Source organism: Sphingobacterium phlebotomi, from assembly GCF_008180195.1.
Taxonomy (GTDB): Bacteria; Bacteroidota; Bacteroidia; order Sphingobacteriales; family Sphingobacteriaceae; genus Sphingobacterium; species Sphingobacterium phlebotomi.
Window position 1 is genome coordinate 173,015 of sequence record NZ_VTAV01000003.1, and the last position, 230,686, is coordinate 403,700.

Annotated in this window: 179 protein-coding genes, 3 tRNA genes, 1 pseudogene and 2 riboswitches (2 of these 185 cut by a window edge); of the genes and pseudogenes, 113 read left to right on the forward strand and 70 right to left on the reverse strand. The window is 43.2% G+C overall.

Annotated features, from left to right (window positions below; translation table 11 throughout):
* From FXV77_RS07070 to FXV77_RS07090, 6 genes are all read right to left on the reverse strand, one after another.
* Positions 1-3,022, reverse strand: the 5' portion of a protein-coding gene (locus FXV77_RS07070; RefSeq protein WP_222867731.1) for a SusC/RagA family TonB-linked outer membrane protein. Its footprint begins 539 nt before the window's first position; only the first 3,022 of its 3,561 coding nucleotides appear in the window; it begins with the start codon at positions 3,020-3,022; its stop codon lies beyond the left edge, outside the window.
* Positions 3,023-3,127: 105 nt separating this feature from the next.
* Entirely contained in the window at positions 3,128-4,315 is a 1,188-nt protein-coding gene (locus tag FXV77_RS07075) for a FecR family protein (protein WP_148918520.1), read from the reverse strand.
* 87 nt (positions 4,316-4,402) lie between these two features.
* The gene (locus FXV77_RS07080; RefSeq protein ID WP_187444047.1) at positions 4,403-5,008 is read right to left on the reverse strand and encodes an RNA polymerase sigma factor; all 606 of its coding nucleotides are present in this window, start codon (positions 5,006-5,008) and stop codon (positions 4,403-4,405) included.
* 163 nt (positions 5,009-5,171) lie between these two features.
* Positions 5,172-6,098, reverse strand: coding sequence for a hypothetical protein (locus tag FXV77_RS07085; protein ID WP_148918522.1), 927 nt, complete (start codon positions 6,096-6,098; stop codon positions 5,172-5,174).
* A 337-nt stretch (positions 6,099-6,435) separates the two neighbouring features.
* Positions 6,436-6,585, reverse strand: coding sequence for a hypothetical protein (locus FXV77_RS22040; protein ID WP_187444048.1), 150 nt, complete (start codon positions 6,583-6,585; stop codon positions 6,436-6,438).
* 177 nt (positions 6,586-6,762) lie between these two features.
* Positions 6,763-7,329 carry an ORF6N domain-containing protein gene (locus tag FXV77_RS07090; protein ID WP_148918523.1) on the reverse strand — a complete coding sequence of 189 codons (567 nt, stop codon included), beginning with the start codon at positions 7,327-7,329 and terminating at the stop codon, positions 6,763-6,765.
* Positions 7,330-7,605: 276 nt separating this feature from the next.
* Here FXV77_RS07090 and FXV77_RS07095 point away from each other — a divergent pair, with 276 nt between their 5' ends.
* Both FXV77_RS07095 and FXV77_RS07100 read left to right on the forward strand, forming a co-directional pair.
* Entirely contained in the window at positions 7,606-7,926 is a 321-nt protein-coding gene (locus tag FXV77_RS07095) for a C40 family peptidase (RefSeq protein ID WP_148918524.1), read from the forward strand.
* A gap of 12 nt (positions 7,927-7,938) precedes the next feature.
* Positions 7,939-8,361, forward strand: a complete 423-nt coding sequence (locus FXV77_RS07100; protein ID WP_148918525.1) for a hypothetical protein — start codon at positions 7,939-7,941, stop codon at positions 8,359-8,361.
* Between the two features lie 29 nt (positions 8,362-8,390).
* Here the strand turns inward: FXV77_RS07100 and FXV77_RS07105 are convergent, their stop codons facing one another.
* Genes FXV77_RS07105 through FXV77_RS07145 form a run of 9 tightly spaced genes read right to left on the reverse strand, consistent with a single transcriptional unit; the run spans position 8,391 to position 22,369 of the window.
* Positions 8,391-10,208: a heparinase II/III domain-containing protein gene (locus FXV77_RS07105; protein ID WP_148918526.1), complete on the reverse strand. Its 1,818-nt coding sequence runs from the start codon at positions 10,206-10,208 to the stop codon at positions 8,391-8,393.
* A 33-nt stretch (positions 10,209-10,241) separates the two neighbouring features.
* On the reverse strand, positions 10,242-11,240 hold the full coding sequence (locus FXV77_RS07110) for a DUF4466 family protein (RefSeq protein ID WP_148918527.1): 999 nt from the start codon (positions 11,238-11,240) through the stop codon (positions 10,242-10,244).
* A gap of 34 nt (positions 11,241-11,274) precedes the next feature.
* Positions 11,275-11,697, reverse strand: coding sequence for a hypothetical protein (locus FXV77_RS07115; RefSeq protein WP_148918528.1), 423 nt, complete (start codon positions 11,695-11,697; stop codon positions 11,275-11,277).
* 21 nt (positions 11,698-11,718) lie between these two features.
* Positions 11,719-13,584: a RagB/SusD family nutrient uptake outer membrane protein gene (locus tag FXV77_RS07120; protein WP_148918529.1), complete on the reverse strand. Its 1,866-nt coding sequence runs from the start codon at positions 13,582-13,584 to the stop codon at positions 11,719-11,721.
* Positions 13,585-13,596: 12 nt separating this feature from the next.
* On the reverse strand, positions 13,597-16,770 hold the full coding sequence (locus tag FXV77_RS07125; RefSeq protein ID WP_148918530.1) for a SusC/RagA family TonB-linked outer membrane protein: 3,174 nt from the start codon (positions 16,768-16,770) through the stop codon (positions 13,597-13,599).
* 53 nt (positions 16,771-16,823) lie between these two features.
* Positions 16,824-18,182 (reverse strand): alpha-L-fucosidase, encoded by a 1,359-nt coding sequence (locus FXV77_RS07130; RefSeq protein ID WP_148918531.1) that lies wholly within the window; start codon positions 18,180-18,182, stop codon positions 16,824-16,826.
* 45 nt (positions 18,183-18,227) lie between these two features.
* Positions 18,228-19,619 carry an alpha-L-fucosidase gene (locus FXV77_RS07135; RefSeq protein WP_148918532.1) on the reverse strand — a complete coding sequence of 464 codons (1,392 nt, stop codon included), beginning with the start codon at positions 19,617-19,619 and terminating at the stop codon, positions 18,228-18,230.
* A 44-nt stretch (positions 19,620-19,663) separates the two neighbouring features.
* Positions 19,664-20,869 (reverse strand): glycoside hydrolase family 88 protein, encoded by a 1,206-nt coding sequence (locus FXV77_RS07140; RefSeq protein WP_148918533.1) that lies wholly within the window; start codon positions 20,867-20,869, stop codon positions 19,664-19,666.
* A gap of 45 nt (positions 20,870-20,914) precedes the next feature.
* The gene (locus FXV77_RS07145) at positions 20,915-22,369 is read right to left on the reverse strand and encodes a BNR-4 repeat-containing protein (RefSeq protein WP_148918534.1); all 1,455 of its coding nucleotides are present in this window, start codon (positions 22,367-22,369) and stop codon (positions 20,915-20,917) included.
* 259 nt (positions 22,370-22,628) lie between these two features.
* Here FXV77_RS07145 and FXV77_RS07150 point away from each other — a divergent pair, with 259 nt between their 5' ends.
* Positions 22,629-23,534 carry a helix-turn-helix domain-containing protein gene (locus FXV77_RS07150; RefSeq protein ID WP_148918535.1) on the forward strand — a complete coding sequence of 302 codons (906 nt, stop codon included), beginning with the start codon at positions 22,629-22,631 and terminating at the stop codon, positions 23,532-23,534.
* A gap of 20 nt (positions 23,535-23,554) precedes the next feature.
* On the opposite strand, the gene FXV77_RS22675 is transcribed toward FXV77_RS07150, so the two are convergent.
* The 11 genes from FXV77_RS22675 to FXV77_RS07205 form a co-directional block, all read right to left on the reverse strand.
* The gene (locus FXV77_RS22675) at positions 23,555-23,662 is read right to left on the reverse strand and encodes a winged helix-turn-helix transcriptional regulator (RefSeq protein WP_148918536.1); all 108 of its coding nucleotides are present in this window, start codon (positions 23,660-23,662) and stop codon (positions 23,555-23,557) included.
* A gap of 36 nt (positions 23,663-23,698) precedes the next feature.
* Positions 23,699-26,968 carry a TonB-dependent receptor gene (locus FXV77_RS07160; protein ID WP_148918537.1) on the reverse strand — a complete coding sequence of 1,090 codons (3,270 nt, stop codon included), beginning with the start codon at positions 26,966-26,968 and terminating at the stop codon, positions 23,699-23,701.
* 63 nt (positions 26,969-27,031) lie between these two features.
* Positions 27,032-29,164, reverse strand: coding sequence for an IPT/TIG domain-containing protein (locus FXV77_RS07165; protein ID WP_148918538.1), 2,133 nt, complete (start codon positions 29,162-29,164; stop codon positions 27,032-27,034).
* A gap of 37 nt (positions 29,165-29,201) precedes the next feature.
* Complete coding sequence (locus tag FXV77_RS07170; RefSeq protein WP_148918539.1) at positions 29,202-30,176, reverse strand: fasciclin domain-containing protein; 975 nt, start codon at positions 30,174-30,176, stop codon at positions 29,202-29,204.
* Between the two features lie 10 nt (positions 30,177-30,186).
* A complete protein-coding gene (locus FXV77_RS07175) occupies positions 30,187-31,458 on the reverse strand; it encodes a fasciclin domain-containing protein (protein ID WP_148918540.1) in 1,272 nt (423 codons plus the stop codon).
* A 5-nt stretch (positions 31,459-31,463) separates the two neighbouring features.
* Entirely contained in the window at positions 31,464-32,495 is a 1,032-nt protein-coding gene (locus tag FXV77_RS07180; protein ID WP_187444049.1) for a fasciclin domain-containing protein, read from the reverse strand.
* Positions 32,496-32,502: 7 nt separating this feature from the next.
* The gene (locus tag FXV77_RS07185) at positions 32,503-33,693 is read right to left on the reverse strand and encodes a hypothetical protein (RefSeq protein ID WP_148918542.1); all 1,191 of its coding nucleotides are present in this window, start codon (positions 33,691-33,693) and stop codon (positions 32,503-32,505) included.
* Positions 33,693-35,429, reverse strand: a complete 1,737-nt coding sequence (locus FXV77_RS07190) for a DUF4397 domain-containing protein (protein ID WP_148918543.1) — start codon at positions 35,427-35,429, stop codon at positions 33,693-33,695. The genes FXV77_RS07185 and FXV77_RS07190 overlap by 1 nt, the downstream gene beginning before the upstream one ends.
* 1 nt (position 35,430) lies before the next feature.
* Positions 35,431-38,883: a carboxypeptidase-like regulatory domain-containing protein gene (locus tag FXV77_RS07195; protein WP_246162327.1), complete on the reverse strand. Its 3,453-nt coding sequence runs from the start codon at positions 38,881-38,883 to the stop codon at positions 35,431-35,433.
* Between the two features lie 204 nt (positions 38,884-39,087).
* On the reverse strand, positions 39,088-40,302 hold the full coding sequence (locus FXV77_RS07200; protein WP_148918544.1) for a FecR family protein: 1,215 nt from the start codon (positions 40,300-40,302) through the stop codon (positions 39,088-39,090).
* A gap of 131 nt (positions 40,303-40,433) precedes the next feature.
* Positions 40,434-41,018 carry an RNA polymerase sigma factor gene (locus tag FXV77_RS07205; RefSeq protein WP_148918545.1) on the reverse strand — a complete coding sequence of 195 codons (585 nt, stop codon included), beginning with the start codon at positions 41,016-41,018 and terminating at the stop codon, positions 40,434-40,436.
* Positions 41,019-41,254: 236 nt separating this feature from the next.
* Here FXV77_RS07205 and FXV77_RS07210 point away from each other — a divergent pair, with 236 nt between their 5' ends.
* From FXV77_RS07210 to FXV77_RS07240, 7 genes are all read left to right on the forward strand, one after another.
* The gene (locus FXV77_RS07210) at positions 41,255-42,787 is read left to right on the forward strand and encodes a gliding motility protein RemB (RefSeq protein ID WP_148918546.1); all 1,533 of its coding nucleotides are present in this window, start codon (positions 41,255-41,257) and stop codon (positions 42,785-42,787) included.
* A 95-nt stretch (positions 42,788-42,882) separates the two neighbouring features.
* Positions 42,883-44,193: an ATP-binding protein gene (locus FXV77_RS07215; RefSeq protein WP_148918547.1), complete on the forward strand. Its 1,311-nt coding sequence runs from the start codon at positions 42,883-42,885 to the stop codon at positions 44,191-44,193.
* Between the two features lie 518 nt (positions 44,194-44,711).
* Complete coding sequence (locus tag FXV77_RS07220; protein WP_148918548.1) at positions 44,712-47,987, forward strand: SusC/RagA family TonB-linked outer membrane protein; 3,276 nt, start codon at positions 44,712-44,714, stop codon at positions 47,985-47,987.
* A 22-nt stretch (positions 47,988-48,009) separates the two neighbouring features.
* Positions 48,010-49,530, forward strand: a complete 1,521-nt coding sequence (locus FXV77_RS07225; RefSeq protein WP_148918549.1) for a RagB/SusD family nutrient uptake outer membrane protein — start codon at positions 48,010-48,012, stop codon at positions 49,528-49,530.
* 534 nt (positions 49,531-50,064) lie between these two features.
* Positions 50,065-50,436, forward strand: a complete 372-nt coding sequence (locus FXV77_RS07230) for a hypothetical protein (protein ID WP_148918550.1) — start codon at positions 50,065-50,067, stop codon at positions 50,434-50,436.
* A gap of 121 nt (positions 50,437-50,557) precedes the next feature.
* Positions 50,558-50,824: a LacI family DNA-binding transcriptional regulator gene (locus FXV77_RS07235; RefSeq protein ID WP_148918551.1), complete on the forward strand. Its 267-nt coding sequence runs from the start codon at positions 50,558-50,560 to the stop codon at positions 50,822-50,824.
* Entirely contained in the window at positions 50,808-51,161 is a 354-nt protein-coding gene (locus FXV77_RS07240) for an MFS transporter (protein ID WP_246162330.1), read from the forward strand. The genes FXV77_RS07235 and FXV77_RS07240 overlap by 17 nt, the downstream gene beginning before the upstream one ends.
* Before the next feature lie 15 nt (positions 51,162-51,176).
* Here FXV77_RS07240 and FXV77_RS07245 read toward each other — a convergent pair whose 3' ends face one another.
* Positions 51,177-52,676 (reverse strand): acyl-CoA dehydrogenase family protein, encoded by a 1,500-nt coding sequence (locus FXV77_RS07245; protein ID WP_148918552.1) that lies wholly within the window; start codon positions 52,674-52,676, stop codon positions 51,177-51,179.
* Positions 52,677-52,811: 135 nt separating this feature from the next.
* Between FXV77_RS07245 and FXV77_RS07250 the strand changes: the two genes are divergently transcribed.
* On the forward strand, positions 52,812-52,994 hold the full coding sequence (locus FXV77_RS07250) for a hypothetical protein (protein ID WP_148918553.1): 183 nt from the start codon (positions 52,812-52,814) through the stop codon (positions 52,992-52,994).
* Positions 52,995-53,181: 187 nt separating this feature from the next.
* Here FXV77_RS07250 and FXV77_RS07255 read toward each other — a convergent pair.
* The 3 genes and pseudogenes from FXV77_RS07255 to FXV77_RS07265 all read right to left on the reverse strand — a co-directional run bounded on the left by FXV77_RS07255 (position 53,182) and on the right by FXV77_RS07265 (position 57,245).
* Positions 53,182-54,631, reverse strand: a pseudogene (locus FXV77_RS07255) (IS1182 family transposase).
* A 158-nt stretch (positions 54,632-54,789) separates the two neighbouring features.
* Complete coding sequence (locus FXV77_RS07260; protein ID WP_222867732.1) at positions 54,790-55,695, reverse strand: right-handed parallel beta-helix repeat-containing protein; 906 nt, start codon at positions 55,693-55,695, stop codon at positions 54,790-54,792.
* A gap of 119 nt (positions 55,696-55,814) precedes the next feature.
* Entirely contained in the window at positions 55,815-57,245 is a 1,431-nt protein-coding gene (locus FXV77_RS07265; protein WP_246162332.1) for a sulfatase-like hydrolase/transferase, read from the reverse strand.
* Positions 57,246-57,374: 129 nt separating this feature from the next.
* Between FXV77_RS07265 and FXV77_RS07270 the strand changes: the two genes are divergently transcribed.
* The 7 genes from FXV77_RS07270 to FXV77_RS07300 all read left to right on the forward strand — a co-directional run bounded on the left by FXV77_RS07270 (position 57,375) and on the right by FXV77_RS07300 (position 72,028).
* Complete coding sequence (locus FXV77_RS07270; RefSeq protein ID WP_148918555.1) at positions 57,375-61,358, forward strand: hybrid sensor histidine kinase/response regulator transcription factor; 3,984 nt, start codon at positions 57,375-57,377, stop codon at positions 61,356-61,358.
* A 129-nt stretch (positions 61,359-61,487) separates the two neighbouring features.
* Positions 61,488-63,605 carry a polysaccharide lyase 8 family protein gene (locus FXV77_RS07275; protein ID WP_148918556.1) on the forward strand — a complete coding sequence of 706 codons (2,118 nt, stop codon included), beginning with the start codon at positions 61,488-61,490 and terminating at the stop codon, positions 63,603-63,605.
* Between the two features lie 17 nt (positions 63,606-63,622).
* The gene (locus tag FXV77_RS07280) at positions 63,623-66,748 is read left to right on the forward strand and encodes a SusC/RagA family TonB-linked outer membrane protein (RefSeq protein WP_246162334.1); all 3,126 of its coding nucleotides are present in this window, start codon (positions 63,623-63,625) and stop codon (positions 66,746-66,748) included.
* 18 nt (positions 66,749-66,766) lie between these two features.
* The gene (locus FXV77_RS07285; protein WP_187444051.1) at positions 66,767-68,344 is read left to right on the forward strand and encodes a RagB/SusD family nutrient uptake outer membrane protein; all 1,578 of its coding nucleotides are present in this window, start codon (positions 66,767-66,769) and stop codon (positions 68,342-68,344) included.
* A 23-nt stretch (positions 68,345-68,367) separates the two neighbouring features.
* Positions 68,368-69,294: a DUF5017 domain-containing protein gene (locus FXV77_RS07290; RefSeq protein ID WP_148918558.1), complete on the forward strand. Its 927-nt coding sequence runs from the start codon at positions 68,368-68,370 to the stop codon at positions 69,292-69,294.
* Positions 69,295-69,317: 23 nt separating this feature from the next.
* Entirely contained in the window at positions 69,318-70,622 is a 1,305-nt protein-coding gene (locus FXV77_RS07295) for a glycoside hydrolase family 88 protein (protein WP_246162336.1), read from the forward strand.
* A gap of 20 nt (positions 70,623-70,642) precedes the next feature.
* Entirely contained in the window at positions 70,643-72,028 is a 1,386-nt protein-coding gene (locus FXV77_RS07300) for an alpha-L-fucosidase (protein ID WP_148918559.1), read from the forward strand.
* A gap of 9 nt (positions 72,029-72,037) precedes the next feature.
* Here the strand turns inward: FXV77_RS07300 and FXV77_RS07305 are convergent, their stop codons facing one another.
* Complete coding sequence (locus FXV77_RS07305; protein WP_148918560.1) at positions 72,038-72,304, reverse strand: 5-oxoprolinase; 267 nt, start codon at positions 72,302-72,304, stop codon at positions 72,038-72,040.
* Between the two features lie 40 nt (positions 72,305-72,344).
* A riboswitch (SAM-I-IV-variant riboswitch) is annotated at positions 72,345-72,438 on the reverse strand.
* A gap of 103 nt (positions 72,439-72,541) precedes the next feature.
* On the opposite strand from FXV77_RS07305, the gene FXV77_RS07310 reads away from it, so the two are divergent.
* The 8 genes from FXV77_RS07310 to FXV77_RS07335 all read left to right on the forward strand — a co-directional run bounded on the left by FXV77_RS07310 (position 72,542) and on the right by FXV77_RS07335 (position 81,702).
* Positions 72,542-73,657, forward strand: a complete 1,116-nt coding sequence (locus FXV77_RS07310; protein ID WP_148918561.1) for a nucleotidyltransferase domain-containing protein — start codon at positions 72,542-72,544, stop codon at positions 73,655-73,657.
* 492 nt (positions 73,658-74,149) lie between these two features.
* Positions 74,150-74,320, forward strand: a complete 171-nt coding sequence (locus FXV77_RS22045) for a hypothetical protein (RefSeq protein WP_187444052.1) — start codon at positions 74,150-74,152, stop codon at positions 74,318-74,320.
* A gap of 45 nt (positions 74,321-74,365) precedes the next feature.
* The gene (locus FXV77_RS07315; RefSeq protein WP_148918562.1) at positions 74,366-76,342 is read left to right on the forward strand and encodes a fimbrillin family protein; all 1,977 of its coding nucleotides are present in this window, start codon (positions 74,366-74,368) and stop codon (positions 76,340-76,342) included.
* Between the two features lie 189 nt (positions 76,343-76,531).
* On the forward strand, positions 76,532-76,702 hold the full coding sequence (locus tag FXV77_RS22050; protein WP_187444053.1) for a hypothetical protein: 171 nt from the start codon (positions 76,532-76,534) through the stop codon (positions 76,700-76,702).
* A gap of 31 nt (positions 76,703-76,733) precedes the next feature.
* Positions 76,734-78,533, forward strand: a complete 1,800-nt coding sequence (locus FXV77_RS07320; RefSeq protein ID WP_148918563.1) for a hypothetical protein — start codon at positions 76,734-76,736, stop codon at positions 78,531-78,533.
* Positions 78,534-78,655: 122 nt separating this feature from the next.
* Positions 78,656-79,585, forward strand: coding sequence for a DUF5106 domain-containing protein (locus FXV77_RS07325; protein WP_148918564.1), 930 nt, complete (start codon positions 78,656-78,658; stop codon positions 79,583-79,585).
* A gap of 15 nt (positions 79,586-79,600) precedes the next feature.
* Positions 79,601-80,071, forward strand: coding sequence for a S24/S26 family peptidase (locus FXV77_RS07330; protein ID WP_148918565.1), 471 nt, complete (start codon positions 79,601-79,603; stop codon positions 80,069-80,071).
* A 5-nt stretch (positions 80,072-80,076) separates the two neighbouring features.
* Entirely contained in the window at positions 80,077-81,702 is a 1,626-nt protein-coding gene (locus FXV77_RS07335; RefSeq protein ID WP_148918566.1) for an ABC transporter ATP-binding protein, read from the forward strand.
* Here FXV77_RS07335 and FXV77_RS07340 read toward each other — a convergent pair whose 3' ends face one another.
* From FXV77_RS07340 to metK, 7 genes are all read right to left on the reverse strand, one after another.
* Positions 81,703-85,707 carry a hybrid sensor histidine kinase/response regulator transcription factor gene (locus FXV77_RS07340; RefSeq protein WP_222867733.1) on the reverse strand — a complete coding sequence of 1,335 codons (4,005 nt, stop codon included), beginning with the start codon at positions 85,705-85,707 and terminating at the stop codon, positions 81,703-81,705. It abuts the gene before it with no gap.
* A 110-nt stretch (positions 85,708-85,817) separates the two neighbouring features.
* Positions 85,818-87,017 carry a glycoside hydrolase family 88 protein gene (locus tag FXV77_RS07345; RefSeq protein WP_148918567.1) on the reverse strand — a complete coding sequence of 400 codons (1,200 nt, stop codon included), beginning with the start codon at positions 87,015-87,017 and terminating at the stop codon, positions 85,818-85,820.
* Between the two features lie 24 nt (positions 87,018-87,041).
* A complete protein-coding gene (locus FXV77_RS07350) occupies positions 87,042-88,604 on the reverse strand; it encodes a DUF4832 domain-containing protein (RefSeq protein WP_148918568.1) in 1,563 nt (520 codons plus the stop codon).
* A 40-nt stretch (positions 88,605-88,644) separates the two neighbouring features.
* The gene (locus tag FXV77_RS07355; RefSeq protein WP_148918569.1) at positions 88,645-89,835 is read right to left on the reverse strand and encodes a SusE domain-containing protein; all 1,191 of its coding nucleotides are present in this window, start codon (positions 89,833-89,835) and stop codon (positions 88,645-88,647) included.
* Between the two features lie 42 nt (positions 89,836-89,877).
* Positions 89,878-91,527 (reverse strand): RagB/SusD family nutrient uptake outer membrane protein, encoded by a 1,650-nt coding sequence (locus tag FXV77_RS07360; protein WP_148918570.1) that lies wholly within the window; start codon positions 91,525-91,527, stop codon positions 89,878-89,880.
* 18 nt (positions 91,528-91,545) lie between these two features.
* Positions 91,546-94,533 (reverse strand): SusC/RagA family TonB-linked outer membrane protein, encoded by a 2,988-nt coding sequence (locus FXV77_RS07365; RefSeq protein ID WP_246162339.1) that lies wholly within the window; start codon positions 94,531-94,533, stop codon positions 91,546-91,548.
* Between the two features lie 446 nt (positions 94,534-94,979).
* The gene (gene metK / locus FXV77_RS07370; protein WP_148918572.1) at positions 94,980-96,239 is read right to left on the reverse strand and encodes a methionine adenosyltransferase; all 1,260 of its coding nucleotides are present in this window, start codon (positions 96,237-96,239) and stop codon (positions 94,980-94,982) included.
* Between the two features lie 440 nt (positions 96,240-96,679).
* On the opposite strand from metK, the gene FXV77_RS07375 reads away from it, so the two are divergent.
* The 25 genes from FXV77_RS07375 (at position 96,680) to FXV77_RS07500 (ending at position 121,918) form a co-directional block, all read left to right on the forward strand.
* Positions 96,680-97,558 (forward strand): diacylglycerol/lipid kinase family protein, encoded by an 879-nt coding sequence (locus FXV77_RS07375; protein ID WP_148918573.1) that lies wholly within the window; start codon positions 96,680-96,682, stop codon positions 97,556-97,558.
* Positions 97,559-97,586: 28 nt separating this feature from the next.
* Positions 97,587-97,937, forward strand: a complete 351-nt coding sequence (locus FXV77_RS07380) for a translation initiation factor (protein WP_148918574.1) — start codon at positions 97,587-97,589, stop codon at positions 97,935-97,937.
* Positions 97,938-98,370: 433 nt separating this feature from the next.
* A complete protein-coding gene (locus tag FXV77_RS07385) occupies positions 98,371-99,204 on the forward strand; it encodes a MotA/TolQ/ExbB proton channel family protein (protein ID WP_148918575.1) in 834 nt (277 codons plus the stop codon).
* Positions 99,205-99,300: 96 nt separating this feature from the next.
* Complete coding sequence (locus tag FXV77_RS07390) at positions 99,301-99,951, forward strand: ExbD/TolR family protein (protein WP_148918576.1); 651 nt, start codon at positions 99,301-99,303, stop codon at positions 99,949-99,951.
* Positions 99,952-99,970: 19 nt separating this feature from the next.
* The gene (locus tag FXV77_RS07395) at positions 99,971-100,522 is read left to right on the forward strand and encodes an ExbD/TolR family protein (RefSeq protein WP_148918577.1); all 552 of its coding nucleotides are present in this window, start codon (positions 99,971-99,973) and stop codon (positions 100,520-100,522) included.
* Positions 100,523-100,541: 19 nt separating this feature from the next.
* On the forward strand, positions 100,542-101,417 hold the full coding sequence (locus tag FXV77_RS07400) for an energy transducer TonB (RefSeq protein WP_148918578.1): 876 nt from the start codon (positions 100,542-100,544) through the stop codon (positions 101,415-101,417).
* Positions 101,418-101,652: 235 nt separating this feature from the next.
* Positions 101,653-102,618, forward strand: a complete 966-nt coding sequence (locus tag FXV77_RS07410) for a PstS family phosphate ABC transporter substrate-binding protein (RefSeq protein WP_148918580.1) — start codon at positions 101,653-101,655, stop codon at positions 102,616-102,618.
* Between the two features lie 142 nt (positions 102,619-102,760).
* Positions 102,761-104,506: a tetratricopeptide repeat protein gene (locus FXV77_RS07415; protein ID WP_148918581.1), complete on the forward strand. Its 1,746-nt coding sequence runs from the start codon at positions 102,761-102,763 to the stop codon at positions 104,504-104,506.
* A 101-nt stretch (positions 104,507-104,607) separates the two neighbouring features.
* Positions 104,608-104,988, forward strand: a complete 381-nt coding sequence (locus tag FXV77_RS07420; RefSeq protein ID WP_148918582.1) for an NADH-quinone oxidoreductase subunit A — start codon at positions 104,608-104,610, stop codon at positions 104,986-104,988.
* 28 nt (positions 104,989-105,016) lie between these two features.
* Positions 105,017-105,571, forward strand: coding sequence for an NADH-quinone oxidoreductase subunit B (locus tag FXV77_RS07425; RefSeq protein WP_148918583.1), 555 nt, complete (start codon positions 105,017-105,019; stop codon positions 105,569-105,571).
* Complete coding sequence (locus FXV77_RS07430; protein ID WP_148918584.1) at positions 105,564-106,067, forward strand: NADH-quinone oxidoreductase subunit C; 504 nt, start codon at positions 105,564-105,566, stop codon at positions 106,065-106,067. Before FXV77_RS07425 ends, FXV77_RS07430 begins: the two co-directional genes overlap by 8 nt.
* An 18-nt stretch (positions 106,068-106,085) precedes the next feature.
* The gene (locus FXV77_RS07435) at positions 106,086-107,321 is read left to right on the forward strand and encodes an NADH-quinone oxidoreductase subunit D (RefSeq protein WP_148918585.1); all 1,236 of its coding nucleotides are present in this window, start codon (positions 106,086-106,088) and stop codon (positions 107,319-107,321) included.
* Positions 107,314-107,838 (forward strand): NADH-quinone oxidoreductase subunit NuoE family protein, encoded by a 525-nt coding sequence (locus FXV77_RS07440; protein ID WP_148918586.1) that lies wholly within the window; start codon positions 107,314-107,316, stop codon positions 107,836-107,838. The genes FXV77_RS07435 and FXV77_RS07440 overlap by 8 nt, the downstream gene beginning before the upstream one ends.
* Before the next feature lie 2 nt (positions 107,839-107,840).
* Positions 107,841-109,181, forward strand: coding sequence for an NADH-quinone oxidoreductase subunit NuoF (gene nuoF / locus FXV77_RS07445; RefSeq protein ID WP_148918587.1), 1,341 nt, complete (start codon positions 107,841-107,843; stop codon positions 109,179-109,181).
* A 12-nt stretch (positions 109,182-109,193) separates the two neighbouring features.
* A complete protein-coding gene (locus FXV77_RS07450) occupies positions 109,194-110,204 on the forward strand; it encodes a 2Fe-2S iron-sulfur cluster-binding protein (protein ID WP_148918588.1) in 1,011 nt (336 codons plus the stop codon).
* Positions 110,205-110,217: 13 nt separating this feature from the next.
* Positions 110,218-111,255, forward strand: coding sequence for an NADH-quinone oxidoreductase subunit NuoH (gene nuoH, locus FXV77_RS07455; RefSeq protein ID WP_148918589.1), 1,038 nt, complete (start codon positions 110,218-110,220; stop codon positions 111,253-111,255).
* A gap of 4 nt (positions 111,256-111,259) precedes the next feature.
* Positions 111,260-111,784 (forward strand): NuoI/complex I 23 kDa subunit family protein, encoded by a 525-nt coding sequence (locus FXV77_RS07460; RefSeq protein WP_148918590.1) that lies wholly within the window; start codon positions 111,260-111,262, stop codon positions 111,782-111,784.
* A gap of 1 nt (position 111,785) precedes the next feature.
* A complete protein-coding gene (locus tag FXV77_RS07465) occupies positions 111,786-112,292 on the forward strand; it encodes an NADH-quinone oxidoreductase subunit J family protein (RefSeq protein WP_148918591.1) in 507 nt (168 codons plus the stop codon).
* Positions 112,292-112,621: an NADH-quinone oxidoreductase subunit NuoK gene (nuoK, locus tag FXV77_RS07470; protein ID WP_130142591.1), complete on the forward strand. Its 330-nt coding sequence runs from the start codon at positions 112,292-112,294 to the stop codon at positions 112,619-112,621. The genes FXV77_RS07465 and nuoK overlap by 1 nt, the downstream gene beginning before the upstream one ends.
* A gap of 31 nt (positions 112,622-112,652) precedes the next feature.
* Positions 112,653-114,572, forward strand: a complete 1,920-nt coding sequence (gene nuoL / locus FXV77_RS07475; protein WP_148918592.1) for an NADH-quinone oxidoreductase subunit L — start codon at positions 112,653-112,655, stop codon at positions 114,570-114,572.
* Positions 114,573-114,588: 16 nt separating this feature from the next.
* Complete coding sequence (locus tag FXV77_RS07480) at positions 114,589-116,034, forward strand: complex I subunit 4 family protein (RefSeq protein ID WP_148918593.1); 1,446 nt, start codon at positions 114,589-114,591, stop codon at positions 116,032-116,034.
* A 19-nt stretch (positions 116,035-116,053) separates the two neighbouring features.
* Complete coding sequence (locus FXV77_RS07485; RefSeq protein ID WP_148918594.1) at positions 116,054-117,436, forward strand: NADH-quinone oxidoreductase subunit N; 1,383 nt, start codon at positions 116,054-116,056, stop codon at positions 117,434-117,436.
* Positions 117,437-117,513: 77 nt separating this feature from the next.
* Positions 117,514-120,048 carry a DUF5686 and carboxypeptidase-like regulatory domain-containing protein gene (locus FXV77_RS07490; RefSeq protein ID WP_148918595.1) on the forward strand — a complete coding sequence of 845 codons (2,535 nt, stop codon included), beginning with the start codon at positions 117,514-117,516 and terminating at the stop codon, positions 120,046-120,048.
* A 4-nt stretch (positions 120,049-120,052) separates the two neighbouring features.
* Positions 120,053-120,832, forward strand: a complete 780-nt coding sequence (locus FXV77_RS07495) for an enoyl-CoA hydratase/isomerase family protein (RefSeq protein WP_148918596.1) — start codon at positions 120,053-120,055, stop codon at positions 120,830-120,832.
* Between the two features lie 39 nt (positions 120,833-120,871).
* Complete coding sequence (locus FXV77_RS07500) at positions 120,872-121,918, forward strand: AI-2E family transporter (protein ID WP_148918597.1); 1,047 nt, start codon at positions 120,872-120,874, stop codon at positions 121,916-121,918.
* A gap of 28 nt (positions 121,919-121,946) precedes the next feature.
* Here FXV77_RS07500 and FXV77_RS07505 read toward each other — a convergent pair whose 3' ends face one another.
* Entirely contained in the window at positions 121,947-123,116 is a 1,170-nt protein-coding gene (locus tag FXV77_RS07505; protein WP_148918598.1) for an alpha-hydroxy acid oxidase, read from the reverse strand.
* Between the two features lie 148 nt (positions 123,117-123,264).
* Positions 123,265-123,366, forward strand: a riboswitch (SAM riboswitch).
* A 74-nt stretch (positions 123,367-123,440) separates the two neighbouring features.
* Here FXV77_RS07505 and metE point away from each other — a divergent pair.
* The 4 genes from metE (at position 123,441) to FXV77_RS07525 (ending at position 132,232) form a co-directional block, all read left to right on the forward strand.
* On the forward strand, positions 123,441-125,753 hold the full coding sequence (metE, locus tag FXV77_RS07510) for a 5-methyltetrahydropteroyltriglutamate--homocysteine S-methyltransferase (protein WP_148918599.1): 2,313 nt from the start codon (positions 123,441-123,443) through the stop codon (positions 125,751-125,753).
* Between the two features lie 143 nt (positions 125,754-125,896).
* Complete coding sequence (locus FXV77_RS07515; protein ID WP_148918600.1) at positions 125,897-126,268, forward strand: hypothetical protein; 372 nt, start codon at positions 125,897-125,899, stop codon at positions 126,266-126,268.
* A 244-nt stretch (positions 126,269-126,512) separates the two neighbouring features.
* Positions 126,513-127,616, forward strand: a complete 1,104-nt coding sequence (locus tag FXV77_RS07520) for an efflux RND transporter periplasmic adaptor subunit (RefSeq protein ID WP_148918601.1) — start codon at positions 126,513-126,515, stop codon at positions 127,614-127,616.
* A 38-nt stretch (positions 127,617-127,654) separates the two neighbouring features.
* On the forward strand, positions 127,655-132,232 hold the full coding sequence (locus tag FXV77_RS07525; protein ID WP_148918602.1) for an efflux RND transporter permease subunit: 4,578 nt from the start codon (positions 127,655-127,657) through the stop codon (positions 132,230-132,232).
* A 6-nt stretch (positions 132,233-132,238) separates the two neighbouring features.
* On the opposite strand, the gene cdaA is transcribed toward FXV77_RS07525, so the two are convergent.
* The gene (cdaA, locus tag FXV77_RS07530; RefSeq protein WP_148918603.1) at positions 132,239-133,033 is read right to left on the reverse strand and encodes a diadenylate cyclase CdaA; all 795 of its coding nucleotides are present in this window, start codon (positions 133,031-133,033) and stop codon (positions 132,239-132,241) included.
* 64 nt (positions 133,034-133,097) lie between these two features.
* Here cdaA and FXV77_RS07535 point away from each other — a divergent pair, with 64 nt between their 5' ends.
* A complete protein-coding gene (locus FXV77_RS07535; RefSeq protein ID WP_148918604.1) occupies positions 133,098-133,817 on the forward strand; it encodes a pyridoxine 5'-phosphate synthase in 720 nt (239 codons plus the stop codon).
* Positions 133,818-133,847: 30 nt separating this feature from the next.
* Here the strand turns inward: FXV77_RS07535 and lepB are convergent, their stop codons facing one another.
* Genes lepB through FXV77_RS07560 form a run of 5 tightly spaced genes read right to left on the reverse strand, consistent with a single transcriptional unit; the run spans position 133,848 to position 138,602 of the window.
* A complete protein-coding gene (gene lepB / locus FXV77_RS07540; RefSeq protein ID WP_148918605.1) occupies positions 133,848-135,338 on the reverse strand; it encodes a signal peptidase I in 1,491 nt (496 codons plus the stop codon).
* A 5-nt stretch (positions 135,339-135,343) separates the two neighbouring features.
* Positions 135,344-136,084: a 4-hydroxy-tetrahydrodipicolinate reductase gene (gene dapB, locus FXV77_RS07545; RefSeq protein ID WP_148918606.1), complete on the reverse strand. Its 741-nt coding sequence runs from the start codon at positions 136,082-136,084 to the stop codon at positions 135,344-135,346.
* A gap of 19 nt (positions 136,085-136,103) precedes the next feature.
* Entirely contained in the window at positions 136,104-136,886 is a 783-nt protein-coding gene (locus FXV77_RS07550) for a DUF5683 domain-containing protein (protein ID WP_148918607.1), read from the reverse strand.
* Complete coding sequence (locus tag FXV77_RS07555; RefSeq protein WP_148918608.1) at positions 136,886-137,803, reverse strand: ParB/RepB/Spo0J family partition protein; 918 nt, start codon at positions 137,801-137,803, stop codon at positions 136,886-136,888. The genes FXV77_RS07550 and FXV77_RS07555 overlap by 1 nt, the downstream gene beginning before the upstream one ends.
* Position 137,804: 1 nt before the next feature.
* Complete coding sequence (locus FXV77_RS07560) at positions 137,805-138,602, reverse strand: ParA family protein (protein ID WP_148918609.1); 798 nt, start codon at positions 138,600-138,602, stop codon at positions 137,805-137,807.
* Positions 138,603-138,823: 221 nt separating this feature from the next.
* Between FXV77_RS07560 and FXV77_RS07565 the strand changes: the two genes are divergently transcribed.
* Positions 138,824-139,345 (forward strand): NADPH-dependent FMN reductase, encoded by a 522-nt coding sequence (locus FXV77_RS07565; RefSeq protein ID WP_148918610.1) that lies wholly within the window; start codon positions 138,824-138,826, stop codon positions 139,343-139,345.
* Here FXV77_RS07565 and FXV77_RS07570 read toward each other — a convergent pair.
* Both FXV77_RS07570 and FXV77_RS07575 read right to left on the reverse strand, forming a co-directional pair.
* Positions 139,342-140,172 (reverse strand): UDP-2,3-diacylglucosamine diphosphatase, encoded by an 831-nt coding sequence (locus FXV77_RS07570; RefSeq protein ID WP_148918611.1) that lies wholly within the window; start codon positions 140,170-140,172, stop codon positions 139,342-139,344. The genes FXV77_RS07565 and FXV77_RS07570 overlap by 4 nt on opposite strands.
* Before the next feature lie 74 nt (positions 140,173-140,246).
* Entirely contained in the window at positions 140,247-140,894 is a 648-nt protein-coding gene (locus tag FXV77_RS07575; protein ID WP_148918612.1) for a 4'-phosphopantetheinyl transferase family protein, read from the reverse strand.
* Between the two features lie 162 nt (positions 140,895-141,056).
* On the opposite strand from FXV77_RS07575, the gene FXV77_RS07580 reads away from it, so the two are divergent.
* A complete protein-coding gene (locus FXV77_RS07580) occupies positions 141,057-142,916 on the forward strand; it encodes a sensor histidine kinase (protein WP_148918613.1) in 1,860 nt (619 codons plus the stop codon).
* Positions 142,917-142,929: 13 nt separating this feature from the next.
* Positions 142,930-143,616, forward strand: coding sequence for a response regulator transcription factor (locus tag FXV77_RS07585; protein WP_148918614.1), 687 nt, complete (start codon positions 142,930-142,932; stop codon positions 143,614-143,616).
* A 33-nt stretch (positions 143,617-143,649) separates the two neighbouring features.
* On the opposite strand, the gene pfkA is transcribed toward FXV77_RS07585, so the two are convergent.
* From pfkA to FXV77_RS07605, 4 genes are all read right to left on the reverse strand, one after another.
* Positions 143,650-144,624 (reverse strand): 6-phosphofructokinase, encoded by a 975-nt coding sequence (gene pfkA, locus FXV77_RS07590; RefSeq protein WP_148918615.1) that lies wholly within the window; start codon positions 144,622-144,624, stop codon positions 143,650-143,652.
* 27 nt (positions 144,625-144,651) lie between these two features.
* The gene (locus tag FXV77_RS07595; protein WP_148918616.1) at positions 144,652-146,355 is read right to left on the reverse strand and encodes a protein-disulfide reductase DsbD family protein; all 1,704 of its coding nucleotides are present in this window, start codon (positions 146,353-146,355) and stop codon (positions 144,652-144,654) included.
* Positions 146,356-146,432: 77 nt separating this feature from the next.
* The gene (locus FXV77_RS07600) at positions 146,433-146,882 is read right to left on the reverse strand and encodes a protein-disulfide reductase DsbD domain-containing protein (RefSeq protein ID WP_187444054.1); all 450 of its coding nucleotides are present in this window, start codon (positions 146,880-146,882) and stop codon (positions 146,433-146,435) included.
* Between the two features lie 190 nt (positions 146,883-147,072).
* Positions 147,073-147,795, reverse strand: a complete 723-nt coding sequence (locus FXV77_RS07605) for a biotin--[acetyl-CoA-carboxylase] ligase (RefSeq protein ID WP_187444055.1) — start codon at positions 147,793-147,795, stop codon at positions 147,073-147,075.
* A 100-nt stretch (positions 147,796-147,895) separates the two neighbouring features.
* Between FXV77_RS07605 and rsfS the strand changes: the two genes are divergently transcribed.
* The 4 genes from rsfS to FXV77_RS07625 are packed head-to-tail and all read left to right on the forward strand — an operon-like array spanning position 147,896 to position 151,699.
* Positions 147,896-148,270: a ribosome silencing factor gene (gene rsfS / locus FXV77_RS07610; protein WP_148918619.1), complete on the forward strand. Its 375-nt coding sequence runs from the start codon at positions 147,896-147,898 to the stop codon at positions 148,268-148,270.
* Positions 148,271-148,309: 39 nt separating this feature from the next.
* Positions 148,310-150,367, forward strand: a complete 2,058-nt coding sequence (ftsH, locus tag FXV77_RS07615) for an ATP-dependent zinc metalloprotease FtsH (RefSeq protein ID WP_148918620.1) — start codon at positions 148,310-148,312, stop codon at positions 150,365-150,367.
* A 41-nt stretch (positions 150,368-150,408) separates the two neighbouring features.
* The gene (locus tag FXV77_RS07620) at positions 150,409-151,056 is read left to right on the forward strand and encodes a LutC/YkgG family protein (protein ID WP_148918621.1); all 648 of its coding nucleotides are present in this window, start codon (positions 150,409-150,411) and stop codon (positions 151,054-151,056) included.
* Between the two features lie 13 nt (positions 151,057-151,069).
* Entirely contained in the window at positions 151,070-151,699 is a 630-nt protein-coding gene (locus FXV77_RS07625; protein WP_148918622.1) for a rhomboid family intramembrane serine protease, read from the forward strand.
* Positions 151,700-151,704: 5 nt separating this feature from the next.
* On the opposite strand, the gene FXV77_RS07630 is transcribed toward FXV77_RS07625, so the two are convergent.
* On the reverse strand, positions 151,705-153,243 hold the full coding sequence (locus FXV77_RS07630) for a YifB family Mg chelatase-like AAA ATPase (RefSeq protein WP_148918623.1): 1,539 nt from the start codon (positions 153,241-153,243) through the stop codon (positions 151,705-151,707).
* A gap of 229 nt (positions 153,244-153,472) precedes the next feature.
* Here FXV77_RS07630 and FXV77_RS07635 point away from each other — a divergent pair, with 229 nt between their 5' ends.
* The 3 genes from FXV77_RS07635 to FXV77_RS07645 all read left to right on the forward strand — a co-directional run bounded on the left by FXV77_RS07635 (position 153,473) and on the right by FXV77_RS07645 (position 154,722).
* A complete protein-coding gene (locus FXV77_RS07635; RefSeq protein WP_148918624.1) occupies positions 153,473-153,742 on the forward strand; it encodes a YtxH domain-containing protein in 270 nt (89 codons plus the stop codon).
* Positions 153,743-153,806: 64 nt separating this feature from the next.
* Positions 153,807-154,226, forward strand: coding sequence for a hypothetical protein (locus tag FXV77_RS07640; RefSeq protein ID WP_246162341.1), 420 nt, complete (start codon positions 153,807-153,809; stop codon positions 154,224-154,226).
* The gene (locus FXV77_RS07645) at positions 154,201-154,722 is read left to right on the forward strand and encodes a hypothetical protein (RefSeq protein ID WP_187444056.1); all 522 of its coding nucleotides are present in this window, start codon (positions 154,201-154,203) and stop codon (positions 154,720-154,722) included. The genes FXV77_RS07640 and FXV77_RS07645 overlap by 26 nt, the downstream gene beginning before the upstream one ends.
* A gap of 3 nt (positions 154,723-154,725) precedes the next feature.
* Here FXV77_RS07645 and fcl read toward each other — a convergent pair whose 3' ends face one another.
* Positions 154,726-155,658 (reverse strand): GDP-L-fucose synthase, encoded by a 933-nt coding sequence (gene fcl, locus FXV77_RS07650; protein ID WP_148918625.1) that lies wholly within the window; start codon positions 155,656-155,658, stop codon positions 154,726-154,728.
* A 46-nt stretch (positions 155,659-155,704) separates the two neighbouring features.
* On the opposite strand from fcl, the gene trmB reads away from it, so the two are divergent.
* The gene (trmB, locus tag FXV77_RS07655) at positions 155,705-156,352 is read left to right on the forward strand and encodes a tRNA (guanosine(46)-N7)-methyltransferase TrmB (RefSeq protein ID WP_148918626.1); all 648 of its coding nucleotides are present in this window, start codon (positions 155,705-155,707) and stop codon (positions 156,350-156,352) included.
* A gap of 20 nt (positions 156,353-156,372) precedes the next feature.
* Here the strand turns inward: trmB and FXV77_RS07660 are convergent, their stop codons facing one another.
* Complete coding sequence (locus FXV77_RS07660; protein ID WP_148918627.1) at positions 156,373-157,101, reverse strand: RDD family protein; 729 nt, start codon at positions 157,099-157,101, stop codon at positions 156,373-156,375.
* A gap of 108 nt (positions 157,102-157,209) precedes the next feature.
* On the opposite strand from FXV77_RS07660, the gene FXV77_RS07665 reads away from it, so the two are divergent.
* From FXV77_RS07665 to FXV77_RS07690, 6 genes are read left to right on the forward strand one after another with little or no spacing between them, the layout of a single operon-like run.
* Positions 157,210-158,172 (forward strand): stage II sporulation protein M, encoded by a 963-nt coding sequence (locus FXV77_RS07665; protein ID WP_148918628.1) that lies wholly within the window; start codon positions 157,210-157,212, stop codon positions 158,170-158,172.
* Complete coding sequence (locus FXV77_RS07670; protein ID WP_148918629.1) at positions 158,163-159,080, forward strand: ABC transporter permease; 918 nt, start codon at positions 158,163-158,165, stop codon at positions 159,078-159,080. The genes FXV77_RS07665 and FXV77_RS07670 overlap by 10 nt, the downstream gene beginning before the upstream one ends.
* Positions 159,070-159,879: a hypothetical protein gene (locus FXV77_RS07675; RefSeq protein ID WP_148918630.1), complete on the forward strand. Its 810-nt coding sequence runs from the start codon at positions 159,070-159,072 to the stop codon at positions 159,877-159,879. The genes FXV77_RS07670 and FXV77_RS07675 overlap by 11 nt, the downstream gene beginning before the upstream one ends.
* Positions 159,876-161,084, forward strand: a complete 1,209-nt coding sequence (locus tag FXV77_RS07680; protein ID WP_148918631.1) for a DUF4350 domain-containing protein — start codon at positions 159,876-159,878, stop codon at positions 161,082-161,084. The genes FXV77_RS07675 and FXV77_RS07680 overlap by 4 nt, the downstream gene beginning before the upstream one ends.
* Positions 161,081-162,076, forward strand: a complete 996-nt coding sequence (locus FXV77_RS07685; RefSeq protein WP_148918632.1) for an AAA family ATPase — start codon at positions 161,081-161,083, stop codon at positions 162,074-162,076. The genes FXV77_RS07680 and FXV77_RS07685 overlap by 4 nt, the downstream gene beginning before the upstream one ends.
* The gene (locus tag FXV77_RS07690) at positions 162,076-163,404 is read left to right on the forward strand and encodes a DUF58 domain-containing protein (RefSeq protein ID WP_246162343.1); all 1,329 of its coding nucleotides are present in this window, start codon (positions 162,076-162,078) and stop codon (positions 163,402-163,404) included. Before FXV77_RS07685 ends, FXV77_RS07690 begins: the two co-directional genes overlap by 1 nt.
* A 3-nt stretch (positions 163,405-163,407) precedes the next feature.
* On the opposite strand, the gene FXV77_RS07695 is transcribed toward FXV77_RS07690, so the two are convergent.
* From FXV77_RS07695 to hflX, 3 genes are read right to left on the reverse strand one after another with little or no spacing between them, the layout of a single operon-like run.
* On the reverse strand, positions 163,408-163,827 hold the full coding sequence (locus FXV77_RS07695) for a 6-pyruvoyl trahydropterin synthase family protein (RefSeq protein WP_148918633.1): 420 nt from the start codon (positions 163,825-163,827) through the stop codon (positions 163,408-163,410).
* 16 nt (positions 163,828-163,843) lie between these two features.
* Positions 163,844-164,539: a lipoyl(octanoyl) transferase LipB gene (gene lipB, locus FXV77_RS07700; RefSeq protein ID WP_148918634.1), complete on the reverse strand. Its 696-nt coding sequence runs from the start codon at positions 164,537-164,539 to the stop codon at positions 163,844-163,846.
* Positions 164,540-164,541: 2 nt separating this feature from the next.
* Positions 164,542-165,732: a GTPase HflX gene (gene hflX / locus FXV77_RS07705; protein WP_148918635.1), complete on the reverse strand. Its 1,191-nt coding sequence runs from the start codon at positions 165,730-165,732 to the stop codon at positions 164,542-164,544.
* Positions 165,733-166,242: 510 nt separating this feature from the next.
* Between hflX and FXV77_RS07710 the strand changes: the two genes are divergently transcribed.
* The gene (locus tag FXV77_RS07710) at positions 166,243-166,740 is read left to right on the forward strand and encodes a hypothetical protein (RefSeq protein ID WP_148918636.1); all 498 of its coding nucleotides are present in this window, start codon (positions 166,243-166,245) and stop codon (positions 166,738-166,740) included.
* A gap of 116 nt (positions 166,741-166,856) precedes the next feature.
* Here the strand turns inward: FXV77_RS07710 and FXV77_RS07715 are convergent, their stop codons facing one another.
* Positions 166,857-167,255 (reverse strand): hypothetical protein, encoded by a 399-nt coding sequence (locus FXV77_RS07715; RefSeq protein WP_148918637.1) that lies wholly within the window; start codon positions 167,253-167,255, stop codon positions 166,857-166,859.
* 96 nt (positions 167,256-167,351) lie between these two features.
* Between FXV77_RS07715 and FXV77_RS07720 the strand changes: the two genes are divergently transcribed.
* Positions 167,352-167,897 carry a hypothetical protein gene (locus FXV77_RS07720; RefSeq protein WP_148918638.1) on the forward strand — a complete coding sequence of 182 codons (546 nt, stop codon included), beginning with the start codon at positions 167,352-167,354 and terminating at the stop codon, positions 167,895-167,897.
* A 114-nt stretch (positions 167,898-168,011) separates the two neighbouring features.
* Here the strand turns inward: FXV77_RS07720 and FXV77_RS07725 are convergent, their stop codons facing one another.
* The 4 genes from FXV77_RS07725 to FXV77_RS07740 form a co-directional block, all read right to left on the reverse strand.
* Positions 168,012-168,371 carry a hypothetical protein gene (locus FXV77_RS07725; RefSeq protein WP_148918639.1) on the reverse strand — a complete coding sequence of 120 codons (360 nt, stop codon included), beginning with the start codon at positions 168,369-168,371 and terminating at the stop codon, positions 168,012-168,014.
* Positions 168,358-169,128, reverse strand: coding sequence for a hypothetical protein (locus FXV77_RS07730; protein WP_148918640.1), 771 nt, complete (start codon positions 169,126-169,128; stop codon positions 168,358-168,360). Before FXV77_RS07730 ends, FXV77_RS07725 begins: the two co-directional genes overlap by 14 nt.
* On the reverse strand, positions 169,125-169,832 hold the full coding sequence (locus FXV77_RS07735; RefSeq protein WP_148918641.1) for a hypothetical protein: 708 nt from the start codon (positions 169,830-169,832) through the stop codon (positions 169,125-169,127). Before FXV77_RS07735 ends, FXV77_RS07730 begins: the two co-directional genes overlap by 4 nt.
* Positions 169,833-169,998: 166 nt before the next feature.
* Positions 169,999-171,792, reverse strand: a complete 1,794-nt coding sequence (locus FXV77_RS07740; RefSeq protein ID WP_148918642.1) for a hypothetical protein — start codon at positions 171,790-171,792, stop codon at positions 169,999-170,001.
* A 131-nt stretch (positions 171,793-171,923) separates the two neighbouring features.
* Between FXV77_RS07740 and FXV77_RS07745 the strand changes: the two genes are divergently transcribed.
* Positions 171,924-172,148 carry a helix-turn-helix domain-containing protein gene (locus FXV77_RS07745; RefSeq protein WP_148918643.1) on the forward strand — a complete coding sequence of 75 codons (225 nt, stop codon included), beginning with the start codon at positions 171,924-171,926 and terminating at the stop codon, positions 172,146-172,148.
* Positions 172,149-172,152: 4 nt separating this feature from the next.
* On the opposite strand, the gene recG is transcribed toward FXV77_RS07745, so the two are convergent.
* The 5 genes from recG to FXV77_RS07770 all read right to left on the reverse strand — a co-directional run bounded on the left by recG (position 172,153) and on the right by FXV77_RS07770 (position 176,943).
* The gene (recG, locus tag FXV77_RS07750) at positions 172,153-174,258 is read right to left on the reverse strand and encodes an ATP-dependent DNA helicase RecG (RefSeq protein WP_148918644.1); all 2,106 of its coding nucleotides are present in this window, start codon (positions 174,256-174,258) and stop codon (positions 172,153-172,155) included.
* A gap of 38 nt (positions 174,259-174,296) precedes the next feature.
* Entirely contained in the window at positions 174,297-174,698 is a 402-nt protein-coding gene (locus FXV77_RS07755) for a hypothetical protein (RefSeq protein WP_148918645.1), read from the reverse strand.
* 122 nt (positions 174,699-174,820) lie between these two features.
* Positions 174,821-175,540 (reverse strand): hypothetical protein, encoded by a 720-nt coding sequence (locus FXV77_RS07760; RefSeq protein ID WP_148918646.1) that lies wholly within the window; start codon positions 175,538-175,540, stop codon positions 174,821-174,823.
* Positions 175,541-175,626: 86 nt separating this feature from the next.
* Positions 175,627-176,553 (reverse strand): EamA family transporter, encoded by a 927-nt coding sequence (locus tag FXV77_RS07765; protein WP_246162345.1) that lies wholly within the window; start codon positions 176,551-176,553, stop codon positions 175,627-175,629.
* Between the two features lie 3 nt (positions 176,554-176,556).
* Positions 176,557-176,943: a RidA family protein gene (locus FXV77_RS07770; RefSeq protein ID WP_148918647.1), complete on the reverse strand. Its 387-nt coding sequence runs from the start codon at positions 176,941-176,943 to the stop codon at positions 176,557-176,559.
* Between the two features lie 264 nt (positions 176,944-177,207).
* On the opposite strand from FXV77_RS07770, the gene nagA reads away from it, so the two are divergent.
* The 25 genes from nagA to FXV77_RS07890 all read left to right on the forward strand — a co-directional run bounded on the left by nagA (position 177,208) and on the right by FXV77_RS07890 (position 207,823).
* Positions 177,208-178,326 carry an N-acetylglucosamine-6-phosphate deacetylase gene (nagA, locus tag FXV77_RS07775; protein ID WP_148918648.1) on the forward strand — a complete coding sequence of 373 codons (1,119 nt, stop codon included), beginning with the start codon at positions 177,208-177,210 and terminating at the stop codon, positions 178,324-178,326.
* 124 nt (positions 178,327-178,450) lie between these two features.
* The gene (locus FXV77_RS07780; protein ID WP_148918649.1) at positions 178,451-180,121 is read left to right on the forward strand and encodes a glycoside hydrolase family 10 protein; all 1,671 of its coding nucleotides are present in this window, start codon (positions 178,451-178,453) and stop codon (positions 180,119-180,121) included.
* Positions 180,122-180,241: 120 nt separating this feature from the next.
* Entirely contained in the window at positions 180,242-181,468 is a 1,227-nt protein-coding gene (locus FXV77_RS07785; protein ID WP_148918650.1) for an exo-beta-N-acetylmuramidase NamZ family protein, read from the forward strand.
* Positions 181,469-181,525: 57 nt separating this feature from the next.
* Positions 181,526-184,849 (forward strand): SusC/RagA family TonB-linked outer membrane protein, encoded by a 3,324-nt coding sequence (locus tag FXV77_RS07790; RefSeq protein WP_148918651.1) that lies wholly within the window; start codon positions 181,526-181,528, stop codon positions 184,847-184,849.
* Between the two features lie 2 nt (positions 184,850-184,851).
* Positions 184,852-186,615: a RagB/SusD family nutrient uptake outer membrane protein gene (locus FXV77_RS07795; protein WP_148918652.1), complete on the forward strand. Its 1,764-nt coding sequence runs from the start codon at positions 184,852-184,854 to the stop codon at positions 186,613-186,615.
* A gap of 219 nt (positions 186,616-186,834) precedes the next feature.
* Entirely contained in the window at positions 186,835-189,897 is a 3,063-nt protein-coding gene (locus tag FXV77_RS07800) for a SusC/RagA family TonB-linked outer membrane protein (protein WP_148918653.1), read from the forward strand.
* Between the two features lie 11 nt (positions 189,898-189,908).
* Entirely contained in the window at positions 189,909-191,441 is a 1,533-nt protein-coding gene (locus tag FXV77_RS07805) for a SusD/RagB family nutrient-binding outer membrane lipoprotein (protein ID WP_148918654.1), read from the forward strand.
* Positions 191,442-191,469: 28 nt separating this feature from the next.
* Entirely contained in the window at positions 191,470-192,258 is a 789-nt protein-coding gene (locus tag FXV77_RS07810) for a hypothetical protein (RefSeq protein WP_148918655.1), read from the forward strand.
* Positions 192,259-192,262: 4 nt separating this feature from the next.
* Positions 192,263-193,882, forward strand: coding sequence for a PKD domain-containing protein (locus tag FXV77_RS07815; protein WP_148918656.1), 1,620 nt, complete (start codon positions 192,263-192,265; stop codon positions 193,880-193,882).
* Between the two features lie 65 nt (positions 193,883-193,947).
* On the forward strand, positions 193,948-194,970 hold the full coding sequence (locus FXV77_RS07820) for a glycosyl hydrolase family 18 protein (protein WP_148918657.1): 1,023 nt from the start codon (positions 193,948-193,950) through the stop codon (positions 194,968-194,970).
* Positions 194,971-195,013: 43 nt separating this feature from the next.
* A complete protein-coding gene (locus FXV77_RS07825) occupies positions 195,014-196,840 on the forward strand; it encodes an outer membrane protein assembly factor BamB family protein (RefSeq protein ID WP_246162348.1) in 1,827 nt (608 codons plus the stop codon).
* 100 nt (positions 196,841-196,940) lie between these two features.
* The gene (murQ, locus tag FXV77_RS07830) at positions 196,941-197,756 is read left to right on the forward strand and encodes an N-acetylmuramic acid 6-phosphate etherase (protein WP_148918659.1); all 816 of its coding nucleotides are present in this window, start codon (positions 196,941-196,943) and stop codon (positions 197,754-197,756) included.
* A gap of 9 nt (positions 197,757-197,765) precedes the next feature.
* Positions 197,766-199,253 carry a sodium:solute symporter gene (locus FXV77_RS07835; RefSeq protein ID WP_148918660.1) on the forward strand — a complete coding sequence of 496 codons (1,488 nt, stop codon included), beginning with the start codon at positions 197,766-197,768 and terminating at the stop codon, positions 199,251-199,253.
* A gap of 69 nt (positions 199,254-199,322) precedes the next feature.
* Positions 199,323-199,397: transfer RNA gene (locus FXV77_RS07840), tRNA-Val, on the forward strand.
* Positions 199,398-199,464: 67 nt separating this feature from the next.
* Positions 199,465-200,280, forward strand: a complete 816-nt coding sequence (locus tag FXV77_RS07845; protein ID WP_148918661.1) for a purine-nucleoside phosphorylase — start codon at positions 199,465-199,467, stop codon at positions 200,278-200,280.
* Positions 200,281-200,332: 52 nt separating this feature from the next.
* Positions 200,333-202,333, forward strand: a complete 2,001-nt coding sequence (locus FXV77_RS07850; protein ID WP_148918662.1) for a putative porin — start codon at positions 200,333-200,335, stop codon at positions 202,331-202,333.
* 65 nt (positions 202,334-202,398) lie between these two features.
* Complete coding sequence (locus FXV77_RS07855; RefSeq protein WP_148918663.1) at positions 202,399-203,385, forward strand: helix-turn-helix transcriptional regulator; 987 nt, start codon at positions 202,399-202,401, stop codon at positions 203,383-203,385.
* 168 nt (positions 203,386-203,553) lie between these two features.
* Positions 203,554-203,721 carry a hypothetical protein gene (locus FXV77_RS22060; protein WP_187444058.1) on the forward strand — a complete coding sequence of 56 codons (168 nt, stop codon included), beginning with the start codon at positions 203,554-203,556 and terminating at the stop codon, positions 203,719-203,721.
* Between the two features lie 135 nt (positions 203,722-203,856).
* Complete coding sequence (locus FXV77_RS07860; RefSeq protein WP_148918664.1) at positions 203,857-204,480, forward strand: fibronectin type III domain-containing protein; 624 nt, start codon at positions 203,857-203,859, stop codon at positions 204,478-204,480.
* A gap of 98 nt (positions 204,481-204,578) precedes the next feature.
* Positions 204,579-205,289, forward strand: coding sequence for a hypothetical protein (locus FXV77_RS07865; protein WP_148918665.1), 711 nt, complete (start codon positions 204,579-204,581; stop codon positions 205,287-205,289).
* 92 nt (positions 205,290-205,381) lie between these two features.
* Positions 205,382-205,456: transfer RNA gene (locus FXV77_RS07870), tRNA-Val, on the forward strand.
* Between the two features lie 16 nt (positions 205,457-205,472).
* Positions 205,473-205,547: transfer RNA gene (locus tag FXV77_RS07875), tRNA-Val, on the forward strand.
* A 263-nt stretch (positions 205,548-205,810) separates the two neighbouring features.
* Complete coding sequence (locus tag FXV77_RS07880; RefSeq protein ID WP_148918666.1) at positions 205,811-206,107, forward strand: type II toxin-antitoxin system TacA family antitoxin; 297 nt, start codon at positions 205,811-205,813, stop codon at positions 206,105-206,107.
* Positions 206,104-206,601, forward strand: a complete 498-nt coding sequence (locus tag FXV77_RS07885) for a GNAT family N-acetyltransferase (RefSeq protein ID WP_148918667.1) — start codon at positions 206,104-206,106, stop codon at positions 206,599-206,601. The genes FXV77_RS07880 and FXV77_RS07885 overlap by 4 nt, the downstream gene beginning before the upstream one ends.
* 319 nt (positions 206,602-206,920) lie before the next feature.
* Entirely contained in the window at positions 206,921-207,823 is a 903-nt protein-coding gene (locus FXV77_RS07890; protein WP_148918668.1) for a sulfite exporter TauE/SafE family protein, read from the forward strand.
* A gap of 52 nt (positions 207,824-207,875) precedes the next feature.
* Here the strand turns inward: FXV77_RS07890 and FXV77_RS07895 are convergent, their stop codons facing one another.
* Entirely contained in the window at positions 207,876-208,985 is a 1,110-nt protein-coding gene (locus FXV77_RS07895) for a tetratricopeptide repeat protein (RefSeq protein WP_148918669.1), read from the reverse strand.
* Between the two features lie 280 nt (positions 208,986-209,265).
* Between FXV77_RS07895 and FXV77_RS07900 the strand changes: the two genes are divergently transcribed.
* Positions 209,266-211,401, forward strand: coding sequence for a carboxy terminal-processing peptidase (locus FXV77_RS07900; RefSeq protein ID WP_148918670.1), 2,136 nt, complete (start codon positions 209,266-209,268; stop codon positions 211,399-211,401).
* Positions 211,402-211,446: 45 nt separating this feature from the next.
* On the opposite strand, the gene FXV77_RS07905 is transcribed toward FXV77_RS07900, so the two are convergent.
* Positions 211,447-212,043 carry a ribonuclease HII gene (locus FXV77_RS07905; protein WP_148918671.1) on the reverse strand — a complete coding sequence of 199 codons (597 nt, stop codon included), beginning with the start codon at positions 212,041-212,043 and terminating at the stop codon, positions 211,447-211,449.
* Positions 212,044-212,256: 213 nt separating this feature from the next.
* On the opposite strand from FXV77_RS07905, the gene FXV77_RS07910 reads away from it, so the two are divergent.
* From FXV77_RS07910 to fabD, 4 genes are read left to right on the forward strand one after another with little or no spacing between them, the layout of a single operon-like run.
* Positions 212,257-212,904: a hypothetical protein gene (locus tag FXV77_RS07910; protein WP_148918672.1), complete on the forward strand. Its 648-nt coding sequence runs from the start codon at positions 212,257-212,259 to the stop codon at positions 212,902-212,904.
* Between the two features lie 20 nt (positions 212,905-212,924).
* On the forward strand, positions 212,925-215,750 hold the full coding sequence (locus tag FXV77_RS07915; RefSeq protein ID WP_148918673.1) for an outer membrane beta-barrel protein: 2,826 nt from the start codon (positions 212,925-212,927) through the stop codon (positions 215,748-215,750).
* A 44-nt stretch (positions 215,751-215,794) separates the two neighbouring features.
* Positions 215,795-217,024, forward strand: coding sequence for a M16 family metallopeptidase (locus FXV77_RS07920; RefSeq protein ID WP_187444059.1), 1,230 nt, complete (start codon positions 215,795-215,797; stop codon positions 217,022-217,024).
* A 32-nt stretch (positions 217,025-217,056) separates the two neighbouring features.
* On the forward strand, positions 217,057-217,947 hold the full coding sequence (gene fabD / locus FXV77_RS07925; protein WP_148918675.1) for an ACP S-malonyltransferase: 891 nt from the start codon (positions 217,057-217,059) through the stop codon (positions 217,945-217,947).
* A gap of 85 nt (positions 217,948-218,032) precedes the next feature.
* Here fabD and FXV77_RS07930 read toward each other — a convergent pair whose 3' ends face one another.
* Entirely contained in the window at positions 218,033-218,221 is a 189-nt protein-coding gene (locus FXV77_RS07930; protein WP_148918676.1) for a hypothetical protein, read from the reverse strand.
* 197 nt (positions 218,222-218,418) lie between these two features.
* Between FXV77_RS07930 and FXV77_RS07935 the strand changes: the two genes are divergently transcribed.
* The 7 genes from FXV77_RS07935 to FXV77_RS07965 all read left to right on the forward strand — a co-directional run.
* The gene (locus tag FXV77_RS07935) at positions 218,419-219,465 is read left to right on the forward strand and encodes a glycoside hydrolase family 18 protein (RefSeq protein WP_246162349.1); all 1,047 of its coding nucleotides are present in this window, start codon (positions 218,419-218,421) and stop codon (positions 219,463-219,465) included.
* 21 nt (positions 219,466-219,486) lie between these two features.
* The gene (locus FXV77_RS07940; RefSeq protein ID WP_222867734.1) at positions 219,487-223,053 is read left to right on the forward strand and encodes an alginate lyase family protein; all 3,567 of its coding nucleotides are present in this window, start codon (positions 219,487-219,489) and stop codon (positions 223,051-223,053) included.
* Between the two features lie 133 nt (positions 223,054-223,186).
* Entirely contained in the window at positions 223,187-226,312 is a 3,126-nt protein-coding gene (locus FXV77_RS07945; protein ID WP_222867735.1) for a SusC/RagA family TonB-linked outer membrane protein, read from the forward strand.
* Positions 226,313-226,323: 11 nt separating this feature from the next.
* Positions 226,324-227,982 carry a RagB/SusD family nutrient uptake outer membrane protein gene (locus tag FXV77_RS07950; RefSeq protein WP_148918677.1) on the forward strand — a complete coding sequence of 553 codons (1,659 nt, stop codon included), beginning with the start codon at positions 226,324-226,326 and terminating at the stop codon, positions 227,980-227,982.
* A 1-nt stretch (position 227,983) separates the two neighbouring features.
* On the forward strand, positions 227,984-228,529 hold the full coding sequence (locus FXV77_RS07955) for a hypothetical protein (protein ID WP_187444061.1): 546 nt from the start codon (positions 227,984-227,986) through the stop codon (positions 228,527-228,529).
* Position 228,530: 1 nt separating this feature from the next.
* Positions 228,531-229,697: a glycoside hydrolase family 88 protein gene (locus FXV77_RS07960; RefSeq protein ID WP_148918678.1), complete on the forward strand. Its 1,167-nt coding sequence runs from the start codon at positions 228,531-228,533 to the stop codon at positions 229,695-229,697.
* A gap of 40 nt (positions 229,698-229,737) precedes the next feature.
* A protein-coding gene (locus FXV77_RS07965) for a two-component regulator propeller domain-containing protein (RefSeq protein ID WP_148918679.1) crosses the window boundary here: on the forward strand, positions 229,738-230,686 show its 5' end (the start). 3,296 nt of this gene lie beyond the right edge of the window; the window shows 949 of its 4,245 coding nt (coding positions 1-949); the start codon lies at positions 229,738-229,740; its stop codon lies off the right edge, out of view.

Below are 230,686 nucleotides of genomic sequence, written 5' to 3' on the forward strand. Positions count from 1 at the left end.
CATTTTCGTCGATCTTGCCGTCAGCACCTTCGGTGAAATTAGCACCCCGTATATCCTCTATCATCACCATTCCGAGATAGGGTGTTCTCCCAAAAACCGTATATCCGTCTGCATTTAATTGATCCAATTGTTCTTGTGTGCGCACAAGATCTAGCGCCTGAAAACCAAATATCGGTTCGTGAGGCCGGCCTATCCTCGTTCTGAAATGTTGGTTACCCCCCGGCCCGAAAGAAGCCAGCTCATCAATCACGTCCCATCTATTGGTCGCAAACCCCAAGTTTGCGGTGATGCCATATTGCACTTCGTCAACCCGGTCAGACCAAGCCACTGTCAATTCTCCTCCTCGGTAGCTTCTTGCAGCGTAGTTCTCTTTTGCCAGTTCCCTTCCGTAATTGTCTGGCACAGCCATCACCCGCGTGGCCAAGATATCGGATTCCTTCCGCAGGAAAAAATCCAGATTACCCGTCAACCGGTTGTTGAGAAAACCGAAATCAAGCCCTACATTATAACTTTTGGACACCGTCCAGGTTACATTCGGATTTGGAGCCGTCATATACCTTAACCCATTGTAGTACGTATTTCCAAATACCGATCCCGGCACGGGTGTCTGTACCCCTGTTTCCGGATTAATGGTCACTGTGCTGTAGTTTTCTCGGAAAGTAAACTGATTGATCGGAATTCCATTTTCGTCCAAATAGTTTCCTGTACTTCCGTACGAAGCGCGTAACCTCAAATCGTTAACGGTATTCCTAACATTAGCGAAGAATTCCTCCTCAGACAAACGCCACGCCGCAGATACGGAGGGAAAAAAGCCCCAGCGTTTATCGCTATCAAATAAGGTCGTCCCATCATATCGGAATGAAAATTCCGCGATATATTTATTGGCGTAATTGTAGTTTACACGGCCTATTGCGGCTTGTCTAGCTTCGAGTGCTTCCATACCGTTGGCATTTCGAAAGTTCCTATCCGTAGGGTATAGAAACATTTGATCATAGTCCGTTAATGGATCTTCCGCCCGGGCCTCTACATTGGTCAGCCCACTTTCAAACTGCTCCAACGCCAACATAGCGTCTACCGTATGATTATTATTGAACGTTTTCATATAGTTTAAGAACCAGTTCATTTGATACTCCCATTTCCGCTCCATGGTGTAATCCATGAACGGACGCGTCTGGCTGAAGTTGAAAATATTCACTCTACTCTCATCTGGAGCCGCAGGAATAAATCGGTTTCCCGTCGGGTTAGCAGAAGCAAAGGAGTAGTTTTTTTGAAAGGTCATGTAGCGTTTTCTCAAATAATCCTCCGCTACGTAACTTCCAACAAACCGGGTTGAAAGTCCATCTAGCACCTTATCAAGCTTTAAATTCAAACTCAGGATGGGATTCACTTGCCTGATCTTTCTATTAATGTACCTGTCGCCATTGACCTGATCGATAACATTCCATAAGCTCCAGGTGCCTACAGGCGCTTGTAGTGGGAAGGCATCTGTATCATTCGTCGGGTTTCCATCTGCATCTACATAAAATGGGTACAATTTTGGCCAATTGAAAGTCACCCGATAAAAATCGGAAACATCGAAATCGTCATCATTCGCAGACGTGTTGAACGGCCAATAGAACTTTTTAGAATTTTGCTGATTCGCAGACAGGTTGAGGTCGATGGTAAAGGCGTCCGAAATACGTGCCGATACGTTGCTACGCAAGTTGAATTTATGATGGTCCAGCGATTGATAGGATCCCTGCTCGCCGCGGTAACTGATCAAATTATAGTAGGTAATTTTGTCGTTTCCGCCGTTCACACTGATGGATTGCCGATGACTGAAGGGATTCCTCCAGATAATGTCGTTCGCGTTGTAGCTCTTGTCTCTAAAATATTCAAACTCCTCATCGCCATTAGGGGCCACCCATGGTGTCGCTTGATCTCCGCGTTCCCAAATAAATTGTGACACCCGGTTTTGATAGATCAGTTCGTCCGTTGCCGTTGTCAAATCGGCCAACAGTGTCTGTGTTGGAGCCATGAACGTGTAGTTACTCTGCAGGTTGAACATCGGTTTCTGACTGGCTCCTTTTCGCGTAGTGACGACCACCACCCCATTTCCAGCCCGCGTACCATATACCGCGGCTGCAGCACCATCCTTTAAAAAGGTGATTTGATCGACCTCGCCGGCCTCCAAAGCATCAAAAGACGCTTTGTCTCTTACAATGCCATCTATCACGTAAAGTGGCTCCGCAAAGCTGCCACGTATACGTACGGAAGATGACGCCCCGCTCATTCCAGAAGTGTTCGTGACCGTTACGCCAGGTGCTCGGCCTGCAAGCGTGTTGGAAAGATTGGAGGGGGCTATACGCTCTAACTCTTCGGCCTTTACCGTCGTAATGGCAGATGTTAAGCTTGCTTTGCGCTGCGTACCATACCCAACGACCACCAACTCATCCAACTCATTAGCGGCTGTGGAAAGGACGATGTTGCCTAATGCAAACTGCTCCTCAAGTACGATCTCTGTAGCTTGGAAGCCGATGGAACTCACCACAAGGGTTTCATTACGAGCTGCGCTGATATTGAATGTACCATCAGGACCTGAAGAGGTGCCCCGTGTGGTACCTTTGATATGCACAGAGGCGCCGACTATCGGCGTACCATCGCCGTCCACAACCTTTCCCGTCACATCGGCCTGTGCGGCAACAGCTTCTTCCTGAACAAACGTACGGGCAGTTCTTCCTTGACCAGTAGCTTTTTTGACGATAGCCACAGTTTTCCCTTCGATTTTATAACGCAACGGCAGACCTCCCAATAGGACATTCAATGCCTTTTGTATATTGGCATTCTGGATGTCCACATCGCCTGTCTTCACGCCTTTGATATCTTCACTCTTGTAAAAAAAGATATAACCACTCTGGTTCTCGACAACTTTCAAGGCTTCAGCAAGCGCTAGCGACTTCGATTTTAGCGTTACCGTTTGTGAAAAAGTAGAAGCATGTGTCAACAATGCTGAAAAAAGCATCATACCCGTTAGTTTCATCATTATCAAAATTTTAAATCGGTTTACGCCTTGTTTCATATCAAAACAGGGCCAATAACTCCCATAGGAGAAGGATTTTGTCATAAGTTTAGTTTTTAGATTTGTGTTTTAGTTGTTAATTATAGTTACTTGTTTATCCGAGTTGATTTCGTACTGCATATTAGTCGCTCCTAAAAGTCCGATCACCTGTCTAAAGGTTAAGTTTTTGTCGATTTTTCCGGAATACCGATAGGTTGGTATCTCTCCTTGATAGATGGTTTCGAAGCCGTACCAGCGACTCAGTTCTTTCATCACGATGTATAGCGGAGTATCATCGAAAGAGAACCTGTTTTCCCGCCAGGCCATCACACTGTTTACATCCACATGGTTGTTCACACGTACATTTTCCTTTTCGACATTGGTGATAGCCTGCTGTCCTGGTGCCAGCGTCTTGTGTAGCGTACGATGTGCCACCTCCACCTTACCTTCCAATAAAGTCGTTTTTATATCGTCCTGATCACGATAGGCATTTACATTAAATTTTGTTCCAAGAACGCGAATACTTGTTTGTGTGTCGCTGACCTCTACCATAAATGGCTTATTGTCCGGCTGACGGACGACTTCAAAATAAGCTTCTCCACTTACCGACACCCTACGCTCCTCCGCTGTAAAAACCACTGGATATGTAATATTACTCTCCGCATTGAGCCAAACGCGGGTGCCATCGCTCAGTACAATCTGATGCCTTCGGCCTTTGGGTGTAGCCATCGTATTCATTAAAGGCTTGGTTCTGCTCCTTTCATCGATATCGCGGTAAATAATCTGCCCATCAACGACCTGAATCCGAACGCCATCGGTGTTTTGTATTACGGCGCTGTTACCGAGACTATCCAACACAACTTTGGTTCCGTCAGACAAGGTCAAAATGGCGCCCTCTCCTCCGGGCTGCAGGTCTTCCTTGCCCTTATCCCTGACCACTTCCACCCGATCCGATCCCCCCGGATCAGGAACAAACATCCAGTAACCGATCGACACTAATACCAGCATCGCGGCTATAGAAGCCACTACGCTGATCCATCGCATACGCATACCGCGATCCACATTCAAAATCGCGCGTATATCCCGCTCGACATCTCCCATATCCAACGCTCGGTCGCTATGTTCGAGGTGTGCCTCCATAAATTCTTGAAAAACAACAATCAATACATCAGCAGGCAATTCCTCCAACAGCGAACTCAATTCCTCTCGCTCCACAGCAGTGATCTTGCTGGCGTGGTATTTACGTAATAAATAGTCAATACGATCTGTATTCATCATTTGGATTTAGGTAAAAGCCGCTGTGGGCCTCCACTACATGTATGAATATACTTTTGGGAAGTACTACTATTCGTTTCTGAGAAAATTTTAAAAAAACTTCAATAAGAGAAGAACAGACAGGAGAACGTTGTACCCAGCCTCCTGCAATCGCTGTCTGATTTGCCTTAGCGCAGTAGTGAGCGTATTGTGAACAGTGTTCACGGAAATCCCCAAACGGGAGGCAATCTCTATGGGAGTCAAGTCTTCCACACGGCTCATCTGATAAATCAATTTTCGACGTTTGGGCATTTCGCATATGGCGGAAGCGATTACGTCTCTTAAATCTCGTACTTCTAATTTATTGTTTAGTCTAACTTCTTCCCAGTCGTGGTCGAGATGACTGCAGAATCGTTCTACTTTAGTTTTCGCGTGGAGTTCCTTTTTTAAATAGGTGAGCATTTCTGTACTGACCACTTTGTAAATCCATGCCTGGAAATTGCTAACCTCTTGCAAACGGTCCCTATTTAGCCATACACGCAAAAAAGACTCTTGCAAAATATCGCGGGCAACACTTTCCTGACCATTGGTCATCTTCATCAAGAACCCATATAACCGTTTGTAATACAATTTATACAAATCAGAAAAGGATCGTTCATCCCCGACACCAACAGCTTCTAGCAATTTTCTTTCCTGTACCGAATGCTCTTCTTTCAAAATTTTCGCACTAACAACCTACCCACAATATAGGAAATTCTATACGTTATAAAAAGAGTTAGCATGCTTTTGATAAAACGCCTAACTTTGTGAAATCTGATAAAAGACGGAAATTGCACTTATTTAGTGCAAAATTTAGTGTTTTTTCAGCCTACGTTGATCGTTATTCGTTTTCCCAGTCATCGTTGTCACCCATATCCATAGCCGCCATGCCGCCCATCATGATACCCAGCAATTTCATTCCGTAATTCATGTCGGTCAGTTCATACAACGGCTCCGTTTTCTTAGGTACCAGCATGCCGTCGCTAATCGGTGCCTTGTTAACCGAAACCATTTCATAAACCATCGTGGGTTCCGCTGCGTTATTCAGGTAGATATCGATGCGCATGATACCATTATCCTCCGGCAGGTAATAAGGATGCGAGAAATTGATTCCCTTGGGTAAATCCTTACTGGTATACACCACAAGCTTATGTACCTGCACACTTGGAATTCCCGTGGCCGAACCTGTTCCGGATTGCAGCGACTTTGGCGTGTAGGTGGAGACAGCGCATGGGTACCCGGCTACTTCTGCTGTCTTTGGTGAACGCTCGACGTTGAAATTGTCGGTGGTGATGCGTTTGTCGTCCGTGAACAGCGCATCATATCCCTGCGAAGGCTTGTAAAACGCCGTAACCGCTTCTCCGGGCTGGATCAATGAAACGGTATGGAGGAACGCCTCATCGGATTGTTCGTTATGGTAATGCTGTATCTCGTAACCCAGTCCCCGGGTTTTGGCGAGCGCAACCTTACCCTTGACATGGATGGTCGCTTTCGGCGGTGTCATAACCATGGCCAGTCCCATCATCGGATTCTGTTCCATCATGGCCTGCATCCGGGCGATGTCCTGTGCCGGGATGGTCTTGTACAGCGTTTCCAGCTGTTCCTGTATATCCCCCTTTTCATAATCGATTTTTTCTGTGACCAGGCTCAGGTCCACGCCGGCCATGTTAACCCGTGTGGTCAGCGTTCCCTCAAAGTCCGATTGGGCAAACAGTGACCCATTGCAGCATATCGTAAGGAGTGCTATAATGGCACTAAATAATTTCATGTGTTATCTGTTAACTTATATAAACTCGATGAATTTACACATCCGACGTTACAACACTGTTCGGGAATTGTTAAATTATCGTAAAACGATATTTTAACAATTCAAGCGGCTTATACTTCGCATTTACCGTTTCTCTAGCCAATGGATATAAAGGGCTCGATAGGACAAACTGCTGTGTGGAAGTATACATAATTATGTTTGCTTTCCAATTTTAAAGAATCAATATATTCTAATTTCGTGATTTTTTTGAGAGATGCAAACAAATATCTTTCTCATGATGCGATATTTGATATATAATGCATAGGAAATAATGCAATATTTGCATTTTTATGCTTGATCAAACCTCTTTCCGAACGGAAACGTAACCAAGTACAAGTTTATCACTGGGGTCTATGTCTAATTCCTTCGCTACCTCGCCTACAGATCCTTTAACAATGCTCAAATCGACTTCCATTATCTTAAACAAATCATCAAATTTTCTATGCATTTCTACAGATTTAAAATTACTCTCTAAATATGTCTCGCTTTAAAGGTAGCAACTCTACATTCAGACTGCCATTAGTTACGCCATATAGCTCCGCGAGATCCCGATCAAGCAATGGAGGCATTTTAAATTTAAAAAACTTGCAATCTCCATCCCACATCACCTTACGGTTTTCCGTACTTACTCATTGTTTCGTCCTACCACATAACCAATCGTTTTCCTTTCCTGCGGAGTTGGAGTATCCAGTTTTTCCTGTAGCCGGTCGATGTATTGAAATAGAAGGTCTATGTTTTTATCTTGAGTTTCCTGTTTCTTGCTTTGATACGATATATAGTTTTTGATTTTTTCGATCTCTAATTGCAGTTGGGCAGTTGAGGACAATACTTTACGTAGCTGTACAAAAGCTTTCACCAGACGAATGCTCATCTTGGTGGCAATGTCGCTTTTAAGTACGTTGGCGAGCATCAGTACGCCATGTTCAGTAAATGCATGAGGATTTACACTAGAATGTTTTAACGATTCGAACCGGTCACAGTTTGTGACCAGTTCTCTTTTTTCTTCTGTTGTGAGCTGAAAACGGAAGTCTTCGGGAAATTTGTCAATATTTCTTTTCACCGCTTGGTTCAGCACCTTGGTCTCCACAGTATACAGGTCAGCCAAGTCTTTGTCAATCATAACCTGTTGGTTTCTGATAATAAATATCCTGTCTTCAATGATTGTAAGTCTAGCTGTTTCATTCTTGCTCATAATTCTCTTGGTTAGTGAGATGTTTAAATTTAAATAACGAAAAAAACAAAAGCCGAACTCTCGCTTGGCTACTGCTCGACCGGGGAACCCCCAATCCTTTATACGTCAAAGATAATTATAAAAAATATTCTATACAATTTTTTAACGTCCTATACACCTACCGCCGGGCGCTCGCCACGCTGCGGTATGCTGCAGCCTATGGCTACAGGAAATCCTTTGGAAGCCTTTTAAGCTCTTTCGTAGGAATCTATTTTATCACATTGATCAACTAACATCATGGCAACAATGTATTCTTTACTTTTCGGTATTCTTTTTACTGCTATATGCAATGATCTGGATGCTATCCATCGTCCTTTAAGTGTGCAAACTTCGCTGCATCTCGTGAAGGAACACCACGCGACACGCGCCCGGATCGTCGAAATTGCGGTGGCCGAAATTGGTGTGAAAGAAGCCACAGGCAATAACGATGGAGCCCGTGTAGAGGAATATTTGAATTACACAGGGTTGGGCAAAGGGCATGCCTGGTGTGCGGCTTTTGTATCATGGTGCTACGGACAGGTGGGTTTAACCGAGCCGCGCAATAACGAAGCCTGGTAAATAGAAATGAAAATGAAAAATAGTTTGATTTTAATCCTGATTGGAACCTTCATTTCCTGTCATGCCTACCGGGAGAAAACAAAGCTGGAAAATAACCGGATCAGGTTATCCGAAGCCAATAAAGGCATCCGCTACGGTTTTCAGATGGTGGAGCAAGATAGCTTGAATCGTAGCTGGTCTTTCGTCACGGATAGTATACTGTATTTCCATCCGGATACCGGGTTGTATAGCTATGGCGGGTATCTCCAGATCAATGAAAGTCAACTCGGCCTGCAGCAATGGCAGGTCGAGCTTGACTCGTTTGATACAAAGAGGGATGTGCGCGGAATGACCGAAAGCCAAACGCAAAGTCGTCGGTGGTTTGATTATAGTTGGTGGATATGGGGCATTGTGGTGCTACTGTTTTGTTTATGGTGGTTAAAAAAACAATCCTAATGTCTGTGCATAAACACCTCATGGGTTTATTAAGGAACTAATCGCACTATAATCTCTCCAGTTTGATGAGGGTCAACCTTTATTTCGAAACCGACTATTACTGTCTCGTTCGCCATGTAATCTAGACCTGTAGCCCAGGTTTTTAGAATTATATCGTGCGGAGCATCGACTTGCAGCGTTAGCTTTTTGCCTTCTTTTGTAAGTTCAGCTTTTCTGCTATCCGTTAATTTTACAGTTGCATCGGTAAGCATAGACCATCGTATTGTATTTTCTTCCGTTCCGCCATCGTATACATCGCTAATGATTACATTTTCGGCATCGGTAATCGTGATTTTGCGCTTCAAAGTTGTCAGATTAGGGTAAATCGAAGAAAGATCCATTGTCGCTGTCGTACTATCGTGCGTTTCGGAAAAATCTATCAAGGGGGCATTGCCTTTCACATTTTGAAGCTGTTCGTTTACCGTTAGTGTATTATGCGCTAAATTAGAATATTTAAACACACCCCAACGTTCAGAATCTTGATCTAATTTCCATATATTGATATTTTGCGATTCGAGCAGTCGGTAATCTTCTCGGCCGAAGTCTATCGCCCAACGAACACCATCGGATTCCATGACAAAAGATCCAGCATCCATGTGTCCATGGTTAGTTGAAGGAGAGCCGCCTTTGAATCCCACGTATATGGCGGACGAATCTGTCCATGACGATCGCATGAGTGCCACTGGTGTCTTGCCCTTGCCTACCCACATCTTGTTTTTGGGAGGATCGATAGACTGAAGATCACTATCTTTACTCCATATCAAAGTAAGAGGAAGGAGACGGTTGTCCTCCCGCACATTCGCACTTAATTTGATCATGTGTTCTCTTTCGACCCAGAGCAAAGAAGGATTGTTTGTCTTTTGGGCAAACCAGAACATGGCCGGTTGCAAAACACCTCCTAAATCAGAGTCGGAAAAATTAAAAGAATCTCCCGTCACGCCGGTCATATTTTGCATAAATGAAGCCGTTCCTAAAAAACCGGGGGTAGATGACAAATCATACGCTTTGCCAAAAGCCCGTTCCAGTGTATTTATAAACAGCACATTGAATGTTGTTCCGTAGCCCCAATACATATATCCCTCTGGATACGCGCCATCTGGTTCATAATCTTTCATCGGTAACTGGATACTTTCCTTACTCCTTTCTATTATCTTTTCCGCTAATGCAACATCCTCCTCGTAAATAGCCAACGCCCCCAGGAGCATTCCTGCATTGCAAACCTGGTTCCAATTATGGGTAGCCTTTAACCACCAGTTATAGTGGCTATCAAATGAAGGTTCCAAGCCTTTTTTCAGAATCGCATCTTTAATTCGCACCCGTTCTTCCGGCGACAACTCTTCATATAGCCAGTCATATCCAATAGCAGCGGCGATGGTCATCTCCGCAACATCCAAAAAATGCGATGGATTCCAGTCGCTGAACGATGAGATTGCTTCCAGCTCATCTTTCGCCCGCTCAAGATACCGGCTGTCATCCGTCATTCTCCAAGAATAAGAAAGATAAAAAATTCGTAGCATCGCTTCGCGAGAAGTCGGAAGCATACGCATTCCGACTTTAATTCGCTCAACGGGAACGGTGTGGAGGATTTCTTCACATTCCGCAAGAATTTCATGATGTACTCTCTGCTTGTACCGATCCATTTTGACCGCGCTTGCGAGGGCTCTTTCCTCTCCTTCTAAAAAGAGTAAGCGCGGGTGACTAGCTATAGCAGGCATACTATCGTTAACCTGTGCACAAACCGTGGAGTACGTAATAGCTAAAGCAATAAATGTAAAAAAAGAAAAATATTTTATAATGTATCTGACCATAACGACTAACGGTTTACTATGCTCCGTGATTAATTATAACCTGTAACGCTTAATTCCAATTACAGCACTCCCGTTCGCATTAATAGAATTCACATAAATATATCCTCTGTATTTTCCGTCTGCCGTTTCTACCCATATACCTGATTGAGCCAGCATATTGATAGCATAATTGGGGGCTGCGCTAAGATCCAATGTCTTAAAATCTTCATCATCTAAATAGACATAGGAGTTATTTCCGGTACCTGCATTGGCACCAAGATGGATATCTCTTACGTTCCAAGCCTTTTGTATTTTCGTGTTTCGGTTAATCCCATTTGGTAGCGTTATTCCCGGGCGATACATTACGTCTGCTGCTGGAGCCACGAAAGAATGGCCAAATGTTATTCCGGTAATCGTTCTGAATAAGTAGAGTACGTCAATCTTATCTGGTCGTGCTGTAGCCTCCGTGTCGTCGTATACAGCCATGTCTTCTATGGATATATAAAATTTGTTGCCATTGGAAACCGCCAAATTAGGCGCTACTTCCATTCTCCTGATCTTGTAAGGTCCCATTTTGTACGTAACGGTCTGGCCATTACTACTCGTGGCAGAAAAAGTAAAAGAAACTTCTTTATCAGCAGCGTCAGGTGTTGGTCTGTAATAATACCTTAAAGTGGCGGCATTGGTATCCACGTCAAAAGTAACCTTGGTAACTGCTCCATCCGTTACAGATGGCGTTGCCACAGGTATACCGATATCATCCCCAATAGCATCCGTATGAAAGGAGCGGTGCTCCAGATAGGTTTCGGGAGCACCCGGGATCGAAGCCTCTACCTGTGCAGAAATGAGTTTCCCTTCACTTTGTTGAATTGCCATGGCATACATAAATTCCATGTCTATACCCGCTAGTCCAGGACCTACCGACTTCTTAATACAATCGTTTTGTAAACCACTTTTCGGTACAGGAACGGCATATTCCTCCTCCTTGCACCCAACAACTAGCGTTACGACGCAGAGTAAAAATGTGGTTTTATATAATAGTTTACGAATCATAATTTTTACTTTTAATATGTTAAAATATATTATCCTATGGCTGTTGTACCGTTACATTCACCGTGTATACCTTTCGCACCTGTCTGTTGCCCGATATGACGGTCCACTGTCTAGGATTTGTCAAATCAGAAAAATCAACAAATCCTGTGACTTTAGGCTCCAGCTTCGCATCGGTAATCAGAGAAAAACGTGGCCATAGTCTTGTTAAGTCCGTACCAAAACGTACCTGTAAATCTATCGTCTGGGCGACTGTATCTACAACAGGCGTCCCAACGACCACCGTTTGATGCGTGGGGTCCCATAAATCAAAGCTCCCCACATATGCACTTGTTCGATCGGTGATTAGCAGACCATCTTCATCTACGGGAAAATTGTCTTTGGAACACCGTATTATCGCAAATGCTACAATCACCAGAAGTGCCAAATAAAAGTTTTTATATTTTGATATTTTCATCATCTATTTTTTTAAAATTTACGTCTATAAATACGGTGTATTTTGCCTTAGGTTAGGATTACGATCCATTTCACTCTGTGGTATTTTAAAAATATAACATTGCTGATAGGCTCTCTCATTTTTATTTTGAAAGTAAGCCGTAACATTATTGCCCCACGTGTTCGTCGTAAACTTTCCCGGACCGTTAGGCGGCCCCCAGATATCTTCAATTTTCCTCCAGCGTCTAATATCAAACGCCCTATGTCCTTCTAATACCAACTCTACTATACGTTCTTGTTCTATGGCATCAAAGAACAAATCTCTATTTGCATACTTTTCAGGCTTAAGCGCCGGCAGATTTCCGCGTGCCCTTACTTTATCTACCAGACTCACGGCTTCAGGCGTCGGGCCAAATGCCTCGTTCGATGCTTCGGCAAACATCAAATATACGTCGGCAAGACGGATCACCGGCCAGGTCATATTTCCTTCTTCTCTTCCTTGTCCAGCGTAGTTTCTTACGAACTTGCGGAACAAGTAACCGGAGTTCGTCCCTGAATTATAATCTATATAGCGAACACCATTATTAACGCCCTGGATTCCGTGATGATAGGGAATTAGTCCTTCGGCTTGTAACCCCGCCAAGCGCTGGATGACTTCACCGTTCCAAAGAATCGTACTTTTCATCCGGTAATCTCTACCCAGGTAAGTTTGCGGATTAAGCGCGGAGTTTGGCCTCGTCGCTGCATCTGCTGCATATTTAGCATCCTGTGTCCTATCACTCAATTGCTCCATGGGCGGAAGAAAATCGCCTGTTGTGGTAGACTGATAACGATCAGCCAGCCAGTAGTTTGGCGACACATTCACTTCGGAACTTTCGGTCTCTCTTGGCCCAATATCACGCATTAATTTATCGCTTACCCCGGACCCAGGTCCGCCGTGGGTAAAACCAATAATGGTCTCATTGGTTGCATTAGAAGTAGGCATAAAAAGATGAAAATAATTAGGTAATGTTTCTGCTTTTCCTAGATCATCAATTTCGCCCGGAGCGCCGCCTCTGAATAACGTTAATCCGTAATCGTTAATAACTTTTCTGAAGTCTTCTGTAGCATCTTTAAAAGCTTGGTCTGCCTTTGCTGCATCCGGCTCAAATGTGTCCAGTTCTGGCCATCCATTCTTATTCCAGCTACCCCAGTAAAGATTTACCTTCCCTCTTAAAGCCAAGGCTGCCGCTTTGGTTACTCTTTCTTTTTGATCAGGCTTACGCGTAGCGGGTAATTTTTCAAACGCGTAATCTAAATCCGCCAGAATATGATTCTTCACTTCTTCTATCGGTGTACGCGGTATAGATATCACATCATCATTACTTATTACTATTTTATCGATGTATGGCACATCTCCCCACATCGTGATTAATCGGAAATATACCAAAGCCCGCATTAGCCGAGCCTCTCCAATAATACCTTCCAAATTTTCTTTGGCAGCGGGTAACCGAGGCAACATATTTGTCACGTTATCGATCACATAGTTTGCTCTGTTCACGCCCCCATATAAGAAACGAAACATATTGTCAAAAGCGGAACCATACCCCTCCGGATAATAATGGCCAGTGCTACTTCCCGTCCAATATGCACCGCCATTACTCGGCGTCCCCAAAGACGAGATACTACTTACAGCTCTCACCCGCACATAATCACCATGGCCATCAAAGAAATAGTCTTTATGAAACACATTCTTAATATTGTTATACATTGCCATCGCACCACCCACGGCATCTGCTTCTGTTTGCCAGTACGCATTATTGTCAAGTTCTGTTGTCGCTTGCTGATCTAACAGATCTTTCACACATGAAGATGTAGAAAGCAGTAAAGAGCCGGCAAAAAAACAAACCAGAAATTTATTTATCTTTTTCATATTATTTACACCTTATAGATTAATATTTACACCTAACGAGAAGGATTTCAGCAATGGATACACATCGTTCATACTGGCTGTGGACTCGGGATCTATCCCCCTGTACGAAGTGAACGTATGTAAGTTTTCACCCGAAACGAATACTCTGAGATTATTAATATTTACTTTCCTTAATATACTCTCCGGAAGATTGTAACCTAGCTGTACGTTACGTAAACGTAAGTAGGATAAATTATCCAGCCAAAAGGTCGTTTGTGTCCTATTACCACCAGCAGTACTGTTTAACCTTGGCCAGATCCCATCTTTATTATCTACACTCCAAGGATTATTCCAGTGATCCCATGATGCCGCGTATCTTTCCCCTATACTCAGTTCATTATAGTTGCTCAACCAATAATCTTTCCTTCCTGCAGCCCCTTGCAGCTGGATGTTTAAATCAAAGCCTTTATAACTGAAACTTGAATTCAAAGCAAAATTGGTATGTGGCGTGTTGGTTTGCGTATTGGGATCGGCTTTCCTGTCTTCATCCGTAATCCTCCCATCCCCGTTGAGGTCCAAACGGATAAGATCTCCCGGAACAATACCTTGAGGGGTCGCATCATAAACTTGTTGCCAGTTTTGTGCTATACCAATATCCTCGTAGCCATATACGAAATTAATAGGCATATCAATAAACCGGGTCCCCCTCAATAACAGTTGTCCCCATTTTTCCAGTGTATTCCTATTATATGAAGCGTTCAGATTAATGCGGTATTGAAAGTCATTTATATTGTCGCTCCAGGTAAAGTTACCCTCAATACCACGATTGCTCATCTCCCCTATATTATGTCTGGGCGCAGTATACATTCCGGATATAAGCATAGAAATATCTAAAGCATCTGCCATCCCTGCAGTTTTCCGCTCATAGTAGTCAAATTCCGCAGACAAGCGATTGTTAAGCATGACAAGATCTAATCCAAAATTCAGGACATTGACTTTCTCCCAACTAAACGCTTGGTTTATCATTCTGTTATTCGAGAATCCGCTATAGGCCGAACCTCCTAAAATATAATTGAATGATGTCAATACTTCTCTTTGTTCGTATAAAGAATTGGTGATTCTGTTATTACCTAGCCCTCCGTAACTCGCCCGCAGTTTACCACTGCTTATGCCCCAGTCTTTGATGTTAGAAAGAAAGCTTTCCTCTGTGAAACGCCATCCCACCGATGCTGACGGAAAGAATCCCCACTGGTGGCCCTTATAAAACCTGGAAGAGCCATCGTAACGGGCGTTCAGTTCCACTAAATATTTATTAAAGGCTGTGTAGTTTAGTCTACCAATGAAAGACCGTAACCCCTCCTTTGTGGACGATCCACTATTCGTTTGTCCGTCCACGCTTGCAGCGTCTAGCTCCGTTAATGAAGGATGTATCCGATTTAATCTCGCGCCAGCTAATATACGGCTATTCCAAAACTCTTCGCTATATACTGCTAATGCTCCAAATTCGTGATTTTCAGCTAAGACTTTATCGTAACTTATCCTACCACTTGCCATCGTTTTATAGCTATTCAAATTATCATTCGAGATACCCACGTTGGGTCCTAAAATCCACCTGCCGGTAAAAGCCTCATTTTGGAAATCATAAGCCTCGACCGCTTTGTTGGCATTCACCGTAAACTGATCACTGTAATTTAAAGAGTAATCCACCCGAGTTTTCAATCCTTCTATAGGTTCCCACTCCAAATGAAAAATACTATTTAATTGCTTTTGGTTTCTTTTGGAGCTTAAGTGATCATACAAAGCCAAAGGATTAGCCACGAGCGTATGCTCACCGTACGCCGACCTACCACCGTATAACCCGGTGAACGGATCGTAAGGTGTGACCCCCGCTACAGCAAAACGTAAGTCGTATGCATTTCCTGCACTACCGCCGGTAAATCCCTCATTAAACCCGAACGTGTAGTTAGACCAGTTACCCGTAACCTTGGCGCCAATGCTGATATTTTTACGGATTTTATAATCGTAATTGATACGGGCATTATATCTTGCAAAATCGTTCCCAATTTGCAACCCTCTTTCATCCATTATTCCGGCAGATATAAAAAAATTGGATACATCGTTACCGCCATTAGCCGAAAGGTTGTAGTTTTGCTGGACTGCATCCCGCATCGTCACGTCAAACCAATCCGTATTCGCAAATCGAATGGGGTCTATCATACCTAAAGCCATCCATTCCTCAATGGTGCCATACCTATAAGTTGCGGTGTTAGCGGAGGCACTCATGGCCTGTGCATTCCGATGGACCATTAAAGATCTAGGGTAATCTGCCATAAAGCCGATTCCGTTGGTCGGGCTTTGTGTTGCTAAATGAGAACTGAAAGTGATGCTCGGCTTTTTGCCGGCACCGGATCTGGTGGTCACCAAAATTACCCCGTTGGCAGCTCTGGAGCCATAGACAGAAGCAGCTGTCGCATCTTTCAACACAGATACGCTTTCAATATCCTGCATATTTAATCGGTTGATATCGACATCCGGCATACCATCTACCACGATTAACGGCCCTGCGGCGCCGGAGGCGAGCGTTCCCAAACCCCTGATCATCAATGTGGAACTATTATTACCCGCCATTCCACTGGACTGATTGACTGCTAGCCCAGGCAATAAACCATTCAGCGCTGTGGAAACATTTGAAATAGACCTACTGGTTAATTTTTCATCAAAGGTAATACTCGCTACGGAACCCGTTAGGTTCCCTTTCTTTTGGGTACCATAGCCCACCACGACCACTTCATCTATCGTGGACATATCAGGCTGCAGTGTCACGTTTACTACATTCTGGCTATTACTAAACGGGAACTCCCTACTCAAAAAACCGATGTAGGTAAAGACGAGTGTACCAGTGCCTTGTGGTGCATCCACTACGAAATTTCCATCGACGTTTGTTACAGTAGCCACATTTGTTCCTTTTAGGCTAACCCCTACTCCGGCCAGAGGCTCGCCAGCACCGTCCATCACCCGACCAGTTACACGGGTAGTTTGTTTTTCCTCAGTCGTTGTACGTGGTAAGTTGGGATGGCTGTTCTTGGTTATCATGGCGATGGAGACGACTTCGTTGCTTTCCTGAGCAAGAAGCCCAAAACTCTGGAAAACAAACCCGATTCCCACACCGAGCTTGACCAACCGAAGCTTAGCTGTTTTTTGCATCATATGTTTTTAATTTGGTTTATAATAGATTATTAATAATGTTTTCTTTTTTTTAGCTATTCCCTAGCGGAAGCCTTATAGAGTCCCAATTCTGCTAGCTGGACAGGTGATTTAGATTTTTTCACTGTAATTCTGATCTTATCTGTGGTGGTCAATGGCACACGTAACAAGCGCTTGTATCCGATTGTGGTGAGATCACTTAACAATGTCCACGCTGTTCCGTCCCAGTACTCTAATAAAGCTTCTTCATTTTTTTGCCCTTCGGTAATATTTTCTTGAAGCGAAACCCTGTCAAAAGACACTTTTTCACTCAATGTCACTACGAAAGGTTTATTTGTGTGAAGCGAGATGTAGCTTTCCAGCGCCCCATCAGTCAATGATCCATTATGGTCTGTCTTTGCCAGGTTTCTATCAAATGTTTCATCCAGAATCGAGCGGTATTCATATAAATTTTTTACATCCTGTTCTGCAAATAAACCTTCCTTATTAGGCGGAATATTGAGGAGCAACACACTGTTTCTACCTACCGAGGTGTAATAAAGATCGACCAAATTTTGAGCCGACCGTACCTTATCATCCTCTTTCTCATGATAAAACCACCCGGGTCTGATCGACACATCCGTTTCTGTCGGTATCCACAATTTGCCGTTCGGATCTCCTACATTTAAGTATGCTGGTGACATTTTCCCGGGTGCGTTCTCTGGTTTCACATCAATCGTAGACCACATGGTCTCGCCGGCGATTCCTTTCTCATTACCTACCCATCGAACATCAGGGCCGACGTCCGAAAACATCACTGCATTTGGTTGCAATTCACGGACGATATCCCAATAACCGTTAAAATCGTACTCCATATCAATGGCTTTTTTATCCTTCGCTCCGTCAAACCACACTTCCGCTATTTCGCCATAATTCGTTAATAACTCCCGGAGTTGATTTTTGTAAAACGTGTTATATGCCGACGTCCCGTAACTAGGATGGTTTTGATCCCAAGGGGAGAGATAGAATCCAAACTGTATATCGTATTCGCGACATGCCTGCTCTATCTCTTTTACCATATCACCTTCGCCATTTTTCCATGGACTGCTTTTAACGGAATGAGCTGTGTATGCCGTCGGCCAAAGACAAAATCCATCGTGATGTTTAGCGGTTATTATCGCCATCTTGAATCCCGTTTCCTTCAAAACTTTGATCATTTTGCGCGCATCAAAATTGACCGGATTAAAAATTTCAGGACGTTCAGTGCCATCTCCCCACTCCTTGCCTGTATAGGTATTCACCGTAAAATGGATGAAAGCAGTTGTCTCCAACTTTTGCCATTTTAATTGATTCTTACTAGGTACGGGTAGATCCTGTGCTCGAAGCGGTATGCTTATTACAAAAAGTAATAAAATTATATATAGTTGTTTGTTCATTGATATGTAATTATTCGTAATCGTTAGTTTTATGTTAGAAACTTGTTATTTTTTAATATTTGTTAATTTAAATACCCAAGCATGTTCGCATGGTGTATTTGCCGGGTTAATTTGTGGAGGCCGAACGCATACTCTATTTTTAATGGTTTTGAATTTTATGGGTAAATCTGACCCTAACAAAGTCACATCCTTTGCGCCGCGAATTCCATCGATGATCAATTCTTCCGCTGGCCACTCGGTACATATGACATACAGATCGTTACCTTTACGAGTATAATGGACACCATTATCTTCTTGTAATGGCCGATCGTCCCACGCGGTGGTTCCGTATATCGCTTCTCCGTTTATACTTAACCAATCACCTATAGCCAGCAGCCGCTCTTCCATAACGACGGGAATCAGACCGTTTGCATCAGGTCCGACATTTAGTAGAAGATTACCCCCGTTTCCAACCTTTTCGATCAGTAGATCGATTAATTGTTTTGATGAGTAATAATGTGCAGTAGTTTCAAATTGATTATATCCGTAGGAAGTTCCAATTCCGCGGCTCTCTTCCCAAGGATGCAAAATCCGACCCGTCGTAAGCGTGTCACCGATCAAATTATATTCTGTTGTGTAATATCCCCCGTGCTTACTTCGTGTTTCTTTTCCCCACCGATCGTTGACTACGACCGTCTCTTTCACCGGAGAATCGTTGTAAAGCCATGTCAGAAATGTTGTGCTTTTTAATTTGTCACTTGTATAATCCCATTCGCCGTCTGCGAAAATAACTTCTGGACGATAATTATTCACCAGGTCTTTCATCTGCGGTATCATATGCTCCGTAGTCCACCTCTCCATATCGCCTGAGGTATAGAGCACATTACTCCATTCCAATAAAGAATAATACAATCCAAATCGTAAACCGGTACTTCGCACCGCATTAGATAGGTCTTTTATAATATCGCGCTTAGGCCCTACGTCCATACTATTCCAGCCGTTGCTGTGTACACTTGGCCATAGGCAGTACCCATCATGGTGCTTCGAGGTCAATACCACGTAGCCTGCGCCGGATCTTTTAAACAAATCAGCCCATTTATCGGGATCAAAAAATTCCGCTTTAAACATGGGGGCGAAATCTGCGTACGTCGAATGTTGTCCGTAATTACATTTGTGGTAATCGGTGAATGAATTATTTTTTTCAATAAGGCGCATGAGATAATGCTCAGCATATTTTTCGTAAACGCCTTCTACCTCGTCGACCGGCGCGTAAGCTGGCACGGAATATAGTCCCCAGTGTATAAATATTCCAAACTTGGCATCTGACCACCACGACGGTATAGGTCTGGAATCTAATGACTCCCAGCTGTTCTCAAATTTTTGGGCAATCACTTCCGGTATAACCAGTATGAATAAAAACACGGGTAAACAAATCTTGATATAGAAGTTAGTCTTCATTTTTCTGTATTTAAGCGGTCATTTTTGGCCTTTGCTTTATCACGTTATTTAATCAGGTCTTTATAACGTAGTAGTGCTTCGACATAATAATAATCTGCATAGGTGAGCGGAACATCAACTTCGCTGTTATGCGGAATCGATCCTACACTATGCTTCAGCAAAAAGCCACCATTCGAACCCACTTCAGCAGTATATGATGCGGTAGACAAATTATATAACATGGTTTCGGCAGTTTGCAAATAGTATTTGGAAAGTTTCCCCTTCACCATTGTGCTCATTTCTAATAATGCAGATGCCGTCACCGCGGCCGTCGAAGCGTCTCTGTAGTGTTTGTATTTCAGATATTTACTGTCTTCCGGAAGATCAGGTGCGTCGTAATCCCAATAGGCAACTAGATCATCTGGCATATTTGGATGCTCTAACATGTATTTTGCAATTTTTTTTGCGAATGAGAGGTACTTCTTGTTTTTTGTGTCACGGTACATCATGACATATCCGTACAACCCCCAGGCTTGTCCTCTTGCCCACGCCGACTCATCAAAGGCGCCCTGATTGGTTTTTTTCTTGATAATATCGCCCGTTTCGGGGTCATAATCTACGACGTGATAACAGCTATAATCTTTGCGGTAGTGATTTTGCATGGTCGTATTCGCATGGGTTACGGAAATATCGTAAAATTTTTGATTGCCACTCAACCGGGTTGCGCTGTTTAAGAACTCTAAGTTCATCATATTGTCTATAATAACCGGAAAATTGTCAAAATCCCAGGAGCGGATCGATTTTGTAACCGGGCTGTATCGAGTTGCTAACGACTCAGCTCCCTTTAGTAAAATTTCCTTATACGCCGTCGTATCTCCGGTAATACGCATTGCATTTCCAAAGCTGCAGTACAACATAAAGCCAAGATCATGCGTCGTGGTATTGAATTTTTCCTTTTCCAATAGCGTCAGCTTCTGCTTCGCTAACGCCAATAATTCCTTATCGCCCGAATGCTCATACAGATAAAGTAACGTACCTGGATAGAAACCCGATGTCCACCAACCTGTTTCAGAATCAAAATTTTTTCCACTATCGTAAGTCTTTGGAAGCATATTTTCAGCGGAACGTTCTGCCAGTACCTTTATCTGTTCGGCAGCGTTATCCAAAGCGGTGTTTACCTTATTAAGGTCTAGCTTTCCTTGAGCCTGCACCGTAGCTAAACAGGCCGTGGAAAACATCAGCGTTGCAAATGCTCGTAATGATCGGTTCATGTTTTTTATATTTTTTGTTTTATAAAAAAAGTGTTTTGTATACCGTTATTTCATTTTTTCAGGAACAAAAAAATCGGTTGTCGCATGACGTGGAAGTTTGAATACTTCTCCTTTCTTATTTGTAAAGTAGATATTAGATTCCGAAGGTTTCCGTCCATCGCCATCGGCCCAAATTCCATAAAAATCCTTCGCCGCATCGTTAGGCTTACGGACATAGGAATGATTTCGTTGGCTATTTTTTGTTATTTTCTTTTCTTGTTTCCATCCTCGCCCACCATTTCTACTTATCCATATCGCGACTTCACCACCAGGATTATACGCCTGTGGCCCTATTTCCGTAGGGGCGATGATTCTTACTCTCCCCTTGCCCTCTGCATACACGGAGCCCATATCGTAGTTACTATCCGAAGAGGTAATAACGCTGTCGTTCCATTTTTTTGAGATTTTGTCTACATGAAAGAAATGCCAATTCCGAGGTCCATTTTGCGGTCCAGGCTGTGGTCCTTTGCTAGAAATCGTCAGAATCAACGGGTTCCCGTTCTCGTCAAGGTCAATATCTACCAAGTAGTTATTTAATTTATCGTCCGTAAAATCTTTTACTAGTGCGATATTTTCTCGATTTGTTAAAGGCAACTCGACGTTCTGTTTGTCAGCCGTCTGCCATGATTTGCCCCAATCGGATGTTTCGAGGTAATACAGATTCGTCCGATAGTCGAGCCCTTTACCGTCTGGGTGGAAGTCAAAAGCAACACCTATTTTGCCATCCGAGGTCGCACTGACTTGATAGTGTCCGCCTTCGATATTCCCCAATATTTTCCATTCATCCCAATGTTGGCCGTCTTTACTGGTGTTATAGCCTATGACTCTCCGATGTTTAGCGTCGTATTTTGAAAAAAGAGCAAGAAAACCTTTGTCGTCATCATAATAAACCTGGAAATAAGAAAAATTTGTAAAGGGCTTCCTCTCGCCGTTTACCATCTCGGTTGCTTCAACTAATTCAAATTCATCGATATCATATGGTTTGGTCGATTTCGAGATATAAGATGTCCTTTCAACTCCATGCGACGTAGAAAATATCCAGATGTAACCCGCCGCATCGATAGAAATTACAGGGTTATCATGTGCATCTACTGTCTTTTTATCGAGGACAGTAGTTGGATTGGCCACCTTCTTGGTGCGATGATCGTAAAAAGAAACGTTGTGTAGCAATGTACTGTTGCTCTCGTCTGTACCGCCATAGCAAAAGTAAGTTTTGTTTACTTTTTCAACATAGACAGCGAAAGGTCTATGGTTAGCCGGGTAGGTTCCTAACCCTCCACTGTACTTAAAAGCATATTCGTTGCCAGTAGGCTGGATCATATACCAAATCCCCCTGAAGCCATTCGCTTTGCTATTCATCAACTCTTTCGTTTGGTTTGAGGCGTGTTGTGCGATAGCTACAGAACAAAGCATGAAGGGTATAAATAGAAATCGAAAAAAATAAGCAAAATGTAATTTCATATCAATTAGTTATATATATATTAAAATATATGGTTTATGGATAATCCATGCCCAGCGTTTGTCAACTAGCTTCAGGCTGAAATGGAATTTTCTAATATTAAACTTTGTTGTATATTTATATAAGAAAAAAAATAAATTATTTTTTTAATACTTTATAATTGTATCTTTTCTGTTTAAAATTGCTGATGTAAAGTACCGAAACAATTTTTGGTGATGCTGTATCTGAACCAAACCATTTTATGTACAAAATAAACATGCTATGATCAACAGAATTCCTCAAGAGATTAAAATTGATCCATCTTCCATACGACAGACTTTTAGAGAAATAAACATAAAACTATTCTGCTGCAGATATTGGATACTGGAAGAGTGGACGTGTTTTGACTTATCTGTGCCTTTTTGGCGCGTCTATTACAACACCATCGAGGGAGCCGAGATTATATATAATAATAGATCCATTATGCTGAATAAACAGAATCTAATTATTATTCCCCCCAACACTTCCTTTTCTACTCGTTTAAATACAACCAATGTTCGAAGTAATAATGAAAGTATTGCGGGTCGTAAATTCACAGAAGCCGATACACGGGAGCAAATAGCAAAAACGAATAAGTTGGATCATCTCTTTATCCACTTTTCGTTAGGATTTCCATTAGACTATGCCGATGCTGGCATATTTTGTTTAGAGATGACAGATCAAAAACTGAAATTGATAGAAGAAATTCGCCATACTTGTATACAGGACAAAGCATTTAATTTCTTTGATTGCCTGAACGTCAACATTCTTATAGGTTTATGCTTAATGCAGTTAGAAAATTTTCTGACCGATTTTAAGATAATGGATCAACGTGTTTTTAATGCCATGGCTTATGTCGATAATAATTACAATAAAGCGATTACCAATAACGCACTAGCGGCGATGACAAATATGGCTTCCAACTCATTTGCCAGGCTTTTCAAAAAAGCGACGGGAATCACCATTCAGCAGTATATCATAAAAAAAAGAATTGAAAATGCGCTTAACCTTATCCACCACTCTGATAAAAATTTAGATGAGATCGCACATGACTGTGGTTTTTCGGACCGTTTCCATTTTTCAAAATTTTTTAAGAAACACGTACATATGAGCCCATCGTACTACCGGAAAAACTTGACGCTGTTTTAATTGAGCCGTCGGTAGTTTGATTATAGCTGGTTTTCACCCCACTCCGCCATTTGTACTAATATACTTTCTAAAGATTTACCTTTATCTGAAAGTTTATATTCTACTCTTGGAGATATCTGATAATACAAATAGGAGGATCCGGCTGATGCCGGATCCTAAATTTCCTAGAACGTATACCGCACGCCCAGCTGCACCTGTGCCCTTGAATTAAAGTAATCAATGCTGTAGGGTGTACCCGAGTCGCTGAACGTGAACACTGGCCAGTTGCCCGCATTCTGCTGTGGCGGGAACAGGGTCGGTGTCAGGCCGACCGAACTGGTCGAGTTGAACGTGTTCGGCGAGAAATACTGCACGCCCCATTCTTTGTAGATCAGGTTGGTCAGGTTCACCACGTCCGCTGATAGGGTCAGAAAGTGACCGTTTTTGTTCACGGGCAGGTCGTGCGCGATGCGCAGGTCCGCCTGCACGTTCCACGGCGTACGTCCGGTATTGCGCTCGGTAAAGTCGCCCCTGCGTGATGACAGGTATCCGTTATCATCGATAAAGGTATTGAATGCCTGTGCCTGCTGCTGTGCCGTCTGTGACGGTGTATCCTTGAAGTAGCGGATGGCCTCTTCCCGTGTCGGGATGTAGGTCAGCGACACCTGCTGTGGCAATCCCTGTATGCTGTTGTTCACGATGCCATAGGTGAACGGGCTACCGGACTGTGCCGAGAAGAACAGGTTGATGTTCGTGCGTCCGGCACGTTGCCATCCATGACCATAACTGATGCTCGTGACGATGCGGTGGCGGATATCGAAGTTGCTGTAGGCCAGCTTCGGGTCGTTAGGGATCAATGACTGGTTCAATTGCCAGTTGGACTCCATGGAGTTACGGACACCGTTGGATATATCCTTGGACTCCCCGAAGGTATAGCTTGCCGTGGCATCGAACCCCTTCCATTTCTTGGCGATGGTCCCGGTAAGGCTATAGCGGTAGCCCTGGTTGGTGTTGCTCAGCAGGTACACGTTCGAGAAACGACTATCCACCGTACCGCTGTATACCGGCTGTTGTTTATCGCTATCGTACCCGTACCAAAGTGGATTGTCCTTGGTGTTCAGCTGCTGGAACATCACGTCGCTGATGTTGCGTGTATACATCCCCTCGAAGGTAAACTTCCAGTCGTCCGTTGTTTCGTAGTCGATCCCCAAGCTTGTCCGGAACACCTGTGGAAGCGTAAATCCGTTGTCCACCAGGTCCACCTGTGTCCTGCCGCTGTTCGGATCGTTGATCACGGCTCCATTCTGTGCGATAAAGTCGGCCAGTCCGTTCGGGCTGGGCTTAATGGCGTCCGATCCCGGTGCAAAGGGTTTGTCGTCGGCACGCTGGTCAAAGGCACCGTAGCTGTCGCCCGTATTGTAGTAGGCGTATGCCAGCCATGCAAAGGGGATACGGCCGGTGAACAAGCCGGCACCGCCGCGCAGCACCAGACTGCGGTCTTCGGTAGCCTCCCAGCGGAAGCCCACCCGTGGGGATAGCTGCACGCGGTTCATGAAATCATTTTTGATCCGGCTTATCGGCGTATAGGTATAGGTCGTCCCGAAGTTGGGATCGGCCCACATGTCTTTTACCTTGTCGCTCAGGGTCGGCATGGTGGGCAGGTGGGCCATATCGGCACGCAGTCCCGGCGTTACACGGAACCGGTCACTTACGCGTATCTCGTCCTGTACGTACAGGCTGTACATGTTCACGTTGAAGTCCGCTGCCGGGTTGTCCAGTATGTAGTCACGGGTATTGTTGATATAATTGTAGCTACCGCGTACCCGGTAAGGACTGTTGCTGATAAAATCATCGATGCTGTTGTAGTCCACCCGGCCGTTCCAGCCGTTGACAAAGCCGTAGCGGATGCTGTAGAGTTCATTGTGTGTCCCGACGAGCAACTTATGGCGTCCGGTGTTCCAGTTGAGGTTGGCCGTTACCTCCCAGGTGCGCTGCTGCATGTCGAAGATGCTAGCCTCCCTATCCGTACCCAGGTAGATGGTGGTACCGGGGGTGCGCCCCTGTATCTGCACCTGCGGTAATGTCGGATCGGAAAGCGGGTCACGGCGGTCGTTCACCACGGTATAACCGATGACCGCATTACCGGAGAGCGAATTGCTGAAACGGCTTTTGAGTTCGGCCACGGTACTGCTCTGGTTGTTCTCCTGTTCAAAGGCCATGCTCGAAAAGCGGAAATCCTGCTGGTCGCGATCCATGTGGGTTGCCGAGCTGCGGATCGTATTATTCCTTACCGCAAGCTGGTGACGGTCATTGATGTTCCAGTCCAGGCGGTTGAAGAACTTCACGGACTTTGACCAGTTGGTGTACAGACCTGCCGTACCGGCATCAAAGATATCGCCGTATCGGCTCTGTACCGTGCTTGCTATACTGCTGGCATCGGCTTCCGTAAGGATGTGGGATGTCTCCGCCGTGCCCACGAGCAACTGCGTGGGATCCTGCCTGCGGGTGATTTCCTCGTTGCTGAAAAAGAATAGTTTGTCCTTAATTATGGCGAATCCGATGCGGAAGCCTGCCTGGTAGTCGTAGAAGTCGGAATTCATCGATCCCAACGTACCGACACGGTCGTTTCCGGTTAGGGCGGCGTTGCGGCCGAAACCGTAAACGGAGCCCTCGATCTTATTGGTACCCGAGCGGGTGACGGCGTTGACCGATCCCCCGGTGAAGTTACCGATCTTCACATCATAGGGTGCCAGGTACACCTGCATGTCCTGTATGGCGTCCAGGGAGACGGGGTTGGTGCGCGTAGAGCTCCCTGCCATACCGGAGGTACCGGTCTGTCCGCCGAGTGAGGGTGAGAAGCCGATAGCGTCGTTGTTGATGGCGCCGTCGATGGTGACGTTGTTGTAACGGAAGTTGGTACCCCCGAAACTGTTGTCGCGGCTTCCCTGCGGGGTGAGCCGGGTGATGTCGGTGACCGATCGGCTGACGGTGGGCATGCCCTGTACCTGCTCGCGGGAGATGTTCTGTCCCGCGCCGTAGGTATCGGCACGCTGCCCGGCCACACGGGCGGTAATGGTGACCTCGTCCAGTGCCTGTGCATCGGAACCGAGCACAAAATCGAGCTGCTGTGCACCGCCGAGGCGTATAAAGATGTCACTACGAATATCGTCCTGCATGCCGACCATCGAAGTGGTCACGGTATAGGGTCCGCCGATGCGCATATTGTTGATCGTATAGCGGCCGTCACCGTCGGTGGACAGGGCATACTTGGTGCCGGAAGGGGTATGCACCGCGGTTATGGTGGCGCCTGCAATGCCCTCTTTCATCGTGTTGATCACGCGTCCAGTCAGTGAGCCTGATGTTTCTTGTGCCAACCCCAGGAAGGGGGACAGAAACAACAGAAGCATGACGATCCATCTGTCGGCCATCCGTTGTCTTATATCTTTAGTTTTCATATTATTCTTACTTTTTCGCTTCGATCTTCGTTCCACTTGATCCTTCTATTTTTTTATCGTCAATTATTTAAATATTACCTTCCGTATGGCTGCCTGTCCTACATCCAGTAAATAGACGTTCCCTTCTTTATCGATGGTTATATCGTTGATGCTTCCCCATTTGGCGCTGGATAGATCTCCATCTTCAAACCCACGCTCTACCTTAACCAGTGTACTTACCGTCTGCTCTTTCAGATCCACTTGCCGTAGAGCTAAGTTGTTGGAATCCATGATGATCAGGTTGCCTTCGGCGGTCATTCCTAATGCCGTAGGTCCGTAGGCTAGTTTAGCGGTGGAAACTGGTCCATCTTGATAACCATAGCCCTCATGCTGGCCAAGCCAGTTTAAGCCACGCGCCCCGGGGAGCGTTCTGTTGATGATGCCTTGATAATCGTCGAATGAATGATAGATGGTGCCGTCTGGAGCGACCACAATTCTACATTTATCCGATGCGCTTCCGGTATTCATGCTCTGTACCGTTCCCGTGGATACCGTGATTTTAGAGATGCCACTCCAGCTACTTGAGTAATATAGATCGCCTTTGCTGTCTACCGTAAGCCCTCTCGGACCGATAGGCGCTGTCGGAATGGTCGTGACTGTGCCATCAGCAGCAACTTTTTTGACACTATTCCAATCCGCGATATAGATAACATCATTCAAAATATCCATGCCCACTATGCCGCTCAATCCACTGACAAAAACAGATGTTGAGCCTTCTGGCGTGACCTTCGTGATCGTTGAAGAACCACTCACATACAAGTTGCCATGCGAGTCGATTACGATTTTGGAGTAATTGAAATCAAGCGAAGTCAAATCTCTGGTTATCGTCATCACTCCAGCTCGGCGGAAAGCTTGCGGAGCCTCCGCAGATAAACCTCCCACTTCGACTTTCAGCACACCTGTACTGAGGTTTGTGGGTGCTATAACTTTGATGGATTTTTCGTCTGCGAAAGTGATCTGTGCAGCAACACCATTAAAGCTTACTTTGTTTTTTAACATGTCATGTGAAAAACCGGTACCTTCTATGGTCACTTCGGTGCCGGCCAACCCGCTTTCTGGGCTTACCTTTATGATACCCAGATCTTGGTTGACGAATTCAGGTCCAACGACTTTTTGATCGTTTACCACCACTTCAATTTTTCCGCTTCCGATATTGGCAGGATACCGCACGACAAGTTCTGTGCTGGTGGGGTCTTTTTCTAAGGGAATTTCTTTCCCGTTGATCAATACCTTATTTTCATCGGCTATGGTACTGAATGTGCTTCCTTTTATGGTAATTTCAGCACCAACAGGTCCGCTTAACGGCGAAACGGAGGATATCGTCGGCAATGGAACCACGCTGAAAATAGCATCGCTCACGGTTTTCTGACCGTTAATAACAACAGACACTTTGTTTGTTTCGATTCCTTCAGGGGCTAGTATGACTAGCTTCTCCGGCGAGGCTTCCACTACCGTGGCCTGCTTATCGTTAAAATAGACGTGATTGTTCTCCTTGACGGTTTCAAACCCTTCTCCGGTTAGGGTTATCTGGGTTCCTTTTCCGCCAGTCAGTGGTTTAATCTCTTTTATTTCTTGATACGTAAAAATTGCGCCTGTCGACTCCATTTCATCTACCAAGACTTTTACGACTCCGGTTCCCGCCCCCGAAGGGACTTTTGCGACAATCAGGGTATCGGAGATGTTGACCACTAAAGCAACCGAATCGTTAATAGTGACTTTTGCAGGTTGCGTCAGGCTACCAAAACCTTCACCGGTAATCCGTATGTTTGAGCCGGCCGGTCCATTGGCGGGAGAAACTCTGCTCACACTTAGGCTTTGGTAGGTGTAGTTGCCCACCTCGGTCGTTTGGCTACCGTTTTTCAGGGTTATTTTTCCGGTACTTCCGGATTCGGGAGCGAGTACCACCAATTCCGTTGACGTCGCCGAAAAAACTTCGGCCATTACACCCGAAAATTCAACGATGTTCTCGGCCATGCTTGTGCTGAATCCTTCTCCTTTTATGGTGACCAGTGTTCCGGCTTTCCCGCTGTTCGGGAAATACTGTTCCACCGATAGGCTGGGGGCGGCTTCTCCGGAAGGATTGTCTTTCTCGCAAGAGAAAAACATAAGGAGCGCAGATAATAGAATTAACCCTATGCTATGTTTACTATTTTTCATTTGTATAAAAATTTAATATACACGTGTATTCGGTTTCTTAATGTAAAAGGACTTGGTCAATGATATGCAATACGCCGTTGCCAGCCAGGATGTTTTCCCTTGTTAAATTGGTTTCCGTCGTGTTTCTTGTACCTAATAGTGTGATTTTATTGTAGGTTCCTGTTCCGGAATTAAACACAAGGGTCAAGGTCAGGTTGTCCCCATTTAACATGGTTTCGGTTGTAGTAACATTGGTGTTTCCACTTGTAGGGGTGGTCAATACATAGTCATACACAAACCGCCTGTCCGGTACGATATGGTACCGCACGAGCCTTTCCAGCTCTTCTACAGGCTTTTCGTTAATAATTTCCAAGGTACTGTAGCCGTAGCTCACCATGGCTGCATTGTTGGGCGCATAGATGGTATAGGCTCCCTCCTTTTGCAACAAACTCCGGACGGCTGGTACCCTTTCCAGCACTTGATTGAATAAGGTGATATCGTATTCATTGCCCACCACCTCGCTCAAATAATCGAAGAGATAGGGTTCAAGAACGCGATTGATCACCTGTATTTTCCCGTTCTTGGCATCTTTCATGACCGGGGTAATAATGGCGCCGTTGATCGTGATAACCGTATCAACGCCCTTTGTCCATTTGGTAACGAACATCTTCCCTCCGGTATACGAATAAATTTCTTGATTAAACTGGAAAGGAAGCTTGTTAAAATCATAAACGCCGTTGAGCACATGATACCGCATGATATTGGTCAATCGGCTTAGTCCGATGGTATTTACGTCGGTTGTAAACGCATCATCAGAAGGCGCTAATTGGGTGAAAGGTCCTTCCTGCAACAGCATATCATGCAATTCGGTACGCTTATTGGCGGCATCCAGCTGCGATAGATTTGCATTATCGGAAATAATCATGCTAATCAGGTTGGCATCATACGAATAGCGATTTGTTCCCTCCTTTTCGCATGCAATCAATAGCGCGAAACAGGAGGCAATCAAGAGGTATTTAATTATATTTTGCATCGTAAATGTATTAAAAATGATGGGGTATAAACAACCGGTCTACGATATAGAGCGGTCCGTTTAGCGTCATGATATCCTGCTCGATAACGGTGGCGGCTTCTGTTCCTTCCTTGGCATTTTTCAGCCGCATCTTTATGATCCCGTTTTCGCGGGTGAACGTATAAGGGCAAGTGATCCGCGGTTGGCTGTTCGGACTTGATGTTTCCAGCTGAAGTATATAGTCGCCTAGGAATTCATCCGTTAGGTCATTGGAAAAGAAAACCGTGGGATTTACGCTTCCGCCGTCTGTAGGGTAGTAGCGTCGGGCCCAGCTGTGGTGATAGGTCAAAACAGAATCCGTTTTGTGAAACGTCATGTAGTTATAGGGAGCCCCACCGGAGAATGTAAGAAATTGGCCTCTGTAGATCCAATAAGGCTCATTGAACTGCAGGAAGTCTTCCGCGCTGTTGTATCCCGCGTTTATAAAAGCTTCATTGGTGGGGGCAAAAACGGATGTTAGGCCTCCAATGTAAATATTGCTTGGATCCCATGAATTAGCGGTTACGTCCAATTGAGATTTCATGACGGCTTCTTCCATAGCATAGGTAGCCCACGGTTCCTGATCATAATAGAAATATTGACTATAGGATTCATCATTTGCCTCCACGATCTCCATAAACATGGAGAGCCGGCTATCTTCTTTCATGGTTTGCCAAAGTGTTTTTTCCGGCTTTTTAAGAAAATGATCTATATAAATTACGTTTCCCTCCTTAGCGTCACTTATTTGGTAATCTCCCATAACCTTTCCGTTGATCAGTACTTTTCCGTCGGTAATAGCTAAATAATGCGGATAGACATAAAAATCAGAGGAATATTGTCCCATTTTTAGCGCTCTATTCTCCAATTTGGATTTTAGCCGGATATTGCCGTAAGTTGATCTCACATTCGATGAATCGATTTGATCCGATAGTATGTGATAACGGATGATCGTATCCAGCTCTGCCGCGTCCATGTTCTTTAACTTTTCTTCCGTAAAGCCGGCTTCTTCAAAAGCGGCGTCAGAAGGAACCAAAAAAGTAAGGGGAGCATTTTCCCATTCGTCGTCCAACAACGCGGGTATTGTACTACCATCAAGCGCCAATTGAAATAAGGAGCTTTCTGAATCTGCAAGCACAGCGCCCAGCGTCTCTTTGTACACTTCTTCATAAGGTACTTTTTCGCCATAAGGAGGTGGCATAAATTCTTCTTGTGTGCAGGAGAGGGCTACGACAAGAAGTAATAATATGGATAATGTTTGTTTCATGGTTTTTAATTTCCAATGTTTGTTAAAACAGCTTCGTCCGGTCGGAACAATAATTTCTCAATGTTGTGTACGGTACCATTAGCTGTAAGGTAGTTCACTTTATTGTGTTGTGATAACGGTGTGAATCGGCCGTATTGCCCTGTCTCTTGCGTATTGACACCAAACCAGCGAGTATCTACGTTGTAGTAAATCCCTCTGCTCATCCTCGGATCATCCGCGATTGGAGGTGATAGCGATTGTTTGGAGAGATCAAGGTCCGTCAGGAAGATGCGTGTATCGAATAAATAGACCGCCATAAAACGATTGTAAAAGGTCGTGGGATCCATGCGATCAATACTATCGGGCGTGATCCCTTCATTCTCAAAAGCGATATTTTCGGGTGCTACAATGGACCATTCTCCCTGGGCGAGTTGATCCCAGTGTCCGAACTTTTTTAGGGCGGCTACGAATGTGCTGTACTGGCTTCTTTCGGCAAGAAAATCCTGTACTGTTCCCTCGTTGTATTTAAAACAGGCATTGACGATATTCAAGACGCCGTTGGTCAGCATGATATCGAAGCGGGTAGCCTGGGCGCCATTGACGAAAACCTTGGTTTTATCCCATTCGCTAGTCCCTGCATACTTTGAAATGATGAGGTCCTTATTGGCGAGATTCGGATAGCGGGCATCCAAGGTGCTTACCGGGATTTCTTCGCTCGTCAACAATCGACCCAGGACGTGATACTGGACCATCGTCTTTAAGCTATCTTGGTCGAGCTTGTCGAAATCCGAGGGACGGTATATACCCAAAGCATTGAATGCGGCATTGGTCGGTGCATAAACGGTTACTTTCTCGCTTCCGGTAATATTTTCCAATACGCCCGTTTTTTCCAAGGCAGCATAAAATAAGCTCAGATCAAAGTTGTTTCCGATGTAGTCTCCTACGTTTCTTGTCTCTGTATTTTCCTCATACACCAGAAATTCATCGGGGTTGCATGCTTGCAATAGCACACAACTAAGAAGAAAAAGTAAATATGTTGTAATTCTCTTTAATTGCATCACGTGGTTATTTATAGATAGGTGGATCGAACTTTCGTTGTATAGTGGTGAGATAAGCTTCCCCATTGACGACCTCGATTGTGTTTATTGCAGGGAATGACTTAGGGTTGTGAACACCGGAATGCGTATTGATGAACATACTTGGAAAACGTGCGGAGTTGACCCTGCTGGGGAGACTGACAAGTTCATTCAATCCGTAAAAAGTAAGATGGGAACACAGCCCTTTCGGCATAACATTGCCGCCTATACCCATATCGATAAAATTTAGTCCCGGAGCCAAAAAAGTAATCTGCTGCACCATATTGGTGGTAATGGTTTTGGTAGTATCCGCAAGTAATGGGAAATGGAAATACGGGCTCACGGTGGGCTCTTCGGTGTTTCGGTAAACCGGGTGAAGGAATCGTGCATAATAGTCTTGGATTGCTGTCTGGCTGTTGTAAGCCGTTGCTTCCTCCGGATATAGAGACAAGTAGACGTTCATTTCGTCCTTCATACCGTGCTCGAGCGTCGTCATTCCATCGGGTTTCCTATCCTTTGAATCTAGAAAACCCCTGGCACTCATGTTATAGAAATTCATGTATACCAAGGAATCCGAGAAAGGTAAGTGATGGAAGTTTTCCTGCCGTAAGAGTAGTCCATTTTCTTTTGTCTCAAAATCTTTTTGCAGCACATGCAACGTATAGATCTCCCTTTCTTGTAAGTTATAGGTGCCTTCGATAGCAATGTTCTGTTTCAACTCGTCGGTCAGTTCGAAAAATGGAATATCATTCACCGGTCGGAAATAGAAGGCGATCCGGTGGGATCCTGCAGGTATCTGCGCCCAGCTGGAAAGGTCAAACCCATTGAGAATTGGGCCCACCAACACATTTTCTTTCCCTGGATATTCTGGGTTGTTGCGCTTGGTACTTCCGGCACTATGCGTTGGATAGGGAGCAGCGTACCGGACACGTTTATCCAGGAAGTCGCCCACTATAGCCGCGCTTATGGGTACCCCGTTCTGGTCATATTCGGGATCGATAAGCATGGTCAGATAAGGAACCAGAAGATCCTTGTCGCCAAGATTAACTTCATAGTTAAGATTATTGAATACCCTTAAATAAGCCGGATTCTCTACCTCGTGATATTCTATCTTCGTACAAGAATGCAATAGCAGACCTATACTGGCAATGAAAGCCGTTAGATAATGTTGTGGTTTCATTATTTTGTATGTTTAACAATGATCATTCTGGAATTGTAACGCGTATCTTCGGTCTGCTGTCCGATCAGCGCGACACTGTAGGAGCCAATATCCATCATAGGCATATTGCCTCGGACGTCATACAGCGCCGGCCTGGTAATGAATTCCTGCGATGTACGGACAGGAACCTCATCGGCCCATGTTCCCGGTGTCGTATTTTGGGTTGCCTGATAGGCCATAATCTTTAGCGGTTGTATATCGGTACTGCCAACCAATTGCAGTAATCTGACGTTGGGGTGAACCCAGGGTATAAAACCGGGAGTCAACTGTTCCGTAGATCGCTCGTCAAAGGCGCGGCCATTGTTATTGAAAGGCCTGCCGTTATCCGACGTAAATGTTGCATACGGAAAGCTGGTGTTGAGATTAAAAAACCGGAGGTCCGTATAAAAGTTGCTCACATTTCGTTCATACGACGCATCTTGCGTAGCCGTTCCGCCGGCATAGGTTACGCCCGACAGGTTGTTGTGCGAAACGACTAGGCTGTCCCTTCCGCTTGCGTTACGGTAGAGCCACACCGTGTAATTATCTCCAGCCTTCACATCATAGTCTAAGGTGGCCAACGAAGAATTGTTGCTTACCGCTTCAAATTTATATTTACCGTGTACCGTGGTGAGGTATTCCGTATAGTTTCCAAAAGAGGCTGTCGCAGTGGATTTACCACCTACTTTCAGCGAAATTTCTCCTTGCTCAGGTTTGGCATTTACAAATTGAATACGGGCATACGTATTGTTCGTGGGGGGATCAACATCCGCGATAATCCGAAACCCGTTCTGCATCTGATCATGTGTGTACTCCGGATCGTTGATATTTGGGTATTCAAAGGGCTGCGAATAAACCACTACCGTATACACTCCTCCAGGTTTAAACGTGGCAATGGGGTTATAGGTGAGGTAAGTAGGTATAACCGCTGTCCTGTTCTCAATAAAACTGATAGATGACGTCATGTAATCCATGGTAGGGCTTCCGGACGAAGGCAATTGCCGCTGATCTTCAGCGAGAACCTTTAATTGGTACGTGCCATAGGGAATTTCTACATACTCCGATACCTCACCAACCGGCACACTGTTCAGCTGTTCAGCGATGGAAGTTCCATCTGACCAAGCGAGGCTCACCGGACCATACAGTTCTTCGATGACTTCCTGGTGCTGCTGGCTTTCGCCCGGCTTTTCGCTAAAATTGATAAGCCGGACCTTGCAGTTCTCCGGGTTTCGCGGCGACTCCTCACCCCGAGGAACGACTATGATCTCGGGTAGGCCTACGTTATAGTAATCGCCTAACAGGGTGTAATAATCCACAGGTAAGCCGTCATCATGAATTTCAAATTCCTTTTCTAAACCGATACCAATACCTTGATAGGCAACTAAAGTAATGGCGACATCGGCTTTGTTTTCATCGTTGAGCAGATCCTGCGGCACATTCCACAACGTCCCCAAACGACCATCTTCCGGAAAGTATTTTGTTGCCGGATACCGACCTGACAGCGGATCGGAATCTCCAGCTCGTACAACGAAATTCGTCAGGGAATCGCCATTGACGACGACCTGATTTGAACCGCCAAGGTTGACGAGACGCACATTGGAACTTTCAAAGGCCTCGGTATTGTACCGATTATCCGTATATTCAACAAGCTTATCCTTAGCGCAGGATACGAATAGTCCTACTAAAAACAGTGCATATATAAGGTGACTGAATTTCATATTAAAATAAATTATAGGTAAAACCAAGCATAATTTCACTTCCACGCTTGTAGCTGCGGTTTATATATTCATTTCCGTACCACTTGCCACCCGTGCTCGGGTTGGCGTACACGGTCTTGATGGCGGGATTAAGAATGTTTTTAGCATAGCCCTTAAAGATTATTCGGGGAGTTATTTTCTGACTAAAGACAAAATCTAGTGTCGGAGCGGGTTGGGTATATAAATCTGGCTCGCCTGTGAGATTAATCTGGATCAGCCGTTCGCCTACCATATTAAAGGTCGTCGTGAGATCGGTTCCGGATGCTTTATTGTTATAGTTTAGCCACAGATTGATAGAGTAGGGGGCCTGCTCAAACAAAGGGCTGTTAAGAGGCGCATGCCGATCGATAAACCTATTCGCAGCCAGCCGTTCTTCCGATTTCTTTATTTCACTTTGGGCAATCAGCAGGTTTGACCCAAAAAACAAGACCTCACGCTGTCCCCAGAATTTACTTAGATCCTTCACGGCTTCAAATTCCAATCCCCAAACCCTACCCGTATTTTTGTCGTTTTGAAACTGGATGATCGGAAACTCAGGATATGTTGCTGCAAGTCCTTCGGTTCGTAGATTGAATACTTTCACTAACTGGTTATTGATCTGTTTTCCGAACGCGGAAACGGCAAAAACTTCGCCGGCATCCGGAAACCATTCCCAGCGGAAATCGAGGTTTTGTGTCTTTTGATTGACCAGATCGCGATTGCCCACAATAAGACCCATTTGGTAAGGATCAAACTCAAATACATTGGTAATTTCCCGTAATTCGGGACGAGCTAGGGTACTGTTGTACGCCATGCGGAAGTTCATGTTCTCCTTGAACGTGTAAGTCAGGTTGGCGGAGTAATAGGGGACATATTCCGTTTTGTAAACCGAATTGGCATCCCCGAATGGTGTGACCAAGATATTGCCTTCTTCGTCGACGGTTGACAGTTTCGGATCCACATAGACGTCTTTTGTGTCTACCCTTGTCTGGATATTTGTTTTTTCAAAACGGACGCCTCCCGTCAAACGGAAGTCTGAGGGCAACTGCAGGTCGAGCATGGCATAGGCTGCTCTGGTTTCGTAGAAACCTTTATAGTTGTTTGGCGATTTTTTACTGTTGTACAAAAAGCCACCGAGGGGTATTTCGCCTTCTCCTGTACCACCTTTAGGCATCTTCACGCCAATAATTTCATTGCTGACCATCCTGTCTAGGTTTCCGTCTACATCAAGTAGCGTAAATCTGCCACCATCATTGAAGTTGGAACCCGGAAGGAAAAGGACATTTTCTGTAAAAACCCGTTCCCTATAGAGATAATTGACACCCGTTTTAAATTCTTGCTTTTCACCTAGAAATGGAAACGGTATGCTGAGGTCAGCCTTGTGGTTATAGCTATCTTCTTCGAGATTCCTCCAACGGCGGCCGTTTGGTTCTGCTTGTATAGTTCCATACGCTCCGAATCCGTTCACATAGCCGGAGCTTAACGCGTAAAGGTGCTCGGTATATGTCCATTCGGTATTTGCACCGCCTGAAGGGCCTATGACGGGCTTCATGTAATACGTGCCGCCTACAGGAACGTAGTCTATTAGAGAAGCATAGCGGAAATCAGGGTCATTTTGGCTGGATTGCGACATGGAAAGATTGTAGCTTAGGCGTGGCGAGTAGGCAGATCTCAGAAACTTGTGCTCGCCTTGAAAGTTAAACGTCTGCAAATCACGAAAGCTTTGCTTCAGCGAGTAGATGGTACTGAACACATCCCCGGCAAGACCGGTATATTCATATGCCCCATTCATATTGGTGGCGGTTGACTCTCCGCCCCAGCTCCCTACATACTGTGCACTGATTTCATGCCGGGGGCTAAATTGGTATGTTAGTCCCGCTAAGGTACCGTAGTTTAAGGTTTCTACGCCGGTGTTCTCTTTATAGGTTTGGTATTTTCCCATATACAGACTGTTCGGGGTGATGTAGTTGGGAATATGGCGATAGCTATAGATATCCGGATTCCCCGTGACCACACCCTGATAGATGCTGTATTGGGTAAGGTCTCCATCGTAGATGTCTGTTGTGCGCCGATAGTAATTTCCGCCTAGAATCACGCCGAGCGTATGCTTGTCTTGGAAAAGCTTATAGGAATTTCCGAAGGTTGCTGAGTAGAGTTGATTGAGCGGTGCGCGCCGATGCTTGGTGGTCATGACCGGATCAAATCCCTGCATGATGCCATTGATCCGTTGTACTTCATTCCTGGCTTGAGGATTGTAGCCGCTATTTGCGATTAAGTTGTGGATATCCCCAAGTCCTTTGGGATATTGGCTGGATAGATTTAAAAAATCGGAGGTCAAGTCTTTGTTATTGATCTTGGTACCTAACAGGCCCATCTCGCTGTTCCAGAAACTGTTGTATTGTCCGCCTATCCCAATGTTGGAATTCAATCCAGTCTGTGCAATGAATTCTAAAGTCATTTTATCAGGCACAGATTTGGTCTTCAGTTCTACAATTCCGGAAGCGGCATCCGCCGGTTTGTCGGGCGTCACGGTTTTATATACCGTGATGTTATCCAGAAGAGATGCCGGAACAAGATCTAAGGGAATCGAACTCTTATCGGGGTCGGAGGAAGCCAGGCGTACGCCATTTAATTGGCCAATGACGGACCGGTCTCCTAAGCCTCTGACAGCGACATACTTATCGTCAGTTACGGTTACGCCAGTTACACGCTGTAGCGCTTGTGTAGTGGTAATACTGGCCGTCCGTTCGATCTGCTGTGCCGAGATGGCATCTTGTACAATGGCTGCTTTCTTACGTTCTTCCAGTACTGCCGCCTCGGTGTTCGTCCGACGACGGGCTTGCACCGTCACGGCAACCTCTTCCAGTATCTCTGTGGCCTGTTGCATCCTTACCGAAAGGGCAGCGTCGCTCGTTCCAACATTTATTTCTCGGCTTTCCATACCGAGAAATGTAAATACCAGTGTGGCGCCATTCGTAGGCACCATGATACTGAAATTCCCGTTTGTATCGGAAGATGAAACTGTTTGTGTTCCTTTAACCCGAATCGATACGCCAGATAGTGGCCTACGTTTATCGTCGTGTACATGGCCCTGGATCTGACGCTGTTGTTGGGATTTGGAATGGTTAACGCCAACAGGTGAGGTTTTCCTTGTGATCGTTACAATTTTGTTGCTGATCCTATATTCAAACGGAAGACCGGCGAAGCAACGTGCCAATACTTCGCTTATATCGGCGTTTTTTATATGGACGCTTATCCGAGGTGTTCCATCAAATATTTCAGCATCGTAAAAGAAATCGTATCTTGTCTTTTCGCTGATTTCGTCGATAAGATCAACCAGGTGTACGCGTTCCTTCTCGATAGATAGCCGCTGTCCGTAGGTGGCCGCGCTGAGGTGGGTGAGGACGCCGATAAATAATAGCATGGTGATTTTCATAACACGCATGATTTGACGAAGATTTCTATGTATACAATTGTTCTTTAATGGCCATAGAGAATATTCATGTGAATATTTCATACTTTTGTCTGATAGTTATTGTTGTTGATTATACTTGACGAAACTTTTTTAATGACTTTAACTTCTGGCGGTGGATGTTGGTAGCATCTCCGCCTCTTTGTTTTATGTCCGGTTTTAGGGCAGCTATTTTTTCACAATAAGCCTCCTCTCTTTTAGTTCTACATTGATGTTTTGTACGGAAGATAGCATTTCGATTACCGCCGATAATGGTTGGCTGCGGGACACTTTTCCCGTAAACTTCTTTTTACCAAGGTCTGAGGGGCAATCCACCTCAATATCATACCATCTTGCGATCTTCTTAAGGATACTTTGCAGTTCTTCGCTTCTAAAGACAAAATAGTCATTTACCCATGCGAGTTCCTGTTTTATGTTTACCGCGGATACAGAAATATCTCGATCGACAATGGCGTGCTCCCCAGGTTTCAGTAACGTTGACCCGCCAGTTGCCGTAGAGGTGAGGCGTACACTTCCTTCAACCAATGTGGTATAGTGATAAGTATCGTCCTGGTAAGCGCTTACGTTAAAAGTGGTTCCCAGGACCTGGATTTCCTGTTTTAAGGTTTCCACAAAAAAGGGAATATGTTGATTTTTACTATTGACCGCCTTTGCTATCTCGAAGTATACTTCTCCGCTCATTTTTACCCGTCGTTCTTTTCCCGTGAATTTTACTGGATAGGTTAGGGAGGAAGCAGCATTCAGTAGCGCTTTCGAACCGTCAGGCAGGATAACGCGGTACTGGCCACCATTGGGCGTTACTATACTGTTGGAAGCGTTGTCGTCAGTTGCAGTCTGTCCATCGACTTTGTATACAATCTCGCCCTCAATGGTTTTCTCGATCCGCAGCCCATGCTGTGCCGCTATCTGTCCGTTTTCGGTTTCTGAAAGGGTGATAATGGAGCCGTCAGACAGCGTGAGAAACGCCTTGTCATCTCCGGGTAACCCCTCGCTTTCTGCTTGCTTAACTTGTGGCATGGAAATCTTTGGTTGGATATTATGAAAGGCCCAAAGTCCAGCTCCGATCAGGAGTACAGCTGCTGCAACAGACTTCGTCCACAAGCTTAGTCTAAAATAGCGTCTTTTGTTGGGGTAATCCAGCGGTGGAAGCTGTACTTGTGTCCTTAGTTGTTGATCAAGCTCTTGCTTGAACTTTTCCAGACGTCTGTCATCTGGAATTTGTTTTGTGCGTTCCTCCAGTTCATCCCAAACATTTTCTATACAAGATTCAACAAATTCCTTGTCAACATCCAGGGAAAGGTAAAGTTCTACCAGTTCAATTTCATGTGGTAGACATTTCCCTTTGAAGTAGCGAATTAGCGTTTCTCTTGATGGTCTGTTCATGTATTTCTTCCTTTAGACACAGTTAATAGTATGCTCTCTACCATAAACAATGAGAAAAGGAATCTTTACCACTATGCGAATAGTGGGATTTAATGATTTATTAATATAGGAAGGGGAGGGTTAATAACAATTTAATAAAGGGAACCCATAAAGGGCAATAATACCAGAAGAAAAGCCTCGGGATATTCTTTCATTTCCTCGCGTAGGATTTTGAGTGCTGCATTCATGTGGTTACCCACCGTGTTGATGGATATGCCCGTTTTATCAGCAATTTCCTGTCGGGTCAAATCCTGGTCCCTGCTAAGCAGGAACACGGTTCTTTGGCGTTCAGTTAGTTTGTCCAGTGCCTTTTGATACCTCGTGTGGATTTCCGATAAGAAAAGTTCGGGATGATCGACGGTTCCCAAGGCTGTTAGTTCTATATTTTCTATGGGTTCAGTTGCTAAAATCCGCTTTCTGGCGTGCCCAATAATTTCCCGGCGTAGGATACCGAAAAGATATTCATCCGGTCTGGATACATATGTTATCCGATTTTTATGTTGCCATAATCTTAAAAAAGCATTCATGACCAACTCCTCTGCATCTTCTTTACTTGGAGTCATTTGTTGAGCAAACGCGAACAGCTGGTAATAATAATGTTCTACGACATCTTTAAAAACCGGTTCGTTACCGTTAAGCCATTTTCTGATAATACCATCAATTTCTTGTTTGGACATTGTACAGCGATAAATTGCCCAAAGTTAAAGAATGAAAATATAGGTCAATAGTTATCTTTTTGTTAACACATTATTAATAAGTGCATTCTGGTTCTATCGTCATTATTCATCGGGATAATTGGCCGCGAAGACAGGGGGTAGAAACTGGTTGTGTAAAGTACGTTCGGTATCTTACGGTATATTTTGGCATAGAAAATGCGAGGATTCATGATTATATTCGATTCTGACTATTTAACATGAAGTATACACGTATCGCTTTCGTCGTTTTAGCTTTTTTATTCGCTAAAACAGGCCTATCCCAGATCCATTACCAACCTTATTCCTACGAGCAGTATCAACGAAACATGACACAGATACATGGGGATAGTTTGGCACATACAGCAGTGAAACCGTTTATAGGAACGAATATAGATGCACGGCACGAAATTGGTCCACGAGACACAACCAGAAGTTGGTGGTACCGGAAGTTGTTTCAGGAGCATTTGATAGAAGTAGCGAAAGATGACCATACTTTTTATCTGGATTTCATGCCTGATTTTATTATGGGTGCGGAGCGTGGTACAAATAGCAAAACGTTGTGGACGAATACGCGTGGTGCGCAGGCTGGCCTCTCGGTGAACAAGAAGTTTTCTTTGTTTGTTAGTTTCTATGAGAACCAGGCGCGCTATCCGAGTTTTATCGATAGTGCGGCACGTGGGATCGGCAATTTGCCGGGACAAGGATATTCCAAAAATATCAATACCGGAAAATACGATTGGATGAACTCTACGGCTAATATGAGTTATCATTTCTCGGATGCGTTTCAGGTGAGTGTAGCCTATGATAAGCTCCATATCGGTGAAGGGTATAGATCTGTTTTAGTATCCGATAATCCGTATAATTTTACACATGCCCGGTTATCGGGAACGGTCGGGCGCTGGCAGTACCACTCGATCTGGGCTTATATGAACGATTTAAGAAATCCGCGTCTGGCGGATGGCGATGATCCTTTTTCCGACAGACTGGGGAATGGCGTTAAGTATGGAGTTTTTCATTATATTGATTATCTAGCAGGTGAGAAGGTATCTCTTGGACTTTTCCATTCCTTGATATGGGCGCAGAACAATCAGGGCGCTGGAGGGAAAGCGAACGGTGGGTTGGGTCTGAATGTGAAATACCAGCCTTGGCAGAAATACATCTTCTATGGGCAACTGTATGCGGATGATCTCTCCAAGTTTGGCTTCGGAAGTAACGACAACCACCGGACCGCTTTTCAACTGGGCGGAAAGACATTTGATTTGTTTGACGTGGCGAACCTGAATGTGACGGCGGAGTATAATCAGGCAGCCCCTTATACGTATCAACATCCTAACAGCCGGATTAATTATACCAGTAACGGAGAAGCGTTGGCACATCCTCGGGGAGCCAATTTCCGGGAGGTGTTGGGGATTGCCACCTATCGCTGGAACCGCTGGGAAGTTTATGGTCAGACGATGTATGCACGTTACGGGCTAGACCCAACTGACGCTCGTAATGTTGGCGTTGATCTTTTTAAGGAGGAGGTCACAGAGGAAGGTTTCCACATCGGACAAGGAAACCTAAATAACTTGTTTTACCATGAAATCCGTTTCTCCTATGTAATGAACCCCAAGTATAACCTGCGGTGGGAATTGGGTTTGATTGATCGCCGCAACAAAAACACCGTTACGGGTGATTATCATCATGCGACGATTTTCACCTTTGGATTGCGTTCTTCTTTTAGAACATTCCAACGGGAATATGGAGATTAACAAGAAAAATGCTTGAATTTATATTATATATGTTATTTTTGTAATGGCCATTAAGTTAATGGTCATTAAATTAATGGCTGTTAGCTAAATTCAAGATGAAATTCTACAATAGGCATAAAGAGCTGGAATTATTGGACAGTAATTTCAAACGGTCGATGCAGAGCGCTTGCTTTCAAGCCGTAATCGGAAGGCGGCGTGTCGGTAAGACCTCACTTTTAATGGAATCCGTCAAAGGCAAAACATATCTTTATCTTTTTGTTTCTCGAAAAAATGAAAACCTGTTATGTCAGCAATTTCAAAAGGATGCCGAACAGATGCTTGGACTCCGTATCTTCGGCACAATAAATTACTTTAGGGATTTATTTGAGCAACTTTTGCTTTTCGCTATAAAAGAACATTTTACGCTCATAATTGATGAATTCCAAGAATTTGAAAATGTAAATTCTTCTATATTCAGTGATATCCAGGATCTATGGGATCAATATAAAGATCAGGCAAAGATTAATCTAATCGTTTGTGGTTCCGTGTATTCGCTCATGACCAAAATATTTGAGCACAGTAAAGAACCCTTATTTGGCAGGTTGACATCCAAAATGATTGTCCGCCCATTTAAGGTAGATGTAATTAAGGAGATATTAGGCGATTATAATCCAGATTTTGGGCCAGAAGATCTTCTTTGTTTGTATATGATATCGGGGGGAGTTGCGAAATACATCGAGTTGTTGATGGAAGATGGGGCGGTGAGGAAAGACCTGATGTTGGATATAATAACACGTCAGGATTCACCATTCTTAAGTGAAGGGAAGGATGTCCTGATCGCGGAGTTTGGGAAAGAATACGGTACGTATTTCTCTATTCTTCAGTTGATCGCAGCCGGAAAAAATACACAAAGTGAGATTGATTCCATTATCGAAAAAAATACGGGATCCTATTTAAATAACCTTGAACAGCATTATTCTTTAATTGCGCGCAATAAACCTATTTTTTCTAAACCAAATAGTCGTAAAAGTAAGTGGTTCCTGCGGGATCATTATCTGCGCTTTTGGTTTAGGTTTATATATCCGCATCAGGCACTTATTGAAATAGGACGCTTGGATTTGCTGCGTGAAATTATGGAGAGAGGATACGAGCAATACAGCGGGTTATTATTGGAACAGTACTTCCGTGAAAAGATAAGCTTGGAAGAGCGTATTACCGAAATTGGCAATTTTTGGGATAATAAGGGACAAAATGAAATTGATATCGTCGCCTTGAATCATCTGGATAAAACGGCAATCTTAGCTGAAGTAAAAAGAAACCCCAAGAAAATTGACTTAAACGTATTACAATATAAGGCTAAAGCTTTAGAGAAAGAACTTGCGCCATTCCAAGTGAGCTTACGAGGTTTGTCTATGAAGGATATGTAAAACCGCAAGGTCTCGGTCCTATCTTAAATGTTTATCGAAAAAATCAACGGCTAGCTCCGCTACTTTTTGATGCACGCGGTTTGAAAGGAGAGAAGGTCTTATCGCTTTGCTTTATATCGTCAGCGGTTGGACTCTTGATGGTCTGTTCATGTAGTGTTTTGTTTAGGCACCGTTAATAATTTGTGCTCTACTAAGAACAATGATAAAATGAACCCGCACCACTAGATGAAAAGTGGGATTTAATGATTTATTAATATGGACGGGTGTAGGTTAATTTGTCTAAAGCCTGCCGGTATCTAGCGCGGATTTCTGATAGGGCGAGTTAGGGATGCTCGACGGCTCCCAATTCCCTCAAGTCGATGTTTTCTATTGGTTCGGTCACCAAAGTTCGCCTTCTGGCATGCCCGATTATCGTTGTACTTCCCGAAGTGCACTTGCATAGCTAACTATTTCGTAAAATGAAATTAATATAGCGCTAACAATAAACCAGTAGGTTTGCTGCAAATATTAAATGAAACATGCGTTCTAAACCATCAAAACTTCTTTGGCTATTACTTTCGTTAAGTGCGACTTCCCTATCCGTAAATGCTCATGTTATAAAAGTCAATGGCCAGGTCAATCAGATTGATAAAAACCAAGCGTCTTTAAGAGGAAAAGTAGTTGACTCGCAAGGAAACCCGATAGCGGGTGCTACGGTTACCAACGACCGGACAAAGTCTTCTACGCAAACAGGTCTGGATGGCGCTTTTGTTATTCAGGGGGTCGTAGGCGATCACCTGTCTGTCAATTTTATCGGATTTAACTCCACTACAGCAGAAACATCTACTAATCAGGATATCTTATTCACGTTGACATCCCAATCGCAGGAGATCGATGAGGTTCTGGTATCCATTGGATATCAGCGCGTCCGAAAATCGGATGTCACGGGGGCGATTGCCAGCGTGAGGGCGGAAGAACTCAACTTGTCTTCTCCAAAATTATCGCAAGCCTTAGTGGGTAAGGTGGCAGGTGTACAGGTTATGCAGACTTCTGGGGCTCCTTATGATGGTACCAAGATTCGTGTACGTGGGATGGGATCTATTAATGCTTCATCCGATCCTTTGTATGTTATTGATGGCTACCCTGCAGGCAATAATCTAAATATAAACCCAAATGACATTGAGACGATTGATGTGTTGAAAGATGCGGCTTCGGCGGCAATCTATGGTTCTCGTGCTGCGGGGGGAGTTGTCTTGATCACGACCAAAAGGGGTAAAGAAGGAAAAAGTAATGTGGATTATGAGTTGTTGACGGGCTTTGGTCAGCTTTCTAAAAAAATAGACTTGCTCAATGCCGAAGAGTATATCGATCTGTTGATCGATGGCCGTAACAACGCTTATCGGGATTTGATTGTCAACGGTGGAGGAACTTGGTCGGATGCGATGCGTATGGATGATAACACAACACGGGTACAACGTGTACCTGGAAATGCGGGCTCTGTCACTATTCCGGAAGAATACTATGATTTTGCGACAGGAACGGCAAAACCTTCACAATATGATACCGATTGGCAGGATGCCCTGTACCGAAATGCACCGTTTCAACGGCACAACCTGTCGGCATATGGCGGCAATGACAAAGCACGCTATTTAGCCAGCGCTTCGTATCAAAATCAAAAAGGGATCATGCTGGGCACGGACCAACAGACCTTCAACTTCCGTACGAACCTAGACGCCAAAGTCAGTGACCGTCTGACCGTAGGGGCAAACGTCTCCTTTACCTATAATGACAACAACGAAGTTTCTACCGGAAGGTACGATCGAAGCCCATCCATGGCTGCACTGATTTATTTGCCAACGCTTCCTGTCTATAATGAAGACGGTAGCTATGCCCAATATTTGATGGCGGACTTATCGGCAAATAATTATGGGATCCAGAATCCGGAGAATCCGTTGGCGTATGCAACACAAATTAAGGATAATCGTCGGGGGAAACGGGGGTTGTATAATGCTTTTGCCGATTTCGAGATTGTATCGGGCTTGAACTTAAAGGTAAATGGTGGCTTATCGACCTATGATGAAAAATATGACTATTATCGCCCGACCAGCATCTCGAATGGGAACAACCCGCCGTACTCCAGCCAGGCAATCAATGCCGCGTATGCAGATGCAAGAACGAGAAGCGAGATCGATAAATTGGTGGAAGCAACCTTGACGTTTAATAGAACGTTTAATGAAAAGCACCAACTTAACGCGTTGTTAGGTTATTCTGCACAGCGTACGGATATTGATCAGATTTTGATGCGGGCTAATGGCTTTCAGCACGATAAGATTGGCGAAATAACGGATAAGGGTGCTAACCCAACCAATTTCGAACTGATTCCGGGGACCCTCACCAATCCCGAAACATTTAAACGGGTCACGACGTTACAGTCTTATTTTAGCCGCGTGATGTATAATTATGATGCGAAGTACTTTTTATCTGCATCGTTCCGTACAGACGCTTCGTCTCGATTTGGACCGGAATCCAAGTGGGGAACGTTCCCTTCGGTTTCTGCAGGCTGGACACTTTCTAACGAGGACTTCTATACAGACTGGTTAGGTATGGGGTCTTCCATCAAACTGCGTGCAAGCTGGGGATTAAGTGGAAATAACAATATCGGCGATTATAGACATACCACGACGATGAGCTCGCCAAATGGTTTGATTATCGACGATCGCGTGGTAACGGGTTATTGGTCGGATAGTTTTCAGGATTTGGGGTTAGGATGGGAATCGACGTCCCAATACAATGGAGGAATCGATATCGGCCTATGGAATGGCCGTGTTAATGTGATGGCCAATCTTTACCGAAGCCGCTCGTTTGACCTTTTATTCAACCAACCTGTTTCGGCGATATCGGGAACGACTTCCATCCTGACGAATATGCGTAACAGTAAAGTAGAAAATAAAGGGTTTGATATCCAATTGGATGCCACTTTAATCAAGAAGCGGGATTTTCAACTTGGTTTTAGCGGTAATATCAACGTCAACCGTAATAAGGTGCTTGACCTAGGCGGTGCCGCGACCATCACGACAAATGGTGCTGAACGTTCATACCTCACCCATATTACACAAGAAGGAAGCCCGATTGGTATGTTCTACGGATTTAAAGTATTGGGTATCGCTACCGAAGAGAACTATCGCGATTTGGCGCCATCTGTGGGCTCTACTAATCCTATACAACCGGGCGATCTTTATTTCGAAGATGTGGATGGCAATGGGGTGGTAAATGACGCAGATAAACGTATCATTGGCAATCCGCATCCAGATTTCACCTACGGTTTTGCATTCAATGCGCGTTATAAAAGCTTTGATATCCGTGCTTCATTTAACGGGTCACAGGGTAATATGGTGCTGGATGGTTATGACTACTATTTGTATAATATGGAAGGGTCGGGTAATCAATATGCTGATGTAGCACAAAGATACCGTTCGGCAGAGAATCCGGGTAACGGTAAGGTATACCGGGCATCCCGTGCGGGTACACAGAGTAACAATACACGCCTTTCTACTTTCTATTTGCAGGATGGGTCTTTCTTACGCATGACCAATGTGATGTTGGGCTACAACCTGCCGCAAAATTTGACGGAGAAACTACGGATTGCCGGCGTGCGCGTGTATGCGAGCGTAGAGAATCCATTTACCATCACGAAGTATAAAGGATATAACCCTGAACCTGATTATAACCAACGTGGAAATCTGACCCCGGGGGTAGATTATGGATTGTATCCGTTGGTTAGAGGTTATAATTTAGGTTTGAAAGTTACATTCTAGCATGTTGTTAAAAAATAAGATAATGAAGAAAAGATATATATTGCCATTTTTGTTGTTGAGCTTGGGCGCTTGTAAACAGGATTTCTTAGATCAACTAGATCCGAATAGGGTGACGGTAGAGCGATTTTTTGAAACGGAAAATGATGTGCTGCTGGCGGTGAACGGGATGTACGAAGTTTTGCGCAAAGGCAACACGCTGGGCGAAGGAAGCGCGCTGTTTAGTGAAGAACGCTCGGACAATACGGGTCGAAACGATAATCAGTCCAATGCAGGCTTACCCTTCCAGTTTAATGATTTTTCGATTGCGCCAAGCAATCCCTACCTAAAGGATCATTGGGCGGATATGTTCCAGGGAATAGCGCGTTGTAATACGATCTTATCAAGAATTGATCAGGTGACTTTCAGTTCGGAGGATATGAAAAAGCGTTACATCGCAGAGACGAGATTTGTTCGGGCATTGCTATACTTTCATTTAGTGCGCAAATTTGGGGATCTTCCAATATCTACGGTAGAGGTGGCCAGTAAGGAGCAAGCAAGTGAACTAGCGTTCAGACAGCCAGAAGCAGTTGTTTACCAACAGATCGTAGCAGACCTCCATGATGCACTAGATAGTGATCTGCCTGATACACAAGTGGAATATGAGGTGGGAAGGGCATCCAAAGCGGCTGTCCATGCTATCCTTGGCCAAGTATATCTTACGATGGGGGCTACGCTGGAGGATAGTGGCGCCGATGAATTTCAGCTGGCCGAGCAACATTTAACAGCGACCTATAACATGCGCACATTCGGCAAACTGAACGAAATACCGTATGCGCAAGTTTTTGACGTGAATAGGAAGATGGACTGTAAGGAATTGATTTTTCAAGTGCAACATTTGCAGGGTGATCAAAATTATAGTTCGTCGATCGCCCGCAACAATCAGGCGCGTGGCGAAACGATCAACTCCAGATACCCATCAACCGGGTCTGGAGGAAACCTGACCAAAGATTTGGTAAAAGACTATGAAGAAAACGATATCCGGAAAGATTTTTCCATCAGGTTTGCCACGGATCCGCAGGTGAACGATTGGTTCATCACGAAATTTCGCGACAATAGTAATGAAGCTGGGGATCAAGGTTGGGGAGGAAATGACTGGATATTGATCCGGTATGCTGATGTGATGTTGTTGCTGGCGGAGGCTAAAATGAACCTGGGAAAAGATGCAGAAGCGATTGCGCTGCTCGACGAGGTTCGTGAGAGAGCTGGACTTCCTTCGTATGCGTTATCGAGAAATAACGCGGACTACAGCAGCAAGTATCCCACGCTGAAAGAGGCTATCTTGCACGAGCGTCGTGTAGAGCTGGCTTTCGAAAACCACCGCTGGTTTGACCTTGTCCGCAATTACGATGCGCAAGAACTTGTGAACTACTTTAAGGCAAAGAGTCAGGCCGACTATGGAAATGCGCTGTTATCGAATATTTCGACCAAAGACAGATACTATCCTATTCCATTTGACGAGTATCAGCTGAACCCGGAAAAAATGTATCAGAATCCTGGTTATTAAAAAATAAACAGAAGAAGGCTGTCTCACAAGGCGACCTTTTCCCCCTCTCCCTATATTTTGCCAAGGGACAGCATGTTGTTTCCATACTCTCTAGAGAGCTGACATAGAGGCGTATTTCCAAAATACGCCTCCTTTTTTTTTAGACAAATATGTTAAAATAGGTGAAAAAGGGGGAGTGTATCAAATAGATATTAACCAATACTGAACCTTTGCAAGGTACCTCGTCTGATGTGCATCATACAGGCTCTTCCCCCTTCTATGCTTTTTGAAAAAAATGTTTTTAGTTGCATAGGTAACTATGTAAATTTGCGAAATTGTATATTTTTTTGGCATAATTTTAGAGGTACTCGAAAAACATTGTTATAGAGAGATAAAGGCGTATAGTAGTTGATAAAAAAAGCCGAAAATAACTTTCTGTAGATATAATTCAGAAAAAAAATAATGCGTTCCTGTGTAAATGTTGTTTATACGACATATATATATTTAAGCACAAAAAAACGCCTTTCACCTATAAAAGGCAGACGAGAAAGCAAGATGAAAAAGAGTAGAAAAGAAACGCAAATAGAGGCTGTGAAGGCTATTCTTTCAGGAGAATTACTTTTGGAAGAAGCCATGAAGAAGTACGACGTAAGAGATAAGCGAACTATTTTGAGCTGGATGAAAACCATTTCACCCTTAATCCAACATAGCGCATTTGGAGCGAATACGATAAAAGAAGTAGCGGAGCCAAACGCTAATGTTCACGAATACGTGATAACGGAAAACTCATTGCTACGAAAGGTAGTTGGATTACAAGAGCAATTGCGAGAACTTGAAAAGGAAAATGCACAGATTGTAGCGCAGCGTAATCTGCTCATAGACAAAGTAACGCGGTTAGAGCACCAGCTACAAACTCAAGACGATTGATTGCGAAACGACGAGCGTCGTTTAATTCCAGATAAAATTTGCCAGGCGGCCCATTACACGAATAGGGCCGCCTGTTTTTAGTTATAGGAAGTCTTTTTACATCAGCGTACACTAAACTGTTATGGCAAATAAAAAACCTTCTATTAATGATATCGCGAAACACTTGAGTGTGACCAAATCCACAGTATCCTTTATCATTAATGGAAAGGCCGAGGCTCACAGAATTAGCAAAAAGCAGGAACAGCGTGTGCTCGAGTACATTAAGGAAATCGGATATACGCCAAATTATATGGCAAAAAGTCTCGCGACAGGAAAGACCAATAGTATTGGCCTGATCGTAGAAAATATCGGCGACTCCTTTTTTGGCCTTGGTGGCACACGCTTTTAGTCAGGGGATAGCAGGCGCTTCGTCGGTATTGATTTATCTGATCGGGTTTATAGCATTCTTTGCATTTTCGCAGGGGGCTGTAATTTGGGTGTTCATTGCAGAAATATTTCCGAATAATGTTCGTTCGCAAGGCAGTTCGCTCGGAAGTTCCACCCACTGGATAATGGCTGCAGCCATTTCATGGGTATTCCCTGTTATTGCGGAAGGAAATCCGAACGGTGGTTTTTATTCTTTCCTCTTTTATAGTATTATGATGGCCGTTTCTTTCTTTTTTATATGGAAATTTATGCCGGAGACAAAAGGAAAGTCATTAGAGGAAATCCAAGAGGCATTGTAGTCGTGATTGGTTGGATTACGAAAAATCTAACCAATCACTTTCACCCTGATAGGCCACAACGAGTTCCGCGTGATTCCGGAGCGATAAACTGGACGCTAACTGTGCGACATCGAGCTGCATATTGTATACACAGTTTTCGACCAAGTCTTTTCGGAACCCTTTTTCCTGCATGTTGATGACGTATTGTGTATTGACAATGCGTGCAACGATTTTCCCCAGATCGACTAATTTGCGTTGGACAAGATTTTCCGGTATCAAAAATTGTAGATATTCCCGGAAGCGGGGTGCTACTTTCTCGGTTGGCGCAAATTTAGATAGCGACTGATAAAGAGAGGTCTCTTTTTGTCTCTTCATCCGTTTCAAGACGATTTCGGCAATCTGGGTATACAGCATCTCGTTCGATCCTTCGAAGATCTGGAACGGTCGGCTGTCCACAATCCCTCTTCCCGCGATGTGGCTAATTTTGTACCCATTAGCACCGGATACCTGTAGGCAGAGCTGTGCGGACTCTTGCATCAAATCGGTCACTAACGCTTTCATGCTGTTGGCTTCAAGGCCTTCGGTGGCTAGGTTATGTTCGATACCGCTGATCGCACTGCTTCGGGCACACATACCCGAACAGATCGTGAAAGCGGTCTGTATTCTCGAAAGTTGAAATTGTACGGAGTCTAAGGCCAAAAGGTTTCCTGTGCCCACCATACGGGTGGTACAGTGTTGGAGCGCTTCGTCCAGCATACGCTTGATAAAGCCCATACCCATGCCTGGGAATTGTAGTCGGCTGCGGTGCAAGATATCCAACATCATCTTAATGCCGGTACTTTCCGGTTGTAGACGCTGATAGTTGGGAACTTCTACATCGATCAGGTTCATGCCATAAGGAATCATGTATAACCCGAGGTTGCTGTATAGCTTTTCTACGGTAATACGTTGTTTTGCTTCGGCATTGTTCGTGACAAAAAAGTCAACATCCCGGGCAAGCTCGCCGTTTCCTAAATCTTTTCGGGCGGCAACCAACCAGTAATCCGCCTGACCGGTCAAACCCTGCCAATGTTTACGGCCAGTGATGGCATAGCCTTCATCCATGGTTTGGTAGGATGTCCGCATGTTTAAGGCATCGCTTCCATAGTCCGGTTCGGTGATCATGAGCCCGCCCATACGCTGACCGCTTAAAAATTCCGGAAAGATTTTTTCTTTTATTTTGGCGTCGCCATATTTGGCCAGAGGCTCCAAAAACAAAGCGATATTGATACCGAACGTCAAGGATAAAGGTAGTGATTCGTATGAAGCGGCAGACAAGATGCTCAAGCACTCTTTGACGATGCTGCCGCGCCCGCCGTATTCCACCGGAATAGCAACAGCAAGCGGATGGGTATCCATGATATCCCGCCATACGTGTGGAGGCAGGCCCCGGTCATGGCTCATTTCGTTGATATCTTGTTGCTCATGAAACACCCGTCTAAGTGCTTGATTAAATCGTGCTATAAATACGGATAATTCTTCCTTCACCAATTCCATGTAACGTTTTTTATAATTTTCTTTAGCAACAAATATATCTGTTTTTTTGGGAAATGAAGGGGTATATAAACAAAATTGGATCTGAACCGTTATTTATATAGAATGGAATGTTGAACTTTTTAAAACGTATATATTATGAATACGCCAGAAAATGAAAATAATCCGAAGACAAAAGAGGAGTTAGAGAAGGAGAAACGAGAAAGCGAGAAAGAGGATACGAATGAAGGCAGTGGTTACATACCACCCCTGCCCGAAGAAACGGAAAATCCTCGCAAACACGACGATCCGATGGTTCACCGAGAACCAGGTACACTCTAACTATAGTCCTTGTCGATAGAAAAAGAGACGCCCGGTAGCGAGGGCACTGAAAAAGTCTCAACTTTTTAATGAGACTTAAAGAAATGACTCAGTATAGGGTTCTCCTTACTCGGTCATTTTTGTTCAAAGGATTTCTGGAAGTTTGTTTTTAAATGACCTTATTGAAGGTCTAATCGACGAGGACTTGCTATTTGAGTTTTGAGCATCCCAATTGGTTTCTTTTTGAGGCAATCAATTTGAGGATTCTTTTCAAGTTTACCGTAAAGATGGCCATAGCACCCTGCATTTCCATGTTTTGGATACCATAGGAATCAGCCCTCCCATATCCATGGACATTCTTGAGCTCGCTGTTCTTTGCCTCTATCTTATACCTTTCCCTGGATTTACTTCGATAATATTCGGTTTCCTGAAAGGCCATCTGATCTTTATTTTGCGCCTTCCTTATAACATCCTTCTCTGAGAGGGCAAACCCTGCATTTCTCCACATCAAAGAAATAGCTATCAACCTGATTTCCTGCAACATTCTTTTTGCCGCCCCGAGCTTTCTTTATGGCCAGATGACCGGCTGGACAGACAAACATCCCCGCGTCCTTGTTGTAGTGAAAGTGATCTCCTTCTTTCCTGCATCCCTGGCTGACTGCCGGACTCAATTTAGCGATGATATCAATGCCCTGCTCTTTTGCCAATTGGAGGTTGTCTTTTCCAGAATATGCGGCATCGCCTATTATCGTATCCACTTCCATTCCATTCTGCTGGCTGATCTCCAGTAGCCGGGGCAGTTCCGGGCCATCGCCCTTCTCACCCGTAGTAACCACCGCTGCTGTGATGATCCGTTCCCCGGTCATCGCCAGGTGTGTTTTATAACCAAAGAAACTGCTATCTATTGATTTACGTCCAAGCCTGGCCTCATCATCTTTAGAGAGCAGATAGTATTCTTTTGTGTCTTCAATGGTTTCCTTCAACAGGTTCAACTTTTCCTTTACAGCCGGTATTTCACTGATAGATTGATCCTGGTCAAGGACCCTCTGTAATTCCCTGCAATAGGTAAGCTCTTGATCCAGGTCGTTGGATTCGTTCTTGTGTGGCAGATTCCCTTTGTATTCCTCATCGATCTGATATATCGCCTTTCTCAATTGCTTGGAGCGTTCCTTGAGGACTTCCAGTGCAGTATAGGGGTTCGATCTGGAATGGGTATGGGTCGCGTCTACTATGATGGACCTTGATTTTATAATACCCTTTTCAAGAGCAATAGTTACGGTCTTATTGATCAACAGGTTCAATAGATCCATATCTTTTAATCGTAGTTTGCGAAACTTGGTCAGGGAACTTGAATTGATCACATCCTCCTCTGGAGCCATTTCAAGAAAGTATTTAAAGGACATGTCATATCTGGAACGCTCAACAACATCTACATCCGAAACCGTGTAGATCGTTTTTAGCAGAAGGTACTTGAACATCTTGATAGGGCTCTCCGCTGTACGGCCATTCGTGTGGCAGTACTTAGCCAAAAGCTCGTCATAGATAAAACTAAAATCGATAAGATCGTTTATTTTTCGAAGAAGATTGTCTTTTGGAACAATGATATCGTACAGTCCTGAATAGGAACTGAACTGTATTTTTTGTTGGGTAGAGAGCATCCTGATGTCCGTTTAAGCCTACTTTAAGATACGAAAAAAGGAGCAGAAAACTGTTGTTTCTACTCCTTTTTTTAGCCCAATCTAAAAAGGGACTTTTTCAGTGCCCTCCCATTAGGGTCTCTTTTTTTAATTCCCTCGTCCTAAATTCGCTTGATGAATCAATGGTTTCCAGATTGGTTCACACCGCTTGGTAGAGACAGAAATGGTAAATGAAGGTCGTTATCAAAGACTCCTCCACCGGAACTATTAAAGGATGTAGCGTCGAATCCGTTGGATGCAGAAATCGAGATCGACCCGTTGGGTAAAATGTTATCGCGGATAAGAATCGATTCTTCGATGCCGGTTACACCTCCCTGCCTCCAATATCCAATCCCCCCGTACATCCCACCTACCAGAGAATCTATATGGATGCTGTTGTTTTTAATCTCGACATACTTTAAATATGGATATGTGCTTGGATTGATATAGATGTATAACAAGATGCCAGAGTCATAAAACGTGTTATCGGTGATACTTAGATGTTGACCATTACGCGCTTTAATAGCACCTCCACTTGCATTTGCTGGCCAACCTTTGATGGTATTGTTATGGATTGTCAAGCCATCAAAACTATGGGCATATATGCCATGATCGGTATTTTCGTCTTCTGCATTCAGCGATAACGTGCGGTCAATGGTGTTGCCCGAGATAAGGCTGTTGCTTTCGGAATTGTCGTTAATAGCCGTGATAAAATGACCAGTAGTGCCACCATTACCAAAGGTGTTATTGATTACTTTTGAGCCCGTAGTCCCTGAGCCGACCCATACCCCACGACCGCTATTTCCCGAACGTCGGGAAAATACACAATTGGAAACCATAGCGTTTTCGGCGTTGATCAGTCTAATGTAGGCGTCGTGTAAGTCTGTTGACTTATTCGTGTCCGCCTTTTTGACGCCGTAGTCGAAAATACACCATTTGAAGTGTACGTTTTTGGCGTTGCGTATATACAGGCTCATGTTCCAGAATGTAATGCCCGAAATGGTACAACTATCTACATCCTCCGGATAATAGTCTTGTTGGTGCAATGCGGTAGTCTTCTGCTCCTTCAGGAATGACGCTATCTTCTATCTGGGAGCAAGAACTGGTGAAAAGTGCTGCTGAAATAAGGAATAATAAATTTTTCATGATTCAAATGTTTATAAAATTAGGGATATTGTTTTTCCATTTCTCGACCGATGACTTCCATGCGGTGTTTTAGTATCTGGTTCTCGTTTCCATATGAACTGTCCCATCTTGGGTTTTGAAGCTGCTGTTCCCACTGATCCAATTTTTGCAGTAACATGTGAGCAATATTGGGATGTGTAGCTGCGATATTTCTTGATTCTCCGGGATCTTCCGACAGATCGAATAATAGCAGCGGATTATCAGCGACTTTAATCAACTTCCAATCCTGATGTCTCACGGCTTTTGCTATACCGCGTCGCCAGAACAGAAAAGAATGTGCGGTTTCCTTGTTGAGGACATCGAATAAATTGATTCCGTCAGTGACCACGTTTGGTGAAAGCAGGTCGCTGGCGGCAGAAACAGCGGTCGGTAAGATATCCAAGCTCGATACGAGTGCGTCGCATACGGTGTCTTGTGGTAGTTTTCGTGGCCATTGCATAAGGAGCGGAACTTTAATTCCACCTTCCCATTTGGAACCTTTTAACCCTCTAAGGAAACCATTGTCGGAGCCGTTGTTGACGGCACCGCCGTTATCGTTCAAAAATATAATTAAGGTGTTTTCGTAAAGATTCTCTTCCTTTAATTTCGCTACAATACGGCCGATGCTGCTATCCATATCGTCGATTAACGCTAAAAACTGGCGTCGCAGCGGATCTCCAACGTGTGCATATTTTTGGAGTGTTTCGGGTTTTACGTCCATTGGCGTATGAACAGCGTTGAAGGCCAGATACATGAAAAAGGGCGATTTACGGTAACGATTGATATAAGTAATAGCCTTGTCTGTTAAGTCGTCGGTCAGATATCGAATACTGTCCTCCGGTATGATATGGTCGTCGTCGTACAAAGTGGAAAGATCGGTTGTCTTTTCTGGAGCAATGGGATAATAACTCCTGGAGCCCCCTAAGAATCCATAAAAATGGTCGAATCCTCGGTTTCGGGGGTGGTATGGTGCTAGATCCCCCAGATGCCACTTACCTATTGCAATGGTGGTATAGCCGTTAGTTTGTAAATAGTTTGCGATCGTCTTTTGGTTGGTATCCAGACCGACATCTTCTTGTGAAAAACCGGCTGTAGGTAACGTGGATGGATTGTGATCAAAACCAAAGCGCTGTTGGTATTGCCCCGTTAGCAATCCAGCTCTGGAGGGTGAACATACCGAAGCGGTGACATAACTATTGGTAAAGCGTACCCCATGTTTAGCCAAGTCATCAATATGTGGTGTATGGACATCTTTGCTGCCATAACATCCAAAATCACCGTAGCCGCCATCGTCACTCAAGATAACGATAATGTTTGGGGGATCGACGCTTGGCGTGGTGTTCGCGGATACCGTATACGTAAAAAGAAGTATGTGCAATGTGCAAATTCCTTTGTAAAGGAACAAGTAGGGATATTTTGTAGGTTGTGACATATAACAAAAATCAACTATCCATTTTATTTTTTAGGGGTAATAATTCGGAAAGGGAGGGGTATTCTTGTCAATCGTTTACAAAAAAATGCCTAGTTTTGGAAAAATTAACCAGACGATAGTAATCCGAAGATGATTAGCATTCGAGATAGCAGATTTTTTAGGTTTTATATATTCCTATGTCTTTTTCCCTTAACGAGTGCCGCACAATTCAACCTTGGGAAGTTGTCCTATGACGACGGTTTATCTCATAGTACAGTGTTAAGTTTGTGTAGATCGAGTGAGGGTTATCTCTGGATAGGGACAAGAGACGGGTTGAACCGCTATGATGGGGTGTCCATACGTCAGTACCGTTCGGATGCAGCCGATAGTACAACATTATCCACCAACAACTATATTTATGCTATTCGCGAAAATCCGATGGATAAAACCTTGTGGGTAGGCACGCAAAATGGACTTAATATATATTCGCCGGCGAGCGATCGTTTTAAACGGATTGTTACGGAGTATCCAGCGAACAGTCGCAGCCAACATTTTGCCATCTTAAGTATTTTATTCGATGGTCCTATGGCTCTCATAGGAACTAATAATGGGATCGTCACGATAAAGCAGTCGTCCGATCCGTCATTGGCTGATACCTATCTGCGTAACCATGAAATACATGCTATCTTCAAAAATGGTAAGGACTATCTTCTGGGGTCGAATAAAGGGCTCTTTGTTTTTCGGTATCCTGCTGAAATCATTCCGATAGAAATCCGAACGGCTAAAAATCCGCAGATTAAAAGTATAAAAAGGGTCGGAAAGGATAAAATTTGGGTTGCCTCGGATAACCAAGGTTTAATAGAGCTGGATAATAATTATGCTGTTCAACGGCATTTCCGTCAACGCGATGGCCTTTCCAGTGATTTCGTCCGGACGATTGAGGCGGATGGTGAAGGTAACGTCTGGGTTGGAACAATGAATGGTATTGATATTCTCTGGAAAGGGCATACTAAATTTCAACAATTACAATTCGGTCCGGCAGCCCCTTTTGGATTAAGTGATAACTCCATCAAAATGATATACCGGGATAATCAGCAGATCATGTGGATTGGTACGAATTTTGGCGGTGTGAACTACTATCATCCTGCGGTATTCAACTTCACTGTTGATGCGGCTGATGGTCTTCCTCACCATTTGAGTGGCAATCTGATCAGTGCCCTCAGTAACGATAGCGATGGAAATATTTGGGTAGGCACCGAACGGGAAGGCTTGAATGTCCGGAAAAAAGGGGATGAAAACTTTGTTAGGATTCCGTTAAGGTCACATACGGTAAAAAGTATTTTTGCAGATAACCAATTCGTGTACGTCGGAACTTTTGACGCTGGTTTGGCGGTCATTAACCGAAAAGATGTTCAGGATATCATCTATTTGGATACGTCCAGCCGAAACGGATGGAGACTCCGGCAGAATTATATCAGTTCGGTAGCAAAAGACGAAGATGGAAATATTTGGATAGGGACCGGAAGCAACGGCGTGGATATCATTCGAAAAGGTTTTTCGTCCATTGCTCATCTTGATGAGAGGACAAAACTGGCGATATCGAATAATTACATCAAATATATCCATGTTGGAAACCATAATCAAATTTGGATCGCAACAGCTCGGGGATTGAACTGCTTACATATGGCCGGTGGAGAAATCAATGCTGTGGACACGCTTTTTAGAGACGATTATATCAATACGGTTTTTGAGGATAGCCAACACCAAGTTTGGGTGGGTACGCAAGAGAAAGGGCTGATTAAATATGATCCCGCGACAGGTAAACGGGAAAAAATAAAGCTGTTCCCAGATTTTCAAGCGTATCATGTACTGGGGATTACCCAAGGAAATACCAACGAGATATTCGTGGTGACGAATAGGGGGTTGGTCATTTATAACGACAAAAACGGACATATCGCGTATAAGAATATGGAGGATGGCATTCCTACGAATCAGTTTCTTCCAAATGCTACGCTTAAACTTGGAGATCACATCTTGATCGGTTCTTACAAGGGACTGATCGATCTTCAGATGGCGAACAGGAATATAGATAGCACGACACCGCAAATCCTGGTGACAAGAATTCAGATAAGCGGGATGACTACCGACGAAGCAAGACATCTCCTAGGAACCGCTAATCCCAATACCATCAGCAAATTGAAATTGGGGTATGACCAAAATGCCTTTACGATTCATTTTGCGTCCAGCAACTTAATAGATCCAAAGAAAAATCGGTTTGCTTATCGGATAGCTGGTCTTGATACAGAATGGCATATCACCGAAACACCATTTGTTAACTATACGAATCTGCCGCCAGGGAATTATAAGCTGGAATTAAAAGCGATAAACAGCAATGGTATCACAAGTGATCCGGCGAAGATATTAAGGATAACGATCCTGCCACCTTTTTACCTTTCCGTATGGGCGTTTATTTTTTACTTCGTCGTAGCATTCGCCGTTGTTTATTTTATTTATCGGTATAATCTGGAAAAGAGACAACTAAAGAACAAACTGTTCTATGAAGAAAAGCTGTATAGAAATCAACAGGCTTTATTGCAGTCTAAGGTCGATTTTTTTACCAAAATCAGCCATGAAATCCGCACACCCCTCACCCTGATTTATGCACCTATCGATAAAATTCTTCGGAATGGTAATTTAGAGAAGCAGATCGAAGGGCAATTGCAGATCGTTCGGAAAAATATCCAACATTTGTTAAATCTGATGAATGAGATTCTGACATTTAGTAAACTGCAGTCTCAAAAATTACGTCTCCAAGTCCATGTTTTGGCATCACAGCCTTATTTTGATGATATATTTGGTCGATTCACGTCGTTAGCGGAGGAGTACGATGTCGATTATATATTGGATAACCGTTTTTATGGAAATTTTTATGCGGATCCGCAACAGCTCGAAAAAGTCATCCTCAATTTATTATCCAACGCCTTCAAGTTTAGAACAAAGCATGTTGCCAGGATAGCGTTGCGCATATGGGCTGAAGAAAATAATTTGATCATCCACGTGATGGATAATGGAAGAGGTATAAAGGAGGAAGACAAGGAGAAGATATTTGATAATTTTTACCAAGGGACCAATGACAATGCTGGAAGTACGGGATATGGAATAGGATTATCCTTAGCGCGGGAAATTGTGGAACTGCATAAGGGAGAGATTATGATAAATGAGCACGTAGCGCTACAAGAAGGTTATAAAACGGTGTTTACGGTTATATTGAATAATGCGGTTGCAGAACAAGAGTTGGCCGATGATGTCCATAGTGAGGTACAACAAGAGAGCATAGCCATGAAAAGAGCTGACCATGAAGGGCTTTTGCAATCGAGAAGAAAGGCGTACCACTTGTTGATTGTGGAAGATAATGAAGAATTACGGGCTTTTTTGGTCAATCACCTAGCCGAATATTACCAGATTACACCCGCCGAAAATGGCGCAGTAGCACTGCAGCTTCTCCAAGAAAGTTCTCCAGATATTATCATTACCGATATAGCCATGCCTGGTATGGATGGTTTTGAAATGGTAAGACAACTGAAACTTGATCAGGAAACCGCCCATATCCCTGTTATTATGTTGACCGCCAAAGGGGAGGAGGCTGATATGATCAAAGGGTACCAACAGGGAACTATGCATTATGTGGTAAAACCCTTTAATCTCCAAATTCTGGAGTTACAAATAGCTAATTTAATTGCCGCAAGTGAACAGATAAAGGAAAGAAACCGGTTATATTTTCTTAGTGGCAAGGTCGAAGCAGGCTGTCAAAGTGCTGACGAGGAATACATGATGGTGTTACGTAGACTGATTGACGAGAAGATGATGGATAGCCAGTTCTCTGTCGGAACACTGGCAGAACATATGAATCAAAGCCAGAGCGCATTGCTGAAAAAAGTAAAACGCCTAACAGGCCTTAATGTCGCTGAATTGATTAAGGAAATTCGCTTGAATAGGGCTGCGGAATTGCTGCGCATAAAAGAAAGTATTGCAGAAGTTGCCTATACGGTTGGTTTTAGCGATAGAAAATATTTCAGCCGGGAATTCAAGAAAAAATTCGGTATAAATCCTTCTGAATTCCGGGAAAAACAATAATTTCCGAATTTTTCACCTTTGTTTTCCGAATATTTACCCCTGGAAACGCCTTCATAGTCTAGATATTTGACACAGGTTATGGTGCAATAACAAACTAGTTTTTTCACCGCTGTATAAACCTTATATATTATGATGATGTTTGATATCCGTTATATTAGAACTTCAGTGTTCCTGTTTTTTACTCTCTTCTCACTGTGCACATACGCGCAAGCCGAATATCCATTTGGCACCATATGGAAACGCGTATTTGACGACGAAGTTAACCGCGCTCCATCAAATGCCAAAAAGGCGAAGGAATTGCTTGGCACGCTTCAGGAGAATGGTAAATGGGCGGATATTGTCTATACGGATCGCACCATGGTCAATTGGAAACCTTTTACCCATCTGGAACGCGTTCAAAGTATGGTTTCGGCGTATGTATATGATAAAAGTGAATATTACGGGAATGCATCGTTGTTGAACGGCATTGTCCGTGCACTGGAACAATGGGCTGTAAACGATTATCAAAGCGATAATTGGTGGCACAACGATATTGCCGTACCGAAATCTATTGGTGTATCCCTGATATTGATGAAATTTGGACCGTCGAAAATTCCGAATGAACTCGAATCTCAACTGGTTTTCCACATGATAAAGGGAGATCCATATACGAAGACGGGCGCAAATAAAAGTGATATCGCTATGCATTATTTTTATCGTGCGCTGATTACACAGGACAAAGCATTATTGTCTTCTTCATTGGAGCAGTTATTTTACCCCGTACAATTGGTGGATGGCAGGGAAGGGCTACAATATGATTTTTCTTATTTACAACATGGTCCACAACTCTATATTGCAGGTTATGGGGAGGAATTTCTAAAGGGAATAGCCAAAATCATGAGTTACGTAAGAGATACGCCCTACCAGATATCTAAAGAAAAGCAGGAGCTTTTTAAGACTTTTTTGGTGAAAACCTATCTTCCAGTTATCCGGGGAGGGTATATTGATTTTAATGTCCACGGACGAGGAATATCGCGGGCCGATATTCTTCGGAAAAAAAAGGAGATCGATGTCTTAAAAAAAATGCAACTCGTCGATTCGGATAACGAAGCATTTTGGACAATGCAAATAGCGCGGCTCGATAGTACGGTGCGTTTAGGTAAAAATACGGAGCCCGTACACAAACATTTTTGGAAAGGTGACTATACGATACATCTTCGAGCGAACTATCATGTTAACGTGCGTATGGCCAGTAAACGTACGAATAAATCGGAGACGGGCAACAAGGAGAACCTCTACGCGAAGCATCTCACAGACGGCGTGACCAATATACAGGTATTCGGACCAGAGTATTATAATATCTTTCCTGTGTGGGAATGGGATAAGATTCCTGGCACGACAACACGAGATAAAATCAAGGATGAAATATTGGAGCAGCAATGGGGCGCACCAGCGAAGAATGGATTTGCTGGAGGTGTTTCCCACGCGCATATAGGCGTGTCAGCCATGAAAGTAGATGATGATAGTGTGCATGCATATAAATCATGGTTTTTCTTTGGCGACCAGATTGTGTGTTTGGGTGCAGGGATAGAATCTGCTGCGGAAGAATCTGTCGTCACGACGTTGAACCAGACCTGGTTGAATGGTCCGGTGCGATTTGACGGAAAGCGAGAAATAGAAAAGGATTCGATCGCAACGACCTTATCAGCAGGGAGCATCATCTCGCATGCAGACGTGCATTACTATTTTCCGTACGATACGCCACTTAAGTTAACAACGAAGACACAACGTGGGGCTTGGTACCACATCAACCGGGCAGGTTCCAAAAAGGAAATAACGGGAAAGGTATTTAAGCTTTGGATAGATCATGGACGTCAACCTCAAAACGGATCGTATGCATACATGGTTGCACCGGGGGCATCGAAAATTCATAAAAAAATGTTTGAACCTATCGAGATCGTCCACAATACTTCGCGCATGCAGGCGATCTATAATAGCGAGGAAGAGGTATTACAGATTGTTTTTTATGAAGCCGGCGAGCTTAAAAGTAAAATAGGGACTATTCGTACGAATGTGCCAATTTTAGTACAGCTAAAAAAACAAACGGATGGCTATGCTTTATCGGTTGCAGACCCTTATCAAAATCAGCAACAAGTGGAACTGGCGATTCAATTCGCAAATCAAGGCTTAAGCCATAAGGTCACGATAGACCTTCCACAAAAGGAAAATAAAGGTGCTACACATACCATTTCATTGACAAACAAATAATTACAAAACACTAGCTTATGATCAGAAAAATAAAAATGATGCTTTTGGTTTTGCTGAGTTGCACACAACTACTATATGTGCAGGCGCAATCCAAAAAAGTAAGCGGGGTGGTGACCTCACAGCAAACAGGTAAACCGTTGCCTGGCGTGAGTATCTCCTTGCAAAATAAGATATTGGGCGTGACCGACGCCTCCGGCCGATTTAATGTAGAGGTGCCAAATGATGCTACGCTCTTGTTTCAGTATATCGGCTATGCAAACAACGAAATTACCGTGGGCGACCGCAATATACTGCAAGTAAAACTGCTTGAAGATAACAAGGCGTTGGAGGAAGTGGTGGTGGTCGGCTATGGGGAGGTGCAACGAAAGGATCTGACAGGGGCAGTAGGTTCGGTCAATATGCAAGATATTAAAAAAGCACCTGTAGGGTCGGCACTCGAAGCACTGGCCGGTCGCGTTGCCGGTGTGCAGGTAACCTCTGAGAGCGGAAAACCTGGGAGTGATCTGAACATCGTTATCCGGGGAGCCAATTCCTTGACACAGGACAATTCGCCTTTGTATGTTATCGATGGTTTCCCGTTGGAAGATGCCAACAACGGTATCTTAAACCCGGACGAGATCGAATCAATCGAGATATTGAAAGATGCATCAGCAACAGCTATATATGGTGCGCGCGGAGCGAACGGTGTTATTCTGATCACAACAAAAAAAGGCGAAGCTGGCCCGCCGCAGATTAATTATACGGGTTATGTAGGGTCACAAAACATCATTAATACCATTGATCTGATGGATGGATATGAGTTTGTGCGGTTACAACAAGAACGCGATCCCGTTGGTTCGCAAGAGAACTATTTCAGAGATGGGCTAACCCTAGAAGATTATAGGACGTTGCCCAGTTACGATTGGCAGGATGTCATTTTTCGAGATGCTACGATGCACAACCATAGTCTTTCGGTAATGGGGGGAAATGCCAATACGAAATACTCGTTCTCTGGAAACATTTTTGACCAACAGGGCATTATCATCAATTCCGGGTTTAGTCGGAAGCAAGGGAAAATAACGTTGGATCAGAATTTTAATAAACTGAAGGTCGGTATAAATGCCACGTATTCGAGTACGCTGACCAACGGAAGTAACCCCGCGACGCCGGAGTCAAACTTCTCTGCGATGAACTACCTCATGTTCAGCATTTGGGGATATAGACCTGTATCTTTTCCCAACGAAGACTTATTGAATGATATGGTCGACGACTTGGCGAACCCGACTAACGATTACCGCTTTAACCCCGTACTCTCCGCTCAAAATGAGTTGCGGGAAAACTACAATAATCGTCTAATTGTGAATGCATACGCCGAATATCCGATACTACCTTATCTCAAGCTGAGAATTACGGGGGGAATCAATAACTCCGACTTACGAAATGATACGTTTAACAACTCAAAGACCAGGTATGGTTTTCCGGGAAGTACAATGAAAGTGAACGGCTCCATTTTATATACGCAAAGCAATACATGGTTAAATGAAAACCTATTGACCTTCAACAAAAAAATAAAAGACCATACTTTAAATGCAGTAGTGGGTTTAACTTTTCAGGAAAACGCTTTCCATCGGTATGGCATGTCGGCCATTCAATTGCCGAACGAAAGCAAGGGGTTGGCAGGGCTAAGCGAAGGTATACCACAGCCGCTTCAATCTATCAAAGCAGAGTGGGCCATGCTATCTTATTTGGCCAGACTAAACTATAATTACAAGGGCAGATATCTGTTGACCACATCCTTCCGTGCAGACGGTTCTTCCAAGTTCTTAGGGGATAACCGTTTCGGCTATTTCCCTTCAGCTGCGTTTGCCTGGAGGCTCATAGACGAATCTTTTATGAAGAAGCAAACGCTCTTCTCAGATGCTAAGGTGCGCGTGGGCTATGGCGTGACAGGAAATAACCGGGTTAGTGAATATGCCGCGTTTTCCCCGATTAGTTTCAATAATTCATCCAATGTACTAAATGGATATTATTCTTGGGGAAACAGTTTAATCCAAGGCCTGTTCCTCCCGAATATCGGATCGCCTAACCTTGTTTGGGAAAGTACGGCACAAAGCAACGTGGGGATAGATGTGGGTATGTTTAAAAATAGATTGCTTTTTACGGTGGACTACTATGACAAACGAACCTACGACTTGTTGTTGAACGCCTCTTTACCACCCAGTATCGGATATTTGAATGCTTTTAAAAATATTGGCGAAACAAAAAATAAGGGTATTGAGATAACGGTGAGTGGCGATATTATTAAAAAACAGGATTTTCAGTGGAATGGATCATTCAATATTTCATTTAATAGAAATCGCATTGTTGCCTTGACCGAGAACCAGGAAAGTTTGACCAGCAATGTGTTCTGGGATCAGGATTATAGAACAACCCCACTTTATATTGCCAAGATAGGGCAGCCCTTAGGGCAGATGTATGGTTATATCTGGGATGGGGTGTATGGGTATGAAGATTTTGATCAGCAGCCTAATGGAAGCTATGTACTTAAACCGAATGTCACGACCAACGGCAATACCAGAAATTCTATCCAACCGGGAGATATTAAATATAGCGATCTGAATGGCGATGGGGTTGTGGATAATCTTGACCGTACCGTAATTGGCCGTGGCTATCCTATCCATCAAGGTGGTTTTGCAAATACGTTTAATTATAAAAACATCGATTTGCATTTATTTTTCCAGTGGTCTTACGGGAATGACGTTTTCAATGCCAATAGACTTCTTTTTGAAACAGGGGACAAAGCGCATCTAAACCAATATGCTACCTATATAGATAGATGGACACCGGAAAATTCTACTTCGAATATGCCTAGGGTAAATGGACAAGGTCCTAAGGTTTATTCGTCTCGTGTGGTGGAGGATGGCTCTTATTTACGCCTGAAAACTGCTTCAGTGGGATATACCTTCGGGGGAGAGACGCTTGCTAGATTAAAGATAAAAAATTTGAGAGTGTATGCTTCCGTGCAGAATATCTTAACCTGGACAAATTATTCCGGATTTGATCCGGAGGTAGCCGTTTATTACTCGGCTCTGACCCCCGGGTTTGATTATTCTTCTTATCCACGTCCGAAAACATTTGTCTTTGGATTGAATGTCAATCTTTAAATAATAATGCGAATCATTATGAAACTATATAAAACAAAAAAACATGTTTGCATTTGGAAGTCGCTTGGACTCGTTTTGCCTTTATTTTTTGCTTCCTGTGCTGATTTTTTAGATAAACAGCCTTTTGATATCGTCAAGGAGAATTATTTCCAGAATGAACAGGATGTCATGGCCGGGTTGGTGGGTGTATATGATATCTTGGGAAGAGAAGAATTCTACGGGTCAACGTATGCTACTTTTTTGACAGTGGGTGATGAAGGTGCCTATTTTCGATCGAATTATCTTGTAGGCCCAGAGATATATAATTATGATGCTTCTAACCCGAAAGTAGGGGACATCTGGCGGTTTATGTATGAAGGGATCGAGCGCGCAAACTTCTTTCTGAGCAAGGTAGATCAGGTTGAAATGGATGAGGTAGAAAAGCAGGCAGCTATCGGCGAGGTAAAATTTCTACGGGCTTATTATTATTTTATCCTGGCGGATAATTGGGGGGCAGTTCCACTGATAAAGGAGCCAGCTTCATCGGCTAACAACGTCAATATAGGGCGTACCGCGCTACCGGAAATTTATGGGTTTATTGTTTCCGAAATGGAGGAGTCGGAAGCTATGGTAAAGGATATCCAGGCATTTGGACACGCAGGACGGGTAACGAAATCTGCTGTACGGGGAATATTGGCGAGGGTGTATCTTAAAATGGCGGGAGAACCGATAAAGGATGAAACTAAATTTGAGAAGGCTCTGGAATGGGCGGACAAATTAGTAAATCCGCAAAGTGGGGACTATGTGCACGGATTATTAGGTGATTATACCAAAATCTTTAAAGATATGGCAGCCGATCGCTACAACATTGATGAATCGATCTGGGAGGCGGAGTTTTATGGTAACAGGGCAGGTGATTTTGAAGCGGGACGTATCGGAAACCAAAGCGGAATACAAACTACCGACGAAGCTAAAGGATTTAGCTACGGTCTGTTGGCAGCAACCCGAAAACTGTATGAGGCGTATGAATCATCCGATATTCGGCGGGATTGGAATATTGCGAACTACTATTATAATCATGCCAATAATGTCGTTACCGATTCCGTTTTTTATACCAATTCTGAGATAGAACGTAGACATGTAGCGAAATTTAGGAGAAATTATGAGACGTTGAATCCCAAGAACAGAAACTATACCCCTGTTAATTTTCCCATTTTGAGGTATGCGGATGTGCTTTTAATGTTTGCCGAGGCAGAAAATGAAGTACATGGACCAACGGAACGGGCCAAGATGGCGCTAAACGAAGTACGGCAACGAGCAAATGCTTCCGATATAAGTGCTTTATTGACAAACAAAGATGAGTTTCGCACGGCTGTGCAGGAGGAAAGGTTTCGGGAATTGTGCTTCGAAGGCTTGCGAAAATTTGATCTGGTGCGCTACGGAACGTTTGTGAGCGAACTGAAAAGTGTAGCTCGGCAGTACACGCAGCAGGCTCCGGAGGCTTACCGCTATATGGCATTGGCATTCAGTAACGTTAGTACGCGGGATATTTATTTCCCGATTCCGATTGCAGAACTGTCATTAAATAATCTGATGACACAAAATGAAGGTTGGTAGTTTACTTAAAACAATTTATTCTAATGAAAAAATATATCATTCTCTTAATAGCCGGATTTCATTTTTTTCAGTCTTGTGAGAAAAAAGAAAGTGTGCCTTTAGATATGGAGATCTCTTTGGATAAGACCAGTTATCGTGTGGGTGAGGAAGTGCTTTTTCATATTAGTGGAAACCCGGATCAGCTTACGTTTTATTCCGGAGAACAAGGTCATAAATATGTTTTCCGGGAGCGTTTAAAGGCGGAACCTAGTGCGATCACCTTGGCGTTTGCAACAAATCGGAGGTATGGTTTAGACGCGCAACAACCAAACTCTTTACGATTATTGGCTTCGCAGACCTTTTCAGGGAATTATGACGCCAGTGCCATAAATCAAGAAGACTGGACAGATATAACGGAAGCATTTACCTTGTCTGGAATCCAAGCTAGCGACAATACCTATCAAGAGTCTGGCTTAGTAGACCTAAGTGCCCTTTCTACCATAGGTTTGCAGATTGCGTATGATAAACCCATTTATTTCGCTTTCAAATATACCGGTGTAACCGGATCTACCCAGCCGCGATGGTGGATCAACGCCTTTGATTTGAACACCATTACGACAGATGGGGTGACGTTGGCTATTGCTGATCTGCAATCAGCGGCCTGGACGTCCGTTGGTCTAGAGGATTCTTCGGTATCTTGGATGTTGAACGCCAGCGGTTTACGTTTTCAGGGAGGTGGTGCTACTGTCGGGTCGAATAACGTATGGGCAGTCACCACGCCATTAGATCTTACATCCGTTACACCGGACCAGGGGCTTGCCCTGAAGAATATGAGTACACGTATGGACCAATATGTGCATGTGTACGAGGAACCGGGAGAATATGAGGTAACTTTTGTGGGTGCTAACACGAATATTTATGGAGGTAATACTGTGGTAAAAACAGTGCGGGTGCTGGTGACGGAAAATTAACGTAAATTAATTAAATAGAAATAATGATGAAAAACGCCCTAATCAAAAAAGGGATAGCGGCCTTTGGATTGACCGCCGTATTGATGTCCTGCCAACAGCAGGAAAAGCAAACAGCAGAAAACGCGCGTGATATGGTAGAGCATAGCTTTGACACAGCACGGGAACAGTATACGCATCTATTGAAAAATGCATCGGAAGTGGGGACATTTCCAAGAACGCTTAATGGAGAGGGTGAATTGGTGGGTACGGATGAATGGGATTGGACGGGTGGTTTTTTCCCGGGCGGACTCTGGTATCTGTACGAATATAATCAGGACTCCACTGTAAAAGCAGCGGCAAGCCAATGGACGGAAGCGTTGGAAAAGGCAAAAGATCTCACACAACATCATGATATCGGTTTTGTGATGTATTGCTCATATGGCAACGCTCTGAGACTGGAAAAGGATTCGGCAAAAATCAAAGCATACGAGGCAATTTTATTGCATTCGGCGGAGTCAGCGATGAAACGCTATGATCCGCATGTCGGCGTGATTAAATCTTGGAACGAAAAAGCATCATGGGATGGAAAAACGGTATGGCAATATCCGGTCATCATTGATAATATGATGAATTTGGAGCTGTTGTTTTTCGCTTCGATGAAAACCGGCGATCCGAAGTATAGAAACGCCGCGATTAGCCATGCGACAAAGACGATGAAGAACCATTTCCGTGATGATTATAGTACGTACCATGTGGTGGATTACGACGCGGCTACGGGCGAAGTTTTACACCAACAGACAAATCAAGGCTATGCTGATAATTCGACTTGGTCGCGGGGACAGGGTTGGGCCATCTATGGATTTACATTGATGTTTAGGGAAACCAAAGACACGGTTTTTTTGAATACGGCTAAAAAGGCGGCCGACTATTATATCAATCACCCTAACCTCCCCGAAGACAAGGTTCCGTATTGGGATTTCAATGCGGAGCAAGAAGGATATGTATCAGATGTAGATTTCTCGTCAAGGCAACTGGATTATATCCCTCGTGACGCGTCTGCGGCAGCATTGGTTGCTTCTGCATTGTTAGAACTCTCCAGCTACTGCTCGGGCGAGGAAGCCCAAAAGTACTTTGAATTTGCAGAAAGTACGTTGGCATCTTTAGCCTCGGCAGAATACTTGGCAAAGGCAGGGACAAACGGCGGGTTTCTATTAAAACATTCGGTGGGTAGTCTTCCACATAACAGTGAAGTGGATGTTCCGCTCATTTATGCGGATTACTATTTTATGGAAGCTCTTTTGCGATATAGGGCAATCGAACAAGATGCAGATTTGATCACGAAACGTTAAAAGAAAAGGAAGGTGTTTTTATGAAAAGATGGTGGCTACTAATATACTTATTTGGCGTTATGATGACTGTCCAAGGACAAGAAAAAGCAGATAAATTGGCTTGGTGGACGGAATCCAGGTTTGGCCTGTTCGTTCACTGGGGGCTATATTCCCAAGCAGCCGGCGATTGGAAGGGTAAACCGACAAGAGGCGGAGAGCACTTTATGCTGTATGAGCAGATTCCCCTGGCTGAGTACGCCAAAATCGCAGCTACATTTAATCCAACGGGATTTTCAGCCGAAGAATGGGTAATGGCAGCTAAAGATGCCGGTATGAAATATATCGTTATTACCACAAAACATCATGATGGATTTGCGATGTTTGATTCGCCCAGCAGTGATTATAATATCGTAAAGAAGACGCCCTGGGGCAGAGACCCCTTGAAAGAACTCGCTGAAGCTTGTCGTAAACACGGATTGAAACTGGGGTTTTATTATTCGCTCGGAAGGGATTGGGAAGATCCTGATGTACCGACAAATTGGCCAACGAAAGCGGGAAGGAGTAATTATTGGGATTACCCCGATGAAGATAGTAAGGATCTAAACAAATATATCGCGAGGAAAGTCAAACCACAACTAAGGGAATTACTTACGCAATACGGAGAGGTAGACGTTATTTGGTTTGACACACCAGAGTTATTTTCGAAAGAGCAAAGTGCTGATATTCGCGAATTTATTTTAGATATTCAGCCGAATTGTATTATCAACAACCGTGTCGGAAACAATTTGGGAGACTATACGGTTGTCGAACAATCGCTAGCGGGCAGTGCGAAGGGGGATTGGGAGTCTTGTATTACGATGAGTAAAAATTGGGGATATAACCGTCATGATAAGGCATGGAAATCTTCAACCGTATTAATTCGGAATATTATTGAGACAGCAAGTCAAGGTGGAAACTTGCTATTAAACGTAGGTCCTAAGGGAGATGGTCGTTTTCCAAAAGAGAGCATTGAACGTTTAGCAGCTATTGGTCGCTGGATGAAGGTGAACGGCGAAGCTATTTATGGAACAACAGCTTGGATGGTGCCGGGCGAAGGTAATCTGGAATTGGAGAAAGAAGATTTGGGGATGGGGGAAAAGATGACATCTAAGGATGCTGAAAATGACGCGACTTCCAAAGAGATTATTTCCGATATACGATTTACTACAAAAGATGACGAAGTATATATCTTTCTGAGAAACCCCGATGCGGACGTTATCCCGGTTAAGAGTATGAAGGAGAATAGTATGAAGATTGAGAAAATAAGTATGCTGGGTAACGACGAGACAGTCGTTTGGGAGCAACATAGTGATGCACTGAAATTCCACATCCCTGCTGGAATACAATCGGATGTTCCCGTATATGTTTTCAAGGTGAAAACGAGATAACGATTCTAGTTATCCCATCGCCTCAACCGTATTATCTTCAGTGAGTTTTATCGGCACGATCCGGATCGAGGTAAACCCGTCGTCCCGGCTCATGATTGGAGATAAGTTTATGCCCTTTCTAGCGAGGGTGGTCAGGACGGCCGTGCGGAAAGTGGCACGGTTTGATCCCCACCCGTTGCCTTTTACTAATTCGTTGTTCAGTTCAATCAGTTCAGGAATGCTGTAATGGATGAATTGTTGGAGGAGGTGTTTGTAAAGATCGTTTGCTGTTTTCATACAATTTAAAAATTAACGTGTTTAACCATAAATTGTATCCAGAAGGCGTTTTTTTTGGACGGTGCCCGTATTATCTTTCCACCGTGGTGATTACACTCGGTTGGCATTGCATGCGGCAATTCTGAATACTCTACAAATTTAGTAGACTTTTTTTGGGATGCAACTATTTTTTGACTATTCTTTGTCAAGAATCCGTCAATCTTTAAAAAAATATCCTAGTTTTGAAAAAACGAACGCATGAAGGACAACCTAAGAGCTGTATTTTTTCAACTGTTGCGTATGGGCCTTTGGGGAAAGGGGAAGTTAGCTATTGCTGAACCTTTATCTGACGAAGATTGGTCTGTACTCTATCAATATGCGCTGAACCATACGGTTGAAGGTATTCTTTTCGACAGTTTTTCGTTATTAACGGCCGAACAATTGCCGCCTCGGGCGTTGCGTATGAAATGGGCCGTGCGCGTAGATCAGATGGAGCGCCATAATACACAAATGGGACAAGTTGCTGCCGTGCAGTTTGCAGATTTCGTCCGACGGGGTATCAAACCGATTCTGCTGAAAGGACAAGGTGTAGCGAGTTGCTATCCAAATCCTTTGCATCGCATATCGGGCGATATCGATTGGTATTTTGAAGAAGACGGGTATGATAAGATCTTGGAACGCTTGCATGAAAAAAACATACCTATTGATTCGGCATTGGGTTTTAGTTTAGGGTATGACTGGCAGGGGATACACATTGAACATCATCGGCGTTTGTTCGATCTTCGTAGCCTTTTTAAGGTATCTTATTTGAAGAAACTGGAAGATGCTTATCGTACAAGACAACAGTCGGTTTTGATAGAAAATCAGGCCATTACCTTACTAGCGCCGGAATTGCAAATATTACAGGTAAATGTGCATATTTTAAAACATTTGCTCTCTTTTGGTATTGGTTTACGCCAGATTTGTGATGCTGCGGTCCTATATCATGCTTATCGGGATAAGATCGATGTGGAGCAACTTCGTGGTATGTATAAAAAGACGGGGATTTTGAAATGGGTGCATGTGCTGCACGGTATCCTCGTCAAATACTTGGGTTTGCCGAAAGAAGATTTACCTTTTCCGTACCCGGATAAGTTGGAGATCGATTGGATGATGGAAGAAGTGTGGCATTCGGGCAATTTTGGCTTTTACGATAAACGTTATACGGATGGAAAGGTGTCTTTCGTCTCCGTTCATCCAGATGGCGCCCGCCGTCTGTGGAGAAGTATGCGTTTATATTACAAATATGCTCCGCAAGAAGTTATCTTTTTCCCAATACGGCGTACCACTGCCCGATTGGCCGCTTTTTTTTCTTCCCCTAAATCCGGAGGGTAATAATCCCTATTTTCCTGTCTTATTATTGTGTCATCGTACTCCTGCGATGACCTGTTCTCCTTGCTTTTTATTGTAATAATTTCTTTACTGTAGTATTGCAGCTACAAAAAAGTGAAATTTTTGCAAACAATGCAAACACTTTGTTTGTTGTGTTCCTAGTCGTTTAAAGGCGTTTTTTTGACGCTTTTGAATATAGATGGGCAATTGTATGAAGCAAAAATGCATTTTAATTCTTTGTTTATTTTATTGCTAATCTGTAGTTTTATGAAGTAATTGTAGTTTTCGAACTACATTTTGTTATTAATTAACTGCCGAGTATATGAAAAGTTACGCTAATATGCCAATTTGTGAAGTGGCGCCTTTGTGTCAAATCATTTGCACAAACGCTATTATGGACTCGATCCGTCGTAGTATTTCCGTTAATATTTGCTCGATTAATCATTAAGAAAAATCATAATCAATAACCAACAATCACAATTAAATAGTATAAAAATGAAAACAATTAAAAAAATGCAGTATGTAGCACCAGCCTTAGAGGTGGTGCAAATTGAAATGGAAGAAGGTATTGCTGGTGGTTCTGGAGCCGCAGCTCCAGGAACTAACCCAGGATCAAATGATTGGGGAGATGGCACTGGAGGTGGAGGTAACTGGGATGGGGACTAAGGATTTGATTACAGCTAAAATTATTGATAAATAATAACAGAAAATATGAAATTGATACGATTTAAACGTGCAAATTGGGTTGTCGCAATGGCAATGCTTGCACTTCCGGGAGCACTGGTGACAAGTTGCTCAAAAGAAACAACTCCGACGGAGGAGGTGGCACCTAAAGGTGATAAGCTGAGGATCTCGGTATTGGGTATTAACAATGGAGGCGATGGTGCTGTGTTGAAAGCAAAGGCAGGTTCCTCTTTAGCGAAAGCTAACGACGAGGGTTCGACGGCTTCACACACCGTTTACCAATTTGAAGATGCTGATATGGCGGTCTCACTAGGCAATATGTTGCCTGTTAGAGGAACAAACCTACCCGTTAGAAGAATGAGTAACGGTCTGTCTGCAAATGCTAGCTTGAAAATGGCAGAAGAAATCGCAACAGGGATAAAATATGTTGTATATATATACGATGGCAGTACATTAGTGGCGGCAGAAGAGTTGGAGGCGGGAACAACAGGCACAATCGAAGGATTGGATCTCTCCACTTCTTATACTTGGGTAGCACTTTCTTATAGTAGTGAAAGTGTAGCTCCGGAATTAACACCTGCCAGTTCCGCAATTAGTTTACCGGAAAATACGGACGTATTGTATGCTTCGGGTACAGTTAATTTGGGAGAAGATCCAACCATTGGTATCCTATTCGACCATGTGTTCTCCCGTATTGGTATTGAGTTGAATACCATTGGCGTGTTCGGTGAAATAACAGGAACACCAGCAGTGTCGGTATCCGGTCTGGCCTTAGCGACAGGTAGTCTGGATTTATTGAGCGGTGTCCTCACGCCTTCAGGATCAACTTTTGACCCTGTGCTCACGTACGCTGATTTCGAGAATGTAGATCCGAGTTACGATGACGCGAAGATTGCATATGTATATACCGCTGCTACAGACGCATTAAACCTTGAGCTTACGGTTGCTGCACCGGGTTTAACGATCGAACATGCCGATGGCGGTTTGACACGGACGTATTTTGCGGGCGGCGCTACTGTAAATTCCAGTGTGACACCAGAAATGGGAAAAAGCCACCATGTATTATTTAATGTGGTGGAGTCAGCACTGACAACAAATTATGACAGTCATGAAGTAAAATGGGGACGCTCGAACCTGTATTATACTTTTGGCGATGACCCACTTCGTCAATACCGTTTCTTTGCAGAGAATGAATTGTCAAACCGCGCAAATAGCTATTTCGCATTTGGTAGTGCTGTTCCTTTTCGTTTTCCCGCTAGCTCAGACGATTTCGCTGACCCATGTGCCTTGGTATATCCGCAAGGACTGTGGAGGCAACCTACAAATGCTGATTTTGCTGGATTGGTTTCCGGACAAATCGAGTTGACGGAGTTGACAGATGAACTGGGGCCTTTAGGCGAAGTTGTGGATGCTACAGGTCTTGGTGGTCTTCTCAATTTAATAACCAGTCTATTAAGTAATGCGGTCGTTTCACTGATTAATGTGGAAGCGCCAAACTCTGAACTCGGTCCGAATCCGTATGTCTATGCGCAATATAATAATTTAGTTGGTGGGCCATCAACGTCTGCTGCATTTAATGACAACTCTAATCATTTGCGTTTCTTTTACAACGGACAGATTCTTGACGCAACTGTATTGCAGGATATCGCAGAAGGAGAGGGATTGCTTGGTGCTGAACTGAACGAACTTTCGGTTGATCTTGTCGGTTCGCAATTGCTTGGGCTAAATATTCCTCTTTTAGAAACCTACGAGACAGCTACAGCTCTGTGGACAAGTGAACAAGGGACAGATATCCTTGGGCTGGCTGGTCTGGGAAGCTGGGGATATTTTGGTTCTACCGGTAGAGAATTCGGTATCTTAGGGGGGATAGTTCCAATACCGACCGCAGGTGATCGATTTGTTATGGGGCAGAGAACTGGTGAGGCGATCAACAACGTAAGCGTGGTAGGTGTTAACGCACTTAGTACTTCAATGAAAAATGTACGCTGCGTACGCGCAAACTAATTTGTAATCAACAAATCTATCTACATCGATAGTTTGATGATAAAAGGGCCATCCAAATAACGGATGGCCCTTTTTATTTGCGTAATTGCGTATAAAACACTAACTTAACTGCAGATTCGCCTTTTTATAAATTTAGTATTATTCCGTAAAGTAAATATTGCTGATATAAACCGAATAAACAACGTAATAATGAGAACAATTGGAAAACAGAGGTATGTTGCACCTGCTTTGGGGATGCTCGAAATCGAAATGGAGGAGAGCATTGCCGCAATTTCCGGTGTCACCGAAACGGGAACGCCGCAAATAGACGATTATGGAACTGGAAGCGGAAGCGACGGCTGGAGCGACGACCAGTTCTGATGCTTGACGAAACTAACTAGCGATTAAAAGTATGAAGATATTTTTTGTGAATTTGGGTAAGCTTGCCACAGGTGTATTGCTTGCTCTGGGAACGATTTTCGCCGCGGGGTGTGCCAAGGACGATAAAGGCCCGCAACAAGAAGAAGGCACGCGGCTCGTTGTGCGTATCGCAGGTATCAACGAGGGTGCAGAGGCTCTCGCGAGCAAAGCGAAAGCTTCCAGCAATAGCCGCTCGTTGGCCAACCAACCGAAAACAAAATTAATACAGACAGGTGCCTTCGATGTGCTCATTTCGACAGATGACAAAACTGAACCAAAATCGAAACGCGCGCTGGGCAGACTACGTTCTGCTTCCTCGGGTAGCGGCGCGTTCCGTGGTGAAGCGATGCCCCAGGGCTATACATACCGTATATTCCTGTACAAGGAAGATGGCACCTTTGTGCATTCAGAACAATTCAACTCGGGAACCGCGGGTTCTATTCCCTTATCAAAGGGAGAAAGTTATTCGTGGTATACAGTGTCGTGCAACAACGCGGATCCTGTTGCGGATCGTGATGCGAATAATCATGTAGCCCTGCCGCAGGGCGAAGATATCCTCTATGCGAAAGGCAGTTTCTCCGTGAGTACCGAACCGGGTGATGTTGTCGTGCCATTGGATATCACGTTCAGTCACCGCTTGACCCGCGTGGAAATTGAGCTGAACACCATGGGCATGTTTGCCCCCATGCAGTCGGCAGCGATCGAGGTAAAAGGACTACACCTCGTTCCGCAGGGGATGGATATCGTTTCCGGCGACTTTGTGGGTGAGGATGAGCAGGATCTGACGATTGATTACAGCACCTTTGTTGATGTAGACGAGCATGGCGACCGTAAGGTGGTTTATGCCTATCTAGGTGGAAATACGACGGAAGAGATCGAGGTGAACGTGTCCCAACTACAGATCCAGTTGGACAACGGCGAAACGCGAAATTTCGGCGACGCCACCCTCAGCCATCGATTTTTACCGGAACCAGGGATGAACCAACGTGTGCGGATGGGCTTTGTGGAGTCGCCGCAGTGGCTCGATATCTACGGTCAGGGGCGGGTCTATTGGGCAAGATCCAATCTGTACTATCAAGAGGGGCATAACCCCTATCGCTTCTATCCTCTGAATGCCTTACGGGATGATTCACAGGGTTACTTCTCGTTTAAGGGGCATCTCCCGCTGCAATTAGCCGATAAAAACAATAGCAAAGATCCTTGCGCATTGGTTTATCCGGCGGGTTTATGGAAGCAACCGTCGTTAGAGGATATCCGTATGCTAACCAATGCGGAGGTATTGGTCTCTAATATCTTAAATGGTACCGTGGATCATTTGGTGCCTGGGACGACGTCGAACGCCTCCGAAACGCCGACTTTCATACGGTATAATCAAAGTTTTGGGACACCGCCGCCTTCCGAGGTTTATCCGGAAGAAAACGATAAGATAACGGCCTTCAAAAATGGGATAGGCGTGAGTACGACTCCTTTTGGAGGCGGTGTGCATGATATAAGCTTCGGTGGAACATACAGTATGGATGCTGGTTTCTGGACGCACGAGTCCGGTCTGGATCTCCTCGAGTCTGGTGCACAGCAGCTGGGTGCATGGGCTTATCACGGCAGGACAAGATACGACGTCAACGGTGCGCGATCGGCCTCCGGCAACCGTAGTGTAGATCTCATTAACGAAATAAATGTAGGCGGGAGGGACTTATTGACGTCCGTTTTTATGAACGTGCGCTGTGTGCGCGATAGTACCTGGGATCCTGAAACTCCTGGCTACGATCCTAATCCTGATCTTTCTAACTTATAATAATAAAGCAAATCTATCCAGTTGGATAGGTTTAGGATAGAGAAGGCCATCTGTTATTTGGAAGGCCTTTTTTTTGCGTAATTACACATAAAACGCTAACTTAACCGCAAATTCACCAAATTATGAATTTAGTACCTCTACATAAGGGTAGGCTATACTGGGCAATGGCCATCCTACTGATCGGGATTTCCTGTGGCAGTCCACGGGACGGCCAATCCGTGCAAAACGGTAGCGTAAATTCGGATAAGGAAATCATGGCCTCGATCCCCGCGAAGCGTTTACTCAACTATTGGGGTGGTTTTAATTTTAAAGGGAGGGCGCAGGCAATGAATCCGGATGATGTAGAGCAGAAATTAGTAGACTTTATCGCGCTGTTCCCTACCGTACCTGATACGATCGTGCAAGTTGCCGTGCACGACATGTTGAAAAAAGCATCTGTAGAACCGACAACCTTTGCTTATTTTCTGGATAGATACAGTCACTATTTATACGACCCCAATTCGCCAATGCGAAATGAAGGATATTATGAACATGTTTTGACATATCTTGCTGCGGATGAGGTGTTAGCGGATGAGGAAAGGAGTAAATACATAACGCTGTTGGAACTCGTACGGAAGAATGAGGTCGGAACCGTGGCGACCGATTTCGAGTATTTGGCTAAAGACGGAAAATACCGTAACATGCATGCCGGAGCAAAACCCTATAAAATGCTCGTATTCTACGATCCAACATGTACGCATTGCGCTGCTATGATGTTGGATCTTGCACAAACACCGGCGGTGCATAATTGTATAGTGAATGGTTTTTTAGAGATTGTATCCGTAAGTTTGCATCCCGATAAGGATAGTTGGACGGGATACCAAAAACGAATACCTGATAACTGGATCAACGGCTGGGATGAAAAAGGTCATATCATAAACGATGGACTATACAATATACGGGCCTATCCTACGATCTTTTTATTAGATGAGGCAAATAGGGTGTTATTGAAAGATGCGCCGCTCGATGTCACCTTACGCTATTTGGTGAATTTGGTGAATAAGCCGAATTGACGCAAATTGGAACAAATGAATACAAAGCACAAACAGGTTGTCAAGGTGGAAAATGAAGCGTTCTTTACCGTGGTAAAGCAACGACTTGATGTAGGTGACCAAGTGTGGATCCCAGTGGTGGGGAATAGCATGGAACCTTTCCTGCGGGAGAAAGACGACGTGCTTTTAAGGACGGCAAGGGAAACGGATGTTGCTATCGGAGATATTGCTTTGGCAAGATGGGGGCAGCGCTACGTGCTGCATCGCGTGGTGCGGAAAAAAGCGGACGAGCTGTGGCTTGCGGGCGATAACAACCTGGTACAGATAGAAAAGATTGCCGCGGCTGATTTGATTGCTGTGCTGCTCGAAGCACGTCGCGTAGGACAAATGTTATCTGTTTCCCGTACATTTAACAAAAGTCTGGGTATATTGTGGTATTATCTGCGCTTACCGAGACGCGTTGTGGTAGCGATTAAACGTAGGAGTAATACATTTTTTCGGCGTTAAAAAAATTGGAGCATAAATTAACGTATCAAATAAAATGGGCATGGGCTTTTTCAAAGCCTTATCGGGGGGCGCTGCTGCTTTATTTTTTGGCAGAGATGATTGCCTTAGGATTATCCTTGCTATTTATTTACTATTCGAAACATGCTATTGATTACGCTATTGCGGGCGACACGGCCCTGATGAAGCGGTCGTTGTGGTTGGCCATATGGAGCGTCGTAGGTGGTCAAGGAGCGAGCCTATATGCTTCTTGGGTGAACGACCGCATGCGTTCCCGGATGTTGGTACGTTTACAGCAAGATGTGGTAGATGCACAAATGCGGGCTACATGGGCATTGGTGAAAAATTGGCATACCGGAGATATTATGATACGTGTCAATACGGACTGCCAGGAGGTGGTACAGATGATCGGTACAACCGCGGTGGATGCTATTGTCACCATTTTCCGGCTGCTCTCTGCTTTCGGTTTCTTGTGGATTATGGATCCGATGTTGGCTGTAGTGATACTGTGTATCTCCCCGTTGGTCGTGTTCTCCAAGTTGTATTTTAAACGACTGAAAAAGATGAACCAGGACCTGAAACGTGCAGAAAGTAGTCTGGGTAATGTGGTTCAGGAAAATATGCGTTTTCGGTTGGTGATTCGAGCCTTAGGATTGCAACGGATCCGTTGGGAAAAGGTAACCGGAAGTCAGTCGGCTATCTATGCGATGAAAATGCGTGTGTTGAATTTTTCAACCGTTTCGAAAGGTATTTTGCGTTTTACCGTCAATGCCGGTTTTTTACTTACGTTCATCTGGGGTATTTTTCGATTGCATGCCGGAGAGATTACATTTGGTACCATGTCGGCTTTTTTACAATTGGTGGGACGTATCCAGGGGCCTGTTTTGACTTTAATGGGATTTGTCCCGACGTTTATTCGATTCCGCACGGCACTGGAGCGGGTGGATGAAATGCTGCAAGCTGAAAAAGAGGAAGAAGTACAAGCGGAATATCTACCCAACATACAGCAGGTACGCTTACGGGATGTGGGTTTCCGCTACGAGGATAAGGAAGTTTTCCATCGGTTTGATGCGGATTTTGTACGCGGAAAACCAACGGCTGTAGTAGGCGCCAGCGGGAAAGGCAAAACAACCCTGATTCGATTACTGCTCAGCCTGCTCAAACCCAACAGCGGCATCTTGCAGCTCCATGCGGAGGGACGCGAAATACCATTGAACAGTAAACATCGTGCCAATTTTGCTTATGTGCCGCAAGGCGACAAGCTTTTTAGCGGAACGATTCGCGAAAATCTACAGATCAATAACCAGCCCGTATCGGAAGAACGTATTCGGGAGGTATTGGTAACGGCTTGTGCTACGTTTGTGTACGATTTGCCTGCGGGACTAGATACGTTGGTCGGAGAATCGGGTTATGGGCTTTCTGAAGGACAGGCGCAACGGATAGCGGTGGCGAGAGCGCTCTTGCAGGATTGCGCTGTTTGGCTGTTTGATGAAGTGACGTCCGCTCTTGATCCATCAACAGGTGTCGAGCTAACCGAACGCTTGCTGGAAGCTGGAAAAGATAAGATACTGGTATTCGTGACCCACGACCCCGTGCTAACGGAACGGTGTAGCCAGGTGGTATATATTTCGTAGTTAATCACGAATGCCGGGGGATTTCTTTTTAAATTCTGAGGGACTCATCTCAAACTGTTTTTTGAAACATACACTAAAGTATTTTGCGTTGTTGAAGCCTGTCTGATAGGCGATCTCCGCTACGGTCAGATCAGACTGTTCTAATAGATAGGCGCCTCTTTTCAGTCTGATATTCAAAATAAATTCTTTGATAGACATACCTACAATATCGTTTATTTTTTGGTATAAAATGGTTCTGCCGACATTCATGTCCGAGACAAAATCATCTACAGAATAAAGTGGATTGGCGATGTTCAGCTCGATAAATTTCATTGCCCTCACTAACAGTTCTTCGTCCATAGACGTAATGGTCACCTTGGCTGGATCAACGACCAGCCGTTTGCTATATATCTCCCGTAATTCTTGTTGGTTTTTTAGGATCACTTCGGTTTGTTGCAAGAGATAGTCGACATCAAAGGGCTTGTCAATAAAAACAGTAGCACCATATTCAAGTGCCTTAATTTTATTTTGGTTTTCTTCGCCCAGACCAGATATCATGACAATAGGAATATGGCTGGTTTTAAAATTTTGCCGTAAGCGACGGCACACCTCAAAACCGTTGGTGTTGGGCATCACGAGGTCGGTAACGATCAACTGTGGACAGATTTTTTCAGCTTTGATAATCCCTTCCGTTCCGTCGCTAGCGGTATAAACATTGTACTTTTGCGAAAGCCGCTGTTCGAGGTAGGTGCGCATAGCGGGATCATCTTCTATGAGCAGCAGACTATTGGCTTTCCGAGCATTCTTGATGGCGCTGTCGGTATCTGTAGCATCCAGCATCACGTCGTCAATTTCCGAAAGGGTATAATCATAAACGTTCCATCGCATGCTACCGGTGGTAGCTTCCTTTTTCAACGGTAGAATAATCGTAAAGGAGATTTTGTCGGTTTTATTGATCATCCAGATATGTCCTTTGACTACATCAACCAATTCCTTGACAATAGCAAGTCCTAACCCTGAACTCTCTTCGAAGGTCGGTCGATGGGAAGATAGGCGGTTAAAAGAAGTAAAAAGGGTAGCGATTTGTTGTTCAGAAAAGCCGTCCCCGCTGTTGAGTACTTCGATAGAAATATATTCCAGTTCCCCTTCGTCCCCTTCTTGAGATAACTTTGCCTTTTCTTCTTCCGTAGAGCTGTATATACGCACGCCGACATATCCCTTATTCGGCGTATATTTTAAGGCATTGGAAAATAAATTGGTTAAAATTTTCTCAACGATATCGTAGTCGAATGCAACATAAACTTGGTCCTTATATGCTGAAATATTCGTTTCTATTTCTTTCTTGTTTGCGTATAATTCAAATAAACTAAACACGTCGCGTACAAAATTGATGAAATCCCCGACCTGGGGATGCAACGTGATTTTCTGACTTTCTATTTCTCTGAAACGGAGCAACTGGCTTATCATGCGCTGGATGCGCGACACATTTTTTTCAATGAGCTGCATATAGCCGGCAACATGGTCGTGTTTTTCCAGTGTTTCTTTGAGTTGCTTAAGCGGTTCCTGCACGAGGGTGAGTGGGGTTTTCAGATCATGCGAAATATTCGTAAAAAAATCTGTGCGGGCTTGATTCAATTCCAGCATATTCTGTTCTTTTAAAGCTTCTAATGCCAAACGTTCCTTAAACATCTTTTTGTTGGTATAGTACCGAATGATGAAAAACAATAGCGAAATCGCAAGGAGACTATAGAAACAATACGCCCACCAGGAAAGAAAGAAAGGAGGATCGATGTGAAGATAGAGCCGTGCGATATCGTCGCCCCAAAGCCCGTCGTTATTGGACGCTTTTATTTCAAACGTATAGTCACCGCTGGAAAGATTGAAGAACTGTACGGACTTATTTGCTGTATTGATTACCGTCCAGTTATCGCTGATTCCCCGCATGCGATACGCAAACTGATTCTTGTCTGCAGCTAAATAGCTGTTGGCCGAAAACCGAATTTCTATGTTGGACTCGTTGCTGGAAAGCCGTATTCGTTCTTCCCGCCTGTTCGATAGGCTGGAGATGTCTTTTGATAGTGGGGAAGAAACAGAACGAGCGGTTACTTCGGTATTGTTTACCAGAAAGCTGGTAAAGAACACGCGAGGTTTCTGTGGGTTTTTCTCCGCGTATGTGGGGTCGAATAGCAAAAAGCCGTTGGTTCCGCCAAAGAACAATTCTCCTTTTGCTGTTTTGTACGCTGCACGTATATAAAAAGATCCGCAGCTGTTTTCTCGATAAAAGCGCGCCTTCTCGAACTTCGCGGATGTAGGATCGTAACTGTAAATGCCATCGCTCGTGCTCAGCCAAATTCTTTTTGAACTGTCGTCTTCCAATATACCAAACACCATTTTGGGCGAAAACCCATTGTTGCTGCTGAAATTGAGATAAGTACCATCTTTCTTTAACACATTTACACCACTGCCTAACGTGCCCAACCACAGGTCGCCGCTGGAAGCGTTGAGGTGACAGGATAAATTGTTGGTGGAGTAAGGAGCGCCCTGAATAAGATAGTGTTTCAAGACCTTAAGCGTATTTCGGTCAACAACATACAATCCTTGTTGTGTAACCAACCGGAGGTTCTGTTGGTTATCTAAATACAAGGTGGCGATATCGAGATTCAGCTTCTCATCATTCGCACCAATGATGTTCACAATTTCTGTATCCGCGTTTTTTTTCCTCTTATATAAAAAAGGTTGATTGGGATCGGTCATCCACCAGGTTCCTTCCTGATCCTGTACAAAATCGTATATCGTAAGTGGTTGCTGGGTGCCGGGGAAAAAGAAATGAAGATCGTTGAAAGTACGACGAGCAGGGTCGTAAGAGGTAAGTCCACCGTTGAATGCGGAAATCAAAAGATGCTGATTTTCGGGGTCAAAATGCAAACGTTTTATCATGTTGGAATTAGGCGACTCTGTGGATGATTTTATAAAATGATGGAAGCTGTCGCTCTTCCGGTCCCAGTAGTTGAGTCCACCGCCTTCCGTTCCGATCCACATATTACCCCATTGATCCTCTTGGAAACTGCTGACAATGGGATGATTGAGTCCTCCTGGACTGGGGTTAAAGTAGCGTACATGCGCGTCGTATAGCGAGCAGTAGGCGATCTTCCCACCGTAAGTCCCTATCCATGCGCCTTGATTAGGATCGGCATAAATGGTCCAAATGGAATTATTCGGTAATGAAAAAGGATCATTTAGATTCAGCCGTAGAAAGCCGCGCTCGTCTTTGATTGGATCATATAAGAACAATCCGTCTTGGGTAGCGACCCATATGACGCCGGTTTGATCGAGATATATACCTTTCGCTAATGCCGACTGGTTGTCGGCAAAGGAAACGTGGATATGACGTTGTATCGTCCCGTTTGTGTCGGTAACAAATATACCCCCCCGTTGGGTGAGCAGGTAATAGAAACCCTGATATTCCAGTACATCAACAATGGTTTGGGAAGGTTTCTCCAACTCAATAAACGGTTCCAATTGCTGCTTTTTCTGGTGCAGTTTATACAGTGTGCTTTCTTGCGAAATATACAGGTCGCCGTTTAAACTTAAGATCTTGCTGAAAGATTTATTTTTAGGCAACCGAAATCCGTTTGATGTATTGTTTTTTGTGTCGTACCACAAGAGGCTATCTTTGGATAACATATAGAGTTTTTCATCATTATGTCGACAAGCTGATCGTATACTTCGTGGTACGGCAATGTCAAATTTAAATTGCTCATAATCAAAACGTAGCAAAGCATGATTCGTAAAGAGAAATAGCTCTCCCTCCCGGCTGGCGATTAACGAGCCATATCCCCACCTAACCGAAGGGTTGAGGACGGAAACGAGTTCATTTAATTGGTGAAAGCTGTTCCCATCATACATAAAGATAGCGTCGGTACCGGTATACCAGATTCGACCTAAGCTATCTTTCGCAATACTCTGTATGCCGCCATAGTAGGAAGTTTCGGGCATCACGTGAAACCGGTAACGCGACGTATCCATGGCAAAAACGCCCTGCAAAAAGAAAATAAAAAAACAAAATAGTAGACTGTATTTTCTCATTTATGATGCATTCCCTTCTTGGTTGCAGACCAATGTACTACAAAAATTTGTTATATTCTTTTCTTTAATCGAGTCAAGGCTTCCAGATAATAGTAGTCTGCATAAGTAAGTGGTACATTTACTTCCGATTGAAGTGGGTATGCGCCTACACTATGTTTTAAAATAAAGCAACCGTTTTCGCCAAGACTTGCCGTGTAGTTTGGAGAGGCCAATGTTTTGATCTGGACTTCGGCAACTTGTCTATATGGCGAAGTGTGATCTTTATCCGTGTAATCGCTTAGCTCGACCAAAGCCGAAGCCATGATGGCAGCAGCTGATACATCACGGTAGGTGTTGGGGATATCTGGACTGTCATAATCCCAATAGGGGATATAATCTTCAGGCATATTCCGATGGTTAATCAAATAATCCGCGATATGCCGAGCCTGTTGTAGATAACGCTCATTTTTTGTCTCTCGATAGAGATAGGTATAGCCATATAATCCCCAAGCTTGCCCTCTGCTCCACGACGATTCGTCTGATAATCCTTGGTGTGTTTGTTTCAAATGCGGTGTGCCGCTAATGGTATCATACGAAACGACATGAAAGGAACTGTAATCCGGTCTAAAATGATGCTCCATGGTTTTGTCGGCATGTGATAGGGCAATCTCCCTAAAGGTCGTATCGCCTGAATGCGTTGCCGCCCAGAGCAGCAGCTCTAAATTCATAATGTTATCAATGATAACCGGGTACTGCCAGTGCTCGGTATTGTGATCCCAGGACCGGATCAGTCCTACTTGCGGACGATAACGGGTACTTAACGATTTAGCGGCAGTAAGCATCACTTCTTCATAATCTTTATTGCCTGTCAACCGGTAGCCGTTGCCGAAACTACAGTAAATCATAAAGCCAACATCATGATTATCTGTCGTGTATTTCTCCCGCTCGACACGATCTGTGTACAACTTTGCATAAGTTAATAGCTCGGGGTTTTGACTATTTTCATAGATGTACCATAGGGAGCCTGGAAAAAAACCGCTACACCACCAGCGGGAATCGGAAGAAACATCTTGACCATTTTCATATGTTCGGGGAAACCTTCCATCTTGATCTTTGTATTTTTCGGCCATCAACATGGATTGTTTTTCGGCAAAAATAAAGGCACTATCGATTATTGCTTTTAAGGCTTGGTCTTCATCCTTTTCCGGACGTTCGGTACAGGCGAACAGTCCGGAAAGGATAATAAAGTAACTAAAGAGTTTGTTGTACATACTTATGGTATTCTTTAAGATGTTTTATTGTACTTGAACGTTCAGAAGTTTTACCCATCCCTCATCCGTCACCTCATCGTTGACGGCAAGTTTTATGCTGGGCTGGTTTTCTTTTGTGGTATCAACAATAGCGATGGCCCAAGTATACGTTCCTTGAGGTAAGTCTATGACGGGTTTAAAGTCGTACGAAGTAGGCTTATCTTTCAACCATGTGGAAGGTTCGGCATCGTTATCTATATACATTTTTTTTACCGCTCCATCGATATCCAACAGGGCAAAAGCTACTTTATATTTATAGTTCCATTGCGGGATATTATTGGGAAAGTATCCCCATCCCATGTTGCGCCAGCGGTGATTAATATTTGCTTCTGCACCCCTGACCACGGTTTCCGGTAGATATACGCGATCGGGATACAGACGATATCCGCCTTCGGATACAAAACGCTGTACCAGGTTGAAAGATTTTTCAAACCACGAATCGGTATCTCCCGAGCGAAAATCCATCATATTGACGCAGGCCTCTGCCGAATCTTCAAATTCGCCCTGCCGCACATCTTCGGGATGACCTTCGCGGTATCGACCACTTGGATCTGTCCAATAACGGTGTGTGCCTGAGGTAATCCATCCGCCCTCCATCAGTATCGGACGTTTGAAGTTCCATGATTTTGCAAATTGCTTTTCCCAACTTTGATAATATTCCGTCATACCAAATGCATCTTGCCGAAGGCTATACCCTTTGTTGATCATCTTGACCAATAGTCTATCACTGTTTGGATTCGGAGAGCCCCAACTTTCCGGATGACCGACCAGACGATGATAGTTGATGACCAAAGGTATTTTAGTAAAGGTTCTTGTGTATAGATCGGAAACCCAATCAATCAGTTCTTCCTTGAGGGCTTCTGTATTAGCACCGGTAGATGTGTTGGGATCCTCGTAGATGACATTATGCGCTTCGCCCCATTTTCCAAAACCATATGCATCGATAAACGACACATGGTCCGGATCATTGAAATCTTCGGCAAGGGCTTCAATAAATTTGGCATAATACTGCCTAAATATAGGATCTTGAGGCAATGGCGTTATGCGAGTAGGAAAGGAAGGATTCTCCAGATAGGATGCTGCCCCGGCATCAAATACAAACTGAGGTGTATTCATCCCTTGATCGCGACCGTCGACCACGATGCGAAAAGCAATCGGCACACCCCGTTCTTTAGCGCCATTGATCAATCGGGCAATCTGTGTGCTTGGATCCCGCCAAGCGTAAACGCCATCGGCGGGATTGAGCGAGGACCAGCTTGTTCTGAGGTAACAGGCCGAAGCATAATCGATTGCTTTTACCCGTTTCCCTAAATCGGGGACGTAATATTCCTGGTCCCAATAGGTGGGTTCTGCGGTTCGCCCGGCATACATGACCCAGCCATTTAATGGATTGCGTAACACAGTGCTCCTGTTGTATTTTGTAGTAACCAGTGTTCCGCTAATACGATCGCCTTCGGCCAAATCATTTGAAGTGCAAGCAAATGATTGTAGACTTGTAAGTGCGATTAATGACAACTTCATGATTGTCTTATAATTCGATGTTCTCATATTTTTTAATAAAAAATTTCTGTATCTATGGATATAAATATCATTTCTGACTAGCTACTAGGGTCTTGTTTCGGATGTCCAAAACAATAAAATTGGTGCCGGAGGGAAGGCGGAAATACGCATTCCGTTCATTGGCGCTGTAACCGCTGAACACATTATATGTCGTTCCGTGGGTCACCGGTGTATCAGCGCCGGTGTTGTTGCCGGTATACACGTATGATTGGTTCGTTGGATGAATACCAAATTTTGTTCGACCGTTCATTGCCGGACCGGTGTACACAAATACTTGTGGATCTGCTGTACTCTGTGTCCAGTTACCGTCTCTCCACGACCATCCAGTAGGTTCTCCATATTCCCACAAGTCATTGACGATGGTAGTCTGCATCGCGCCGTCTAGCGTCCATTGTACGACAGCTGGCTGCAAGGCCTTGGCCGGAGAGTAGATAGCGGCTGTCGCTTTTTGCATATCGATGACAACACGATATTCTCCAGCATTTTCTATTTTCCAGGAAACGGGATTTTCACGGACAACGACATTTATCGTTTCCCCATCTTTTAGTGTTCCGTCGTTATCGGTGGGGCTGAGATAGTTAGTCTCCCCTTTGTATTCGATCGGTATGATTAATTCGCCTGGTTCCAGATGGAGAACCTGTGCGTAAATGTTATCATTTTCTACGGTTGTGCCCAATTCCATTTTTGATTCCTGCACGGCAGAACCATCTAGAAATACTTTATCGGCGTCAAAAACGATGGTTCGGATCGGTTGTACGCGCACGGTGACTGTTTTGACTTCGGGTGCTTCAAATGTCGGGCCTCCTTCCCACTGTGCGGTCACTCGGAATTCCAGTGTGAAGGGGATGTTTACAGGTAGTTTCCATTTTTCATTCGCCCAATTCTGGATCTGTTCAGAGGTAAAACTCCGGCTAAATATACCGTCATCTTCATAGTTCATAATCGTGGTGGACGACCCAAAGTTGTTGCCAACGACATCCAGCTTTGAAGTGTACAAGATAATATGATCGTTCAATATTGGTCTTGCGGGTTTCCACGTGAACGCAATAATGTCATCTGTTAAATGATCTGCATCCAGCGCAATTTCCGTGGATGAAGATTGCAACGTCATTGTTCCTGGTACGTTATCGATATCGACAATTTCATAGTTACAGGCAGTCACCCCGCAAACAATGATCGAAAAGGTTAAAATTCTATATAGATAAGCTATCTTTTTCATAAAATATAATTTTTAAACACACTCATTATTGACCGCTTTGTCCTATCTGTAACCTGGATTCTGTGGGAACTCCGCATCACGATTGGCATCACGTATGCTCTGCGGTATTGGCCATAGTGCATGATCGGCCTTTACTCTATCGCGTATCGTACTGTTGTACATGCTAACTCTTTCCACATACTTATTCGTGCGTACCAGCGTAAAGCGACGGCTTTCTTCACCTACCAATTCCCTGATCCGTTCATCAAGAAGGAAATCCATATCCATGTTACTGGCATTGACGGGTGAGGCATTCGCTCTTCGCCGTACTTCGTTGATCGCATTTGCCGCTCGATCGCGAAATGCATCACCTTGCCCCAAATAAGCTTCTGCCAGCAAAAGATAGGTCTCGGCTAAGCGAAATTTCATACGGTCTCTGTAACTGCCGGTGAGCCCCAGATTCTCGGCACGTCCGTAAAAAAATTTGGTCAATGCCGGGAATAAAGTTTTGGTCGTGAACCAAGTCTGCTCTGTGATATTCGCTTTGCTGCCATGCAGCGGACTGTTAGGATTATTATAATACCAATTACGTTTGATGTTGTAGTTGGAATTTCGCATATCGGCCGCATTAAATATTCCGGGTTCATTTCCGCTTGCATTGGTGCCAGTGGTACCCATCCACCACTTCATTGGTACAATCTGTGCCAAACCGCGACCTCCGAGTGTGTCTGCCAGCGTAAAACCGGTGATATCAAAGTATTTTGGGTTCCACGCTCGACGTGTCCAATCGTCTGAATTCGTTCCTCCGCCGATGGCATTGAATTCAAACTGCAGTACCCAGATGCTTTCCCGGTTGCCTGCCTTTCTATTTTGATTGTTTTCTTTGAACAGATCACTAAAGACATCTCCCGGCTGATTCGCACTAACGCCGAACCGATTTTCCATGAGATTAAAATAACCGCTGTTAATGACGGCCAACGCCGCTTCTTGTGCCAGCACATATTCCTCTTGCAGTAAGTACATTTCACTTAATAAATGATAGGCGGCCCATTTGGTCAGCTTACCGTCCTGTACCTGATCTGGATTTTCCGGCAAGTTCTCGGCGGCAAATGTCAGATCGTCAATGATGTGCTGCAGCACTTCAGCCTTCGGTGTCCGGGTGAAATTGAGCTGAAAATCATATTGGATGCTTTCGACATAAGGTACGTCGCCATATAGGTAGACCAAGGTACGGTATGCATACGCCCGAAAAAATTTAGCTTCTGCTTGGAAATGTACTTTATCTGTCGGTCTATCCCAATTTTCATTAATCTCCGAAAACATCAAAATTTCATTGGCGGAAGCTATCAAGCTGTAAGACCAGTCCCAATAAGAACGTACAAATTGTTCTTCCGCGGTTAATGTCAGGTTGGCAAATGCGGTCAGCGACGCATCACTGTTGATTACATCTACGATATCCGTTGCGGCCTGTAGAGCTTCATATGGTGTCGCATTTCCGTGCATAAAAGCGCCTCCTTCTCCCCACGTATTATACTCAGAGCGGGAGAGGGAGTATAGTCCAGCACTACCTACTTCAAATCCGTACGTGCTGGTAAATGTATTTGTGGGGGCCAACTCTGATTTAAGATCTTCTGTGAGAAAGTCTTTGCATCCAGTTACGACGTTTATGATAAGTACCGCAACGCAACTCATCATGATTTTATTTATTTTCATCTGTTTCGTTTTTAGGTATTAAAAAGTTAAGTTTAAACCGAACATATAAGAACGTGCTGTAGGATAGGATGCCATCCAGCCGTTATCGTAATTCAATACCTGCCTGGCGTTTGAAAACGTATGTAGGTTATTGACGCTCAAGTTTACATCTATTGCGCTTAGCCGGACTTTATTGGCGATGGCTGATCCGACTCGGTAGCCGAGTGTTACATTTTTCAACTGAACGTAGTGCTGCTTTCTGTAATATCCATGTCCAAGGCTATTGAGATAACCGGGAGAGACAATGTCTGCATCTGGATTTTCAGGTGTCCAATAGTTTGCTCCACGTACATAGTTCGTGATGCCATAAGTCCATGAACCCATATTAGCCAAATTGTCTTCGCGCCAGACACCAAATACACCGTTGACCAAGAAAGAGAAATAAAGATTGCCAAAGGACATTCTATTGCCTACGGAAGCTAGAAAGCTAGGCATTTTGGAACCGATGATTTTACGATCCTCCGCATCAATGTACCCATTCCCGTCCACATCTTCTATCTTGGCGTCGCCGGGAACAGCTCCTCTTTGTATGTCTTCTAAATTACCATCGGCATCCGTGTACTTGAACGTATCTCCTTGTTGCCAAATACCAACGACATTATAATCGTAAAATACACGTAGTGGTTTTCCAATAAACCATTGATTGTTGATATCGTCCATCTGGTCTCCACGCAACTCGACGATTTTATCTCGGTTTAGCGAAAAGTTGACGTTTGAGCTCCATTCAAATTTGGAGTTACGGATGTTAACAGCATTTAATGCTACTTCAATACCGGTGTTACGCGTCTGCCCTATATTATCCCAGATCCGTCCAAAACCATTCATAATAGGAACGGTACGGATCATCAGCAGATCATGTGTGTTGGATCTGTACATTTCGATGGTTCCGCCTAAGCGATTATTGAAAAACTGAAAGTCAATACCGAGGTTGGTTGTACGGGTCGTCTCCCACTTAAGATTTGGGTTCCCTACGCCATCACTGGGCAGATAAGCGGTATTCACAGGTAGGCCGCCGTCTCCCCAGATATATTTAACACTGGAATACAACCGGTCCAATGTACGATATGGCGTAATGGCTTGGTTCCCGTTCGCGCCGTAAGAAAGGCGCAGTTTCAACATGTCCATCCAATCTGCATTATCTTTGATAAAGCTTTCTTCTGCTACGTTCCACGCTAGGGCTACTGACGGGAAAAAAGCATATTTATTGTTTAGTCCAAATACGGATGCGCCATCTGTACGTCCGGTAATTGTTGCCAGATATCGGCCCTTGTAGCCGTAATTTAGACGGAACATATAGGATACCAAGGCGGTTTCGGTCAATCCCGAAGATATGGTCTGGTTACGCTCGGCGGCTTCCATCATATAATAACTGGTGTTGTCCGTTACAAAGCCTTGCCCGTTCAACCCTGATGAAATATTTTTGGTTTCTTGTATACTAAATAAACCGGTCGCATCAAATCGGTGATGACCAACCTCCCGTTCATAACGCAAGATATTTTCCCAGGTATAGTCCGTATTGTGCGCATTGCTGATGCTGGCATTGCCGCCAACCAATCCGGCTTGTTCTCGACCAATGAAGGTATCCCTGCCGTAATAAGTTCCTGTGAAGTTGGATCGGTAATTATACCCAAGATTGGATCGGAACGATAAGCCTTCTATCGGAAGTTGTATGTTTGCATATCCATTGATAAAGAAATTGCGGTTGGTCCTGTTCTGATCAGCATTGACATTTAGCATAGGATTGGTAATGAGTGAATATTCCATAGGCTCGGTGATGTACCTGCCTGTTTCATCTAAATATTTACCATAGGGACTTTGCTTGATAGCGTGCTCGATATTTGGCGTAACACCACCGTCTTCCCGTTGTACATACTGGGTACCGATACCTGTAGTAAGCCAGTCGTTGAACACTTGATCAATGTTTGCGGAGATATTGTGTCGGTGCAATCGGGCGTTATAAACAACACCGTCTTGTTTCATGGACGAAGCCGCCACCATATATTTTGTGCTGCTTGTTCCTCCTGAAAAATTTAACTGGTGATCCATGGTGATCCCCTTACGAAAGATATAGTCTTGCCAGTTGTGTGTGATTCCATTGATGTAGTTTTCACGTTCGCTTTGGCTGATGATACCGCCAGCAACGGGATCCAGTTGATCGCCGGAAAGACCTTCCTTTAAGCGTCCTATATCTTGTTGTAGACGGATGTATTCATTTGGCCCCATGACCTGGATATATTGCATGGGTTCAGCTACACCAATCTGACCTCTATAACCGACTTGCGGTTTACCTGCTACGCCCCTTTTTGTTTGCACCAAAATGACACCGTTGGACCCGCGGGAACCATAAATAGCTACTGCCGAAGCATCTTTTAGTACCGTAAGATTCTCAATAGTATTAGGATCCAAGTCAACCAATGAGCCGCTATACGGTATGCCATCTAAGACAATCAAAGGGTGATTGCTTGCTGATAATGAATTCTCACCACGGATTAATAACGTTTGGCTGGCACCGGGAGCCGCATTTGAAGCCGTAATATTTAGGCCTGCGACTTGTCCAACGAGACGATCCATTAAGTTGGTTGTTGACACCATAGACAATTCCTTTTGTCCTACCACCGACAGACCTCCGGTCAAATCCCGCTTACGTGTAGTACCATATCCGACCACCACCACTTCGTCTAGTACGGCTTCGCCAGTCATGGTTATGTTCATGATGCCCGAGGTATGCACAGGCACCTCTTGGTTACTATAGCCTACGTAGGAGAAGATTAATATAGACGATGGGATAGCTTGTAGGGTGTAATTACCTTCTTCATCAGTGCTTGTGTTGGTCTCGCGATCCTTCACTTGAACGGTGACGCCGATTAGCGAATTTCCATCGGCATCACTTACTTTTCCTGTAATTTTAATTAAATTTTGCTGTGCATGCATAGCCGTTGTCCACAGGACAGCGAAAAAGAGTAGCATGCAGGTTTTTATTTTTATGTTAGTTTCCTTAATCATATAAATTTAGTTTGGTTAACGCTAAAAAAATATTTTCATCTTTTGGCTTCGTTGTTAAATGAAACCAGATTTTTTTAATAGATATTTGTGTATCTCTACATATAGGCATAGGGTTTAATTGTTTACTTTTTCGTTTATATCGGTTAACCAAGTCGGTTATAACGCCTTGGCATGACACAAAAGTAGCTGATGAGAAATCGCCTCATGGTATTGGTTTGTTCAGAAATGGTTTAATTTTGTACAGAAAGCGGGGTTATCACGTATATTTTAGAGAGATATGATAGAAGTAATCGCATTTAACCGGGAACGGTTAAGAGGTATGCACGGAGAACGCTTTAAATAAAAAAAGGTTATTTTACGGCTGAGCAGCACTATAAAATAACCTTCGCACATCTTGGTGTGTTCAGCGTTTACGATGATATCCCAAACGCCTCCTTAATGACATCCACATAATCCAGTTTCTCCCAAGTGAACAATTCCACTTCTATCGTTTTCTTCTCGCCATTGGAGCTTTCAAATGTTTTAGTTATGGTTTTGGGTGTTCTTCCCATATGTCCATAAGCAGCTGTTTCCGAATAAATAGGTTTGCGGAGTCCTAGGCGGGTTTCGATACCATAGGGTGTCATATCGAATATTTCGCCTATTTTTTCGGCAATTTTGCTATCATTGAAATGAACGTTGCTTTTGCCGTAGGTGTTCACGTAGATTCCCATCGGGTCTTTTACGCCGATCGCATACGATATCTGTACCAATATTTCATCTGCAACGCCTGCTGCTACGAGGTTCTTAGCGATATGGCGGGTAGCGTATGCCGCCGAGCGGTCTACTTTGGATGGATCTTTTCCGGAGAACGCACCACCGCCATGGGCTCCTTTTCCACCATAGGTGTCTACAATAATCTTACGACCAGTCAAACCGGTGTCGCCATGCGGTCCGCCGATGACAAATTTTCCTGTTGGGTTAACGTGGAATTTGATGTCGTCGGTAAACAACGCCTGCAGTTCCGGTTTTAATTGTGCCTTTACACGTGGGATAAGGATATTTTTGACGTCGTCCGTAATTTTTGCCAACATCGCCGCCTCGGGGGCAAAATCGTCGTGTTGAGTCGAAATCACGATCGTGTCAATGCGCTGCGGTTTATGGTCGTCACTGTATTCAAGCGTAACCTGAGACTTCGCATCTGGACGCAAATAGGTAATCTCTTTATTTTCCCGACGTAATGCTGATAGTTCGTACAATAACCGATGAGCGAGGTCCAATGCCAACGGCATATAGTTTTCGGTTTCGTTGCTGGCGTACCCGAACATGATACCTTGGTCACCAGCACCCTGCTCTTGTTTCGTTTGGCGATCAACTCCCTGATTGATCTCTGCAGATTGCTCATGAATAGCCGACAACACACCACAAGAGTTGGCCTCAAACATATAGGCCGACTTGGTGTATCCTATTTTCTCGATAACCGAGCGGGTGATTTTCTGTACATCTAAATAGATGTTGGATTTTACTTCGCCCGCTAAAACGACTTGTCCGGTTGTTACCAGGGTTTCAATAGCGACCCGGGCATCTTCGTCCCATGCTAAAAAATTATCAATCAACGCATCGGAAATTTGATCCGCTACTTTGTCTGGGTGTCCCTCCGAAACCGATTCGGATGTAAATAAATAAGCCATTATTACAAATTTCTTTTGTGATTGAACGTACGAGAGGAGAGCTGTTTAAATAGAAGTGGAAAAACGACTGAAATTCTGGTTTTAGCACTTTTTTTTACTGTGGTTGCAATCTCCTTCTGGCATATTAGTCAATATGCAGTACGCAAATCAGTCCACATTTTTCGTGGACAAAAGTACGATTCTTTATTTGAATAATACGAATGGAAGCAAATTTTTATAAATTAAAAGAATTGCCTTTGTAGAGACTTAAAGGGGTGAAGGAAATTGTACAAACTCCAATTAACCTTTGATGTCGTATCCGAATATTTGAAGTATGTAGAAATTTGCACATGGCACTGCACATTATTTCAAATATTCGAAGCGACGATTTTTTTGGTTCTTTTTTGAGGGAAAAAAGAACACAAATAACGTTATCTTTATAAACTATTTCGGATGAAGATATGCGTCAACGTAAGCGAATATTGTTTGTTATTAACCCGATTTCCGGGGGAAAAAAGAAGACGGCGTTCAACAAGCAGGTGTTGGAGGTGCTTGATTTGGAGAAATTTGATCCGACATTTAAGATCACCGATCACGCCAACCATGCTTTTGAACTTGGGAGATCCGCGATTGAGGAAGGATACGACGCTGTCGTGGCGGTGGGGGGCGATGGTACCATTAACGAACTGGGTTCTGCGATTTTAGGTACCAACATGCCATTGGGAATCATTCCGGAGGGATCTGGGAATGGCCTAGCGCTCTACCTGGGAATTCCGCTCAACGAATCGGCAGCCATCCGACGGATAAATCGGTTCGAGACGGCAGAAGTCGATACCGGAGTAGTCAACGGACGGCATTTCTTTAACATTGCCGGACTTGGTTTTGACGCCTCGGTAAGTGACCGTTTTGCAACGGATAACAGCAGAGGACCGATCGGCTATTTACGTTCGGCTATCAATGTGTTGGGTGACTTCCAGCCTAGCACGTATACCTTGCTCATAGATGGGAAGGAATACAAGAAAGAAGCCTTTATGATCAGCGTGGCAAATTCCCCTCAATATGGCAACAATGCGTATATCGCACCGCAGGCCTCGATCAATGATGGGCTGCTTGATGTGTGTATAGTAAAAAAATTTCCACTCTATCTCTTTCCAAAAATGGTGTTTCATTTGTTCACCAAGAGTGCCGACCAGTCAGAATATGTGGAAATATTTCCCGGAAAAGAAATTATCATTCTGCGGGACGAAAAAGGTCCGGTGCATGTGGATGGAGAACCCGTGGAGATGGGCAAAAAGCTCGAGATCACGATCAAGCCCAAGTCGCTGAAGATTATTTGTTAATTAAAGAGTATTAACACTAAAAATACATATGTCTAAACAGAAAAAACAACGATTTGAAGGAATTGTCTATTCCACAGCGAATGATTTTGACTATGTGGATGCCGAGGGAATGGAAGCAGAGGAGACCTTACCTATTGCCCGGCAAAAATTAAAGGTACTATTGGACCGCAAGGCACGGAAGGGAAAAGTTGTTACAATTGTACAAGGGTTCGTCGGAACGGAAACTGATTTGAACGATCTGGCAAAAAAGTTAAAACAGAAATGTGGCGTAGGGGGAGCAGCAAAAGACGGTGAAATTTTGATTCAGGGAGATTTCAAACAGAAGATTTTTGATTTGCTCAAAGCCGAGGGATACGCTGTGAAATTGGTTGGTGGATAGTGTTTTACAATGAATAATTCCGTTAAGGTAGGATCGGAAGCTAATTGTTGACCTCGGAAATATGACAATTGCTTGATGATGTTTTCAGCAGAAAATAGCCTTGCTTTTTGTGAGTAAATACTTACTTATTTTTTTTCATTAATGATTTTTTAATTTGCATAAACCAAAAAAAATGGTTTTCATTGTAAAATATTAGCGCGGTATAAACGTTAAATCGTATAGCTAATATCATATTAGGAAGGAAATGGAACCGCTGATGGTTTACTAATATGTAGCGCATTGAAAGATGTATAAATTAATGTCAATAAAATTTTATTTTTAACACAAAATAGTATATTTGTTTTGCTTTATAGCAGAATAAGTGCTTTTGAATTGCACAAATTGAATTAAATATTAAATATTAAACAACAGTAAAATCTAAAAATTAGTAAAAATGGCAAACGCACCAAAAACTACTGCTCCTGCTAAAAAACAAGAAAGCGGAAATTCAGGTAATTTATTTGCGAGTTTAGCAATCATCATTTGTTTTGTGATTGGTATCGTCGTTTATAAATTTGTAATGGGAGACCCTTCAAACTTTATCGACGGTAATCCAGAAAATCAACCTCTTCCAGGTAACTATTTCGGAATGATTTACCATGCGGGTGTCGTAGTACCTGTCCTTTTAGGTCTATTTTTAATGGTATGGGTATTCGCTGTAGAGCGTTTTATCGTGATCGGTAGAGCTTCCGGTACAGGTAATGTGGGTAACTTCGTGAGAAAAGTACAACAATTAATCAACGGCGGTAATATTGATTCTGCTATCGTTGAATGCGACAAACAAAAAGGCTCTGTAGCAAATGTAGTAAAGGCTGGTTTATTGAAATATAAAGATGTCTCTGCGAACACAGGTTTAGATGCTGAAAAATCGGTTGTCGCTATTCAGAAGGAAATTGAAGAAACAACCGCGTTGGAAATGCCGATGTTAGAGAAAAACATGAACGTTTTGGCAACATTGGTATCTATTGGTACGTTGGTTGGTCTATTGGGTACGGTAACTGGTATGATTAGAGCATTCTCGGCCTTGGCAACAGGTGGTGCTCCGGATTCAGCTGCGTTAGCAAACGGTATCTCCGAGGCCTTGATAAACACGGCAACGGGTATCGCGACATCTACTTTTGCTATCGTGTTCTATAACATCTTAACAGCGAAAATAGATAAATTGACTTATTCTATCGATGAGGCTGGTTTCTCTATCGTACAAACGTACGCTGCAAACCACAAGTAAGAAAAAGATGTTTTTTCAAATTCTTTTATGGAATTTGTGAAAAACATGCATCATAGATGTAAACGAATAAGGATTTAACTAAGGAAGTAAAGAAAAATGGGTAAAGCAAAAGTAAAAAGAGCCAGCACCTCCATCGACATGACAGCGATGTGTGACGTATCGTTCTTGCTTCTTACATTCTTCGTATTGACAGCAACAGCCCGCCAGCCCGAAGTATTGGTGGTGGATACGCCACAGTCGACAAGTCCGGAAAAATTGCCAGATGATGGTTTGGGGATTATTTCGGTGGCAGATGGCAAAATATTCTTCGGTATGAAGAATCCAAATGTGCGGGAACTCACGTTAAAGAATATATCGCAGAAATATAGTGTTAATTTTTCTGCAGAGGAATACGAGAAATTTAAGCAGTTGGACGAGTTTGGCGTTCCTGTTCGGAATTTGCGTCAGTTGCTTTCGTTGCCAAATGACCAACGAACAGAGAGTATACAGCCGGGCATCCCAGTAGATAGTACAGAAACAGCCTCAAACGAGTTGTATTCTTGGGTGCAGGAGGCACGTCGGGCAACAATCGAATTTAACCGCTCACGTGAAGGTGAAAAAGGGTTTGTGGATCCGGGGCCGATGAAAGTAGCGATCAAAGCGGATGCCGAAGAGAAATATCCGGCGATCAACTTGATTATTGAGACGCTACGTAACCAGAAGCAAAACAAATTTAGTTTTGTGACAGGTTTGAGACAGGATAACTAAAGGCATAAACGAGAATAAAATGGCAGAATTAAATCAAGATAGTGGTAAAGGTAATAAAGGTGGTAAAGTAAGAGCCAAGAAAGCTGGTGGTAAGGTCGATTTGACCGCCATGGTAGACTTAGCCTTCTTATTGATTACCTTCTTCATGCTGACCACGTCACTAAATACGCCACAAGCGATGGATGTGGCGATGCCGGATAAGAACAAGATGGACCAAAACGATAATTTGGAAATTGCCGATAATCGTTCTATCACACTCTTGCTGGGATCGGACAACAAAATCTCTTGGTATTATGGACAATTGGCGAAGCCGATCTATCCTCCTACGACAATAGATTATGGTAAGGAAGGCGTTCGTCAGATATTGCTCAGAATGCAGAAAGAGGTTCCACAACGCGCAGGTGGTAAAGATTTGATTGTGGTGATCAGACCTAGCGAAAAATCTGTACAACGTAATCTCGTAGATATTTTGGACGAGATGCGGATTGTAGATGTAAAACGCTACATGATTTCAAAAATCAATAGTGACGAAATAGAAGTGTTGAAAAGCGAAGGTCTTTTTAACGATTAATCGTATAATTAAGTAAAATATGTTTGGTTCTAAATTAGATATATTCAAAAAAGAATGGCTTGACGTCGTTTTTGCGAATAGAAATAAAGAGTATGGTGCCTACGACTTGCGGAAGTTCGCTCCAAAGGCAACCAATGTGGCTCTATTTTCGATTGTCTCGATTGTTCTTGTTTTGAGTGCTCCAAAAATGTTTAACATTAAAGTATTTCCGGATAAGCCAGTGGAGGAAGCGCCCGTGATAACGGAAGTGACACTGGAAGATTTGGATATACCGGAGCCTGAAGAAGAGGAAGAAGAACCACTTCCACAAGAGGAAGAACCACCTCAGCGTATCGCACAGGAGCCACCAGCAGAAGATTTGGTGCGTTTCCCGGAGCCGAAGGTGGTGCCTGAAAGTCAGGTAAAAGAGGAAGTGGTCTCGCAAGAGGAAATTAAGAAAGAAAATAAAACACCGGCTCGTATTACCTTAAAAGGTACAAAAGGAGCATCAGGTGTACCTACGGGAGAGTTTGGTCCGAAGAAAGTGGAAGGGCAGATTACAGGTAGTGCTACCGGAGATCCGGATGGTGGTGCAGATAAGATCTTTACAGCGGTAGAAGTGAACCCTGAACCGCATGGTGGTTTGAACGCTTTCCGCGAGTGGGTAGGACGTAACTATAGCTATCCGCAAGGAGCTATTGATGCGGGTGTAAAAGGACAGGTTGTTGTTTCTTTCGTAGTAGAGCGTGACGGTAGCTTGACGGACATTAAGGTGGTAAAAGACTTATCATATGGTACCGGTACAGCAGCTGTGAATGTGTTGAAAAAAGCGAAACCTTGGAAACCGGGTATTCAGAACGGTCGTCCAGTACGTGTAGCATACACATTGCCTATTACATTGAACCTTCAGCAATAAGCATGAGTGGTTTGCGTAACAACACAAGAAAATTTAGTCAGAAATCGCCAACAAAGCGATTTCTGTCTATTTTGGGCCTGGCGATGTTTGCCTTTTATTTTATTTTGGGCGTTCTGATTATCTTTTGGGATAAATTGCCATTGGATATCGACCCCACGTATAAAAATATGTTTGGCATCCTGCTCATTGTTTATTCTTTTTTGCGCTTCGCTCGTTTATGGCAGAATAATTTTTGATGAAACAGATAATTAACATAAGCATTCTAGTCATTGTGCTACTGAGCATGGTCGGATGCTCCCGGTGTTCTCGGACAGAGAAGAAAGATTTTTCCGTGGACGATACCTCGGCGGTAAACAAGACCGGATCAAAGGAGGATATCTTAGTAGGGGTGCTTCATGTCGCTGTGGATGAAACGATTTATCCGCTAATAAAGGAACAGGAAGAGGTTTTTTTATCGGCATATCCGAATGCAAGATTGAACCTTGTAGTGAAGCCGGAGCTATTGGCTATCCGGGAATTGTTGTCTCAGGAGGCTGGTGTGGCGGTATTAGCACGGGAACTAAATGAAACGGAGAATGATTATTTTAAGAATCGCTCCATTAAACCCCGCATATTTCCAGTATGGACAGATGCGATTGTGGCCATCAATAATACTAAACAGGTAGATACGACCGTTACTATTGAGTATTTGGTTGACGCAATGAAAGGAGCAAGTACCGATCGAAAAAAAATTGTTTTTGATAATCTTAATTCCAGTACATTTAGGCACTTGAAAGAACTGGGTAAAGTGGAAAAAGTAGCGTCTAATTTTGTAGAAGCAGAAGATGGTAGCAAAAGGGTGCTGGAAGCGGTAGCGAACGATCCGGAAAAAATTGGGATTTTGGGATATAATGTCTATTTAGATTTGATTTCCTCGTTTCCAAATAAAAATAATATTCGTATCTTGAGCGTGCAGAATACGATAGGCGAGACGGCGGATAATAAATATTATAAGCCTAATCAGTCCACCATTGCTGCAGAGCAATATCCACTGCGCCGTACATTTTACGTCCAGAACTATCAACCTAATTTAGGGTTGGGGATAGGTTTTTCTGCGTTTTTGACTGGTGATCGGGGCCAACGTATCGTATTGAAATCGGGCCTGGTGCCTGCGACCATGCCGGGGCGCGACATCATTATAAGGGATGATATCTCTTTGTGATTAAACATTTATAGCATTAGAGTAGTCAAAATAAAAGATGCGGGTGAAATATAAAAAATCGTGCAATTCATTGAAAATTGCGATATTTCGTATTAAATTCGTGATAGATAATTAAAAAGGAAAAATAGAACACAAATAGATTATGACAAAAAGCAAATTATTTTTAAGTCTATTATTGGCGGGTACAATAGGATCTGTAAGTGCACAAAGCTTAAAAGATGCGAAAGCTGCTATAGATGAGGAGAAATATGATGAAGCAAAAGGTATGCTTCAGAATTTGGTGGAGAAGAAAGCGAGAGATGGTGAGAACTGGTTTTATCTTGGACAGATCCATTTGATCAATGATAAAATTGATTCTGCTGAATACGTGTTTAACCAAGGTGTGACGAATGCCCCTAAAGAGAAATTGAATAATGTAGGGTTGGGTATTGTTGATTTGATGAAGGGTGACAAGGCGGCGGCTGAAACAAAATTATCAACAGCTGTTTCTGATTTAGGTAGAAAGGAATATTTACCGCTGCTTTATATCGGACAAGCTTATATTAAAGCGCCGGAACCTGATTATACAAAAGCAATCGAATATCTAACACAGGCGAAAGAGAAAAACCAGAAAGATCCAGACATATTGATCGCTTTAGGTGACGCATATGCTGGTATGGGTGAAAGTAGTCAGGCATTTGTAAGTTACCGCGATGCAGAGTATCTTGATGAGAGCTTATTGGCTCCCAAAATTGGACAGGCTTTGATTTCGAGAAGAGCGCAGGCTTACGACGTAGTCATCGAATCGTTGACGAAGTTGTCGAGTGAGAATCCGGATTATGCACCACTTTACCGTGAGCTTGCGGAGACGTATTACTTATCTTCGTTGAAATTGACGGACGATGATGACAGTTACCGTGAAATTAACCAGAAGGCGCTGGAATTTTATAAAAAATATCTAAGCTTGACAGGTGATGCTTCGGTGGAGGCAAAAACACGTTATGCCGACTTCTTGGTTTACTCTGGGAACTATGAGGAGTTGAAATCTGTTGCTGAGGAACTCGCTAATATGCCTGGTGTAGATGCTAAGGTTTACCGTTACTTGGGATATATTGCCTATAACCAAGATAAAGATTACGCGAAAGCTGCGGAAAACATGAATATCTTATTCGAAAAAGTGCAACCGGAACGTTTGATTCCGCGTGACTATTTGTATGCTGGTTTAGCAAACTTGAGTGCTGGCGATTCGGCAAAAGGTGAAGAATTGTTGAAGCAAGCCGTAGAGAAGCAAACGGAAGAAGACAATTTGGAAACTGAAATTGCAGAAACTGCATTCGCTAAATATCAGGACGGTGAAGTAGAGGAAGCGGTTAAGATTTTCCGTATACCGGCCGCACAGGATTCATCTGATTATTACTACGATGCCAACTACTTCGTAGGTCTTGGTCAGTACACCAAAGGATCTAGATTGGTGTCTCCAGCAGAAGGTGAAGAAATAACACCGGAGTTGGGTGTACAGAAAATTGCAGAAGCAAAACCGGCACTTGATGAAGCGGTAAAATCATTCGGCATCGTTATCGCAACGGATAAGGAGGATGTAAAAAAGAAATATTTAGTGAACTCGTTGTACTACAAAGGTCTATCCGAACTTGCATTGGATGGGGTGATGTATGATCCTGAAAATGCGAAAGGTCTGTTTGTAGATTCTTTCACCAGATTGCTACAAGAAGCACAAGGTTCAGAAATACCTGAAACGACGTTAAACTCCTATATCGTTGACGCAAATAACTACTTGGGGTACTACTTTTATTTGAAAGGTGAAACGGAAAAAGCGAAGATGCATTTCCAGGAAACTATTAAGTTTAGTCCGGATGATGAGTTTGCGGGACAATTCGTTGATCAACTGTAATTTAGAATCATAACAAATAAGAAAGGGGCTGCTTGCAGCTCCTTTTTTTGTGGTGAAAAGTGATATATTTGTTAGGAAGAGAAAAGTAATAAACTGATTTTATGGAAAGTGTAAACTTAGAAAGCGCTCCAATAGATTATATACCTATCCTGATACAGTTAGGTGTGGCCGTTGCATTCGGTGTTTTAACCATTGTCGGCACGCATTTGATTGGACCCAAAGTCCGTACAGAGAACAAACTAGGGGCCTTTGAATCGGGGGTGGAGGTAATAGGCAATGCGAGACAGCCTTTTTCCGTAAAGTATTTTATGGCGGCCATCTTGTTTGTCGTTTTTGACGTAGAGGTCATATTTATGTATCCTTGGGCGGTTAATTTTAGAGAGATGGGTATGGATGGTCTATGGAAAATGGGGATTTTTCTAGGTATTGTGGTCCTCGGTCTGATCTATGAAGTGAAACGCGGTGCATTGGATTGGGATTAGTGTTAATTTGTAAAACAAAATCAAAGTCATGAGTAAAGTGACATTGGCAGAAGCACCTCCGGGTGTAGAAGGGGCGGGATTTTTTGCGACCTCTTTAGATAAAGTGATCGGTTTGGCAAGATCGAACTCCCTATGGCCACTTCCGTTTGCGACTTCGTGTTGTGGGATTGAGTTTATGGCGACCATGGGGTCTACATACGATTTGGCACGTTTCGGTGCCGAGCGCCCGAGCTTTTCACCAAGACAGGCTGATATGCTGCTGGTCATGGGAACGATAGCAAAAAAAATGGCGCCCGTATTAAAACAGGTTTATATCCAGATGGCGGAACCTCGTTGGGTAATAGCTGTCGGTGCCTGTGCCTCCAGTGGGGGGATTTTTGACACCTATTCGGTACTGCAGGGGATAGATGAGATTATTCCGGTGGACGTATATGTTCCTGGTTGCCCTCCACGTCCCGAGGCTATATTAGACGGTGTGTTGAAATTACAGGAAATTGTGAAGAATGAATCTTTGAACCGCCGGAACACACCGGAATATAAGGCTTTGTTGGAAAAATACGGAATAGTGACAGACAATGGATAAACTGGATAATCAAATCGTAATACATCATTTGCGGGAGAAGTTTGGGGAGCAGGTGCGTGTAATAGCGGAGCCGCATGGTTTACTGACGGTGGCGACGGAAGCAGAGACTATCCTGGATTTGCTTGCTTTTGTAAAGGATGATGCGCAATTACGTTTTAACTACTTAACAGATATTACGGCTGTGCATTACCCGAATGAAGACCGGGATTTCTGTGTGGTGTACCATCTGCACAATCTGTTGCAGAATCTGCGTCTACGGATAAAGGTCTTTGTTAGCGGACCTACGCCAGCGATTCCGTCGGCTACCTCGCTATGGAACGGAGCCAATTGGATGGAACGTGAAACGTATGATTTTTTTGGGATACTGTTTGAAGGACATCCCGATTTGCGGCGTATTCTGAATATGGACGAATTAGAGGTATTCCCGATGCGTAAGGAATATCCGCTCGAAGACCCGAACAGGGTGGATAAAAAAGATTTTTATTTTGGACGTTAAATCCTAGAGGAGAGTAAGATGAGTAAACCGATAACCAAGATAACACCAAATGCAGCCGTATTCTTTGACAACGATCCGCAGGATGAGTTGATCACCCTCAATATCGGACCTACGCACCCCGCCACGCATGGAGTGTTCCAAAATGTGGTACAGATTGACGGGGAACGCATTGTGAGCGGAGTGTCTACGATAGGTTATATACACCGGGCTTTTGAGAAAATTGCAGAGCACCGTCCTTTTTACCAAATAACACCGCTGACGGATAGACTGAACTATTGTTCGTCTCCAATAAATAATATGGGATGGCACATGACGGTGGAGAAATTGCTGGACATCGAGCTACCAAAGCGGGTGCAGTATATGCGGGTTATTGTGATGGAATTGGCGCGTATTGCAGACCATATTATCTGTAACGGTATCTTGGGAGTGGATACTGGAGCTTTCTCGGGATTCCTCTATGTGATGCAAGAACGGGAGTTTATATACGAAATTTATGAAGAGATATGTGGATCGCGCTTAACCACCAATATTGGACGTGTCGGCGGTTTCGAACGTGATTTTAACGAAATTGCGTTCCGTAAGATAGAAGAGTTTCTCAAACGTTTCCCGCCCGTGCTGAAAGAATTTGAAAACCTATTTGTCCGTAACCGGATATTTATTGAGCGTACGTCCGGTGTAGCAGCCGTTACGCCGGAAGCTGCTTTGGATTACAGCTGGTCTGGCCCTATTCTTCGCGCAACGGGTGTAGATTACGATGTACGTGCTACGGCGCCGTATTCTTCGTATGAAGAATTTGAGTTTGATGTTCCCGTAGGAACAAATGGGGATGTGTATGATCGTTTCATGGTACGCAATGATGAAATGTGGCAATCGCTGCGCATCATCGAACAGGCGTTGGAAAAGATAAAAAAAGAACCTGCAGGGGTATTTCATGCCGATGTGCCGGAATTTTATTTGCCGCCGAAGGAGCAGGTATATACCAATATGGAAGCGCTTATTTATCACTTTAAAATTGTGATGGGTGAATGGGAAACACCAAAATCCGAGGTTTACCACGCGGTAGAAGGTGCAAATGGCGAGTTGGGATTCTATCTTATCCACGACGGAGGGCGTACACCTTATCGCTTACATTTTAGGAGACCGTCTTTCGTCAATTATCAGATGTTTGCACCCATGAGCAGTGGGATGTTGATTTCTGACGCGATTATCAATATGAGTAGTTTAAACGTTATTGCAGGAGAATTAGATGCTTAGTGTTAAAGAAAATATGATAGTGGAGTTTAGTGCACCTTTGCTGGAGAAGTTCGCTGAAGTGGTAGCGCGCTATCCGGAAGGAAGGCAGAAATCAGCACTTCTACCTATCTTACACCTGGTGCAGGCTGAATATGGTTGGCTAAGTGTGGATGCGATGGACAAGGTCGCTGCTTATCTGGATATACGGCCTATTGAGGTTTACGAGGTTGCCACATTTTATACGATGTTTTTTCTGCAACCCAAAGGCAAATACGTGTTGGAGATTTGCCGTACAGGGCCTTGTTGTTTAGTGGGGGCTGAGCGTATGATGCAACATGTGGAAGAGAAGCTGGGCGTGAAAGAGGGAGAAGTAACGGCGGATGGTCTGTTTTCTTGGAGAGGTGTGGAGTGTCTTGCAGCTTGTGGTTTTGCCCCTGTATTGCAGATTGGCCCGGAGTACACGTTTTATGAAAACTTGACGGAAGAGAAAGTAGATCTGTTGATTGATGAATTGAAGCAAAAAGCACAAACGAAATAAGTATGGCACGTAAGTTATTGTTGGCACATATCGATGTTCCGGGGATCAATACTTTTGAGGTTTATCGTCAAAAGGGGGGCTATCGTGCAGTAGAAAAAGCACTCAAGACGATGTCGCCGGACGATGTGGTGGAGGAAGTAAAGAAATCCGGACTTCGTGGACGTGGTGGTGCAGGATTCCCTACGGGGATGAAGTGGGGCTTTCTGGCGAAGCCGGAGGGTGTTCCACGTTATTTAGTCTGCAATGGCGATGAGTCGGAACCCGGCACATTTAAGGATCGGTTTCTGATGACGCATATTCCACACGCGCTAGTGGAAGGTATGATCGTCTCTAGCTACGCGTTGGGCGCGAATACCGCTTATATCTATATCCGGGGAGAAATGATGCCGCAAATCCGTATCGTCGAAAAAGCGATCGCGGAGGCAAAAGCAGCGGGTTTTCTGGGCAAAGATATATTGGGTACAGGCTATGATTTAGAGATACATGTTCAACCTGGTGGGGGAGCTTATATCTGTGGGGAAGAGACGGCTCTATTGGAATCGTTGGAAGGTGAACGGGGAAATCCACGGATTAAACCCCCTTTTCCTGCGGTAGCTGGTCTATACGGTTGTCCCACCGTGGTCAACAACGTAGAATCGATTGCTGCAACCGTACCGATCGTGAACGATGGTGGCGAAGAATATGCGAAAATCGGTATAGAGCGCAGTACAGGTACGAAGTTGATCTCCGCAGGCGGTAATCTGGTGCGTCCGGGGGTATATGAAATTGAAATGGGCTTGCCCATGGAAGAATTTATCTATTCCGAGGAATATTGTGGTGGTATAGCGAATGGTAAACGTTTGAAAGCGGTGGTTGCCGGCGGTTCGTCGGTGCCAATTTTGCCAACCCATCTCGCTTTGAAAACAGCAAAAGGAGAACCTCGATTAATGACTTATGAGTCGTTGGCGGATGGTGGTTTTGTAACGGGTACAGCGATGGGTTCGGGCGGATTTATTGCGTTTGATGAGGATCAATGTATTGTGCGCAACACGCTGAACTTCACGCGATTTTATCATCACGAAAGTTGTGGACAATGTTCGCCTTGTCGCGAAGGAACCGGGTGGATGGAAAAAGTATTGCACAAAATCGAATACGGGCATGGAGACATGTCGGATATTGACTTGTTGTGGGATATCCAGCAGAAAATCGATGGGAATACCATTTGCCCGTTAGGAGATGCTTCGGCCTGGCCGGTAGCAAGTGCCATACGGCATTTCCGGGATGAATTTGAATGGCATATTTTACATCCGGAAGAAGCACAGACAAGGAATTTTGGATTGGTGGGCGAAGCAGTGGAGAGTTAAAGAAATAAACAAATGGCAGACGAAAAATTTAAGGTAACGATAGATGGGATTCCGGTGGAGGTGGCACCGGGAACGACGATACTGAACGCGGCGCGTCAGATCGGTGGGGACATTGTGCCTCCTGCTATGTGCTACTACTCTACATTGGAGGGTAGTGGCGGAAAATGCCGTACGTGTTTGGTGAAGGTATCCAAAGGGTCAGAGAAAGACCCGCGTCCGATGCCCAAATTAGTTGCATCCTGTAGAACGACCGTTATGGACGGGATGGAAGTGCAGAATATCACATCACCGGATGTGTTGGAGGCGCGTAAAGGCGTGGTGGAGATGTTATTGATCAATCATCCATTGGATTGTCCCGTTTGTGATCAGGCGGGAGAGTGTAAGTTACAGGATTTAAGTTACGACCATGGCGTGTCTCAAACACGATATGAATTTAAACGACGTACGTTTGACCCTATCGATATTGGCGATAAGATAAAACTACACATGAACCGCTGTATTTTATGTTATCGTTGTGTGTTCGTGGCGGATCAGCTGACAGGAAAACGCGAGCATGGTGTCATTAATCGTGGTGACCATGCAGAAATATCTACTTTTATCGAGAATGCATTGGACAATGATTTTATTGGGAACGTAATTGACGTATGCCCCGTAGGTGCATTGACCGATAAAACGTTCCGCTTTAAAAACCGTGTTTGGTTTACCAAACCGGTAGATGCACATCGAGATTGCCCGACGTGCTCCGGTAAGGTTACACTGTGGTATAAAGGCGAGGAAGTCTTACGTGTAACAGCCCGTAAAGATGAATATAATGAGGTGAAAGAGTTTATCTGCGATACTTGTCGTTTTGAGAAAAAGAAAACAGTTGATTGGGTATTGGAAGAGCCTACACCAATCAGCGAACAATCGGTTATCGATTCCAATCACTACGACGTATTCAATCCGCCACCGGTGATAAAAAAGAATCTGCAGTTACAGGAAGCCAATGAAGAGCAACTGGCAAGGACGGAACGTTTAAAATAAGCAAAGGAAACACATGGAAGGAGCTTTTATTTTAGAAAAATTGATTTTGGTGGTGATTGTTTTCACGATCTCCTTGGTGATAGCGATGTACTCGACATTGGCGGAACGTAAAATTGCAGGCTTTATGCAGGATCGTCACGGACCAAACCGGGCTGGATTTGGCGGGATTTTGCAGCCACTTTGTGATGGGGGGAAGTTCTTTTTTAAAGAAGAGATTATTCCAGCAGGAGCTCACAAGCCTTTGTTTATATTGGGGCCTACTTTAGCGATTATCACGGCCTGTATCAGCTCGGCTGTCATTCCTTGGGGGCAGACACTAACCATCGGCGAACGTGAAGTGGTCTTGCAGGTTGCCGACATCAATGTGGGCGTACTTTATATCTTTGGCGTTGTGGCCTTGGGGGTATATGGTATTATGTTGGGTGGATGGGCATCAAATAATAAGTTTTCGTTAATGGGCGCTATTCGCGCGGCCTCGCAGAGTATTAGCTATGAAATTCCGATGGGGCTTTCTATTATCGCCTTGTTGATGGTAAGCGGGACGTTATCTATGGGAGAAATCGTTGCGCAGCAGTCGGGATTTGTCAACTGGAACATTTGGGTACAACCGTTGGGCTTCTTAATTTTCTTGGTGTGCGCATTCGCGGAATGTAATCGGGTACCATTTGACTTGCCGGAGTGTGAAACGGAGCTTATCGGAGGATACCATACCGAGTATTCATCGATGAAACTCGGTCTTTATATGTTTTCCGAGTATATCAATATGTTTGTTTCTTCGGCATTGATGGCCGCCTTGTATTTTGGGGGATATAACTTTCCGTTCATGTACGAATTGGGGCTATCACAGAATTGGATCACCATTATTGGTGTATTGGTATTCTTCCTTAAAATATTTGGATTTATCTTTTTCTTCATGTGGGTACGTTGGACGCTGCCCCGCTTCCGCTATGATCAGCTGATGGGGCTGGGATGGAAGATATTGATTCCGCTGGCGATAGCAAATATTGTCTTGACGGCAGTGGTGATCGTGGTGAAGGATACTTATTTTTAAGACTATGCAATCTTTATCAAATAGAAAGAAAGTTATCGAGCAGAAGCCCATGAATTTTTGGGAGCGGATGTATCTGCCCGCTATCGTGAAGGGGTTAGGCATTACGATACGACATTTTTTCAAGAAGATTCCGACGGTGAAATATCCAGAGGAGCAACGACCTTATTCGAAGAATTTCCGGGGACTGCATTCGCTGAAGCGTGACGAGGAAGGACGTGAACGCTGTACAGCCTGTGGGCTTTGTGCGCTTTCTTGTCCGGCGGAGGCTATTACGATGATTGCCGCGGAACGGACAAAAGAGGAGGAGACTCTGTATCGCGAGGAGAAATACGCGGCCGTATATGAGATCAATATGCTGCGTTGTATTTTTTGTGGTCTGTGTGAAGAGGCCTGTCCGAAAGAAGCGATCTACTTGGATGGTCCACATGTAACGGCGGATTATGTAAGAAAGGACTTTATTTACGGGAAAGACAAATTAGTCGAGCCTGTATTTGATATTACGAAACTAAACCCGGAAAAAACGAACTAGCATGTCCTTATTTTATTTTGTTGCCTTTGTTGCTATTTTTTTCGCGTTGATGACGATCTTCACCAAAAATCCGGTACACAGCGTGCTGTATTTGGTGGTAACGTTTTTTACGCTGACGGTTCATTATATTCTATTGAACGCGCAATTTCTGGCTGTAGTGAATTTTATCGTGTACATGGGAGCCATTATGGTACTCTTTTTATTCGTCCTCATGTTACTGAATCTTAATGGGGATACGGAACCCATGAAGTCTAATTTGGTCAAGATTATGGGGGTTATAGCAGGGATGTGTTTGTTTACGACACTCTTAGGGTCGCTGCGTGTTATAGATCCGTCCAATGAGATCGTAACCGGCAATACGGATATAGGGCTCGTGAAACATTTGGGTAATGTGTTGTTTAACGAGTTCTTGCTACCTTTTGAAATTTCGGCAATTTTATTGTTGATCGCGATGATCGGAGCGGTATTGTTGGCAAAAAAAGAAGTTAAAGAGATTAAAAAAGCATAATGGAGAATATTGTAACGCAGATTCAGGGTGTTCCACTCAACCACTACATCATTTTTTGTAGTATCATTTTCGCTATCGGTGTTACGGGCGTACTTATCCGTCGGAACGTGATTATTATTATGATGTCCATCGAATTGATGCTGAATGCAGTCAATTTATTGTTGGCGGCTTTTTCCGCCTATCGGGGCGATCCAACAGGTCAGGTGTTCGTGTTTTTCATCATGGCATTGGCGGCAGCAGAGGTGGCTGTGGGGCTTGCGATTATCATCATGGTGTACCGAAATACGAAATCGGTGGATATTGAATCGTTGAGTAAATTGCGTTGGTAATTGAATAGAAGAATTTTTACTAAGAAACTATATGTCTGAATTAATTTGGCTGATCCCATTGATACCTTTTATAGGTTTTGTAATAAACGGCTTAATGGGTAATCGTGTGCCGAAAGCGGTTACGGCTATTGTGGGCTGTGGCGTGGTGCTCGCTTCTTTTGTGTTAAGCTTGTTGGTTTACTTTGAAGTCGCAGCTGCGCGTGAAACCGGTGCTTCTGGAGAAATATATGTACATCTCTTCGACTGGTTTACAGTAGGCAAACTGCAGGTCGCGCTTTCTTTTCTGGCGGATCCGTTGAGTGCTATTATGCTCTTGATTATTACAGGTGTAGGGTTTTTGATTCATCTGTATTCCTGCAGTTATATGGCCGGTGATGCAGGATTTGGTAAGTTCTTCGCTTACCTCAATCTGTTCATCTTCTTCATGACCATCCTCGTGCTGGGTTCTAATTACTTGGTCATGTTCATCGGATGGGAAGGTGTGGGTCTTTGTTCTTACTTGTTGATTGGGTTTTGGTTCAAAAATGCCTCTTACGCCTCGGCTGCGAAGAAAGCTTTCGTCATGAACCGTATCGGGGATTTGGGTTTTCTTATCGCGATGTTCTTTATTCTGGAAACTTTTGGTAGTTTGGAATACGGAACGGTATTCGCCGCTGCGGCAAGCATGCCGGTGGGAAGTTCCACACTACTCGTTATTACACTCTTGTTATTTGTTGCGGCAACGGGTAAATCAGCGCAGATTCCGTTGTTTACCTGGTTGCCGGACGCGATGGCCGGCCCTACACCGGTGTCCGCCTTAATTCACGCGGCAACCATGGTAACGGCAGGTATCTATATGGTTGTTCGTTCTAATATTTTGTTCACGCTTTCTCCCGTGACCATGGAGGTGATGGCTGTTGTTGGATTGGCGACAGCGTTGTTGGCGGCGTTTATAGCGGTTACACAAACTGATATAAAAAAGGTATTGGCATATTCTACGGTATCTCAACTGGGATACATGTTTCTGGGCCTCGGGGTAGGTGCGTTCACCGGGGCTTTTTTTCATGTTCTGACGCACGCGTTTTTTAAAGCATTGCTGTTTCTTGGAGCAGGATCGGTCATCCACGCCATGCACGATGAGCAGGATATGCGCCAGATGGGTGGCTTAAGAAAAGCACTGCCCGTCACGTATATCACGATGTTTATCGGAACGATAGCTATTAGTGGAATTCCGCCATTTGCCGGATTCTTTTCTAAAGATGAGATATTGGCACACGCATTCCAGCATCAGCCAGTTTTGTGGGCTATCGGTTTCTTGACAGCTTTGTGTACAGCGTTCTATATGTTCCGTTTGTTATATCTGACATTCTTCGGAAAGTTTCGGGGAACGGAAACACAGAAACAACATCTACATGAATCACCTTGGCAAATGACGGTGCCGTTGATTGTTTTAGCGGCGCTATCGGTCATTGGCGGCTTTATCAATATTCCGGAAGCATTGGGTGGCCATCATAGCTTGGCGGCATTTCTGGCGCCGATTTTTGAAGCGGGAAGTGTACATGCGGAAGCGTTGACATTAAGCCACAGTACGGAGTACCTGTTGATGGGGATATCCGCCGGTGGCGCGTTGATTATGGCGTTTGTAGCTTACAATAGGTATGTGAAAAAAGAGGCCCTTCCAGTTGCTGAAACACCGGCATCAAAAGGACTACATAAACTATCCTTTCGCAAGTTATATGTGGATGAATTTTATGATGCGCTTATTGTGCAACCGTTGAACAAATTATCGGTTGGCTTTCATAAATATGTGGATCGCTTGGGCATCGATGGATTCGTTAATGGGGTAGGCGATTTCTTTATCGGAGCTGGAAAGGGCGTAAGGCAATGGCAAAGTGGTCATGTCGGGTTTTATATTATGATGATGGTAATTAGTGTGATTGCCATCTTGCTATATGCCGTATTTAGTATTTAATTTTGATAATTGAACAATGAGTAACCTATTTATATTACTATTAGTACCTGTTATTTCGGCGATAGTATTATGTTTTGTAAAGGATGCGGTACGGGCAAAATGGATAGCACTGCTTGCTGCGTTGCTTGAATTGGGGCTTTCCATCCCTTTTCTGTGTGGGTTTATACCGGATGCGAGTATACAATTCGAACAACGTTGGATGTGGGTGGAGTCGTTGGGCATTCAGTTTCATATCGGCTTAGATGGTATTAGCCTTCCTCTGCTGTTGTTGACAAATGGGTTGATTCCCCTCATTGTACTGACTTCGTTTAGAAAAGCGCATAAAGGGAATTTCTTTGCGTTAATCTCGTTTATGCAAGCAGGGTTACTGTTGGTATTCCTGGCATTAGACGCGTTCACGTTCTATGTAGGCTGGGAAGTGGCCTTGATTCCTATTTATTTTATCTGTGCGCTTTGGGGAGATGGTGACCGTATTCGTATTAACCTTAAGTTCTTTATCTATACATTTTTTGGAAGCTTGTTGATGTTGGTGGCGCTTATTTATCTATACAACCAAAGCGCAACACCAAGCTTTGAATGGAGCGCATTCGTAGCATTGGACTTATCTGAATCTACACAACGCTGGATATTCTGGGCTTTTTTCTTGGCGTTTGCCATTAAGATCCCGATTTTCCCTTTTCATACCTGGCAGCCGGATACCTATACGCATGCGCCAGCAGCCGGAACGATGCTGTTGGCAGGTATTATGCTCAAAATGGGGGTATATGGGTTGATGCGTTGGTTATTGCCTGTCGCTCCGCTCGGTGCATTGGCTTACGGCCAGGTCGCTATGGTCCTCTGTGTTATTGGCATCGTATACGCTTCTATCATCGCTTTTAAACAGCAGGATGCTAAACGTTTGATCGCGTATTCTTCGATTGCGCACGTCGGACTTATCTCTGCGGGTGTCTTCTCCTGGAATGCGGAAGGATTGCAGGGGGCTATTATCCAGATGGTGAACCATGGTTTGAGCGTAGTGGGATTATTTTTTATTATTGATATCTTACAAGAGCGGACCGGAACGCGTACATTGGCGGAATGGGGAGGAATAGCGAGCAAGGCCCCTCGTCTGGCAACGGTATTTCTTATTATTTTGATGGGGGCAGTCGGTTTACCGTTAACCAACGGCTTTATTGGGGAATTTCTGCTGTTGAAAGGTGTGTTTGATTACGGCGTGTGGTATGCTGTATTTGGTGGATTAACGTTGATATTGGGCGCCGTATATATGTTGCGTTTCTATCAGAAATCGATGTTGGGCGCTTTGCCGGAACGCTATGCTGGCGTGTTGGATATAAAAGGATACGAAGTTTTGGTATTGGCGATTATCGTGTTTTTTACCCTATTTTTAGGGGTATGGCCGAAAGCAATTTTACAGCTTTCAGAGGCATCGGTAACAAACTTATTGGATCAAATTAAATTTTAATTAGCGATTGTAGAATATTATGGGGGCAATTATTACATTGTGTGTTTTGGGGATAGTGGTGCTATATCTTGGCTTGTTTAAAGCGAAGAATGCGTTGCTACCTGTAACCTTGCTGGGATTGGTCGTGACACTGGGGTTTCTGGTGTCGGGATGGAACACCGAAGCGCTGCCGCAATTTCACGGAATGGTGATTTTTGATCGCTTAGCGTTGTCTTTTTCGATCCTGTGTGTGGTCATTACGGGGTTGGTTATGCTGCTTTCTAAAGAATACTTTAAGAATATCAGTACCTATCTTTCGGAATATTTTTGTTTGATTATCTTTTCGTTGCTGGGGGCATTGTTGGTCAACTCCTACCATAATTTTGCGATGTTGTTCATCGGTATCGAGGTGATGTCCGTAGCTTTATATATCCTTGTGGGAATTCGGAAAACGGACCTTGCTTCGAATGAAGCTGCGCTTAAGTACTTCTTGATGGGCGCATTTTCGACTGGTTTTCTCCTTTTCGGGATCACGCTCTTGTACGGTGCTTCCGGCACATTTGACTTAACGGAATTACAAACCTACGTACAAACATCTTCCGAGGTTTCTCCCTTATTTTACGGTGGAATGTTGTTGTTGCTTTGTGGTTTATGCTTTAAGATCGGTGTCGCCCCCTTCCACTTCTGGACACCGGACGTGTATGACGGAGCACCAATATTGATCACCAGCTTTATGAGTACGGTCGTAAAAGTCGCCTCTTTTGTTGGCTTCTTACGGCTATTCAGCACGGTATTGGTACCGTTGCATGATTTTTGGACACCAGTATTGTTGACTATCATCATCATCACGCTCTTCGTGGGAAATATCACGGCACTGCTACAGTCGAGTTTTAAGCGGATGATGGCCTATTCAAGTATTTCGCATGCTGGCTATATGTTGTTTGCTATTGTATCCATTGGTGCGATGTCCGCATCGGGTATGCTCGTGTACGCCACGGCGTATTCGCTAGCTTCGGTGATTGCGTTTGGTATGCTTATTTTGGTGAAACGCAGCACCGGCTCGGAGAACTTCGAATCGTTTAACGGACTGGCAAAAAAAGAACCGATGTTAGCTCTGATATTAACCATTGCGATGCTCTCCCTTGCCGGTATTCCGTTGACTGCAGGTTTTATGGGTAAGTTTATGATGTTCAATAATGTGATGGGAACCTATAACATTACACTACTTATCCTTGCGGTTATTAATGCCGCAATTGGGGTTTATTACTACTTGCATGTGGTCGTTAATATGTATTTTCGTAAACCAACAGAAGAAGTAACTGCGCAACATGTACCGATTAGCTACAGGGTGGTGTTGGTTATTGCCGCTGTATTGACGTTGATTATCGGTGTTTATCCCGATAGTATTTTAGGGTTATTGTAGCGATATAGGGGCTTTTTTTCAATTTCATTTTAATCTTATTCTACAAATTGTATCTTTATGGCAGTGCCATTTTGGATATGAGTAGAATAAGCTTGCTGAAATTGTTGATATTGGTATTTGTCCTTGGTGTCGCAGCACAGCAAGGCGTAGCTCAATATAAAATCAGTGGAACGGTTATAGATGACATAACGGGAAAAGGTGTTCCGCAGGCGAGTATACAAGTGCGAGGGACATCGGACGGGACATCCTGTGATGCTTCAGGGCAATTTTTCTTAACAACAACGAGTCCGTTTCCGCTACGACTTGTGGTGTCTGCTGTTGGCTATAAAGAACTCATCATAAGTGTTGATACGCCACAGGAGCATGTGCATATTGCGCTAGAGAATGATAAAAATGTCATTGATGCGGTGGAAATTTCCCGTCGACAAAAATACCGGAATCGAAATCCGGCGGTGGATATTATTCATCAGGTTATCAAGAACAAGCGCTCCAATCGCTTGGAGAACCAGCCCAGGTTATCTTTTCAACAGTACGACAAGCTGCAGTTTGGACTTGTAAACCCATCGGAGCGATATAATAAGCGTTTGGGAAGCTTGAGTTTTTTCTTTAACAATGTGGACACCTTGACATCGCCCGGAAATAAATTACTAACCATCTTTATGCAGGAGCAGCTTAGTGATGTTTATTCGAAGAATGATCCCAAAGCGTTTAAAAAGCGCGTAAAATCTATCAAGCAAACGGACTTTGACGATCGATATGTAAACAACCATAACATCCAATCGTATTTATCATATCTCTTTCAGGATATCGAGATATATGATGAAAATATATTCCTGATCAATAAATTATTCCTAAGTCCGATCGCGAACAACGCCCCCGTTTTTTATAAGTATTATATTGCGGATACGATTGATACCGATGATGGCCGCTTGATCGAATTAAACTTTGAGCCGAGAAATAAAGCAGACTTGTTGCTTAGTGGTAAACTACGGATAACAACAGATGGCCGGTTTGCGGTGCAGGGGGCTACCTTACGGGCGAACAAGGAAGCGAATCTGAACTGGGTAAATGAGATAACGATTGACTTGCAATTTCGTCCGAATGCAGAACGGTATATGTTCTTGGTTCGTAGCGATGTGGACATTATGTTCGGTACAAACCGAAGCGATGCGGTATATGGTCGGAAGACGACGCATAATTTTGCTTATGACTTTGCGCCCTCTTTCTCGGACGATGTTTTTAAAGGAGCTCCTACAGAGGTGTTGAAAACAGCAAAAGACAACGAAGTTCTTGTTCAACAGCAACGTCCCGTGCAGCTGTCGCCGGTCGAAAATATGGTATATGCAAATGTGGATTCGCTGAACGATAACCGTACGTTTCGGACAATGCTTGCTGCGGGTTATCTGCTGGCACAGGGATTCTATCCCGCAGGACCAGTAGAGTTTGGGCCATTGGAATACCTGTATTCACGGAATAATATCGAGGGCAATCGGATACGGCTTAGCGGACGGACGACATTAGGATTTTCGGAGAAAGTGTTTATCGAAGGATATTTAGCATACGGAACACAAGATGGCGAGGTGAAATATTTCGTACGACCGACATTTTCCCTTAATGGCAAATCAGTTGCTACTTTTCCAGCGCACTACTTGCAAGTGGCGGTGCAGCATGATATTTTCGATCCAGGGCGTATACTTGGTTTCCGGAAAGGAGATAGTTTTTTTCAGTCGATAAGAAGTAACGCCCCAACGAAATGGATGGACACGTATGCGTATCAACTTAAACACTTGATAGAATTTGGCAATCATGTGAGCCTACAAAGCTCTTTTATCCATCATCGTAGGCGTGCAATAGGCGATTTACAATTTATTTCGTCGGGGGACAACCCCTACAATATATCCAATATAAATACCAATGAGTTGGAATTTATACTGCGATGGGCACCAAAAGAGAAATTCTACTATCGTAACTTGACACGCAATACAATTATCGAAAAGTATCCCGTTTTTACGCTCCAGTATAATCGTGGGTTAAAGGGATTTTGGAGTGGGGATTACGCATTTGACGCCATGCGTGGTTCGGTTTCGAAACGTTTTTTCTTAAATCAACTCGGTTTTGCAGATATGACCTTGAGTGGTGGAAAAATTTGGGGTACCCTTCCCTATCCGTTGTTGGAAATGCCAAATGTGTTCCGGGATGAGGACACGCGTCATGAAATTGATTTTTCGATGATGCGTAGCATGGAGTTTGTCGCCGATGAGTATATCCGTTTGTCGTTTGAACATCAATTGGAAGGATTTATCTTGAATAAAATTCCATTGATCAAGAAACTTAAGCTCCGGGAGATTTGGGGCGGAAAAATGTTTTATGGAAGGTTGAGCGATGCGAATAATCCGTATATCAGTAGAGATGTAGTCCGTTTTGATACCGATGCGGATGGCAATATCATGACACACGTATTTGAGAACAAAGTACCCTATTGGGAGGGAAAAGTAGGCATTGATAATATTTTCCGTCTGTTGCGCGTTGAGTATATACGTCGGTTAAACTATACAGGATTACCGAATGTCGATAAAGACAGGTATCGGGTAAGCCTTCATTTAAATTTCTAATGCGATGCAAGAATCACATACTTATTTTCTGTTGGACATCAAACATAAAACGGCTTATATCACGCTAAATAGACCGGATAAGTTGAACGCGCTGAATACGCTTGTGTTAAAAGAACTAGCAGAAATATTGGCAACACTAGAAGCAGATGACAATGTCCGGGGTATAATCCTAACCGGTGCAGGAGATAAAGCCTTTGTAGCGGGTGCCGACATCAAAGAATTTCAGGAGTTTTCTTCTGATGAGGCGTGGCAACTATCAAAATCGGGGCAGGAAAAGGTGATGGATGAACTGTATACCTTTCCGAAACCTGTGATTGCGGCGATTAACGGATTTGCGCTGGGTGGAGGCTTGGAGCTGGCCATGGCATGCCATATCCGTGTGGCGAGTGAGCTGGCAAAGATGGGGCTTCCGGAGGTTTCCTTAGGGATTATTCCGGGATACGGCGGCACACAACGGTTGCCGCAATTGGTCGGCCGTGGAAAAGCGTTAGAAATGATTATGACGGGTGAAATGATCGATGCACAGGATGCTTTGCAATGGGGATTGGTTAATCACGTGGTGCCGCCAGGGGGCCTAATTTCTACCTGTGAGAAGCTTTTGGAAAAAATGTACCAACGTTCGCAAACGGCGATTGCTACCGCTATCCGTGCAGTGAATATAGGGCTTATGGAGCCGGAAAAGGGTTATGAAGAAGAGATGGATGCCTTTGCAAATGCTTTTGATACACCTGATTTTAAAGAGGGGGTAGCAGCTTTCTTGGAAAAACGAAAACCAAATTTTTAATATGTTTGTTCAACTGTCAATATAGACACTATTAACTGTATGAACAACCCTGTTTTTTCCCAAAAAGAGAGAAACGTTATTATTCTCTTGATCGTCCTAGCCTTGGGCGGTATTCTCTTGTATGCTACGCGTGGGATTTTTGGTGCTTTTCTCGGCACCTTCATCATGTATACGCTCTTCCGTACACTAAACATTTTCTTTATCGAGAAATGGCGATGGCCAAAACCTTTGTCTGCGGTGGTTATTATCATCCTTTCTATTTTTATTATCGTTCTTCCCTTTGTGGGAATAGGGAGTATGCTTGTTCGAAAAGCGATAGAACTGCAGCAAAACCCAGCCTGGATAAAGCAGGTTATTGATGCGATAAACCAATTTGCCGGCGATAAATTGGGGAAACCCGATTTGCTGCAAGAGCAGCTCGAATCGAGCGCCGCTTATTTTGGCACATTGCTGACGGCGGTGTTGGGCGGCGCGGCAAATATATTCTTGGAGATCACGGTCATGTATTTTATTTTATATTTTCTGTTTGTCAACTACCGAGGGTTTGAAAACGGTATATTATACTATCTGCCGTTTGATGAGGAGCAGGCGGTTGTGTTTGGATCGGAGCTGAAAAATATTACCTATTCCAATATTGTGGGACAAACGATAATCGCTATCGCGCAAGGGGGATGCTTATCTATTGGTTTTTGGATATTCGGTGTTAATGATGCTTTGTTTTGGGGCGTTATCTGTGCGATCCTGTCGTTTATTCCCCTTTTGGGTCCGCCGCTGATTTTTGTTCCGGCCGCGCTGATACTACTTTCTCAAGGACAAACTTGGCAAGGAATAGGGTTGCTGATCTGGGGTTTCGGCCTGGTGATTAATATTGATAATGTGCTCCGCTTTATGATTAATAAAAAGATCGGGAATATCCATCCGCTAATTACCGTAATCGGGGTGATTATTGGGCTTCCTCTTTTCGGTCTTATAGGGCTGGTGTATGGCCCGTTATTGCTGGCTTATTTCCTGATCGCGGTGAAGATATACAAAACGAATAAACGTCTATCGTTAAAAAGAGACCAACTGGAAGAGAAAAAAGAATAAAAAGCCACGGCGTTAACGGGTGGCTTTTTTACCTTTTCAATAGTCTTTCTGGGAATTGACCAACATTTTCTAACGTGAGCTGTTGCATTACCTGATATAGCTGTGCTTTGAACAAACTGATGGTATGTTCTCCGCCTTCGTCGCCTAACGCACCAACGCCATACATAAATGGGCGTCCCATAAAATTAAATTCAGAACCAACGGCATGCGCCCGTGCGAGATCGACTCCGGAGCGTATACCGCCATCCAACATAATTTTTATTTTCTCCTTGTAAGTTGGATTGCTCGCGAGGTGTATCAGTGAATTGATGGAAGACTCTCCGGCATCGATTTGGCGTCCTCCGTGATTGGACACAATCACACCGTCAGCACCAATACCGATAACCGCTTCCATATCTTCATCGCTTGTAATACCTTTCACAACGAGCGCGCCTTTCCAAATATCACGGATGGCTTTTACTTTCTCGATATCTACCTTACCGGTAAAGGTACGATCCATAAATTTGCCTAACTGTGCAAGGTCGAGGCCTTTTTCCATATAAGGTTTTAAGGTAGCGAAGGAAGGTATGCCATGTTGCAAGGTTTTAATACCCCACAACGGGCGTGTCATGGCTTGCGTAATATTGGCGATATTCATCTTGGGCGGCATGGATAAGCCGGCTTTGATTTCGCGATAGCGAAGCCCAAAAGATGGAACATCTACCAAGACAACGAGTACAGGGCATTCTACCGCTGCCAGACGACGTAAAATGTCATCCCGTAGCCTGTTTTCTGTCGGATGATAAAGTTGAAACCAGGCCTTCCCTTCAGAAACTTCTGCAATACGCTCGATACTGCTGGTGGATACCGTGCTCAAGGTATATGGAATATCATTTTTAGCCGCCGCTTTGGCTAGAATTTCTGGTGCATTGGGCCACATCAGTCCTTGGAGGCCGATAGGGGAAATACCAAACGGAGCGCTATAGTGTCTTCCAAAAAGCTCTACAGACATGTCAATATCACCCGATACACGGAGGTATTGTGGTTTCAGTACAATATCGTCGAAGTCGCTTTCATTTTTTGCCAAATTCCATTCTTCGTTGCAGCCTCCCTCAAGGTAATCAAATGCGAATTTCGGAATCCTGGATTTCGCTTTTGCCCTTAAATCAGCAATGGAAGGATATTTTGAATTATATCGATATATGATTTTCTTACTCATTTGAAACGGTATTTATAATAGCGTAGCGAATATACGTACTATTTCATTATTTACTGTCCTGTTGTGTATCGTTTAGCGAAGGTAACATTTGTTGACAGACTGCACAAAATATTTTTTGTAAAATCCCATTTTATTCTTATCTTAGCCCCGCTTATAGAGAAAGGCCGAGGGAGTAGACCCGGTGAAGCCTTGGCAACCTGTCTCTTGACAAGGTGCTACATTCTACTCCTGATTGGGAGAAAGATAAGCTGAGCACACGCATTCTGGTGTCCTTTTCTCCAAAGCAAACAGTAAAAAGAAATTAAACACAACACGTACATATTTATGTTATTAACAAACAATTTAGGATACCCGAGAGTGGGTGCGTTCCGCGAATTGAAAAAGGCCAACGAAGCGTATTGGGCTAAAAAAATCAGCGCGGAAGAGTTATTGCAAGCTGGACTTAAAATCCGTGAAGGCAACTGGAAGACACAACAGGAAGCGGGTATCGACTTGATCCCATCCAATGACTTTTCGTTTTATGACCAAGTATTGGATTTATCGTTGACAGTAGGAGCTATTCCGGCTCGCTACAACTCTTTGTTAAACAAAATTGACCGCCAATATAACTTAGATTTATATTTTGCGATGGCGCGCGGTTTCCAAGAGGAGGGTGTAGACGTCACGGCGATGGAAATGACGAAGTGGTTTGACACAAACTACCACTATCTTGTTCCGGAATTTACGAAAGATCAAGCGTTTAAATTGACGTCTGAGAAATTCCTGAACGAATACAACGAGGCGAAATCATTGGGTGTGGAGACAAAACCCGTACTGATTGGTCCTATCACTTACCTATTGGTAGGTAAAGAAAAAGAAGAAGGCTTCAATCGGATTGATTTGATCGACAGATTATTGCCTGTTTATGAAGAAATTTTGGGCAAACTGGCTGATGCAGGTGCACAATATGTGCAGATTGATGAGCCTTTCTTGGCCTTGGATATTGATGATGCGACGCGCGCCTTATATGGTAAAGTATTTGAAAAATTGGCCGTTGCGGCTAAAGGCATCAAATTGATTGTTGCAACATATTTCGAAGCTCTCGGTGACAACGAGGAAACAGCCGTAAACTTACCGGTTCACGCGCTTCACCTCGATCTTGTTCGTGGAGAAAATCAACTAGATACCGTTTTATCAAAAGTTCCTGCATCTTTGACACTTTCTTTAGGGGTAGTTGAAGGCCGAAACATTTGGAAAAACGATTATGAAAAATCGTTGGTAAAAATTAAACAGGCGGTAGATGCGCTTGGTGCAGACCGCGTATGGGTAGCTCCTTCCTCATCATTGTTGCATGTTCCTTTTGATTTGGACAACGAAGATAATGAAGAGTCTTTACCTGCGGAGGTGAAGAACTGGCTGGCTTTTGCAAAACAAAAATTAGCCGAAGTGAAAGACTTAGCGGTGTTGGCTGATGGTGAGGTGGACGCAAAAACCGCGGAACGTTTTGAAGCGAATAAAGCAGCGGCGGAAAGTCGTCGTACGTCGCCTTTGATTCACAGACCAGATGTGAAAGAGCGTACAGCGAATATTACAGATGACGATGCTACACGTACATCTCCGTTCTCCGCCCGTAAAGCGGCACAACAGGCTAAATTTAATTTGCCGGCTTTTGCGACAACGACGATCGGTTCTTTCCCGCAAACGAAAGACGTCCGTAAGTGGAGAGCAGACTTGAAAAAAGGTACAATTACACAAGAGCAATACGATAAAGAGATTGCAGAAGAAACCGAAAGAACTATCCGTTTGCAAGAAGATCTTGATATTGACGTGTTAGTGCATGGCGAGTTTGAGCGTAATGATATGGTGGAATACTTCGGTGAGCAACTAGCAGGTTATGCGTTCACGAAAAACGGATGGGTACAGTCTTATGGCTCCCGTTGTGTAAAACCTCCGATTATTTATGGTGATGTTTACCGCCCTGCGGATATGACGGTTCGTTGGTCTGCTTACGCACAATCCTTAACTAACCGTCCGGTAAAAGGGATGTTGACGGGTCCGGTTACGATTTTACAGTGGTCATTTGTACGTAACGATCAACCACGCTCAACCACGACTTACCAGATTGCTTTAGCTATTTTGGACGAAGTACAGGCATTGGAAAAAGAGGGTATCAAAATCATTCAAATTGACGAGCCGGCTATTCGTGAAGGACTTCCTTTACGCAAGGCTGATCAGCAAGATTATTTGAATTGGGCTGTTCGCGCGTTCCGTGTTTCTTCATCGAACGTAGAAGATGATACACAGATCCATACGCACATGTGTTATTCGGAATTTAACGATATTATCGAAGATATCGCGGCAATGGATGCGGATGTCATTACGATAGAAACTTCGCGCTCACAAATGGAACTGCTTGACGCATTTGCCGGAGATTTCAAATATCCGAACGATATTGGTCCTGGTGTGTACGATATTCACTCACCACGTGTGCCTAGCACCGAGGAGATGGTACACTTGCTGCGCAAAGCAAAAGCGGTCGTTCCTGCGGAACAATTGTGGGTAAATCCGGACTGTGGTTTGAAAACCCGTGCATGGCCAGAAACCAAAGCGGCGCTAGAATCTATGGTAGAAGCAGCTAAGATATTGCGTGCCGAATAATGTAAGCGATAATTAGTATTATAAAAGTAGACGCAGCTCGAAGATTTTTCTTCGGGCTGTTGTTTTTTCATAAACGTAGAAATAACATTTTTTTTACAATAGCGGGTAGATTACTTCAAATAAGCTTAGTAATTTTGCAGGGCATGTTATTTAAGATTATTCATTCCATCGTGTTGCTGTGCTACCTGAATATTCTGGTTTATCAACCGGAGACAGGTTTTGCTATGCGCTACGACGATTCGCTGTTAAATGGTGAATCGCTCTTGGAGATTGTTCTGGATGATGTGTTGGCGCTGCCGATCGATAAAGACGCGACGGATGTAGAGATACTATACGACGAATACAGGTCGTATGAATACCAAATCTTTTCCTTACCATTTTTCGTACTGGTGTTGGCTGTCCTGTTTTCCTTTAAGCAGTTGGCGTCCTATGTAAAACATCCGGTATACGACGGAAAGAAACGACGTATTATACCGAGCTATTACACGCACTTGTATAGGCTACAACCTTTTTAGCTTTTTCATTCCCAATAGTTTCCCAATTCTTCGAATATTTTCGCAGATGTCAGTGTTTGGTTTTCATCCAAATGCAGTAATAGGCAGAAATGCGTATGATTTTTTATTGATTTTAGGATATTTTTTTCTTGTCAATATGAATAAAAAAGAACGCTAACAATAATATTTAAACACATTGCCTATTTCGAGAGCTTTCAAGTTTAATATAGGTTGATCATTTTTTAAGTAATAAATAATATAGTACATGAAGACAAGTTCATTGGTATTCCCGGCATTAGGATTGGCATTATTTGCGGGTAGTTGCACCGTTAAGAGTACGGAAAATAGTGCAGAGATGGTGAAACAGGTACCTGTGGTAAGTCTTACCGTAATGGATACCACCGTTTATAAAGAATACATTGCAGATATTCAGGCCACGAAAAATGTGGAGTTACGCTCGCGTCTAACAGGATTTTTGGAAAAGATATATGTAGATGAGGGTGCGTTGGTTAAGGCAGGCCAAGTTCTTTTCCAGCTGAACAATGAAGAATATAAGGCAGATTATGCAAAGGCAGAGGCAGCGCTTAATATCGCCATTTCGGAAGCTAAAAAGGTAGAGTTAGAGAAGGAACGGACAAAGAAGTTGGTGGAGAAAAATATTGTATCTACGACAGAGGCTGATCTTATAGCAGTGCAATATAAGGCTGCACTTTCCAAAATAGAGGAAGCTAAAGCGGTGAAGAACCAGATGCAAACCAAACTCTCCCAAACGCTTATACGGGCGCCTTTCAATGGTCGCATTGACAGAATTCAACTGAAGGAGGGTTCTCTGCTGGAGGAGGGATCTTTGATAACGACCATATCCGACTTAGGGAAAGTGAACGTTTATTTTGATATTTCTGAATCAGAATATCTCAATCTGGCTAGTGATTCCAATTTCCGTAGCAATACCTTTAAGCGGGCTGTAAAGCTTGTTTTAGCAAATGGTGAGGAGTATCCGCATGGTGGAGAAGCAAAAATTGTAGAAAGTGAGTTCAATCCCGGAACGGGCTCGATCTCGCTGCGCGCAAAATTTCCGAATGCAGAAGGGTTATTAAAACATGGCGCTTCAGGTAAGATTGCCGTGCCTGTATCGACAGGTGACACCAAGTTTGTACACCAAAAATCGGTTGTGGAGATTCAAGACAAAGCATATGTGTATGTTGTGGATGACAACTCTACCGTGAAAATGCAACCCTTTCAGGCGGGAGCGCGTGTAGGACATTATTACATCGTCGAAGGTGGTCTCGATGATAGCCAAAAGATTGTATTTGAAGGCGTTCGAGGGCTCCGCGATGGTATGAAAATAAAGTCGGTGACACAGCAGTAATACGATTGGATATACACTAATTTTTAGCAAATTATTTCATGTTTGAAACTTATATAAAACGACCGGTTCTTTCGTTGGTGATCTCTATTTTTATCACCCTGTTGGGACTTCTGGCCTTATTTACCTTACCGATTACACAATTTCCCGATATCGTACCGCCATCTGTTGTGGTAACCGCAAATTATACCGGCGCGAATGCCGAAGTGAGTACCGATGCGGTAGCCATTCCTTTGGAACGGGCAATTAATGGTGTCGCTGGTATGACATCCATGAATACCGTGAGTACGAATAACGGGAGTACATTGATACAGGTGACTTTTAATGTGGGCGTGGACCCGGATATTGCCTCGGTGAACGTCCAGAATAGGGTGGCCACGGTGCTGGATGAGCTCCCCGAAGAGGTTATCCGTGCAGGGGTTATTACCGAGAAAGAGGTGAACAGTATGCTGATGTACCTCAATATTTATACGACCGATGAAACAGCCGACGAACGGTTTATCTATAACTTTACGGATATTAATATTCTGAAAGAGTTAAAACGGATCGAGGGGGTGGGCTTTGCCGAAATTATGGGCTTCAAGGATTATGCCATGCGGGTGTGGTTAAAACCTGATCGTTTGGCTTCCTATCAGATATCGACGGAAGAGGTTATTGAGGCATTACGCCGCCAGAATATTGAAGCGGCACCCGGACAAACAGGAATTGGCTCGGACAAGACCGTGAACATGCAGCAATACGTGTTGCGTTATCCTGGCCGGTTTACGGAACCTGAGGAGTATGAAAATGTGCCTATCCGGGCGAATTCGGATGGTTCGATTCTGCGGATTCGGGATATAGCTGAGGTGGAGTTTGGTTCGCTGGAGTATGAAATGGCGTCAAAAGCCGACGGTCGGCCATCGGCCTCTATTATGATGAAGCAGCTCCCGGGATCGAATGCACAGGATGTAATCCAGCGTGTTAAAGACCGTATGGAAGAGTTGAAGGTGATGACTTTCCCTCCGGGAATGGAATTTAGTATGGGATACGATGTCTCCCGTTTTTTGGATGCATCCATGTCTAGTGTGATAAAAACGTTAATCGAAGCGTTTATCCTAGTCTTCTTGGTCGTGTTTATCTTCCTTCAGGATTTTAGAGCAACGATCATTCCCATCCTTGCTGTTCCGGTAAGTTTGATAGGAGCCCTGTTCTTTATGTTGATGATGGGCTTCTCTATTAACTTGTTGACGTTATTTGCACTCGTCCTTGCCATCGGTATCGTCGTGGATAACGGCATTGTCGTGGTAGAAGCCGTCTTTGCCAAGATGGAGGAAGAACATTTACCTCCTATGGAGGCAACACTTGCCGCTATGAAAGAAGTCGGCTCGGCAGTTATCGCTATCACCTTAGTGATGTCTGCAGTATTTATACCGGTAGCGTTCCTTTCCGGGCCGGTGGGAGTGTTCTATCGTCAGTTTTCGTTGACACTGGCGGCGGCGATTGTGATTTCGGGAATTAACGCGTTGACCCTGACACCGGCTCTGTGTGCGCTTATTCTTCGCTCGCCGCACGATAAAAAAGAATCTAATAGTTGGTTAAGCAGATTCTTTAAAAAATTTAATACTTCATACGATAAAACCGCGGGCGGTTACAAAAAGCTGTTGACCCGTATTGCTGGGCGCAGAATGATAACGGTGGGCATGCTTATTTGCTTCTTTGTTGTCACCTGGGGTGCCAGTAGCATATTGCCATCGGGCTTTATTCCTACCGAAGATCAGGGAATGGTGTATGTCAACGTCACAACGCCGCCGGGAGCTACGGTAGACCGTACAGAACGGGCATTGAATGAAGTGGACGAGATCGCCCGAAGCTTGGAGTCGGTCGAGACCGTATCTACACTTGCGGGATACAGTCTTTTAACGGAGGTGTCAGGTGCTTCTTATGGTATGGGAATGATCAACCTTAAACCTTGGGATGAGCGTGATGTGACGGTGAACGACGTGATGCGGGAATTACAGGAGAAGACAGCGCATATAGCGGACGCCGAGATTGAATTTTTTCCACCGCCGACCGTTCCCGGATTCGGTAATGCGTCAGGTTTTGAGTTGCGATTATTAGACCGTAGCGGAAATGAAGATTTAAATCAAACGGCAGAAGTTGTCGAAGATTTTATAACGGCCCTTAACAACTCGGAAGCCATCGAAGGAGTTTCTTCCAGTTTTGATGTGAGTTTCCCGCAATATATGCTAGAGGTGGATTATGATATGGCTGCTAAGCGGGGAATTTCAGTAGAAAATGCGATGACAACCTTGCAGACATTAATGGGGAGTTTTTATGCGACCAACTTTATTCGCTTCGGCCAGATGTATAAGGTTATGGTGCAGGCCGATCCACATTACCGGCAGCGGCCGGAGGACGTCTTAAATTTATTTGTAAAGACGGCAGATGGCGAAATGGTGCCGTATTCTTCTTTCATCCAGATGAAGCGTATTTACGGACCGGAGCAGATAACGCGGTATAATATGTTTACATCAGCGATGTTAAATGGACAGCCAGCACCCGGATTCAGTACGGGACAGGCTATTGAAACGATTCAACAACTGGCGGAACAATTGCCGCAAGGATATGTCATCGAATGGGCGGGCATGACACGGGAGCAGGTTATTTCGGGAAATCAGGCAGTTTATATTTTTGCGCTGTGTTTGGTTTTTGTGTATTTATTGCTTTCGGCGCAATACGAGAGTTTCTTATTACCGCTTCCGGTTATCCTTGGATTACCGGCAGGTATCTTTGGCTCCTTCTTGTTCCTAAAATTATTCGGACTGGAAAATGATATTTATGCGCAGGTGGCCTTGGTCATGTTGATTGGTCTACTCGGAAAGAATGCAATTTTAATTGTGGAATATGCCGTGCTAAAACAAAAACAAGGTATGAGTGTATTACAGGCAGCGATCGAAGGTGCTTATGTCAGGCTACGCCCGATATTGATGACATCGTTCGCGATTATCGCCGGATTGATACCGCTGATGCTGGCTTCGGGAGCAGGTGCTATTGGAAACCGAACGATTGGTACCGCTTCTGTAGGTGGAATGTTCGTGGGAACGTTATTTGGCGTCATTATTATTCCGGGGTTATATGTCCTATGTTCGCGTAAGAAAAAGGAAAAGAAAGTAAAGAAGGAGAGAATGATACCCAAAGTCGTCACATTATTGGCCGTTACCGGATTGATTGTATCGTGTAGCGTACCCAAGCAGTTGGAAAAAGGGACACATGCTGAACTGCCCGCGCAGTTTAATGGGGATAGTCTGACGCTAATAGATGCAGATACGACAACTATCGCTTACCGGCCTTGGAAGGATGTATTTACGGATCCGTACTTAAAAGAGTTGATCGATTCGGCATTGATCTATAATTATGATTTGCAGCAAGCTGTGCAGCGTATTGAAATTGCGCAAGCGAGTTTTAAGCAACGAAAAGCAGCTTTATTGCCTAGTTTAGACTTGGCAGCCGAAGCGGGATTACGGAAGTATGGATTCTATACGGAAGAGGGTATTGGGAATTATGATACTGGCTTTTCCGAGAACTTGAAAGACGATGAACAGATTCCTGAAATATTACCGGATTATTTTGTAGGCGTTCGGGCGTCTTGGGAACTGGATTTATGGGGTAAATTACGTGCGCAGAAGAATGCTGCATTTAATAGCCTGCTAGCAGAAAATGAAGCGAGACGACTTGTGGAAACCGAATTGGTGACTAATATCGCTTCTGCGTATTATGAGCTGCTGAGCTTGGATGCGAAGATTAATGTTTTTAATAACAATATCGTATTGAATGAGCAGGCTTTGGAGATCACCGAATTACAGAAAGATGCCGGTCGTGCTACACAGCTTGGCGTACAGCAGTTTAAAGCTTTTTTGGCAAATTCAAGAGGAGAGCGTGAACGTATTAAACAAGAAATTGTACTGTTGGAACATCATATTAATTACTTAACTGGGCGATTTAATACAGCGGTTCAACGAACAGAAGTTGGATTTGGCGCGCAACCTTTGTTTGAAAAATTGGACGTAGGAGCACCTTTTCAAATGCTAGCCTTGCGACCGGATATTAGGGAAGCATCGTTTCAACTTATCGGCGCAGAGCAGGATGTGAAATTTGCAAAAGCCGCATTCCTTCCTAGTGTTGTATTGTCCCCATTCGTCGGTTTACAGGCGTTTAGTTTTAATAAGCTTACAAACATCGACAAGTCATTGACGTATGGGTTGACAGGTGGACTGACGGCACCAATTTTCAATCAGCGCCAGCTTAAAAGTCAGTATGAGACCTACAAAGCCATGTACGGGCTAAGTTTTCTGGAATATGAAAAGCGGGTGCTTAATGCTTATAACGAGGTTTCGAACGCCGTAAAAACACAAGATCATATCGAACAGCGACAGCAGTATATCCAAGAGGAAGTGGAGGCACTCAAAGGTGCCGTGGCTGCCGCGAACGAATTGTTTATCGCCGGACGTGTATCTTACCTGGAAATTATTACGGCACAAAAAGATGCGGTAGCTGCTGAATTAGATGAGGTGGAAGTACAGAAAGAAGAATTGTTGAATGAGATCGTCATTTACAAGGCACTTGGAGGAGGTTGGCAATAGGCATTGCTAAAGCTCCTCCTTCAGGATTTTTTCCAGTTCCTCTGGACTGAGGTTCATATTGATGTTTCCATCTTTGGCAAAAGATATTTCACCTGTTTCTTCCGATACGATAACCGCAACTGCTTCGGATACTTCGGTGACACCGATGGCCGCCCGGTGGCGTAACCCAAATTGGGGAGGTAAATCTTCACTATCGGATAGTGGTAACACACAGCTCGCGGTCATAACGCGAAAGTCGACAATAACGGCGGCACCATCATGTAGCGGGCTGTTTTTAAAAAAAATACTTTCCAATAAACGCTTAGATACAGGGGCGTCAATATATTCGCCACTTGATTGATAGTATTCTTCGTCAAAGTAGCGGGAGAATACGAGCAGGGCTCCTGTACGGGAGCGGGACATGCTACGGCACGCATCAATAATAGGTTTTATTTGTTCGCCGTTATCAATTTGCGATGTTTTTTTATTGTTTAGAAAAGACCAAAAGAACTTCTTCCGCCGCAAGGAAATATTTTTTCCGATATGGATTAAAAAGCGCCGTATTTCCTGTTGAAAAACCACGATTAAGGCTATGGAACCAACAGATATGAATCCTCCAAAAATTTCCGTGAGCAGGCGCATTTCCATTTGTTTCACGACCAGGTAGATGCCATAAAAAAGACCTACCCCTATCAAGATATTAACGGCAATAGTGCCCTTTATTAAACTGTATATATAATAGATGATAATGGCCACCAGTAAAATATCAATGATGTCCAGTAGGCGGAAGCCGCTGAGAATATTTGGATCAAGATTATTCATTAACTGTTTGCAATTTAAGGTTTTTTTTGGATTTTCGTAGTAGGGGTAGAAAAACAAAAACATCATGACAAAACTATCAGTAAACATCAACAAAATAGCAACACTAAGAAATTCCAGGGGAGGGAATATCCCTAATGTAGTAGCTGCTGCATTGGCCTGTGAACGCTTTGGTGCACAGGGCATAACCGTGCATCCGCGTCCGGATGAAAGACATATACGTTACCAAGATGTTTATGATCTCAAAGCCGAGATTACAACGGAATTCAATATAGAGGGAAATTGTCAGGAACAAAAATTTATAGACCTTGTGTTGGCGAACAAACCGACGCAGGTAACGTTGGTTCCCGATGTGCTTGATCAGATTACCTCCAATCATGGCTGGGATACGATCAAAAACAGAGACTATTTGAAAGATATGGTGAAACGTTTTCAAGATAGTGGAATTCGCGTATCTATTTTTGTTGACCCCGATGAAGCGATGGTGGAAGGTGCGGCAGAAACCGGTACGGATAGAATAGAGCTCTACACGGAGGCTTATGCAGCGGAATTTGGTTACGATGATCAAACAGCGATAACACCCTATATAAAAGCAGCTCGAAAAGCACAAGAAGTGGGACTTGGACTAAATGCCGGTCATGATCTGGATCTTCATAACCTAAAATATTTTAACGAACGTATTCCGGGACTTCTTGAAGTCAGTATTGGTCATGCACTGATTGCAGATGCATTATATCTGGGGTTGGAAGAAACTATAAAACGCTATTTGGCTTGTTTAAAAGTGTAGGTATATTTTTGGTATACCTACACCTCCTATTTAATTAATTCCCTTAAATATTCTATTCCATCGTATTTTCGAGAGGAATGTTCCTTTTTCATCCCAGCTCATCCAGGTAAATAGCGCCTTACCCACGATATGATCTTCGGGAACAAAACCCCATGAACGGGAGTCTAACGAGTTATGTCTGTTATCGCCCATCATCCAATAATAGTTTTGTTTAAAGGTATAGCTTATTGCTTGTTCGCCGTTAATATAATAACTCCCGGCTTTTTTCTCTAGCGTATTGCCTTCGTAATCACGTATGGCGCGACCATATAGTGGAACGGTAAGGGAATCGAGGTTTACCGTCCATCCTTTCGCGGGAATGGTGAGTGGTCCGAAATTATCAATGGTCCAATGATAATGTTTGTCATGAGGATAGGCAGTTGTGCTTTCATCAATAATCATTTCAACATCCTTTACATTTCCCCAATTTTTGATCATTTCGGCTTGAGGTACCGTTATGTGCATCATGAAGACGCTGGGATCGGACATTTGTTGAAAATCTATACGTAAATCGTGCATCCTCTCACGGTTAAGTCCTGATCCATCTGTATAAACAAAATAGGCATGTTGCATCCCGGGAGGGGTAAAGGCCGGCTCTCCATTTATCAGTAGTTTTGCCCGTTCTAGAGATACGACGTCGCCGGGCATTCCAACGCAACGTTTGATATAGTTTTCACGTTTGTCGATTGGACGGGTGACAATCGTAAATTGATTGTGTACGGTCTCTTTTCCCATATTGCGTACGAGATCCGCATAGGTAGTTTCTTGATATTCCAAAGCTACGGTGTCTCCAGCTGGAAAATTAAAGACGACCACATCATTCCGCTTGATTTCTTGAAAACCGGGAAGACGCTTGTAGGGTAATTGTACGACTTCAGAATAGGCTTTGCCTCCTGTAACAGGCATGGTGTGGTGTGCGAATGGAAAAGCAATAGGGGTGATGGGGACGCGTGGTCCATAATTCAGCTTACTTACAAACAAGAAGTCACCAATCAATAGACTCCGTTCCATCGATCCCGTGGGAATCATATAGGCTTCGATAAGAAAACCTCTAATCAAAGACGCTGCTACGGTTGCAAAAATAATAGCATCCGCCCACTCACGTGATACGGATTTCTTGTAGGGATATTTTTTATGGAACTCTTCTGTGTTAGATTGTCCTAAGTATTTTACGTTAGGGTCTCTTCCCCACAACGGCAAAAATATAAAAGGTAATAATACCGCTACAACGGTTTCCCAAAACCTACGTTTTCCGAAGCTTTTTAGAAAATCGAGATACAGGGCATAAAAAATAAAAATATTCACGATCGGTACAAGGAGGAGGAGGACCCACCATGTGGGGCGAGCGGTCAGTTGTGCCATGATGTATTCCCTGTAAAAAGGGATAATAGCTTCCCAACCCTGTTTTCCGGCCTTTGTGAATAGCAACCACAATCCGTATAAAGTGGCAATAGTTAATATGGCGAAAATTATATAATACATATTTGTTAAATAAAATCAAACATCTCTGTTACTTGATAAAATCCTTGTTTATCCTGTAACCATTCAGCGGCAACAACAGCTCCCAAAGCGAAACCAGCACGGCTATGTGCCGTGTGTTTAAATTCGATCTGATCAACTTCAGAGCTGTATACAACGGTGTGTGTACCGGGAACTTCTTCTATACGATGGCTTTCAATTAGTAACTCATCCGGTTTTGGAATTACTTCTTCTCCTTCGCCAATAACATCGTTCACCCATTTTGTTTTACTAGGTGTGTTGTCTAAAATTCCTTCCGCGATGGTAATTGCAGTCCCGCTTGGAGCGTCGAGCTTGTGGATATGGTGTATTTCCTCCACCTGTACGTCGTATTGCTTGTAGGGGTTTATCGCTTTCGCCAATAGTTTATTGATATGGAAAAAAACGTTTACGCCGATGCTGAAATTAGAACCGTACAGCATGGTTTGATTTTCATCTTCGCATATCGATTTTACTTCATCCAAATGGGCGTACCAACCCGTGGTACCCACAACGATGGGTAAATTTGCTTCAAAGCACAAGTGGATGTTGTCCAACGCCGCCGCCGGTTCACTAAAATCTATGGCCACGTCTGCTTCAGCAAGATCATTTGCTGAAATAGATTCGCGGTTGTCTTTATCGACAATGAAAAAAATTTCATGACCACGCTTCATCGCAAATTTTTCGATAAGCTGCCCCATTTTGCCGTAACCTAAAATCACTACTTTCATATCTGATAACTGGTTAATTTTATTTTAAATTCATTGTAAGTTTGATACCTGGTGCTACGCCGAAACCTCCTAAAGCGTGAGACCCTGCTAACGCGGTATTCACATTGGGCATAAGTGTGGGGCGAATTCGCATGGTCATGTCGGAGCCAATATTCCATCTATATTTTAACATAGAGTCTACATAAGCTTCTACAACGTTCAGCCCCCAGAAACCGGCCGTGATGAGAATAGTCAAATCCCTATTTCTACGGCCGTAATCCTTTTGTTGAACTAAGCCTTGCGTGCCCCAATTAATGAGGTCCGGATCATTCGGTTCATCATTGTACTTTATTCGATACTCCAATTCATCCAAGAATTTTTTATAATACCATTGCCAATAATCGAATACGACATATCCTGTGACCAACCCGCCATATATAATAGGTACTTTAACCCACCATAATCCTTTATTGGTATATTGTCCCCATCCAGGTAAAATCAAAGAACGTTTCCAAGCTGTACGGGAAATCTGTTCGATTTCCAAACGAGCGGAATCCTTTTTAATGTCCTTATAATAATATTTTTCTCGTTCTTTCTCTGCTTTTTCCCTTGCTCTGCGCTCTTTCCGTGTTTCTTTTATCACGCTGTCCTGCACAGCTCCGAGCGTGTCTTGCGGCATATCTACCGAATCTTTGAGGACAATCTTTGTCTTAACGGTATCTATTTCCGTTGTATCTATGATGTTGGTAGTCGTATCCCGCTCTTGTGCATTTAAGCTTAACGTGAAGGAAACAATCAAAAACAGTATAAATATGTAACGCATTACCAGTCCAATAATTCCAAGATACGACTTAAATCGTCTTCACTCTCAAAAGGAATCTCAATAGCTCCTTTGCCTCTGCTGTTTTTCAGGTTTAGTTTTACACGTGTAGAAAACCTGGACGCCAGATCATCCTCAATCTTTTGGTATTGGAAATCTAGTTGCTTACCTACTGGATTTTTCTTCGGTTTGTTCTGTTGCTGTATATTGCGGACTAAAATCTCAGCCATCCGTACAGAAAGCCCCTTGTCAATAATTTCTTGATAGACATACAGTTGTTTTTCCACTTCGCCTACGTTAATTAGCGCACGTGCATGTCCCATAGAGATCTGTCCATCGCGGATGCCAGCTTGAATAACAGGAGGTAATTTTAACAAACGAAGATAGTTGGTTACGGTAGAACGATTTTTGCTTACCCGTTCGCCGAGCTCTTCTTGTTTAAGATTACATTCCTCAATCATACGCTGGAAACTCAATGCGACTTCAATAGCATTGAGGTTCTCACGCTGGATATTCTCGATAAGTGCCATTTCCAACATCTGTTGGTCGTTGGCCGTACGGACGTACGCTGGTATATCATCAATACCAGCTAATTTTGCTGCTCGTAGACGACGCTCTCCACTAATTAATTGGTACTCATTCTTTCCTACCTGACGGACTGTTATCGGTTGGATTAACCCTTGTGTTTTAATAGATTCGGAAAGTTCCTGCAAGGCTTGTTCATCGAAATCCGTACGGGGCTGGAAAGGGTTAACGGCTACCTGACTAATTTTGATAAAATTAATACTGCCAGCGGCCGTATTGGTGTTTTCTTTCGCTACAGAGTCTCCTTTAGCCACATTCTTTGTTATTTGCACATCGTCACCTTGTAATAGTGCACCCAAGCCCTTTCCTAATCCTGTTTTTCTTTGTAATGCCATACTATACTGTTGCTGTTTGCGAATTCTCTGTAACTAAACCATTTTTCTGTAATATTTCACGTGCGAGATTTAAGTAGTTGATGGCACCTTTACACGATGCATCGTGCATAATGACGGAAATGCCAAAGCTAGGCGCCTCGCTTAATCTGGTATTCCGTTGAATGATGGTGTCAAAAACTAGATCGCTGAAATGCGTACGAACCTCTTCTACCACTTGGTTCGACAGGCGTAGACGCACATCATACATGGTCAATAGGATACCTTCGATTTCTAAACTTGTATTCAGCCGTGTTTGAACAATTTTAATGGTGTTCAACAACTTTCCTAAACCTTCCAAAGCAAAATATTCACATTGTACCGGGATAACAACCGAGTCGGATGCGGTTAATGCATTTATAGTAATTAATCCCAACGAGGGTGAACAGTCTATGATAACGAAGTCGTAGTCGTCTTTTACTTCATCCAACATTTTCTTCATTTTGAACTCTCGTTCATGCATATTGATCATTTCAATCTCTGCACCCACGAGGTCAATATGTGCCGGTAGCAAATCGAGATTAGGTGTGTCTGTTTGTTGGATAGCCTCGCGCGGCGGCAGGTCGTTCACCAAACATTCATATACGCTCGCCTTGATCACTCGAGGATCAAAACCAATCCCCGAAGTGGAATTTGCTTGAGGGTCGGCATCTACCAATAATGTCTTATGCTCCAAAACAGCCAAACTCGCCGCCAAATTGATGGAAGTTGTTGTCTTTCCTACGCCGCCTTTCTGATTGGCTATTGCTATTATTTTTCCCATGAGATGAACCCCTTTTTTTATCTAAATGCCGACCGAATAAAACTTTCCCAAAGTTAACGCCAAATTTACATTCCTAAGATAAAGAAAATGCTTAAATGATGTTAAAAATCGTATTTTTGGCAAAAGCTCTTACCCAACGGCTAAGGTTGCTAAGATACAAAAAAATAGCATTACCCTTTTATATAGAATGAGGGCTTTTTGTAACTGCACTATTTTATAATATGAACTTGATTATATCGGGGACAAACCGCGAACGGAGTAACTCATTAAAAATTGCCAAATATTATCAGCAGGAGTTGCAGCGGAGGGGAGAATCGTGGGAATTGCTCTCGCTGTCTGACTTACCGGAGGATATTACCGTTACGGATTTATATGGAAAGCGTAGCGAAGCTTTCAAACCTATACAAGCGAAAGTTTCCGCGGCAAAGAAATTTGTTTTTATCATTCCGGAATATAATGGCAGTTTTCCGGGGATATTAAAGGTATTTATAGATGCTTGTTCTTTTCCCGCCTCGTTTTTCCATAAGAAGGCGGCTTTGGTAGGTGTATCGACTGGCAAATATGGCAATATACGGGGTGTTGATCATTTCACCGGTGTATGTAACTACATGCGCATGCATGTCTTACCCTTGAAAATTCATTTGTCAAAAGTCCACGATGAGTTGGATAATGATGATCAGCTTATTGATGAGTTGACAACGAAGTTTGTGCAGGAGCAGATTGACGAGATTGCGCGTTTTTAGATAGGTCCATTGACAATGCTGTTCAATAACTCTTCCACATTGCTTTGCAAATCTGTGTCTTCCCTAGGGCGTTGCTCTAACTGGGTTTTATGCTTTTCGTAGTTGAACAATGTCCAGCAACCTTGATGGTATTCCAAGGCGGAGAGGTTTTCAATCCAATCACCAGAATTCATATAGGTACAAGTCCCTTTTTTCGTTTCTATTTGTCGAATTTGAGGTTGGTGAATATGGCCACAAATAACATAATCATAGCCATTTTCGATAGCAAGATGCGATGCGGTTTCTTCAAAATCAGAAATGAATTTTACAGCTTTTTTTACGGAATTTTTAATACGCTTTGATAGGGAATACTTTTCATAACCCAATTTGACCAAGCCCCAATTGATGATGTTATTCAATTGAATCAAGCGGTCGTATCCCCAGCCACCAAGTTTAGCAAGCCATTTTGTGTGTTGGATGGAAGCATCGAAAACGTCTCCATGAAAAAACCAAACTTTCTTGTTGTCGATGTCCAGTAATTTTCGGTTGGTCAGTTCGATGCGTCCAAACTGCATCTTTCCGAATTTGCGTAACATTTCGTCGTGATTACCGGTGATGTAGACCACGTCACAATCGGTATAGGCTAAATCTAAAATGTACTTTAAAACCTGTAAATGCGATTCGGGGAAATAACTTTTTCGGAACTGCCAGATGTCGATAATATCGCCATTGAGAATGAGCTTTTTCGGCGCTATGGAGGATAGGTATCTTAGTAGCTCCTTTGCGTGGCAACCATATGTTCCAAGATGAACATCGGAAATAACGACCAATTCAACATTTCGTTTCATATTCGTTTTTCCAAAGTAAACTTATTTTTGTTAACCTAAGATGTGCAGGGGGTTAACAAATTATCAAATATTGTTTACGGTTTATGCTCGTCCACTACATAGCCGAGCATGTAGTCTTGAAATTTTTCGTAATAGACTTGGAAAGATCTAACTAATCTTCCTTTACGAAGCATAACCGTCATCACGCCCTGTGGTTTATATTGGAAAGGTAGGATGGTTATGTTTTCCAGAAAAGAGATGCCTTTATTGCCTTGAAGTTTATAAACGGCTTCTTTGGCGCACCAACAAGCATACAATTGTTCGATATTATCGTTCTGTATAAAAGCCAGTTCATTAGGCTTCATAAACTTTTCTTTGATACGCAGTACCTTATCTTTAACGATTTCGAGGTCGATGCCACAAGGGCCTTTTTGGCTCATAATGAGTCCGGCGTAATCGTAGGAATGCGTAAACGATATTTCATACGGATAATTCGATAAATAAGGCTTCCCATTTTCATCGGATGGACAGGAAATAAACTCATCCGTTTTGAGGAGATAGCGGAGTAGGACACGCGAAGCCAACCAGTGTAGGGTACGTTTTCCCTTGCTGAAACGTTCTAAGACGGATTTCTCCCGTTCATCAAGCTGCAAGCGGTCTAATAGTTCTTCAACCGTTTCTTCTATTTTCCATATAGCGAACTTTGTGTCGCTATCTAACTCTCGAAGGTATACCAATGCCATATTCAAATGTAAATAAAATTGCTTTTACTTTGTGTAAGCATGCATATAGATATATTTATATCTAAAGTTATCTAAAAAAGTTGATTTTTAGCCTGTTCGCTGTTAAATAGTGTTAAAGGGTGGCCTTTAATGCCAAGCATACCTATTTTTGTAGATAGAAGGATGAAGAAGCGTAGTATCACATTGATTATAGGATTAATGTCTGTTGCTCTTATGGGGGTAATGGCGATGCAATACTATTTTATCAGAGAGTCTTTTAAACAAAAGTCTCAACTTTTTGATGAGGCGGTTACGGCTGCCCTTGCTTCGGTTGCAGGTAAGATTGAAAAGCAGGAGATTTTTGAGTTTGCTCGTGAGCAGGATCGCATTAATCAAGAGAAATTCAAAGCTGACCAAGCTATGCGGGAGCGTAATGAGCAGCTTTTGGCAAGTCAATTGACCATTCAGGAGAAGATAAAAGAGCTACAGCGGCAGCAATTTGATTATCAACAGCGTTATCGAGAAGAAGAAGAGAATTTAAAAGCACTTGTTCCCAATGCGATTTATGTGGACAACGCGTTCTACGAAACATACATAAGAAGGAAACGTTACCAGGCCTATATAGACTTTAATGTTGTCAATAATTACCTTGGTGAAGGATATATTGATACGGATATAAAATTAACGGCAAAGCGTGGAGTGCCTTTGGTTCCTGCAAAAGATGATAGTACGCGGTTTATCATTCCCTATTTTAGGAATAATAGGGTAGAAGCCATGCAGACGGCTACCTTGATCCCTCGGGTACATCGGAAGATAGCGGACGAGTTGCAAGAGTTGGAGAGCCAATTGGTTGTACTGAATGCAAAGAAATTGCAGCAAGCAACGACACTTTTTGATACATTGGCGATTATAGGAGGTAAAAGTGAGCATATTTTAAAAGATATCGAATCAAGTATACTGCTTGCAAAAAAGCCATTTCGTGAGCGACTGAACATCAAGTACTTAAAAAAAGAGTTGGATGCAGAGTTGAACAAACGTGATATTTACGTGCCTTTTAATATTGAAGTAAGGGATGATCAGAGCTATATTATCTACGAAACCTTGCAAAGCAGTAATCCTAAAACAAAAAGACAGTTCGCGAAGTATAGTACAAAGTTGTTTGAAAATGATTTGAACAGTTCGCCTGGTCTTCTGTCCATCTATTTTCCCAACAAATCGTCAGTGATCCGGGATACGATGAGTTATATGCTCTTGCCAATGATCGCATTGTTGGCGTTGCTTATAGGCGCCTTTGCTTATACATTAAGTATCATCTTTCGGCAAAAGAAAATTTCGGAGATGAAAACGGATTTCATGAATAATATGACCCATGAGTTTAAAACACCTGTGGCAACCATTATGATAGCGAGTGAATCTCTCCGTGATCCCGAGATTGCCGCTGATGGAAAGCGTGTAAATAGATTGGCCAATATTATCTATGATGAGAATATTCGGCTTGGTAATCATATCGAACGGGTATTGAATATTGCTCGTTTAGAAAAGGAAAATTTAAAAATAGAGAAGGTGGATGTCCATATAAACGCGGTTGTTTCCGGTGTTTTGGACAGTATGAACCTACAGCTCCAGCGAGCGAATGGGATACTCCATGTGGATATAGCTGCTTCGAATGATTTAGTCATCGGGGACGAACTTCATTTGTCCAATGTGTTTTTTAACTTAGTGGATAACGCTATCAAATATAGTAAAGATGCTCCCGAGATTACGGTAAAAACATATAACGCGAAGCATAATATTATCGTTACTATCGCAGATAATGGGATGGGGATGACGAAAGACCAAAAGGAAAAGATTTTTGATCAATTCTACCGGATTCCGACAGGGAATGTGCATAATGTCAAGGGATTTGGGTTAGGATTAAGTTATGTTAATGATATTGTAAAACGGCTTAATGGTAAAATTCAGGTGAAGAGTGAAAAAGACAAAGGCACAATCTTTGAGTTAACTTTTCCTTTGAAAGGTGCAACACCTGATCGAGAAGTATAAAAAGGACATTCGTATGCAAAAAATATTACTAGCTGAAGATGACCCTAACTTAGGCGAACTTCTAAAAGATTACTTAGAATTAAAAGGAAAATTTGATGTCACATTAGCCCAAGATGGTGATGAAGCACTGACCGCTTTTCGTAAAGAGAAATATGACTTGTGTATTTTTGATGTGATGATGCCAAAAAAAGACGGATTTTCATTGGGTAAGGACATCCGTAAAATGGATAAAACCGTGCCCATTATCTATGCTACGGCAAAAGGCATGATGGAAGACAAAACGCAGGCATTCGAACTGGGAGGAGATGATTACATCACGAAACCATTCCGCGTGGAAGAATTATTACTTCGTATTAATGCACTTTTAAAGCGCGTATCCAAGGATAAGGAAGAGGAGTTGGCAGATAAATTTGAAATTGGGGAATATTTCTTCGACTATACTAGTCAGATTATTTCTTTTAAGGGTCAACAGCAAAAATTGTCGACCAAAGAAGCCGAATTATTGCGGTTATTATGCTTGAACAAAAACGATGTGCTTACGCGAGAGGAAGCATTGGTGAAAATATGGCATGACGATAATTATTTTACGGGCCGTAGTATGGATGTATTTTTGAGTAAATTGCGTAAATATCTCAAGGAAGACCCTAATGTGGAGATTGTTAATGTACACGGGAAAGGGTATAAGTTATTGGTAAGTTAGTAGGGGCGCATAGCTATGCACCCCTTTAAATTTTTATAGTGATAGAATCTCTACGATTCTGGTTAGGTTTTCGTTTATCTTATCAATATGTTTAATCGCTTTGTTAAACGGAGTGAATTGTACCTGTCCGCAGATAAGCCCGGCCATTTCTCCTCTTCTTCCGTCTAGTAAGCCTTCTACGGAGGCTACTCCTAGTCTACTGGCTAAAACCCTATCCATACAGCTCGGTCTGCCACCACGTTGGATATGTCCTAATATAGAAAGGCGCACATCGTAATGTGGAAAGTTTTCCTTGATTTTATCTGCAACAACTTCACCTCCCTCTTTATCTCCTTCCGCTACAATGATAATACGTGAGGATTTGTTTTTACGCGATTTATCTAGACGTTTCATGATCGCGTCGTAATCGACATTCAGCTCAGGGATTAATACTGCCTCCGCGCCCGTACTGATACCAGAACGTAATGCAATCAAGCCAGAGTCACGTCCCATAACTTCGATAACAAACACACGGTCATGGGATTCAGCGGTATCTCTTATCTTATCAACAGCATCAACGACGGTGTTGATAGCGGTGTCGTATCCAATAGTGAAATCCGTTCCAGCTAAGTCGTTGTCGATGGTTCCTGGCATCCCGATGATGGGAATATCAAACTCCTCGATAAATTTAGATGCTCCTGTAAACGTTCCGTCGCCACCGATAACAACTAAGGCATCAATTTCTAGTTTTTTAATGTTTTCATATGCTTGTTTGCGGCCCTCGTAAGTTCGGAATTCGTCGCTTCTGGCTGTTTTGAGAATGGTGCCGCCACGTTGAATGATATTAGCGACCGATTTAGCGTCCATAGGAACAATTTCACCTTTTACTAAACCATCATAACCTCTGCGTACGCCAAACATATTTAAATTGTTATATATCCCGGTACGTACAACGGCACGGATACCTGCGTTCATTCCCGGAGAATCTCCTCCAGACGTCAAAACTGCAATATTCTTTATCGTCTTCATCTAATTATTTATTTATTCTTTTTATTTCTATTCCCTGTCATTAAATGCGTCTATGCCGCTTTGTAAGTAAGCCGAATAGCTGTTTACATTATAGTCCGCACCGCTAGGGGGTATCAATACGTTACCTCCGGTGTCTACGATGACGTATAGCGGCTGCGAGTTACTGTTGAATGTCGAAGCCTGAAAATCGCTGTTCTTTGCGCCGATCGTGCGGATGCGTTTGCCCGAGTACTCCGAGACGTATTGCTCCTCCGCAGACAGCTCAGTCCTGTCGTCCACGAAAAGCTCCACCATCACGAACTCCTCTCGAAGCAGCCCCGCCACCTTTGGATCGGTCCACACGTTGGCCTCCATCTTGCGGCAGTTTACACAGTTCCAGCCTGTGAAGTCGATCAGCACCGGCTTGCCTAGTTCTTTCGCTGCGGCAAGCCCCTCTTCGTAGTCGTAGTATGGGTCGAAACCCTTGGGCGTACCTCGCTCGTGGAAGATCTCGTAGTATTTCTTCTGCTTGCCCGAGTTGGATATTCCTGTAGCGGCCGAACCCAAGTTTACCGTAGACAGGTCGAAGTCCTGTGTCGCCGATGGTGGTAAGAAAGCCGATATCGACTTTAACGGTGCCCCCCACATGCCAGGCACCATGTACACTACGAAGGCGAACACGATGATCGCCAGAATGGTCCGCGGAACGGATAGGTGTTGTAGCGGACTGTCATGTGCAAAGCGCAGCTTGCCGATAAGGTACAGTCCCAACAGCCCGAATATGGCTATCCAAAGAGCCAGAAAAACTTCTCTGTCCAGCCAGTTCCAGTGGTATGCAAGGTCTACATTGGACAGGAACTTCAATGCTAGCGCTAACTCCAGGAAACCTAGCACTACCTTGACGCTGTTGAGCCAGCCACCCGACTTGGGCAGGGACTTCAGCATCGAGGGGAAGAAGGCGAACAGCACGAAGGGTATAGCAAGGGCAATGGAAAACCCCAGCATGCCGATAGCGGGACCTAGCCGCTCACCTTTGGATGCGGCCTCTACCAGTAGCGTACCAATGATTGGTCCGGTACAGGAGAAAGAGACCAGTGCTAAGCTGAAAGCCATAAAAAACAAGCCCAATAGCCCACCTTTATCCGACTGGGCATCTATCTTATTGACAAAGGAACTTGGCAGAGTGAGTTCGAAAGCACCGAAGAAGGAGGCTGCGAAGACCACCAGTATTAGAAAGAACAGAAAGTTGAAGATCCCATTGGTAGACAGGGCATTGAGTGCATCGGAGCCGAAGGCTATGGTGATGAGCATACCTAGTGCCACGTATATGACGATGATGAACAGCCCATATAGGAGCGCCTGTGATACGCCACTGGCACGGGATCCGCCCTTCTTGGTAAAGAAGCTTACGGTAAGCGGTACCATGGGGAATATGCAAGGCATGATGAAGGCTGCGAAGCCGCCGAGCAGTCCGGCAATGAAGATCCCCCAGAGAGACTGTTTGCCTTCGGCGCTGGCGTCCACGGGGGCATCGATTACCGTTCCCCCTTCCGCCTCCTCATTTGCCGTTCCATCCTCGAAGACCAAATCATCCGGCACCTCCAACAGCGTATCTTCCTCTGCTTCGCCAGAACCGTCCGTAAATTCTAGATCATCAAATGAAATTAAGCTATCTTGCTGTGCAAATGACGAATTATATAAGGCAAATGTTAAAATTTGTAAGACTACAAAATACTTAAATAATGAACGCATTGCTTATTTAGATAAATCGCTAAAATAAAAAAAAGGCAGTAAACTTACCGCCTTATCATTTTTTATATTCGTAAATACTACTTAATTGTGACGTTAAAAACGTGTTCGTCCGGAGGTAAACATCTTTCAGCGTCACAAGCCATAAATTCAACCGTTCCTTTTACAGTGGTTTGGCCTTTGTTTAATTTTACTTTCTGCTGGAAGGTAACCTCTTTTGAATAATACGGAACATTCATATCAAAAGCTTTCTCAAATTTCGACTGCGGTGCAGGAGCTGCAACCTTGCCGTTCGGGCTATAATCTTTAGATGGTGTGAATGCAAAGGACGTGGCAATTGGTCCACCGTCGGGGACATTCAATCCATATATATGCCAGCCGTTATCAATAGTGGCTTTAATAAATACAACAGCTTCTTTGTCATTTAATTTTTTAGATGCAACGCTCCATTTTACAGGGTTGTATATTTGGGCTACTGCACCAGCCATGGTAAATAACACGGCAATAATTAATAAACTTACTTTCTTCATTCTAATAAATTATTTTATTGCTAGATTCTCTACATGAGACTATTTCAATCTTGTAAGGTTTAATTTTACCCAACGCGGAAAAAATTATTTCCAAAGTTAGGTAGTGTATAAGTGATATACAAGTAAATTATATGTTATAATGGATTATATGTCGTAAGTGTCCTTGTTTTACAGATGACAAATTTAGCGGCTATAGCTTAAAACTAATCTCTTTGAGATCAAATAATCGTTCTTGGTCATTGATTAATATTTTTAATTTGCCATCGCCTTCTACGCCTTGTATAATGCCTGAAAATGTTTCTCCTTCAATTTCATAATATGCGGGTATCTCCTTTCTAAACAGACAATCATTGTAAGCATCCAATAGCTGCTGTGTGTCTTGCAAATCAATGCTTTCATAGAGTTCCATTATTGTTGAAAGAAGCGATAGTCCATATTCTTCAAGGGACTGCGGCGGTGTAGTCGGTTCTTCGATGTAAAGGGAAGTCGCTTTGTCCTGTATCGCTGTCGGAAAGGCTTGTTGTTTAATGTTTATACCAATACCAACTACACTTGAACGGACATGATATCCAGCTAATTGGTTTTCGATTAATACGCCACCTAATTTCTTTCCATTGGCATAGATGTCATTAGGCCATTTAATCTGTACATGCGGAAGTATTGTAGCTGCCCAACGTTGGATACCCAAACAAATTAGCATATTTAAATTAAACGATTGGTGTACGGAGAAGTCTTTTGGATACAGGGTTAAACTGATGGCTAATGTTTCGGAAGGCTTGCTAAGCCAGGAGTTTCCCCGTTGACCTTTTCCCTTCACTTGGTGGATTGCCATAATGGCAGTTGCCTCGGGAAGTGGCTTAATATTTGACAAAAGTTCTTTTAAATAATCATTGGTAGACGTTACTTCTTCCAATACAATTAAATTTTGTCTAAGGTAAAGTCGGGAAAATGTATTATTTTGCAAAGGAAAAATATTTAAACACATAAATATCGTTCAAAACTAACATTTTTTAATGAATAAAGATACAAAAAAGGATTTGTCGGGTAGACTTGCGGAAGTGGTAGTACACGGCATGCAAGAGAAAAAGGGCAATGATATTGTGCGGATGGATATGAGGAACGTTAATGCCACCTTATCCGATTATTTCGTTATCTGTCACGCGGATTCTGCAACTCAAATCAATGCCATAGCGAATAGTGTAGAAGAAGAAGTTTATAAAGCTTTTGGGCAGGAACCGTGGCGGAAAGAAGGTCATAACAATGGTGAATGGATCCTGTTAGATTTTGTAGATGTCGTTGTTCATATCTTTAAAACAGAAAAAAGAAGCCATTATGGCATAGAAGATTTGTGGGGTGACGCTCATGTCGAGACGTACCAAAGCGCGTAAAGATTTAGAAAGTAAGAGAAATAGATATAATAGATTGTAATGAAGAAAATTCCAAGTAAAAAAGTAACTCCTGTTCCACCCAAATTTAACATGATGTGGTTATGGATATTGATTATCCTCGGGTTCTTTGGACTGCAGTACTTTTTTAGTAGTGATAAAACCGAAGAGATTACCTATCAGAAATTTAAGGAAGAGATATTATTGACGGGTGATGTTGACAAGCTTGTAGCCTTTAAGAGTAATGATCTGGTTGAGGTTGAGGTATACATTAAGAAAGATAAACTTAAGGAAGACAAGTATAAAGACGTAGCTCCTAGTCCGAATGCACTATTGTTGGCTCCTGACATGGGGCCCCAATATAGGTTTAAGGTACTTCCTGAAGTGGAATTTAGTAAAGAACTGAAAGACTTACAAGCGGGATTACCAGAAGGTCAACAGCGTATTGAACCTCAATATGAAAATAGATCTAATCCATGGGCCGGTTGGTTCGTCTCGTTTATGCTTCCGTTATTAATCATTGTTGCGATATGGATGTTGTTAATGCGTCGTATGGGAGGTGGTGCCGGTGCCGGTGGTGGTGCAATTTTCAATATCGGAAAATCTAAAGCTCAACTTTTTGATAAAGAATCTCAGATAAACATCACTTTCAACGACGTTGCCGGCTTGGAAGAAGCGAAGACGGAGGTCATGGAAATTGTGGATTTTTTGAAAAATCCAAAAAAATATACCGATTTAGGTGGTAAAATTCCAAAGGGCGCCTTGCTTGTTGGTCCTCCAGGTACTGGTAAAACATTGTTGGCAAAAGCTGTGGCTGGAGAGGCTCAAGTACCCTTCTTTTCCTTGTCGGGATCGGACTTTGTGGAAATGTTTGTGGGCGTTGGCGCCTCTCGTGTACGAGATTTGTTCAAACAAGCCAAAGAAAAGGCACCTTGTATTATATTTATCGACGAGATTGATGCGATTGGACGTGCCCGTGGTAAAAACTCTGTTATGGGTGGAAATGACGAACGTGAAAATACACTGAACCAACTATTGGTGGAGATGGATGGTTTCGGTACGAACTTAGGAGTCATTCTCTTGGCAGCTACCAACCGTTTAGATGTATTAGATCAAGCGTTGTTGCGCCCTGGTCGATTTGACAGACAGATTTCTATTGATAAACCGGATTTGATCGGACGTGAGCAGATATTTAATGTGCATTTAAAACCATTGAAACTTTCGGAGGAAGTGGATGCGAAAAAGCTTTCGGCGCAAACACCGGGTTTTGCGGGGGCAGAGATTGCTAACGTGTGTAACGAAGCAGCTTTGATTGCGGCAAGGAAAAATAAGCAATCTATCTCCATGCAAGATTTTCAAGATGCAATCGATAGGGTCATCGGTGGCTTGGAGAAGAAAAATAAAATTATCTCTCCAGAGGAAAAGAAAATTGTGGCTTATCATGAAGCTGGACACGCAATTACAGGTTGGTTCTTGGAATTTGCTGACCCCTTGGTTAAGGTTTCTATCGTTCCGCGTGGTGTGGCAGCGCTGGGTTATGCGCAGTACTTGCCGAAAGAACAGTTTTTATATACTACGGAGCAACTGCTGGATAGTATGTGTATGACGATGGGAGGGCGTGTCGCGGAAGATATTACTTTCGGTCGTATAAGCACGGGCGCACAAAATGATTTGGAAAGAATCACAAAACTAGCTTATGCAATGACGGCTGTGTATGGTATGAATGATAAAGTGGGCAATGTATCTTTCCGTGATAGTTCCGGAGAAACCCAGTTCCACAAGCCCTATTCTGACCAAACAGCAGAGTTAATCGATCAGGAAGTGAGAAACTTAATTACCGCGGTGTATGACAGAACTAAGCAGCTTCTATTGGACAAGCAGGACGGTCTGATTAAAATCGCGGAGAAGTTGTTAGAAAAGGAAATCCTGTTTCAAAGTGATTTGGAAGAAATTTTGGGCAAACGTCCGTTTGAAAACCGTACAACATATGATGAATTTGTAAACGGTGGGGCAGATGGCGGAGGTGTTCCACAAACTGATTTACCATTGAAACTCCCACAGGACGAGAGTAAAAATAACGATACAAAGTCGGAAGAGTAGAGGATACCTCTTTCCTTTGGAGAGGGGGTAGGGAGAGGAATATGAACATTCGAAATACGACGGCTAAAGAGCGGATGCTAAAAAAGATTCGTCAAGCTTTGCTACAGAAGCGAGATAATCCACATAGCGACTTTGAGGATTCTCCGCTATATAAAGATGAGGAAGAACCTTTAGATGTCACCTTTGCACGGGAGTTTACGCAAGTTGAAGGTAATTTTGTGTATTGCGATGGTGAAATTTCGCTTATCGAAAACTTGATACTTTTAGCAGAGAAGCTGCAGATAAAAAAAATTTTAGCCTGGGAGCCTGAAATACAAAAAATGTTAGGACAATATGGTTTCCCGATTTATACGACCGATCAACAATTGGATACCGCAGATGCAGGAATTACAACTTGTGAAGCGCTTATTGCACGCAACGGAAGTATTGTGTTGTCCAACGGAAACGAGGCTGGTCGCCGACTGAGTATTTATCCACCCATTCATATCGTGGTGGCTAAAGCCTCCCAATTGGTTATGGATATTAAACATGGATTACAGCGGGTGAACGAAAAATATGGAGATAAACTCCCTTCTATGATTTCAACGATTACCGGACCTAGCCGAACAGTAGACATCGAGAGAATGTTGGTGGTAGGCGCACATGGACCCAAAGAACTATACGTCTTTTTGATAGAAGACAGATTTTAATCTATACACTTTTATGTTATACTACCTTTATGCCACTCCCGTTGCTTCCGTGATTTTTGTCTTGACAATAGCGTTGAGTTTGTATGTTTTTTCCAATCCGCAATGGTATACAAAGTTAATGCTCCATCCTTATACGTTGCATAGAGATAAGTCAAAATGGTACATGGTTTTTACGAGTGGTTTAATCCATAAAGATTGGATGCATCTTATTTTCAATATGATGACTTTCTATTACTTTGGGTTCGGTCTGGAGAATATGTTTGTCCAATTTAGTGGAGCATTGGGGCATATGCTTTTTGCCGGACTTTATGTTGTCAGTTTGATTCTTAGCGATATACCTACATTGATTCGGCAGAAAAACAATCCTGGTTATTATAGCTTAGGAGCCTCGGGCGCTATTTGTGCTGTTCTCTTTAGCTTTATTATGTTTCAGCCGAAAGCGATGCTTGGACTCTTTATGGTTATTCCAATCCCCGCTTATTTGTTTGCATTCCTTTTTTTAGGATATTGTATCTGGGCATCTAAAAAGGCATATGATAATATCAATCACGATGCCCATTTATTCGGTGCGCTTGCTGGTATAGGGCTGACAATATTACTGTACCCGTGGTCTATTGGCCATTTGATTGAGCAGTTTTTTTGATCCCCTCACCCCGCCCAATTCTCTCGATCCAAACTTCTGAAATGAATAGCCTCTGCTAAATGTTTATTTTCAATTTGTTCTGAGCTATCCATATCGGCTATGGTGCGCGATACTTTTAATATGCGATCATACGCTCGCGCAGAAAGTCCGAGACGTTCCATTGCTGTTTGTAAAAGTTGTTTGCCCGAACTACTGATTTGACATACTTGGCGTACGGTGCGTGTGTTCATTTGGGCGTTGTTGTGAATATTGGGGAAATCTGCAAAGCGCTTTTCTTGAATTTTACGCACCTGTATAACCCTTTCTCGGATAACTTCGCTTTTCTCGGTATTTCTTGTGCCGGAAAGTTCGTTGAATTCAACAGGCGTCACTTCGACATGTAAATCTATGCGGTCTAACAGCGGGCCGGTAATTCTGCTAAGATAATGGTGTACAGCGGCACTTCCGCAGATGCATTCTTTTTCCGGATGATTATAGTATCCACATGGGCAAGGGTTCATTGCAGCAATCAACATAAAACTCGCCGGGTAATCAACGGAAAACTTGGCACGTGAAATCGTAATATTTCGGGATTCTAGGGGCTGTCGCATCACTTCTAGGACAGATCTTTTAAATTCCGGAAGTTCATCCAAAAACAATACACCATGATGGGCAAGTGAAATTTCTCCCGGTTGTGGAGAGGAGCCACCACCAACGAGAGCGACATCAGAGATTGTATGGTGCGGAGCTCGGAAAGGACGAACTGTCATGAGGGAAGAGAGGGCATGAAGTTGACCCGAAACGGAATGGATTTTGGTGGTTTCCAGCGATTCATCTAAATGAAGCGGAGGGAGAATAGTGGGGAGGCGTTTCGCAAGCATCGTCTTACCTGCACCGGGTGGACCGATTAGAATGACATTGTGCCCTCCCGCAGCTGCGATTTCTAAAGCCCTTTTTATATTTTCCTGCCCTTTGACATCGGCGAAATCGACATCATAGTTATTTATATGATGTAGAAATTCCTCTTCAATGTCAATTCGAACCCGTTTTAGTTTTTGTTGTTCATTAAAAAAATGAATGACATCTTGCAAGTTGTTCGCAGCCAATACTTCCAAACCTTGAACAACCGCAGCTTCCCGCGCATTAGCTGTTGGCAGAATAACACCTTTGAGTCCATCTTGTTTGGCTTGCAAGGCCACAGAAAGAGTCCCTTTTATGGGTTGAATATCACCATCTAGCGATAATTCTCCCAACATCATATACTCCGTTAACGATGTTCCCTGTACTTGGCCTGATGCAGCCAAAATGCCTAGTGCAATAGATAAATCGTAGGCGGAACCTTCTTTGCGAATATCTGCCGGAGCCAAGTTGACGACTATTTTTTGACGAGGCATGCGATATCCTGCGGTCGTAATGGCACTTTCAATACGATGCAAGCTCTCTTTGATAGCACTATCCGGTAATCCAACAATGTAATAATGTATTCCAGGACAAACAAGTGTTTCTACAGTAACAGTAGTTGCATTTATGCCGTATACGGCACTGCTAAAAGTTTTGACGAGCATAGCTATATGTTAAAATGGTTACTTAAAAATAGACAAAAAAATCGATACAACATAAAATGGTCGGAAATATGTTACTTTTTAGCAAGATTTTTGTTTTCTTTTTTGAAAGAAAGCTGAAGCCCAAAATACTTTTGTATTTTTAAAACGATTACGAAGATTATTTGTTTATTGTATAACTTAGATTAATCTTCAACCCGGTAAATGGAGAATTATTTAAAAGACAAGAAATATGAATGAGAACAGTAAAATAGTAACTGCGTTATTAGCAGGATTAGCGGCGGGAGCAGTCGTAGGATTATTGTTTGCCCCTGATAAAGGATCAGAAACAAGGGATAAGATAAATGAGTCATTGTCTGATTTGGGCGATGCCATCAAAGAGCGTGCAGAAGAACAGTTTGGCCAGCTAAGTGAGCTTAAGGATAAATTAATAGGTTTAGTGAAGTCGAAAGTGTCTGAAGTTGAAACTATCGTCGATGACGAAATAGAAGAACACGCCTAACATAATACAGTGGAGACGCAACATCTTGCATCTCCACTAATATACTGTAATAAAATAGATGTTGATGGAAGAAGAAAAATTTTCGCTTAGTGGCGCATTTCAAAAAGGTAAAGAATACGTAGATACCCAAATTAAGCTATTGCAGTTGAAAGGACTAGCGAAAGGGTCACGGATAATCAGTTCCTTGGCGTTGGACGTCGTGAAGATAATATTTACTTTATTCATCGTTTTTTTCTGTTCTTTGGCATTAGGTTTTTATCTTGGAGAAGTATTGGAAAGCAACGCCTTAGGGTTTTTGTTAACGGGTGTCATTTTCTTCATACTCGTTTTACTGATCCGTGCTTTTGAACCGGGATTGGAGAAGATGTTTATGAACCTCACTATTCGCAAGGTGACGAGTAAATGGCAGGGAGAAGAGGATGAAGATATCATAGAAGAGAAAATCAAATCAAGCGTAAATGAAGAGTTCACCGAGAATAAATAACTTATCTGATTTACAAGCCGAGATTGCTCGGCTTAATGTGAGGAAAAAGGAGCAAGAAGCGTATTTGACAGATCAATATAACCTGTTGAAAGTAAAAATAAATGCACCTGTTCGATTTTTTCAGAGCATTACTTCTCATGTTCCGGGCGTCGGTATGCTGAAAGGTTTTACATCAGGTATCAGTAAAGCTGTACAGAGTAAAGATGCCGATTGGTTGACGAGAGTTTTGCAATTAGGCGCGCCGATTGTATTAAATTCAACCTTACTCCGTAAAGCAGGTTGGTTTAAAAAGGCCTTGGTTTTATTGGCTTCAGAAACGGCCATAGGACAGGTGAATCAAGATAAGATCAGCGGACTGGTAAATAAAGTTACCGCTTTTATAAAACCTAAAAAGAAGAAAAAAAAGAAAAAGCCAGAAGATGATATAATAGAAAAAATAGCGGTTATGGAACAGCAATCTGCTATTTTGGAAGACGAGCGCTATACCGGAGCTTAAAAATTAAATTATCTCTCTATTTAGAAAATCCTCGTAAGCTAAGACTATTCCCTCTCGTAGGGAAGTCCTATGCCACCACCCTAACGCATGTAATTTGTTAACATCCATGAGTTTGCGAGGAGTGCCATCGGGCTTACTCGTGTCGAAGCGGAGTTCTCCACCATATCCTACAATTTCACGCACGAGATAAGCCAGATCCCGGATGCTGATATCCTCTCCTACGCCTACATTAATAAATTGCTCATCATTATAGTTTTGCATTAAAAAAACACAGGCGTCACCTAAGTCATCTGCATATAGAAATTCCCGAAGCGGCGAACCGGTTCCCCAAATATTCACTTCGTTTATTCCTGCTATTTTCGCCTCGTGAAAACGGCGGATCAGTGCAGGTAATACATGTGAATTTTGTGGATGGTAGTTGTCATTGATACCGTATAGGTTGGTGGGCATTACGGAGATGAAATTACATCCATATTGTGAACGATATGCTTCGCACATTTTAATGCCAGCAATCTTGGCAATTGCATAAGGTTCATTGGTAGGTTCCAATGTGCCTGTCAATAAATAATCCTCTTTGAGAGGTTGCGGAGCAAGTTTTGGATAGATACAACTGGAACCTAAGAATAAGAGTTTTTTGACGCTCTGAACATAAGCTTGATGGATTACATTCGTTTGGATCATGAGGTTCTCATACAGAAAATCGGCGCGATAAGTATTGTTTGCCACAATACCGCCGACTTTGGCAGCCGCCAAGAATACGTATTCCGGTTGTTCCTCAGCAAAAAAGGTTGTCACTTCCGATTGATCGCGCAAATCGAGTTCTTTTGACGTACGTGTGATAAGCTGACGATATCCTTCTTTTTCCAGTGCTCTTACAATCGCCGATCCCACCATACCTCGATGTCCCGCAACGAATATTTTAGCTTCTTTTTCCATTGATTCCTACAAATATAAGGTTATTTTTGCGAACAAATTATTAGAAATGGGTAAGGATAAGTTACGGAAATTTGCGGAAGTGGCCACATTTAAAAATGTTGTCCAGTTGGATGCTGGGAAAGGCTATAAAGGAGAATGGGCATCTAAGTTCTTTGGAAATAATAATCCCGTTGTCTTGGAACTTGCATGTGGCAAGGGTGAATATACCGTCAACTTGGCGAAAATGTTTCCCCATATCAATTTTATCGGTATCGATTACAAAGGAAACCGTATCTGGAGAGGAGCAAAAACAGCATTGGAAGAAGGAATCAACAACGTGGGATTTCTTCGAATTCAGATTGAAACCATATTGGAGCATTTTGCAGAAAACGAGATAGATGAAATATGGATTACTTTTCCTGACCCTCAGCCACAAGATAGCCGGGAGAAAAAGCGTTTGACCAATCCTAAGTTTTTAGAAAAATATAAAACACTACTGAAAAATAAGGGCATTATGCACCTGAAAACAGATAATGATGGTTTTTATGCCTATACCTTAGAACAGATTGCATCGCTTAACCTTCCTAAAATAAAAGATACTACAGATTTGTACCACTCGGAGTTAGTGGATAACGTTTTATCCATCAAAACATATTATGAGCGTAAATATCTCGCCGGTAATAAAAATATTAATTATGTGCAGTGGCAGTTTTAGATAGTGCTACCGCTATAACCCTATCTATCCCTAAACGTGTAATAATAATCTTTAATCACGACATCAATAAATTCTTCAGGTCGCATTTGAGGCTTCACGTCCAGTAGCTCTACTAGTTTATTGCTCAATGCCAAAATGATATTGTAATCTTTGCGCTCGTAGCCTTTTTTGTATATATCTTTAATGATATTTGCATCTTTGTCTGACAATCGCATTACCTGGGGGAAAGTAACCGTATATTCTTGTGTAATTTCGGCAAATAGCGTTTGTTGCAATGCCATGTTTTGTTTGGTGCTGATGACAGTGGTGTCGGCAGCAATATCGCCTATGCGTTGTGCATTTTTGGTGGCAATGATACTGCTAATGCCTAAAGCTCCGGCACATAAAAAGATATCAACAATAGAACATACCCAACGCATAAAATATTGATAGATAGATGCTCGTGTGCCGTCAATTTTCACTACTTTAATATGCATAATCATCTTTCCTATAGTTTGCCCATTAAAAAAGGTTTCCATGAGAAATGGATAAAAAAATGCGGGAAGTAAAATGAGCATATAAATACCCGTGGTCAGCCATGGATCACTTGTATTAAAAAGACCGAGCCGGGATACCGTGTAATAGACCATTATTGCATAGCATATAATGATGAAATAGTCGACTGCAAACGCGATAATGCGGGAGCCGAGTGAAGCTAAATTGTATTCAAACTTTACGTTCTGAGGAGTATTAATGGAGAGTTTGTGCATTTTATTAAAACGTTAATATTTCCTATATTAGCTTCGAGTAGACGCTACTTTCTTAAGCTTCTTCTCATTAATTTGTTTTATTTAAAAAATAAAAAATTAAAAGACATAATGAGAGAAGCATCCTTTATTGAACGAAATAAAGAAAAATGGATCTTAATTGAAAATAATTTGAGAAATAAAATCAATGTAGATCCTGATGTGCTCGCCTCCGATTATATCGAACTGACTAATGACCTGGCTTATGCGCAGACATTTTATCCGCGATCAAAAACAAAAGATTATTTGAATGAATTGGCCATATTGGCTCATCAGCAATTATATCGTGATCAAAAATCATCGGAGAACCAATTCAAACGTTTTGTACAACAGGAGATTCCAGAAGCGATATGGCAGTTGCGGCGTCCGCTGCTCTATTCTTTGTTAATTTTTTGTTTAGCCATTGCTATTGGATTCATTTCCGCCCAATACGATTTGGATTTTGTACGTTTAATCTTGGGCGATTATTACGTAGACATGAGTATAGCGAACATTGAATCGGGGAATCCTGCTGGTGTTTATCAAGGAGGGAGCGAAGTCGGTTCCGCTTTGGCGATTACGATTAACAATGTTCGGGTAGCTTTTCTGGCTTTTGTATTAGGAGTCTTTTACAGTATTGGTACGGGCTATATATTATTCAGTAACGGGATCATGGTAGGCGCTTTTCATCATCTGTTTTTCCGTTATGGCGTGATGCAGGAAGCCATGTCGGCTATTTGGATTCATGGTGCTATTGAATTGTCCGTGATTGTGATCGCGGGAGGCTGCGGTCTCGCGATCGGAAACAGTATATTATTCCCGAAGTCCTATACACGGCTAGAATCATTCAAACGTGCAATGAAAACCGCTTCTAAAGTATTGGTAAGTACCATTCCGTTCTTTATTGTGGCCGGCTTTTTGGAAGGCTTTGTGACAAGACATTATCAGGTTTCTATATGGTTATGTATCAGTATTATTATAGCTTCGTTTACGGCTATTATCTATTTTTATATAATCAGACCTTATCAACTGGCAAGAATTAACGGATGGAAATAGATTTCGAATTTCGGAAAGAACGAAAGTTGAGTGAAATTGTTCAAGATTTCATCAACCTCTTGCGGCTGGTGCTACAACATTTTTTTCAAACCATCTTGAAACTTGCTATTGTTCCGTTGTGCCTTATGTTGATTCTTATCTATTACGGAACGACCAAGATCAATTTAACCGCAAGTCAAAGTTGGGCAGAATCAATGGATCTTATATTCATAGCAATTGCTGCGTTATTCGCACTTCTGTCGGTGAGTATGGTGTTTTTCGGGCTAGCGATTGAATATTTTATCTTGCTAAAGAATAAGAGGGGGACTGATTTTGATTCTCACGATGTTTGGCAGGCATTTGTAGCAAATTTGGGAAAATATTTTAAATTCTTGCTGGTAAGCATTGTAGCCTCTATTATTCTATTTATTCCCATGATGTTTGCCATGGTGATTTTGATGTTCATTCCGTTGATTGGTAGTTTTGCAGTTGGAATTTTGGGAGCTTTTGTGGGTGTTTGGTTTTTTTGCGCTTTTTTGTTCTATCGAGAAGGATATATGCCCGCAAGCAATGCCATACAACAAAGTTTCTCCATCTTAAAGAAAAAAATCATCGATTATAGCGTTTCCTCTTATGTGGTCAGTTTGGTATTCCAGACACTTCTTGTGATGCTCACTTTAATACCATCTCTTATTATCGGGATTATTGCCTACAACACAATCGGGTTTGAAAATACATTTTTTGATAGTATGGCGGGACGGACGTTTACTTCCATTGGTGCTACTTTGTTGGTTTTGCTTTATATCGTGTATTATATGTTTACGGTTTTGGTGTCGGGAATTATTTATGAGACAGCAAAAGAAGTGACATACGGTGAGGATATATATGAAAAGATACAAAACCTAGGGAGGGAGGAAGATGAGCAATAGAATTCTTGTGATCTTACTTTTGCTATGGAACATTTCCCTCGGCAACGCGCAAGATTCCATTGAATCAGTGCCTCCTATACTGGAAGATAGTATCATGGTAAAAGCTCCGCCACAGGATTGGATAGATTACATGGAGGATGGGTATTACGACACCATACCTTGGATGAGCCAGATTCCACATGTGGATACAGCGGCATACGCTGAATTGATAAAACGCTATCAAGATGAGGCGTTTGATTATGATAAGAATAGCCCTAATCGTATTGGTTTATTCAAAAAAGTGTTAGATCGGCTAGGCAGGATGTTGGACAATTTATTCCCCAGTAGAGAATATTTTCAGTTTGCTGATGTGGTGTACAAGCTGTTGGCGGCGGTAGCATTGGTTATTTTTCTCTGGATTATTTATCGTGTGTTATTTTCGGGTAAGCGTTTGTTAGTAAAGGATAAAGACGAGGACGATGTGTCTGACGAAATTAAATTTGTAGAGAAAAACCTATTGGATATCGATCTGGCAAGTTATATCGAAAAAGCCCAGCAAGAGCATGACTTTGCATTGGCTATTCGCTATCTCAACCTGCTGAATATACAATTATTGGCAAAGCGGGAACTGATTCATTGGAAATATACGAAAACACATGTAGAGCTTATTGAAGAAATAGAGAATGAAGAACTACAACGTGATTTTACGCGAAATGTCAATATATACAACCGCGTATGGTACGGAAATATGCCTATAGATAAAACCAAATATGAGGAGTACGCACCTTATTTCTTAACTTTTCAATCAAAGTGGCGATGAAGAATTCTGGGAAATTTGGTCTTATACTACTGGGTATGACAGTCTTGATTATTGCTTTTATTGATTTGGCAAGCGATAAGCAGGTTGATTGGTCACAAACATACGACCAACGAGATAAAATTCCTTATGGCTTATATGTGACCCGTGAGGAATTGCCAAAAATATTGGGGAATGAGGCAGAGATTGAAGATTTCACATCGACCAACTACGACTTTCTGAAAACGTTTTTACCTGGAAAGGAGCAAGGTAGTCTGGTTTATGTGGTGAATGGATTTTACGAAGGGAAGGAGGTAACGCGAGAGTTAATAAATTTTGTAAAAAAGGGAGGTGAAGTGTTTATTTCTGCTAACAGTTTTCCGCTTTATCTTCTCGATACACTAGGGATAAAGCAGCAATATCATTACCCTTACAACTTTGGTGAAGTATTAAATGTAGAGGATCGTCCGTTCTCACTGGTAGACGGTAAGACGGCTTATTATAAAGATTTGGAGTACCCCGGATTATTCAGTAATCTAGATACGCTAAACACCCATATTATTGGTTATTATGAAGTGGAAGATAAGGAAATACCTAACTTTATTGAAATTAAAAAAGGGGAGGGCCGTTTCCTTTTGCATCTGGAACCGCTCATGTTTACCAATTATTACATGTTAATGGAGGATAACTTTATATATGGAGCAGCTGTACTAAAGTTGCTTTCCGGTAAAGAGATCTATTGGTTTGATAGCACCTTTAAGAGAGCGGTGGAAGCAAAGACACCGTTGCGGGTATTGTTGCAAAATGATGGATTGCGTCAAGCTTGGTATATTTTACTTTTTGGTCTTATCCTGTTTCTTTTGTTTAAAAGTAAACGGGAACAACGGGCCGTCAATGTCGTGGAGCCGGAACCAAATTTATCCAAAGAATTTGCACGTACAATCGCTACTTTATATTATGAGAGTGGAAATCCGGGCAATCTTATCCAAAAAAAAGTAGAATACTTTCTGTATGATATCCGAACGCATTTTCAATTGGATATTCTGCAATTGGAAGACGATTTTTTCGCGAAGCAATTATCGTTAAAAGCCGGCGTTTCGTTGGAAGAGTGCGAAAACTTGATTAGGCTACTTCTCGGATATCGAAAAATGCGTGCGTCTACAGATAATGAATTGATCGAGTTAAATAAAAGAATTGAAGAATTTAAACATAAAGCGAATATGCTATGAGTGAACTAGGAAATAAATATGAGCCCAGTTTTGAAAACAGGATAGATTTAACCGAACTGAAAGAAAAGATGGGCGCCGTGAAGCAAGAGGTTAAAAAGGTCATTATAGGTCAGGACGAAGTTATTCATAAACTTTTGATTGCCATCCTAGCTACCGGACATTCGTTAATCGAAGGGATGCCAGGTGTGGCAAAAACATTGACGGCAAAGTTAATAGCAAAGGCGATTAAAGGTGAATTTAAGCGTATACAGTTTACGCCCGATTTGATGCCTTCGGATGTAACGGGATCTTCCGTGTTAGACCTAAAGACCAACGAATTCGAATTTAAGAAAGGCCCGATTTTCGGTAACATTGTCTTGATTGACGAAATAAACCGTGCGCCGGCAAAAACACAATCATCGTTATTCGAATGTATGTCCGAAAGACAGGTGACGGTGGATGGGACTACGTACCCTGTTCCGGCACCGTTTGTTGTATTTGCTACACAGAACCCTATAGAACATGAAGGAACCTATCGTTTGCCCGAAGCGCAATTAGATCGTTTCTTGTTCAAGATTAATGTGGATTATCCGGCGATAGAGCAGGAGCTGAATATATTGCGTGAACATCATGTGCAAAAGGCCAACAATAAGGAAGATTTGGTACAGCCGGTAGTGGGTATCGACGAATTAATCAGCTTTCAGCAGTTGATAAAGGCTGTTTATGTACACGAAGATGTATTGGTTTACATCGCACAAGTGGTTTATCACACACGTTCAAATCCAAATCTTACATTGGGTGCTTCGCCGCGCGCCTCGATTGCTTTGTTGGAAGCTTCAAAAGCCAGTGCGGCTCTTCAAGGGAGAGACTTTATTACACCAGACGATGTTAAATATGTCGCTCCTGCTATACTAGGGCACCGCGTATTACTGACTCCTGAAAAGGAAATGGAGGGTTTCACGAGTGATTATATCATTAAACAAATTGTAGACAGTATCGAAATTCCGAGGTAATGCGTTTTATCCGTAGTCTGTACGTAACCAATCAGTTCTTCTATGCGCTGCTTTTATTAGCGACATGCTTTGTGCTGTCTTTTTTTATTAAAGTTCTATTTCCCTTTGTGATCGTGCTTCTCTGGTTATTTGTTGCAGCATGTTTATGGGATATCCTATTTCTTTACTATAATAAGAATAAGGTAGTTATACAACGAAATTATCCTGAAAAGCTGTCGAACGGAGATGAGAATGAGATGGAGATTCAGTTGACCAGTAACTATCCTGCAAAAGTTCGTGTTCGTCTTTTAGAAGAATTTCCGATACAGTTGCAACTGCGGAATATCGAATTGGAATCAACAATTTTACCACGAGAGGTTAAAACGATTAGCTATCAAGTCCGCCCAACGTCTCGGGGCGTCTACGCTTTTGAAAGGTGCCATGCCATGGTGCAGCGACTCGGCCTGTTTGAAAGGAAGTTCACGTTGAATGAACCGCTACGATTGGCATGTTATCCCTCTTTTATCCAGATGCGCAAGTATCAATTATTGGCAACTACGGATAGACTCGTGGAGCTGGGGATTAAGCGCATTCGAAAAATTGGGGCTACCTTGGAATTCGACCACATACGGGAATATGTGCGAGGAGATGAATACCGGCACCTCAACTGGAAAGCAACAGCCAAGCATAAAAAACTATTGGTTAATCAGTATCAAGAAGAAAAATCACAGCCTATTTACGCGCTCATCGATACAGGCCGGGTCATGCGCATGCCTTTCAACGGTTTGACCTTGCTCGATTACGCCATCAACTCGACATTAGTTTTAGCGAATGCTGCTATTCTGAAACAGGACCGTGCAGGTATGCTCACATTTTCCAAAACAGTATCGGATCATATCCCGGCTGAGAAACGTAATAACCAGATGCAACTGATTTCGGAAAAGCTGTATAACGTCACCACTGATTTTGAAGAATCGGAGTTCGGCAATCTATACGCATTCTGTAATAAACATATTAATAAGCGTTCCTTATTGATGTTATATACAAATTTCGAAACGATAGATGCATTGTCTCGCCAAATGGCATATCTACGTATGTTGGCCAAGACACATATTGTCGTCGTGGTCGTATTCAAAAATACGGAATTGATTGATATGGCGAAAGAAGAGGGACAGCGAACCATCGATGTCTATAACCAAATCATTGCACAGAAATTTGTATACGAAAAGCATCAGGTTATTCAAGAATTGCACAGACAAGGGATTCAAACCATCTATACATCGCCGGAAAACCTAACGATTAATGCCATTAATAAATATTTGGAAATAAAAGCTCGAGGATTGCTATAAAAGTTATAAACTATACGTAGCGGAGCACTTCGCCGTTTCTTCCACTTTACAGGAAATCAACCGAACAGGGTAATCTTTTAGTTGCTGTGGTCCGATACGTTCCACCAGATACTTTGCCATGTTTTCCGCTGTAGGATTGAAAGGTACGACCACAAGGCTGTCACGAGTTACTTCCTGCAATTGCGGCAATAACTCATCTTTCTCCCAGATTAAAAATTTGTGATCAAAATGTTCTTCCAGCCATGCACAAAGTGTGGTTTTGATAACAGAAAAATCAACCACCCGACCTATTACGTCCAATTGATCGGCTGCTATTGTGAAATGTATACGGTAGTTGTGGCCATGTAGGAAACGGCATTTGCCTTCGTGGCCTACTACGCGGTGTCCACAGGATATATCGTGGTATCTTTCTGCAAGAATCATAGTACAAAGATAGTATTTAAATCAACTCCATTTGGAATAAATCAGCGATATGGCCTTTGAGTTTGGTTTTAACCTCTTCCATATCCAGTTTGTGACCGAGTTCACGTTCAAGTGAAGTAACATCCTTGTCCTCAATACCACAGGGGATGATATTGCCGAAATAGCTAAGATCTGCATTGACGTTGAAAGCAAATCCGTGCATCGTTACCCACCGGGAAGCACGAACGCCCATAGCACAAATTTTACGTGCTTTATCATTGTCCGCATCTAGCCAGACACCCGTATATCCATCGTAACGTCCTGTTGATATGCCGTATTCGCCACAGGTTCGGATAACAGCTTCTTCCAGTGTACGCAAATACAAATGTATATCGGTAAAAAAATTATCCAAATCTAAGATGGGATAGCCTACAATTTGTCCTGGCCCATGATAGGTAATATCCCCACCACGGTTAATTTTATAAAAGCTGGCGTTTTTCTCTTTCAAGCCTACTTCGTCCAATAGTAAGTATTCCTCATGACCACTTTTACCCAAGGTATATACATGAGGATGTTCTGTAAAGATAAGATGGTTGGGCGTAGGATGAGTGGTGCCGTTGATCCGGTTCTCGTTCTTAACCGCCACTGTCTGGTTGAAAACCTCTTCCTGACGGTCCCATGCATCCTGATAATCGACCAATCCCCAGTCAGTGAATTGTACTCGTTTGTTCATGGTTAATATAACAGATTATTATACGGATAGCGTGCCGTATGCATTTTGGAGATGATCTCGTACAATTTCTGTTTGAATTCCTCGACATTGGTTTTTTCGGTAGCAGACAGGAAAATTGCCGGATCGGAGTTTTTTGCCATCCAAGAGTTTCTGAAATCTTCAAGCGTAACATTAATTTCCTCACCATCCTCATCAACCTCCACAGGAGCTTTATAAGCATCTATCTTGTTGAAAACCGTGATAACGGGTTTGTCCAGTGCACGGATATCTTTCAGCGTTTCATTTACCGCGGCAATATGGTCTTCAAAGTTAGGATGGGAGATATCGACTACATGTATAAGTACATCCGCTTCGCGAACCTCGTCCAACGTGGATTTAAACGACTCCACCAAATGGTGTGGCAGCTTGCGGATAAATCCTACCGTGTCCGAAAGTAAGAAAGGCAGGTTGTCAATGACTACCTTCCGTACGGTTGTATCCAGCGTGGCAAACAGCTTATTTTCCATGAGCACATCCGACTTGGAGATCATGTTCAATATCGTGGACTTTCCGACGTTGGTATAACCTACAAGAGCGACGCGTATGAGCTCGCCCCGGTTTTTACGCTGCGTTTCATTCTGTTTGTCGATGACCCGTAATCGTTCTTTCAGCAGTGATATTTTATTGAGGATAATCCGTCTATCTGTTTCAATCTGGGATTCCCCTGGGCCACGCATACCGATACCCCCACGCTGACGCTCCAAGTGGGTCCACATACGGGTTAGCCGTGGTAACAGGTACTGTAATTGCGCCAGCTCTACTTGTGTTTTTGCCTGTGCGGTTTGTGCATGCTTGGCAAAAATATCCAGAATGAGGTTGGAACGATCCAAAATTTTACGTTTAAGTTCGCGTTCTACGTTGCGGAGCTGTGAAGGCGATAGTTCATCATCAAATACAATCATGTCAATCTCTTCGGCATCTGCATACTGCCGGATCTCTTCCAGCTTGCCTGTCCCTACGAACGTGGCATGCTCGGGTTTTGCTAATTTTTGTGTGAAAACACCTTGCACTTCACCTCCGGCTGTCTGCACGAGAAACTCCAGTTCTTGAAGATAATCTTTTGCTGTTTGCTCTGAAATATCGGGTGTTATCACCGAAACGAGTAAAGCTGTTTCGGGCTTAAGTGCTGTATCGTATATTTTTGTTTTTCCCATATATTATTTCCGTTCCTATAGCTTGTACAAATAGAACAAGCTTACAAAGATAATGGTTTTTGTGCTAACGTAGTGGAGATTCGTAACCGGAGGATTATGGGTAAGCTAAGGAAGACTTTCGTAATCTAGAGTTTCAATTCGCTTGGTGGGAAAGCCGACTAGATAAGCGACCTCATTAATAGACCGCTGTTCTTGTACAAGTAATTTTTTGGCCATTGCCACCCAGTTGCTCCAGCTGATACATCAGCGAATCGCTTCCACGAAAGGTCTCCGATTATTGGGGAATCGTGAATCGCTCCAGACACATGCTGAACGCCCGCGTTTTTTACCACTTCAGACCATGGGATGTCCCTATTTAGGCGGGCTTACCTATCGGATACAACGATAGAAAAGAAATGTAGTAGGAGTTACAAGATAATACAGGATTAATTTTTATTTAATCTTGCTGACAGATGACAATTGCTTTGAATATTCAATGTATACTTGCACACATTTTTAAATAAATATTATATGAAAAAGTTTTTACTTTCATTAGTCGCTTTAGGCGTATTTGGTTTTGCTCAGGCGCAAGACGGAGGTTTTCGTATCGGTGCACATGTTGGTTTGCCAGTAGGAGATGCGTCGGATGTATTAAGTTTTAATTTTGGTGCAGATGTATCCTATTTGTTTGATGTCGCTCCAGGATTTCAAGCCGGTCTAGCATCAGGTTATAGCCATTATTTAGGAAAAGATATCGATATGGGTTCGGTAGCTACATTGGAGGTACCTGACGCAGGTCTTATTCCTATCGCTGCTACCGGTAGATATCAACTAGCCCCTAGCTTTTTCGTTGCAGCTGATTTAGGTTACGGCGTGTTCGTAGGCGATTATGCTGATGGCGGTGGTTTTTACTATCAGCCAAAAGTAGGTTACAGCGCAAGCAAATTTGATGTTCATGCTGGATATAAAGGCATCTCTGATAATGGTACATTGGGTAGCATCAACCTCGGTATCAACTTTAAGTTCTAAGCAGAACTCTTTATGACTGAAAAGGGTCCTGTGCTCATAAGCGCAGGACTTTTTTTATGTTGACATTTACCTCCGAATCACTTTTACTTAAGGACCACCCGGCTTACGCCTTATCCTTATTTCTCCTTGAGGCCGTGCACCTCGTTCTCCAAAATAGCAAGCTGCTTTTCCAGCGAAGATATTGTTTTTTCCTGTGATGATATGACGAGCTTAAGGGCATCGATCAGTGTATGCTCGATTTCGTTGATTACAATCGGTTCTTGATAAGGTATGCCCTCGTCCCGCACTACAGCCGCTTCTTTACGATACATGGAACCCTCTCCAATAATTAACCATGCAGGATTAATATCCGGATATTTGGATAGAATAATGGCTACTGCGTCCGAATTTAACCCGGTATTCTTTTGCATGCCTTTAAAATTAGCATAGGAAAGCCCTAAATCTTGGAAATAATCTGTTTTGCTGATTTTCTTGCTTTCTGCGATCTGCAATACCCGTTCTTTAATATTCGACATTTTTTTATCTAAAAATTTTAGTAAGATATTTTATTATCTTATATTTGATAGAACAAATATAGAAAAATATCTAAAACACCTTTTGTAAACTGATTTATGATGAAAAATACACAAAAGAAACTAAAAGCAAAACATTTTCGCTACTTAAGCAAGCGATACATAAAGAACCCTGATCTCTTTCTGGAAGAAGTTTTGCATCAAAGCGGGCTAAACTGGTCCAGTAATTTCAACTATATGATCAATAGTTGTTTTTACCCGCCCATGCGTACAAGCACCACATTTGAATTTGGCTATATCTACATTCACCTTGCACAGATGATCGAAATTGGTGTTGTTTTTTTGGAACAATACAATCTGGAACCGATGGACAAAGATGATGTATTTCAATACCAATGTCTAGAAATATTTAATGCTGAAGTAGAAGATGCTCGCATTTTTCCGACAAAGTCCTTGCGCGCGTTTTACGGTTTCAAATCGCTTAAAGAATGGTATAACGTGCTGGATAATCTGCTCCTTTATAAGGATTACGGAAAAGACAATATGGAACAGATACAGCTATATCTGGAATACATTCCCATTCGGGAGTTTCTTGTCAAACTGCCGCTCGTGCTAAGCGAGATTTACAAGAGAGGAGGGCTGTGATTTTGCTCAGTTCGATAGTAAAGTCCAGCAGGGAGTACTGCGCCAGATTCCATATTTCAGTACCCTGCGGACTTTATTACATTGTTTTCAAAATTGTAGTGTCAACCTAGTGCGTTATTGTTTCTTCATAACGTCTTCGATGCGGTCCTCAAGAACAGCTCGATGCCATTCATCCATGATCTCTCTCGCGACCTGGTCTTTGTTTTCCATATCATTCAATACAGCTTCCGTGATACGATCGAAAAAAACCGAATATCGCTCCAATAATTCTTCGCTTTCCAATCGGGTTAAAATGCATTCTACCATAAAAGTGTTTGCCCAACGGTCGGGGTTCATGGGGTTGGCAATGAAATACGGAATGGATACACTGTCTATAAATTTTTGTAGCACATCGTGGGGCTCCAGGTCAAATATTTCACACGCTTGTATGAAATCTGGTTTGAAATCCAATTTATTTATCTTATTCTCCATCATAATATTGATTTATCTTTTCTTCAAAAACTTCTTCTAATCGTGCGCGGTAAACGGCTGTCCTTTTTTCTAAATCGCGGATAAAAAAATAGCGGACATCAAACTCCTGTAAGTCCAAGATCAAATCTTTGAAACCTAATGTATTGATGTGGTCTGTGTCCATTAAATGTCCGTAGCCGTGCTGTACCCGTATATAAAATCCGAGCGCGGCGTTATAAACTAACTTATCGAGGTGTTGGCGAGCGTACAGGTCTGCGAGCGAAATGCACTGCATCAAAGCATTGATATATACTGTAGGCGAAAATTGATGGATTAGGCACACCAATAAGAAGTCCTTGGTAAGTGTCAGCTTTGTCTCTTCATTGAGATACAGGTAGGGCTTATGCTTAATGTGGGGCGAACAGACCCGGTAGAGTTTATCTGTGATTTTCCTGCCTTTTTCGCGCTTCATCGTTTTGCTGTAGCTTCTGTTCATCGATAGTTTTACCAAGCTCCGAATATGAGGTAAGATTGTCTTGCCATGTTCTCCCAACGTCTGTTTGCCTTTTAAATCCGGTTGTGCTTTTGTTATTTTATCGTCTGACTGCACAAATGCTTTCGTGGCCAGGTCATATTCGCTATCGTCGTGCATAAACAGATTTGCAAACGAGACATGACGGATAATGAGCTGTAGAAAATCCGGCACCATAATCCCAAAAGCTTCGCATGCAATTCGGAAATCCATCGGTACATCCAGAAATTCAGTTTCAATTTTATTCATAGCGTATTAAATTGTTGTTTTGTGAATGTGATCGCGTCTGTTATGGATACGCCGGGATGAAGCCCATATTTATATCCGTAGCTTCTTCTTTTCGTCCTTTTGAGCGGCGCCTTTCCTTTTCTTCCCCAAAGTTTATCAAGCTCTGCTTGCAGATAACGCGGTTTTATACGCATCTGCAAGATAGACTCTACATGATTATGCAGATCATTCGGCGGGATGGGTTTGTTAAATAATCCTTCTTCTATCAGCAAGCGTAACACTTCCCGACAGCCTTCTACCTCCATGCTGACCGAGTTGGTAAATTGATCGGAGTACTGAGGATGCTCTTCGACCAGTTGAAAAATTGTTACGGTTTCTCGTTCATTGACATATCGATCCATTCGGTGGTATATCGCCATTTCGTCCTGCCAGCTATGCATCTCATGCTCCATCTCTTCGCGAACATGCCCTTCGTGTAGGAGGAAGTTCGGGTGTTGAAATACTTGACGTAAACTCCCGTAGAGATCCATACTGAAATCTGTGGCTGTAAGGGATTCAATGTCCGAAATAAAATGATCATCTTGCCCTACAAGGAACGTCAGCTCGTCAGTGGTATAACCACGGCTGATACGGTTCAGCATCATACAGTAGACGAATCCGCAGTAGAGCGGAGAACACGTTATACGCGTCTTTCGAGTACCATTTGCATCATGTAATTTTTCCATTTCTTCGGTTTTAAAAAGCATACCCGCATAGACACCTTGGGCTCCGAAGGACCTGCCCAGCTGGTAGCTTTCTGTTTGTTTAGTTCCATATGTAAGTCCGACAGGAGCACCGCGCCAGATACCGTGAGAATACGGGCCTCCTGCGGACTTTTATTTGGATAGCTTTTTAACCATTATCTTGCGCAGCCTCCATTGCCGAAGGTAACAGGGAATCAAGCTCGGTTGCGCTGATTGCCTGCTTTTTAATTTTTTCAATAGCATCAAAGCAGAGCCGATCAAACAGATCAGCCAATTTCTCTGCCTGCAGGCGATAAAAATCGGGGGTTATTTCTTCCAAAGAATCCAGTAAATCTGGATTCCACCATAGTGTTTTGGGATGAAGCATGAGATGCAGCATTTGACCTCGAAGCCCGCTTTCATCTAACAAGTAGTCCACTACCTGTCCGCCGACCACCCGTGTCCAATCCAGCAGCTCGTCAAGGTTCTTCGTTTTCGGGATATACCCTACGGCTACCCTCAGAATGCTGTTTGCGCCAATTTCCAAAATATTGCGTAATAGCAAAAGACCGGTGTCAGCAAAAAGAGGTTGTGCATCTCTAGCCGTACTGACTAAGTTATCCATAACTGTCTTGCCTCTTTTCCATAGCTTATCCGCACGTTCTCCTTCCTGCTGCCAGTCGATATCACCTAAATCAAAAGCAGGTTCAAAAGTCGATTTCCTACGCAGTACAGACCCCTTCGTCCATACCATATGCATAAATCTGTTTCCTTCCGCCAAGCCTCTTTCTACATACTGGAGATCCAGGAAAACCACCATCGCACTCGCTACACCCATCTGCATGGTTTTAAAGGTAAAAGGCCCCGTATTCTTCATCAGTACGACCAGATACAGCTCTACCTTCACACCCGCTCGCTCCTCATTGGTCTCCAAGCGGAATGGACTGCTTCCCGAAAAGCCACCGGTATGGTAATTTAATAGGCTTATCTGTTCGGGATTGTGGTTAGACCGAATCTTATCCAGTATTGCATGGACGTCATCCTTGTATTGTTGTAACCAGGGGAAACTGGAAAAGTCCTCGCTCCTTATATGTGTGGTACCATCGACATTTGCTATAGCCGGTTTTACCTTCTTCTTTTCTTCCGCTATCTGTGCCTGCTGCGCGGCCTGTTCCAAGCGGACCTGCTGTTCTGTCTTCAACGCGTCTAGAAAAAACTGATACAGTATTTCGATGGCTTTGGATATCTCACAGCACTTATCATATAGATATGACGCATCGAAAGCGGTTATCTCCAAATCCCTATTTTGCTTCACTGCGTGATAGCCCTTGTCAAGCAGTCGAAATGTTTCTATATCGATAAAAACTTCGCTCAACAAAACCTTTTTGAAAGCAGGTATATGGTTGCTCAGCGTCCGCATTCTGTTCTCTAGGTTGTGCTGATTATTCGCATTGCCCTGTATCATAGCCTGTGGCAGACGCAGAAACGATTCCAAACTTTGATGCACCATAAAGGTGGCTTTCAAGTAATTGCCATGCTCCGCAAACTTCAATGCCCCCTCCCGAAATTCCTCACCTTCTTTTTTCATCTTGATTTGCCATTGATCGGCCAATTCAATAACACCACCAATCTCATTAGCGGTAAGCGATTTCGTCGCCTTACGCGGTGACCGGTATATTTCATGCTTTGGTAGGGAAGCGTAAGCATAGTAAAGTCCTCCATGGCGAACTTTGTTGCGCCATTCACCAAACGGGATCAACTCAAAGGATAGATTATCCATATCAATGAGGCAAAGCTCAATAACAGGCTTCATCACCTTTGGGGAAACACCGTCTTCGGGTTTCATGACCAAAATCAAGTGCTGATGGTCGTTCCCTAAAAAAGAGTACGAGAAGAGAAAAATACGATCCAAGTCCATTCGTTGAACCAACCGCTCTACTAAAAGTTGTTTATCGATTACCATAATCCGATTTATAAAATTGCTAATTGTATAGTTTTTCTATACAAATGTATTAATTAACTTTCAATAAAAAAATTATTTATACATTTTTTCTATACGTTCAGTAGTTTTAAGCAAACCATTGGATAGAAAATATGACAGCGTTAGGTGAATTTTTAGCAAAGCGATCGGTAAATAAGTCTATGGTAGCTAGGCGAACAGGGCTCAGTAAAGCCCGTATAAACGAACTTACATTGAATGCTTCATCTCATTTGCGGGCAGAAGAATTATATCTTATTGCAAAAGCAATAGACGCAGATCCCTGCGAAATGCTGCATAAGTTATACGGGCATCTGGAACTTGTCAGCGAAGAAGAATGACATATCAAGAAATCTTATCCCAGGAAATACCGGGCGATCGCTGATTAAGATAATGTGCCAACAGCGTATTTTTATCCGAAGAAAGTGATGGGTCTTCCTTGAATAACTCGATAACGCTATGACGCGCCTCCGTTAGAATGGCTTGGTCGGAGGCAAGATTAGCGATTTTCATTTCGAGCACACCAGACTGTTGTGTGCCGGAAATATCACCAGGTCCACGGAGCTGCAAGTCGACCTCGGCAATCTCAAAGCCATCCGATGTGCGTACCATGGTTTCCAGTCGGGTCTTCCCTTCTTTGCTCAGTTTATGCGTTGTCAGCAAGATACAGAAAGATTGCTCTGCCCCCCTTCCTACACGTCCGCGGAGTTGATGCAACTGCGATAGTCCGAAGCGCTCCGCGTTCTCGATGATCATCACCGAGGCGTTTGGCACATTGACACCTACCTCAATAACGGTCGTGGCAACCATAATTTGCGTTTCACCTTTTACGAAGCGTTGCATTTCAAAATCCTTATCCTTGACCGGCATCTTACCATGCACAATACTAATTTTATACTGTGGTAACGGAAACTCTCGCTGTAGATTCTCCAGACCTGCTTCGAGATATAGCAAATCCATCTTTTCACTTTCTTTAATTAACGGGTACACCACATAAATTTGTCTTCCTTTAGCAATCTCTTCACGCATAAAGCCGAATACCCGCAGACGTTGATTCTCGTAGAAGTGTACGGTTTTTATAGGCTTACGTCCCGCGGGAAGCTCATCGATAACGGAAATATCAAGGTCGCCGTACATGGTCATGGCCAACGTTCGGGGAATAGGTGTTGCCGTCATGACCAACATGTGCGGCGGCACAATATTCTTACGCCATAGTTTTGCTCGCTGCTCTACACCAAAGCGGTGTTGTTCGTCAATAACCACGAAACCGATGTTTTTAAATTTTACCTTATCTTCAATGAGTGCATGTGTTCCGATGAGGATATCCAACGTCCCATCTTCTAATTGTTGATGTATCAATCGTCTTTCCTTGATTGGCGTTGAACCCGTTAACAACTTAACCGTACAAAGCTCATCGCCGAGCAGCGCGCTGATTCCTGCAAAATGTTGCTGTGCCAGAATCTCGGTCGGTGCCATCATACAAGCTTGGTAACCATTGTCGATGGCTATGAGCATGGACATCAAAGCCACGACGGTTTTTCCCGATCCTACATCTCCCTGTACAAGCCGGTTCATTTGCGCTCCCGTATTCGTGTCTAGTCGAATTTCCTTAATGACTCGTTTTTGGGCATTGGTTAACGGGAAAGGAAGCCGCTCATTAAAAAATGTGTTGAATTTATCACCTACCTTGTCAAAACGGTGCCCTTTATATTTTTGGGTGTTTAACTGCTTGTTGCGTAATAATCGGAGTTGAATAAAAAACAATTCTTCGAATTTCAATCGCCAAACGGCGGCATTTAAATCTTGCGTATTTTGAGGAAAATGGATGGATAGCATCGCTTTTGGATAATCCATTAATTTATGCTTTTCCAGTAAATAAGAAGGAAGAGGTTCTTGCAGTGTACTGAAAACCGTTTCTAAAGCTGTCTGTTGCAATCGCTGCAGGCCTCTGGTATCCAGATTAAATTTTTTGAGTTTTTCGGTAGAGGAATATACCGGCTGCATGGTTAGGTTACCGATTTTCTTTTCCTGTGCATGGAACAATTCCATTTCGGGGTGTGTAATGGAAATCTGACCGTTAAATTCAGCCGGTTTACCATAAATAATATAAGCAGACCCAACTTTCAAGCTTTTTTTAAGCCAGGTGATGCTTTGAAACCAGACCAGCTCAATGCTTCCGGTATCATCCCGGAACTGTCCAACCAGCCTTCTTGCTCTTTTTTCTCCAACTTCCTGCATGGAAATAAGACGTCCCAAAACCTGCGCACCGATCATATCGGGATGCAATTGACGAATTTTGTGAAACTGTGTGCGATCGATGTATCGAAAGGGGTAATTGGACAATAAATCCCCAATAGTAAAAATCAGCAGCTCTTTTTTAAGCATATCCGCCTTTTGCGGACCTACACCTTTTAGGTATTCTATCGGGGTTATTACAGATAAATTAGCCATTCCTAAGAATGGCTAATTTACGAAATATTGTTTAATTATCAGGGGTTGGGAGCCATCGTAAATAGCTCGGGTTTACCGTGCACACAGCGAACCCCTGTAGGAGCTGTTACGAACATACAGTCTGAGGCAACATCATATTTCTTATTATATTCTGCTTCCAGTCGGGTATACTTTTCAATCAACTCAAGTAATTCGCCAGATTCATCAACTGCCTCCGGATAAGGAACGTATTCCTGCGGACCGCCACAGGCTTTGCTTCCCAACGCTTGGGGGCGCCAATCTTCTGCGTTTTCGCAAGGTATAGCGTCTATCTGATCCAATATTTCTTGCCGCATATCGGCTAATTTTTTACGGTCGGTCTCTTGGTCGTTACCGATTTCTGAATTCTCACAGGCATATACAATTCCGAGCGTCATCAATAACATTAAAAATCTTTTCATGGCATATATAGTTTATTACATATAAAAAAGAACGTACATTTTATATAAAATGCTACGTTGTGTGCTGTTAGTTAACGAATAAACAAATTTTTGTACCATAACGGATTGTTGTCGTAGCAAGCCTAATTTGTTTTTGTTTTCACTACAGGTTTACCGTCTTCACAGACAACACCATCGAAAGCCTCATAGGTGCGCTCACTACAGTCTGGCTTTTCTTTATTGATAATATTAGCCCGATGGGTATTGTACAACTCAATATCGGTTCGTATAGCTGGCTGAGCGTGTGTCTGCTTAACTGGAATATAGGAATAACCACAATCTTTATTGAGCAAAATAGCGTATGTCCAGCCTTCATTGCTTTCACAAGTTAATTCAGACAAATATTTTTCAATACGGGGATAGATTTCTGCTATCTCTGCATAGCTTTCTTCCACATCCAGGTCACTAATAAAAACCAAAGAGGCCTTATTATCCTTGCATTCCATCCGTAACGGTGTATAATAGAACCATATGTCGTTCCAACAAGGATCAATGATAACGCCTTGCTTTATCATCGCATTTGTGTGTGCTCGGTCGAAATAGAGATAGTCTGCCCATAGCTTGTCAAATTCCTCTTTTATGGAGGGATGCATAGGGAAATGTGTCGGAGCGCAGCTATATGGTTCTCCGTGTGTAAAGACAGACCATTCACTGATATCATTACAAGCAGTATGGGCAATAAGATTGTCGATTTCTTGTCGTTTTTCAGCTGCCAAATCGGACCATTCTCCGACTGTTTTTTCTTCTTTTTTGCAACTGAATAATAGGGTGAATAGTGCTACAAAAAGTAATATTCTTTTCATCGTTTATATTATTTAGTTAAGTTAACTCTATAAACGTAGAGAAAATATATAATGCTACACAGAACAATGAATTCATTGTGTTTGAATTACCGGCCACTTTTGCCCTTTATAAACTTTTTTAACGTGCCCCAATTAAAAAGAACAATAGCAAATAAGATGAAAGTATAGGCTACATATTTATGTGGCGCAACAGGCTCTTGGAAATAGACAATCGCTAAAGTGAATCCAATTAATGGATTGACATAGAGAAGTACACCTGCAGTGGAAGATGATATGCGTGTCAACGCATACATGCTGAAAAATAACGGAATAATAGTGAAAATAACGGCTATTGTTAGTATACTAAACCAAAAAAAGGGTTCCTTAGGAACAGCATGTTGATTAATAAACAGCTTAGGAATAACAAACAAAGCACAAAGTGTTAGTTGAAAGACTAGTGTATTCAGCTTGTCGAACCCCTGCGATGCACGTTGAATTATTAAATAGAGGGCATATAAAGAAGCAATGCTTATTGACCAGAGCACATCTATAAACGAACCGGACGCTAATGTGACTGCACTGATCAGTGCAATACCGAGAGCAACTCTCTTTAAGGGGCTTAATTGTTCTTTAAGGATGAAAAAGGCTGCTATGGAGGTAATAAGTGGGCAAATGAGATATGCAAACGCCGCAGATTGTACGCTGATGTGATTAACGGCATAGATGTAAGTAAACCAATTACCAAAAATCAGCACAGAAGCTAATACGGTGAGCCCAATGGTTTGGTTTTGCCGATAGCGTGGTAACTGTTTAAAGACTGCTATATCTCGTTTTAAAAACTCGAATCGGAATAGAAAAATAAATAACCATAGTACGATGAGCGCAATCAGAATGCGATAGTATAGAATATCTTCTGCCGGATATTCCTTTACCCATCGTACCGGAATAGCCATAAATCCCCATATTAAGGGAGCCAAAAAAGCCGCAAGAAAATAATTCCTGCGACTTTCTGTTTTCTGCGGTTGTTGTTCCACGCACTAAGCTTTCCAGGCAATAACGGATATTTCTACATTAACGTTTTTCGGAAGTGTCTTGACGGCTACAGTTTCACGTGCAGGCTGATTCTCTGTGAAATATTGTGCATACACCTCGTTGATGGTAGCGAAGTCGTCCATATTCGAAATGAAAATGCTAGCTTTTACAACATCGTTTAGCGTATACCCAGCATGTGTTAAGATCGCCTGCACATTTTTTAAAACCTGATGGGTTTCATCTGCTACGCCACTAGTAATTAATTCCATCGTTTCGGGAATCAAAGGGATTTGCCCGGAAACATATAATGTATTTCCTGCTTGGATCGCTTGGTTATAAGGTCCGATTGCTGCCGGCGCATTTCCGGTATTCAATATTTGTTTGTGTGACATGATTTATGTTGCTTATGTGTTAATTACGGAAAAACACAAGATAAATAACCTCAATAATAAATATCATGATCGCTGTGATATTCATTATCCGCATGGCTTTTCTGTTAAATCGGGAGGATTTGGAAAGCTCCGGTTGGGTTTCATGTGTTTTCATTACGCTAATTTACAATGGAAAATCTAAAAAATCAAAAACAAGCGTATCAATCTCTTTCATAATTTCTGTAGGTTTATATACTGGTAATTTCAAAGAATAAAAATATTCAAATGGAAGCAAGGAAAATCGCGTTAGTGAACGGACACATTTTTAATGGGAACGATAGTTTTGTGGATCATGCCCTCGTTATACAAGGAGAGAAGATCATCGGAATATGCCCTACATCCGCTGTTCCTACAGAAGCAGAGCGAATTGATGTCGAGGGAGCGAATATCTCTCCAGGACTTGTTGACTTGCAGGTATATGGTGCCGGCGATGACCTTTTTTCAGCCGAATTGACCATGGAGAGCATCGCTCGGATTGAGCGTAGGCTGCTAGCACAGGGATGTACTTCTTTTGTGTTGACTTTAGCAACGAATACAATAGCGGTATTTAAAGAGGCGATCCGTATATTTAGTAACTACCAACCTCAATCAGCCATAGGGTTACATCTGGAAGGACCGTTTCTCAATCCTATAAAAAGAGGCGCGCATCCTGCTGAGCTCATTGTATCGCCATCCGTCGAGTTAATAACGGATTTGCTGGATGCAGATCAGGACGCCGTTAAAATGATAACAATTGCTCCCGAACAAGTCGATGCGGAGAGCATGGACTTGCTTTTGCAACGTTCGATACTGCTTAGTGCAGGGCATAGCGCGGCCAGCTTTGAACAGGGCATGCAGGGCTTCGATAAAGGCATAAAAGCGGCCACCCATCTTTGGAATGCGATGTCGCCCTTTCATCATCGTGACATTGGACTCCCCGGGGCTGTGTTTCGACATCCAGAAGTTTCTGCATCCATTATCGTAGATGGGATACACGTGGATTTTCAGGCAGTTAAGATTGCCAAAGAATTGATGGGTAGACGTTTGTTCTTGATTACAGATGCGGTAGCAGCATGCGATAAAGGTATTTATCAACACGTTCTTAAGGACGATCATTATACCTTACCCGACGGAACACTTAGTGGGTCTGCACTTTCGTTAATTACAGCTATACAAAACTGTGTGAAGTACGTTGATATACCCTTGGAAGAAGCTATCCGTATGGCGACTTGCTATCCCGCAAATCTAATAGGACGATCCGATATAGGCAATCTTGACGCAGGGTCATTAGCAAACGTTTTGGTTTTTGATGCTGACTTTAATGTGCATGCTGTGTATTTCAAAGGTGAAAAGGTTGTGGTTTAACATTTGCATATGAATAAAAACATTAGTTTTGTACCCTATGAAATATCCACGGGTTGTAAAGCACAAATACGAATAGAATAATCTGGATATTCCATATGGCCTTTAAAATAAAGATGATTTACATATGAAATGGAGACCGATAAAAAATACAGCAATAGTCGCATTGATTTTATCTACGGTGTTGTTTTCTTGTGCTTCCCGTAAGAACAAAAGAGCTGCGAAGGAATTGAAGTCGCCGGCGGTAGAAATAGTGGTTGCGGAAAGTAATGAGGCGAAGGCGGCAAAAAAAGCCGAAGCAGCTGCTGTTCCGGTAGATGCGAAACCTATTCCAGCAGCAAAGCCTGTCGTCGAAGAAAAGAAACCCGTAGTGGAAGTTCCTTTGCGGGTTGATTTACCAGAGATAGATAGAGAATTTAGAGGAGCTTGGGTCGCAACAGTCGCCAATATAAATTGGCCAACGAAGGGAAATTACTCGACAGAAGCGCAAAAACGAGAAGCCATACAGTTGTTGGATTTGTTAAAAGAGAACAATTTTAATGCGGTGATATTTCAAGTCAGACCCTCTGCAGATGCGTTGTATGATAGTCCGCATGAACCATGGTCCTATTTTTTGACAGGGGAAATTGGTAAACGTCCAAACCCCTACTATGATCCGCTGACTTTCTGGGTGGAAGAGGCGCATAAACGCGGATTGGAACTTCACGTATGGCTGAATCCCTATCGTGCGCACCATTCCACGGGTGGAGCGGTAACCAGCGAATCTATGGTACGCAAGGGATCCGATATGGTCGTTCGGCTCAAAAATGGCATGTACTGGTTTGATCCGGCAAATCCCAAAACGCAAGATCATGCGGCGAGAGTGGTGCTGGACATTGTGAAGCGGTACGATATAGACGGTGTTCATTTTGATGACTATTTTTATCCTTATGCGAGTTACAACGGAGGTGCGGATTTTCCTGATGATGCTTCGTGGAATGTCTATCGCAAATCAGGAGGAACATTGGCGCGGGCAGACTGGCGCAGGGATAACGTGAACCGTTTTATAGAACGCGTGTATAAGGAAATAAAAGCCGAAAAGAATTTTGTAAAGTTTGGCCTGAGTCCATTTGGGATATGGAAGCCGGGCTATCCTTCCGGTGTAACAGGTTCTTCCCAATATGACGAGCTGTATGCAGATGCCAAACTGTGGTTAAATAAAGGATGGATAGATTATTTTGCACCACAATTATACTGGCCTATTGATCCCCCGAGGCAAAGCTTTACGTCTCTTTTGCGATGGTGGGAATCGGAAAATACACATAAGCGGCACCTTTGGCCCGGGTTAAATACGGTGGAAGTAAGAGCTCCAAACAGACCACAGGAAATTGTGAGACAGCTTGAGGAAACCCGCAAACTGATCCCTAACAGTGTGGGTGCTATACATTGGAGTATTGCCGGATTGACGAAAAGCCCAGGCATGGTGCAGGCGGTGAAATCCGGGCCTTATAACCGACAGGCCCTGATTCCGAGATCACCGTGGCTTGGTGCTAATCCACTACTGACGCCAAGTTTGTTATTGACAGAAGAAACCAGCAGCATATTTGCGAAGTGGCTTCATAAACAACCCAATGAAGTCTTTCAGTGGGTTGTTTATGCACAATACGGGGATATATGGGAATATGAGATAGTAGACGGTCAGCAAACAGAGAAGAGTTTTCCGAAAGTTAAGAATGGGAAACCGTTGAAAACCATCGCTGTAAAAGCCATTGATCGGCTAAGTAATGAAAGCGATTATATAGCTAAAAAGGTATTATAGACCCTCATAAAATTTAAAAAGACTTTTAAAAAAGACGCTATCGATAAAAAAAAATAGCGTCTTTTTTCTTGTTTTAATTTTTCTTGTTTATGTTTGTTATAGAAACAAAAACGCATAAATATGAAAAGACTTGCCCCTGTATTACTCTTTTTTGCGCTAACTTTCACAGCATGTGCTGGCGGAAACACGCAAAACAGCGATAAAAGCGCAGAGATCGATACGACCTCAGAAAAGGACAGGATAATCCCTGCTGCTGATCAACTTTCTGCTTATTTGCCTTTGTTAAAAGGAAAGAAAGTGGGGCTCATGGGAAACCAGACTTCGGTAGTGGGAGAGGAGCAAGAACATTTGGTAGATGTGTTGTTACGGGAAAATGTAGATTTGAAGTTTGCCTTTGCACCCGAGCACGGATTTCGCGGGGATATCGAACGTGGGGAAAAGGTAGATAATACGGTTGATAAAAAAACGGGACTTACGCTGCACACGTTGTATGGTGAAAATGCGAAGGCAGATTCTATCGTAGGATCGGTGGATGTGATGATTTTCGATTTACAGGATGTAGGTGCTCGGTTTTATACGTATGTAGCCTCTATGCATCGGGTGATGCAGCTTTGTGCAAACCAGGGCAAAAAAGTAATTGTGCTAGATAGACCAAATCCCAATGGAGATCAGGTAGATGGCCCAGTACGAAAAGACGACAAATTTAAAGCGAACATTAGTTATCATAAAATTGCCATGATCCATGGGTTGACGGTAGGCGAGTTGGCAAAAATGATTAATGGAGAAGGTTGGTTGGATGGCGGTAAACCCTGTGATTTGGAAGTGATTCCCGTAAAGAACTGGGATCATAGCACACCTTATGAGCTACCGGTGGTGCCATCACCTAGCTTACCAAATTATCCGTCTGTAAGATTATACATGTCGCTTTGTCTTTTTGAAGGAACGGATATCAGTATAGGCCGGGGTACAGATTGGCCTTTCCAGGTAGTGGGCTATCCCGATCCGGTATTCGGCGAATTTACCTTTACACCGGGTACACGGCCGGGAATGGCAGCACACGTAGAACAACAAGATAATTTGTGTTACGGAATTGATTTACGGGATGTAGACGCCGTCAATGAAAAATTTACCTTGAAATACTTGTTGGATTTTTATAATAAAATGCCTGATAAAAGCCAGTTTTTCGCGCGTCCAGAGTTTTTCGATAAACTTGCCGGAACCGATGAATTACGGAAACAAATTCTTGCCGGTAAGACGGAAAGTGAAATTCGCGACAGTTGGGCAGAAGATTTAAAATCCTATAAGGAAATGCGGGCAAAATATCTGATGTACGCTGATTTTGAATAAATAATAAAACAAAAACACGCCTTTGTGCGTGTTTTATATACTATAAACTAACTTGCTATGCGAAAATCTTTACTATTTTCTGTTGCATTTGTGCTAACAACGGTATCGTTTGGTCCGTTGGCCTATGGGGCAGGGTATCCTATCGGCGAGGGTAAACCTCCGGTATCCGTTTCCGATATCAACATCCAAAATGCGGTTACCGGTCGTGTGACTGGGGCAGAGGGCCCTCTTGCCGGTGTAACGGTGGCTGTGGTTGGTGGAACAACTTCCACCAGTACCGATGCAGAGGGGGGCTATTCCATCCAAGCGCCGGTCGGCGCAACATTACGGTTTACGTATCTGGGCTATCATTCCCAAGATGTTGTCGTTTCTGGTAATACACTGGATGTGAATTTGGAAGCCGAAGACACGACATTGGACGAAGTGGTCGTCGTAGGATACGGCTCGCAGCGACGTTCGAATATTACCGGAGCTGTGTCCACCGTGGATACCGAGAAAACATTTGAAACGCGCCCGATTACTGATGTGGGGCGGGCTTTACAGGGGGCTGTCTCCGGTTTATCCGTTTCGACGCCAAGCGGAGATTTGGGAGGCGACCCGACTATTCGGTTACGCGGTGTCAGCGGATCGTTGCAGACACAGGGCGGCGCGTCGCCATTGATACTGGTGGATGGGGTAGAAGTACCGAGTCTGTCCATGATCAACCCTACGGATATTGAAACCATGTCGGTCGTCAAAGATGCCTCGGCCGCCATTTATGGATCAAGAGCGGCATGGGGTGTTGTCTTGATCAAAACGAAATCTGGAAAAAGAAATACAAAGACATCCATCAACTATTCCAATAACATAGCCCTTCAGAAACCGACAACAACACCTGTTATTGCGGGAGGTGCAGAAGGGGCGAGAGCAGGGTTGCTCGCGCAACAGCGGACGAACCCCTCGCTAACGGGCTATAACAATTTAGGCACCCGTTACGATGACTACGCCATCGAGAAAATGGAAGAGTGGGAACGCCTATACGGAGGGCAAAATCTAGGTTTGGAGATGGTGGAAGGACGAGATTGGGAAGTGAAAGACGGATTTCTTTATTTCCACCGGCCATGGGATGCAGAAAGTATGTTTATGCGCGACTTTACACCGCAACAAAACCATAACCTGAGTATTACCGGCGGATCGGATAAAGTAAATTACAACGCGGGATTTGGATTGGTCTCCCAAACGGGTATATTGAGAGAAAACCCCGATAAATACAACCGATATAATTTTAATCTCGGCATAAATGCCGATCTAAATGACTGGCTCACAGGTTTTGCGAAAGTTTTGTATTCGGCTTCGGATGCGAGTAAGCCTTATTCCTTTAATGGCGACGTGTACGAGCCCATATTTTACATGTATCGTTGGCCAAGAAATTTCCCTTACGGAACGATCGACGGATTGCCCATGCGCAATACAATTACTGACGTGCAACAAGCAAATATGAATGTCAGAACGCTGAACATGACCCGTATGTCCTTTGGAGGGCAAGCAACCATCATGGAGGGCTTGACCTTGGATGCCGACTATACCTATTCGCAGTATCTCAATCGGTTTGATACCAATGGTGGTAGCGTAACGGGCTGGGACTTTTGGAACAAAACAGATTTTGATTACGTAACGTATACGGGTGCGACGCACGACCGAGCCAGAAAAGACCGTAGCATCAGTACGCGACATGTCGCGAATATGTACGCGACCTACGATAAAAGCTTTAACGACGCACACAACTTTAAGTTTATGGCTGGGGCGAATGCCGAGCTAGCCGAATCGGACAACGTTTGGGGACAACGACTAGGACTGTTGGATCAGAATTATCCACAACTAGGTTTGGCAACGGGCGATCAGACAGCAAGTTCGGGTGCATCGCATTGGTCCACACTCGGCTTTTTCGGGCGTATTAACTATGATTACCAAAATAAATACCTTTTCGAAGTACTGGCTCGGTATGATGGTTCCTCTCGATTCAATAAAGAAAACGTTTGGGGCTTTTTCCCGGCGATGTCTGCCGGATACGTGCTTTCTCAAGAAGAGTTTATGGATTGGTCTAAACCCTACCTGGATTTCTTAAAAGTAAGAGCTTCCTGGGGTAGTGTTGGGAATCAGACCGTGCCACCGGGATTATACCTCTCTACGTTGAGCCAGGCCGCAACGGGCTGGTTGGTCGACGGGGTGAACCAGAATACGATGGCCACACCGACTATTGTATCCCAAAATTTAACATGGGAAACAGTGACCACACAAGAGATTGGGGTCGATGCGGCATTTTTCCAGAATAAATTTAACGTGACGTTCAACCGTTTCAGAAGGACGGTATCTGATCTGATTACCGGCGGTGTGGTGCTACCATCAAGCTTTGGAGCTCTTTCTCCATTGCGTAACTTTGGGGAAATGCAGACCAACGGTTGGGAATTGGAACTAGCCTATAACCACAGCTTTAGTAACGGCTTGAATATGCGGCTGGCGGGGCAATTGTCCGATTTCAAAGAAACGATTACCAAGTTCGATGGACAGGCTCAGGTAAATGTCAATGGTACCTCCACCAACTACGAAGGTAAACTTATCGGTGAAATTTGGGGTTACGAAACAGATCGACTTTTCCAGTTGGACGACTTCACGGCTAACCCAGATGGAAGTTATACCTTGCGAGACGGGATACCCTCACAAGCCTATTACGAAACGGCAACGTTTAAATTCGGCCCTGGTGATGTGAAATACAAAGACTTGGATGGTGACGGCGTAATTGGTATAGGAGACGGGACGGTACAAAATCCAGGTGATCGAAGAATCATCGGTAATTCCAATCCAAGGTATCAATATGGTTTCCGCGCAGATTTCGACTATAAGGGATTTGATTTAGGCTTCTTCCTGCAAGGAGTCGGCTCACGCGACATTTGGGCAGGAGGAGATTTTGTCGTGCCCGGATGGAGACCGGCGGAGGCTTGGTACGCACACCAAATGGATTATTGGACGCCAGAGAATACCGGTGCTTTTTATTATAGACCAACCAATCAGAATCAGAGTAATACAACCCTTAACCATATGCCGCAAACGAGGTACCTTATGGATATGTCTTACCTACGGTTGAAAAATCTAACATTTGGGTATACGTTACCTTCATCGGTGATGGATAAGGCAAAAATTTCGAAGCTACGGGTATTCTTCTCGGGCGAAAACCTGTTGGAATTTGATAATTTAGACGTTCCGGTCGATCCAGAAATAGATTACACCGTGGCAGGAAGGGATGATTCCAATGCTTTTGGACGATCAGGTGATGATCTAAATACATTCGGTCGCGTCTACCCGTACCGCAGAACATTTTCATTAGGGCTTCAATTAACTTTTTAGAGATGAAACTACTTAAATATATAGCCATAGCAGGTATTTTATCGATGACATCCTGCTCTAAAGATTTTTTGGGCGATGATTTTTTGACAAAAGATCCGCTAGATCAATTGACGGACCCAGCATTCTGGTCATCCGAAAACAACATCCGAACCTATACCTTTGGTTTTTATAACTCTTATTTCAAAGGATATGGCAGTGGTTTTGGTAGGGGAGCGTTATACGACGGGCAGTTTATCAACGATGATTTTATACCGATAAGCCCGAATGAAATCGTTGTGGACGAGTTTGTGATCAACGTGCCCACCTCGGGAGGAGGCTGGTCGCCAGTTTTACCTGCAAACCAGATCCCCACGGGCGTAACCTCTTATTACTCCCGTATACGCAAAGCCAATCACTTTATTAATAGTGTGCCGATTGCAGAGCTCGCTGAAGAAGTTCAGAACCACTGGCTGGGTGTCGGGCGATTCTTCCGCGGTTTAGAATATGCAAATTTTGTCAATGCTTTCGGTGATGTGCCCTATATTGACCACGTGTTAACGGAGGACGACCCCGACTTATATCGTCCACGTGACTCGCGCGTTTATGTCATGGACAAGGTGTTGGAAGATTTCAGGTTTGCCGCCGAACATGTACGTGCCAGCGATGGACCAGCGCAACAAGCCATCAACAAATATGTGGTGTTGGCCTATATGTCCCGGGTATTTCTATTTGAAGGAACCTGGTTGAAATACCATGGTATAGACGAAGCGAAAGCAACGGAATATCTCGAGGCAGCAAAATGGGCCGCTGAGCAGGTGATCACGAGTGGTGCTTTCTCGGTTTCTAATAATTATCGCGATTTGTTTGCTTCGGAGTCACTTAAAGGAAACTCCGAAGTTATCCTGTTTAAAGAATATGCAGAAGGCATTTTGTCGCATAGTGCGATGTCGTACAACAACCTGGAACCGCAGGCCGGAATGTCAAAAAATGCACTAGATAGCTATCTATTGTCAGACGGACTGCCTATCGGTTTGTCGTCGCGTTACGAAAATGACCGGACGGTAGCCAATGCACTGCGTGATCGTGACGGACGCTTAGTGCAAACCATCGCACCGGAACTCCGCATGATGAATGTGAGGAGCAACTTTGCCCTTTCAGGATACGCCGTACAGAAATTTCTGAACGTAAGCCTCCGGAATGAAACCGTGGGAACCGGTTCCTTGAATATTACCGACGCACCGATTATCCGCTATGGCGAAGTGCTTATGAACTATGTCGAGGCTGCGGCAGAACTAGGGGTGCTAACACAAGACGATCTGGACAAAACCATCAATGTTCTTCGAAATAGAACCGGAGTGGGCCTGCCGCGTTTAGAGTTATCAGGTGGCCGTCCTGCCGTAAATGGGGCGCCGTATGACGATCCCGCCCGCGACCCGAGTGTTCCTAGCCTTCTTTGGGAGATAAGACGTGAACGTCGATCCGAGCTCATGTTCGAAGGACTTCGGCTGAACGATTTACGGCGGTGGAGAAAGCTGGAATACGCCGATACCGATAGAAATCCAACGAACAATAGAGGAGCTTATATTGTAAAAGCAAATTATACGCCTGAACAGTTGAATGGTATCACGATAGATGGTACAAATGAGGGGTATATCATACCGTCAGCCTCTATTAAGAGGACGGTGGAGGAAAAGTTTTACCTCGATCCGATTCCGCTGGACCAGATTTCACTTTATGAAAGTAACGGCGTGGAGTTGGAACAAAACTTCGGTTGGCCAAGAAAATAGCTATTGCATTTTGTATTAGATAAAAAAAACACGCCTTTGTGCGTGTTTTTTTTTGTTTTGACAAAATCACTTAAAAAAAGAGCAAAAAAGTTTGTTTGTTTTGTGTTTTTGTTTATATTAGTGCAGGTTTTAGCGTTTCTTGCTTAAATTATGATAAAATACGCAAGAAGCAAACCTTTTATGAAGTAATCATTATTAAAATAAACTAACTAACTAGCTATGCGAAAATCGTTATTATTTTCTGTTGCTTTAGGGTTGATTGCGACGACGGGAACTGTTGCGGGGGAAGGGCTTCCGGCTGGGAGAGAGACTCCTTTGCTATCGGACAATGTCGTTCAAGACATCGTTAAGGGAAGGGTCACAAGTGCTGATGGGTCGATAGCAGGAGCTACTATTGCGGTAATTGGAACGACTGTTTCGGCAGCAACAGACGTAGATGGAAACTTTTCTATAAGAGCCAAAGTTGGCGATGTCCTAAGAATCACGTATATCGGCTATGTGACTCAAGAAGTGAAAATCGAATCGGCTACTGTTCTGGTTACACTTCTGCCTGATGATGGTGCGATAGAAGAGGTGGTCGTAACAGCGTTGGGTATCGAGAGAAGCAAGAAAAACCTTACCTATTCAGTTCAACAAGTCTCTGGAGACGATTTGAGGGCTGCAAATCAAGGAAATATTCTTAACGCTCTGCAGGGACAGGTTGCAGGTGCCCAGATTTCTTCGTCAGGAGGTTCTCCTGGACTGCCTACCGAGATTATTCTTCGCGGATCGACGACTTTAACAGGCGATAATCAGCCTCTAATGATTGTCGATGGTATTCGCGTAAACAATTCCTCTTCAAATGGAACAGTTAATCGTATCGCAGATATAAACCCTGAAGATATCGAAGATATTTCTATCTTAAAGGGTGCTGCAGCCGCCGCGTTGTATGGGATTGATGCGGCTTCCGGTGCTGTTATTATTACCACTAAAAAAGGGAAGGCCGGTGTTATGCAGATTGGCGGTACTTACAGAGCTTTTGTAGAAACGATGGGCAGATTACCTCGTCAGCAACAAATTTATACTACAGGCACTGGCGGTACGTATGACGAATCTTCTGGATCTTCGTGGGGTAGAAAATTTAGATATGATGAGCCTATCTATAACAACATCGAAAGATTTTTTCAGACCGCATTAACACACGATGCTGGCATAAATATCAACGGCGGTTCTGAGAATCTACAATATTATATGTCTGGTGGATATAGAAAGGCAGGATCGATGGTGCCGAATACACATCAGGATAAAATAAATTTCTTAATGAAAGGAACAGCGAAGTTAAGTGACAAAATCAGTGTTACGGCTTCTGCTAATTACGTACAGAATAATATTCAAGAGGGATTGGGTGGAGCAAGTGCTGGCGGATGGATTAACAGTATCTTGACCTATCCGTTACGTTATGACATTTTACAATATGAAAGACCGAATGGAGAGCCGTGGTATGCTTATAAGGAACCCGAAGATGATGGTAGAGATGCACGAATCTCTCCGATGTGGGGCGTAATGCGAAATCCTAGAAATAACAACGTAGATAGGTTTATTTTGAACGGTAGTATCGATTATAAGCCGTTAGATTGGTTAACGTTAAACTATCGTTTAGGACAGGATTATACAGCCTCTAAATACAGAACAGTCACGACCCCTGGGACACCCGGGGCAGCAAACGTCTTCCAAGGAAGAGTGACGGAGTCTAATGCTAATTCGAAATACGTTACTTCTACCTTTAATGCGACTATACAGCGTCAGTTTTATGATGATTTTGAAGTTTCTCTGATTCTCGGCGCCAACAGTGATTATTATGTGTCGGATGGTTTGGCATATTCAGCGGAAAATTTGTTGGTGCCAGATATCTTTTCGCCTAACGTAGTTGATCCAAATAACAAAATTCTTACGGATAATCTAGCTTCACGTCAACGTTATGCTGTTTACGGTGATCTAAGCTTATCATACAAAAATATGTTAACGTTGGGTATAACTGGTCGAAATGATTGGACATCAACATTGTCTCCACAACATCGACAGTTCTATTCGCCATCTTATTCGGGCAGCTTTACGTTTTCGGAACTCATAAATCCTGATATGTGGTATGGTAAATTGCGTATGAGTTACGCTAAAGTAGGGAAGGATGCGCCAATTTTTAGAACGAATACAAACCTTAGGCAAGTTACTACTGTCGGCGGTGGATTTGTGGTGGATGCGACAGGTGGAAATCCCGATTTGCGTCCTGAGCGCACGTCGGAATTTGAGGTGGGGACAGAACTCGGATTCTTTAATCGCCGGTTGAATGTTGACTTAACGTATTATAAGCGGGAAAGTATCGATATGATTATGACACCGAGAGTTCCATTACCTTCCGGATATGTAATTATGACGTTTAATGCCGGATCGTTATGGAATAAAGGCTATGAGGCGTCAATCAATGTCATTCCTTTTAGAAATGAAAATTTTACTTGGAGCACAACGGTGAACGCCTGGAAAAATATCTCTAAGATGATGGAGTTTGCAGGGGATATCCAGACCTTCAAATATACGAATGCCCAATTAAATGCGGGATCTGCTGCGACCACATTGGATGAACATGTGCTAGGAATAGTCGGCCGAGACTATCAGCGTACTGAAGAAGGGTATGTTATCATAGGTAACGACGGATACCCTCTTATTGATGACATTGAAAAGTCAATAGGGAACCGAGAACCGGAATTTAATATTGGATGGTTGAATAGATTCAGTTACAAAGGATTTGACTTGTCGTTTATGTGGGATTTTCGATTCGGAGGGGATATTCTCAACGCGTCGCGTCAACGTATGATGTCAGTTGGTACCGGTTATGACGTGGGGCAATGGCGGGATAAAGAATTTGTGTTTAATGGTGTTGTCGCGCAAGAAGACGGCTCATATGTCAGAAATGAACAACCCGTGGTATTGAATTACAGCTTCTTTGCAAATAACTATTATCAAGTGGGAACAAACTTTGTCGAAAAAATAAACTGGGCCCGTGTGCGTTATATCACGCTTGGATATACGATCCCGAAGAGTCTTTCTTCAAGATTGGGTGTAAAGAGGTTAGGTTTGGAATTGTCGGCACAAAATCCATTCGTCATCACGAATTATTCCGGAGGAGATCCTGAAGTGAATAGTGCTGGTCCGAATGCCGGAGGCTCCGGAGCAAGTACAATGGGTGTTGACAACGGTGCTATTCCGTTGCCGAGATCGTTCTCTTTTGGTTTAAATATTGGACTCTAAATTAAAAAGTCATGAAAATATTCGTTAAAGGTTTTTCAATCATATTGGGTATAGTAGCGCTTTCGGCTTGTAACAAGTTGGATTTAAATTATAATCCGGTTCAACCCGTGACGGTCCCATCCAGCCTACGCTTACCTGCTATTCAAGCCAATCTAGCTTATTCGTTATATGCGCAGGCCCGGTTTGCTGCGTATCACAGCTACTATGTAACGACTAGAACAGGGAATAGCAACGCGCAGACAGATACTTGGAACTATAATAATATCACGCGTATGGGGGCTTGGAGATGGCATTATTTTGATGTTGGTTCCAATATTTCCGGACCAGCCGGTATGCTATTGAGAGCAGAAGAAGACGGTGATAACAATTATATTGGAGTTGGGAAGATTATGTTGGCATTAAGTTTCTTATCTGCTACTGACGTTTTCGGCGATATGCCATTTGATGAGGCTTACTCGGGATCTTTTAATCCATTATACAACACACAGGAGGAGATTTATGCTGGTGTAGAGCGATTGTTGGACGAAGGTATTGAAGAGCTTCAAAATGTTAGTTCCTCAGCAAGTTCCATGAACGCTAATGCTGATTTGATCTATCAAGGCGATTACCGGAAATGGATAGCGCTGGCAAATGCTGTACGGGCGAGAATGAAATTGCATACGGCTAATTTTACGAACGGCTATCAAGAGTTGGTGACACTGATCAATGCAACGTTGACTGATTTTGAAGATGCAGTATTTCGTTATCCCGGCACCAGTACATCCAATTGGGAAAAGAATTTATGGGGAGAAAGCCGACCCAACCCCGAGTGGCAGTTTGCGGATATTCGTAACGATTTACTAAATTCCTTACCGACAGATGTATTAATGAAAACGTTGACCATTGATGAGGACGCCGGTCTCTATGACCCGAGACTCTATAAGCTTACAACGCCCGGGACAAATAATAAATACCTTGGCGCAAAAATGTCTGAAGGTTTGCGGGATAATGCGCTGCCATCGGGGACAACCTATCAAGATTTTGCTAATTTATATAATGGATATTGGACGGCCGATAGCTCTGCCTATCCTTATATGATCGAGGAAGAATTGTATTTTATCAAGGCAGAAGCCCTGTATTATCTAAATGATAACCAAGGCGCTTTAACGGCCTATAAACAAGGGGTGGAAACGAATCTAAGACGCTTGGGGATAGAAGAGGGGCAGATTATTAATTTCTTAGGATCTTCGAAATTAGCACAAACGGCAGAAAACTTGAAAATATCAGATATTATGATGCAGAAATGGATCGCACTTTATCTACAAGCGGAAAGCTGGGTGGATATCAGACGTTACCATTATAGCGTGGATGCATACCCCGATCTTTATTATCCTCGTTTCGCGTTAGCAGAATGGGGCGGGCGGTATATCCAAAGATTTGTGTATGACCCCCAAACAGAGTATATCTATAATCCGAAAGAAATTTCCCGTTTAGGGGCCGATAAGAGAGATTGGGTTTTTACGCCGCTTTGGTGGGTCGAGAAATCTACATTGGCAGGTAACTAATGAAAGTAATTTTAAAAAATTTATTCTGATGAAAAAAGTTATTCTATATACCATTCTGTTTATTACAGTTTGCTGGTCAAGCAGTTGTGAGAAGAATGATCCTATAACAGAATTGGGAACCACAAATGAGGAGTTTTCAGCTCAGATAAGTATGAGTTTCAATAATACAAGGCCGGCTATCGGTGATACCGTTGCCGTAACAGTTTCTACATGGCAACGAGATGATAGGTTTGATAAAGTCGAATTTCACGAAACTATTTTTGAATCGTTCGGAATACAATTGAGTTTGGAAAAAGGGACATCAATAGATACGAAAGATATTACATCTAACAACAGTACATTTTCTACGTTAATTCTTACAGATACCATCAAGAATATGGCGGTATGGAATGCGGTTTTGTCTAACGATCTGGACAAATATTGGGTAACCGCATCTAATAATTACGTTATTCGGTTCGAATATGAAGTGGAAAGATTGGATGGAAAATATCCGAGTGACAATACGCTAATTTCCAGTTTATCCGATGTTGATTTTGCCATTCTGAAAAGTATACTAGCCTATAACATTACAAAGGAGGATTACTTATTGCTTTTCCCTGAAGCGCCACAGACGCATTTCACGAATGGAGGGACTTATGTCTTGACGCAGGTGGGAATTAATAATCTTAAAGAAAACTTAGCAAAAGAGAAACTTATAGCGATAGTAAGTAATATTGCAAAAAAAGGAACCTATAATGTACGGATCGACGCAAGTGTTACTACGCCAACAGGAGCCGTAACATCAGCGACACCACGTACATTTGAAAACAATATTTAGCGTTATGAAAAGGATTAAATTTTTATATCTGGTAATCGGGTTGGCCATTTTTCTAGGATGTTCAAAAGAAGAAATCACGAGTATAGGACAGCAAGGAGACTACATCACAAATTTTGATTTTCCCACCATTGAAATATTTGCTCCTGCTAAAGTCGGTTTAACAAACCGTTCTAAAAATGCGGATAAATTCTTATGGGAATTCTCGGGAGCTAAGACGATAACGCCGGAAGGAGATACCATAAGTTATAGTGAGTCAGAAAAAATGGTGCCGGATTCTGCTTTTTATGAGTTGCCGGGTGAATACAACGTGAAACTGACAACTTGGAAAGACGGTGAACAAAAGGAAATTACCAAGAAAATTGTGATAGAAAAACAACAACCTGTTATCGTTGTCCCCGAAAATATCGGCGTATTTTTAGAAGTGACTTTCGCTGCGAGGGTTTTTCAATTTCCGGGACGTCCTGTTAGTTACGAATGGGATTTTGGTCCGGCAGGAACTTCCACGGCAGCGAACCCGAAGGTTACATTTACGACAGAAGGACCGCAGCTGGTGAAGCTAACTGTAAATGATGGTGACGAAACACTTAGCACCGAGGTTGTCATAATTGTTCAAGGAGAGTTGGCAAAAACGATTTACTTCACCGATGCGTTCACTAGACGTATCTATAAATATAAGCTGACTACGCAGAGTGAAAGTCAGGTAGAGTGGATTGGCGCCACAACGGGTTATAATGCCTTTGGACTCTCCGTAAAAGGGAACAAACTTTATCTTTCAGAAACAGGTTTTGGAACAAGGTTCTCTGCGGGAGACGCCGCTGTTGCTGACGGGGTGTTGAAATCTTATAATCTGGATGGTAGTGGTGAAAATATCATTACTAAACCAGTTGCCGCTTCTTTGGATTATCGTGATGATCCGTGGATGCATACTGTAGACAGGTTTGGAAATATTTGGTGGACCTGCAGGAACTGGGGAGTACGTGTTATTAATGCATCCTCGTCAGAAGCTGCTTATCCGGCTATTAAGTTCAACATCAATGCGACTATTGCAGGTGAGGGAGTTTCCACTTATTTCGCTTCAGACATAAAAGAAGTAGGTAATGAAATTTGGGTGTCTTACGCTGGAACCACTGGAAAAGGAATTTATAAATATGGTTATGATGGTAACTATATCGGCAAATTCACGACAGCTATACAAAGTCATGCTATCCGAACATTTATAGTTGATCAAGTAAACGGTCATATCTACTTTGCTACAAACAGAGCTGATGCAGGGCGTGGTTTAGGTATTTATAGAGCCGATATGGATGGGTCTAATATCATCTCGGTGGATACACATTGGTCGATGAATATCGGCTCGGGTGGGTACAGTGACCAAGGCGCAGCAGGAGAGTACGTATATATTACCAATATGGACATTGATGTCGACGAGGATGGTAAAGGGTATCTATATTACGGATACAGAGCTATTTCGGATATCTATGGTAGTGGAAACCCACCAACTTTAGGTCCATCGGCTGCTAATTCAGGTGTAAAACGCTATAATCTGGATGGTACGGAAACCGCTAGCTTCTTATTTAAAGGCTACGCGCCATATGGTTTGGCAATCGATCAAGTAAAGAGATAATAAATCGGTTCTCTTCTCTAATCATGGAAGAGAACCGCTGATATTTAAATTTTAAAATAAGGTTCATGAAAAAGTTATTCCTACTTTTTATAACATCGGTTATTGTTTTTTCATCCTGTAAAAAAGATGTAATATGGGTAACCGATGATTATGGTTCCAAAGCGGTTGAGAAACCAACGGGAGAATATATCGCAGACAATTCTTTCAAGCGTGTTGCTTATTGCTATCATAATGCTGCGATAGCAAATTTTGATACCGTAAAACTTGCCTATATTACCCATTTACATTTTGCCTTCCTAAACCCCAAAGAAGACGGGACATTACAGACGCTTACCAATCACGCAAACTTTGAGGCATTGAATAAGTTGGCAAAAGAATACAATGTGAAAACGGCCATTTCTATACAGGGGAATGAGTTGATGTTTAGAACAATCGCGGCAAACGAGCAAACACGCAAGAAATTAGTGGAAAGCCTTGTGGAATTTGCTGTTCGTTATAACTTGGATGGGATAGACCTTGACTGGGAATATCCACGTGCTAATTATGGAAGTGATGTCACTTTTGAAGTTTTTGCTAAAGATTTGTCGACCGAATTACATGCATGGCATAAGTATCTGAGCATTGCGGTAACACCCGGGATGTACGCAGGACCAGTGAAAGAGGGAATAACCGCGGGCACCATTGAGGTGGTGGATTTTGTAAATTTAATGGCGTATGATGGGTTTAATATAGATTCCGAAAATCCAGATCACCATGCCACTTACTATATGGCAAATCGAGTATTCGATGTTTGGCTGAATGAAAAAGGTTTGCCAAAGGAAAAAGCAATTTTAGGAGTGCCGCTTTATGGTAAAAATGTAGACAATGTTGCCCTGACTTATTCAGCCTTGTTAAGCGCTGGTGCCAATCCCGATGAAGACGAATTTGATGTGCAGGACGTAACCTACTACTATAACGGTGTTCCGACGATCAAAGCTAAGGTAGAACTGGCGAAAGAACGTGGAAACGGTGTAATGTTTTGGGAATATGGACAGGATGCTAGAGGAGATAATGCATTGCTAAAAGCTGCTCATGAAGTAAGTAAATAGGATTATGCTTGCGATACCTAAATATATTCTTGTAATATGCTTTTTGCTAATAAGCCTTGTTTGTTACCCGCAACCCTTCAAATTTGCCCAAGTAACCGACACCCATGTAGGTGGATCTACGGGAGCAGAAGATTTAAGACGCACCGTCCGGGATCTCAACCAGCAGCGTGATATTGATTTTGTTATCCTATCGGGAGACGTGACCGAGTTTGGATCAGACGAAGAGCTAGCTTTGGCAAAGCAGATTTTAGATAGTCTGTCTCTACCGCTATACGTGTTACCTGGCAACCATGACAGCAATTGGTCAGAAAGCGGAGCCAACTCATTTAGGAAAGTGTTTGGCGATGAAACGTTTTTCTTTCGCCATAAAGGCTATCTATTTATGGGGACGACATCCGGACCAAATATGCGCATGAGCCCGGGCCAGATTCCTCGGGAGAATCTTGTGTGGATGGATTCCGTATTCAAAGCAAACCCGGATAAGGAATCCCCATTGGTCTTTATTAACCATTATCCGTTGGACTCTTCCTTGAATAATTGGTATGAAGCGATAGACCGTTTAAAACAAAGGAATGTGCAATTGGCGATGTGTGGGCATGGACATAACAACAGCGTGTACGATTGGGAAGGGATACCAGGTGTTATGGGACGTTCTAATTTACGGGCAAAGGATTCCGTAGGCGGTTATAATATCGTCGCCATTGAAAACGGAAAGGCTACGTATACGGTACGCAGGCCTTTGTGGAAAACAGAGAAAAGTTGGACACAAGTGCCGCTGAAAAACCATCGCTTTGATCAAGCGGACATCTCCTATAAGCGCCCTGATTTCTCCATAAATGACCAGCATGCCCGCCGGGTACAGGAAGTGTGGAGATTTCAAGATGATGCTGATTTAGGAGCAGGAATGGCAAGTTATCGTGATTTGATCTTGACAGGTAATACTGCCGGACAAGTTTTTGCACTCGATGTAAACACAGGAGAGAAAGTGTGGACGTACCAAACAGGAGGTAAAGTTTATGCTACACCCGCGGTCTGGAAGAATACCGTAATTGTCGGTTCTTCAGATGGAACAATATATGGTCTGAACGCGGGAAACGGTCAATTGCAATGGCAGATAAAAATAGACAAAGCGGTGCTGGGCAGTGCGGTAATCGAGAAAGGGATAGCTTTTGTTGGTGGTTCTGACGGAACATTCCGAGCAATAGATGTAAAAAGAGGAAAAATCAAATGGACGTTCGATCAACTTCAAGGATATGTTTCCGGGAAGCCGACACTGTATAAAGATAAAGTGATATTTGGTGATTGGGGAAATGGATTTTATGCCTTGTCCAAGAAGACTGGCAAGTTACAGTGGTCTTGGGATAATGGACATAAAAACCGGATGTTATCGGCTGCAGCATGCTATCCGGTAGCGACGAACAATCGTATTTTTATTGTCGCCCCAGATCGTTATATGACCTGTTTGGATGCCATGACGGGAGAGGTGATATGGCGGGAAAAAAAAGAGACCATTCGTGTTCGCGAGTCGATGGGACTTTCAGAAGATGGACGTTATGTGTATGTGAAAACGATGGATGGCAATCTGCTGGGCATATCGACGACAGCGGATAGTATGGATATTGCTTGGCGTTCAGCATTACAGTTGCCATACGAGTTAACACCCTCTGCTATAGCGACCAACGGTAAACAAATATTTGTGCCAAGCCATTCAGGTCTAATTTCAGGTATTGATGTGAAGAATGGAGAAGTTTTATGGCAGTATAAATGTTCAAATGCGATGATAAATCCTATATTTGTTTTGAGGTCTAACCATGTGATTATCTCTACGATGGATGGTATGATGATGAAACTTTACCTCAACAAGGAATAAAAACATAGACGAGGTGGATATTTTTTAAAGTATTAATGCATGTTTGTGCGTGTTTTGAATTAAAATTTGCATTTTTGTGTTGGAAGTAATAGAATTTTAAATGGTAAGAGTCACGGAAAAGGAGTCAAATTATCAAGACTTGGATAAAATGTCGGTTAACGAGTTATTAACCAACATGAATAAAGAAGATAAAACAGTGCCATTAGCCGTAGAACAAGCGATTCCGCAACTGGAAGCATTGGTGAAAATTACGGTCGAGAAAATGAAAATGGGAGGGCGCTTATTTTATATAGGCGCAGGAACAAGTGGTCGTTTGGGTATTCTGGATGCTTCGGAATGCCCACCAACTTTTGGGGTTCCGTTTGACTGGGTAATAGGACTAATAGCCGGTGGAGATACCGCTATTCGTAAAGCCGTGGAGTTTGCTGAAGATGATATGGAACAGGCTTGGAAAGATATGGAAGAATACGACATCGATAAAAATGATGTCATTATCGGCATCGCCGCTTCCGGAACAACACCTTATGTCATCGGTGGATTGAGACGGGCAAATGCGGAAGGATTGGTAACAGGTTGTGTGGTATGCAACGATCGTTCTCCAATTGCAGAGGAAGCACAATATCCGGTAGAAGTTATTGTTGGCCCGGAGTTTGTCACAGGTTCCACACGGATGAAATCAGGTACGGCGCAAAAGCTGGTGCTCAATATGCTGAGCACATCTGTCATGATTCAGCTCGGACGCGTAAAAGGCAATAAAATGGTCGATATGCAATTGTCGAATATCAAATTAGTTGCCCGGGGCGTGCGGATGGTCATGGAAGAGACAGGCCTCGATCAGGAAACAGCCTCGATACTGTTAGAGCGCTATGGTAATGTCCGGAAAGCTATCGAAAGTTATCAATCCTTAAAATCTTAAAATTCAAGAATGTCACCAATCACACTATTGGCGTTTTTATTTGTATATTTCGGTATACTACTGAGCGTATCTTATTTCACATCCCGTAAAACTGCGGATAATGCTACGTTTTTTGTGGCAAATAGAAATTCCAAATGGTATATGGTTGCCTTCGGGATGATTGGAACGGCATTATCTGGTGTTACTTTCATTTCTGTTCCAGGGGCGGTGGGGATCTCGAACTTTAGTTATTTTCAGTTTGTTCTAGGGAACGCTGTTGGATTTTTGGTAATAGCCTACGTTTTGTTGCCCCTTTATTACCGGATGAATCTGACGTCCATCTATACCTATTTGGAGGACAGATTAGGATATAAAAGTTACAAGACGGGAGCAATGATTTTTTTGATATCCCGAACTATTGGATCAGCCTTCCGGCTATATCTCGTGGCCATCATTTTGCAGAAATTTATTTTTGATGCGTGGAATGTTCCATTTGGCGTAACAGTAGCAGGCTGTCTGATATTGATATGGCTATATACGAACAAAGGGGGGCTTAAAACCATAATCATCACCGATATGCTCCAAACATTCTGTTTGCTATTAGCGGTAATCCTATCTATTTATTTTATGGCGGACGGATTAGGTATTTCGGTTTTAGATGCATTTGAGCGTGTGAAAGAAAGTTCTTATTCGCAGATTGTCGTGTGGGAAGATTTGTTGGGCGACCGAAACCATTTCTGGAAACACATTATCGGTGGTGCGTTTGTAACGATTGCCATGACCGGACTCGATCAAGATCTGATGCAGAAAAACCTGAGCATGAAAACCATTGGCGAAGCACAAAAAAACATGCTTACGTTTACGGGGATATTTGTTATTATCAACTTATTCTTCTTGGCTGTTGGTGCATTGCTCTATATCTATGTGGCAGAAAAAGGGATTGATATCAGCATGCTTCGTACACCGGATTACCTCTACCCCGAGATAGCGCTGAATCATCTGTCTATAGCAGCGGGGGTTATTTTTATGATGGGATTGACTGCTGCGACTTTTGCTACGACGGATTCTGCACTCACGGCATTGACCACCTCTTATTGTGTAGATTTTCTTGGCTTTAATAAGGAAAAGGATCCGAATGCAAAAGCATTGGTGCGGAAGCGGAATATCGTGCATTTCGCATTTAGTATCGTCATGCTGCTGGTTATCTTGATATTCCGGTTGTTGAACGACGATTCTGTCGTGACCGCCATTTTTACTGCGGCTAGCTATACGTACGGCCCACTGTTAGGTTTATTTGCCTTTGGTATATTAACACGGAAAAAGGTGAATGATCGTTTGGTGCCTTATTTCTGTATCCTTTCGCCCATTATATGGTATGTATCGAATACCTATTATATTATTCCCTATACCAGCTATCGTATTGGTTTTGAGTTGATTGTTTATAATGGGCTGACGACTTTCCTGCTGATGTGGGTGACTTCTCCTGGAAATCTTCCGCGGGAGGAGCATAGCGTATAATAATTCATTTTAGATAAATTTTAAATTTGATAGGACATTAACTATCTTTGCAGCACGCAAATGACGATCGGGAAATTAGCTCAGCTGGTTTAGAGCACTACCTCGACAAGGTAGGGGTCACTGGTTCGAACCCAGTATTTCCCACAAAAAAGAGAGACTTTTATAGTCTCTCTTTTCGTTTCTACGGTTTATTTTTTACTTTTAGTCCAACATGTATCATTTAATAGAAGAAACGGTAGCGCCCATTCGCCGTAAAATAGGCGATTTCACACCGGAATTTGGAATTATTTTAGGAACAGGCCTGGGCAAGTTGGTCGAAGAAATAGAGATAGAATACCAGATGATGTATTCCAATATCCCTAATTTTCCTATTTCAACCGTTGAATTTCACAGTGGGAAATTAATCTTTGGTATGTTGAACGGGCGCCGGGTAGTCGCTATGCAGGGACGTCTTCATTATTATGAGGGATACGATATGCAGGCGATAACATTTCCTGTGCGGGTAATGAAGGCTTTGGGTATCCAGAAGCTTTTTGTGTCCAATGCCGCGGGATCGCTCAGTCCCGATATTCTGAAAGGCGACCTCGGTATTATAGAAGATCATATCAATTTGCTCCCCGACAATCCATTGCGAGGGCCTAACGATGATGATTTTGGGCCACGCTTTCCTGATATGAGTGAACCGTATAACGGTGATATGATTCAACAAGCTTTAGAGATTGCGGATCGATTAAAATACAGGGCGCATAAAGTCGTATATGTGTCAACGCCAGGTCCCAATCTGGAAACAAGAGCAGAGTATCGCTATATGCGTATCATTGGAGGGGATATTGTGGGCATGAGTACCGTACCGGAAGTTATCGTCGCCAATCACATGCGTTTACCGGTCTTTGCTATTTCGGTTGTGACAGACGAAGGATTTCATGCAGAATTAAAACCCGTTTCTTTCGCAGAAATAGTACAAGTAGCTGCAGAAGCGGAACCAAAAATGACAAAGATTCTAAAAGAATTGATAGCATTGCAATAAATGAAGATTTTTAGCCTTATTTTTGGCATAAAATTTAGAACAAACGGTATTGATGAACAGGTACTTGAAGCAACTCCTACTTTTTTTTATTTTTATCTTCGTAGGTACGACGTATGTTTCTGCGCAGGTGGAAGAGGAATTTAGCAGTGCACTGGATTCGGCTCGAGCCAAAGAAGATAATAAAACAGACTCTGTTGTTTTTACCGCAAGATATGTGCGCTATGCAACGTTAGATATGCTTAAGCAAAGTACACGTACCGTACAGATTGATACCACCCATGTCAATTTTCAATATTATAATAAACAAAACGTTCCGTGGAACCCGACAATAAACCTCGGTTCTTATGGTCTGGCTTCCCGTGATCTCTTGTTCAATCCGAATAAGACAATTGGGTTTCAACCGGGATTCCATGCATTGGAAAGATATTTGTTGCAGTCTGATTCTATCCAATACTTCCGGGCAAGAGCACGTTATTCCGAATTATATGCTGTAGGTTTCTTTTTCAATGACCAAGTTTTTCGGGCCCGACTGGCACAAAATATTAATCCGCAATTAAATATAGGTGCAGAATACTACGCCACAAATACGGATGGTTATTATGTGAATCAAGATTATAATGATCGAAGGGCAGCTGTCTTTACCTGGTATGAATCTAAAAGCTTGCGTTATAACCTGCTGATGAATGCAACGTTCAACAACTTAAACTCCCCCGAAAACGGATCTGTTGTAGATCGTAATGTCTATATGCAGGACGTGTTTAGAGACACCTCCAGCATGTCCAATATGGGGTACCCCGTCAGACTGAGCGGACGGCAGGCCAATCGTCCTCACCATAAATGGAAAGACAACGGTGTCTTTTTACGGCAGTCTTACTATTTAGGGCGGCTAGATACCGTAAACCGGGGAACACCCGAGATGGAGATACGCCCTACGAATACCGTTGCACATAACTCATCTTTTCGACAGCGGAGATTTACTTTTTTCAAGAATGAAGAAGACTTGGAGGGGGCGTTTCCGTATGGTGACTTTGCGCTTGTGGAAGACACCACAACGATTACGAACATTACCAACGAATTTACCTACAGCTTTTATTTGCGGGGCAAGGGCGTGTTTAAAAATGAAGCTAAACTCGACCTAGGCTTTCAGAATGATCTGATTTGGTATAGAGATAGCTTGAATAGCGAGTTCTTCCAGAACAGTATGCTGAAAGGTGCCTTAAGCTACCAATTTAGTGATCGTGTCCAGTTGCAAGGGAACGTAAACCAAATTGCTGTAGGGCGAAACGCAGGAGATTTCCTTTATGAAGCTAATGCGGATATTTTGTTGAGCGAAAATGTGGGTAGGGTGCGGATCGGGGCCTATTCGCAAAATAAATCACCTGAAATGGTGTTTAACTTAATGAACTATACTTATCATCAATGGGATCATAGTTGGGAAAAAACGAAGACACAGAATCTTTCTTTCGCCTATACTAACGATAAACTCGGATTTTCTGGTAAGGTGGAATATTTTTTAATGGATAAGTACCTCTATTTTCGTGAAATCGATAACCCGGATAATGATGAGTTGTATATGCGGCAGATCACCCCAGAGCAATCGGGCAATATGAATTTATTGAAAGTCTCGGTCAGTCAGAAATTTCGTCTGGGACGCTTCCATTTTGATAATATGGGTGTATATCAGAAAACGGACGCTCAAAATATATTGGCTATCCCGGAGTTGTACACATGGCACAGTTTCTATTATGCGAATAAGTTGTACAACGTCATGGACTTTCGATTGGGAACCGATATACGGTTCAACACGCCGTTCCGTTCGCCTTCCTACGCCATTAACGTCGGACAATTTTACAATGATAATGTAGGCATTGAATATTCCACGTATCCGATCGTGGATCTTTGGTTTACCGGCAATATTGACCGTGTGAACCTATTCATCTCCTACAACTTTGTGAATCAGTTTGTTTATCCAAAAGGATATTATACGGTGCGACGCTATCCCATGCAGGACGCGAACCTACGGTTCGGCGTGTCCTGGAAGTTTTATGACTAACAAGGAGTTTTTTTAATTCACTGAAATATAGTATCTTTAGTAGTCTAACTAATATAGATACTAACATGCTCCAATCTAAATTCTTTGATTTCCAACAGAATGCGCATCCGTCAGTAAGAACGATGGAGGGCGGGTATCTTTCTTTTTTGCCCCTAAACCGCCATTATCAAATAGGTAATAACCTCGAGGCCATTTTTATGGAACTGGATGCATGCGTTCTTCTGGAATTAAAAGGAACCGTTGATCCGGACGGATTCCGCGTTGACCCCGCTATGGGCGAGATTAGTTTCTGGCAATTGTACCAGTTTATGAACACATCCCAACTTTATTTACCCCACAGCCTGCCTTTGAGCGATAACCGCTGTATCTCGTTTTCTACAGCGGCAGAAAAAATTCCGTTGCTTCTGAATCAGGGGAAACAATGGGCTGTTCTTATTGGTTATAAAAATGACGCCGTAGCCGATTTGCTTAAAGAGTTTCCGATGTTGGCGAGCTTAGCCTACCGAAACGAATCGCCCAACACGAACGCTTATTGGGAGCCGGATATCAGTATCAACCACAGTTTACGGGATGCGTGGAATCGTCTCCGCAAACCAGAATATCTCCCTTTCCGTGGTAAGGGCGAACTCTTGTTGGACGTTTGTCGGTTACTGGAAGAATACTGCCGGCAATTGGATCGTCAAGCAGACCAAAACGAACGAAGCCGGTTGGGGCTTTACCATAAGGCATTGGCTTATATCAATGAAAACTTGTTAGATTCCATTAATAAGCATGATGTTGCCGAAGGGTTAGGCGTGAGCTGGCGTACGTTGAACCGTGCTTTTGAAGATAGACCGGTTAAAATAGCGGAGTATATCCAACGGACGAAACTCAACCAGGCAAAAAATCTACTCTACGAAGGTGAGATGACGGTGGACCAGATTTCCAACCTGCTGAACTACCCCAACCGGAAATACTTTAGCCGGGAATTTAAAAAATATTTTTTCCAAACCCCGAGTTCCTTTCAAAAAGAAATGGGTGAATTTCGGAAAGATAACGAAGAAGAGGAATAAGTCAGTGCAATAGGTTTTTTTGTAGGGGAAATATATATATTGTTGATGCATCACGCCTATATTTCTGGAATATAATCTTGTTTGTGGTACAAGAGAATTGTGGGTTGGGGAAGAAGTAATTTTTTGTGGGGAAGGAAGAAGTTTTGTTGTTGCATAACGTTTCTGTTTTTGGAATACGATGCGGTTTTTGGGGAATTACAACTATTTGTTGGTGAAGAAGGAAGATTTTGTGGTGAAAAAAGAAGTTATGTTGGTGAAAAAAGTAATTTTTGTGGTTGGATAAAACATGCATTTCCAAGCTGGAAACGCACAAATTTACCGTTTCTGCTGGGATAGGGGGTCAAATCGTGCCAAAATTTTCTGTAAAAATCGAGAAAAGTGGCACGATATGACCCCCTGTTTCGTGACCCTCCATGTTATGTTTGTATCGTTGATCAACAAAAGCTTAATTTTTAACATTAAAAAAATATCATGAGTAAAGTAACATTAAAAACTGGGGGAACCAGTAACGGAGAAGCACAGTTTGTTAGATTCGTTGAAAACATCATTGTTAAATTAACAGAAAACGCAGATTTGTTTACGGAGGCAGATCCAAGCATTGCCGATCTGGAACAGGCACTGGCTAAAGTCAAGCAGGCGCAGGCCGATGCGGCCTATCGGGACAAACGTTTTGTCGTGCTCAAAAACCAGGCTTTTGCGGCGTTGAAGACCGTGGTTTATCATCTGTCGCTCTACGTAGAGCGTCAGGCAAACGGCGATGCAGCGGTCATTTTGGCGGCAGGCTTTAACCCGTCAGCACGGGGCATCATTGGACCCAAACCGGCACCACAGCCCAAATTCCTTTCGGTAGATGTCAATGCGCGTATATCGGGGGTAACCACGCTGAAGACGGCCTACTGGAAGGGTAATCTCGCCTATCAGTTTGAATATCGGAAGAAAAACACCGACACCGACTGGACAAGGCTGACAAGCTCCAGATCCAAGGTGACCATCACCGGACTGGACCCGGTACAGGAATATGAGTTCCGTGTCGCTTACATCGGCAGAAATCCGCAGATGACCTATAGCGATGTCGTAAGTTCGTACGTGTTTTAAACGTTAACCGGGTAATTTTGGCTATCCCGGCATCACGGAATATGATGCGCTCTTCAGCGTGGGATAGCCACTTTTTAAAAAATAAATAGACAAAATATATGAAGACGATCGTTCGCCCACATCCGCTAAAAGATATTATCCTGGAATTTGATGAATCCAAGGAGCAGCCAGACTACGAAAAAGAAGCTTTAGAACGTTACTACGAAGCACACAATGTCGTGTGGGATTTGAGACAACGGCTGGAATATTTGGCTAAGGGACTGTTGGATATACAGGAACAAACGCGCGAAAGCGAGATGGAAGCCCTTCGTTTAAATCAAAGCCTGATGTTTGTGGAAGATAGCCTGGGGCTGTCTGATGGCAAGAACCTGCCTGAAATAGAGGATGAATTTTCCATTGATGTGACCGGTTTATTTCAGGATCTGGAAAAGCACAATAGCGCAGTGCAGGATTTGTATGTGCTCGTGGACGATATAACCCAACGCTACAATAATGAAATAGACCTGATTGATCCGGCTGACGAATACCAGGAGCATTGGCCGGTGCATGGTCGGTATTTCGGTATATTCGATGAGGTGTATCCGCGCTATGAGGAACTCTCGGTCAATATTGTTTCCCTGGACGATGATGAACAAACGTTTTTGGAGATTTACGGGGAGATGTTTGATGTGTACCGGGAGAACTTAGATTTTGCGGAGGAAGCATTTGAGGCTTATCGACGGCTGATCGAGCTCGTCGACCCGATGTATAAACGTGCGTCGATTGCGATGGCCGCCATGAAGCGGAAAATGGGAGACCTTCCTAATTAAGGGGTTGCTCTTTCGCGCTTAAAAAAATCAAAAAATAATTTTGCAAATCAGATTTTACCCCTATATTTGCACACGCAATAAGCGAAAGGCTTGGAGAATTAGCTCAGCTGGTTCAGAGCACCTGCCTTACAAGCAGGGGGTCACTGGTTCGAACCCAGTATTCTCCACATCATATAGAACCTCGGGAGATTAGCTCAGCTGGTTCAGAGCACCTGCCTTACAAGCAGGGGGTCACTGGTTCGAACCCAGTATCTCCCACAACACGGAAAAGTCCTTTTTGATGAAAAAAAGGGCTTTTTTTATGCAGTATCGCATAACCAAAGTCCATTCAATTTCCTGTTTGTGTTCTGGAATTCCGTTCCATTGTTCCGCAATTTCGTCAAAACAAGTTCGTCTGTTAAAACTATACTTAAGAAGAACGATTGTAATCAATAAAATGCTGGGAAATAAAAAATGATACAAAAAGTGTTTTTGTCGTACGGAATATTTCCGTATATTTGCGTCAATAAATTTATTTTATTATGGAGAAGCAATTGACATTATCAAAAAAAGCAAGATTTGATGCTAAGATCCCAAAGGTTCAGAAGGAGCTTTTTGAACATGCTGCCAGTTTGGGAGGGTTTCGTACCCTTACAGATTTTGTAATCAATGCTGTACAGGAGAAAGCGACTGCCATTATTCAAGAACATAATACCATTCTTGCATCTGAAAAAGACCGTGAAATATTTTTTAACGCTTTAACCAACCCTGTAGGTCCAAACAAAAGATTGCAGGATGCAGCAGAGCAATATAAAAAATTCATACAAGAGAATAAATGAGCATCAGAATAGAGCCACTTAACCCCTCCTTAAACAAGAAGGTCTTTAATTGTGGTAAGGAAATGCTCGACAACTATTTTCATTTTCAGGCTAGCCAGGACGTCAAACGCAAATTATGCGTTGTGTTTGCCATGTTTGAAGATACGACTGTGAAAGGTTATTACACGCTTTCAAATGCGTCCATTCCGGCAGAGATGATGCCCGAATCCATCAAAAAAAAGATGCCTAAATCCTATGAGGCACTTCCCGTAACCTTACTCGGCAGACTGGCCATTGATACAAAATTTAAAGGTCAAGGTTTGGGTAGCATTATATTAATTGATGCACTTAAGCGGAGTTATGATGCCAGCAAAAGTTTGGGATCAATAGGAGTCGTCGTTGACCCATTAGATAGCGACGCCGTTGCATTCTATAACAAATTTGGTTTTATTCTTTTGCCCGATAGTGGGAAGATGTTTTTGCCGATGGCAGATATCGCTCGGCTGGGATTTTAATTCTTTCCACCTTATCTTTTCAAATTTGTATATGGTAGGTGTTATTGATCATAACAAAGATGCAATACCACGGGCTTGTAATAGTAAGCAACAGATAGTCATACTAGCTAAGGAATAAATTATTATTCTATAATCTCTCCGTATTTATAAAAATAGACGGTCCGAAAACTATCTATATCTATTTCCCAAGGAAAAATATTCTCAAAAAGGATATAAAAATATAAAGTCTATAAATATAGTAGATATTAATAATTTAAATTATATATTTGCTCACGAATTATTAAACATCAAATAATTTAATTATTGTAAATAGTTAACTATGAGTGGTAGAGTAGAAAATATTGATATTGCAATTCCGAATAAAAAAAATGTTTTCCCGTACATCGCGTGGATTATTATAGGCCTGAAATTGATTATTGTATGGTATCTCGGTTATTTCTTGATAACGGGATATCAAAATAGTGAGTTACATTTTGGAACCACTTTTTTCTTTTTCATATTGGCAGGTTTCGTCGCTCAGATGGTGGATGGCGCTTTAGGAATGGCATATGGTGTTAGCTGTACTAGTCTGTTGTTGTTTTTAGGCGTGCCCCCAAAGTTGGCATCTGCAAGTGTTCATACGTCAGAAATCTTCACGACCGGCGTCTCCGGCCTTTCCCATATTCGCTTTAAGAATATTGATAAATCGTTGTTTTTTAAGATTGTTATCACCGGTGTCATTGGAGCATCTTTAGGTGCATATCTGTTGTCAGGTGTATTTGATGGCGATGTTATCAAACCCTATATTTCCATTTATTTGTTGGGTCTGGGTATTTATATATTCACTAAAGCGTTTAAAAAACGCGAAGAAAGTCGTCCTAAAACCAAGTATGCCTCTTTTTTAGCTTTTTTCGGTGGATTGTTGGATGCCATTGGAGGAGGGGGATGGGGGCCTATCGTCACCTCTAATTTATTAAGTCAAGGTCATAGTCCGCGACATACGATAGGCACGGTGAATACCGCGGAGTTTTTTGTTACCTATTTTGCTACCGCAGTCTTTGTTTTCGTACTCGGTGTGCAGCACTTGGATATTGTATTAGGTCTGGTTATAGGGGGCGTTATAGCGGCGCCATTAGGGGCTTATTTGGCTTCTAAAATCAAGCCAAAATTGCTACTGATCTTAGTCAGTGTCTTGATTGTTGCGACCTCTACATGGGGAATCGTACAGGCATTCCTGCTATAAAATATTATTAAAATTACACAGGTATTCAATTGGCGTTGGTACGTGTATTTATTTACCGAAAAAGCTCTTCCCGCAAATCATGGTAGTTATGGAGCGCGGTTTCTGCATTATTGAAGTCGCTCTGTGTCATGTATATCTGACCCAATTTATCTACAATAGCGAGTTGAAGCAGTTTGTTATCTTCCGATTTAGCGAGCTCGCCTGCTTGGAGAAACTCCTTTTTCGCCACATTGTAATTCTGCTGAACAAACTTCGAAGACGCAAGCATATATTCAATTTCGGCAAGCTCTCCACTGAAGTTTTTACTATTTGCCAGATCACGGGCTTGAATCAGAAACCACTGCGCTTCCGTATGTTTATTTTGTAATTGATAAATCCGGGCCAAGGTCTGCCATGCAACAATTTTCTGTTCGTAAGCTTTTGCTCGGTTTAGCAGTGGAATAGCTTTACGAATGATGTTGTTCTCGGCAGAACGGTAGTCTTTGTCATGTGCTTGGATAAGGGCTATTTTCAGAAGTGAATTAGCTTGCTCAATAATACTCTTCTGTTGAACTGCCGTGTTATAATAAGCTTCTTGAAAGTAACCCGCCTGTTGAATGTTCTTATCGTATAAATAAATGTTGGCTAGATTATACTGAATAACGGCGACATCTGATGCGTTTGGTGTTTTCTGCGCGTGCTGAAGAGCACTTTGCAATAAACCTAACGTTTGGGTGATCGTTCCTTCTTTTAAGGATAATGATGCATAAGTATGCAACAAGCCATAAGCTGTGTTGTAATTACCGCGCTCGACTTCTCGCTCCACGAGTTCATTCCATGCCAAAGCCGTACTAGGCATAGGCGACAACAGGTATTGCACATTCATTTCAGCACGCGTGGTTTTAAATTCCGCGATCAACTGCTGAAAATCAAGGGCCTTGTCGATGCTGTCCTGGAAAGATATTTTCTCTTTATAAGAATCTGTCAACAACTCCTCACGGGTCCGAGGAGCAGGAAGTACATATACCCGGGGGCCTACACCATCAAAATCTGTGTCATACTTATTAATGTAACCCGCTGGATCCAACGCGCTGTCGGCTTGTTGCGCTTGGGCATAAGTGCTGCTAAGTCCCAGAGCGAACACACCTAATATATAAAAATGACTCTTTTTATCGAGTTTCATACGCGTTCCTTTCCTATTTTACAAAAATAGCGTCTAATTAGGAGAATCACAAATGCGTATCTTTTCTCGCCCGTCATAGAATCTTTACACAATAATCTCCCCCTTTATTAAGTTATTTAAAAGTAAATTAATGTTTAACTTAGTAACTTCTTGTTGTTAATTTTGGAGGCACTATTATTTTATGCATTGTTTTCAGTATTTTTATGGCAATCAAAATTTTGTTGTAAGTTTTGCGTACTGAAAAGGATTATTGCAAATGTATTTAAAAAAAATATCTTATATGTTTAAGAATATCGTATTTGGTCTGGCTTTAATTTCGTTTATTGCTTGTGGATCAAAACCCCGTGTGAGTTTGGATGAAGAGGCGTTACAATTAAAACCGTCGGCACAGCATGAAGTTATTGCAGCCGAGGTAGCCAATCTATTAGAAAATTATAGTTATAAAAAAGTTCCGATGACGGATTCGTTATCGCGGATTGTTTTTACAAACCTGTTGAAATCGATGGATCAAGGACGCAATTACTTATTACAGTCTGATATTGATGATTTCAAACAATTTGAGAATACGGTTAGTCAAGATTTTAGAAAAGGCGATTTATCGGCGCCGTTTTATCTTTTCAATGTATATTCTCAGCGCTATTTGGAAGCAATGGAATATGCATTGACGCAAGTAGACGTTCCTCATGATTTTGATATCGATGAAAAATACGTGGCTTATAGGGAAAAACTTCCTTATTTCAAGGATGAGAGCGAACTAAAAGATCAATGGCGTAAGCGTGTAAAATATGACTTGTTGAATTTACGATTGACCAGTACAGATAAAGATTCCGTTGACGTAGAAAAACATAAGGAGACATTGCGCAAACGTTACAAGAATCTTGTTAGCCAAGCGAAGCAGACCAATTCAAATGACGCATTTCAGCTTATCATGACGGCGCTGACAGATGCCGTTGATCCGCATACCACCTACTATAACCCTTCATTCGCACAAGCATTTAACGAAAGTATGTCCAATACATTTGAAGGTATTGGCGCACGCTTGATGATGGAAAATGAAATGGTCACGATTAAAGAGGTCATCGCGGGAGGTCCTGCGTTTAAAGATAAAAGTTTAAATGTAGACGATAGAATTATTGGGGTAGCACAGGGAGAGGGAGAATTTGAGGATATCATTGGGTGGCGTCTGGATGCAGCGGTAGCCAAGATTAAAGGGCCAAAGAACACTGTTGTAAAGTTGAAGGTGATTCCGGCAGGTCAAGAGCTTACCGCGCAGCCGAAGATTGTGGCGCTGAAAAGAGATAAAATTGTTATCGAGGAGGAATCTGCTCAGAAAGAAATAAAGCAGATTAAAGGTGAGGACGGGAAGACATATAAATTAGGGCTTATCAAATTGCCAAAATTCTATATTGATTTTGAGGCATACCGCCGTCGTGATCCAAATTACAAGAGTACAACAAGAGATGTCCGTCTGATTTTGGATAGCCTCCGCCAGGAAAATGTAGATGCTGTGGTGCTAGATTTGAGAAACAACGGTGGCGGTTCATTGCAGGAAGCTATTGAATTGACAGGATTGTTTATTGATAAAGGTCCGGTTGTTCAGGTACGTGATGTGCGCGACCGGGTAGAAGTAGATAGTGACAACGATTCTGGTGTTGCTTGGGATGGGCCGTTTGGTGTGCTGATCAACCGTTTTTCAGCGTCGGCGTCAGAGATTTTTGCAGGTGCAATTCAAGACTACGGTAGAGGTATTGTATTGGGAACGCAATCTTATGGAAAGGGAACAGTACAATCCGCTATTGAGATGTCACGCTTTATCAGCGCAACTAATAAGTTATTGTTAAAAGCTAAAGGATTGGACAAAGATCCGGAGACACCTAACGGTGCACCAGAGTTCGGTCAGATTAATATTACGATGGGTAAATTTTACCGTGTAACGGGAAGCAGCACACAACATAAAGGGGTAATACCCGATATTGTTTTCCCGACACAATATACGGCGGAGAAATTCGGAGAAAGCTCGGAGCCATCGGCGTTGCCATGGGATCAGATCAAGCCGTCTAGCTTTACAACTGTCGCGGATTTGACGAATTTAAAAGACCAGTTGAAAGCGGTTCATGAATCCCGTATGGGGCAATCCCCGGAGTATGCTTATCTTTTAGAAGATATCGAGGAGTTCCAAAAATTGGACTCTATTCAAGAAATTAGCTTGAACCAAGACAAGCTAAAGCAGGAGCGGGAGAAGACCAGAGCTAAAAATAGAGCGCGCATCAACAAGGGCTTAGAATTGCGTGGACTTCCGTTATGGAAAGAAGGAGATCCACAACCTAAAACGGATTTCGATTTTATTTTAGACGAGAGTCTGAATGTGATAGCGGATTATATACGACTTGGGCAAACCAAGTTGGCAAAGAAATAAAATTTAATAGAGACGCTAAACGGCGTCTCTACTTGTTTTATGTAATCAAAATAACTTCAACTGGGGATCTGTAACCCGAAACGATTTTCTATGATGTGGACTAATGCCATGTTGTAAGATCGCACTACGGTGCTTGATGGTGGGGTATCCTTTGTTAGACAACCAATCGTAGTATGGAAATTCGTTTGCAAGATTGTGCATGTATTCGTCCCGATAGGTCTTCGCTAAAATAGACGCAGCGGCAATAGATAGGTATTTTCCATCACCTTTTACGATACATTGATGGGGTATATCTTGATACGCCTTGAATCTGTTGCCGTCTACGATGATATAGGCTGCTTTTGTTTTGAGTTGATCTAGTGCGCGGTGCATGGCCAAATAGGATGCATTTAAAATATTAATATGATCAATTTCTTCTGCCGAGACACTGGCCACGGCAAAATCCAAAGCCTCTTCTTCAATCACGGGGCGTAAAGCCATTCTTTTCTTTTCCGTAAGTTGCTTAGAGTCGTTGAGCAATGCATTGCAATAATCTGGTGGAAAGATAACGGCAGCGGCGAATACCGGCCCTGCTAAGCATCCTCTTCCAGCTTCGTCACAACCCGCTTCCATTACATCCCGTTGAAAAGTTGATAATAACATCCTGCTAAAATACGAAAAGTGCCGGACTGTATGTAACATGTGTGTGATATTCAATAAAAAAGCGTTTCTTCTTTTTTACTTTGCCATGATAGAGGAGTCTATAAGTAAAGCATTAATAAAACGAAGTAATAACTAACGATGAAAGCATTTCTTTTTGGCATACTACTAATCGCGGGAATGAGTCCGTCTTTTGCACAAAAAAAGCAAAAGATAATGATCCAATCATTATCGGATATAAAGATTGATGCTGATTTAGGGGAATGGGATACATTGCGCAATGTCGAGGATGAAGGTTTTTGGTTCTATCAGCTGGCGCAGGATCCTTCTAATCTCTACGTTGCTGTCCGTATAGTAAACCCGATGATACAGCATTTAGCGGCCAAAAACGGTGTTTTGCTGACTGTCCAATCTAATAAGAAAAACAGAGACGATATCCAATTTCTATTTCCTTATCCCGATAACGAAGTGAAGCGCGCGATGATGCATGAGGAGCACGATTCTGATGGGGCTTACAAAGCGGCGTTAATTAATCGTTCGCGTGGATATTTTGTATATGGTTTTCGAACAGTTCCTAATGGGCTTTTATCTTTAGAAAACGGTTATGGTCTGCAAGCCAAGGCACGTATGGACGATGGAAAGTTGTATTATGAAGCGGTTATTCCGAAATCGCTATTGGATTATACAATACCCGTTGCAATATTAAAGCTTGGGATTTATGATGGCTTAACACCATTAGTTTCTTCTAAGAAAATTACACCCGGCCGTTCAGGCGGAATGTATGGTCCCTATCGTGGAAGACCAGCCCCCCGGTCTAAAGATAAACTGACACTAGCGGTACTGTTAGAAACAAAGATAGATTAGCATACGATTTAAAAAAAAATATGAAAGGTTTTTTGATAATAATTTGTGGTTTGGCGGTTTTGTTATCCGCATCGACTGCTGTGGCACAGACCGGCAAGACAGTACAAGGTATGTTACGGGATGATGAGTCCAGGGTGGTGGCTGGAGCTTCTGTGCAATTGGAGGGCGATAAAGATACGTTGGGCACCAGTGCGTCTCCGGCAGGTATATTTACATTTAACAATGTGAAATCAGAAACGTTTACCGTTAAAGTAAGCAGTTTGGGCTTCGAACCCTTTGCCCGACAATTCAGTTTTTCGCCGGGGCAGGATAAAATGACAATTCCGTCGTTTCAACTACAAGGAATAGCGAATATGCTGGAAGAAGTCATCGTTGATGGTGTGCTTACGGTGCAGGTGAAAGGAGATACAGTCGAATATTCCACAAAGGATCTGAAATTAAGGGAAGGCGCATTGGCTGAGGATGCGTTAAAAAGGTTACAAGGTGTGGAAGTAGATAAGGATGGGAATGTAACGGCTCAAGGTGAACAGATTGCACGGGTACGTATCAATGGGAAGGATTTTTTTGGTGGCGATGTGAAAACAGCGACGCAAAACCTCCCCGCCAATATCATTGAAAAAATGCAAGTGATCGATGATTATGGAGATATGGCAAACTTGACAGGTAATAGAACCGGAGATTCAGAAAAAGTTTTAAATATTCAGATCGATCCGGAATATAATAAAGGTCAAATGGCAACGGTGCGCGTAGGCTATGGAACGGAAGAAAGATTCCAGACTACGGGTATGTGGATGGGCTTGACGGATAAGACGCAGGTTTCTGTATTGGGAAACCTGAATAATATGAATGCCAACTTATTCGACTTTAACACGATGGGTGGTGGTGCGCGTCGACGCATGGGAGGCGGCGGTGGCCGTGGAGGTAGTGGAGGTATGTGGGGAGGTTCCGATGGTATCACCAAGGTAGGATCAATTGGTTTGAACGTCCGTCATGATTTCAGCGATAAGTTGAAGGTGTATGGTTCGTATTCGTTTGGTAGGGATGATAATAACACACAAACACAATCATTTACGGAATATATCGGGCAGAATATGGGCGTGGATAGTGATCAGGATAATAACAGTATCCGTACAAATCATCGTATGGAAGCGAATGTGGAATGGAATATTTCAGAAAAAGACTATTTGAAATTGACACCGCAATTTGGCTTTAACAAGAATGATTTGAATAATCTGGATAGTTCCATCTTTTACTTAAATAATGTGCTCGATTATACACAGATGCAGACCCAACTGAACGGCAGCAATGCGCCACGGTACGGGATCAGTGGATTGTACAACAGACGGCTGAACGACAAGGGAAGAAATTTCTTTATCAATTTTAATTACGACAATGCTGTTTCGGAAAACGATTATAACCAGATTTTAGATCGCCTTATATATGACCCCAATAACCAAGATCAAGAGATAGGCGAGATTTATGAGCAGACCATCCGGGAAGCGCAAAACAAAAGTTGGAATGCTGGAACATCTGTTTCTTACACGGAACCTCTTGGCGAAAACAGCCGGATGGAGCTGACATACGATTTCAATATTAACGATTATGATAATTTCGACAGGCAAAATGGGTTTGATAGAGACGGTAACCCTATAGCTAATGGGGTAGACGCCGCTGCTGTGCTGAATTATTCGTATGATTACGACTATGCATTTACTTCCCACCGGGTGGGGGCAAACTATTCTTATGACAAAGATAAAATTAAGTATAGTATAGGAGCTGCGGTACAACCTACTGTTTTGAGCGGAAATGCATATAATGCATCGGAATCTGCAGCAATTGACCGGAAAAATTTTAATATCATTCCGATCGCCCGGTTTGAATATAGATTTTCAAGACAGTCGAATATTACATTTAATTATTCTGCGCGTGCTTCTGAACCGGGGGTGTCGCAGATACTCCCTTTTGAAGTGAGTACAAACCGCACAAGTACAACGATCGGGAATCCTAATCTCGACCCTGAATTTCAGCACAGCGGTCGAATTCGTTTCCGTAGTGGCGACTTCCAAAAAGGAAAGACATTCTTCGCGACGATCAATGCCAATTTGACCACGGACAAAATCGTCTCTTTTAATAAACGTTACCCTGTTGAGGGCGATGGTATTTACCAGGAAGTACGTTATTTAAACGAATCGGAGCCTGTTTATTCCGTTAATTCCTTTTACCACCTAGGGCGCTCACTAAAAGATAAGACCTATAACATCATGTATATGGGTAGCGCCAATTATAATAAGAATATCGCCTACATAGCAGAAGATCCCGATGCGTTGGAAGGGGATAAAAACGTGACCAATAATACGGTTTTGATGCAAGGACTGTTTTTTCGGTATACACCATCGGAGAATCTGGAAATTAGTCCGGGAGCACGGTACTCTTATAATATAACCAAATCATCTTTACCACAGTATTCACAGGGAAATGTGTCATCGTTTTCGCCAACACTGATAGGTTCTGTAAATATCACACCGACGACCATTTTTGGGGCTGATGTTTCCAAGACTTTTAATAAAGGCTACCGAGCAACGGAAAATCCATTCATCGTCAATACCTATATTGAACAACGTCTATTGAAAGGACAACGAGGTACAATACGCTTACAAGCTTTTGACTTATTAGATCAGCAGATCAATATTAATAGAACGGTTGGCGATATACTGACGGACTCCCGTACTAATCGTTTAGGAAGGTATTTTATGTTGACCTTTACCTTCAGATTTCAGAAGTTTTCGGGGATGAATCCTTTTCAGGAAGAAAGTGGCCCAAGGGGGATGAGACGGCCGAGGATGTAAATGTCCTTTTTTATTGCTACTTTTGCCATTTGACTTTGATGAATATGGAATATGAAATTATCCGCTTGGATAACGGTATCCGTGCGGTATTTCACCGTCAGATTTCTCCTATTACGCACACCTGTCTGGTTGTAAATGCTGGTTCCCGAGATGAAGAAGAGGGCAAATATGGTGTGGCCCATTTTATCGAGCACCTACTGTTTAAGCAAACAGAACGACGATCCACGCAACAGATTCTTAATCATTTGGAAGCTGTCGGAGGAGACTTAAACGCTTACACCACTAAAGAATATACGTGTATACATGCTTCTATTTTAAAACCACACCTGCATAAGGCGCTGGATTTATTTGAAGACATCATCTTCCATTCCACGTTTCCGGTAGATGAAATGGAAAAAGAAAAAGGTGTTATCGTAGACGAAATGGCATCCTACCGGGATAATCCCGAAGAATCGATTATGGATGATTATGAAGATTTGATTTTTAAACGTTCGGGATTGGGGCATAATATTCTGGGTTTGGAGAAGGACCTTCTGGCTTTTACGAAAGAAGATGTGCAGCAATTTATCCATCAAAATTATCACACCAATGACATCGTTATTGGTATCACAGGTGATTATGAGTTAAAAGCGGTGGAGAAAATGTTAAGACGTTACTTCGAGCCGGTAAAGGAAAATAGGCCTCTACGTTCTCGTCAAGAGGCGTTCGTGAATATATCGGAACATATAGCGTTACAGAAACCTATCAATCAGGTTCACTTCATGTTGGGAGCACCCGCATATAGTATTCATGACGACCGTAAAACGGGGCTACTTCTACTTAATAATATGTTGGGTGGCTTTGGTATGACTTCTATCCTTAACCTCGTGGTTCGGGAAAGATACGGGATTGCTTATACAATTGAATCAAATTACACGTTATTTACGGATACGGGGTTGTTCACGATTTATCTTGGTACGGATGAGGAAAAAATCAAGCAAGCTAAAAAATTGGTTTTTCGAGAGCTTGATAAATTGAAAGCGAAAGGTGTCTCTGAAAATCAACTGCAAAAAGCGAAAAATAAGTTTAAAGGACAAATCGCGTTGGCAGAGGAGAATAGAATGAGCATGATTATAGCGGAAGCAAAAAATGTAATGGATTATGATCGGGTCATATCGCTGAACGAAGTCTTTGAAAAGATAGATGCGGTATCTACCAACGACTTGTTATCCATTGCCCGGGATATCTTTGATGAGAAGAAGCTCACATCGTTAGCATTTGTTCCGGAAACCTAGATAAAACGACAGAATTATAGAAAAATAAATATATGAAAACAGCTTATATTTTTCCAGGTCAAGGTGCTCAGTTCGTAGGAATGGGGCAGGACTTATACAACTTAAATGAAGAGACTAAATCTCTTTTTGAAAAAGCGAATGATATTTTGGGTTTCCGGATTACCGATATTATGTTTTCGGGAACGGATGAAGATTTAAAGCAGACAAAGGTAACACAGCCCGCTATTTTTCTCCATTCGGTTATTTTGGCAAAAGCCTTAGGCGAGAGCTTCCAGCCGGCGATGGTGGCAGGTCATTCATTAGGTGAATTTTCCGCATTGGTAGCGGCAGGTGCATTATCTTTTGAAGATGGACTGCGATTGGTGGCGAAGCGTGCCAATGCGATGCAGAAAGCATGTGAGGCGCAGCCGTCAACGATGGCTGCTATTTTAGGGTTAGATGACGAAACAGTGGAGAAAGTATGTGCGCAAGTAGAAGATATTGTTGTTGCAGCTAATTACAACTGTCCAGGACAATTGGTTATCTCGGGGTCTATAGAAGGGGTAGATAAAGCTTGTGTTTTGTTAACTGAAGTGGGAGCTAAACGTGCCCTAAAGTTAAATGTTGGAGGGGCATTCCATTCTCCGTTGATGGAGCCTGCTAAGGTAGAATTGCAGGCTGCAATCGAAGAAACAGAAATCAAAGCGCCTGTTTGTCCGATTGTACAAAATGTGGATGCAAAACCTTATACTGATCCGGCACAAATCAAAGCGAATCTGATTGCACAATTAACCGGAGCTGTCCGCTGGACACAAACAGTACAACAAATGCTAGCTGACGGTGCGGAAGCTTTCGTAGAAGTGGGACCGGGAAACGTACTACAGGGATTAGTGAAAAAGGTAGATCGTTCAGTACAAACTGCAGCAGCGACGATCAGCGAATAGGAATGGTAGCAGCTGCTAGAATCGAACAAAAAGCCACTTCTTGTGGCTTTTTGTCTGAAATGGTGTCCTGCTTGGGGGTAACGCATTACAGGTTAATATTTCCCGCGAATTTCTTGGCGAATCCGTTCGGTATAGAGTTCTTTAAGCTTTTGGAGAGTGTCGTCGTCGAGATCCGGTTGTTGTGCCAAGTTTCCATCGGGGAGGATGCTCCGGATTTCATCCAGTAATTCGATGCCTTTTCAAATGTAATACCACTAAAGGTTTCACGCGGCATACACCTTCTTGTCGGGGCTATGCCCGAACGGAATACGGTAACGCCTTTTAGCCACGTCCGAATATAAGGGGATTTTCATAAATTCTTCTCCTCCTACACCAAATTATACACCTTTTTGAACGATAACTCCTCTTATGGCAGGCGTTGTATATGCATCTTGCGTCCAGTAAACTGAAAAATTAAGTAAATCTATTATCATGATGTATGTAAGGGAGTCTAGTAACCGAAAGGCTGTTTTTTGTTTTTACCTCTTTTTCCTGGTCGTGCTTGTTGGATGGTATCCGCAAACTACCCTAGCCTGCAAAAAAGCGGATGGCGTTATTATCGCTTATGTGACGTCTTGGACGACGGTCATGCCCGATCCCGCTTATGTTACGCATATCAACTATGCCTTTGGACATGTGAATGATAGTTTTGATGGGGTCAGGGTCGATAATCCAGAGCGTTTACAGGCCCTCGTGGCACTGAAAAAACAATCTCCTCACTTGAACGTCCTGCTCTCTATCGGTGGTTGGGGAAGCGGTAGGTTTAGCGAGATGGCGGCCTCTCTCGGCCGTCGTGAAGAATTTGCCAAAGATTGTCTGCGTATCGTGGAACAATTCAAATTGGACGGCATTGATATCGATTGGGAGTATCCCACCAGTTCGGCAGGAGGAATTTCGTCCTCCCCCGCAGACACGGAGAACTTTACTTTATTGATGCACGACATCCGCAGCGCTATCGGAAAAGGAAAATTGCTGACGCTGGCTTCGGCGGCAAATGGAAAGTATATTGCATTTCGGGATATTGCATCTACCGTTGATTTTGTTAATATCATGACCTACGATTCCGGCAATCCACCGTATCACCATGCCAGCTTATATCGTTCGCCGTTGTCAGGAGGGACTACCTGCGAAGAAGCGGTAGCAGCACATGTTAAAGCAGGTATGCCTATAGAAAAGCTTGTTTTGGGAATCCCATTCTACGGACGGGGAAATAAAAAAGAAGTAAAAAGTTTCATCGATTATAAAGACCTGTTGAAATTGGAGGGATTCGAGAAAAAATGGGACGATGAGGCCAAAGCTAATTACATGATAAATAAAGATGGGGAATTTGTGCTGACCTATGAAACACCTGAATCCATCGCCCTTAAATGTGCTTATGTTCGCGATCAAGGGCTGTTGGGTGCAATGTATTGGGAATATGCCGGCGACACCTCGGAAGGGATACTGCGCCGCGCCGTGTATAATGGGATTATAAAATAGAAAATACGACGAGAGATGATTATGGTTAGAAAATTCTTATGGTTATTTGTTTTAATTGGGATAGCACCGGGATTAAAGGTGGTTGCGCAAGAACAGCATCGTCTATTGCATGGATGGGAGTTTGTCCAAGGGGATTTGGGTGACATTTGGGAGGGCGTGCGGCCAGTACCTAAGGGTGCACCCGAAACCTTACCTATTTGGGAAAAGATAACGCTTCCACATAGCTACAACGCGATCGATGCGGTGCATCCCGAAAAAAATTATTACCAAGGCCCGGCTTGGTACAGAACGTATTTGGATATCGAGAATCCCTATCTCGATGGCCGGACGATCCTGCATTTTGAAGGTGCCGGACAGAAGAGCGAGGTGTATGTCTATCAAGAAAAAGTCGGTGAGCATGTTGGCGGATACGATGAATGGTATGTTGATATCACGGACGCTGTAGCACAATTCTCCAAAACGGATGTAGCCAAGCATTTCAATGGACGGGTTCCGATCTTGGTCCGTACGGACAATTCGCGGGATGTAGAGATGATTCCTTCGGATTTGTCTGACTTTAATGTGTATGGTGGTTTATATCGTTATGTTAATCTATGTTATGTGCCGAAACTTTCCGCCCGTTATCTCTTTGCTGATACGAAGTTGACAGACATCGATGGAATGGTCGCTTTGCGGGCACAGCTGTGGAACCCAGATGAGGTATCTATTGCAGACATCCATACTACTATTAAAGATCAATCGGGAAAGATAGTCGCGCAGCAACACACGAGCGTACAGTTACAGACAGGGTCCGAATTCCAGATGCTAGGGGATATCCGTGTACAGAAACCAAATAGATGGTCTCCGGACGACCCTTATCTATATACCCTGGAAGTCGCCGTGATACAGGGTGTCGATACGGCCTTGATCTCCGAACGGATAGGTTTTCGGAATTTTGAGTTCGTCCGGTCGGGACCGTTTAACTTAAACGGAAAACGGTTGTTGTTACGTGGTACTCATCGGCACGAAGACCACGCTGGTGTGGGGCCAGCTATGACCGAGGAGCAGATCTGGAAGGAAATGCGGATGATGAAAGAAATGGGCGTCAATTTTATTCGTTTGGGGCATTACCAGCAGTCGCGTATTGTCCTGGATGCCTGCGATTCACTTGGTATTTTGGTGTGGGAAGAGATTCCCTGGTGTCGTGGGGGGTTAGGTGGTCCTGTTTATCAGCAGCAGGCGAAAAGGATGCTGACCAATATGATTCAGCAACATTTTAACCATCCATCCATTATCATCTGGGGCTTAGGTAATGAGAATGACTGGCCGGGCGATTTTGATGAGTTTGACCAACAGAAAATAAGGACATTTATGAAAGAATTACACGACCTGTCGCATCAGCTGGACGATAGCCGTAAAACGGCTATTCGACGGTGCGACTTCTGTAAGGATATTGTGGATGTGTATTCGCCGTCGATATGGGCTGGTTGGTATCGTGGTGTATATACCGATTATAAAAAAGCGAGTAGGAATGAATTTGAAAGGGTAGATCATTTTCTGCATGTGGAATGGGGAGGTGACAGTCATGCCGGTCGGCATTCGGAAACACCAGATGCCGGGTTATCCGAAGTGATGCGTAGTACTACTGCTGATGAACGCGCAGGTGATGCATCCTTGTACGGCGGACCGTCGCGGGTTTCGAAGGACGGCGATTGGAGCGAGAGTTATATGGTGAATTTGATTGACTGGCATTTAAAGGAACAGGAAACGATGCCTTGGCTCACCGGTACAGCTTATTGGCCTTTCAAAGACTTCTCTACACCAATACGCCCTGAAAACCCTGTTCCTTACATGAACCAAAAGGGTGTCGTGGCCCGTGATTTTAAGAAGAAAGAATCCTATTATGTTTTTCAATCCTACTGGGCCGAGAAACCGATGATTCATATTTATGGACATAACTGGCCGGTCCGTTGGGGAAATGAGGGACAAGAGAGGATGGTGAAAGTCTATTCGAATTGCCAGGAAGTAGAACTGTTCCTCAATGGGGAAAGCTTGGGTAAGCGAAAACGTGATAGCCAGGATTTCCCGGCGGCAGGTTTACGCTGGATGGTGAAATTTAAAACCGGTGAAAATAAGCTGGAAGCGATCGGGTATAAAAACGGACTGACGATCCGTGACCTGCTGGTACAGGAATATCAGACTGAAAGCTGGGGCAAGCCAGTACGGGTGGCACTAGAGGTCTTGGAAGAACAACAGGATACACTTTTGCTAGAGGCACAGCTCTTTGATGAAAATGGTGTGCGCTGTCTCGATGCAAGTAACTATATTAGCTTCGATGCGGTAGGCGAAGGAAAACTGTTAGTGGATCAGGGAACCTCTGATGGCAGCCGGCGTCTGCAAGCCTATAACGGTAGAGCTTTGCTGCTTTTAGTACGTACTGGAAAGAATGTGGTGGTCACGGTTAAGGCTGATAGCTTGAATACCTGTATCTTGGATCTGTCTCATACCACTGTCAATGTCAGGGCACAGGTGTCAAAGCGCATTAAAGCAAGTGTATTGAAGGAAGCGGAAGAAGCGTTAACCTTACCTCCGTTAACGGTTACCAGCAGTGTTTCTCCACGCAGTGCTGGCGGAAAACACGACTTTTATTCGGAAGGGGATTATTGGTGGCCGGATCCGAATAATCCCGAAGGGCCTTACATCCGGAAAGATGGTTTGAGTAACCCTGATAATTTTATAGATCACCGAAACCTTGTTATGCGCTTAGGCGACATCGTTGGAACACTGGTCTCGGCATGGGAACTGACCCGCGACGCACGCTATCGAGATGCTTCATTGAAACACTTGAAGGCATGGTTTATAGATCCGACAACGAAAATGAATCCCTCCATGGAATATGCACAGGCCATAAAAGGGATAGCCACTGGGCGTGGAATCGGCATTATTGATGGTATTCACCTCGTTGAGGTGGCGCGTGCACTAAAGGTATTGCATGACGCTCGTGAGCTTCCACATGAAATCTATGTAGGAACAAAATCTTGGTTTTCGGCTTATTTGGAATGGATCATGACACATCCTTACGGTTTACAGGAAAGAGATACGAAAAACAACCATGCAGCCTGCTGGGTCCTGCAGGTTGTAGCCTTTGCACAGTATATTGGAGATGAGGAGGCGTTAGCCTTTGCAAATGAAAGATATCGCTCCGTTTTGTTGCCTAATCAAATGGCAGATGATGGGAGCTTCCCATTAGAATTGGAACGGACTAAGCCTTATGGTTATTCGCTGTTTAATCTAGATGTCTTTGCGGGTATATGTTATATGTTAAAAGAGGATGATACGACCATCCATACTTTTCAATTTGGTGAAAAGAATCTCGAAAAGGCAATACAATTTATGGTGCCTTATGTCAAGAGCAAAGTGTCTTGGCCTTTTGGTAAAGATGTCATGTACTGGGATAATTGGCCTATAGCCCATCCATTTCTACTTTTGGGAAGCACCATGTTCGAGCAGCCACAATGGCTGCAGTTATGGGGTCAATTACCCTTGGATTACAATGAGCTAGAGGTAAAACGCAACTCCCCAATTCGTCATCCCTTACTATGGATGTAACAAAATAACGATGTAGAGCGATTTATCCTCTCAAATAAACAATTTCTCTCCCCCAAAATACACAGGAAGGTGGAACTTTGTATGGAGAGACCTCAAATTATAGACGTAAAAGTCCAAGTTAAACCAACATGTTATGATAAAAATTTTAAACCGAATGAGCAATGGTGCACTAATCATAGGCTACATGCTCTTAACATTAAATTTTGTTTATGCCCAGTCGGCGCGAACAATAAGAGGAGAAGTTCGTTTCGAGAATGGAACACCTGCTGTTAACGTCACGGTTAAAGTCAAAGATGGTTCGCAGATAGCAGTCACCGATGAACGTGGTGTCTACGAAATTCAAGCGGGAGAATCAGCAATCTTATTATTCAGTTTGGTAGGATTCCAAACACAAGAGGTTTTAGTGGGAGTACGAACGACAGTCAACGTGGTTCTGCAGGATCAGGGGGCTTTGGAAGAAGTCGTGGTCGTTGGATATGGTACCCAAAAGAAGGTAAACCTCAGTGGAGCCGTCTCACAGATTGGTGGCGATGAACTCGTCGACCGGCCAGTGGCTAACTTGACTGGAGCCTTACAAGGAACATTGCCTGGCGTAGCTGTCACGCGTGGAAGCGGTAAACCAGGTAGCGAGGGATATGGTATTCGTATCCGTGGGTTCAGTTCTGCGAATGCCATGTCTGCTTTGGTACTGGTGGATGGTATACAAATGGATCTGAATCTGATTAATCCGGAAGATGTCGAATCTATATCTGTATTGAAAGATGCATCAGCATCGGCTATATATGGTGCGAGAGCAGCGGGAGGTGTTATCTTAGTAACGACAAAAAAGGGAAAACAAGGTAAGCCCGTTATCAATTACAATAACTATTATGGTGTAAACGTGGCCGCTCGCAGACCGGAACGTTTAAACTCCTGGGACGAACAGATTCTAATTAATGAATCTCGGCTAAATGCGACGGGAAACCCGGAATTTACCGAAGAGCAAATAGAGTGGTTGAAAAACCCGAACTTCTCTGTGCGTCCAAACCCAACGCAAGATAGGTGGGAATATTTTGGAAACAACAATTGGGTGACGGAGGGGATGAATAAATATAGTGGGATGCACAATCATAATGTATCTGTCAGTGGGGGAGGAGAAAAAACGGTTTATAATATCTCAACCGGTTATTATCACCGTGACGGCGTATTACGATACGGACCGGATGACAATTCTCGTTATACGCTACGTACTAACCTCAGCACCGAAGTAAACAAATACATCAGCTTGGATATTTCCGCTAACTACGTAGGGTCTGAAGTGAATGAAAATGCCTATGGTACGGATCAGATCATCAATCGTTTGTATCGAAGCCGTACACGCCAAAGCTTATATGTTCCGGAGGAAGATGTAACAGGGCAACCCTACAACGGAGATTTGCAGATAAACGCTGTGGATATTCAAAAAAACGGCGGCGAATGGCGACGTTTATACGAGTCTTTCACGGGGCGGGCTAATTTGAAAATTAAAGACCTTGTAAAGGGATTAACGGTAGATTTGAGTGGATCGCGTAATCAGGATTATTTTTCGTCTGTTCGTAACCGACGTACGTTGATGTGGTACGGACGTTCTACAAATACCACACGCTTTTCTATCCATAATCCAAATAGCACGGAAAACACAAAAAATAGGGGATATCTCAATAACCTCCAAGCGGTAGCTACCTATAATTTCGATGTGGCAGACGATCACCATTTTACCCTCTTGGGTGGAACTTCTTATGAGGAATACCGTAAGGATGAACTCACGGCAGGAGCACAGTCTATGATCACCAACGACTTTTTTAGCTTAAACTATGGTGATCCATTAACCAAGACCAATGGCGATTTGGTCGAAACATGGGCAATTGCGTCGTATTTTGGTCGTTTGAACTATAATTTTCAAGAGAAATACTTGTTTGAAGCTTCCGTCCGCTACGACGGTAGTTCGCGTCTGGCTCCCGAAAATAGATGGAAATTATTTCCGTCTTTCTCGGCAGCATGGCGTTTGGATCAGGAAGATTTCCTGCGTGATAACGGTGTTTTTGATCAATTGAAATTGCGGGGCTCCTGGGGGCAACTGGGAAATGGCTCGTCTTTGGGTTTTTACGACTATATACCGCTGCTAACCAGTGGGTTAAATGTGCCGACAAACGAAGAAGATCGATTGGTGTTTAACAATTTACGGACACAGTTTTTGTACCAAAGAGAGTTAGCTTCCGCACAGAAAACTTGGGAAGTTGTTGAGCAAAGTAACGTTGGTTTGGACATGTCTTTTCTAGAGAACCGATTATCATTTGCCGGAGATTACTACGTCAAGCGTAATAAAAATATGCTGGCAGCATTGAATTTACCTTCTATTATCGGAATTAATGTGCCCCGTTTTAATGTCGGGGAGCTGAAAAGTTGGGGATGGGAGTTTGACCTGAGATGGCGTGATAAAGTAAACGACTTCAGCTATTCTGTCGGATTCAATCTGTCGGATAATCAAAATGACCTGGTGAAGTTTGATGGTCGAAATATCATCAACGAAGGACATGTGGAGCTACTGGAAGGGTATCCGATGAATACTGTGTGGGGGTATAGAACAGACGGTTACTTCCAGACCCAGGAGGAATACGATCAATATAAGCAAACAGTCTCCACACCGTTTTTTCCGAACAATGCCGGGGCTGGAGATGTTAAATACCTGGATTTAAATGGCGACGGGGTAATCAGCGCCGGTGGGGGTACACCAGAGGAGCCTGGCGATTTAATAAACTACGGAACGACGAACGGACGTTATTTTTATGGACTCAATCTAGACTTTCAATGGAAAGGCTTCGACGCCAGTATCTTTTTTCAAGGGGTGGCCAAACGTGTATTTTTGATCAATGAAGGTACACTGTCACCTATGCTGGGTACTGCAGATTTACCGTGGACCATCCATATGGATCGCTGGACACCAGATAATCCAGACGCTTTTTTTCCGCGAATGTACCAGACGAGTGCGCATAATTATCGACCATCGGACAGGTATATTCAGAATGGAGCCTATGTCCGCCTTAAAAATCTGCAGCTGGGTTATACGGTTCCTCTTCGTACACCTGCGATCCAAAAGCTTCGGGTATTTTTCTCTGGACAAGATTTATGGGAATACACGGATGTGTTGAATGTATTCGACCCTGAAGTTCCGAACAATGTGTCGGCGACGACCTATCCGTTCTTCCGCTCTATTTCTTTTGGTCTAAACGTAACCTTTTAAAAGACAAAACTATGAAAGTAATAAACAGCTTTATAAAAGCAGTGATGCTAGCTACGTTAATTACCTTTTCGGGTAGTTGTAGCTTAGATCGTTTCCCCGAAACGGAATTTTCCGATCAGGATTTTTGGAACACGGAGAACGATCTTAAATTTGCAGCCAACCGTTTGTATCAGCAGCTGGATGGGGTACAGTTGGATTCCCGCGCAGAAGACAATGTGAATCAAACGGTAAACCTGACGAGTAATGGCGCTTGGAATATTCCAAGTACGAGTGGTGATTGGTCCGGTCCGTACGATATGATTTTTACGGCAAACAATATACTGGAGAAAGGGGTGCGCGCGTCGGTTGCGGATGAAGTAAGAAACCGATATTTGGGTGAGGCACGTTTTTTCAGGGCTTATGCTTATCTCCAATTAGTACAACGATATGGTGATGTACCGCTTCTGACAACGACATTGGATATAGATTCGGAAGAGTTGGAGATGCCGCGTACATCCAAAGCCGAGGTGGCCGCACAAATTTATGAAGACCTGGATTTCGCAGCAGCTTGGTTGCCTGATTTTGGAGCGTTGCCAGCTACTGATTATGGTCGCGTCACGAAGAGTACGGCACAGGCACTGAAAGCAAGGGCGGGATTATTTCTCGGCACATTTGGCAAATATCATGGCGAAAGCGGTTATGAAGAACACCTGCAGGAGGCGGTAGAAGCGGCTTTATTCGTGATGAATCAGGGTCATGTGCTGTTTGCAGATTATGGGAAGTTATTTGTAAATGAGGGAGATGGGCCCGCAAACAAAGAGAATATTTTTGTTAAAATTTATGGCGAGAGCGTTTCAAATCTGATCCTTGGACATAATTACTCGCGCGATTTGGAAAACGGCCGTGTGGCAGTCACGCGCAACTTGATTCGTCAGTACTTGTATGAAGACGGACTTCCCGCGTATAATGAACGTAACGAGCTGAAAGCGAATAGATCATCGTTCTATATCCAGGAAGGAGAGGAGGAAACTTATAATAGCATATTCGATCGCCGTGACCCGCGGTTAAGTTATACACTTTTTCGTGCGGGTGAACAGGCATACAAAGGGCCATGGATACCGACGACTACATTAGGCTCTCGAACGGGATATGCCACCAAAAAAGGATTTAGTGCAGAAGATTGGCAAATCAATAATGCCGGAACGACGGATAAAATTCTGATTCGGTATGGGGAAGTTTTATTAATCTACGCGGAGGCAAAATATGAGTTGGACGGTGCGATATCCGATAGTGATCTTAACCGTACCATCAATGCATTGCGGCGTCGTGTGGGGATGGACGTCGTATTGACAAATGGGTTTGTGGCCACCCACCAGCTGGATATACTGGAGGAGATACGTCGCGAGCGCACCGTAGAACTTGCCTTAGAGGGTTTTCGGTATACGGATATTATACGGTGGAAGTTAGCCGAGATTCTTTTGACCCAAGATATACTAGGTGCCAAGTACAATGAAATAGATTGGGAAGGTGCGGACGTTTCCAATTTAAATTTGAATGACGATGAGGTTGTTATAGTCGAAGCAGCTTCTACACGACGCTTTGATACTGCAAAAGATTATCTTTATCCTGTGCCATTGAACGAAATCTCGCTGAGTGGAGGAAATGTTATACAAAACCCTAATTGGAAATAATATGAAGACAATAATAAATAAAATAATGCTTGGCCTTACGTTTGGTTTCACGGCCTGTATATTGACAACTCTTTTTGTTGGCTGCGAGGATCGAGACTATCCCGCAGGCTTATCGGAATATGAACACCATTATTATATTGTTTATGTGCCGAATAATAACAGTGCGGTGACGGTGAATAGCGAGCAGACGACGCTATTGGAGCTACCGGTGCAGTTCTATTCAGAATTTGAGCGTAATTATAATGCGGTTGCAACGTATGAAGTCAGTACGGGAGATTTAGCAGAAACTGCAGTTCCCGCAGTCCGGGGAGAAGACTTTGAAGTCGTCGACGAAACAGGACAAGTGCTTAATCCTGTAGAGGGCAAATATCAATTGGTTTTTCCTAATGCCAAGAAAGCACAAGCTAAAATCTATCTCAAGCTTTTAAATAATACGGCGGCTACGGGACGGCGGTCTGTTAATATTAATTTGGTGGATAATATCCAGGAACAGTTCCGCGTCGACATTTTTTCTACCGCGTTTAGACGTACTATTCAAATCGATTAATATGAACAAGTATATATGGGGTCTAATATTTGTCTGCTATTCTTTCTCGGGATGGGGACAATCTCGGCAGGACGAGAAGATCGTAGCGGATGCGGCGGAGCAGCTCCGTTATTTGGTAGAATATACGGAACAATTGGTACAAGATTCAATACGGGTCTCACCGCGTACGATGGAAAAAGGTGAATTGCAACTGGTGCGTAGGGGCGATTGGACGAGCGGTTTTTATCCAGGTGTGCTGTGGCAGATGTTTGCTTTAACCAAGGACAAATGGTGGAAAGACTGGGCAAAAACGGCTACGGCGAGAATAGAAGGAGAAAAGGACAATGGACGAACGCACGATATGGGCTTTAAGGTGTACAACAGCTTTGGTAAAGGTTATCAGTTAACAGACGATAGCCATTACCGCGACGTCATTATCCATGCAGCGAAGACGCTCTCTTCGCGGTTCAATCCCACTGTTGGTTGTATCCGTTCTTGGGATCATAATACGGATAAATGGCAATTTCCGGTGATCATTGACAATATGCTTAACTTGGAACTGTTATTTGCGACGACGAAGTTAACAGGGGATTCGACCTATTATCGGATAGCTGTATCACATGCCGACAAAACCCTCGAAAATCATTTTCGACCGGATGGAGGAAGCTATCATGTGGTTGATTATGAGCCCCAAACAGGTGAGGTAAAGCACCGACATACCCATCAGGGCCATGCACATGAGTCGACCTGGGCTCGTGGGCAAGCTTGGGCAATATATGGGTTTACTATGTGTTATCGTGAAACTGGAGAAGAACGCTTTTTGAAGAAAGCGTTGGCTCTTTTTTCTTGGCTGTCAGAAAGACTACCCGAAGATGGTGTAGCCTATTGGGATTTTGATGCGCCTACTATTCCTAATAAGCCGCGGGATGCGTCTGCAGCCGCTGTTATGGCATCCGCATTATACGAACTGGATGATCTGGTTCCCCATAAACCTGCATTGCGGGAATTAGCTGATCGTATCATGACTTCTTTAACGGAGGACTACCGAAACAAAAAGGGAACTAATCGCGGGTTTCTTCTAGCGCATAGCACTGGATCCAAGCCCCATGATTCCGAGGTGGATGTACCATTGATCTATGCAGACTATTATTATTTAGAAGCCCTGTTGCGTAAAAATGGAAAACTTTGAGTAATTTAACACCTTGGCGTTATCCCGCCATTTGCTAACGATGAAGATAAGCCTGAAAATATCGTTGTTATGCCTCTGTCTGATCAGTAAGTTTTTGCATGCACAACCTTTTGCTGATCAGGTAAAGTTTGTGCATATATCCACCAAAGATGGTTTGTCGCAAAGTAGCATCTTTGCAATAGCACAGGATCATCTAGATCTCATGTGGGTCGGAACGCGGGACGGGTTGAATAAATACGATGCGCATCGATTTGTCACCTATAGAAATGTGCTTTCTGATAGCACATCGCTGTCCGATAATTACGTAACAGCTGTTTATGAGGACAGTGATAACAGGCTTTGGATAGGTACAGGGCAAGGTATTAACTTGTATGATCGGAAATCTGATCGATTTTTAAGGGTTCCACTTGTAGGGAGAGGATCACCCGAGCCGTTTATCTATGCTATTGATCAGGACCGTAATGGTAATGTCTGGTTTTGTTCTAGTGCAGGGCTGTTTTTATTAAAATCCAACCCTGAAAATCAACTACAATGTTTCTTAGTCTTTAATGGTAGAAACATTGCTGGGCATACTTTCCCTCCGGGCTCGGGAAATGTCCAACAGGTTTATCAGGATAGTCGAGGTCGACATTGGCTGAGTACGACAAACGGCGTATATGTATTCGAAGGACTTTCTAGACAGTCAACTCCCCAACTTATCTATGATATCCAGCAGCGAAGGGGAGCATTAAACAGTGCTGATGTCCGTTTTGTCTACGAGATGAAACCGGGAATATTTTGGATGGGCACAAAAGAAGGTGGAATTAATGTATATGAGGAAGAGAAAGATACGTTTCGTTATATCACAAACGACGGCTCTGCAGGAAACCGACAAGCATCACTAAGTAGCAACGACGTGCGAAGCTTAGTTCGCGATAGGCAAGGCGGATACTGGATCGGCACGATCAATGGCTTAAACTATTATGATGAAAAGCTCGGTTTTATTTCCT

Excerpts from the sequence above, each read along its gene's own strand:
- FXV77_RS07075 (WP_148918520.1), bottom strand. The coding sequence starts at position 4,315 with ATGATGAATACAGATCGTATTGACTATTTATTACGTAAATACCACGCC.
- FXV77_RS07085 (WP_148918522.1), bottom strand. The coding sequence starts at position 6,098 with ATGAAATTATTTAGTGCCATTATAGCACTCCTTACGATATGCTGCAAT.
- FXV77_RS22040 (WP_187444048.1), bottom strand. The coding sequence starts at position 6,585 with ATGCATAGAAAATTTGATGATTTGTTTAAGATAATGGAAGTCGATTTG.
- FXV77_RS07090 (WP_148918523.1), bottom strand. The coding sequence starts at position 7,329 with ATGAGCAAGAATGAAACAGCTAGACTTACAATCATTGAAGACAGGATA.
- FXV77_RS07095 (WP_148918524.1), top strand. The coding sequence starts at position 7,606 with ATGGCAACAATGTATTCTTTACTTTTCGGTATTCTTTTTACTGCTATA.
- FXV77_RS07100 (WP_148918525.1), top strand. The coding sequence starts at position 7,939 with ATGAAAAATAGTTTGATTTTAATCCTGATTGGAACCTTCATTTCCTGT.
- FXV77_RS07105 (WP_148918526.1), bottom strand. The coding sequence starts at position 10,208 with ATGGTCAGATACATTATAAAATATTTTTCTTTTTTTACATTTATTGCT.
- FXV77_RS07110 (WP_148918527.1), bottom strand. The coding sequence starts at position 11,240 with ATGATTCGTAAACTATTATATAAAACCACATTTTTACTCTGCGTCGTA.
- FXV77_RS07115 (WP_148918528.1), bottom strand. The coding sequence starts at position 11,697 with ATGATGAAAATATCAAAATATAAAAACTTTTATTTGGCACTTCTGGTG.
- FXV77_RS07120 (WP_148918529.1), bottom strand. The coding sequence starts at position 13,584 with ATGAAAAAGATAAATAAATTTCTGGTTTGTTTTTTTGCCGGCTCTTTA.
- FXV77_RS07125 (WP_148918530.1), bottom strand. The coding sequence starts at position 16,770 with ATGATGCAAAAAACAGCTAAGCTTCGGTTGGTCAAGCTCGGTGTGGGA.
- FXV77_RS07130 (WP_148918531.1), bottom strand. The coding sequence starts at position 18,182 with ATGAACAAACAACTATATATAATTTTATTACTTTTTGTAATAAGCATA.
- FXV77_RS07135 (WP_148918532.1), bottom strand. The coding sequence starts at position 19,619 with ATGAAGACTAACTTCTATATCAAGATTTGTTTACCCGTGTTTTTATTC.
- FXV77_RS07140 (WP_148918533.1), bottom strand. The coding sequence starts at position 20,869 with ATGAACCGATCATTACGAGCATTTGCAACGCTGATGTTTTCCACGGCC.
- FXV77_RS07145 (WP_148918534.1), bottom strand. The coding sequence starts at position 22,369 with ATGAAATTACATTTTGCTTATTTTTTTCGATTTCTATTTATACCCTTC.
- FXV77_RS07150 (WP_148918535.1), top strand. The coding sequence starts at position 22,629 with ATGATCAACAGAATTCCTCAAGAGATTAAAATTGATCCATCTTCCATA.
- FXV77_RS07160 (WP_148918537.1), bottom strand. The coding sequence starts at position 26,968 with ATGAAAACTAAAGATATAAGACAACGGATGGCCGACAGATGGATCGTC.
- FXV77_RS07165 (WP_148918538.1), bottom strand. The coding sequence starts at position 29,164 with ATGAAAAATAGTAAACATAGCATAGGGTTAATTCTATTATCTGCGCTC.
- FXV77_RS07170 (WP_148918539.1), bottom strand. The coding sequence starts at position 30,176 with ATGCAAAATATAATTAAATACCTCTTGATTGCCTCCTGTTTCGCGCTA.
- FXV77_RS07175 (WP_148918540.1), bottom strand. The coding sequence starts at position 31,458 with ATGAAACAAACATTATCCATATTATTACTTCTTGTCGTAGCCCTCTCC.
- FXV77_RS07180 (WP_187444049.1), bottom strand. The coding sequence starts at position 32,495 with ATGCAATTAAAGAGAATTACAACATATTTACTTTTTCTTCTTAGTTGT.
- FXV77_RS07185 (WP_148918542.1), bottom strand. The coding sequence starts at position 33,693 with ATGAAACCACAACATTATCTAACGGCTTTCATTGCCAGTATAGGTCTG.
- FXV77_RS07190 (WP_148918543.1), bottom strand. The coding sequence starts at position 35,429 with ATGAAATTCAGTCACCTTATATATGCACTGTTTTTAGTAGGACTATTC.
- FXV77_RS07195 (WP_246162327.1), bottom strand. The coding sequence starts at position 38,883 with ATGAAAATCACCATGCTATTATTTATCGGCGTCCTCACCCACCTCAGC.
- FXV77_RS07200 (WP_148918544.1), bottom strand. The coding sequence starts at position 40,302 with ATGAACAGACCATCAAGAGAAACGCTAATTCGCTACTTCAAAGGGAAA.
- FXV77_RS07205 (WP_148918545.1), bottom strand. The coding sequence starts at position 41,018 with ATGTCCAAACAAGAAATTGATGGTATTATCAGAAAATGGCTTAACGGT.
- FXV77_RS07210 (WP_148918546.1), top strand. The coding sequence starts at position 41,255 with ATGAAGTATACACGTATCGCTTTCGTCGTTTTAGCTTTTTTATTCGCT.
- FXV77_RS07215 (WP_148918547.1), top strand. The coding sequence starts at position 42,883 with ATGAAATTCTACAATAGGCATAAAGAGCTGGAATTATTGGACAGTAAT.
- FXV77_RS07220 (WP_148918548.1), top strand. The coding sequence starts at position 44,712 with ATGCGTTCTAAACCATCAAAACTTCTTTGGCTATTACTTTCGTTAAGT.
- FXV77_RS07225 (WP_148918549.1), top strand. The coding sequence starts at position 48,010 with ATGAAGAAAAGATATATATTGCCATTTTTGTTGTTGAGCTTGGGCGCT.
- FXV77_RS07230 (WP_148918550.1), top strand. The coding sequence starts at position 50,065 with ATGAAAAAGAGTAGAAAAGAAACGCAAATAGAGGCTGTGAAGGCTATT.
- FXV77_RS07235 (WP_148918551.1), top strand. The coding sequence starts at position 50,558 with ATGGCAAATAAAAAACCTTCTATTAATGATATCGCGAAACACTTGAGT.
- FXV77_RS07245 (WP_148918552.1), bottom strand. The coding sequence starts at position 52,676 with ATGGAATTGGTGAAGGAAGAATTATCCGTATTTATAGCACGATTTAAT.
- FXV77_RS07250 (WP_148918553.1), top strand. The coding sequence starts at position 52,812 with ATGAATACGCCAGAAAATGAAAATAATCCGAAGACAAAAGAGGAGTTA.
- FXV77_RS07265 (WP_246162332.1), bottom strand. The coding sequence starts at position 57,245 with ATGTCACAACCTACAAAATATCCCTACTTGTTCCTTTACAAAGGAATT.
- FXV77_RS07270 (WP_148918555.1), top strand. The coding sequence starts at position 57,375 with ATGATTAGCATTCGAGATAGCAGATTTTTTAGGTTTTATATATTCCTA.
- FXV77_RS07275 (WP_148918556.1), top strand. The coding sequence starts at position 61,488 with ATGATGATGTTTGATATCCGTTATATTAGAACTTCAGTGTTCCTGTTT.
- FXV77_RS07280 (WP_246162334.1), top strand. The coding sequence starts at position 63,623 with ATGATCAGAAAAATAAAAATGATGCTTTTGGTTTTGCTGAGTTGCACA.
- FXV77_RS07285 (WP_187444051.1), top strand. The coding sequence starts at position 66,767 with ATGAAACTATATAAAACAAAAAAACATGTTTGCATTTGGAAGTCGCTT.
- FXV77_RS07290 (WP_148918558.1), top strand. The coding sequence starts at position 68,368 with ATGAAAAAATATATCATTCTCTTAATAGCCGGATTTCATTTTTTTCAG.
- FXV77_RS07295 (WP_246162336.1), top strand. The coding sequence starts at position 69,318 with ATGATGAAAAACGCCCTAATCAAAAAAGGGATAGCGGCCTTTGGATTG.
- FXV77_RS07300 (WP_148918559.1), top strand. The coding sequence starts at position 70,643 with ATGAAAAGATGGTGGCTACTAATATACTTATTTGGCGTTATGATGACT.
- FXV77_RS07305 (WP_148918560.1), bottom strand. The coding sequence starts at position 72,304 with ATGAAAACAGCAAACGATCTTTACAAACACCTCCTCCAACAATTCATC.
- FXV77_RS07310 (WP_148918561.1), top strand. The coding sequence starts at position 72,542 with ATGAAGGACAACCTAAGAGCTGTATTTTTTCAACTGTTGCGTATGGGC.
- FXV77_RS22045 (WP_187444052.1), top strand. The coding sequence starts at position 74,150 with ATGAAAACAATTAAAAAAATGCAGTATGTAGCACCAGCCTTAGAGGTG.
- FXV77_RS07315 (WP_148918562.1), top strand. The coding sequence starts at position 74,366 with ATGAAATTGATACGATTTAAACGTGCAAATTGGGTTGTCGCAATGGCA.
- FXV77_RS22050 (WP_187444053.1), top strand. The coding sequence starts at position 76,532 with ATGAGAACAATTGGAAAACAGAGGTATGTTGCACCTGCTTTGGGGATG.
- FXV77_RS07320 (WP_148918563.1), top strand. The coding sequence starts at position 76,734 with ATGAAGATATTTTTTGTGAATTTGGGTAAGCTTGCCACAGGTGTATTG.
- FXV77_RS07325 (WP_148918564.1), top strand. The coding sequence starts at position 78,656 with ATGAATTTAGTACCTCTACATAAGGGTAGGCTATACTGGGCAATGGCC.
- FXV77_RS07330 (WP_148918565.1), top strand. The coding sequence starts at position 79,601 with ATGAATACAAAGCACAAACAGGTTGTCAAGGTGGAAAATGAAGCGTTC.
- FXV77_RS07340 (WP_222867733.1), bottom strand. The coding sequence starts at position 85,707 with ATGGATACGTCGCGTTACCGGTTTCACGTGATGCCCGAAACTTCCTAC.
- FXV77_RS07345 (WP_148918567.1), bottom strand. The coding sequence starts at position 87,017 with ATGTACAACAAACTCTTTAGTTACTTTATTATCCTTTCCGGACTGTTC.
- FXV77_RS07350 (WP_148918568.1), bottom strand. The coding sequence starts at position 88,604 with ATGAGAACATCGAATTATAAGACAATCATGAAGTTGTCATTAATCGCA.
- FXV77_RS07355 (WP_148918569.1), bottom strand. The coding sequence starts at position 89,835 with ATGAAAAAGATAGCTTATCTATATAGAATTTTAACCTTTTCGATCATT.
- FXV77_RS07360 (WP_148918570.1), bottom strand. The coding sequence starts at position 91,527 with ATGAAAATAAATAAAATCATGATGAGTTGCGTTGCGGTACTTATCATA.
- FXV77_RS07365 (WP_246162339.1), bottom strand. The coding sequence starts at position 94,533 with ATGCTACTCTTTTTCGCTGTCCTGTGGACAACGGCTATGCATGCACAG.
- metK (WP_148918572.1), bottom strand. The coding sequence starts at position 96,239 with ATGGCTTATTTATTTACATCCGAATCGGTTTCGGAGGGACACCCAGAC.
- FXV77_RS07375 (WP_148918573.1), top strand. The coding sequence starts at position 96,680 with ATGCGTCAACGTAAGCGAATATTGTTTGTTATTAACCCGATTTCCGGG.
- FXV77_RS07380 (WP_148918574.1), top strand. The coding sequence starts at position 97,587 with ATGTCTAAACAGAAAAAACAACGATTTGAAGGAATTGTCTATTCCACA.
- FXV77_RS07385 (WP_148918575.1), top strand. The coding sequence starts at position 98,371 with ATGGCAAACGCACCAAAAACTACTGCTCCTGCTAAAAAACAAGAAAGC.
- FXV77_RS07390 (WP_148918576.1), top strand. The coding sequence starts at position 99,301 with ATGGGTAAAGCAAAAGTAAAAAGAGCCAGCACCTCCATCGACATGACA.
- FXV77_RS07395 (WP_148918577.1), top strand. The coding sequence starts at position 99,971 with ATGGCAGAATTAAATCAAGATAGTGGTAAAGGTAATAAAGGTGGTAAA.
- FXV77_RS07400 (WP_148918578.1), top strand. The coding sequence starts at position 100,542 with ATGTTTGGTTCTAAATTAGATATATTCAAAAAAGAATGGCTTGACGTC.
- FXV77_RS07410 (WP_148918580.1), top strand. The coding sequence starts at position 101,653 with ATGAAACAGATAATTAACATAAGCATTCTAGTCATTGTGCTACTGAGC.
- FXV77_RS07415 (WP_148918581.1), top strand. The coding sequence starts at position 102,761 with ATGACAAAAAGCAAATTATTTTTAAGTCTATTATTGGCGGGTACAATA.
- FXV77_RS07420 (WP_148918582.1), top strand. The coding sequence starts at position 104,608 with ATGGAAAGTGTAAACTTAGAAAGCGCTCCAATAGATTATATACCTATC.
- FXV77_RS07425 (WP_148918583.1), top strand. The coding sequence starts at position 105,017 with ATGAGTAAAGTGACATTGGCAGAAGCACCTCCGGGTGTAGAAGGGGCG.
- FXV77_RS07430 (WP_148918584.1), top strand. The coding sequence starts at position 105,564 with ATGGATAAACTGGATAATCAAATCGTAATACATCATTTGCGGGAGAAG.
- FXV77_RS07435 (WP_148918585.1), top strand. The coding sequence starts at position 106,086 with ATGAGTAAACCGATAACCAAGATAACACCAAATGCAGCCGTATTCTTT.
- FXV77_RS07440 (WP_148918586.1), top strand. The coding sequence starts at position 107,314 with ATGCTTAGTGTTAAAGAAAATATGATAGTGGAGTTTAGTGCACCTTTG.
- nuoF (WP_148918587.1), top strand. The coding sequence starts at position 107,841 with ATGGCACGTAAGTTATTGTTGGCACATATCGATGTTCCGGGGATCAAT.
- FXV77_RS07450 (WP_148918588.1), top strand. The coding sequence starts at position 109,194 with ATGGCAGACGAAAAATTTAAGGTAACGATAGATGGGATTCCGGTGGAG.
- nuoH (WP_148918589.1), top strand. The coding sequence starts at position 110,218 with ATGGAAGGAGCTTTTATTTTAGAAAAATTGATTTTGGTGGTGATTGTT.
- FXV77_RS07460 (WP_148918590.1), top strand. The coding sequence starts at position 111,260 with ATGCAATCTTTATCAAATAGAAAGAAAGTTATCGAGCAGAAGCCCATG.
- FXV77_RS07465 (WP_148918591.1), top strand. The coding sequence starts at position 111,786 with ATGTCCTTATTTTATTTTGTTGCCTTTGTTGCTATTTTTTTCGCGTTG.
- nuoK (WP_130142591.1), top strand. The coding sequence starts at position 112,292 with ATGGAGAATATTGTAACGCAGATTCAGGGTGTTCCACTCAACCACTAC.
- nuoL (WP_148918592.1), top strand. The coding sequence starts at position 112,653 with ATGTCTGAATTAATTTGGCTGATCCCATTGATACCTTTTATAGGTTTT.
- FXV77_RS07480 (WP_148918593.1), top strand. The coding sequence starts at position 114,589 with ATGAGTAACCTATTTATATTACTATTAGTACCTGTTATTTCGGCGATA.
- FXV77_RS07485 (WP_148918594.1), top strand. The coding sequence starts at position 116,054 with ATGGGGGCAATTATTACATTGTGTGTTTTGGGGATAGTGGTGCTATAT.
- FXV77_RS07490 (WP_148918595.1), top strand. The coding sequence starts at position 117,514 with ATGAGTAGAATAAGCTTGCTGAAATTGTTGATATTGGTATTTGTCCTT.
- FXV77_RS07495 (WP_148918596.1), top strand. The coding sequence starts at position 120,053 with ATGCAAGAATCACATACTTATTTTCTGTTGGACATCAAACATAAAACG.
- FXV77_RS07500 (WP_148918597.1), top strand. The coding sequence starts at position 120,872 with ATGAACAACCCTGTTTTTTCCCAAAAAGAGAGAAACGTTATTATTCTC.
- FXV77_RS07505 (WP_148918598.1), bottom strand. The coding sequence starts at position 123,116 with ATGAGTAAGAAAATCATATATCGATATAATTCAAAATATCCTTCCATT.
- metE (WP_148918599.1), top strand. The coding sequence starts at position 123,441 with ATGTTATTAACAAACAATTTAGGATACCCGAGAGTGGGTGCGTTCCGC.
- FXV77_RS07515 (WP_148918600.1), top strand. The coding sequence starts at position 125,897 with ATGTTATTTAAGATTATTCATTCCATCGTGTTGCTGTGCTACCTGAAT.
- FXV77_RS07520 (WP_148918601.1), top strand. The coding sequence starts at position 126,513 with ATGAAGACAAGTTCATTGGTATTCCCGGCATTAGGATTGGCATTATTT.
- FXV77_RS07525 (WP_148918602.1), top strand. The coding sequence starts at position 127,655 with ATGTTTGAAACTTATATAAAACGACCGGTTCTTTCGTTGGTGATCTCT.
- cdaA (WP_148918603.1), bottom strand. The coding sequence starts at position 133,033 with ATGAATAATCTTGATCCAAATATTCTCAGCGGCTTCCGCCTACTGGAC.
- FXV77_RS07535 (WP_148918604.1), top strand. The coding sequence starts at position 133,098 with ATGACAAAACTATCAGTAAACATCAACAAAATAGCAACACTAAGAAAT.
- lepB (WP_148918605.1), bottom strand. The coding sequence starts at position 135,338 with ATGTATTATATAATTTTCGCCATATTAACTATTGCCACTTTATACGGA.
- dapB (WP_148918606.1), bottom strand. The coding sequence starts at position 136,084 with ATGAAAGTAGTGATTTTAGGTTACGGCAAAATGGGGCAGCTTATCGAA.
- FXV77_RS07550 (WP_148918607.1), bottom strand. The coding sequence starts at position 136,886 with ATGCGTTACATATTTATACTGTTTTTGATTGTTTCCTTCACGTTAAGC.
- FXV77_RS07555 (WP_148918608.1), bottom strand. The coding sequence starts at position 137,803 with ATGGCATTACAAAGAAAAACAGGATTAGGAAAGGGCTTGGGTGCACTA.
- FXV77_RS07560 (WP_148918609.1), bottom strand. The coding sequence starts at position 138,602 with ATGGGAAAAATAATAGCAATAGCCAATCAGAAAGGCGGCGTAGGAAAG.
- FXV77_RS07565 (WP_148918610.1), top strand. The coding sequence starts at position 138,824 with ATGAACTTGATTATATCGGGGACAAACCGCGAACGGAGTAACTCATTA.
- FXV77_RS07570 (WP_148918611.1), bottom strand. The coding sequence starts at position 140,172 with ATGAAACGAAATGTTGAATTGGTCGTTATTTCCGATGTTCATCTTGGA.
- FXV77_RS07575 (WP_148918612.1), bottom strand. The coding sequence starts at position 140,894 with ATGGCATTGGTATACCTTCGAGAGTTAGATAGCGACACAAAGTTCGCT.
- FXV77_RS07580 (WP_148918613.1), top strand. The coding sequence starts at position 141,057 with ATGAAGAAGCGTAGTATCACATTGATTATAGGATTAATGTCTGTTGCT.
- FXV77_RS07585 (WP_148918614.1), top strand. The coding sequence starts at position 142,930 with ATGCAAAAAATATTACTAGCTGAAGATGACCCTAACTTAGGCGAACTT.
- pfkA (WP_148918615.1), bottom strand. The coding sequence starts at position 144,624 with ATGAAGACGATAAAGAATATTGCAGTTTTGACGTCTGGAGGAGATTCT.
- FXV77_RS07595 (WP_148918616.1), bottom strand. The coding sequence starts at position 146,355 with ATGCGTTCATTATTTAAGTATTTTGTAGTCTTACAAATTTTAACATTT.
- FXV77_RS07600 (WP_187444054.1), bottom strand. The coding sequence starts at position 146,882 with ATGAAGAAAGTAAGTTTATTAATTATTGCCGTGTTATTTACCATGGCT.
- rsfS (WP_148918619.1), top strand. The coding sequence starts at position 147,896 with ATGAATAAAGATACAAAAAAGGATTTGTCGGGTAGACTTGCGGAAGTG.
- ftsH (WP_148918620.1), top strand. The coding sequence starts at position 148,310 with ATGAAGAAAATTCCAAGTAAAAAAGTAACTCCTGTTCCACCCAAATTT.
- FXV77_RS07620 (WP_148918621.1), top strand. The coding sequence starts at position 150,409 with ATGAACATTCGAAATACGACGGCTAAAGAGCGGATGCTAAAAAAGATT.
- FXV77_RS07625 (WP_148918622.1), top strand. The coding sequence starts at position 151,070 with ATGTTATACTACCTTTATGCCACTCCCGTTGCTTCCGTGATTTTTGTC.
- FXV77_RS07630 (WP_148918623.1), bottom strand. The coding sequence starts at position 153,243 with ATGCTCGTCAAAACTTTTAGCAGTGCCGTATACGGCATAAATGCAACT.
- FXV77_RS07635 (WP_148918624.1), top strand. The coding sequence starts at position 153,473 with ATGAATGAGAACAGTAAAATAGTAACTGCGTTATTAGCAGGATTAGCG.
- FXV77_RS07640 (WP_246162341.1), top strand. The coding sequence starts at position 153,807 with ATGGAAGAAGAAAAATTTTCGCTTAGTGGCGCATTTCAAAAAGGTAAA.
- FXV77_RS07645 (WP_187444056.1), top strand. The coding sequence starts at position 154,201 with ATGAAGAGTTCACCGAGAATAAATAACTTATCTGATTTACAAGCCGAG.
- fcl (WP_148918625.1), bottom strand. The coding sequence starts at position 155,658 with ATGGAAAAAGAAGCTAAAATATTCGTTGCGGGACATCGAGGTATGGTG.
- trmB (WP_148918626.1), top strand. The coding sequence starts at position 155,705 with ATGGGTAAGGATAAGTTACGGAAATTTGCGGAAGTGGCCACATTTAAA.
- FXV77_RS07660 (WP_148918627.1), bottom strand. The coding sequence starts at position 157,101 with ATGCACAAACTCTCCATTAATACTCCTCAGAACGTAAAGTTTGAATAC.
- FXV77_RS07665 (WP_148918628.1), top strand. The coding sequence starts at position 157,210 with ATGAGAGAAGCATCCTTTATTGAACGAAATAAAGAAAAATGGATCTTA.
- FXV77_RS07670 (WP_148918629.1), top strand. The coding sequence starts at position 158,163 with ATGGAAATAGATTTCGAATTTCGGAAAGAACGAAAGTTGAGTGAAATT.
- FXV77_RS07675 (WP_148918630.1), top strand. The coding sequence starts at position 159,070 with ATGAGCAATAGAATTCTTGTGATCTTACTTTTGCTATGGAACATTTCC.
- FXV77_RS07680 (WP_148918631.1), top strand. The coding sequence starts at position 159,876 with ATGAAGAATTCTGGGAAATTTGGTCTTATACTACTGGGTATGACAGTC.
- FXV77_RS07685 (WP_148918632.1), top strand. The coding sequence starts at position 161,081 with ATGAGTGAACTAGGAAATAAATATGAGCCCAGTTTTGAAAACAGGATA.
- FXV77_RS07690 (WP_246162343.1), top strand. The coding sequence starts at position 162,076 with ATGCGTTTTATCCGTAGTCTGTACGTAACCAATCAGTTCTTCTATGCG.
- FXV77_RS07695 (WP_148918633.1), bottom strand. The coding sequence starts at position 163,827 with ATGATTCTTGCAGAAAGATACCACGATATATCCTGTGGACACCGCGTA.
- lipB (WP_148918634.1), bottom strand. The coding sequence starts at position 164,539 with ATGAACAAACGAGTACAATTCACTGACTGGGGATTGGTCGATTATCAG.
- hflX (WP_148918635.1), bottom strand. The coding sequence starts at position 165,732 with ATGGGAAAAACAAAAATATACGATACAGCACTTAAGCCCGAAACAGCT.
- FXV77_RS07710 (WP_148918636.1), top strand. The coding sequence starts at position 166,243 with ATGAAAAAGTTTTTACTTTCATTAGTCGCTTTAGGCGTATTTGGTTTT.
- FXV77_RS07715 (WP_148918637.1), bottom strand. The coding sequence starts at position 167,255 with ATGTCGAATATTAAAGAACGGGTATTGCAGATCGCAGAAAGCAAGAAA.
- FXV77_RS07720 (WP_148918638.1), top strand. The coding sequence starts at position 167,352 with ATGATGAAAAATACACAAAAGAAACTAAAAGCAAAACATTTTCGCTAC.
- FXV77_RS07725 (WP_148918639.1), bottom strand. The coding sequence starts at position 168,371 with ATGATGGAGAATAAGATAAATAAATTGGATTTCAAACCAGATTTCATA.
- FXV77_RS07730 (WP_148918640.1), bottom strand. The coding sequence starts at position 169,128 with ATGAATAAAATTGAAACTGAATTTCTGGATGTACCGATGGATTTCCGA.
- FXV77_RS07735 (WP_148918641.1), bottom strand. The coding sequence starts at position 169,832 with ATGGAAAAATTACATGATGCAAATGGTACTCGAAAGACGCGTATAACG.
- FXV77_RS07740 (WP_148918642.1), bottom strand. The coding sequence starts at position 171,792 with ATGGTAATCGATAAACAACTTTTAGTAGAGCGGTTGGTTCAACGAATG.
- FXV77_RS07745 (WP_148918643.1), top strand. The coding sequence starts at position 171,924 with ATGACAGCGTTAGGTGAATTTTTAGCAAAGCGATCGGTAAATAAGTCT.
- recG (WP_148918644.1), bottom strand. The coding sequence starts at position 174,258 with ATGGCTAATTTATCTGTAATAACCCCGATAGAATACCTAAAAGGTGTA.
- FXV77_RS07755 (WP_148918645.1), bottom strand. The coding sequence starts at position 174,698 with ATGAAAAGATTTTTAATGTTATTGATGACGCTCGGAATTGTATATGCC.
- FXV77_RS07760 (WP_148918646.1), bottom strand. The coding sequence starts at position 175,540 with ATGAAAAGAATATTACTTTTTGTAGCACTATTCACCCTATTATTCAGT.
- FXV77_RS07770 (WP_148918647.1), bottom strand. The coding sequence starts at position 176,943 with ATGTCACACAAACAAATATTGAATACCGGAAATGCGCCGGCAGCAATC.
- nagA (WP_148918648.1), top strand. The coding sequence starts at position 177,208 with ATGGAAGCAAGGAAAATCGCGTTAGTGAACGGACACATTTTTAATGGG.
- FXV77_RS07780 (WP_148918649.1), top strand. The coding sequence starts at position 178,451 with ATGAAATGGAGACCGATAAAAAATACAGCAATAGTCGCATTGATTTTA.
- FXV77_RS07785 (WP_148918650.1), top strand. The coding sequence starts at position 180,242 with ATGAAAAGACTTGCCCCTGTATTACTCTTTTTTGCGCTAACTTTCACA.
- FXV77_RS07790 (WP_148918651.1), top strand. The coding sequence starts at position 181,526 with ATGCGAAAATCTTTACTATTTTCTGTTGCATTTGTGCTAACAACGGTA.
- FXV77_RS07795 (WP_148918652.1), top strand. The coding sequence starts at position 184,852 with ATGAAACTACTTAAATATATAGCCATAGCAGGTATTTTATCGATGACA.
- FXV77_RS07800 (WP_148918653.1), top strand. The coding sequence starts at position 186,835 with ATGCGAAAATCGTTATTATTTTCTGTTGCTTTAGGGTTGATTGCGACG.
- FXV77_RS07805 (WP_148918654.1), top strand. The coding sequence starts at position 189,909 with ATGAAAATATTCGTTAAAGGTTTTTCAATCATATTGGGTATAGTAGCG.
- FXV77_RS07810 (WP_148918655.1), top strand. The coding sequence starts at position 191,470 with ATGAAAAAAGTTATTCTATATACCATTCTGTTTATTACAGTTTGCTGG.
- FXV77_RS07815 (WP_148918656.1), top strand. The coding sequence starts at position 192,263 with ATGAAAAGGATTAAATTTTTATATCTGGTAATCGGGTTGGCCATTTTT.
- FXV77_RS07820 (WP_148918657.1), top strand. The coding sequence starts at position 193,948 with ATGAAAAAGTTATTCCTACTTTTTATAACATCGGTTATTGTTTTTTCA.
- murQ (WP_148918659.1), top strand. The coding sequence starts at position 196,941 with ATGGTAAGAGTCACGGAAAAGGAGTCAAATTATCAAGACTTGGATAAA.
- FXV77_RS07835 (WP_148918660.1), top strand. The coding sequence starts at position 197,766 with ATGTCACCAATCACACTATTGGCGTTTTTATTTGTATATTTCGGTATA.
- FXV77_RS07845 (WP_148918661.1), top strand. The coding sequence starts at position 199,465 with ATGTATCATTTAATAGAAGAAACGGTAGCGCCCATTCGCCGTAAAATA.
- FXV77_RS07850 (WP_148918662.1), top strand. The coding sequence starts at position 200,333 with ATGAACAGGTACTTGAAGCAACTCCTACTTTTTTTTATTTTTATCTTC.
- FXV77_RS07855 (WP_148918663.1), top strand. The coding sequence starts at position 202,399 with ATGCTCCAATCTAAATTCTTTGATTTCCAACAGAATGCGCATCCGTCA.
- FXV77_RS07860 (WP_148918664.1), top strand. The coding sequence starts at position 203,857 with ATGAGTAAAGTAACATTAAAAACTGGGGGAACCAGTAACGGAGAAGCA.
- FXV77_RS07865 (WP_148918665.1), top strand. The coding sequence starts at position 204,579 with ATGAAGACGATCGTTCGCCCACATCCGCTAAAAGATATTATCCTGGAA.
- FXV77_RS07880 (WP_148918666.1), top strand. The coding sequence starts at position 205,811 with ATGGAGAAGCAATTGACATTATCAAAAAAAGCAAGATTTGATGCTAAG.
- FXV77_RS07885 (WP_148918667.1), top strand. The coding sequence starts at position 206,104 with ATGAGCATCAGAATAGAGCCACTTAACCCCTCCTTAAACAAGAAGGTC.
- FXV77_RS07890 (WP_148918668.1), top strand. The coding sequence starts at position 206,921 with ATGAGTGGTAGAGTAGAAAATATTGATATTGCAATTCCGAATAAAAAA.
- FXV77_RS07895 (WP_148918669.1), bottom strand. The coding sequence starts at position 208,985 with ATGAAACTCGATAAAAAGAGTCATTTTTATATATTAGGTGTGTTCGCT.
- FXV77_RS07900 (WP_148918670.1), top strand. The coding sequence starts at position 209,266 with ATGTTTAAGAATATCGTATTTGGTCTGGCTTTAATTTCGTTTATTGCT.
- FXV77_RS07905 (WP_148918671.1), bottom strand. The coding sequence starts at position 212,043 with ATGTTATTATCAACTTTTCAACGGGATGTAATGGAAGCGGGTTGTGAC.
- FXV77_RS07910 (WP_148918672.1), top strand. The coding sequence starts at position 212,257 with ATGATCCAATCATTATCGGATATAAAGATTGATGCTGATTTAGGGGAA.
- FXV77_RS07915 (WP_148918673.1), top strand. The coding sequence starts at position 212,925 with ATGAAAGGTTTTTTGATAATAATTTGTGGTTTGGCGGTTTTGTTATCC.
- FXV77_RS07920 (WP_187444059.1), top strand. The coding sequence starts at position 215,795 with ATGGAATATGAAATTATCCGCTTGGATAACGGTATCCGTGCGGTATTT.
- fabD (WP_148918675.1), top strand. The coding sequence starts at position 217,057 with ATGAAAACAGCTTATATTTTTCCAGGTCAAGGTGCTCAGTTCGTAGGA.
- FXV77_RS07930 (WP_148918676.1), bottom strand. The coding sequence starts at position 218,221 with ATGCCGCGTGAAACCTTTAGTGGTATTACATTTGAAAAGGCATCGAAT.
- FXV77_RS07935 (WP_246162349.1), top strand. The coding sequence starts at position 218,419 with ATGATGTATGTAAGGGAGTCTAGTAACCGAAAGGCTGTTTTTTGTTTT.
- FXV77_RS07940 (WP_222867734.1), top strand. The coding sequence starts at position 219,487 with ATGGTTAGAAAATTCTTATGGTTATTTGTTTTAATTGGGATAGCACCG.
- FXV77_RS07945 (WP_222867735.1), top strand. The coding sequence starts at position 223,187 with ATGATAAAAATTTTAAACCGAATGAGCAATGGTGCACTAATCATAGGC.
- FXV77_RS07950 (WP_148918677.1), top strand. The coding sequence starts at position 226,324 with ATGAAAGTAATAAACAGCTTTATAAAAGCAGTGATGCTAGCTACGTTA.
- FXV77_RS07955 (WP_187444061.1), top strand. The coding sequence starts at position 227,984 with ATGAAGACAATAATAAATAAAATAATGCTTGGCCTTACGTTTGGTTTC.
- FXV77_RS07960 (WP_148918678.1), top strand. The coding sequence starts at position 228,531 with ATGAACAAGTATATATGGGGTCTAATATTTGTCTGCTATTCTTTCTCG.